Origin of the sequence: Ruegeria sp. HKCCE4148 (assembly GCF_017872495.1) — a bacterium.
In the GTDB taxonomy this organism is placed as follows: Bacteria; Pseudomonadota; Alphaproteobacteria; order Rhodobacterales; family Rhodobacteraceae; genus Ruegeria.
Genome location: NZ_JAEDOS010000005.1, coordinates 56551 through 222622 on the forward strand (window position 1 = coordinate 56551; position 166072 = coordinate 222622).

Sequence of the window (166072 nt, forward strand, 5' to 3'; positions counted from 1 at the left end):
AGGTGGTTGACGCCTTTTATGTCAAGGACATGTTCGGACTGAAATACCATTCGGAGAGCAAGCAACGCGGGCTGGAGGCGAAGCTGCGCAAGGCGATCACCGAAGGCGCTGAGCGTGCGGCCTCATGAAGCAAATCCGGTTGATTTCGGGCTTTTTCACAGTTGGCTTCTGGACACTCGCCAGCCGCATACTGGGGTTTTTGCGGGAAATTCTGCTGACCGCCCTCATTGGCCCTGGGCCGGTTATGGACGCGTTTGTTGCAGCCTTCCGCCTGCCGAACATGTTCCGCCGCTTTTTTGCCGAAGGTGCCTTTAACGCGGCCTTTGTGCCCATGTTCTCGAAGCGGCTGGAAGCGGGCGAGAATCCGCAGGGCTTTGCGCAGGATGCGTTCAATCTTTTGGCGCTTGCCGTTCTGGCACTGGTCGGACTTGCGCTGATTTTCATGCCCGGTCTGGTTTGGCTGACAGCCGAAGGTTTCTATGGCGACGAACGGTTCGATTTGGCGGTGGATTATGGGTATGTTGTCTTTCCTTACATCCTGTTCATGTCTCTGGCCGCGCTCTTTTCTGGCGTCCTGAACGCAACGGGGCGGTTCGCGGCCGCAGCTGCCGCACCAGTTTTGTTGAACATCTTTGCCTGCACGGCGCTGATCGCCGGAGCCCTATCAGGCGGCGAGGTAATTCGGTGGCTGATCTCAGTGATTCCGGTTGCGGGCGTCGCTCAATTGGCGCTGGTTTGGGTCGCAACCGAACGTGCCGGCATTCGTATCCGGCCCGGTCTGCCTAAACTGACGCCCGAGATGCGCCGTATGGTCCGCATCGCGGTCCCCGCAGCTCTGGCGATGGGGGTCACGCAGGTCAATCTGGTTGTAGGGCAATTGGTGGCGTCGAAAACAGAAAAGGCCGTGAGCTGGTTGTTTGCGGCAGATCGGCTTTATCAACTGCCACTCGGCGTGGTCGGTATCGCGATCGGTATTGTTCTGCTGCCCGACCTGTCGCGCCGTCTGCGCGCCGAAGACAAAGAAGGCGCGCGCAACGCGTTTTCCCGTGCCGGAGAGTTCATGCTGCTGCTGACCCTGCCTTCGACGGTGGCGTTTCTGGTCATCCCGAACCCGCTGGTCTCAGTCCTATTCGAGCGGGGGCAATTCACCACCGAGGATACCACAGCCACAGCGTTGGCCGTTGCCATCTATGGCATCGGACTACCTGCATTCATGCTGCAAAAACTGTTGCAGCCTCTGTATTTCGCGCGCGAGAATACGCGTTCTCCGTTTCACTATGCTGTTGTGGCAATGATCGTGAATGCGGCTTTGGCGTTTGGCCTCTTCCCGTTTGTGGGCTGGATCGCACCCGCCATTGCCGCCTCCACAGCGGGTTGGGCCATGGTCGTTTTGTTGGCCATCGGGGCGCGCAACATGGGAGACGAAGCCCGGTTCGATGACCGGTTCAAACAGCGCGCGGGCCGGATCGTGCTTGCCTCTATCGGAATGGGCGCGGTTTTGTACATGGCGCTTCAGGCGTTTGGGTGGACGCTGGGCGTTCCCGGTTGGCGCTATCTGGCGCTGCTTGTCCTGATTTGTGTCGCGGCGGCCTCTTATTTCAGTCTGGGCCACCTCTTGGGCGCATTCAAACTGTCCGAGTTCAAACGCGCCCTGCGTCGATCCTGATCAGTCGCGGCGTATGCGCCCAACGATACGATCCCAGGCGCCGGGTGCGACAAGGAAAGATACTCCGAAACCGGTGGCAAACCCGCCCAGATCGGCGACCCACTCCCAGTTGCCGCCGAAGATCAGACCAAACAGGAATTGAATGCCCATCAGGACGGCAATGAGTTGAAAAGCCCGCGCCTGATTTGCGCCAACCAAGGATAGTTTGCGCCACAACAACCAGGTAAATGCGCCGATCAGGCCGTAAACCGGAGGAAACCCTCCGATCAGGGGATAGCGGGGATCCAACAGAACGGCATAAGCCAACGCGCCCCCGATCCCTGAGACGACAAAGATCAACAGCATGGGGAAGCCGCCAAACACTTCACCGACCATCTTGCCCATGGCCAGAACGAAGACGCAAACAAACACCGCCTGCGTGAAATTGGCCGAGACAAACGGATAGGTCACGAACCGGATCACATGTTCAAACGGCCAGCGCCCGTTCAGCACCATCCAGTCGAAGATATCCGCCGAAAACGCATAGTGTTGTATCGCGTCCAGCCGCCAGCCGACCGCTGTTGGCCCTCCGACCAAACCGCGCGATCCCAGCGTAAAAGCGAGTTCAATGCCGATGATGAACAGAACCAGCGCCACAACAACGGGCGGCAAAGGGTTCACGGCGGGTGTGTAATGCTCACTGCTCATTGGGCGGGCCTTTCGCGGCTGTTGACGTCCCTGTGCCTCATGGGTAAGCGACGGGGGCTGATTTTTCCAGACGGGAGTTCCCTTCGATGACCGAGACCCAGTTCACGCCGCGCGTGTTTTCCGGCATCCAGCCTTCGGGCGGGCTGACCCTGGGCAACTATCTGGGCGCAATGAAGCGCTTTGTGGATATGCAGGGTGCAGATTTCGAAACCATCTATTGCATGGTCGATCTGCACGCGATCACCACATGGCAGGACCCCGCAGCGCTGTCCCACAACACCCGTGAACTGTGCGCAGGTTTTATCGCGGCGGGCATCGACCCTGAACAGTCGATCCTGTTCAACCAAAGCCAGGTGCCCGAACATGCGCAACTGGGCTGGATCTTTAACTGCGTTGCCCGGATGGGGTGGATGCAACGGATGACCCAGTGGAAGGACAAGGCAGGCAAGAACCAGCAGAACGCTTCGCTGGGGCTTTTTGCCTACCCGTCGCTGATGGCGGCTGACATTCTGATCTATCACGCGACCCATGTGCCGGTCGGTGAGGATCAGAAACAGCACCTTGAGTTGACCCGTGATATTGCGATTAAATTCAACAACGACTTTGGCGTCGATTTCTTTCCCGTTACCGAGCCGGTAATCGAAGGCGCGGCCACCCGCGTCATGAGCTTGCGGGACGGGTCCAAGAAAATGTCAAAATCCGATCCGTCGGACATGAGCCGGATCAACCTGACCGACGATGCTGACGCGATTGCCAAGAAAATCCGCAAGGCCAAGACCGACCCGGACGCGCTGCCGTCGGATGTTGACGGGCTGGGGGATCGCCCCGAAGCACGCAATCTGGTCAATATTTACGCGGCCCTGAACGACCAAAGCGTGGAACGGGTTCTGGCAGATGTAGGTGGCAAGCAGTTTGGTGACTTCAAACCGATGCTGGCCGATCTGGCGGTGGCGAAACTGGCGCCGATTTCGACCGAAATGTCTCGTTTGATGGCAGATCAGGCCGAGATTGACCGGATTCTGGCCCGTGGGGCCGAACGCGCGCGTGAGATCGCAGCTCCGATCCTGCAAAAGACCTACAAAATCGTGGGTATGGTTGGATCAGGAACGCGCTGATTGGGCTGGACCTTCGCCTGACGCGCTCCTAGGGTTTGCCTGAATAACAGGAGGGCGTCATGGCAACCGGCAAGAACATCCGGACCTATTTTGAAGGGCAATGGCACGAGGGCGATGCGCCCATCATGCGCGCAGCCGATCACGGTGCCTGGCTGGGTTCGTCCGTCTTTGACGGCGCACGGTATTTTGACGGCCTTGCGCCCGACTTGCATGCGCATTGCGCACGGGTGAACCGGTCCGCCGAGGCCTTGATGCTGACCCCGACCCTCACAGCCGAACAGATGGTCGAACTGGTACACGAAGGATTGCAGGCTTACGGCCCGGACACAGCTGTCTATATCCGCCCAATGTACTGGGGGATCGACGGGGACCAAACCGCGATCGTCCCTCAGGAAAACAGCACCGGTTTTGCCATTTGCCTGGAAGAGATACCAATGGCACCAGAGACCGCCTCGGTCACACTGACAACGACACGCTTCCGCCGTCCTGTGCTGGAAAGTGCGGTCGTAAATGCCAAGGCCGGTTGCCTGTACCCCAACAACGCACGCATGCTGCATGAGGCACGATCCAAAGGGTTCTCGAACGCTCTGGTTGCTGATGCGATGGGGAACGTGGCCGAAACCGCTACGGCCAACATATTCATGGTCAGAGATGGCGAAGTGTTTACGCCCGCCCCGAATGGCACATTTCTGGCGGGGATCACGCGGGCGCGGCACATCAAGAATCTGCGCGAGGATGGTGTGACGGTTCACGAGACTGTTCTGAGCTTTGAGGATTTTCACGAGGCGGACGAAGTGTTCATGTCCGGCAATATGAATAAGGTCACGCCGGTTACCGCTCTGGACGATACACAATTTCAGGTTGGCCCTATTGCCCGTCGCGCTCGTGGACTTTACTGGGATTGGGCTGCAAGCCAACGCTAGCTCAGCGTTGCGGACGTCTCCAAGTTGCCAGCGCGCAACCTCTGGGGCATGATCCCTGAAACTTGAAGAGGACACCCATGCGTAAGTTTCTAGTTGTTCTGGATGACAGCAGCGAATGCTTGAATGCGATGCGATTCGCCGCAATGCGGGCTGCACATACCGGCGGCGGAGTGACGATCCTGTCGGTGATCCCACCGGACGAATTCAATCACTGGATCGGTGTTGCCGAAACCATGCGTGAGGAAGCGCGCGAACGTATCCATGCACATTTCGAGGTCTTCGCAAAATGGATGCGTGACAAACAAAACATCGAACCTGAGTTGGCCATTCGCGAAGGTGATCCGGTGTCGGAAATCATTGAACATGTCCAATCAGACCCCGAAATCGGCGTGCTTGTGCTTGGCGCAGGCACCGACAAGAAGGGCCCCGGTCCGCTGGTGACACAGTTGACGAAGAATTCGGGCAGCATGCCGCTTCCGATCACTATTGTCCCAGGCGATCTGAGCAAAGAAAAACTGGAAGAGATCACCTGAGGTTCAGAGATGGCGAAAACGATACAGTTCTGGTTCGAATTCGCCTCAACCTATTCCTATCTCAGCGCAATGCGGATCGAAACCGCGGCGCAAGCCAAGGGCGTTTCGATTGAATGGCACCCTTTTCTGCTGGGCCCGATTTTTGCCGATCAGGGCTGGCGGACCTCTCCTTTCAACCTCTACCCGGCAAAGGGGCGTTATATGTGGCGCGACATGGAACGCCTCTGTGCTGCACGGCAATTGCCGTTAGTGCAACCCGATCCCTTTCCGCAGAATTCTCTCGCTGCAGCGCGCCTGACGCTTGCCATTGAGGATCACGCGAAGAGGGCTGAATTTGTCAAGGCGGTCTATACTGCCGAATTTGGGGCCGGCCGCAATATCTCGGACCCAAACATACTGAAGGATTGTCTGAAAACGGCCGACCTGCCATCTGCCATACTGAGTCGTGCGCAGGACCCCGACGTCAAGGCGGCCCTTTTTGCGCAATCCACCCGCGCCAAAGAGCTTGACCTGTTCGGAGCACCCAGTTTTTTAGTCGGAGACGAGTTGTACTGGGGCGACGATCGTCTGGACGCGGCTTTGGATCATGCGGCCTCAATTTAGAACCGTTCCAAATCTTGACTTCCCGCGCCCCTGCGCGCATATCAGAGGCACATCAGACGGAGCTGCCTCATGTTCATCCAGACCGAATCCACCCCAAACCCGGCCACGTTGAAATTTCTGCCCGGCCAAACGGTGCTTGAGGCTGGAACTGCGGACTTCCCAACAGCGGAAGCGGGCGAGAAATCCCCTTTGGCCAAACGCATCTTTGCCGTCAACGGCGTAACGGGTGTGTTCTTCGGTAACGATTTTGTTACTGTAACCAAGTCTGACGACATTCAATGGGATCACATCAAACCCGCCATTCTGGGTGCGGTGATGGAACATTACCAATCGGGCCAACCTGTGATGGGCGCGGATGCGACTGCTGCATCTGGTCATGCAGAACACACTGGCGAAGACGCTGAAATCGTCAATCAGATCAAAGACCTGCTGGACAGCCGCGTGCGTCCGGCAGTGGCTCAGGACGGTGGTGACATTACTTTCCACGGCTTTGATCGCGGTATCGTTTACCTGCACATGCAAGGTGCCTGCGCAGGCTGCCCGTCTTCGACGCTGACGTTGAAGATGGGTATCGAAAACCTGCTGCGTCACTACATCCCCGAAGTGACCGAGGTCCGTCCTGTTGCCGTCTGACCCGACGATTCTGGCATTTGATACATCGGCCGCGCATTGCGCGGCCGCTTTGCTGCGTGGCGGTGAAATCGTTGCCTCTCGGGCCGAAGCAATGTCACGCGGGCAAGCCGAACGCCTAATGCCTTTGCTTGAAGAGCTACTTGCCCAGGCTGGGTGCACATGGTCCGATCTTGACGCCATCGGTGTAGGGATCGGCCCCGGCAATTTCACCGGCATTCGAATCTCGGTCTCTGCCGCGCGTGGGCTTGCCCTGGGTCTTGATGCTCCGGTCGTCGGCGTTTCAGGGTTTGATGCTTTGACGAAACTGAGCGATGCAAACCAACTCCCCTGTATCGCTGCGCCGCGCGATCAGGTTTATGTTCAAGTCCCCGGCAGCAAACCAAGCCTGATGCCAAAGAGCGAGGCCGAGGCGCTTGGGCCTTTGTTTTCCTGCCAGGACCCAGAGAAACAGGTCCAGGCCATTGCCCGCCTGACCGCTGAACGGTGGCACGATGTCAGCGAACCACCTGCGCCACTATACGTCAGACCTGCGGACGCAGCGCCCTCGCGTGATGTGTCACCGGTCTTGTTGGACGAATGACGCCGGACGAGATGGCATCGACTCATGTTGCTGCGTTCACGCAGTCGCGCCCTTGGTCCGCCAGTGAATTTGAAAGCCTGCTGGAGAACGCCTTTACCCACTATGTTGGAGACGCTCGCTGTTTTGCCTTGTATCAAGTTATCGCGGGCGAGGCCGAACTGCTGACAATTGCGACTCACCCCACGGTGCAACGACAGGGCCTAGCACTGCAAACAATGCGCAACTGGCACAAACGGGCCGCCGCGTTGCATGCAAGCCGGGCCTTTCTGGATGTGGCTGCGGATAATGAGCCTGCAATCGCGCTATACAAACGTTGTGGTTACCATCGTTGCGGGATGCGACCGAACTATTATTCGCGCGAAACGGGCCTAAAAGCCGACGCTCTGGTGATGGAATGCCGCCTGCCCTGAGGGCAAGGGGACATTTTTTGGACCATTTGGTCAGGAATCAATTGACCACGACGGTTGCAAACCCTCTTAATACCCGCCATCACAACAGTTATGCTCGCTAAACGTGGGTAAACGGGACTAATCTAATCCTGTGCCAACATAAAAACTGGGAGACCGAAATGACCCTGATGAAATCCTTGATGGGTGCTGCCGCTGCGGTTGCACTGACTGCGGGTGCCGCTCTGGCCGAACCGGCGCTGATCTTTGATCTGGGCGGCAAGTTCGACAAATCGTTCAACGAAGCGGCACATAACGGCGCACAGCGTTGGGCAAACGAAACCGGCGGCAAGTACCGCGAAATCGAATTGCAATCGGAAGCTCAGCGCGAGCAGGCCCTCCGCCGCTTTGCCGAAGCAGGCGCGAACCCGATCATCACCATGGGATTTGCCATGGCAGACCCTCTCAGCACGGTCGCACCTGACTATCCTGACACCAAATTTGTTGTTGTTGATGTAACCTGGCTGGACGCACCGAACCTTCGTCAGGTCGGCTTTGCCGAACACGAGGGCTCGTACCTTGTTGGAATGATGGCGGCCATGGCGTCTGAGTCCGGCACGGTTGGCTTCATCGGTGGTATGGATGTTCCACTTATCCGACACTTTGGGTGTGGCTATGCACAGGGCGCCAAAGCCGTTAACCCCGAGATCAACGTCATTGCCAACATGACAGGAACAACCCCAGCTGCATGGAACGACCCGGTAAAAGGGTCCGAGCTGACCAAAGCACAAATCAGCCAAGGCGCTGACGTGATTTATGCCGCGGCGGGCGGAACCGGTGTTGGCGTTCTGCAGACCGCAGCCGACGAAGGCATTCTGTCGATTGGCGTGGACAGCAACCAGAACCACCTGCATCCCGGAAAAGTTCTGACCTCGATGCTGAAACGTGTGGACGTTGCTGTTTATGAAGCGATGAAAGCAGGCGACAAGGTCGAAACTGGTGTGTTCGTCATGGGTCTGGCCGAAGACGGTGTTGGCGTGGCTATGGACGAAAACAACAAAGAGCTTGTTTCGGTTCGTATGAGCGACGCTGTGGATGAAGCCCGTAAAGGCATCATCAACGGCGATATCAGCGTTGTCAGCTATTACGAGAACGACAGCTGCCCCGCGCTGCAGTTCTAAGACACATGCGGGGCGGGGGTCTCCTCCGCCTCGCTTCCCACTCTGCCGCGCCGTCTGTGCGGCCCCTTCGGCAATTGAGGACAAGACATGACCGTCCCCGCCATTGAGCTCAAAGGGATTTCCAAAGCCTTTGGGCCGGTTCAGGCCAATAAAGACATTTCCATCAGCGTCGCCCCCGGTACGATCCATGGAATCATCGGAGAAAACGGTGCGGGCAAATCCACGTTGATGAGCATCCTTTTCGGCTTCTACAAAGCCGACAAAGGTGAGATTTGGATCAACGGTACCAAGACTGATATCCCGGACAGCCAGGCAGCCATCGCCTCGGGCATCGGGATGGTGTTCCAGCATTTCAAGCTGGTGGAAAACTTCACCGTTCTGGAGAACATCGTTCTGGGTGCCGAAGATGGCGGGTTGCTGGCCCCGTCTTTGGCCAAAGCCCGTAAAGAGCTGAAAGAGCTGGAAGAAGAATACGAGCTGTTCGTTGATCCTGACAAGCGCATCGATGAAATTGGCGTGGGCATGCAACAGCGTGTCGAGATCCTGAAAGCACTGTATCGCAAGGCCGAGATACTGATTTTGGACGAACCAACCGGCGTGCTGACTCCGGCTGAAGCAGATCAGTTGTTCCGCATTCTCGACCGCCTGCGGGCCGAGGGGAAAACGATCATCGTGATCACGCATAAACTGCGCGAGATCATGGAAAACACTGACACCGTGTCGGTTATGCGACGCGGGCAGATGACTGCGACTGTCAAAACGTCCGAAACCAGCCCTGAAGAGCTGGCCGAGCTGATGGTAGGCCGCAAGGTTCTGTTGCAGGTCGACAAGGTCCCTGCGAAACCCGGCAAACCCATCCTGGAAATTGAAAAGCTGAGCGTTTTCGACTCGGCTGGTGTGGAAAGGGTCAAGGGGATCGACCTCACAGTGCGCGCTGGTGAAATCGTCGGCATCGCCGGGGTGGCTGGCAACGGTCAATCAGAGTTGCTTGAAGTTCTGGGCGGTATGCGCCCGGGTCAGGGCACGATCAGACTGAACGGTCAGCCTCTGGCGCTGAGTGGCGCAGGTTCGGACGGTCAGGCCCGCCGCGCCCAGCATATCGCGCACGTGCCGGAAGACCGGCAGCGTGAAGGTTTGATTATGGACTTCCACGCGTGGGAGAACGTCGCCTTCGGCTATCACCGCGACCCTGCTTATAAACGCGGTATCTTTATGGACAATGCCGCCCTGCGTGCCGATACCGAGGCCAAGATCGAGAAATTCGATGTCCGGCCGCCCGACGCATGGCTGGCTGCCAAAAGTTTTTCAGGCGGCAACCAACAAAAAATTGTCGTCGCGCGCGAGATTGAGCGGAACCCAGACCTTCTGCTGGTCGGACAACCAACGCGCGGCGTAGATATCGGCGCGATCGAGTTCATTCACAAGCAGATCGTTGCGCTGCGCGATCAGGGCAAGGCAATCCTGCTGGTTTCGGTCGAACTGGAAGAGATATTTTCGCTATCCGACCGGATTGCGGTGATGTTTGATGGTCACATCATGGGCGAACGCCTGCCTCACGAAACAGATGAAAAAGAACTGGGCCTGTTGATGGCCGGTGTTGCGGGGGAGGCCGCGTAACATGGAAAAAATGCCCAAATGGGCCGATGTGATCCTGATCCCACTGATCAGTTTGCTTCTGGCCGCGATCCTGTCGGCGCTTGTGATTCTGGCCATCGGCGAGAACCCGATTGACGCTGTGAAGCTAATGGTAACTGGTGCGCTGGGGTCGACCTATGGTTGGGGCTACACGCTCTATTACGCGACCAACTTCATGTTCACCGGCCTTGCGGTAGCCGTCGCCTTTCACGCCCGGCTGTTCAATATCGGCGGTGAGGGTCAGGCCATGCTGGGCGGGCTTGGTGTCGCAATCATTTGTCTTACGATTCCGTGGCCGCACTGGAGCATTGCTTTGCTCGCTGCCTGCGCCGCTTCGGCCCTATTTGGTGCTGCCTGGGCTGCAATACCGGCCTATCTGCAAGCCAAGCGTGGCAGCCATATCGTGATCACCACGATCATGTTCAACTTCATCGCTGCCGCCGTCCTGAACTATATGCTGGTGAATGTCATGAAACCGGCCGGGTCACAGGACCCTGCAACGGCGCGCTTCCCCGAAGCCACGCACTTGCCGAGCTTCCAGTCGATGTTCTCGACAGCAGACAATGTTGTGTTCCGGGGGGCGCCTGCCAACATCTCGTTCTTTGTGGCAGTTCTGGCCTGTTTTGTAGTCTGGGCACTGATCTGGCGGACACGGCTGGGCTATGAGATTCGAGCCTATGGTCATTCTGAAACGGGTGCTGTTTACGCCGGCATTTCGCCTGTGCGGATCACTATCATTGCGATGCTGATTTCGGGTGGATTGGCAGGCATGATGGCCATCAACAACGTCATGGGTGAGGCTGAACGTCTGGTGCTGAACCCAACCGAAGGCGCTGGTTTTATCGGTATCGCCGTCGCGCTGATGGGCCGGTCACACCCATTTGGGGTTTTCCTGGCGGCGCTGTTGTTCGGGTTTCTTTATCAGGGCGGCGCGGAGCTGGCGCTTTGGACACAAATCCCGCGTGAACTGATCGTGGTTATTCAAGCCTTGGTCATTTTGTTCACCGGTGCGCTGGACAACATGGTACGCATGCCGCTTGAGAAACTTTTCCTTGGCATGCGGAAGAGGGCTGAGTGATGGAATTCTTCGTTACCCTCATCCAGGTACTGGATTCGACGATCCGCCTGTCCACGCCCCTGCTTCTTGCGTGTCTGGCTGGTCTTTTTTCGGAACGTGCAGGTATTTTTGACATTGGCCTCGAAGGCAAAATGTTGATGGCGGCGTTCTTTTCCGCAGCTATAGCAGCCGTCACGGGATCTGTCTGGCTGGGTTTGCTTGCTGGTATCGCATCCTCGTTGTTACTGTCCGGGCTGCACGGGTTGGCGTCGATCACCTTCCGAGGCAATCAGCTCATCTCGGGTGTGGCCATCAACTTTCTCGCCTCTGGGCTGACCGTTTTAATCGCCCAAAGCTGGTTTCAGCAAGGTGGGCGTACACCGTCCCTTTTTGGCGGAGGACGGTTCGAGCCCATCAATTTCCCGTTTGCAGAATCGCTCAGCAGTGTACCGATTGTTGGTCCGGTTTATTCCGAATTGCTCTCGGGTCATTCGATTCTGGTCTATGTGGCATTTCTGATGGTTCCAGCGACGTGGTGGGTCCTTTATCGCACACGGTTCGGCCTACGCTTGCGGGCAGTGGGCGAAAACCCGGCAGCGGTGGATACAGCAGGCGTGTCCGTGGTTGGCCTGCGTTTCGCGGCGGTGGCCATCTGCGGCGTCTTGTGCGGTATCGCGGGTGCCTATCTGGCCACTGCCTTGCAAGCTGGGTTCGTCAAAGAAATGACCGCCGGTCGCGGGTTCATCGCGCTGGCGGCGCTCATCTTTGCGAAATGGCGCCCTTGGCACGCCATGTGGGCTTGCCTGTTGTTTGGCCTTTTGCAAGCCATCGCACTGCGGTTCCAGAACATCGATCTGGGCGGGATCGTGATCCCGGTGCAGGTCATGGATGCCCTGCCCTATATCCTGACAGTTGTGATTCTGGCTGGATTCGTTGGCAAAGCTGTGCCCCCGCGTGCAGGTGGCGAACCCTATGTAAAGGAACGCTGATAAGTCCAGTTCAGGAACAATTCTGGGTCCTGTTCGCTGCAGAGCGGCATGCAGAGTTGATTTTGCATGCCGCACCCGCTCTAAGGGGGTATGCAAGTCTACCTGTCCATAACCAAAGATTCTGTCAGCCCTTCATTTATGTTGGGCGGTGCCGGCAGGATCGGAATTGATCTAACCTTGCATCCAGAAGACTTCTTTTGGCTCATCGAGCCTGGAGGCATGTGACAATGATCTACATGCAACAGACTGCATCAATGGCTTATCATTTGGCCGCATGCGGCAGCGCGGAAACGCAAAATACAAAGTGACGGTAATATGTACATCTACCTGCCCATAGCCGAAGTATCGGTGAACGCATTCCTCCTGCTTGGTTTGGGCGGAATGGTTGGCGTCTTGTCCGGAATGTTCGGGGTCGGTGGGGGCTTTCTTATGACGCCGCTGCTGTTCTTCATTGGCATTCCGCCAGCTGTCGCTGTTGCGACCGAAGCCAATCAGATTGTGGCATCGTCCTTTTCCGGTGTACTGGCGCATTTCCGACGAAAAACCGTGGACCTCAGGATGGGAACTGTGTTGCTGATCGGAGGTCTTATAGGCGCTGCTTTGGGTGTGGTTGTTTTCAACTATCTCAAGAGTCTGGGTCAGGTCGATCTGCTGGTTAAGCTGTGTTACGTGGTTTTCCTTGGCGTCATCGGTAGCCTGATGTTCGTGGAAAGTCTAAGGGCCCTGCGCAAGGCCAAAATGGGTGGGGCCGCCCCCGCCAAACGCCGTCAGCGGGGCTGGATCCACGCCCTGCCCTTCAAGATGCGGTTTCGCACATCAGGCCTTTATATTTCGGTCATTCCACCCGTTCTAGTTGGGCTTTTCGTCGGCATTTTGTCTGCAATCATGGGTGTTGGCGGTGGCTTTATCATGGTGCCCGCCATGATTTATCTGCTGGGTATGCCAACAAAGGTTGTTGTTGGCACATCGCTGTTTCAAATCATCTTCGTGACAGCCTTTACCACGATGCTTCACGCCACAACCAACTACACTGTCGACGTCGTTCTGGCAGTACTGCTGCTTGTTGGCGGTGTGATCGGCGCGCAGATCGGTACTGTTATTGGCGCGCGCATGCCAGCGGAACAATTGCGCGTTTTGCTGGCAGCTTTGGTTCTGGCAGTTTGCGGCAAGCTGGCGCTTGATCTGCTTCTGGAGCCTGCCGAGCTTTATTCGCTCGGAACAGGTGGAGGACACTGAAGATGCTGCGTTCACTTATTGCCGCATTTTGTCTGTTCTGCCTGCCGGTGTCCGCAGCGGAAGAACAAGTTGTCCTGGGTCTTAGCCAGGATCGCGTTGCAATCACGGCGACCTTTGACGGCTCCGAGATTCTCATTTTCGGGGCCATCAAACGGGAAACCCCGATTCCGTCCGGCCCATCGGTCGAGGTCATCGTTGCTGTCGCCGGCCCATCCGAACCTGTCACCGTGCGCCGTAAGGATCGAAAGCTGGGGATTTGGGTGAACACCGACAGCGTCCTCGTCGATCTTGCGCCCAGTTTCTACGCTGTCGCAACCAGCGGACCATTAAACGAGATTCTGAGCGACACCGATGACCTGCGCTATCGTGTATCGATCGAGCGTGCGATCCGCTCTGTTGGTGCCGCAATGCATATCCGCGGAGCGCAGGATTTTGCAGATGCAGTGGTTCGCATCCGCGAGGAAGAAAAGCTGTATTCCATCCGCGAAGACACGGTGGCTGTAGACGAACAAACTCTGTTCCGCACGTCAATCGACATGCCTGCAGACCTGACAGAGGGGGACTATGTCGCCCGTATCTTCCTGACGCGCGGTGGAGAGGTAGTTTCGCACTACGAAACAACCATTAATGTCCGCAAAGTCGGCCTGGAACGGTTTCTGTACAACATGTCGCGCCAGCAACCTGTCTGGTATGGCTTGATGTCGCTGGTTATTGCGATTGCGGCAGGCTGGGGTGCATCGACGGCTTTCCGTTTGCTGCGCGAAAAGTAACCTTCATCCCCTGCCGATGTAAGGCATGGTCGTGGCCATGACGGTCATGAACTGAACGTTCGCCTCGGGCGGCAAGGTTGCCATATGCAGAACGGACCGTGCTGCGTCCTCAACAGCCATAGTCGGGTCAGGCGTGTCCCCTGCCGCCTGCGCGGCGTCGACAAGACCCTGAACCATCTGTGTGCGGGCGTTCCCAATGTCGATCTGGCCACAGGCAATTCCAAAGGACCGCCCGTCCAGAGACAGGCTTCGGGTCAGTCCGGTAATTGCGTGTTTTGTCGCTGAATAGTGCACAGAGTTCGGACGCGGAACATGGGCGGCAATGGAGCCGTTATTGATGATCCGTCCACCCTGAGGGTCCTGATGCCGCATGATGCCAAAGGCTTCGCGTGCGCACAGGAACATACCGTTCAGGTTGACGTTGACGCTTTGGTACCAATCTTCAAGCGCGATCTCGTCAATCGTGCCACCCGGAGCAAAGATTCCTGCGTTGTTGAACAAGACGTCCAGACGCCCAACCTTGTTCGCGAACTTGCGGAACACGGTCTTCACAGCTTCAGGATCGGTGACATCAGCAGGCAACGAAACTGCGTTGGCATGTTTCTGTGCCAGGGCATTCAACTTGTCCGCACTGCGTGCCAGCATGCCAACCGTCCACCCTTGGGCCAGAAACAATTCGGCGGTGGCCAGACCAATGCCAGAGCTTGCGCCTGTCACGATTATGGATGTCATGTCTCTTCCGCCTCCAATGTCAGCGACGCCGCAGGTACAGCCCGCAAGTCATCCACCCGCAGCGGGTATGTTGGCTTTGATAAACGGTTGCGAACCACCCAAATCAACCGCTCTTGCGCCCGAGTGATCGCCACATAGGCCAAACGTTTCCACAAGGGTTGTCCGGCCTCGGTCCGACCCATTCGGGCCGCAGCGTAGATGTCAGGCGCAAAAACTTGAACCGTATCCCATTGCGAGCCCTGCGCCTTGTGGATCGTAACCGCCGCACCGTGCAGGAACGTTGCGCCCATACGCGCGGCAAAAGGAATGAATGGCTCTTCCTCGTTCGGTTTTTCGATTTGTACAATCGACGCAGCGCTGACCTGAGGGTCTTCGGCCCCCATAACGTGCAATCGCGAAAACCCCGGTTTTCGCCCCGGCCCCAGATAAACAACCTGAGCCCCCTTGATCAGCCCGCGCGCCTCAAGATCCAACCGTTTCTTGCGATGTTTCAAAGGCAGTTCGATCCCGTCGCAAATTAGCGGTTCCCCCTCCAACAGCTCGGTCTCTGGTGCGCCATGGACGTTCCTGAACGCCTGAATAAGTCGAATGCGTGTTGCGTTGCGCCAAACCAAAACCGGGCTGCGCGCCATCAGGTCGACCTCGACCCGCTGGCCCCAGACCACCCTGTCGTCACGGCGGGCTGTCTCTTCGACCAAACGCTCGAAGTCCTCAAACCCCATTTCGGGGTCTGCCAGAGCATGGGCCAGATCGAGAATCGGGTTGTCCGCATCCTGCCTGTGAACCCGTTGAAGCGTCAGCTTCCGGGGCTCGGGCAAGGCTTCAAAAACCATGCTGCCCGACTGGTTCACCGGTGCCAGCTGCGCCGGATCACCGAATAACAGAAGGGTTGGAAAAATCTCTTTCAGATCCTCGAATTGACGATCATCCAGCATCGACGCTTCGTCGACAAATCCGATGTCCAAAGGTTCGTCGCGTCGCTTCCACCCAGTGATGAAATCTGATCCCCTCAAACCGGCTGCGGCCAATGCCCCGGGCATGGACTTGTTGTTTTCGTAAAACGCCGCAGCCCGATCCAGGGCTTCTTCTGTCAGTCCTTCAATCTCGGGGCGTTCATCGTTGCCCGCCAGCCATTCAGCGATGCGCTCGTATTCCGGGTCGTACACCGGCGTGTAGAGAATGCGGTGAATTGTCGTGGCAGGCACACCACGCAGGCGCAGAACGCTTGCGGCCTTGTTGGTGGGGGCCAGGATGGCCAAGCTGCGCTTGACCCTTGACTTGCGACTTTCATAGTCGCCGGACACGATCTGCACTCCGGTCTCTGCCAGCGCTTTATAAAGTTCAGCCAACAGCAGGGTTTTACCCGAACCAGCCTTGCCGATCACGGCCATTACACCGGATTTTCCTGCCCCCGGCAGCTTAACAAGGGCATCATCTTCAAGATCGACACCTGCTGATCGCAGCATCTCGGCGATGCTGTCAAATGCGGCGGCCTGATCATCCGAGAAGGTTACATTTTGCAAAGACATGGCGCGACCCTACAGGGCCGCGCCGACCATCACCAGATGCGGAATGGCGATTTCAGCCGCTCAGGCGGACAGTGCAAATCGGTGCTGCTTTTTGGGCCCAAAAGCCGTGTTGAACCAAAGGCGTGACAGTTCGCGTGGGATGCCCGCGCGCTCCGCCACGCGGTTGCAGTCATCTGCAGAGTAAGGCCACAACCCGACCGAGATCTGATCCCGCCCGCTGCCCTGGGTGCCCAGAACCTCGGGCGATGAGCCGATCAGGCGAAAGATACGGATCATACGCGCATCAAACACACCGGCGATGTGTGTCAGGCCAAAACCCTCCATCATTTCACCCCCGCTCAGCATAATGGCCCCAGCCGTATGCGGGCCTGCGTCGCGTGACAGGCAAAACCGTGTAACTTCCCAGATCAGCGGGCTGCAAATGGGTTTGCCACCGTTAAGATGCCCAAACACCTCGTTGATCATCACCCGACCCGTTGTCGGCAACACCCGCATCGACCCGCCATGACGGCCGTCCGGCTCTTCCCAGATGACATAGAGCGGGTTGAGCGCATCATACTCATCCCGCTCTTCACCTTGTTCGTTGACGTGGACATCCCACCCCAGCCGGGTTTTGAACTGATCCGCTCGATCCTTGAACATCCCCTCTGCCAGAGTTGGAAATCTGTGCAACTCATCGGCATATAAATAACGCAACATGACTTGTTCCCCTTGTCGTCCTGTGCAGGAACGAAAGGGGTACAGAGTTGTGGTTAATATTACGTGTGGGGTGCGCGCTGGCCTTAAACCACTATTAAGCCTCGGCTAAGTGCGGTTGCGATTGCATGAGTTGTGTTATGAGCGCCCAACTTGGATCGGGCGCTTTCGATATAAACCCGCAGCGTATGCTCTGATATCGACAGAGAATGCGCCACTTGAGCCCTGCTGTATCCCAAAGCCAAAAGGGTGATCGCGTCAATTTCCCGTGGAGACAGATTACGCTTGGAATCCGGCTGCCTGTCCTCTTCGAACTCAAGCGCTTTGCGATTGATAAAATGCGCAACAAGGATCAAGTCTCGCCCGAAGGTGGAAATAAAGCGCTGCCAGGTCCGATCATCGCAACTGTGGTTTACTGTGAATAGGGCAAACTGCCCGTTCGGGCCCCGGATCGGAATGGAATAGCCCTGATTGCCAACACCGTGGTTTCTGGCATCTTCAAGAAAGGACTTTGCAATCCTGCTCGACCAGTCCAGAGATTTCCAGTCAACCGGATGAAATCTTTGGAAACACCCAAGAATAACCGGATCAATACGATGGTAATTCTTGTCCCGATAGCGTTCGTCCCAAGCATCTGAATATGTGGTGTAACCGTACTGATCGCCAGCACCATCGACCCAGTGATAGGTCAGATGTTCGACCTGAAGAATACCACGTAATTGCTCTGCAACATTGCTGAGCTCTTCAAGCGTGTTGGTGTTTTCCAAATCCTGAAGGATTTGACCCAATTCGACTTCTGTTCCCATCCGCGGGCGCTCGTGCCTCGTTCTTCAGGGACGCGATCTCGGCCGCCGCGATCAGCCTTGTGTCATCCAGCTGCTCGGCAAGCGCGCTCAACCCGTTCGCAACGGCGAAAGCATTGAGGTCCGACAATACGTCCAATATCCACTCATTCTGCGCCATTAGGGTCTCTCTGAAACAGTTAACGAAGCGTTAACACAACCATAACATGTATGATCTTTTTCGACCTATTCACCGGTTTCTACTCCCCAAAAATGGCGGGGGACGAAAATGTAAGTGTTTGAAAGTCCGAAAGGCTTTGTCAAAACGCAAAACACCCGCGAACCGGCAAGGCGATTCGCGGGCGTTTTTTGTCTACAACCCAAATGGGGGTCAGCCTGCGTCAAGAACCTCTTCAAGGGTGCGCAGGCCAGTGCGGGGCGCTTGAACAAGGACAGACATGTTCCCCGGCTTATGTTCGTTCCGGAGCATCTTCATGTGCGCCTCTGGCAGATCGTTCCAGGTGAACACCTCCGACATGCAGGGATCCAGGCGACGTTCAACCATCAGCTTGTTTGCAGCAGCCGCTTGTTTGAGGTGCGCAAAGTGCGATCCTTGCAGGCGCTTTTGATGCATCCACATGTAGCGCACATCAAAGGTACAGTTGAAACCTGTTGTACCGGCGCAGATCACGACCATACCACCTTTTTTGACAACAAAGGTCGAGACCGGGAACGTGCTTTCACCGGGGTGTTCAAACACCATATCCACGTTGTTGCCCTTGCCGGTGATGTCCCAAATCGCCTTGCCGAACTTGCGGGCTTCTTTGAACCATTCGGCATATTCCGGCGTGTTTACCGTGGGCAATTGGCCCCAGCAGTTGAAGTCTTTACGGTTCAGCACGCCTTTGGCACCTAATCCCATAACGAAATCGCGCTTGCTTTCGTCCGAGATTACACCAATCGCATTCGCACCGGCCGTGTTGATCAACTGGATCGCATAGGAACCCAGACCGCCGGACGCGCCCCATACCAGAACGTTCTGGCCCGGCTTCAGATCATGCGGCTCGTGGCCAAACAGCATCCTATAAGCGGTCGCCAACGTCAGTGTGTAGCACGCAGCTTCTTCCCAGGTCAGGTGCTTGGGGCGCGGCATAAGTTGTTGTGCCTGAACGCGGGTGAACTGGCTGAAAGAGCCGTCTGGTGTCTCATAACCCCAAATCCGTTGGCTGGTCGAGTACATCGGATCGCCGCCGTTGCACTCTTCATCATCGCCATCGTCCTGGTTGCAGTGGATGACAACTTCGTCGCCGACTTTCCAGCGCTTCACCTTATCGCCAACGGCCCAGACAATGCCTGACGCATCCGAACCGGCAATGTGATAGGGGGCTTTGTGGCCATCAAACGGGCTGATTGGCTGACCCAGGGCGGCCCAGACACCGTTATAGTTTACGCCAGCTGCCATCACCAGAACCAGCACCTCGTTGCTGTCCAGTTCGGGTACGTCGACCACTTCTTGTTGCATTGCAGTGTTCGGCTCGCCGTGGCGTTCCTTGCGGATGGCCCAAGCATACATTTGCTTGGGGACAAATCCCATCGGAGGGATCTCACCCATTTCATAGAGGTCCTTTTCGGGTGCCTCGTACGACGCGATACCGCTTTCGGTGTCCAAAGCCATGCTGGCCTCCTATTCTCAATATCATTGCCGCAACGCAGAATCGCGTGCTTCACAGACTGTGAATATTGACCACTGAGTAATAATGCAACCGTTTTTGGTTCATATTTGTAATTTTATGACCCAGCAGATGCAGAAAGTTATTTCGCAAGCGCAGTATTCTCAGAATCCCTGTGGTTTGGGGCTGAGGCTGCATAGTACTCCAGCAAATCCTCTCTTTGACCTGAAAGGGCCAGATTGTCCCCCTGGCGGCTTAAGATCCTGCGCTCGACCAACTGATTCAGGGCATTTTCAACCGCCGCTTCGTCTTGGTCTGACGCATGGCCGTCTTCGGCCAGCATAGAAAGTATTTGGGAACGAACGACCTTTTCAGATGAAGAACCTTTCTGTTGCAACAACAGGCACGCCGCAGGGGCCGGAACCAGCGGGATCGCTTGCCCGATGCGTTGCATCAATTCCCGGGCCAGATCCGTCATGACATCGTCATCATTCACGACGCGAAATTCCTTTAGCGAAATGGGCACCCCATATCGCACAGAGGCAACGCCAAACCGCTTGTACCGCCCGATCAAGCGCCGCCAGATCTGCTTGAGGATCCAGCGCGAGATTACGCCAATCCGAGCGCGAAACCGACGCTCAGACCCCAAAGCCGCGCGAGTCAGGATGGTATCTTCAAGCACTCGATCATAATTCAACGCCACAGGAACGAATACGACGTCGCGGCCTTCAGGCGAAGTTCCGTCCATAATGTATTTCAGCAAACCCAGTTTTGGGCGACCCAGTGCGCCAGTCAGGCTTAAACCGCCTTCCGGGAACATGGCTTGCGTCACACCCGCTTCGGTCGCGTGGCGCACATAGCAGGACAACACCTGCCTATAGAGCTCACTGCCTGATTTGCGTCGAATGAAGTACGCCCCCATTGCGCGGATCAAACGGCTTAGCGGCCAAACGCGCGCCCATTCTCCGACAGCATAAGACAAGGCCGACTGCTGTGCCGCCAGATAGGTCACCAGCACATAGTCCATATTGCTGCGATGGTTCATCACAAAAACCACGGTCGCATCCGGGTCGATGTTCTTGATCGCAGCCTCGTCCTTGTACCCGAGTCGGACCTCGTAAAACGTATTGCTCAGCAGACGGGCGAGCCGAATGGCAAAGCTGAAATAGGCAAAGGCAGAAAACGACGGGACAATCTCGCGCGCGTAGCGGCGCGCTTTTTCAAAGGCGACTGCCTCGGGAATGCCTTCGTCCTGCGCGTGTTGTTGAACCGCCTGCCCGACCTGAGGGTCGTAAATCAGCCGCTGGATCATGTCATGACGCCGCGCCAGCTTGAACGGTTGAATGGGACGTTGAAGCCTTTGATTCAGGCGCGAAACGGCGCGTTCCAATCTACGGCGAAAAAACCATCGCACTGAAGGAAACAGAAAATGCGAAGCAAAAGTGACCATGGCAAAGACCACGATCAGCAGGAAAAGCCAAAGCGGAAGTTCCACGGTTTGCGTCATGGCGGCACATTGCCACCAATCGCAACTGCCCACAATCTGAACAATTGAAGGATGCCGCAACGCAGCGAATTGACATATCCCGAAAATTGCGCTTTAGAACCTCAAGACGTAATTTTATTGCCCACTGAAACACGAGGCCCCCTATGACGCAGACGCAGAAAGATCGCCCTTGGCTCATCCGAACCTATGCCGGTCATTCCACGGCCAAAGCCTCGAACGCACTTTATCGGGGGAACCTGGCGAAAGGGCAAACCGGCCTGTCCGTGGCTTTCGATCTGCCCACGCAAACGGGCTATGACAGCGACCACACATTGGCACGCGGTGAAGTCGGCAAAGTGGGCGTTCCCGTTTGTCATCTGGGCGACATGCGGGTTCTGTTCGACCAGATCCCGCTTGAGCAGATGAACACCTCGATGACGATCAACGCCACTGCCCCATGGTTATTGGCGCTGTATATCGCTGTCGCGGAAGAGCAAGGCGCAGATGTGTCGAAATTGCAGGGCACGGTGCAAAATGACCTGATCAAGGAATATCTGAGCCGCGGCACCTATGTTTGCCCGCCCAAACCGTCGCTTAAGATGATCGCGGACGTGGCCGAGTATTGCTATACCAACGTTCCCAAGTGGAACCCGATGAATGTGTGTTCGTACCACCTGCAGGAAGCGGGCGCGACACCAGAACAGGAACTGGCCTATGCGTTGGCCACCGCCATCGCGGTGTTGGATGAATTGCGCCCGCGCGTTCCGGCAGAGGATTTCCCAGCCCTGTGTGGCCGTATTTCGTTTTTCGTGAACGCGGGCATCCGCTTTGTCACCGAAATGTGCAAGATGCGCGCATTTGTCGATCTTTGGGATGAGATTCTGCAACAACGCTATGGTGTCGAGAATCCGAAATTCCGCCGATTCCGCTATGGGGTGCAGGTTAACTCGTTGGGTCTGACCGAACAACAGCCTGAAAACAACGTCTATCGCATCCTGATCGAAATGCTGGCCGTGACGCTGTCGAAAAACGCGCGTGCGCGTGCGGTGCAATTGCCTGCCTGGAACGAGGCGCTTGGGCTGCCGCGCCCCTGGGATCAGCAATGGTCGATGCGGATGCAGCAAATCCTGGCCTATGAGACCGACCTGCTGGAATTCGACGACCTGTTCGATGGCAACCCCGCCGTCGATGCCAAGGTCGAAGAGTTGAAGACAGGCGCGCGGGCCGAGTTGGCGAACCTTGATTCGATGGGTGGCGCGGTGGCCTCGATTGAGTACATGAAATCCCGCCTGGTGGACTCAAACGCAGATCGGCTGAACCGTATTGAACGAAACGAAACCGTCGTTGTTGGTGTGAACAAATGGATCGAAGGTGAAGCTTCACCTTTGCAGACCGAAGATGGCGGCATCATGGTTGTCGATCCGGCGGTGGAACAGGAACAGATCGACCGCCTGAACTCCTGGCGCGCTGAACGGGACGACTCGGCTGTTGCAAATGCCCTGGCCGCGTTGCGGGAGGCCGCGAAAACCGGAGCAAACGTGATGGAGCCGTCCATTGCCGCCGCCAAGGCGGGCGTCACCACAGGCGAATGGGCGGAAGAGATGCGCAAAGTCTACGGTACTTATCGTGGCCCAACCGGTGTTTCAGGCTCGGTTTCGAACAAAACCGAAGGGTTGGACGATCTGCGCGCTGCGGTCGACGCGGTCAGTGACAAACTGGGCCGTCGTCTCAAGTTCCTGGTTGGCAAACCGGGATTGGATGGCCATTCCAACGGCGCTGAACAGATCGCCTTCCGCGCCCGTGATTGCGGCATGGACATCAGCTATGAAGGCATCCGCCTAACCCCAGAGGAAATCGTGGAAGCTGCGCGCGCAGACGACGCGCATGTGATCGGCCTGTCCATCCTATCCGGCAGCCACCTGCCACTGGTCGAAGATGTATTGGCGCGTCTGCAAAAAGAAGGGCTGTCCCATATTCCAGTTGTGGTCGGCGGGATTATTCCCGATGAAGATGCCGAAAAATTGAAAGCCATGGGGGTGGCCAAGGTTTACACCCCTAAAAACTTTGAATTGAACGCAATTATGGGCGATATCGTTGTTTTGGCAGACCCCAAAACACTTGCTGCAGAATAACTGAGCCTTTTCTTTCTTTTTTCCCCGTTTCTGTCCTTTAAATCTTTGGGATGGAATAATCCTGTTTTTGGAAATACGGTGCGCGCCAATACGCACCGTATTCTAATTCAATCGGAGAAGACTGATGGGGATCAATCTCGAACAAATGTCGCGAAAAGAGCTGTTGGCTTTACGTGACGATATAGACAAAGCGCTTGTAAGCGCCGAAAAACGCGAGCGGAGTGCGGCTTTGAAGGCTGCTGAAAAAGCAGCGGCAGAGTTTGGTTTTTCGCTGTCTGAATTGTCCAGCGACGCGCCTCGTGGCGGAAAAGCGCCTAAAACGAAAGCGAAATATCGCAATCCGTCGAACCCGGACCAGACGTGGTCAGGTCGTGGGCGCAAACCCCAATGGGTGCATGACGCCTTAAATGCGGGATCCGATATTTCTGAATTGGAAATTTGATCAGGGTAAGTTGAACAAATGACCATTCACATTGGTGCCGAAAAAGGCGAAATCGCAGAAACCGTTCTTTTGCCCGGAGACCCTTATCGGGCAAAATGGGCTGCAGAGACTTTTTTGACCGATGTAAAACAGGTCAATGACGTTCGGGGAATGCTTGGTTTTACCGGCAATTGGAAAGGACATCCTGTAACGATTCAGGGCAGCGGCATGGGGATGCCCTCTCTTTCCATTTACGTCAATGAATTGATCCGTGATTACGGTGCAAAAACTCTAATCCGTATCGGTTCATGTGGCGGCATGCAGGACAGTGTGAAACTGCGCGACGTTATTCTGGCGATGACATCTACCACGCTCAGCACTCCGTCGCGCGGCATCATGAAAGAGTTGAACTTTGCCCCCTGTGCTGATTGGGGGTTGTTGCATTCTGCGGCAGCGGCAGCAGCGGCAAAGGGGACGCCAACGCATGTTGGTGGAATCTACTCGTCCGATGTCTTTTATGACGAGCGCCCGGACCTGAACGAACAGATGGTGCGTCACGGCATTCTGGGCGTCGAGATGGAAGCCGCAGAACTGTACATCTTGGCGGCACGCCACAAGTGCAGGGCTTTGGCTGTACTCACTGTTTCCGATCACCTTTTGACCGGAGAAGCTCTGCCGTCGTCTGAGCGCGAGCGGAGCTTTGGTGACATGGTGGAAATCGCCCTTCAGGCGGCTTTCCCGAACACCTGACAAATGGCAGGCACCACCAGGTGCCTGTCGGATTTATCGCCCATGCGTGCGATCATAACCATTGCGCGCCGGGCTTTCCCAACCTTTCAAATCACCTTCAGCGGGTGCGAATGTTTCGACCAGCAGCGGGAAACAGGCCGCCGTGTCCGAGGAATGCTCGGACGAACAATACCCGCCTGGGCAGGCGCTCAGATTGCCAAGCAGATCAATTTCGGCAAAGAATTCAAGATAATCACCGGGGCGCACAGGTGAGGCCTTCATAAAATATTGACCCGTATCGCGGGTAAACCCGGTGCACATAAAGACATTCAGCACGTCATGCACTGCAAGTTCAGCTTCGGTCAGCGGAAGATCCAAATGATCCGCAAGCGCGCGGGTCAGGTTTGAATGGCAGCAGTGGTGGTATTGCGTACCCGACAACAGGTTGCCCGTATACGGATCACACCGCGTACCAATAACGTCATGGACCGACCCGCCAAAGACGTCGATTCCGTACCATTCCAGTGTGTCTTCAATGATCGTGGCCATAGGGCGCAGATGGGGAAAACTGGACCACATCTGTTCTCCGGTGGTCAGATGCGTTCCATGCAAGGCGCGGGTTTTACCTGAATAGAACCGTTCGGACAGGTCATTGCGGTTCCATATGTTCAAATCACCGACCTGTGGGCCTTCGACGGACGTAATTCGAAAGAAATGCCCTGCCGGCACCTCAAAACAGCGCGCATCGCGCGGGGGAACCAGAACCTCGCCGGTTTTGATTGCGCCTTGGCGCAGGGTTCGCATCCACGACACATCAGGTCGCGGTAATGTGTCGTTCGGGTAGCAGATTACGGGGGCCAGCGCGCGACGCGCCTCAGCATCTTCGGGAACGGGGACAGGGCGTTCAGAACGTGTCATGCGATGCAGACTGGCGCATAACTCTGCCTGCGAAAAGCAGATAATTAGTTGTCGCGCGCCCTCGAACACCGCAAAGGCTGTTCCTGAGAAGTGATTTCAGCGCCGCAGAAGCTACACCGCCAGACACCATGGCTTTTGTCTTGGCGCCACCGACAATTACGCGTCAGCGTAGAATGACGGGCGCGCCAGACAAAATAGCCTAATACACCGGCCGCCAACAGAAGCAGAAGAACAGGCATTGCCTTGCTTTGCCGATTAGCAGTCGTAGTTCAAGTCTTACGGCCCGTATCAGGCTGCGTTTGCGTATTCGAACAACTCAGGTTCTTTGTCAGCTTTCACGGGTTCTGGCACGTAATACGCCCATGCCTGCTCAAGCAGTTCCAACGCTTCTTGGGCGTCGGTTTTTTGTTTGGAAGTGTCTTTGCTCATTGGAGTGATCCTGGCTTAATCTCATCACTCCTCCCTGCCCAAAAAATAAGGCAACGCAGCCAAGGCCGCATCGCCTAATTTTGCAAGTTGGGCATGCGTTTATCGCAAAACGCAGTGGCGCTTAAACAGCGCGTTCGACCATCATCTTTTTGATTTCAGCAATCGCCTTGGCCGGGTTCAGACCTTTGGGGCAGGTCTTGGCGCAATTCATGATGGTGTGACAGCGATACAGCTTGAACGGATCTTCCAGCTCATCCAGACGTTCGCCTGTGGCCTCATCGCGGCTGTCGATAATCCAGCGATACGCATGCAGCAACGCGGCGGGGCCAAGATACCGGTCACCGTTCCACCAATAGCTGGGGCACGAGGTTGAGCAGCTGGCGCACATCACGCATTCATAGAGACCATCCAGTTTCTTGCGGTCCTCAATCGACTGCTTCCATTCCTTCGCGGGACGGTTGGTCTTGGTTTCCAGCCAAGGCATGATCGAAGCATGCTGCGCATAGAAATGGGTCAGATCAGGGATCAGGTCCTTGACCACCGGCATATGCGGCAGCGGATAAATTTTCACGTCGCCCTTGATCTCGTCCATGCCGTAAATGCAGGCCAACGTGTTGATCCCGTCGATATTCATCGCACAAGAGCCACAGATGCCTTCGCGGCAAGACCGGCGGAAGGTCAACGTTGGGTCGATCTCGTTCTTGATCTTGATCAGCGCGTCCAGAACCATCGGGCCGCATGTATCCATGTCGACGAAATAGGTATCAACACGCGGGTTCTGACCGTCATCGGGGTTCCAGCGATAGATCTGGAACTTGCGCACATTGGTGGCACCGTCCGGCTTGGGCCAGGTCTTGCCGGTGGTAATCCGGGAATTCTTGGGCAGGGTCAGTTGAACCATGTCAATTCTCCATTCAGCACAAGGCCGCCTTTCAGCCTGTCCGGGCGCGATCAGACGCCCCTCGATTATAATGCCCCCAGTGGGCAATGTTCACGTCGAAATCCGGCGAGAGCCAGTCCGCAACTCGTTGTGGGTCATCTTTGTCGATATCATAGCGCAGGAAGCGAGGATTTCCGTCGAAATAGGTTTCGACCTCGGTGTGGTGCACATCGTACATATGCGCCCAACCCTGTTTCACCTCATTAGCTGTCTGTCCGTTGGCCTTGCAGCATCGCTCCAGATAGCCACCACCGGAATGGCTGGCCCTTGAGTTGATCCAATCCTCGCGATTGCGCGTGTTCAGCAAAAAGTATGCGCTTGGATAAGCCGCGTGCAGCTCGCGAAAGAAACGCGAACCGTCCAGCATGAAGCGCGAATTGACAAAGGCAATGTCGGTGAAGGCCCTTACCGCGCCGAACCCATCCAAGGGCCTGCGCCCCATGGCAATATTGGTCATCATGCGATGCGCAAGGTTTTGGCCTTGCTCATCTTCCCAATGCACGGATGGGATTCCGCTGTTATGGAACAGCTTGTGAAACGAGGTCGTCGCACAGCGATTCAACCCGATCAGGATTATCTTTGGATCGCTTGACCCCGACTTCAAAACTTCGACCGTCATGACAAGCACCACGCACGCGCCATCCGCAGGCTGATTGCCTGCATCAGGATCACGGGTATTTGGCGCTTGTGCGTCATTGCCTGCTTTCCCTGCCCTTAGAACGTCCGCGCTTTGGGCGCGATTTTCTGAAGGCTGATACCGCCCTGTTCCTCGGTCGTCAGCGGATCAACGATGACCGGGCGATAGCTCAGCTCAACTGCGTTGCCCTCAACGCGGCTGACCGTATGCACGCGCCAGTTTTCATCGTCACGCTCGCTGAAATCCTCATGCGCGTGGGCGCCACGGGATTCCTTACGCGCCTCAGCACCGACGATGGTCGCCAGCGCGTTGGGCATAAGGTTTGTCAGTTCCAAAGTTTCCATCAGATCACTGTTCCAGACCAACGAACGGTCTGTGACTTTCAGATCGTCCATTTTGGCAGCAATCGCGGTCATCTTTTCGACGCCTTCAGCCATTGTTTTGGCCGTACGGAACACGGCTGCATCCGCCTGCATGGTTTTCTGCATCTCAAGCCGCAAGTCCGCGGTCGCGACCGAACCGTTGGCGTTGCGGACCGCATCGAACCGATCAAAGGCTTTGTCGACCGACGCCTGATTTAGAACCGGGTTCGGCGCTTCGGCATCAACGACTTTACCAGCGCGGATCGCGGCCGCGCGGCCAAACACCACGAGGTCGATCAGCGAGTTAGATCCCAGTCGGTTCGCACCATGGACCGAGGCACAACCCGCTTCACCCACAGCCATCAAGCCAGGAACGACGGCCGTCGGGTCGTCGGCGGTGGGGTTCAGAACCTCACCCCAATAGTTGGTCGGAATACCACCCATGTTGTAGTGAACAGTCGGCAGAACCGGGATTGGTTCCTTGGTTACGTCGACACCCGCAAAGATCTTTGCGCTTTCCGAGATACCCGGCAAACGCTCGGCCAAAGCTTCGGCAGGCAGGTGCGACAGGTTCAGGTGGATGTGATCCCCTTCCGCACCGACACCCCGACCTTCACGGATCTCCATTGTCATCGAGCGCGAGACATAGTCACGCGGCGCGAGGTCTTTGTACTGGGGCGCATAACGCTCCATAAACCGCTCGCCTTCCGAGTTTGTCAGATAGCCACCCTCGCCGCGCGCACCTTCGGTGATCAGACAGCCCGAGCCGTAGATGCCGGTCGGGTGGAACTGCACGAACTCCATATCCTGCAGGGCCAGACCTGCGCGGGCCACCATACCGCCACCGTCACCGGTACAGGTATGGGCCGAAGTCGCGCTGAAATATGCCCGGCCATAGCCGCCTGTCGCCAGAACAACCATCTTGGCGTTGAAGACATGCATCGTGCCGTCGTCCAGCTTCCAGCAGACGACACCCTGACATTGCCCATCCTCGGACATGATCAGGTCGATGGCGAAATATTCGATGTAGAACTCGGCGTTGTTTTTCAGCGATTGACCATACAGCGTGTGCAGGATCGCATGACCGGTCCGGTCGGCGGCAGCACAGGTGCGCTGTACAGCGGGGCCTTCGCCAAACTCAGTCGTATGACCACCGAATGGGCGCTGATAGATCTTGCCTTCTTCGGTGCGGCTGAAGGGCACGCCGTAATGCTCCAATTCGTACACGGCTTTGGGCGCTTCGCGCGCGAGGTACTCCATCGCGTCGGTGTCACCCAACCAGTCCGACCCTTTGACCGTGTCATACATGTGCCACTGCCAGTGATCCGGGCCCATATTCGACAAGGACGCCGCGATACCACCCTGAGCCGCCACTGTGTGCGAACGGGTTGGGAAAACCTTTGTTACACACGCGGTGCGCAATCCCTGTTCCGCCATGCCCAAGGTCGCCCGCAGACCGGCCCCACCGGCACCGACAACGACCACGTCATAGTCATGCGTTTCGTATTCGTATGCAGCCATTTCTTTCAGCTCCGGGAGTTAAAGGGCAATGCGCGCGATGGCGAAAATGCCAGCCGCTGCCGCGCCATAAGACAGGCAAGTCACCAGAATAATCAGGACCTTTTCGAGCGTGCCGTGAACGTAGTCCTCAAGCATCACCTGCGCACCGTCTGCGAAGTGCTTGAAGCCAACTGCCAGCGTCAACGCTGCAACAATCGCGGGGAAGGGACGTGAATAGTAGTCCAGAACCACATCAAACGGCTGACCCAGAACCGGGCCAAATGTAAAAACAAACAAAGGCACAAGGATCAGCAACGCCACCGAGCTGACTTTCATCGCCCAGAAATGGGCTGTGCCGGATTTTGCCGAGCCAAGGCCAGCGGCGCGTTTGCGGTCGGTCAGATAACGCATGTCAGGCCTCCAATCACGCGACGATGACAAGGGTCAGAAGGGTCAACACAACCGATCCGATGACGACGGCCCAACCCAGCTTGGTCGCTGTGGGAAGGTCCAAGCCAACCGCGTTGTCCCAGATCAGATGCCGCACGCCCGCCAGCGTGTGATACCACAGGCCCCAAACGGACAAAGCCATAACCAGATCCCCAAGCACCGAGGTAATCACGCCATTCGCCACGGCGAACGCCTCGGGCGAGGTTGCTGCGGCCAGAAACCACCAAACAATCAACAACGCCGCCAGTAGGAGTGCGTTACCAGTGATGCGTGTCAGGATGGAAGTGACCGACGTCAGCTGAGGACGATAGATCGACAGATGCGGCGAAAGTGGGCGGTTGCCCCGATTTACATCGGCCATGGCGGCTCCTTTTCGGTTGGCTACCGAACGTTTTACTGTTTTTTGCGACACTGTCACGTGCTGCGGTTGCAAAAAACAGCAAATTCACGTCAAATCAGTTGATATTCCCCATATGTGATCACACAAAATAATGTTGTGATCACATATTATATTCCTCATTATCAATGTTAGCGTTTTCAAAGGCAAACGGATGTGATCACGAATCTTTTGTCATGTCACTTCAGCTCTGCGGTTTGCTGCGTCACTTCGCGCAGCAGTTTTCTGCGAATTCGTTCCGGATAGTCCGCGAACCCTGCTGCCGAAACGACAAAAGCACCCTCACCCACGATGACATTCTCAAAGAAATAGGCCGTCAGATCCGGTTCGCTTTCCTCTATGGCCAAGGCATTGACCACAACGCCTCGATCTCGCAAGGCCGCGTGAACTTGCGTCGGCTCGACCCCTTCATTGGATACCCCGTCACCTGACAAATCGATCAGATGCCGGGCGCAGTGGGAAACCGGCTCGAATGAATCGAGCGTTGTTTGAAGCGCTTCCCCAATCGCGGTTGAAAAATTCCGCCAGATACGCGGATCAGCAGAAACTTGATCCGCAAACCGATCCAAAGCTGCGAAACTGTCGATACGGGTCCAAGGGATCGTTATCTGCTGACGCGACGACCCCGTCCATTGTACCAGCATCAACTGTGCCTGCCCCTGCACCAAAGCTTCGGATACAATCGGGTCGCGCAGTCCGGTAGCTAGCCCGTCCATCTGGATCCGATATTCGCTGCTATCGACCGAGCCGGACACATCCACAGCCAAGGCCAAAGCCAGATCACAGGCCTGAGCCGCCGGGGCCAGGCAGACGCCGGCCGATATCGCGCGCAGAAAGTGCATGGTGCAAACCTAGCACGGCTAACACGCAAGTGGTTCACATAACCGTCAGAACTCTTTTTGCGGCATAAGCGCCCAATAATCGAGATCCAGAAGAACATCGGGCAAATACCGTCCCTCGTCGTTCTTCAATGCAAACGGAGCGCCCCCTTTGGTTGCCACCAATCGCAGCCGAATCGCACCCACGCCTGGTACGCCGGTTTCCGCTTTGTCCAGAACTTCGGACCACGCCTTGATGGTATCTCCTGCAAAACAAGGGTTTGCATGTGCGCCGCCGTTCAGGCCAACGATCATCTGCGCATTTGCCAAGCCATTGAACGACAGGGTCCGCGCCATCGAAATAACATGACCTCCATAGATCAGCCTGCCTTCGGGCCGGAACGTCAGGTCGAAATGCACTTTGGCCGTGTTTTGCCACAGGCGTGTGGCCAGCATGTGCTCTGCCTCTTCCACGGTGACACCGTCCACATGGTCGATGGTCTCACCGATGTCGTAGTCGCCCCAGCGGTGCGGCTCACCCGCCAAAGCAAAATTGTAATTCGAGAAATCAAGACCCTCGGGCACGATTAGATCCTGCGGATCAAGAACCTTTTTCAACTCGGGAACAACTGTTTCGGGCGCCGGCACGTCGACATTTGCTTTGCGCACCATAACCCAACGAACATATTCCAGCACAACCTCGTCCAACTGGTTCAGCCCGCGTGTGCGCACCCATACGACGCCAGTTTTTCCGTTGGAGTTCTGCTTGACCCCGATCACCTCGGACACAGAGCGCAGGGTATCTCCAGCGTACACAGGTTTCAGCCAGCGGCCCTCGGCGTAGCCAAGATTGGCAACCGCGTTCAACGAAACATCCGGCACGGTTTTGCCGAAAACCAGATGGAAGGCGACCAGATCATCAATCGGGCTCTCCGGCAAACCACAATCCCGGGCAAATTCGTCCGACGAATACAGGGCATGACGCGCAGGATAGAGCGCGTGATACAAGCCGCGCTCTCCCTCGGTCACTGTACGCGGTACCGCATGTTGCAGCACCTGCCCGACGGAATAATCCTCGAAAAAACGTCCCGGATTTGTTTTTGCCATTACTGCTGTCCCAGTTTCATTTCAGGGGAATAGTCCGCCTCGACCTCTTTGGTCACGGCCTGCGCACAACGCATAACGTTGTTTGCTATGTCGAAGGCATAGGACGGGTCGCCATACAGCTCCCACCCTTTGGCCAGCGCGTCAGACACTTTGTGGCAGAAGGCCGATGTGTCTTCCTCGGTCAACAAACGATAGAGTTTTGCCATCTATCAGGTCCCTATGAGCCGAAAGGAGACGGACCGACCAGCCCATGGATATAACCGATAATCCCCAGCAGCACGATTGAAGCCACAAAGAACATCGCGTCTTTGCCGTAAGTGCCAGGCTCAGCCGGTGTCCATTCGGGCTCGGACTTGTTGATCACGATCACTTCGACCACGGCCCAGGCCAGAAGTCCACCAAACAGGATGATCGACACCAAATCGCCGTTCACCAGCAAATGCGCAAAGGCCCACAGCTTGAAACCGCCCAGCATCGGATGACGCAGCTTGTTCAACAACCGTCCCTTTGTACCGGCAGGACTCATCATGTAGATCGCGATCAGCACCAACAGGTTGTTGACGTGGATCAGGAATGTCGGCGGCGCCCAGACAAAGATGAAATCGGTCATACGATAGCCGAAGACCATCAGCAGGATCGACGCGACCAGGGCCAAAGCGACGGCGCCTTTACCCCCGTCGCCCATCGCGGCTCGACGTTCAGGTGCGACGCGTTTGAACAGATGTGCCGCCCACCACAGCGCCACGCCAAGGATCAGAAGAACAAAGCCCATGCTGGCTTACCCCGCTTGCAAAGCTGAAATTGCCTCTGCTTTTGCCAGAATTTCGCGGGCTGTTGCAACGTGCAGGTTCTCAACAATTTTGCCATCGACGACAGCAACACCCTGCCCTTGCGCTTCAACTTCTTCAAACGCCGTGATCTGGCGTCGGGCCAGATCGATCTCGGCGTCAGACGGCGCATAGGCGGCATTTGTGATCTCGACCTGTGCGGGGTGGATCAGTGTTTTGCCATCAAAACCCATGTCACGACCCTGCGCGCATTCTGCGGCCAGACCTTCGCCATCCTTGAACGCGTTATAAACGCCATCAACGATGATCAGACCTTCGGCCTTGGCAGCCAGCAGGCACAGGCCCAGCGAGGTCATAAGTGGCAGACGGTCAGGGCGAAAACGAGTTTGCAGTTCCTTCGCCAGATCATTGGTGCCCATCACGAACCCGGCCATCAGGGGATGGGCTGCGATTTCAGGCGCGTTGAGCATCCCGCGCGGCGTTTCCATCATGGCCCAGATCGGCATATCTCCGGTAATTGCAGCCAGAGCATCGACGTCGGCTGCCGAGTTTACTTTGGGCAGAAGGACAACGTCGGCATCCATGCCGCGCACCGCCTCTGCATCAGCACGACCCCATTCGGTGTCCAACCCGTTGATCCGCACGATCTTGACCCGCGCGCCATAACCACCAGCCGCCAAAGCCGCCTTGAGCGTTTCGCGTGCATTTTCCTTCTCGTCCGCCGCGACCGCATCTTCCAGATCAAAGATAATCGCATCCACAGGCAGAGTGCGGGCCTTGTCCAGTGCCCGGTCTCTCGAACCCGGGATGTAAAGAACCGAACGATAGGGGCGCTGACGAGGATCCATGGACCACTCCCATTGAAATAAAGTTGCGCGGAATGGGGCATTTTTTGCCGGAAAGTTCAAGAAGAAATTTGCCGCAGCGCAGCAAAAGCGACGCAACGTGCTTTGCCTTAACCGAATTTCGTCGCCTCCGCCCCAGCCTGAGCAACAGATGGAATCGAAAGGGCTACGGGATGGAAAAGACACTGCTTAAGATGACAATGGGTCTGGGGATCATGGTTCTGGCGGCACAGCAGGTGCAGGCTCAGGGCCAGAATTGTGCGCCGCGAGAGGATGTACTGAAGCGATTGCATGAAATCTATGGCGAAGAACGCAGGGGCTTTGGGCTGGCCCGGCAAGGCGCGGTTATGGAGCTCTTCGCTTCGGGCGAAAGCGGCAGTTGGACGATCACGGTGACCTTGCCAAACGGAATCACGTGCTTGGTGGCCTCCGGTCAGGCCTATGAGGAAGTCGCGGACGCCCTGCCGCCGAACGCCTGATTACGTAAGCGCGTCCCAGATCAGTTTGCTGCCCGTCAAGGTCAGCAACACGTAGGCAATTCCAAAGAAAAGGCGCTCAGACATCATGAAATGCGCTCGAACGCCAAGCCACGCGCCTAGAATGGCAAAGGGTGTCAACAACATGTCGGCCAGCGCCGTGTGCCATGTGAACAAACCCAAAAACGCGTAAGGCACAAACTTTGTGATGTTGATAACCCAAAAAACCAGCACAGTGCTGGCCTGAAACTCGGTCTTCGACAGTTTTTGGGACAACAGGTATACCGCGGCGGGCGGACCTCCTGCATGACTGACAAAACTGGTGAAACCGGCGACCAATCCGGCAAAAAGCCCGGCCGACGGTGGCAGGCGATTGGCAAATCCACGCACCCAGCCTCTGGTCTGTGCAATGTGCCAAATAACGAAACCGACCGAAATGCCACCGATCAGTAGTCGCAACAGATCATTATCCGTTGCCTTATACAGCCAAGCACCCAGCGCGACGCCCGGTACTGCGCCCAAAATCAGCAGGCGGGAATCCGGCCAACTCCACCGCTTCCAATAGGGGCCCAGCGTGGCCACGTCGATCACCATCAGGATCGGCAGCATCAGAGCCAGGGCCTGCCCGGGTTCCAGGATCAGCGCCAGAATCGACGAAGACGCAAAGGCCACACCCGAGCCGAAACCTCCCTTTGATATGCCCGCAAAAACCACCGCAGGGATCGCCACTGCAAAAAACATCAGGTTTAATTCGAACATGCGCCGGTTCCGGTTTTGGCTTGTCTCAAAGGCCCTTTAGCGCAACCACACCGGGCTCTGCAAACGGTATGCGGTTGTATGCCACGTCGCAGAACCCTTGCCTATTGCCGTTTTAGCGACTAGCACGACCGCGATTTCAAAACCGACCGGAGATATTCCAAATGGCCAGACCCAAGATTGCGCTGATCGGCGCGGGGAACATCGGCGGCACGCTTGCGCATCTTGCAGCTGTCAAAGAACTGGGTGACGTAGTCCTGTTTGACATCGCTGACGGGCTGCCGCAGGGCAAGGCGCTCGACATCGCAGAATCCGGCCCATCCGAAGGCTTTGACGCCTCGATGAAGGGCACAAGCGACTATGCCGATATTGCTGGCGCGGATGTGTGCATCGTGACCGCTGGTGTGGCCCGCAAGCCAGGCATGAGCCGCGATGACCTGCTGGGCATCAACCTGAAAGTCATGAAGTCGGTCGGTGAAGGCATCGCCGCTCACGCACCCGATGCCTTCGTGATCTGCATCACCAACCCGCTGGACGCAATGGTTTGGGCGCTGCGCGAATTCTCGGGCCTGCCGCACAACAAGGTTTGCGGCATGGCAGGCGTATTGGACTCGGCGCGCTTTGCGCATTTCTTATCGGAAGAATTCAATGTTTCGATGCGCGACGTCACCGCTTTCGTTCTGGGTGGTCACGGCGACACCATGGTGCCTTCGGTGCGCTATTCGACCGTAGCCGGTATACCACTGCCCGATCTGGTTGAGATGGGTTGGACCACGCAAGAGAAGCTGGACGCCATCGTTCAGCGCACCCGTGACGGTGGTGCCGAAATCGTTGGCCTGCTGAAAACAGGTTCCGCTTATTACGCGCCTGCCACTTCGGCAATCGAAATGGCCGAAGCTTATCTGAAAGACCAAAAACGCGTTCTGCCTTGCGCTGCCTACTGCAGTGGTGAGTTGGGTGTTGACGGTCTGTACGTTGGCGTCCCGACCGTAATCGGTGCAGGTGGCGTAGAACGTATCGTCGACATCAAACTGAACGAAGACGAACAAGCCGGTTTCGACAACTCGGTCAACGCCGTTAAGGGCCTGATCGACGCTTGCAAAGGCATCGACAGCTCGCTGGCTTAAACCAGCACAAATTCTCAGGCTAAAAGCCGGCCCATTTCTGGGCCGGTTTTCTTTTGCCCAGATCAATCAGGGTCGCGAATGTTGGCGCAAACGTCGCAAATCCTTTTTTTTGAATGTGATTTCCGGTGCCTGCACTGTATTTTCGAATCAATCGATCACGCGGCAAATTTTGTGATCACACCCTAAAAAGCCGTGATCACAAATGGCGAAAATCTTCACTAAAATCCTCTTTGCCGTCAAAAAACCCTTTAAACTTGCCCGCTAGACACCCCTATAACGGTTAAACGCAGTCAGACGGGACAATTTCGATGAACATTCACGAATATCAGGCCAAGGCTCTTCTTCGCAGCTATGGCGCTCCGGTTTCCGATGGTCGCGCCGTGCTGCGCGCCGAAGAAGCCAAAACCGCAGCCGGTGAACTGGACGGCCCCCTGTGGGTGGTCAAGGCGCAGATCCACGCAGGCGGGCGCGGCAAAGGCTCTTTCAAAGAGGCCGACGCCGGTGAAAAAGGCGGTGTCCGTCTGACCAAATCGGTTGAGGAAGCGGCTGAGGAAGCCAAGAAGATGCTGGGCCGTACTCTGGTCACACATCAGACCGGCCCCGCAGGCAAGCAAGTCAACCGCATCTACATCGAAGCTGGTTCGGGCATCGAACGTGAACTGTACCTAGCCCTTCTGGTAGACCGCCAGACCAGCCGCATTTCGTTTGTCTGCTCGACCGAAGGCGGCATGGACATCGAAGAAGTCGCCGCTGCGACGCCCGAGAAAATCCTGTCATTCTCGGTCGACCCGGCCACCGGATACCAACCTTATCACGGCCGCCGCATCGCCTTCTCGTTGGGTCTGGAAGGCGCACAGGTCAAGCAATGCGTCAAACTGATGAACCAGCTCTACAACGCCTTCGTCGAGAAGGACATGGAAATGCTGGAGATCAACCCGCTGATCGTTTCGGACAGCGGCGACCTGAAAGTGCTGGATGCCAAGGTCGGTTTCGACGGCAACGCGGTCTACCGCCACCCCGACATCGCCGAGTTGCGCGACACGACCGAGGAAGACCCCAAGGAGCTGGAAGCCAGCAAATATGACCTGAACTACATCGCGCTGGACGGTGAGATCGGCTGTATGGTGAACGGCGCGGGTCTGGCGATGGCCACCATGGACATCATCAAGCTCTATGGTGCAGAGCCTGCAAACTTCCTCGACGTGGGCGGCGGTGCAACCAAAGAGAAAGTCACCGAGGCGTTCAAGATCATCACCTCGGACGAGAACGTCAAAGGCATTCTGGTCAACATCTTCGGCGGCATCATGCGCTGTGATGTGATTGCTGAGGGCGTTGTCGCCGCGGTGAAAGAGGTCGGCCTGCAGGTTCCGCTGGTCGTGCGTCTGGAAGGCACGAATGTCGAAAAAGGCAAAGAGATCATCAACACCTCTGGCCTCGACGTGATCGCGGCAGACAACCTGAAAGACGGCGCCGAGAAGATCGTGAAAGCGGTTAAGGGATAGTAAGTCTCGAATGGTTGCTTTTCTCGACAAATACAACATTGCTTATTTTGGTGTCCACAAAGCTGCTGGAACATCCATTAAGCATGTCCTTTATAAAATCGAGACTGGTAATGAGTGGGATGGAAAGATCACGGAACTCCATCCCCGCTATCCGACCAGGCCAGTCCGACAGAGCGATTTTGAGAAAGCCCGCGATTATTGGAGTTTTGCAGTTGTTCGCGATCCAATAAAACGGTTTCTGTCTGGTTACCAAAATCGTGTGCACGATTTTGAGGACCTAAAAAAAGTACCTGTCGGTTCGGAGCATCAGAACAAGCTGATTGGCAAATTGTTCGGAATGCGAAATCAGCAACCGTTCAAAGGTTTCAAGACCAACCCGACGATAGAAGAGTTCATACGAGACTATGACAAATATTGTGACGTAAGCCGTGTAATGTATCTCCATACTTGTCCCATTGATGTTTTTCTGGGGCAAGATATTGGCTTCTTCGACGCTGTTTATACGACGTCCGAATTAGACAGGCTGGCTGCTGATTTGTCTGAAAGGCTGAACACTACCGTTCACATTGGTCGCAGAAATTCCAGCAGCACTACGCCGCCACGTTTCGAGGATTTATCCAAGGAATCCAAAGATTTTTTGGTGCGACATACACAAGCAGACTACGAACTGCTTGGGGCGTTTTTCCCCACCGGGCAAAACCTTATCAACACTTATGAATAGCGCCACGCAGGCGAGTTAACCCAAACAGGAGCACGAAGGAATGGCAGTCCTAATCGACCAAAACATCAAAACGATCCGTCGGAGCGCTATCAGCCTGACGACCAGATCGCCTTTGGTGTGGGCTGTCTGATCTGCCTGAAAAACTTAAACGCATGACCATCCCCATCTTCCTCATAGGTCTTGAACGCGCCACAGGGCGGGCGCGTTTGATGGAGCAGGAGCTGCAAAAGGCAGGCCTGTCAGCGACGCGCGTTAATGCTGTTGATTGCGACGCCGCCACCCGCGAGGATTTCCTGCGCGAGTGCAAGGCCGAGGGGCCGTGGGGCTATTTCCACACCAAGGACATGGCCTGCACCCTCAGCCATGCCAAAGCGTGGGAGGCATTGATCGCCTCGGGCGCTGAACAAGCGTTGATCCTTGAGGATGACGTGTTCCTGAGCCCGGAATTGGCCGATTGGCTGAATGACCCATCTTGGTGGCCCGCGGATGCTGATATCGTCCGGTTTGAACGCTGGCGCAGCACCAAGCTTTATGTCGCGCTTGGGCGCAAGCGCTTGATCCATCTGGGGCGCGAACTGCGCCTGATGCGATCGCGTCATCCCGGGGGCGCGGCGTACGCGCTGACGCGACAAGCGGCGCAGCATTTTCTGGCGCAGAAACCCTATGACATCACGTTGGACGGGCTTTTGTTCAATCCATCAGCTTCGGCTGCGGCGCGTCAGACCAACATCTATCAGGTGATCCCGGCCATGGTCGAACAGGGCAACGAAGCCCCCGGCGAATACAATATGGGGGCACCCCGCAGTCGGCCCACAGGCTGGCCATTGGTCCGGCAAAAGATCCGGCGTGGCATTGCTGAAATCAGCAGCGGGCTGCGTACCACGGCCAATCTGGCCCTGGGCCGTGCCACGCTCGAGAAAATATCCTATGCGCCGCATGTTCTGCCGGCGACTGAACCTAATCAATCCAACACCGCCTAGAGAAAGGGACAAAATGGCAGTCCTCATCGACGAAAACACCAAAGTGATCTGTCAGGGCTTTACCGGCTCGCAAGGTACATTCCACAGCGAACAGGCCATTGCCTATGGCACCAAGATGGTCGGCGGCGTGACCCCCGGCAAAGGCGGGATGGAGCATCTGGGCCTGCCCGTGTTCAACTCGGTCCACGAGGCCAAGCATGTGACCGAAGCCAACGCCTCGGTAATCTACGTGCCTCCGCCCTTCGCGGCTGACTCGATCCTCGAAGCGATTGATGCCGAGATGGAGGTGATCGTCTGCATCACCGAAGGCATACCGGTTCTGGACATGATGAAGGTGAAGCGTGCGCTGGAAGGCAGCAAGTCGCGCCTGATCGGCCCGAACTGCCCCGGTGTCATCACGCCCGATGCCTGCAAGATCGGCATCATGCCCGGCCACATCCATAAGCGCGGCTCGGTCGGCGTTGTGTCGCGTTCGGGCACCCTGACCTATGAGGCCGTCAAACAGACCACCGATGTAGGTCTGGGTCAGTCCACCTGTGTAGGCATCGGCGGCGACCCGATCAAAGGGACCGAGCATATCGACGTGCTGGAATGGTTCCTGGCCGACGACGAGACCACATCGATCATCATGATCGGTGAGATCGGTGGCTCAGCCGAGGAAGAAGCTGCGCAGTTCCTGGCGGATGAGGCCAAGAAGGGCCGCAAAAAGCCAACCGCTGGTTTCATCGCAGGCCGCACGGCCCCTCCGGGCCGCCGCATGGGCCACGCGGGCGCGATTGTCGCCGGTGGCAAGGGCGGTGCCGAGGACAAGATCGAAGCCATGCGCTCGGCCGGCATCGTCGTGGCCGAAAGCCCCGCGCAGCTGGGCGAGGCTGTGCTGGAAGCGATTGGCTGATATGGCAGCTTCGGCTGTCTAATCCGGGAGGAACGAAACACATGACCTTTAGTGAGGCTGTAAGAACGTGTTTCTCCAAATTCTTCACTTTTTCGGGCCGTGCATCGCGGCCCGAATATTGGTTCTTTTTTCTGTTCGTCGTGATCTGGAACTTGATCGCCGGGATCATCGACTGGCAGTTCTTCACGCAGGTCTCGGTCACTGAAAGCGATGAGGTGAAATCCGTCACCGCCACGTCCAGCCAACCGGTCCAAAGCATTGTCGGCCTGATCGTCTTTTTCCCCCATCTGGCCGTTGCATGGCGGCGGATGCATGACACCGGGCGCAGCGGGCTTTACGCCTTACTGCCGATCCTTTTGATCCTTGGGGCCTTTGCAGTTCTGATCTTTGGCATTGGCCTTGCCAGCCAGTTCCACGGCGGAACGCTCGACATTTTGTTTACCCGCGCAACATTGCTGATCGTCATTCCGACACTTATCGTTCTGGTGGTGTCGCCCCTTCTGGTGCTGTGGTGGCTGACCCGCCCCAGCCAGCCAGGCACCAACCAATACGGTCCCAACCCACATGAGGTAGCCCAATGACCGAACACTCGCCCAACTCTGCCTTTCATGCTTCAAGCTTCATGCAGGGGCATAATGCCGAATATCTGGAACAACTTTACGCCCAGTACACCAAAAACCCCGGTGCCGTAGACGCGGCCTGGGTTGAGTTCTTCAAGGCTATGGGTGACGCCGCGCCGGACGTTCAGAAAGAGGCCGAAGGGCCGTCTTGGGCGCGGACCGACTGGCCGCCCATGCCTGCCGATGATCTGACCGGTGCACTGACCGGGGAATGGGCCGAGATTGACGCCAAAGCGGCGGGTAAGAAGATCAAGGACAAGGCGGCTGACAAGGGCGTTGAGGTCAGCGACGACCAGATCAAACGCGCCGTTCTGGACAGCCTGCGCGCCCTGATGCTGATCCGAGCCTATCGGATCCGGGGCCATCTGGCCGCTGATCTGGATCCGTTGGGGATGCGCGCTGCAACCAATCACCCTGAGCTGGATCCGAAAACCTACGGCTTCACCGACGCCGACATGGACCGGCCGATCTTTATCGACAACGTTCTGGGGCTTCAGGTTGCCTCGATGCGGCAGATCGTCGAAATCGTAAAGCGGACCTATTGCGGCACCTTTGCGCTGCAATACATGCATATCTCGAACCCCGAAGAAGCCGCTTGGCTGAAAGAGCGGATCGAAGGGTACGGCAAGGAAATCGCGTTCACCAAGGAAGGCCGCAAGGCGATCCTGAACAAGATGGTCGAAGCCGAGGGCTTTGAGAAATTCCTGCACGTCAAATACATGGGCACCAAGCGCTTTGGTCTGGACGGCGGTGAAGCGCTGATCCCAGCGATGGAGCAGATCATCAAGCGCGGTGGCGCACTTGGCCTCAGCGACATCGTCATCGGGATGCCGCACCGGGGTCGCCTGAACATTCTGGCCAACGTGATGGGCAAACCGTACCGCGCCATCTTCAACGAATTCCAGGGCGGCAGCTTCAAGCCCGAGGACGTGGATGGTTCGGGTGATGTGAAGTACCACCTCGGGGCCTCCAGCGACCGTGAGTTTGACGGCAATTCTGTGCACCTGTCACTGACCGCCAACCCCTCACACCTTGAGGCGGTGAACCCGGTGGTTCTGGGCAAGGTTCGCGCCAAACAGGATCAGCTTGGCGACACGGATCGCACCAAGGTCATGGCCATCCTGCTGCATGGCGACGCAGCCTTTGCCGGCCAGGGTGTCGTGGCCGAAGGGTTTGGTCTGTCTGGTCTGCGCGGTCACAAGACCGGCGGCACCATGCATATCGTAGTAAACAACCAGATCGGCTTTACCACTGCGCCGCACTTCTCGCGCTCGAGTCCCTATCCGACGGATATCGCGTTGATGGTTGAAGCGCCGATTTTCCACGTGAACGGGGATGACCCCGAGGCCGTGGTGCACGCGGCCAAAGTGGCGACCGAGTTCCGCCAGAAGTTCCACAAGGATGTGGTTCTGGACATCTTCTGCTACCGCCGGTTTGGTCACAACGAGGGCGATGAGCCCATGTTCACCAACCCGATCATGTACAAGAGGATCAAAACGCACAAAACCACGCTGTCTCTGTACACCGAGCGTTTAGTCAAAGACGGCCTGATCCCCGAGGGTGAGATCGAGGACATGAAGGCCGCCTTCCAGGCACATCTGAACGACGAGTTCGAGGCCGGAAAAGATTATAAGCCGAACAAAGCCGACTGGCTGGACGGGCGCTGGTCGCATCTGGACAAGAACAAAGACGAATACATGCGAGGCGAGACCGCGATCACGCCCGAGACTCTGGCCGAGGTTGGTGGCGCTCTGACCCGCGCCCCGGCCGGATTTGCCTTGCACAAAACCGTTGGGCGTCTTCTGGACCACAAAAAGCAGATGTTTGAATCCGGCACTGGTTTTGATTGGGCCACCGGTGAGGCGCTGGCCTTCGGATCACTATTGACCGAAGGGTACCCGGTGCGTCTGGCCGGGCAAGACGCCACCCGTGGCACGTTCAGCCAGCGCCACTCGGGGTTCATCCATCAGGAAACAGAAGAGCGTTACTACCCGCTGAACAACATCCGCCCAGGCCAGTCGCACTACGAAGTGATTGACTCGATGCTGTCCGAATATGCTGTGCTTGGGTTTGAATACGGCTATTCGCTGGCCGAACCCAATGCGCTGGTCCTTTGGGAAGCTCAGTTTGGTGACTTCGCCAATGGTGCGCAGATCATGTTTGACCAGTTCATCAGTTCTGGTGAATCCAAATGGCTGCGGATGTCCGGTTTGGTCACACTGCTGCCGCATGGGTTCGAAGGGCAAGGCCCCGAACACTCATCCGCGCGTCTGGAGCGGTTCCTGCAAATGTGTGGTCAGGACAACTGGATCGTGGCGAACTGCACGACACCCGCGAACTATTTCCACATCCTGCGCCGACAGCTGCACCGCACCTTCCGCAAACCGCTGATCCTGGTGACACCCAAATCGCTGCTGCGCCACAAACTCGCGGTCAGCAGAGCCGAAGAATTTACCACCGGCTCCAGCTTCCACCGGGTGTTGTGGGACGACGCCCAACAGGGGAACTCGGACACCGAACTGGTGGCGGATGACAAGATCAAACGTGTCGTGCTGTGTTCGGGCAAAGTGTATTATGACCTGCTGGAAGAACGTGACGCGCGCGGGATCGACGACATTTATCTGCTGCGGATCGAGCAGTATTACCCCTTCCCGGCCCATTCGCTAATCAACGAGCTTGAGCGGTTCAAAGAGGCCGAGATGGTCTGGTGTCAGGAAGAGCCCAAAAACCAGGGTGCCTGGTCCTTTATCGAGCCCAATATCGAATGGGTTCTGACCCGGATCGGAGCGAAACACAAACGTCCGGTTTATGCCGGTCGCGCAACCTCGGCCTCACCCGCGACGGGTCTGGCCAGCCAACACAAAGCCCAACAAGAAGCGCTGGTTAACGAAGCGCTGAGCACCAAAGGAAAGTAAGCGATGACGATTGAAGTTCGTGTTCCCACGCTTGGCGAGTCGGTCACCGAAGCCACTGTTGCCACATGGTTCAAGAAGCCCGGCGATGCAGTCGCCGTGGATGAGATGCTGTGTGAGCTTGAAACCGACAAGGTTACAGTTGAAGTGCCTTCTCCCTCTGCGGGTGTGATGGCCGAGATTGTAGCCGCCGAAGGTGATACCGTTGGCGTAGATGCTCTGCTGGCGACCATTACAGCAGGCGAAGGCGCGGCCCCTGCCCCTGCGGCAACTGCAGCACCGGCGGCCGCGCCCGCCCAAGCAGGCGGGTCGGTTGATGTCATGGTTCCCACTCTTGGTGAATCTGTTACGGAGGCTACCGTTTCGACCTGGTTCAAACAGGTTGGCGACAGCGTCGCGCAGGACGAAATGTTGTGTGAACTGGAAACCGACAAAGTCTCGGTCGAAGTTCCGTCCCCGGCTGCGGGAGTTCTGGCAGAAATCGTTGCTCCGGAAGGTGCAACTGTGGATGCAGCAGCCAAGCTGGCAGTGATCTCTGGCTCTGCAGCAGGTACCGCGCCCGCGTCGGCCCCGGCAGCAGCAGCGGCCCCCGCTGCGGCAAGCACCGGTAAGGATGTGGCAAACGCACCCTCTGCCGAAAAAGCGATGGCCGAGGCCGGATTGTCAGCTGATCAGGTCACCGGCACCGGTCGCGATGGCCGCATCATGAAAGAAGACGTGGCAAAGGCTGTCTCTTCGGCTCCGGCACCAGCACCGGCGGCACCAGCCCCAGCTGCACAGGCTCCGCGCGCACCGGTTGCGGCCGAAGACGAAGCCCGCGAGGAACGCGTGCGCATGACCCGTCTGCGTCAAACCATCGCCAAGCGCCTGAAGGATGCACAGAATACTGCTGCGATCCTGACCACCTATAACGAGGTGGACATGACCGAGGTGATGGCCCTGCGCAACCAGTACAAGGACCAGTTCGAGAAGAAGCACGGCGTCCGCCTTGGTTTCATGTCCTTCTTCACCAAGGCATGCTGCCATGCGCTGAAAGAAGTGCCTGAGGTGAATGCCGAGATTGACGGCAACGACATTGTCTACAAGAACTTCGTACACATGGGCGTCGCCGCTGGTACTCCGCAAGGTCTGGTGGTTCCGGTGATCCGCGATGCGGACAGCATGTCCTTTGCCGCGATTGAAAAAGCCATCGCCGAGAAAGGCAAGCGCGCCCGCGACGGTAAGCTGTCCATGGCCGAAATGCAGGGCGGCACGTTCACCATTTCGAACGGTGGCGTCTATGGCTCGCTGATGTCATCGCCGATCCTGAACCCCCCGCAGTCGGGCATTCTGGGGATGCACAAGATTCAGGATCGTCCAATGGTCATCAATGGTGAGATCAAGATCCGCCCGATGATGTATCTGGCGCTGTCCTATGACCACCGGATCGTTGATGGCAAAGGTGCTGTGACTTTCCTTGTTCGCGTGAAAGAGGCGCTGGAAGATCCGCGCCGCCTGCTGATGGACCTGTAATCATGGCAACACATGTACTCTGGCAGGCCGATGTGGCCGATTTCGACGCCTGGCTGAAAGTGTTCAAGGAAGATCGCAAGATGCGTGAGGCCGCGGGTATCCGCGACCTCCACATCTGGCGAGACCCGGACCAGAAGGACCATGCGGTGGCGTTGTTCGAAATCACCGATCTGGAGCGCGCGCAGAACTTTATCGAATCTGAGGAACTCGCCATGCATCACGAACGTGGTGGCGTGGCGCATATTCACACTAAAATTCTGACACCAGTCTAAATCCGATGGCAGAGCGCAAGCGGCAACACATCTGCTTCTGCGCTCTGCCGTCATACACATCAAACTCCAATGCGGCGTCTTGCAATGAACGCAGAACTGACAGCACTGACTTTGGCAGCCCTTTTACAGGTTGTGCAGTTTGTACTTATGGCAGTTCCTGCAAATCTGGAGTTGGGTCCGGGCAAAACCATGTTACCCCGTGACAGGGCCAGATTGGGCGGGACGCTAGAAGATCAGCTCTCAGATGGAACAGCCCGGCTCTACCGTGCCCTCAACAACCATTTCGAGGGGTTGATCCTGTTTGCCATTGCCTGTGTTGTTGTCACCGTTTCAGGCAAGGAAAACGCACTAACGGCCACCTGCGCCTGGACCTATCTGGCCGCGCGCGTGCTGTATGTTCCCGCATACTATTTCGGTTGGAAACCATGGCGCAGCGTCATTTGGTTCTTCGGGTTTCTGGCCACGACCCTCATGCTTTTGGTGGTTTTGCTATGAGACCGCCAACCCATATCTTGTTCAGAGGTTCCTGCCCTGCAACAACCCGAATTCTCAAGGAGATCTTCCATGGCAAATTATGACGTTATCGTAATCGGCGCCGGCCCCGGCGGCTATGTTTGCGCCATCCGCTGCGCCCAGCTGGGTTTGAAAACCGCCGTGGTCGAAGGGCGCGACACGCTGGGTGGAACCTGCTTGAACGTAGGTTGCATTCCGTCCAAGGCGCTGCTGCATGCCAGCCATCAACTGCACGAGGCCGAGCATAACTTTGCCAAGATGGGCCTGAAGGGCAAAAGCCCTTCGGTCGACTGGAAACAGATGCAGGCCTATAAGGACGAGGTGATTGAGGGCAACACCAAGGGCATCGAATTCCTGTTCAAAAAGAACAAGATCGACTGGCTGAAAGGCTGGGGATCGATCCCTGCCGCCGGTCAGGTCAAGGTCGGGGATGAAGTGCATGAAACAAAGAACATCATCATTGCGTCTGGGTCCGAGCCTTCCTCTCTGCCGGGTGTAGAAGTGGACGAGAAGGTTGTCGTGACCTCAACCGGCGCGCTGTCGCTGGGCAAGATTCCGAAGAAAATGGTCGTCATCGGCGCAGGCGTGATCGGCCTGGAACTGGGCTCGGTCTACAGCCGACTGGGGGCGGAAGTAACGGTGATCGAGTTCCTCAAGGAAATCACACCAGGCATGGACCCAGAGGTACAAAAGACGTTCCAGCGTATCCTCAAGAAGCAGGGCCTGAACTTTGTCATGGGTGCTGCGGTGCAAAAGACCGAAGCGACCAAGACCAAGGCAAAGGTCACCTACAAACTGCTCAAGGACGACAGCGAACACGTGATCGATGCCGATACCGTGCTGGTCGCCACCGGGCGCAAGCCGTACTCCGATGGTCTTGGGCTTGACGCCTTGGGTGTCGAGATGACCCAACGCGGCCAAATCAAGGTGGGTTCCGACTGGCAAACCAATGTGCCGGGCATCTATGCCATTGGCGACGTCACCGAAGGTCCGATGCTGGCGCATAAGGCCGAAGACGAGGGCATGGCCGCCGCCGAACAGGTTGCGGGTAAGCATGGCCATGTGAACTACGGCGTTATTCCGGGGGTGATCTATACTTGGCCTGAGGTTGCCAATGTGGGTGAAACCGAAGCAACGCTTAAAGAACAAGGCCGCGCCTATAAGGTTGGCAAGTTCATGTTCATGGGCAATGGGCGCGCCAAGGCGAACTTTGCCTCGGACGGGTTCGTCAAAATCCTCGCCGACAAGGAAACTGACCGCATTCTGGGCGCTCATATCATCGGGCCTGCCGCGGGTGATCTGATTCACGAGGTCTGTGTCGCGATGGAGTTTGGTGCTTCGGCAGAAGATCTGGCCCTGACCTGTCATGCGCACCCGACCTATTCGGAAGCCGTGCGTGAGGCCGCCTTGGCTTGCGGCGACGGCCCGATCCACAGCTAAGAGTTTTGACCCCGGCAGAAATCAGCTTGTCGGGGTCAACCAAGCATCCAGATAGGTCTCGAGCCTGTCTGTGAATGTCGTTGCGGAATGCAGAGCACAAAACCGCAACGACATGGCCTGAATGGCAAAGGCCTGAACACCTTCGGCCAAAAGCTCGGGTGGCACGTCCTTACGCATATCTGCAGCTTCAAGCCACAACATCACGACCCGAAAGTACCTTTCAAAACAATAGGCTATCGGGCCTATATCTTCGATGGCCGTTGCACCGGAATATCTGATCAACAGATCGAAAACGTATCGCTCGGACGTCATGAAACTGTGCACCGGTTCGAGCGCCACGATGATCTCATCAACTGTCTTGGGTGGTGTTCCGGCTTCGGCCTGGTCCAGACACGCATTCAATCTTTCGCCGATCAGGATTTCCATTAGCGCATCCTTGTCGTTGAAATGCGCAAAGAAAGTGCCCTTGGCGACGCCTGCCGCTTTTACCACGTCTTCCACCCGCAAAGCTTGGTAGCCATCACTTCGGACAACCGCCTCAGCAGCCGAGAGAAGCTTGGCGCGGGTTTTGATCGTACGTTTCTGAATCGCCTTTTGCATACCGCTCAATCGCACAGTTTTTGACCGTGGTCAAATTTAATATTGACCGTGGTCATTTTTGATTCTAAAAATTGACCGTGGTCATTTTTAGGAGAATCACGATGCAACCCAAGAAAATCCTCATCCTCGACGGACACCCGGCAGAAAGCAGTCTGTCCCGGACCTTTGCCGAAACATATCGGGACGCTGCCCTCAAAAACGGCCATGACGTCCGAATGGTTCATCTGAGCGATCTGCAGTTCGATTTTGATTTCGGTCAGGGCAATTACCACGACTTCAAACCGCTTGAACCGGTTCTGGAACACGTGCTGCAAGACTTTGAGTGGAGTGATCATCTGGTTCTGACCACCCCGATGTGGTGGGGCGGTCTACCCGCGAAACTCAAGGGACTGATCGACCGGACATTCATCCCCGGGCGAACGTTCGACACTCGGAACACGACAAAGATCGGCTTTCCGGCCCCCATGCTGACGGGACGCACCGCACGCGTCATACTGACCTCAGATACACCGGGCTGGTTTATGCGGCTGATCTATCGGCAAGCGCTTATCCGTCAGGTTCGTGATCAGATCCTTGGCTTTGTAGGCTTCAAACCAACCCGCTTCACCTATTTCGCAGGTGCAAGTTACCCAAAACCCGGACACGTAGATCGCTGGATCGAAAAAGTCTCGAGGATCGGAGCAGCTGCGGTTTGAACCCGCAGCCACATGTTTCGCCTACCACATTGTTTTCGCGGCGCGTGCAGCCCATTCACTATCATATTGCGCGCCGCCTTCTTCGCCTTCCGACGCCTCGGACAAAAGCTGCCCAATCGTTGGAAGGACAGCACTCTCGTCCCCGCTGGTCCAGATAGCTGAACGCATCAAAGCACGCGCGCATTGGCTGTAAATCTCGGCGATCTCAACAACGACGACAGCCGCCGGGCGCTTGCCGCCCTTTGCGAAATGCTGTCGCAAACCTTCATCCGCATTAACGCGAGCGATCCCATTCACGCGAACAACGTTGTCGGAACCCGGAACAAAAAACATAAGCGCAACACGCGGGTCGCGCACGATATTCCGCAGTGAATCCAGCCGGTTGTTGCCACGCCAATCCGGCAAAACCAGCCGTCGCTCATCCAATTCCAGTACAACAGGGCCGTCGTCGCCTCGGGGGCTGCCATCCACACCTTCCGGGCCAACAGTGCTGAGGACGCATAGGCGCGAGGCCATAATCCACTTGCGATACAGGGGCGTCAGTCGGTGAACGACCTTTCGCAAGGATGGCGCGCCGGGTTTGCCATACAATGCTTCCAGCGCTGCAACGTCGTCAATGTACTCCATCCGGATCAAACCCCACTTCGCGCATCAGCTCATTCGAGCGTGTTTCAATCACGTCTTCCAATCGACCAAGAAAATCGTCCCGCTCAACGCCGGGTTCGATTGGCTCAAGAAAATCCACAATCGCAAGACCCGGTTTGCGCATGACACCGGTTCGGGGCCAGAACACCCCGGCATTTGTAGCCACCGGAACGCAGGGAAATCCCAGACCTTCGTAAAGAACCGCCGTCCCAACCTTGTAGGGTTTCTTGGCGCCCGGCGCGACACGCGTGCCTTGAGGGTAGATCACCAGTTGCCCGGGCTCTGAAAACTCTTTCGCCACATCCTTGACCATCTTAGCCACCGCGGCGCCGCGTTTCCCTCGATTGACCGGAATACAACCAAGGCGACGGGCATACATTCCGATAACAGGTGTAAACAGCAATTCACGCTTCATTATGAACTTCCCATGCGGGATGGCATTGAAGATCATGATGATATCAAGGAACGACTGGTGCTTGGCACCCACGACCACTTCATTCGAAGGCGCGGTTCCCCGAACCTCACAACGAATACCCACCATCCAACGGGCCAGCCACATGGTACTGCGCGCATAGGTTTTACACGCCATCAGGGCCCCCCGCTTCGAGAACAGGGCATAGGGTAGAAACACAATGCCAAGGATCAGCATCCAGGCATAGATAACGATCATAAAGACCAAAGAGCGCACCCACTGTAAGGCTGAGAACATCAGGAAAGCTCCTTCAACTTGCGACGGGCCGCAGCCCAGGTGGCGAAAAAGGCAACAGCCGCGCCGAGTATTGGGATGACGATCGGCAGCAACCAGTCCGTGCCCTGAAAGCCAACCCCCGTCAGAAATCCGCCCGCATCCGAGGCCTCGGGCAAAAGCAAAACGCCTGTCATACCCAGCAAAGTCCCGAGCAAGGCCCCGAAAAAAGCGCGATAGGTAAAGCGCCGGACAAAAGCCCCGGCGATAAACCCGTCGCGCGCGCCGACCAGACGCAAAACTTCGATGATCTGCGCATTGGCCGCCAGAGATGCGTTTGCCGCAAGCGTGATCATTGCCGCCGTCGCCCCCCCGATCAGCAGGATCGAAATCCACCCCAATCGCCGGAGTGACATTGCGGCTTCGATAAGAGGTTCGCGCCATCGCGTATGATCATCCAGTACCGCGCCCGGCACTTCGGCACCCAGGCGAAGACGCAGGCCCATCACATCCATTCCCGGTTCGCCTTCGGTGATTTCGATAAGCTGTGGGATGGGCAAAGTGTCTAAGGGCAGGTCCGGTCCGAACCACGGTGACAGCAATGCGACCTGTTCCTCGGCGCTTAGCGCGCGCGCCGATGCAACGCCGGGCGTTTGGCCCAGAACTGTCAGCGCGGCTTCGGTCTGCGCGGCAAGTTGTTCTGTCGGGGCATTGATCCTCAGGGTTGCGGCCCCCGCCAGTTCCGAAGCCCAACGGTCGGCAATCCGGCCGGACGCGAGCGCCAACGCAAGTGCAAACACCACCAGAAATGCCATCGCTCCAGCAACAAACAATGTTAGATGAGCGGTGTATCCGGTTGGGGGAACAACGCGGTTCGCCCGCGTATCGCCGCGCAGCAGAGTACTTACTTCGGCTCTGGTCATAGGTCGGCCCCCGCCAGATGCAGCTTGCGCTGAGAAATGCGCAATACGCGTGCCTGAACCTGACTTTTGGCGGCTCGGATCAGGCTCATGTCATGGGTTGCGATCAATACTGTCTTGCCCATTCTGTTCAACTCGATCAACAGACGCAGCAGACGTTGGGACATTTCCCAATCCACATTGCCAGTGGGCTCGTCCGCCAACACGACATCCGGCGACAGGATGACAGCGCGGGCCAAGGCAGCGCGTTGACGTTCGCCACCGGACAACTCAGGCGGATGCGCTTCAAGCCGCGCGCCTAAACCCACCCAGCTTAGCAGTTCGGTCAGATTGTCCTGTTCCGAAGACTCCGAGCGCCCGGAGACCATCAATGGCAAGGCAACGTTTTCGGCCAGCGTCATGTGGTCCAGAAACTGGCAATCCTGATGTACCACACCAACACGTCGGCGCAGCACGGCCAACTGATCCCGATCAAGGGACGAGATGTCCTGATCGAAAACACTCAGCCGCCCCGAGGTTGGCAGCAGGGCCCCATAGCACAGCTTGAGCAGCGTTGTTTTGCCCGCCCCCGAGGGGCCGGTCAGAAAGTGAAACGACCCCGGTTGCAATTGCACCGAGACATCGCTCAGCAACTCGCCGCCACCGTAGGTGTAGCTGACATTTTCCAGCTCGATCACACGTGCCCCCATTATTTGCTGCTCTTCTTGCCCGAGCAGGGTGGCGGATTCAATGGCTCTACCGAGTCCAATTGGTGACACTTGGCCCATGAAACCGAAAACGCCCTTTGCTGATGGGTCTTAACGGAATATCATCCCTGAAAAAACTATTATCGGCCCATCGCCCGGCCGGGGAGGCAGCATGCGTCTTACATGTCCGAATTGCGGTGCGCAGTACGAGGTTCCTGACGAGGTTATTCCCGAGGAAGGTCGTGACGTGCAGTGTTCCAACTGTGATAAGACCTGGTTTCAGCCCAAGCACCAGGAAGAACCTGCAGCCGCACCGGCTGAAGACGCACATCCCCCTGCTGAGGAGGAGGCCACAACCCAGGCAGAGCCCGCAAAAGAGGCTGTAACTGCGGAAGACGCGACCCCTGCGGCGGAAGACACTGCTGCGCCTGCGGGCAATGTCGATCCGTCCGTCGCCGACATTCTAAAAGCAGAAGCGGCCCGCGAAGCCGAATTGCGCGCAAAAGAAGGCAGCAACCTGGAAAGCCAGCCTGATCTGGGTTTGGACCAACCGCCGGAACCCAAGGTCAAGCCCAAGCGGCCTGCCGCTTCGGAAACCGCTGTTGACGCTGGCCAAAAAGATGCACTGCCCGATGTCGAAGCAATCAATTCCAGTATGCGCGCGACCGAAGCGGAAGAGACCCCTCCGCCGCCCCGCAAATCAGGCGGGTTCCTGCGCGGTTTTGCGCTGATGCTGATCATCGGCGTGGTTCTGTATCTGATCTATGGCAACGCACAGCAGATCGGAGAGGCCGTGCCACAGGCCGACCCACTGCTCAGCTCTTACGTGTCTCTGGTGGATCAGGCGCGGATCTGGCTTGAAGCTCAGGCCGGAGCTCCGAACTGAGGTTCAGAACCGCTCCAACAGACGTTTGAGGTATTCCAACTCGATCTCGGGGCGGTCCGTTTCTCCGGTCCGGCGACGGATTTCATCCAACAACTCGCGCGCCCGGCGATAGACATCTTCGCCCTGCAGCAGGTTTTCGTCGGTTGAGATTGAACCACCGGCCCCAGGGTTTCGACCCAAGGGATCGCGGCTATTGGCTTGCGCTTCGCCTTCCTGCGTGCCCTGACCCGGCTGGTTCTGCTGGTTCTGGGCCATAGCCTCGCCTAATGAACGCATCCCTTCACGCAGGGCTTCCATGGCCTCAGACTGGCGGTCGATGGCTTCGGCCAGATCGTCTCCTCGTAAGGCCTGTTCCGCCTCGTCCATGGCGCGCCCGGCGCGGCCAAGCGCATCACGCGCGGCGTCTCCTTCAGGCGTCCCCGCGCCTGGCAAATTCTGTTGCTGGCGATTCAGTTCATTGCGCAGGGCCTGCTGACGGTCCGCCAGTGATCCCTGCCCCTGCTCGCCCTCTCCGGCCTGATCCGAGCCTTGACCCTGACCACCCTGGCCTTCGTGGCTTTGCCCCCGGCCAAGCCCGCCATTGCGGCCTTCGTTGCCTTGGCTTTCACCGGATTGCGCACCGGGGTTGAACTGTTCTTGCAAGTCGCGGAACGCCTGATCGCTGAGACCTTGCTGTTCGCGCAGAGTTTCAGCCAGACCTTCCATAGCCTGCTGCCCTTCGGATTGTTGGCCTTGCCCCTGGCCTTGGGTCACGCGCATGTTTTCCATCATCTGCTGGAACTCTTCCAGCGCCTGCTGGGCTTCGGCCATACGGCCCTGTTCCATCAGTTCCTGAATGCGGTCCATCATGCGCTGCAGGTCATCCTGCGACATTTGAAGGGTCTCGCCACTCTGACCAGGCTGGATTTCACCTTCCTGACCATTCTGCTGAGCAAGACGTTGTAGCTGCTGCAGATAATCCTGCGTCGCTTCGCGAAGCTCTTGCATAAGCTCGGCGATTTCTTCGTCGCTGGCCCCGTTTTGCATCGCTTCGGTCAAACGCTCCTGCGCGCGACGCATCCGCTCCAGAGCGTCCGCCAAGGTGCCATCCTCGATCAACACAGCCAGGTCCCACAGGGCTTGCGCGATCTCTTCCTGCTGCTCTGGGTTCAGCGCTCCGTATGTCTGGAAGGCTTCCAGCCGCCGCAAAACCACACGCAAGCGCAAGTAAGCGGTGTCTGACCGAAACAGATCCTCTGGCAGATGAGAGACAGCCCGCAACAGCTGCGCCACGCGCGGCGCGTTGGACCGCGACCAGAGCAGATCACGCCGCTGTTCGATCACCGCTGCCGCTAAAGGGTCAAAGAATCGACGGGCTGGCAAGGCAGTCAAAAATGGCTCGGACGCCGACTGCTGATCAGCCGCATCCACGGCCATCAACGTGATCTTCACCGGCAGGTGAGCCCAGGGATGCTGTGAAAAGTCTTCGATCAGATCTTCGCTGAAATCGGCACGGTCACCGGTGATCGGCATTGGCAGTTCGATCTCAATCACCTCTCGCGGCTCGGGCTTGGTCGCCAACCCATGGCGGCGATCCACCGATGCCAGATCCAGTTCGATCCGGGCCGAGCCCGACACCACGCCATAATCGTCACTGGCAACAAAGGGCAGTTTCATTTGCCCGCCTGCCTCTGCTTCGGCAGATCCGGCAACCGCGATCTTCGGGGTCGCATCGTCAATGACCTGTACGGCCCATTCGCGACCTGCAGGGCCATCGATACGCATCTGGCCAGAACGTTCAGCCACAAATTCCTGTTCGGGATTGGTTGCGGCCTGAGTGCCCACGACCGAGCTGTTTTCGGTCAGGCTATGTGCGCCGACCTCACCATACATCCTCAAAGTTATGCGGCTGCCTTTTGGAACTGACAACTGGCCGTCTGCTTGATCGGCCAAGTAAAGCGTCGGTAAACCCGTATATCTTGGGGGTTCAACCCATCCTTCCCATGTCGGGCCTTGCCCCGCATTTGCGCTTCCGGGCGCCATATCGGCCACCGACCCCACGCGCCACAAAGAGCCGAAGAGAACCGCCACCACAAAAGCCAACAGCGCTGCATAGCGCAGCGCGTAAGGATCACGCGACGCCAGCCGCAGGTCAGGTTTGGCTGGAGCAGCAGCAGCGGCGCGCTGAGCCATCCGGTCTTTGTGGGCCTGCCACAGTGCGACCGAATCCTGATCTGTGGACCCAATCGCCTGATCGTCCAAAAGGGCCTGGATCGGACGACCGGGCAGCGTCTCATCCAACCGCATGAGCGCATCCGCACGAGACGGTAGGCTAACTCTTTTCAGCCCCCAAACACCCGCCACAACAATCGAAATCAACGAAAGCGCGCCCGCGCCCCAAACGACCTCAACGGCGAATTGGTCTTGCAGACCCAGCATCAGCGCTGCAAGCAGGACCATCAGGATCGAGAACAGCGGCCAGAACGCACGCAATACCTGTTCAGCCACCATACCCATGTGGGTCAACCACAAGGACAGGCGCGGGATGGGCAGGTTCGATCTGTTGGTCAAGACGGGCCTCCGGGTTGGGCCCGCACGGTTATCGCATCAGAGCCACGAAGGTATGGTATCGCGGTTTATGATTTCGTCAAAGCTTGGCCGTTCACGAATGACTGCAAATTGATCACCATTGACCAAAACTTCGGGGATCAGGGGGCGGGTGTTGTATTCGCTGGCCATAACCGCTCCGTACGCGCCTGCGCTGCGGAAGGCGATCAGATCCCCTGATTTCAAAGGCGGCATATTGCGCTGCTTGGCAAAGGTATCCCCCGATTCGCACACGGGGCCCACTATGTCATAGGGTTGCTGTTCAACCCCGGCCGCTGGTTCCTGCACCGCAACGATGTCGTGATGCGCCTCGTACATTGCCGGGCGGATCAGGTCGTTCATGGCCCCATCGAGGATAAGAAAATCGCGACCTTCGCCTGACTTCACGTAAATCACCTTGCTAACCATCAACCCGGCATTGCCCGCGATAAGGCGGCCCGGTTCAATCTCGATCTCACAATCTAGATGTCCGAGTGTCTTCTTGATCAGTGCGCCGTATTCCAACGGAAGCGGCGGCGCGTCATTCGAACGGGTGTAGGGGATGCCCAACCCGCCCCCAAGATCGAGGCGGCGAATATTGTGACCTTCAGCCCGCAACTGTTCGGTCAGTTCAGCAACCTTGGTATAAGCAAGCTCGAACGGCTCAAGCTCGGTCAATTGCGAACCGATATGGACGTCGATCCCGATCACCTCCAGCCCCGGCAGGTTGGCAGCATGGGCATAAACCTCGGACGCGCGTGCAATCGGAATGCCGAACTTGTTTTCGGACTTGCCGGTTGCAATCTTGGCGTGGGTCTTGGCATCCACGTCCGGGTTCACCCGAACAGTGATCGGCGCCACAACGCCCAGCTCCAGTGCGACCGCGTTGATCACGTCCATCTCTGGCTCGGACTCAACGTTGAACTGGCGGATTCCACCTGTCAGCGCGGTACGAATCTCGTCCGCCGTTTTGCCAACCCCCGAAAAGACGATCTTGTCGCCTGGAACGCCTGCGGCTTTGGCCCGCAAATACTCCCCGCCCGAGACCACATCCATTCCTGCCCCCGCCTGCGCCAGAGTCTTCAATATGGCCTGGTTGCTGGCCGCTTTCATCGCGTAGCAAACCAGATGATCAGTGCCGTCCAGCGCATCATCAAACAGCTTGAAATGTCGCAGCAGTGTCGCCGTCGAATAGACGTAAAAAGGGGTTCCGACCGCTGCAGCGATTTCGGAAACAGGGACATCCTCGGCGAAAAGCGCGCCGTCGCGGTAGAGAAAATGATCCATACCCGCGCGCTTAGACCAGAAGGCGACTGCGGATCAATGGATTCCGCACTCAGAAGTCCCGTTAATTTGTGGTGGAAACTCCAACCCGACCATAGCCGGAGATTGAAATACCGCTGCCAGATTGCTTCGGCTCTGCCGCAGGCTCGGGGCGTCGCGCGGACGAGGGTTCACATGCCGCCAGCGCCGCAAATGCCAAAATCAGTCCAACTGTTCTCATGTCAGTGTCTTTTCGTTGAGAGGATCTACGCGTTGTTGCACGCGTCCTAAGTGGGGTAACGGGCCTAGGTGTGCAATATCAAAAGGTTCAGAACCCCAGATAGATACCCAGCGGCCCGCGGCTAAGACCAACGCCCCCTGCAACATAGGTCCCGCTGGTACCGACCCCAATCGTGGCGCTGGCCGTAGGCTGTACCGCAGTGGGCTGCGACGGTTCACCATCGGCCCCGCATCCGGCTAGTATCAGGCCGGACACCACGATCGCCACCACACGAACAGCTGTCATCACACCATTGCCTTCCATCGTTCGATCTGGGCACGCACCTGATCAGGGGCCGTGCCGCCGTAAGATTGGCGCGAGTTTACCGAGTTTTGCACGGTAAGAACAGAATAGACGTCATCGGTGATTTCCGCGTGAACCGATTGCATATCCTCCAGCGTCAGATCAGGCAGGTCGCAGCCTTTGCTTTCGGCCATGGCCACCAGCGACCCGGTAACATGGTGTGCATCGCGGAACGGCAGGCCCAAAACCCGCACCAACCAGTCAGCCAGATCGGTGGCGGTCGAAAAACCGGACCCCGCAGCAGCAGCCAGGCTATCTTGATTGGCGGTCATATCCTTGACCATGCCCTCCATCGCCGCCAGCGCCAGCATCCAGTTATCGGCAGCGTCAAAGACCTGTTCTTTGTCTTCCTGCATGTCTTTGGAATAGGCCAGCGGCAGACCCTTCATCACCATCATCAGCGCCGTGTTGGCCCCAAAGATACGCCCCACCTTGGCGCGGATCAGCTCGGCCGCGTCGGGGTTCTTCTTCTGCGGCATGATCGACGAGCCGGTCGAGAAGCGGTCGGATAGGGTCACAAACCGGAACTGAGCCGAGGACCAAATCACAAGTTCCTCGGCAAAACGAGACAGGTGGACGGCGCAGATAGACGCGGTCGACAGGAATTCCAACGCAAAGTCGCGATCACTGACCGCATCCAGCGAGTTTGCAGCAGGACGGTCGAAGCCCAGTGCCTCGGCCGTCATGTGGCGGTCGATGGGGAACGATGTTCCGGCCAGTGCTGCAGCCCCCAGCGGAGATTCGTTCATGCGCGCGCGCGCATCACGAACGCGGGACAGGTCGCGGCCAAACATCTCGACATAGGCCATCATATGGTGGCCCCATGTCACCGGCTGCGCTGTTTGCAGGTGCGTGAAACCGGGCATGACCCAATCGGCCCCAGCCTGAGCCTGCGCCAAAAGCGCGCGGATGAGTGCCAGCAGGCCGGTTTCGGCTGCGTCCAACTGATCCCGGACCCAGAGTTTGAAATCAGTCGCCACCTGGTCATTGCGCGAACGACCTGTGTGCAGACGGCCTGCCGGCTCACCAATCACCTCTTTCAACCGCGCTTCCACATTCATGTGGATGTCTTCCAATGCGGTCGAGAATTGAAATTCCCCGTTCTGGATTTCTGACAAAACGGTGAGCAGCCCTTCCCGAATAGCTTCGGCGTCACTATCACTTATAACGCCTGTGGCAGCCAGCATGGCGGCATGGGCGCGCGAGCCTGCGATGTCCTGGGCTGCCATCCGCTGATCGAAACCGATCGAGGCGTTGATCGCCTCCATGATCGCGTCTGGACCGGCGGCAAAGCGGCCGCCCCACATCTGGTTCGAGGATTGATCGGTCATGTAAGAAAACCCGGAGTTGATATGCGCCTATTTCGTCTGATCCCCCTTTATATGGCCCTTGCGCTGGGTGCAAACGCCGCTTTGGCCACCGATGCCGAGACGCTGGCACCGCTGCGGGAAGACAGCCTGAAGCGCTTGATCCTGCATAAAGAGCCCAAGCCTGCCAAATCCATCGAATTCCAGCTGGAAGATGAGGGTGGCGTCGGTACGCTTGCAGATTACGAAGGCAAATACGTACTGCTGAATTTCTGGGCCACCTGGTGTGCGCCTTGCCGCAAGGAAATGCCTCAGATCGCGGAACTGCAGGAAGAGTTCGGAGGCGACAAGTTTCAGGTCCTGACTTTGGCGACCGGCCGAAACTCGCCCGCCGGGATCGAAAAGTTCTTTGAAGAGAACGGTATTGCCAATTTGCCCCGCCATCAGGACCCAAGCTCGGCGGCCGCGCGCGAGTTTGGCGTGATCGCGCTTCCGATCACGGTCATACTGGATCCCGAAGGCCAGGAAATCGCCCGCCTGATCGGGGATGCCGAATGGAACTCGGACAGCGCCAAAACGATCATCTCGACACTTGTAGAAGCAAATAGCTGACGAATAGCGCGGTTACCACCTGTTTGTGCTACACTCGAACCGGCCCAAATGGGCCGGTTTTCGTTTGTGCCCTTATGGGAAGGAGGCTGCGATGAAACCGGTGGTTCTTTTGATTGGGAAGCTGCCAAACGTGATCGGCGATGTGGCCAGACAACTGGATCACTTGCCGATTCAATGGCTGGGCGCGCATGACACCGACGAAGTTCGAAAGCAGTTGGATGCCGAACCTCGGATCACCTGCGCCATTTTGGGGGCAGGTCTGGATGACACGATTCGCGGAGAGATGGTTGGCATTATTGCCGCCCGTCGTCCGGATATCTGCATCCACCTCAAGGATCGGGCATCAGGTCCTGATGGGCTGGTGCCTTTTGTCCAACGTGTTGTTCAGTACGAAATTCTGGAACGTCTGGAACGTACCTGACGCAACGCCACCTTTGACAGCCCCAACGTGTCTTTGCAGGGTGTCCGCAGGAGGATGGGATGCCGTTGGAAATACTATTGGTTCTGGTGGTCGGAGGAATCGCCGGAATCACATTGCTTTTGCATCTGACGGGCCATTCGGAGCCTTTTGTGCTGACACCCGAAACCGCACGCGCACAATGGCTGCGGCATGCACCGGACGACACCATCATTGATGTCACGATCTCGAATGACCGTCACGCGGCACTGGTGCGTACCGAAACCGGCGCAGGACTGCTGTGGTCCTTCGGTGCCGACACTGTGGCCCGGCATTTGCTGGATTTCGATTGGATCGAACGCCCCGAAGGCTTTGAAATCCAGTTTCACGACTTCGACACCCCCGGCACTCTTATCCACCTGGACGAAATAGAGCGCGCCCACTGGCGTCACCTGATGGAGCCCGAATGACCGACCAGATCAGTTTCCCCGATGCCGTTCAGTGGGCGGTTCCCTTTTTTGTGGCCGCGATCTTGGCGGAATTTTTGTGGATCGCCGTCAAAGGCAAAGGCGGGAGATACGAAACGCGTGATGCCGTAACTTCGTTGATCATGGGCGCAGGCAATATCGCGTCCGGGTTTCTGCTGGGCTTCATTGCTTATGGCTTTTTCATGTGGCTGTGGCAGATCACACCGCTGGATCTCGGCACGTCGATCCCGGTGATCATTCTGTGCTTTGTGCTGGACGATTTCCGTTACTACTGGGTGCACCGTTTTGGCCACCGCATCCGCTGGGTTTGGGCAAACCACGTCAATCACCACAGCTCACAGCACTACAACCTGACCACCGCTTTGCGGCAGCCCTGGACCTATACCTTTACGCTTATGATGGTCGTGCGCGCGCCATTGATCCTGATCGGGTTCCATCCGGCCCTGGTCCTGTTTGTCGGTGGATTGAACCTGATCTATCAGTTCTGGATTCACACCGAGGCCATCGGAAAGATGCCCCGTTGGTTCGAGGCCATTATGAACACCCCTAGTCACCACCGCGCCCATCACGGCCGGAATGCACGCTATCTGGATTGCAACTATGCAGGCGTCTTCATCATCTGGGACAAGATGTTCGGAACCTTTGTCCCAGAGCAGGAAAACGACCGTGTCGATTTCGGACTGGTTCACAATATCGGCACATTCAACCCGCTGCGCGTGGCCTTTCACGAATGGGTCGGCATCTGGCGTGACGCGACCCAGCCCGGTCTGACACTGCGCCAACGGCTGGCTTATTGCTTTGCCCCGCCGGGATACAGCCACGATGGCAGCCGCGACAGCTCGGAACAGATCAAGGCCAAACATCTGGCCCGTCATCCAGAAGATTGCGGAACGCCCGGGTTTGAACATTTCGACAAAAAACTGCCCACTGGACAGGCAGAGCGGGTCTGACACCGGCGAACGCGCACCCGCCGCCCTTGAAATTCAGGCTTCGCAGGCCATATCGCTACTCATCTGTGGTCAAGAGTGAAGGAGGGTCGGCATGAACCGTTTGGCAGTCATTTCAACCTATGTCGGGTTGTCCGGCCTTTTGCTCGCGATGATTACAGCGTTGAACAGCACTGCACCGGCATGGATCGCCTTGGGCTTTGCTTTGATGGTTACAGGCGTAGTAGGAGCGGTGCTGAGTGCGGCTTCGTCCCTTGCCCGCGCTTGGAGCATCTCTCGATAAATCCTGAATCTTCTGGCTCCTTAACCGCAGATTCATCTGTTTACCCCGAAACTGTGTCGAAACACCTGCCCCGGACATACCGTCTGTCACGGGCTGATGGGAATCGGCGCTATGGGAAACAAGAAACAACTTAATGTGCCCGATGGGTCAGAAAGCCCGCTGAACGCTGCGGTGTCGACTCGCGATCGTTCGATTGTGCAGATGGCAACCGATGCGGTGAAGCACAAACAGTGCAAGTTGGCTTTTCAACCGGTCATGCAGGCAAACGCTCCTAACGGCGTTGCGTTTTATGAAGGGTTCATTCGTGTGCTGGACGAAACAGGGAGGGTTATTCCTGCGCGCGAGTTCATGCCGCAACTCGAAAACACCCCGATTGGCCGGGATCTGGATTGCGTTGCGCTGGAGTTTGGGTTGCGAACACTGGTGAGAAACCCTGAGATTAGGCTATCGATCAATATGTCCGCCCGCTCGATCGGGTATTCTAGGTGGTCGGCAACCCTGGATCGGTTCCTCAAGCGTGACGCCGCACTGGGCGAGCGGCTGATCCTTGAAATTTCGGAAGGCTCGGCCATGCAAGTACCGGAATTGGTGATCGACTTTATGGACCGTTTACAGGATCGCGGCATTGCCTTTGCCCTGGATGACTTCGGTGCCAGTAATTTTTGCTTTCGCCACTTTCGTGAATTCTTGTTCGATGCCGCCAAAATTGATGGGCAGTTTGTCAGGGGTATCAGCAACAACCCAGACAATCAGACACTTGTGCGTGCTCTGATCGCAGTGGCTCGGGAGTTTGAAATTTTGGTCACCGCCGAATCGGTTGAAACACGCGAAGACGCTGCGTTTTTGACAGCCAGCGGCGTGGATTGCCTGCAAGGGTACTTGTTTGGCGCGCCAAGTGTCGCTGCCCCCTGGAAGCAGGAAAGCGTTTCAAAAACAGGAAGTTGACCATGGGTCAATCAGAAAAATTCGTGCTTTTACAACGCTGAGACAAGCTGACCGTTGCTGCATGTGCAGCATTAGGCTATTGCATGAGTACTTGAGCGGGGATCACGGGGCGCTCTTGTTTCGAGGGGGGCTCCTCTCGGCCTGCGCCGTCAGAAATTCCGCTGGCCCATGACGGTAAAGGACTGATCATATGACCAACGTAGTAATCGCATCCGCCGCACGCACAGGTGTCGGCAGCTTCAGTGGTTCGTTTGCGAACACCCCTGCACATGATCTGGGCGCTGCCGTCCTGGAAGCAGTTGTCGAACGCGCCGGTGTGGACAAAGGCGAGGTTAGCGAAACAATCATGGGTCAGGTTCTGACTGCCGCCCAAGGCCAGAACCCTGCACGCCAGGCGCATATCAATGCCGGTTTGCCGCAGGAAAGCGCAGCCTGGGGCATCAACCAGGTGTGTGGTTCGGGCCTGCGCGCTGTCGCGCTGGGTGCCCAGCACATCCAGCTGGGTGACGCCGAGATCGTTGCCGCCGGTGGTCAGGAAAACATGACACTGTCGCCCCATGCCGCTGCCCTGCGCGCCGGTCACAAGATGGGCGACATGAAGTATATCGACACGATGATCCGCGACGGTTTGTGGGATGCCTTCAACGGCTATCACATGGGTCAGACTGCCGAGAACGTTGCCGAAAAATGGCAGATCAGCCGCGACATGCAGGATGAATTTGCTGTTGCTTCGCAGAACAAGGCCGAAGCCGCCCAAAAGGCTGGCAAATTCGCAGATGAAATCGTGCCCTTCACCATCAAGACCCGCAAGGGCGATATCGTGATGGACAAGGACGAATACATCCGCCACGGCGCAACCATGGAAGCCATGGCAAAGCTGCGCCCGGCCTTCACAAAGGATGGCTCGGTTACTGCGGCGAACGCTTCCGGCCTGAATGACGGCGCGGCAGCGACCCTGCTGATGTCAGCAGAAAACGCCGAAAAGCGTGGGATCGAGCCCCTCGCCCGCATCGCCTCTTACGCAACCGCCGGTCTGGACCCGTCGATCATGGGTGTTGGCCCGATCTATGCCTCGCGCAAGGCGCTGGAAAAGGCAGGCTGGTCGGTTGACGATTTGGATCTGGTTGAAGCCAACGAAGCCTTTGCCGCGCAGGCCTGCGCCGTAAACAAGGACATGGGCTGGGATCCGTCGATCGTTAACGTCAACGGCGGCGCAATCGCCATCGGGCATCCGATCGGCGCGTCGGGCTGCCGTGTCCTGAACACGCTTCTGTTCGAAATGAAGCGCCGCGATGCCAAGAAGGGTCTGGCGACCCTTTGCATCGGTGGCGGCATGGGTGTCGCCCTGTGTGTGGAGCGCGACTAAGTGCGTTGACACCTGAATAACAAAGGGCGTCCCTTGGGCGCCCTTTTTTGTTACAACAGGGTCTTACCCGTTGGATGCGACGATATTGCTACCTAAAAAGGTCAAATCCACAACGAAACAATATTGCGCACGATCACCTCTCAGAGTAACAGCATTACCAAGACGACTAAAATTGAAGGAGTCATAAATGGCACGTACAGCACTCGTCACCGGCGGTTCCCGCGGCATTGGCGCAGCAATTTCCAAGGCGCTCAAAGCCGAAGGATACAATGTTGCCGCTACCTATGCAGGCAATGACGAAGCCGCCGCGAAATTCACCGAAGAAACCGGCATCAAGACCTACAAGTGGAACGTCGCCGATTATGACGAATCCAAAGCGGGTATCGAGAAAGTCGAAGCCGAGGTTGGCCCCATCGACATCGTTGTTGCCAACGCAGGCATTACGCGCGATGCGCCATTCCACAAAATGACGCCCGATCAGTGGAAAGACGTGATTGACACCAACCTGACCGGTGTCTTCAACACCGTACACCCCGTCTGGCCCGGCATGCGCGAGCGTAAATTTGGCCGCGTCATCGTCATCAGCTCGATCAACGGTCAGAAAGGTCAGTTTGCTCAGGTGAACTATGCCGCGACCAAAGCTGGCGACCTGGGCATCGTAAAGTCCCTGGCGCAGGAAGGTGCGCGCGCGGGTATTACAGCCAATGCAATCTGCCCCGGCTACATCGCAACCGAGATGGTTATGGCCGTACCGGAAAAGGTCCGCGAATCCATCATCGGTCAGATTCCGGCAGGTCGTTTGGGTGAACCTGAGGAAATCGCACGCTGCGTGGCGTTCCTGGCCTCGGACGATTCCCAATTCATCAATGGCTCGACCATCTCGGCCAACGGTGCGCAGTTCTTCGTCTGATTCATTTGTCAGAAGACAAAACGGGCCGGTCCTTTTGGACCGGCCCTTTTCTATCCCGTAAGATCGCGCGCGCTGCGATCAGCGGGAACCGAAAATGCGCTTCCAGAATTGCCAAATGACACGGCTGCGTTCTTGATGGGCGCGCAGGATCGCCATCTGCGCGGCGGGATTTGTCGTCATCTCGATCATGGCTGTCTCCTATTCAAATCAGTTTTATTTGACCTAAGGCGAATATGAAGGTTACTTATGAAAGCTACAAACGAGCTTTCTTGGACTTTCAGTTAAGTTTTACTTCACTATGAGCGACTATCTTCCCCCGCTGACCGCGCTCCGTGCGTTTGACGCCGCAGCCCGGCATATGTCTTTCGCGAAGGCGGCGGCAGAGCTGCATGTGACGCCAGCGGCCCTGTCTTTTCAGATCAAATCGCTTGAAGAACATCTGGGCCGACCTCTGTTTCACCGACTGAACCGCGCCGTAGAGCTGACTGAGGCCGGTCGAACCCTGGCACCCGGTACAGCGGAAGGCTTTGCCGCATTGCAAGCTGCGTGGCGCGCCGTGCGCAGGCAAGAGAACGACACCAGCTTGACCGTCACAGCCGGTCCTGCATTGACGGCCAAATGGCTGGCACCACGGCTCTACGAGTTTGCCCGCGCCCATCCTGAGATCGATCTGAAATTCTCGGCCACGCTGCGCAACATGGACCTTGAGCGGGACGATGTGGATGTCGCCATCCGCTTTGGCAATTCTGCAGATGAAGGGCTTTATTCCGTACCGGTCAGAAAAGAATGGCTAACCCCGGTCATGACACCAGAACTGGCGGAACAATTCGACACCCCGGAAAGCCTGCGACACGCCCCATTGATCCATGACGATTCGATCAGTTTTCTGACCCCGCCCTGCGACTGGCCCGCTTGGTTCCGCGCCATGGGGGTCGATTTCACCCCGACTCATGGCGCGCATTTTTCAAATGCCGATCACGCAATTGACGCCGCTGTCGCCGGTGTCGGAGTGGCGCTTGGACGACGCGCCATGATTCTCAAAGATCTGACCGAAGGCCGCTTGGTCGCACCCTTCAAAGTGGCCTTGGAAACACAAGGCCGATTCCGGTTTTTATGCCTGCCTGGAGCCGAGAAAAAGCCTCAGATCGCGGCCTTCCGAGATTGGTTCCTGACCGAGATCGAAAAAACCGCGCATATATCAGATGAGTTTGAAATCATACCGATTAAAGAGGTTTCCACCTCGTAACTAAAATGCAGCGGAAATCGGATTTTTGGCCGCTTTATTATGGGCATTATTTGACAAATTCACATTCGAATCCGAACCTGCGCCAACCCTACTATGGAACACGACCTGCTTCGCGATTGACGGAACGATTGGAGTGCGCTGGGCCTGTCGGGCTAGCGTTCTATGTGCGGGACGTCGAGGTCATGCAAGGCGACATTCAAATTCTTGGAGCCTCGTCTTACGCGGCCTCTTTGTTGTCAACGCTGGCTTTAGTTGTGGCCGGGACCGCCGCCTCATCCTGAGGGCTTGCGATCGCGACCTTGTTGATCACTGGCGGGGCCTTGATCGCGGCCCGCTCCAGCCTGAAATCTTAGGCAGACAGGCGTTCGATCTCTTCTTTCAGCTTAAGTTTCTGTTTTTTCAACTGAGCAATATGAAGATCATCAATGCCCGGCGAGCGTTGGGCTTGTTCCACTTCGAGACCGAGAGATTCGTGCTTTTTCTTCAGTTCCGTCAGATGTGCGCTCACGCTCATTGCGATCCTCCTTGGTTTACGTGTCTGTAGTTCACGTAAGAAGTTGACCACATCGTTTCCACCCTGTCACGCTGCACAAGCACAGAATCTGTAATAAATCCGACAAAATCGGCTGGTCATTGCCGATCGCCGTCAGAACCGGGGCAACGGCGCGGCGTGTCTCAGGACTGCCACGATCTGGTCTGTATAGCTTTCGCCGTCCATTTCATGGCGCTCGCCCGCGTGCAGAATCAATGGCGCATGGAGGCGAAATGCCGCACGCCCCCCTTTGCGGGCCCGCAAAATGACCAATTCCGCCTGTCGACCTGCGCGCGCGCAGAGCGGCAACACTTCAACTGAGCCCAGTTTATCCGCGCAGGCCACTATCATATCCGGCAAGCGGTCTGCCTTTTGAATCATCTGCAGATACCCTTGCGGGGCCAGACGCTTGGCCGCCACTGATATCCAGTCGCTCAGAGGGGTGTCCTCGCCCAAAGCAATGCTTCGTCCTGCATCGCTGGCCCGGCTATGCGCTCCGGCGCGGTAATATGGGGGGTTGGCAATGATGTGATCAAACTGGCGCTGTCGAATCTCGGTCGGCAAGGCGGTCAGATCAGCCTCAATCAAATCCAGCTTCACGCTGTTCATTTCCGCATTCCGGCGCGCCAAATCGGCATACGCAGGCTGCAATTCAATTCCTGTCAGGTGCAGGCCCGGCACCCGCGCAGACAGGCACAGAATGGCGGCGCCCGCGCCACATCCCAGCTCCAAAACCGACTGATCGGCACTGGCCGGCACTGATGCCGCCAGTAAAACCGGGTCTATTCCGGCGCGATAACCTGAGGCGGGTTGCAGCAGTCGAATCCGGCCACCCAGGAAATCGTTGCAGGTCAAATCATTGTCATCAAAGCGGGTCATCGGCCCAGCGGAATCTCATTATCGCGCATAACACGTTCAGCGCGGGTCAGATCCTCGGCCCGCACCATGAGGCGCCGGGGGAAGATTCCGATACCGCCTTCGAGGATGCTCATATTTACGTCCATCTGAAAGCAGTCTATATCCTCGCCTTCAAGGAGAGCGGATGCAAAGGCCAGGATTGTCGGATCGGTACTGCGCAGTAGTTCTTTCATGGGGATGGATGTAAGGGCAAGGCGAGGTGGAAGTCGAGCCTTGTATCAGGAGTTTGATGACCGTCGACGTGATCTCAAAACCGCATGAGCGCCTCGCTGAACTTTTGGCGGGTGAGATGGAGGCCGTGAATGGCTTGATCCGTACGCGAATGGCGTCGGACCACGCGCCGCGTATTCCGGAAGTTACCCGGCATCTGGTGGAAGCAGGTGGGAAGCGTCTGCGCCCAATGCTGACATTGGCCGCCGCGCAGTTGTTTGGCTATACCGGCGACCACCACGTGCGCCTTGCCGCCACGGTCGAGTTTATTCACACCGCGACACTGCTGCATGACGACGTTGTTGACGAAAGCGCCCAGCGGCGCGGTCGCCCGACCGCAAATCTGCTGTGGGACAACAAATCCAGCGTTCTGGTCGGCGATTACCTATTTTCTCGCAGCTTCCAGCTGATGGTCGAGACTGGGTCGCTGCGCGTTTTGGACATTCTTGCCAACGCTTCGGCTACGATTGCCGAAGGTGAAGTGCTGCAAATGACCGCTGCAACTGATCTGCGTACGGACGAAGATGTTTATCTGCAGGTCGTACGTGGCAAGACAGCCGCACTGTTTTCCGCCGCGACTGAGGTCGGTGGTGTGATCGCTGGCGCGTCGGAAGAACAGGTCAAAGCATTGTTCGACTATGGCGACTCACTGGGCATTGCATTCCAGATTGCGGATGATCTGCTGGACTATCAGGGAGACAGCAAGGCAACCGGCAAGAACGTGGGTGATGATTTCCGCGAGCGTAAGCTGACTCTTCCGGTGATCAAAGCCGTGGCCCAAGCGACGCCCGAAGAACGCGCGTTCTGGGAGCGCACGATTGAAAAAGGCCGCCAACAGGACGGCGATCTTGATCACGCGCTGGGGCTAATGGGCAAATATGCCACGCTGGAACAAACCCGGCAAGACGCCTTGGGCTGGGCCAACAAAGCCAAGGCATCGCTTGAGGTTCTGCCGGATCATGAGATTCGCAGCCTGCTGCGAGCACTGGCAGATTACGTGGTTTCGCGCCTCAGTTAAGCTGAGTGGCGCGGCACCACCAATCAGGATGGGCTGCGCCAATCTCATAAGCAGCGAAATGCGCGTCTTTCATCGTCGGATACAGCGCAAAGCAGGTTGACCCCGACCCCGACATACGCGTGATAAGGGCGCGGTTGGTCGATTGCAGCTCGTCCAGAACCTGTTCTATCTCGCGCGCAGCGCCCATGGCAGGCACTTCCAGATCGTTTCGCTGATCGCTTAGCCACAAGGCACAGTCGTTGGCGTTTTGAAACTCGGGGATGTTCTCAGGCATAGCCGGATTGTCTCTGCTCGCCAGAGCGTTGAACACGGCCCCCGTTGGCACATGCACATTCGGGTTGACCAACAAAGCGGGCAAGTGCGGAAGGTTTACAGCAACCAGTTGATCACCAATGCCTTGCATTCTGATCGCTCGGCCCTTCTGACAGACGGGCACATCTGCCCCCAGTGACAAGGGTAAATCCGGTGGAACGGCATGGCCTTGCTGCGCCAAGGCACAAAGCGTTGCGGCGGCGTCCGACGAACCGCCACCGATCCCCGCCCCGTGGGGCAGAGATTTGCGCAGCTCGATTTGCCCGGTCCACCCGACGCCCTCGGCTGCTTTCCACACCAGATTGCGTTTGTCCTTGGGTACCCCATCGGCGAATTCTCCGCCCACCTCCATGGAAAGCACAGGGCCGGAGTTAAATGTCAGCTGATCACCCAAATCCGCAAAAACTACCAGAGAATCCAACAGATGATAGCCGTCATCTCGACGGCCAGTGACATGCAGGGTCAGATTGATCTTGGCGGGCGCAAACGCCTTAGTTGCCATTGGCGACCTTCAAAGGTTCCGAACCTTCTTCGGCCAGAACGGCATCCAGCCCAACCTCGATCTTGCGGCGAATGCGCTCAGGGTCGGCTTCACCATCTGTATCTTCGGGATCAATGAAAGACAGGGCCCGCTTCCATTGGAATTCGGCCTCACGCGACCGTCCCACGGCCCAGTAGACATCGCCCAGATGATCATTCACCACCGGATCGACCGGCATCAGCTCAACGGCGCGTTCCATCTGTTCAACAGCCTCGTCATAACGACCCAGACGGAACAGGACCCAGCCCAAGCTGTCGACGATGTAGCCACTGTCCGGGCGGGCTGCCACAGCGCGTTGAATCATGTCCAGCGCTTCATCCAGCTTCTCTTTGCGCTCAACAAGGGAATAGCCCAGATAATTCAACACCTGCGGCTGATCCGGGTTCAGCTCAAGCGCGCGCCGGAAATCAGCTTCGGCCTGGTCCCACTGCTTCAACCGCTCATGGCTGATGCCACGGGCATAATGCAGGAACCAGTTACCCCCCGCCGCGTTATCGGTCAGCGCAATCGCCGTATCATAGGACGTTACTGCCGCCTGATAGTTTTCCTGACGCCGCTGCAGGTCAGCCAAGGCCACATGCACACCCGGAAGGTCAGGATCCTGCGCCGCCAGATTTTGCAGCACTTCCACGGCAGCATCGGTTTTACCTGAGCGGTCCAGAACCTCGGCCCGGCCCAGCTCGGCCGCGTGGTGATCATTGCTGTCTGCCGGAACCATGCGATAGGCGGCAACTGCCAGATCATACTGCTCCAGTTGATCCAGAAGATCTGCACTCAGCAAAATGGCGTCCACATGATCGGGGCGCAGAAAACTGGCCAACCGTGTGTAAAGAAGAACGTAGTCCGGCGACGCCTCAGCGTTCAGCGCGGCCCCAACGGAAAAGAAAATTTCGGCCATACCGTCCTGCGCAGAACGGACATGCGTGAAGGGCAGCGTTTCACCTGCCTCAAGTTGGCTGGTATAGGTTTCTATTGTCGGGTCGCTACCCGCCACAAAGACGTCTTCGAGGAACTGTAAGGCGTCTTCGTTCCGATCCAGCTGAGACAGCACCTCGGTTCGCGCCAAAGCCGCACGACGCGTGAAACGCGCCACCGCACCTTCATTGTCCGCAAAGATCACCTCGGCGCCTTCAAAGTCGCCGATCGAGGCCAATGCCATTGCCTTGTGGTACAACGCAAACTCTTTCAGTCCGTCTTGCGTGGCAACGGTTTCGAACTGTTCCATCGCCTTTGTCATTTCGCCCTGCGCCAAATGAGCCCAGGCGGTCATCAACCCATCCACCAACGGCCCGACACCCTGAGTTTCGGGGTTCCGCGCTAAAAGGACGTCGTATTTGCCATCTACAATCAGATTTGCCGCAATTGCCATACGCGCGGCCTGACTGGGCAGATTTGCCTGTTCGATCTGCTCGGCAACCGGCAAGGCACGATCAACTTCGCCCAACGCCAAACGCGCCACGACAACGCTTTCCAACAGCAGCGGATTTTGGGAATCGAACTTCAGGGCTTGGGCATAATAGCGCTCGGCTGCGGCATAATCACTTTCGTAGATCGCCTGTCGCCCGGCCAGATACGACCCTGCGCCCGAGTCAGAGAACGCCGGAACTGCGACCGACGACATGAGAAGCACGGACAGCGCCGCGCGACGAACCAGGGAAACCACCGAAATCCTGCCTTGCTATCATTGACTGACCATCAAGCTAGGGCTTCGGCTGGCAAGAGGCAATGGCAGAGCCTTCACGACCCTGCCAGTGCCCGCTTTTTTGCTTACATGTTGGGGTAGTTCGGGCCATCCCCACCCTGCGGCGTTGTCCAGGTGATGTTCTGGCTGGGATCCTTGATGTCGCAGGTTTTGCAGTGCACGCAGTTCTGAAAGTTGATGACGAATCGCGGGCCCGCAGTTTCGTCCTCGACAACCTCATATACGCCAGCGGGGCAATAGCGCTGCGCTGGTTCGTCAAACTTGGGCAGGTTGACTTTGACCGGCACCTCGGGGTCGGCCAAACGCAGGTGGCAGGGCTGGCTTTCCTCGTGATTGGTCGCCGCGAAAGACACGTTGGTCAGGCGATCAAATGACAGCACACCATCGGGTTTGGGATAGTCGATGGGCGCGTGCTTACTGGCATCTTCGGTCGAGTCTGCGTCGTTCTTTCCGTGTCCGACCGTCCCGAACATCGAGAAGCCCATGGTATTGGTCCACATGTCCAGACCACCCAACATCAGCGATGCGGTCAGACCCCATTTCGACCAGATCGGCTTGACGTTGCGCACTTTTTTCAGATCGCTGCCGATCGGACCGTCGCGCACATCTGTCTCGTATGCGGTCAACTCGTCACCCGAACGGTCAGCCTTGATCGCGTCATAGGCAGCCTCTGCCGCTGCCTTGCCCGACAGCATCGCATTGTGGTTGCCCTTGATGCGAGGCACGTTGACCATCCCAGCTGAACAGCCCAGCAGTGCCACACCGGGTGCGACCAGCTTCGGCATCGACTGATATCCGCCCTCGGTAATAGCACGCGCACCGTAGGCCACGCGCTTGCCGCCCTTCAGCAGATCGGCAACCATCGGATGGTGCTTGAAGCGCTGGAATTCCATGTAGGGATACAGATGCGGGTTCTTGTAGTTCAGGTGAACCACGAAACCGACATAGACCTGATTGTTTTCAAGATGATAGATGAACGATCCGCCACCCGCGTTGCTGCCCAGCGGCCAGCCCATCGTGTGCGTGACAGAACCTTCCTTGTGCTTGGCCGGGTCGATCTCCCAGATCTCTTTCATGCCAACGCCGTATTTCTGCACGTCCTTACCGGCTTGCAGTTCATATTTGGCGATAACTTCTTTGGACAGCGAGCCGCGCACGCCTTCCGACAGGAAGACATATTTACCATGCAGCTCCATCCCCGGCTCGGTGTTAGGCCCGTACGAGCCGTCAGCTTCCAGGCCAAAGACACCGGCGACAACGCCTTTGACTTCGCCGTTTTCGCCATAGACCAGTTCCGAACACGCCATTCCCGGGAAGATTTCAACGCCAAGCTCTTCGGCCTGCTCTGCCATCCAGCGACAGACATTGCCCATCGAAACGATGTAGTTGCCGTGGTTATTCATCAGCGGCGGCATCGGGAAGTTGGGGATGCGCAGTTTGCCCGCTTCACCCAACATGAAGAAGTTGTCTTCGTGCACGGGCACGTTCAGCGGAGCGCCTTTTTCCTTCCAGTCCGGGATCAGCGCGTCCAGACCACAGGGGTCAAGCACCGCACCCGACAGGATATGCGCGCCAACTTCCGAGCCCTTTTCCAGAACCACGACGTTCAGGTCGGCATCCAGCTGTTTCAGACGGATGGCCGCCGACAGGCCCGCGGGGCCTGCACCCACGATCACCACATCGTATTCCATCGCTTCGCGTTCAATCTCGGCCATCGCGGGCTCCTTAGCTAACTTTCCGAATTGGCGCTTTCTACATGTGGTCGGCGCAATTTTGTTTCACGGCTGATTACATGGTTGCAAAGACCTTGGTCAATCGAAACACGGCGTAACAATGCCGCTATTCGACACTTCAAGCTTCTGGTGTGTCCCCCATCAGATACCTGGGACCGCTACCATTGGATTTTACCCGGTCATCGGGGTTGTAAAGCGCACATTTCGGCAGGCTAAGACACCCGCATCCGATGCACCCATCCAGATTGTCGCGCAACCGCGTCAACGTATCGATTCGTTGATCCAGATGGGCACGAAGCTGAACGCCGATGGCTTTCCAATCCTGCGGTGTCGGCGTACGGTTTCCCGGCAGGACCGACAACACTTCGCGGATTTCCGGCAGGGTCAAACCGAACTGCTGCGCAATCATCACAAAGCTCAACCGCCGAATGTCGGCTCGCTGATAGCGCCGCTGCCCGCCCGAGTTGCGCCAGGGCGATATCAAACCCTGCGCCTCATAATACCGGATAGCCGATACTGCCAACCCGGTACGCTGGGCCAATGCGCCGATTGCCAGCCCTTCTGAAACAGCCATCACATCCTCAAAAAATACCTTGACCTAAAGTTAGGTTTAGAAATTAGCTTGAGTCGGGACAAGCCTAAAAACAGGAGATCCCATGATGGCAACGCTTGAGCATACAAATTTCACAGTCCGCGATCCGCAGGCTTCAGCCGCTTGGATGGAGCAGGTCTTTGATTGGAAAACCCGATGGGAAGGCCCCGCAATTGCAGGTGGTTACACGGTTCATGTCGGATCGGCCCATACTTACCTGGCGCTGTACAAACCGGATGAACCGAAACCTTCGGGCGAAAGCAGCTATGATGTCATTGGCGGCCTCAATCATGTGGGCGTTCTGGTTGAAGATATCGATGCGACCGAAGCCAAGGTTCGAACTGCTGGGTTCGAGCCGCACAACCACGCGGATTATGAACCAGGGCGTCGGTTCTATTTCCGCGACGACAACGGCATCGAATTCGAGGTTGTGCAATATGATTGAGATGATGTGGCTTTACGCCCCTTCCCAGCGATGGCACAGGTCTCGGCACCCTGATCATCGCCACAGACCGCACCCAAAATCCGCACGACGGCGCGAAGTCGCGAATTGATCGCTGTAACCACTGTCACCTCTTGCAATTCACGTGGTATTTGGGTCAGGTAATTGCCAACCTAATATTCGCCCCGACGCTTCTGTGCGGCGGGGCGACTCAATTTATGCGTGGACGTAGAGAGTATGGAAAAGATCCCGATGACGCCTGCGGGCAATGCCGCGCTTGCGGCTGAGCTGAAGAACCTCAAATCCGTTGAACGCCCGGCGATCATCGAGGCGATTGCCTCGGCACGCGAGCTGGGCGACCTGAAGGAAAACGCTGAATATCACTCGGCACGTGAAAAGCAGGGTTTCATCGAAGGCCGCATCAAGGAATTGGAAGGTATCCTGTCGCTGGCCGATGTCATTGACCCGGCAAAGCTGTCCGGTTCTGTTAAGTTTGGCGCAAAGGTGACTCTGGTCGACGAAGACACCGATGAGGAAAAGACCTGGCAGATCGTTGGCGAATACGAAGCCAATATCGAAGCTGGCCTGCTGAACATCAAATCCCCCATCGCTCGTGCCCTGATTGGTAAAGAGGAAGGGGACAGTGTCGAAGTGCGTACCCCCGGTGGCGTGCGTTCTTATGAAATCCTGAGTATCGAGTACACCTAACCGGAGCGCATGAAATGTCCGCGCCCAATCCTGACCCGGAAACCGAAAAACCGACCTCGCTGGGCATTTATGATCGCCCGAAAGCGTCGGCCGTCACTGAAATTGAGATTGCCGCACTGGTGCTCAGCCTGATCTGGCTGGTGGTGTCGGTCGTTTTTCTGGTGCTTCCGGAACAGGGCCAAAACGGTGGCTTTATTGTTACCTTCCTGGCGGTGTTCATGCCCGTGGCCATGATCTGGGTTGCGGCCACGGCAATGCGTGCCAGCCGGGTCATGCGTGAAGAAAGCGCACGGCTGCAAACAGCGATTGATGCCATTCGGCAGGCGTATGTCGCGCAGCAACAGCGGGCCTCTAGTACCTATGAGCCAGCGGTGACGAAAAAGCTGGACGAGATCGCGGCGACCACCCGGAAAACCGAAAATGCGCTGGCGACGTTCTCGACCAAGCGCGCTGCTCCGACTGCAAGATCGGGGCAAGCGCCCGTTCCGGGCGATCAGACCTCACTGGAACTGGGAACGCCTGCGGAAGAGATCGCACCGCCGCTCAGCACCCCGGTCTTTCTACGCGCACTGAACTTTCCAGAAACACAGGATGACACCGAAGGGTTCAATGCACTGCGTGTGGCGCTAAAAGATCGAAAGACAGCGCAAATTGTACAAGCCTCACAGGATGTTCTGACGCTGCTCAGCCAGGAAGGCATCTATATGGATGACCTGCGCCCCGATATGGCCCGGCCAGAAGTCTGGCGCCAATTTGCCCAAGGTACACGTGGTCGCGCGGTTGCCGCGTTGGGGGGCGTGCGCGACAGATCCTCGCTGGCGCTGACCGCAGCACGGATGAAACAGGACCCGATTTTCCGCGATGCAGCCCATCACTTCTTGCGTCGCTTCGACAAGATGATGGCCGAGTTCGAACCCACCGCAAGCGATGCAGAACTGAGCGCGCTGGGTGAAACGCGTACTGCAAGGGCCTTTATGTTGCTGGGCCGTGTGGCCGGAACCTTCGACTAGGACGTTTCCACAGGCCAGGACATCTTTGTCGCGCTGCTAAAGCCGAAGAGGTATTTGAGCGGCCCGGTTTTTTCCTCACCCACTGGCCGGAATCCTTCGCGCTCGTACAAAGCGCGTGCACGCGGGTTTGTATCGATCACATCCAGCTGAACCTCTGACATGCCCTGGCCTCTGGCCTCTTGTTTAATAGCATTCAAAAGGGCCGTACCCACACCTTTGCCACGGGCATCAGCGGCGACAAATATGCCATCCATCTGAAATACCCCCGGTTTCAGTTCACGTTCCAGCAGGCTTAATATGCAGGCGCGCCACACTGCCCCGAACCAGCCATAGGTTCCCGCAAGATCAGACATACTGCCACCGGCCAAACCGCCATCGCGCGTTTTGAACCCTGCCAGCCCCAACATACGGCCTGTTTCATCTCGCGCGACGAGCGCGAAATTCGGGTTCAAAGCGATTTCAAAGAAAGCCAAACCTTTTCCATCTGGCCCCATGACCTTGTACAGCTTGGGCGAGAACGCCTGCCAGAACAGCGCCGCTGCATGCAAGCGTTCGTGATCAGCAAAGCCTGATGAAATCGCAATGGTCAAATACCAAAGCTCCCATACGGAATGAAACGCACTGTATCGCCCGGTTTGATGTGCCGCGCACCATCTTCGATTTCAACCAGTCCTTCGGCCCAGCTGAGCCCGCTGATCCGGCCCGAGCCTTCCGAATGAAACACTTCGACCCTCCCATTTCGCACCTTTGCACGCAGGTATTCACGGCGGCCAGGTTTTTTGCTTTTCTCAAAGGCGGCCGGAACCTCAAACCCTTGCGGTTCCGCCCAGCCTTCGCCCGACATCAGGCCCAGAGCGGGGCGTGCAAAGATCAGGGTGCAGACCATGGCAGCCACCGGGTTGCCCGGAAGGCCAAACACCGGCACGCCTGCCCACAAACCCAAAGCCAGCGGGCGCCCCGGCTTTAACGCGATCCGCCAGTGCTGCATCGCCCCCGCCTCTTGCAACAGGGCGGACACATGATCTTCATCGCCTGCTGATGCGCCTCCGCTGGTCAGGATCACATCAGCCTGTGCTGAGGCTTGGTCCAACCGGTCCCGCAAAGCATTCCGATTATCTGCAACACGCCCCATGTCAACAGGCACAAATCCCATGCGTTCGATCAACGAAAGCAGCATCGGGCGGTTGGCATCGAAAATCTGTCCCGGACCTGCGCTTTCTCCGGGTTCGATCAACTCATCACCGGTCGAGACCACCGCCACACACAACGGCTGACGCACATTCACCTGCGCGATACCCACAGCAGACAGCAACGCGAGATCGGCAGGAGTCAACCGACGCCCGGCGGGCAAAGCCACATCACCTGCCATCACATCTTCACCCGCGCGCCGCGTGTTCGCGCCTTTTTTCAGCGGACCGCGGAAGGCAATATGCCCGTCTTTGACCGTGACATCCTCTTCCAGAATAACCGTATCCACACCATCAGGCAGTGCTGCGCCCGTCAGGACACGCAAAGCCCGACCTTCGGGGACTGAACCGTCAAACGGTATTCCCGCCGCCGCGCGCCCATCAATCAACGGCATGACCTGCGTGCCATCCGGGACGGGACCCGCAAACCCGAACCCGTCCACTGCCGTGTTAGGCTGGGGCGGATTTGAGCGTTGGGCGATCACATCCTCGGCCAGAATGCGGCCACTTGCCTTGGACAGCTCAAGCGTTTCCACTGACGTGATCGGATGCAATCTGTCGCGCAGATAGGCCAATGCCTCGTCTACAGGTGTCCACTCCACCCCGGCAGGCAACGCGAAACAATCGTTTCGCAATGGCGACGGGGCTATGTTCGGCTTGTCCTGAGCTACACCCAATATCCAACCTTCCTCTGCCGCTGAGACATTCAATTGCGCATCCAACTCCTGCTCTGTCAAACGTGACAGAGTCAAGGCGACCTGTTCGACCTGCCAGGCATCCTTGATCTGCCCCGCTGGCGACGCTCCAAGGGTCAGAGACGGCCAGATCTCTACAAAGGCAACCGGTTTGTCCAATGGCTCAAACGGCCAGACCGCGATCTTCCCCGCAAACCGACGGCGGAGGCGGTTCAGAACCGGCAGCCCCATCATCACCTGCCCGCCAACAGCCCCCGCACCTGCCATCTGCCAGCAGGTGAAGCTGCCCTTGGCCAGGGTTTCTACAACGCGACGGTCCGGGAAAGGGTTGGAATAGTCGGTTTTCCTGCGCGGCAGACCATTGATGTCACGACGCAAACCGTTCATCCAGAACGGGCCTTTTCCGCCAAACTTCAGGTTAATCCGGCCTGCCAGATCAAAACGGTTGTTCGCCTTGGGTGTGTCCTCGACATGCCCTTCGAACCAATCCCACAAAGCCAGTGGATCGTCTGCACTCGTCATCGCCCGGGCAAACCCTGCCGGATAGCCAAACGGGAAATCAAACCCCAAAAACAGGCGACGACCGACCTCAAGCTCGGTACGGATCAGAGCCTCAAGCCACTTTTCGGCGACCATCCTGTTGCGCTGGTATTCAGGCTGCAAAACGTGCCCTTCGCGCGCAGTACAGGCCCAAATTGCATCTTTGCGCGGGGTCGGCCCGGTGTCGTTTCCACCAGACCAATCCACCATGGCAAAGGTCTGGAACAAGCTCACAAACCGACCTCTTTCAGGATGAAGTCCGCGATCGCTGCCGTGTCATTCAGATCAAGAACCGGGCGATCCAAGTCCAGCGGAATGTCACTGGCCACTGCCCTAATGGTCGCGTTCTCGGGGGCCATAAGCGCATGGCCCGCCACAGCGCGGAAAGCTTCGACCTTTGGGTGATCTTCGCGCTTGAAACCTTCAATAAGCACCAGATCAACCGGTGAAAGCCGGGCCAAAAGATCGGCCAAAGGTGGCTCTGGCGTGCCGCGCAGCTCTTGCATCACGGCAATTCGCTGACCTGAGGCAAGCAGCACTTCGCTGGCCCCAGCCATGCGGTGGCGATGACTGTCGGTGCCGGGTTGATCCACATCGACACTGTGATGCGCATGTTTGACAGTCGACACCGTAAAGCCCCGGCCTGTGATCTCGGCCACCAGCCGTTCCATCAGTCCGGTTTTGCCAGCATTCTTCCAGCCAGTGACGCCAAAGACCCTCATGCCTGCTCCAACAATGTTCGGGCGCGATCCAGATCTTCGGGCGTATTGACGTTGAAGAACGGGTCAAACGGGTCGGCATCGAACAAAGCCTCTCGCCCATCATGTTTATCGGTCCACAGCACCACCTTGCGCAGCCCATCCGTCAGCGCCGCTCGCAGATCATCGCGCAGCGCGACTGGCCAGAGGCCAAAGGTCGGATGCCGGTTGACCCGTTTGCCGCCGCCAGATTTCAGCGCCTCGTCGCCGGTGCGCGGAGTCGTCGCCAAAACCAGAGGGTGCACCTGCCCCTCTGCCGCATCTTGCAATCGCACCACTAAATCGCGTGGGAAGAACGGCGTGTCAGCAGCAGCGGTCACAATGCTGCCCGCGCCTTGTTCTGCCGCCCAATCGAGCCCGGCCAGCACCCCGGCCAAAGGCCCCGCGAACCCTTCGATTGTGTCAGGAAGCACAGTCAGGTTCAGGTCGGAAAACCGCTCGGGGTCGCCATTGGCATTCAGAGCCAGCCCACTGACCTGTGGGGACAGGCGTTCGATCACATGAGAGATCAAGCTTTGCCCATCGATCTGCAACAGGCCCTTGTCACCGCCGCCCATCCGGGTCGCCTGTCCTCCTGCGAGGATGATGCCCAGAGGTTTTTTTATCTTATCACTCATTGGCACTCTTCCGACGATGTTTTTTTTCCTCGACCGCTACGGTTGACGGGTCCACGTCGCGCAGCAGGCGGTCCTCGCCCGACAGGCAGACAAAGCGCTGTCCGCGCATCCGGCCGATTAGGGTCAGGCCAACCTCGCGCGCGATCTCGACGCCCCAAGCGGTGAAACCCGAACGAGACGCTAATACAGGGATACCCATCATAGCCGTTTTGATCACCATCTCGGATGTCAGGCGACCGGTGGTGTAAAGGATCTTGTCCGCCGCACCTTCGCCTTCGGACAACATCCAACCTGCGATCTTGTCAACGGCGTTGTGGCGGCCCACATCCTCCATATAGACCAGCGGGCGGTTTTCGCGGCACAGGACCGTGCCGTGAATTGCGCCCGCCTCAAGATACAGCGACGGCGTGCGATTGATCTTGGATGCCAGATCGTAGAGCCATGAGGTCCGCACCTGAACCTGCGGCAATTGCACGTCCTCAAGCCCCTCCATCATGTCGCCGAACACCGTTCCAACGGCGCACCCACTGGTGCGTGTCTTTTTCTTCAGCTTGTCCTCATACGATGTCTCACGCGCTGTTCGCACAACAACGGTCTCAAGATCGTCGTCGTAGTCCACGCGGGTAATCTCATCATCCGCCAACAGCATCCCCTGGTTGCGCAGAAAGCCCAGCGCCAGATATTCGGGATAGTCGCCGATTGTCATCGCCGTCACGATTTCCTGGGAATTGAGGAAAATCGTCAACGGGCGTTCTTCGACCACCGAGATCTGGCTGGCCTCGCCGTTCTGGTCTGTGCCCTCGACCGCTCGGGTCAGGCGAGCAGCGCCCGGATCAGGGGCGATAAGATAGTCCGACAGGTCGAATTTCGTGGCCAATTGCAACCCCTTCCCAAGACAGTTACTGCTGCTGGCGTCACCATAGGATTTAGCCATGGCCGCTGCCACATCCAAGTCATACTTCTGGAAAGGTTTTCGGGACGGGACGCCTTTTGTCTTTGTCGCTGTCCCTTTTGGCCTGTTGTTCGGCGTTTTCGCGACCGAAGCCGGGTTGGATATTGTTCAAACCATCGCCTTTTCGGCCACCGTTTTTGCCGGAGCCGCCCAGTTCACGGCGCTGCAACTTTTACAGGATCAAACTCCAACAATAATCGTGTTGATCTCGGCACTGGCCGTGAACCTGAGGGTCGCGATGTATTCCGCGTCGCTCACGCCCTATCTGGGTGCGGCCCCACTTTGGCAGCGCGCCTGTGCCGCCTACCTGATCGTCGATCAGTCTTATGCCTGTTCGATTGTGCGGTTCGAGAAAGAACCTGACCTGACGATCCCACAGCGCATGGCATATTTTTTCGGCTCGGTTACACCGATCACGCCGCTTTGGATCTTGGCGACCATCATCGGCGCTGTCCTAGGGGCACAAATCCCGGAAAGCTGGGCGTTGGATTTTGCTCTGCCGATTACTTTTCTGGCCATGGTCGGTCCGATGATGCGCACCCTGGCACATGTAATTGCGGCCCTGGTCGCCATAGTCGTCGCGCTTCTGACGGTGGGTGTGCCGTACAATCTGGGTCTGTTGATTGCCGGGATGGCCGGGATGATGGCCGGTGCACAAGCCGAACTGATGCTGGAACGGAGGTCGCCGTCATGACCCAGATCGACCCGACCACCATGTGGATCATTATTGTGGGCCTGGCAGTGGGCAGTTACGCACTGCGCTTTACCTTTATCGGGCTTGTGGGCGATCGCCCTATGCCGCCCTGGCTGCTGCGGCATCTGCGTTATACGGCTGTTGCGATTATACCCGCACTGATCACACCATTGGTGGTGTGGCCTTCTGCGACCGGCGGGCAACCGGATATCCCCCGAATGTCGGCGGCGGCGGTTGCGTTGCTTGTGGGTCTGATCAGCAAGAACGTCCTGGCGGCTATCTTTTCAGGGGCCGCCACGCTTTACGGACTGCTCTATCTACTGACTTGAACCTGCGTCCAACTGATTGAGAAGCGCGTTGTTTGCAGCCAACCCTTTTTGCAGATCGGCATCGTCATTTTCGCGATATTCCTGCGTTACGACACCTGGAATCTGCCCAAATTGATCGGAAAGTTTTACCGGGCTGAAAGTGACATCGATCTGTTCAAATCCGGGAACTTGCTGCAACAGACGGGCCGTTGAATTCGCGCAAAACGCGCTGGAAACCGGACCGCTCTGCTTGGCAAGTTGATACGCTATCTCTGCCTGCTGCGGCGTGACAATCAGCGTCTGGATGCGCGCATAATGGCTCTCGCGAGCATGTGAACTTCGATACGCGCGTTCAACAGCCGGTGTTATTCCGTAAAGAACATCGTTCCTCAAAGGGACGACATCAGCTCGAAACGACCCCGCCGGATCAAAGATCACACGTTCGCTTGCGCCAATCATCAAAGAGGTGTGCGCGCCAGAACCGGTGCGCGTATTGATCATTGTGTACAGCGTCAGCGTGGACGGCCCGGGATCGCTATAAGACCTCGAGACAATCTCCGCCTGATCGGCTTGCGGACGATTAGAGCCCGCACAGCCCGCAACGGTTGCTACCAAAAGGCAGGCGATCAAAATCCTGAGCAAAGTTGCCCCCGATTTGTTTAGGAGGCGAAGACCGCCAGGAACAGGCACAAAAAGGCAATCGCAACCACGCACCATGTGGTGGCTTTGATGAAACCGTTGAAAGTTTTGGTTTGGACGGTGATGTCCATTTCGCCGTGCTTGTGTTCAGCCATGAGTCTCAGAATCCCAGTTCGCGTGTTTGATCTGTTGGATAATAGAAAACCAGACGCCTGTCACCACGTCATTCGCGCGCAGGGTATACTTACCTGAGGATCGAGCACCCCGGATACCCAAACCCCCACCGCCACGGCAAGCCGCTGCATGGCCCACCGCCGAATCGAACGGCGCCATACATCGCATCCGCAGTGATCGCGTGCACGTCACGGATTTGCTTGGGTGTCATCTCGTAACGCTCGGCATAATCTTCAGCGTAACGATTTCCGTGTTCCACCACACAAGCATGCAGGGCATCATCCGCTGCAAGACGCGCGTCATAGCTTTCCTCTGCCGTCACCGCGCCGCCCGCGTTGTGATAGGCTTGGTCATGGGTCACGCAACAATATTCCCATGGCGGGTGCTCTTCATACAGCTCGCCGACTTGGGGGAACTGCTTGGCGACCCAGCGCCAACTGGCCGAAAGTCCGCCCGAACAGCCGTCGGTTTCAAACGCGGTCAATTCGGCGCTTAGACTTTGGTCCACAAGGGCACGGTGCGACGGCAACTCAAAACTGCGCATCAGATCCTGAGACAAGGCAGGCAGCGGCAGCAATGATACGAATAATGCTAAATTAAGGGCTTTCATCACGCATTGCCTCGGTATCGACCTGCAATCCAAACGTTGTTGCCAGCCACAGCAACAATCGCTCACCTGGCCCCATTTCAGCACGCACGCGCAGAACTTCGTTAGCCATGGCCGGGCGGTCGGTGATCAACCCGTCTACACCCATCGAGGCCATTTTGGACATCTGCAACGGGTCATTCACCGTCCAGACATAGATATCCTTGTCCGCGTCCTGCACCTTTCGGATCAGCCCCGGTGTCACCATCCCTGCATTGACCGCGACGAATTCACCTTCCAGGCCCGACAGGTCCCCAACGGCAGTGGCCGCCAACACGCCAGACCGCCAGTCGGGGCGCAGCTTTTTCATCTTTTGCACGGCTGGGTATTTCAGCGACATTGTGGCAATTTCATCCTGCATCCCCAGCTCTTCCACCAGGTTGATCACCCGATTTTCCAGATCGACATCGTGACCATAATATTTCAGTTCAATCAGAACCTTGGATTTGCCTTTGGCCGCTTCCAGCACCTCGCGCAGGGTCGGTGTGCGTTCCGAGGCATATTCCGGCCCGAACCAGCTGCCAATATCGATGTCAGCCACGTCCTCCATGGTGGCGTCCCAGACCTTCAGGTTGACGCCAGCCAGCTTCATGAAGTCGCTGTCATGGGCCACGATGACCACATCATCTGCCGTTTCCTGCACGTCGATCTCGACCCAATCCGCGCCATCCTCAATGGCTTTCAGAACTGCGGCCATGGTGTTTTCCGGCCGTATGGCCGCAGCGCCCCGGTGGCCGATCACCTCGGCATGATCCGGCGCCTGCACACGTTCCAGCAGGCCCTGCCCGAACCAAAGGCCAATACCCAATGCGGCCAGAGCCGCTGCGACAGTTACAAACACGGGCGCGCGGATTTTCCTGGGTTCAGGGTGAGCAACTTCCTTGGCGTCTGAATCAAAAAACCCATCCAGCAAAACGGCAAGTGCGCCCAACGCAGTCGCCGCCAGAACCAACCCCGCCAAAGACCAAAGCCCTGCGATGATTAGGCTAAAGATCAAGGCAAGCTTTAGGCTGCCGCCTTCCTGTATCGGTACCAGCGCAAACAAAAGACTGGCCACCCCTGCGATCAAAGCCGCAATAACAAGCCGCGTCGCCAGCCACAGGGCAAGTTCGACCTTCAATCGCCCACGCTGACCTTCCATCCTCTGCTCGCTTTGCGAGAAAGCCACTCGAGGCGACGCACCTTCAAACAGCACCAGATGCAGCGCCAGCGCCCAACCGGACAGACGCCGGATCAAAACCCAAGCCAACGCCAGAACCACCAATCCGATGAGGACCACCGCCACCTGAAAGGCGGGCGGATGGAAGGTCAGGTAGTAGTTGATGTCATATTCCGTCAACGTCCACCAAGCGATCAGCCCTGCAACGGCCACAAATGGCAGGGCAAGCAGCAAGACGCGTAGAATAAACCGCACCGCAAACCCAAACAGCGCCGGAAAGCGGGACAGGTTCAATGCGAGCGCCGCGCTTCCAGCGCGCCAAGGGTCGCTTTCGCCCATGCGCAAGGACCCGGCCATAACCGAGAACACAAAGACCTCAGCCAGCAAAAACAGGCTGAGCACTGCGATACCCGCGATGAACCCGGCCGGAGACAGCAGGAACATTGCAATGTCCTGATCCGTCAGCGCCGTCTGATCCGACAAAGACACAGCCAGGTTGACCGCCACTGCGACACCCGGCGCAATCAACGCCATCAGCAGCAGGCGCACCGCAATATAGATCGGGACAAAGACTGTACGCCGGGCCCATGCCCCGGCATAGGCATGTGAAACGGCTTGAAAAAATCTGCTCACGCTGTGGCCTCCGAAATGATGCATTCATTCAAAGGCGCGCAAGCGTGAATTGCAAGTCAGCTGTCTTCCAGATCGGCCGCCAAACGGAACCCGATACGGTTGGCGGGTTTGTCTTCAACCGATTTGGGCAATGCGCGCAGCATCACGTTCAACTGGCTGACATGTTGCACCAATTGCGTGCGGGCCCCTGCCCCGTCCGAACCATAGAACGTGATCATATCGGGGTCGAAATATCCCATGCCTTCGATCCGCATCACGCCGGCATCCCCACCGGTAAAGCCCATTGCGACCTCGTGGTCGCCATCCAGCGTCTTTTCAAAGTTCTGGATGTACATGATCAGTCGCTCATACGCCCATTGGGCGGGGCTTTTGGTTTCAACCGGCTTGTTCAATGGCTCAGGCAGGGTTTTAGTGCCGGATTCAGCATTTGGATCGGCATGAACCTCATGGCATCGTGGCAAGGCGGCGGCTTCGGCGGCCTCGGCCGAGGTTTCAATCTGGTCCTGCATTCTTTTCTACCCTTTGCGCTGATACAGCCAAGCCCCGTCCGCGCGCTGCGTCCGGATCACAGCGTCAATGTGGTAGAGATGATTCATATGTGCAACCGCCTCGACCAGTGCGAGGCCGTATTCGCCCTCGCGGATCGTGCGCTTGAACAGTGGAAGGAAACAGTCGGCCGCAGCTTTGGGTTCGTCCAGATGGTCCAGCAGACGCTCCAACGCGCTATGGTGATTCTCGATCAACTGCTTCATGCGCAGCGGTAGTCCGGTAAAGGGCAGCTTATGCCCACCCAGTACCAGATGATCAGGCCGGGCCAGTGTCTGAAGTCGCTCGCACGCCTCCATCCAGGCCGAAACCGGATCGGCCATGGGCTCGGTTGCATAGACACCCAAATTAGGGCTGATCGAGCTGAGGATCTGATCGCCACTAAGGACCAGATTGTCGTCGCGGCTCCAGAAAGTGGCGTGTTCCGGGGCGTGGCCATTGCCCATATGCACATCCCAGTCCCGCCCGCCCATGCGGATCACGTCGCCCTGCTGTATGCGCGTAAAGCCCAGCGGCATGGGATAGACCGTATCGGCAAAATTGAAGGGGCGATCGTTCATCCGTGCGGTCAGCACCTCGGGCGCCATACCCGCGCTGAGATAGAAATCCAAGGTCTCCTGCGGCCAGGTTTCCTGAACATCCAGCGTAAGCATCCGGGCAAACAGCCACGAAGTGCGACTTGTGACCAGCTCCGCCCCGTGTTCCGACTGAAACCATCCGGCATTGCCGACATGATCGGGATGGTGGTGGGTCACGATCACCCGTCTGATTGGCTTGCCTGCCAAAGGGCCACCCATCAGGGTTTCCCAGATGCGCCGCGTCTTGTTCGAAGACAGGCCGGTGTCGATCACCGTCCAACTGTCGCCGTCATCCAGAGCGTAGATATTGACGTGATCCAGAGCCATCGGCAGGGATAGACGCATCCACAAAACCCCCTCGGCAATCTGGATGGCTTCGCCTGTCGCGGGAGGTTCGTCCCACGGATATCTGATTCCCAAAACGCGATCCCCGTCCATCAGGCGGCCAACTCATCCAGGCTGAGCGCGAACAGACTATCCGCCCCGCTTTGCACCCGCGCCAGAAGACCCGAATGTTCCGGCAACAAGGCGTAGATATAGTATCGCGCCAACTTGGCCCGTGGTCCATCCGGATCGGCCAGAGCTGCGGTCAGGTGGTAATGCCCGCCCAACACCCGGGCAAACGCCTGCAAATAAGCTGTTGCGCCTGCAAAGCGGTCATTCATATCACTCTGCGCCACCAGCCACTCGGTCGCTTCGCGCAGGGTCTCGCTGGCTTCCCAGACCGGACCGGCCAAATCGGGCATTGTTGCCCGGGCGCGCTCGGCCTGATCTTCGATCTCGTCCAGAAGGTTCGATGCGGCCTCGCCCCCGTCCATCATCTTGCGTGCAACAAGGTCCATGGCCTGAATGCCGTCGGTGCCTTCATAAATCGCCGTGACGCGTACATCGCGCGAATACTGGGCCGCGCCGGTTTCTTCAATGAACCCCATGCCGCCATGCACCTGCACCCCGGTTTCTGCCACACGAATACCGGTGCGCGCGCCGAAGGACTTGGCGATTGGCGTCAGCAACGCCGCACGCGCAGCCCAATCGGCGTCGTCAGTTGCTTTCGCCATATCAATTGCGGTTGCGTTGGCCAGCAATATCGCGCGCGCCGCAAATATGTCAGCCCGCATATCCATGATCATGCGGCGCACGTCGGCGTGATCTATGATCGTACCCGAGGGCGTCCTGCCCTGTTTGCGGTCCATCGCATAGGCCAATGCGTGCTGATAAGCGCCTTCCGCAACGCCAACACCCTGACCGCCAACACCCAGACGCGCATTGTTCATCATGGTAAACATCGCAGCCATGCCACCGTGTTCCGCGCCGACGAGCCAGCCTTTGGCCCCGTCATATTGCATCACACAGGTGGGTGAGCCGTGCAGCCCCATTTTATGCTCAACCGAAACCACTTTCAGATCATTGGCCACGCCCGGATTGCCATCCGCATCCGGGATGTATTTCGGCACCAGGAACAACGAAATACCCTTTGTGCCGGGTACCCCATCGGGCAATCGCGCCAGAACCAGATGGCAAATATTCTCGGCAAAGTCGTTGTCGCCCCAGGAAATGAAAATCTTCTGCCCGGTTACCGAATATGTGCCGTCCCCGTTCGGTTCAGCCTTCGACGTCAGCGCACCCACATCCGATCCGGCCTGAGCCTCGGTCAGGTTCATGGTGGCCGACCATTCGCCAGAGATCATCTTTGGCAGATACAGCGCCTTCAATTCGTCGCTGGCGTGATGCTCCAACGCTTCAATCTGGCCCTGTGCCATCAGCGGTGCCAGTTGCAACGACAGGCACGAGGCGCTCATCATCTCGTTCACAGCAGTGGTGACAGTCATCGGCAGGCCCATACCGCCATGTTGAGGATCGGCGCTGATCCCGACCCAGCCACCTTCGGCAATCGCTTTCCAACCGCCAGCGTATCCCGGAGAGCTGCGCAGCACACCATTCTCAAGCCGCGCAGGCTCCAGATCACCGGCGCGTTGCAACGGGGCCAGTACCTCTTCGCACATCCTGCCAGCCTCAGACAGTATGGCGCTCACCACATCCGCGCTGGCATCCGCGAATGTTTTTGTGGCGGCGACCTGATCGAACCCGACCACATGGTCCAGCAGAAATTGATAATCAGAGATTGGGGCGCGGTAGGGCATGACAACTCTCGAACGTCTAGAGGATCAGAATACATCGGCGGGCTTGGAATCAAACGCAAGCGCCGGTAAGCGTGTTGGTCTGAACCGATTACGTACTCTTCCAAATATTTCAGGCAACCAAAACGCGGCGTCACCAGATATGATCTCATCCGGCACTCAGGAATTGACGGCGAATCCCGACGGAATCGAACGGGCGGCGGACTTGCTGCGTCAGGGCCTTCTGGTCGCCCTGCCGACCGAGACAGTCTATGGACTGGGCGGCGATGCGCGCAATGGCCAGGCGGTCGCGTCGATTTACGAGGCCAAGGGTCGGCCCAGCTTCAACCCGCTGATCGCCCATGTCGCCTCGGTCAGTGCAGCGCAAAGGTTTGTGCAATGGTCAGATCAGGCCGAGCAATTGGCTCAAGCTTTCTGGCCCGGTCCACTAACACTTGTTCTGCCACTACGCGAAGGGCACGGAATATCCGCGCTTGTAACGGCGGGGTTGGACACGTTGGCGGTTCGCGTACCCGCGCATCCCACCGCACGAGCTTTGTTGGCTGCGTTTGATGGGCCGGTCGCTGCGCCTTCGGCAAATCCGTCAGGTCTGATCAGCCCCACAACAGCCGATCATGTATGGGCGGGCCTGGGTGGCAAGATCGCTGCAGTTTTAGATGCCGGACCGTGCGGCGTCGGGCTGGAATCCACCATCGTCGGACTGGCCGGAGAACCTACCTTGCTGCGTCCCGGCGGGGTCGCTCTGGAACAGATCGAACAGGAACTGGGGGTGCATCTGCACGTGCATCAGTCCGGTGATCTTCTGACTGCTCCGGGTCAGCTTCAATCGCATTACGCGCCGGATGCGCCGGTCCGCCTGAATGCCGCGTCGCGTCACGGCGAGGAGGTCTTGCTGGGCTTTGGACCGGTGGATTGTGATCTGAACCTGTCCGTGAACGCCAACCTGACCGAGGCCGCTGCAAACCTCTTTGCATCCCTGCATGAGCTGAACAAGTCCGGGCGACCGATTGCGGTTTCTCCGATTCCAGATGCCGGGCTTGGTGCGGCCATCAACGACCGATTGCGCCGCGCTGCAGCGCCACGTGACAGCTGATCAGGCGCGACCTGCACTGGCGGACAAAGTCAAAGGGTCCACGCCCAAAGTGGCCAAAGCGGCTTCCCATTTCTCATCATCGGGCACGTCAAAGACCAGCTTTGATGTTGCTTCGGTGGTCAGCCAGCCATTCATGGCGATTTCATCTTCCAGCTGCCCCGGACCCCAGCCGGAATAGCCCAGCGCCAACATCGAATTCAGTGGCCCTGTCCCCGAAGCAAGGTCTTCCAGAACATCCAGTGTGGCAGTCATGCTGAATTCTTCCGAAATCTGCATCGAATGAAGGTTAGCTTCATAGTCGGCGCTGTGCAGAACAAAGCCGCGCGACATTTCGACGGGACCCCCAAAATGAACCAATCGCTCGCCAACAACCGGAATACGACACGCGATGTCCAATTGGCTAAGCAAAGTCTTTATTCGCAGGTCCGAGGGTTTGTTGATGATCAGCCCCATCGCGCCGTCATCGCCATAGCTGCACATATAAACCACCGAATGGTCGAACCGCGGATCGCCCATACCGGGCATCGCAATCAACAGTTTTCCGGTCAGATCCATGGGCCGCCATCTCTTTCTCAATTACGTCAACAATGGCCCCGCCACCCCTGTGTTTGCAAGAGAACAACGGGTAATTCGACAGATTTCATTGCAGTGACCGGATCGTGACTTGGAATCCGGCCCCAGCCCGCGCATGTATGGTGTATGAAGATGTCGATCAAATCCACAGCCGCCGTTGCGTTTGCTTGCCTGACCCTATCCTCTCCTGCCACCGCGCAGAGTTTGGATGGAGTGGTGCAACTGGATGTTCTGGATGGCGGTCGAACCGCAAACGGCACCTATCTGAGCGCGTTGAAGCTGACCCTGAAGGACGGCTGGAAAACCTATTGGCGGGCGCCCGGTGATGCGGGCATCCCACCCCAGTTCGATTGGAAACGCTCAAGCAACGTTGGACATGTGGACATCACCTGGCCCGCGCCCGAGATTTTTGACCAGAATGGCTTGCAGTCGATCGGCTATGAAAACCAGCTGATCCTGCCGATTGAAATTACACCGCGAAACCCTGCGAAACCCGTCCGCCTGCAAGGTGAGATGGACCTGGGCGTTTGCAAGGACGTGTGCATCCCCGAACGTCTGGATTTTGACCACACGCTGGACGGTGATGCCGGTCGCAACCCCGCAATTGCTGCGGCTATGGCGCAACGCCCCTACTCAGCACAAGAAGCCCGGGTGAGCAAAGCCACCTGTAACCTAACTCCGACGCAGGACGGAATACAGATCGAGGCTCGGGTGACGATGCCCTCTGCAGGGGGGCGCGAAGTCGCTGTGATCGAGCCGGGAAATCCTGTTCTCTGGGCCTCGCAGCCGGTCTCACAGCGCGAAGGCGATACGTTGGTGGCACAATCCGAAATCGTAAACGCATCAGGCGCGCCGTTTGCGTTGGACCGGTCCGAGATTCGGATCACCGTTCTGGGTGCCAATCACGCGGTCGATATTCTGGGCTGCAGCGCGGGCTGAGCTTGTGACCCGAACTCCTAAGATCGGTGCCTTGGCAGTTGTTCTGCATCAGGATCAGGTTCTTCTGGTGCAACGCAGCAAACAGCCAGATGCCGGTTTGTGGGGCTTTCCGGGCGGCCATGTGGAATGGGGTGAAACCGTTCTGAAAGCCGCGCAACGTGAGTTGCAGGAGGAAACCTCGGTGATCGCAGAGCCGTTGCACTACCTGAAAAATCTGGACTTGCTGCGAAGCGATCCACAAGGTCAGGTCTTGTCTCATTATCTTCTGGTCGGTGTTGCCTGCCAGTATCTCTCAGGCACGCCCAAGGCCGGTGATGATGCGCTGGATGCACGTTGGTTTCCGATTGACCAGATACGCAAGGGCGACCTGCCGACGAGCGCACGGGTTGTCGATCTTATGGAATATGCTTTGTGCGCGGGTTAAACACCTGCTGACCGGCTGAGCCGCCCGTAGAGCAATCCGGACAACAATACGCTTAGTCCCAGAATCGGCACGGCCCCGGCCAGAAATGCGCCCAGCCCCAATTGCAAAGCTGCAATTCCTTCTGCACCGGGGTAAAGACCCTGCAACACTCCAAGCGGCGCGCCGGTGACAGCGGGCCAGACCATCGTCAAACCAAACCAAATCGCCAATACAGCGCCTGTGCTTATCAATGCCACCCGAACCACCCGATCTGGCGCGCGCGCGGCGCGGCGCATGGCGGTCATCGGACGCGCAAAATCGTTCAGGATCGCCAGCAGGGCAGGCACGAGGATCAGGACCAGCAACATCCCAAATCCTAGCCCATAGACCAGAGTGATCACGGTCGGCTTAAGGAACTGCGCCTGCTGCGATCCCTCATAAAGCAGCGGCGCAAGTCCAAGAACCGTGGTCAGCGTGGTCAGCATTACGGGCCGCAACCTGTCGGCTGTGCCCTCGACAATTGACGGCACCAGACCCCGGTCCTGCTGATACCCATCTATCGTTGTCACCAGAACAATCGAGTCGTTGATTATGATACCGGTCATTCCAAGCAATCCAACCACCGTGAACATGCTAAGCGGAACATCCCAGATGTAATGACCCCAGATCGCCCCAACGAGGCCAAAGGGGATGATCGCCATGACCACCAACGGCCTCGACCAACTTGCAAACACCCAGGCCAGAACAAGGTAGATTCCGGTCAGACACAGGATCAGCCCGGTGCGCGCTTCGGCCAGGAATTCGTTCTCCTGCTCGCTCAGACCCGACATACGCCATTCGACCTGACGTTCGGCGGCAATGTTGGGCAGGATTTCGTCCTGCATGATGCGTTCGATTTCAGCCGCACGCGCCGGGTCGTCCTCGGAAATATCACCTGTGACCGAAACCACCCTGAGGCCATTCTCGCGCCGGACGACGGAAAACCCGGTTTTGCGTTCGACGGAAACGATGTCAGCCAGCGGCACATAAACCCCATCAGGCGAACGCATAAGGGTGCGTTCAAGGAAGTCTGCAGTCAACTCGCCCTCAGGCAATTCAACCCGAATTTCAGTGCTGCGCGGGCCATCGGGGAAGGTGGCGGCCTCGATCCCGTTCAGGCGGTTGCGCAACGCGCGGCCCAGCGTTTCGATCCGAAAGCCCAGGGCCTGCCCCTGTGCCGTAAGATCCAGAATGAACTCTTCCTTGTCATAGGCCAGAGTGTCTTCCAGCGCCGAAACCTCGGGGAATTTCGACAATGCGGTCTTCAGATCTTCTGACGCCGCCTTCAGGACATTCACGTCAGAACCATAGAATTGTACGTCAATGGCGTCGCCGCCGGGGCCGGACCGCCAGCCCCGGAAAGTCAACACTTCGACATTCGGGTGCCGTGGAACGAAGTCCTGCAATTCGCCCACAAACTCAAAACTGGAATAGGGCCGCAGGTCGGCATCAATCAATTCGATCGAAATCCCGCCCAGCACGCTGCCGTCTTTGCCGTCTGCCGCCGCCAATCCACGGCCCGCGGTGCCCCCGACCTCGGCCAGAACAAATTCAATCGGATTCTGGCCATAGCGTTCTTCATAAATCTGGCCCAGCTCGTCGGTGGCGTCCTGCAAAATGCGCATCATTTCCAGCGTATCCGACCGAGTCGAGCCTTCGCGCATGATGAACCCGCCACTGACTGAGCTACGTTCAGGCGCGTTGAAAAATCGCCAGTTCACATCGCCACGGATGAACAACGCAACCTGACTGGCCAGAATAGCGATCATCAAAGCCACAACAACGTATCGCGCCCAGATTACCCAGGCGATCAACGGACGGAACAAGTGGTCCCGCACCCAGCGGAAGCCCCGGTTTACGACACGGTTCGGTAGATCGTACCAGTGTTCCTTGGCAGAATGCGCAATCGCGTGCGCCATATGGTTGGGCAGAATAAGAAAGCATTCAACCAGCGACGCAATAAGAACCGCAATCACCGTGAACGGAATATCGCGGATAAGCTCTCCGAACCGACCACCCACCAGGGTCAGACCAAAGAACGCAATCACCGTCGTGACGGTCGCCGCCAGAACTGGCATCGCCATCCTCCGGGCGGCACGTTCAGCGGCTACCACAGGCGGCTCGCCCAGACGACGGGCTCGGAAATCGGCGTGTTCGCCCACCACGATGGCATCATCCACCACGATACCGAGGGTAATGATCAGGCCAAACAGCGAGACCATGTTCAACGACAACCCACCAAGATACATCAGCGCAATGGCAGCCGACATGGCCACGGGAATACCCGCAGCAACCCAGAAGGCAATGCGGGCATTCAGGAACAGGAACAGCAGGCAGACCACGAGGCCCAATCCCATCAGCCCATTGTCGACAAGAATGTTCAGCCGGTCGGTGATGGCCTGGGCCCGGGTACGGATCAACTCGATCTTCACACCTTCGGGCACACTGGCCTGCATCTCGCGGGCGACATCTTCAACCGTGTGCTGGATTTCGATAGCATCGCCCTGGTTTGACCGGTCAACTTGGATCGACATAGCTGGATCATCGCCAACAAAATAGCTTCGTTGCCGTGTAACCCCTTCGACCCGAATCGTCGCGATATCGCCGACCTTCAGTTTCGATCCATCTGTATTTGTCCTTAGCGCAATACCTTCGATTTGCTCGGGTGTGCGTTTTTCTGTTCCCGCCCGTATACGCGCACCGGCGCCCTCCACTGCTCCGGCAGGATCGGTATTTACTTCGGACTCAATCGCCGCGGCGATATCTGCCATGGAGATGTCATTGATAATCAACTGCGCGGTCGTGACTTCAACGATGATCTGTGGTGCCGCAATGCCCCGGATGGTCGTACGGGTCACACCTGCAGTGAAAAGACGATTGATCAACTCGTCCGTCATCTTCGCCAATTGATTGGTATCAATGGGACCGCTGACGACAAGATCCGTTACGCGGTCACGCCAGGCACCGCGTTTGATTTCGGGCTCTTCTGACCCTTCCGGCAGGTCCGACACACCGTCTACGGCGGTTCTGACTTCCTCGACCGCGCGGGACATGTCCCAGTTTGGCTCGAACTCCAGCCTGACACGGGTCCAACCCGGATGGGAGCTAGCCTCGGTACTGGTCACCCCTTCAACGGCCAGCAGTGCAGGCTCCAGCAACTGTACAATGCCGGCATCCATGTCCTCCGGCCCGGCACCGTCCCACGAAACGGTGACATCCACGCGCTCCAAGACCACATCGGGAAAGAACTGCGCCCGCATGTTGGGAATGGCCGCCGCGCCCAGAACCAGCATGACCAACAACAGTAGATTGGCAACGGTCCGATGGCGCGTGAAGTAACTGAGAATGCCGCCCGCTGCGCCGGGTATCTCGCGCATCATGGCGCCTAGCCCCCGGCCTTGGTTTCAAGGCGACGCACCAACGAGGCCGGCACGCGCGCTTCCTGCAATTGGCCCAGAAGCTGTGATTTCTCGTCCTGCGGCATTGTCTCGCTGGCCTCGATCTGGGCCACCAGTGCGGCCCGCTTCGATGGGCTTAGCTCAACCATGTCTGGATCCGCCCCGGCTTCTACGCGCAACGGTCTTACGCGCACGCCGGACCCCAGCAGAGGCGTGCGTCCAATGACAACTTCGCGCCCCTCAAGCCCGTCACCCCGCAGCAAAACTTCATCCCCTTGCCTGCGGACCAACTGCACCGGCAGGCTTTCCAACCGGTCATCCGCGCCCAAGATCAGAACCGTGCCCGACGCATCCAGTGCAGACGATGGCAGGCGATAGACGTTTTCAACCGGCTGCTCTTGCACCGAAACAGTAACAAAATCGCCCGGCTTGAAGCCCGAAGCCGCTTGCAGGCGGGCATAGATCAACCGCCCGGTTTGCCCTTCTCCGGCAGAGCCGCTGTCGCGACTGATTTGACCGGCTGCGCTCAGATCAGCGCCGGTGACTTCCAACGACACTGTCACGGGTGCGTTGATCAGAAGATCATTTTCACCCAACAGTCGAACATATTGCGCCGTCGATACCCTGAAAGCCACCTCAAGCGCGTTGGGGTCGACCAGTTCGGCCAGCTTTTCATTGGCAGATACCAAACGCCCTTCCACCAAGGTAACATCGGTCAAAGTGCCGCTAAACCCAGCCCGAATTGTCATATCTTCAAGATCGCGTTCCGCCGCTTCCAATGTGATGACCGCACGAGCCTGCAAAGTCGTAGCCTGATCAACACGCGATTCCGCTTGCGCCAGCGCGATGCGGCGGGCCAGAACTGCCTGCTGCGCTGAAGTCGCTGCCAGCTCAGCTTCTTCCACGCTGGCAGCGGCACCAACCCCGCGGGATTGCAAGTCACGTTGGCGTTGCAACGCCCGTTCACGCAGGTCCGCCTGCGCCTCGGCTGATTTCAACTCGTCTTGCGCCAGTAGCAACGAGCGTTCGGCATCGCGTTCTTCAAACTGAGCATCCAAAAGATCGGATTTAGCCCGATCCAACGCGGATTGCGCATCCGCCGGGTCCAGTTCAACCAGCACCTCACCCACCGAGACGGTACCGCCATCCTCAAAGTCTTCGGCCAGCGCAACCACGCGCCCGCCCAGCGCCGCACGCAATTCCAATCTGCGACGACTTTGGACTTCTCCAAACGCTTCAAGATAGGGGGTGACGGTTTCCGCTTCAGCTTGAATAACCGACACTGCAAAAACCCTTTCGCGCGCGGGTGGCGCTGCGTCGTCACGCGTCAGAGCGTCCTGCACCGCGCCCACGATGATTTGTGTCGCAACAAACAGCAAAGCCAGCGTTAGAAACGCCAGAAAAATACCGACCAGACTTTGCCGCAAAAATCGCATCAATCAGTTACCCCGGTTGCATCAAGCTGCCGTTCCTAACATGTAGCTGGATCACGAATTATGCCAAGCCACAAAGCGGTTACACGGATTTGAACGTACGACCAGTCTACTTCCGTCGCAGGTGTTCGTCCAATCTGGGCATTATTTCCACAAAATTGCAGGGGCGATGGCGATAATCGAACTGTTTTTCGAGTATCCCGTCCCACGCATCCTTGCAGGCGCCCGGGCTGCCGGGCAGTGCGAACAGGTATGTACCACCGGCAACACCCCCCGTCGCACGTGACTGCACCGCCGAGGTGCCGATTTTCTCCTTCGAGATAAGTGTAAACACGGTGCCGAAAGCGTCGATCTCTTTTTCATAGACGTCCCGATGGGCCTCGACGGTCACATCGCGCCCAGTCAGACCTGTGCCCCCGGTCGAGATCACGACATCAATCTGATCGTCCGCCACCCAGGCGCGCAGTTGATCGGCAATCTGATCGCGTTCGTCGCGAACAATCTTGCGATCAGCGACCACATGCCCCGCCTTTTCAATCCGGTCCACCAGAGTTTGGCCCGAGCGATCTTCGTCCAGTGATCTGGTATCCGAGACTGTCAACACGGCAATTTTAACCGCGATGAACTTTTTGCTTTCGTCAATGCGTGACATCTTGCGTCAGGCCCTTTCCATGATGACAAGCCGAACCGCGAGGGCGGTAAAAATCCCACCCGTGATCCAGCCGATAATACCTGAGGCGCGCGGGTTGCCGATCAGAACTCTGCCAGCGCTTCCGGCGAAGACACCCGCCAAACCATTCACCAAAAACCCGCCAAACGCGATGATCAACCCAAAGATCAGGAACTGCAGCAGGACCGAGCCTGCAGTCGGGTCGACGAATTGAGGGATAAAGGCCAGGACAAACAGAATGACCTTGGGGTTGGTCAAGTTGACCAACATTCCGTCTCGAAACGCCATGCGGGTGGATCGCACAGGCGTGTCACCCACATATGCGCCGTTTCTAACAGCCCCCCACGCCAAATAAAGCAGATATGCCGCGCCGATCCAGCGGATCACTTCAAACAGCCAGGGCAGCGCCGATACCGCAGCCCCAAGTCCCAGACCAGCAAACAGGACATGAATCATGGTTCCTACAGACACCCCGGCACTTGCCGAGACTGAAGGCCATGCGCCCGACCGAAGACCCTGGCCGAAGCAGAACATCATATCGGCACCGGGCGTCAGGTTCAGTGCCAAGGCGGCTGGAATGAAAACCAGTAAAGTCTGAAGTTCGATCACGCAGACACCTCAAACCAATTCGGTTTCGGCCCAAGATTGGCCAATTGCGTTCGGCCTAGCGTTCCGCGATAGCCCCAACTTTCGTGTACGTGTCCAAAGACAGCATGACCTGGCTGAAGCCTCTCTATTGCGTCGCGCACAGCGGTCGACCCTACCGACAGACCTTGCGAGGTCTGATCCCCGTAGCCTTTGGGCGGAGAATGCACGATCAGGACGTCAGCCGCGTCGCATCGGTCGAGCATCTCGGTCGCCGCGCCTTCGGTCAGGTCACAGGACCAGTCGCCAAACGGCGTGGGCGGCACGCCGTAACCCAATCCAAACAGGCGAAGCCCGTCGAGTGTCATACCGGACCCGTGCAGGACATGGACACCTTCTGGGGCAGCGTCACTCAGTTCTTCTGAGCTTTCGGCATTTCCGGGGATCAGGACCAAGGGCGCTGCGATCCCCGAAAGCATCTGCATCGCCGAATTCAGACCCTGCCTCATGTTGCAATAGTCGCCTGCGCCAATGACCAGATCAGCCTCCGCACTGGCGGCCACCAAATCTGCGGCGCGGTTGCGCGCCATGTGAAGATCGGAAAAAGCCAGAACCTTCATGCGCCACCTCCAAGCCGCGCCTTGAGGTCCAGCAGATCAGCCCAAGCCTGCCGTTTCATCTGCGGCTGACGCAACAGGAAGGCCGGGTGGAACATTGGGATCACAGGCAGATCCATCGCCTGATCCCAATTGCCGCGCAAACGGGTGATACCTCGTTTTCCCAGCACCGCCTGACAGCTAATATTGCCCATCACCACCAGAACTTCGGGCTTGGCCAACGCCACATGGCGCTCAAGGAAAGGCTTCATCATCCCGATTTCCTCGGGCTTGGGATCGCGGTTCTGCGGAGGCCGCCATGGCAGTACGTTGGTGATGTAGACGTTCTCGCGACGGTCCAGATCGATCGCTGCCAGCATCCGATCCAGCAATTGACCGGCGCGACCGACAAAGGGCTTGCCTTCACGATCTTCATCGCGGCCAGGGGCTTCGCCGATGATCATCACCTTTGCGCCGGGGGTACCGTCGGCAAAAACCAATTGTCGTGCCCCGCGTTTAAGTTCGCAGTGATCAAAAGCCTCCATCACTATCCGCAACTGATCCAGAGACCCTGCCCCTTGCGCGGCAGCCTGCGCAACAGCAACCGGATCAACCTGTTTAGGTTTTGCCGGGGCCACAGAAGCTGCTTCTGCTTTCTTGGGTTTGGGCGTGGTGTCGGGCAAGGCATACCGATCCACGGGCGCATCCCCGATTGCCTCGGTCGCGCCCATTTCGATCTGCCATTCCAGCAGCGCCCGTGCAGAGTAATAGTCCAAGCCCGATTCCATACGGATAATTTACCTGCCTAAACGCTGAGGGAAAGCGAATAGGGCTTGATCGGTCGCTCTGTCGCGCCGACCATCAGCGCGCGATGCTCAGAATTCTGCGATTCCTCCTGCTCGGGTTTGTGGTGGCCCTTACCGGCGATCCGGCTTTGGCGACGTTTCACGACACACATGGGCAGTGCCGTGCCGGTCAGTTCAAATGCGGCAGCACCTGCTGTTCGGGCGGGCAAAGATGCAGCTTTGATGGTCACTGCATTCCACTGGGCGGAACCTATTGCGGTGGTGGGCGCAGCTGTGGCCCGTTCGAGCGCTGCGTGGCGGGCGGAACCAGATGCGCGCCCGCTGGTGCAGACAAATGCACATCTCGTCTGGATTGCCCCGGCAACAGCTTTTGCAACGGGCGCGGCGAATGCGAGCGGATCAAACCCGACCTGGACACAACACCGCCTAAAACTTGCGACGATGGCCGCACCTGCGCGCGTGGCTCGTCCTGCCTGCCCGGCGGGGGCTGTTCCCGCCCGGGGTGGTTCTTGTGCGAAGAAACCGGGTCGCAATGCCGCCCCGGCTTCAAATGTTCGGCCCATCAGGGCTGCGTGCCGATCAAGGCCATCGACTGCGGTTATGGCAAATGGTGCAAGCCGGGTGAACAATGCCTGCCCGAGGGCGGCTGCGAAAAACTGCCAGAGGGCACGGAACCTTAGGTTGCCTTGGGCCGCACAGCTTCCTATAAGCGGCCCGATTGTCAGACAGGAGCCCGCCCATGCGTTTCGCCCATCGTCACCTTCTTGGCATCGAGCATCTGTCCCAATCCGATATCACCGAAATTCTGGATCTGGCCGAGACCTATGTCGACATGAACCGCCAGTCGACCAAGCATTCGGACGTTCTGTCGGGGCTGACCCAGATCAACATGTTCTTTGAAAACTCGACCCGCACGCAAGCCAGTTTCGAACTGGCAGGCAAGCGCCTGGGTGCGGATGTGATGAACATGGCAATGCAGGCCAGCTCGATCAAAAAGGGTGAAACCCTGATCGACACGGCGATGACATTGAACGCAATGCATCCTGATTTGCTGGTGGTACGGCATCCGCATTCCGGCGCGGTCGATCTGCTGGCGCAAAAGGTCAATTGCGCTGTTCTGAACGCGGGCGACGGCAAGCATGAGCATCCCACACAGGCCCTGTTGGACGCCTTGACCATCCGACGCGCCAAGGGACGCCTGCACCGGCTGAATATTGCGATTTGCGGCGACGTGGCCCATTCCCGCGTCGCGCGATCAAACCTGATCCTGCTGGGCAAAATGGAAAACCGTATTCGCCTGATTGGCCCGCCGACACTGGTGCCCAACCAGTTTGCCGAGTTCGGGGCCGAGATCTATGGCGACATGAACGAGGGTCTAAAGGACGTCGATGTCGTCATGATGCTGCGTCTTCAGAAAGAGCGGATGGATGGCGGGTTCATCCCCTCGGAACGCGAATATTATCACCGCTATGGTCTGGATGCCGCAAAGCTGGCGCAAGCCAAGCCTGATGCCATTGTCATGCACCCCGGCCCGATGAACCGAGGCGTTGAGATCGACGGCACGCTGGCCGATGACATCAACCGGTCCGTCATTCAGGAACAGGTGGAAATGGGCGTCGCCGTTCGTATGGCCGCGATGGATCTGCTGGCACGCAACCTGCGCGAGGCCGCATGAGCGATCTGACCGTCGCCCCCCACGAACGCGGCGTCTTGCGCCTGTTCAGGCTGGACATGCGCCCGGAAGAGGCAAAGTTCCTGCGCGAACCGGGTGCCGCCGATCAGGTGCTTGGGGTGGACGGGCTGGACCCCGCGCAGATCGATATATTCCCGGTCTCCGATCTGGAAGACCTAGGGCTGTATGGCTATCTGACCGAAGGCTGCGGCGTGTCCGCAGATCAGTTGGATAAGGACGCTCTGTCCGCGATAGACGGCTGGGTTATGGTCTTGCGCAGCGCTGCGTTCCAAGGACGCCCGGCGATGTTGAAGCCAGACCCTCGTCTGCGGCTGATCGGCCTGTTCACAGAAGAGACCTCAAACTGGACCGGAGGGGTCATCGAAACCGAAAGCGCCAAGCCTTTTTCGGCACCGCAAGCCGCTCCAACGGATGACCAGCCCCGCCGTATCGGGTCAGCTATCCTGGCATTGGCCGCGCTTGTGGCCATCGGAGGCATCTTATGGCTGATTCTGTGATCTTCGCCCCGGATAAAGGGGCCTATTTCCGTACCAACGCATGGCTGGCCGCTTTTGGCATGGCCGGTGCCATGCTCGTTCTGTGGCTGATCGGAAATCCTTATATCTGGACCGGAGCACCCGCAGGTCTGGCCGCCATTGGCATCCGCGCCTGGTATCTGGCCTCGGAAGAGCTGGTCGCCAATTGGGAAATGTCGGACACGACCCTGACCGGACCTGGTCCACGCAAGGTGCCTCTGAATCAGATCCAAGCGGTCAACACCATGGGCAGCTTTGTTCAAGTCGTCACCAAAAGCGGCGATAAGCACCTGATCAAATATCAGGCCGACCCTGCCGCCACCAAAGCCACCATCGAAAGGGCCATACCATGAGCACCGTTCTCTTCACCAACGCTCGCCTGATCGACCCTGAGGCCGGTACGACCTCGACGGGCTGGCTTCAAGTGGCCGATGGCCGGATTGTTGCCCGAGGGGAAGGAAACGCGCCGGGTTCAGACGGGCAGATCATCGATTGCAACGGCAAGTGTCTGGCGCCGGGCATCATAGATATCGGTGTGAAAGTCTGCGAACCCGGTGAACGCCATAAGGAAAGCTATAAATCCGCTGGCCTGGCCGCTGCGGCCGGAGGGGTGACCACCATTGTCACCCGGCCAGACACCAGCCCTGCGATAGATACGCCGGAAACGCTGGAATTCATCACCCGCCGGGCGCAAGCCGATACTCCGGTCAATATGCTGCCGATGGCCGCCCTGACCAAGGGGCGCGAGGGGCGCGAGATGACCGAGATCGGGTTTTTGCAGGATGCGGGTGCCGTGGCCTTTACCGATTGCGATCACGTCATCACCAATACCAAGGTGTTTTCTCGCGCGCTGACTTATGCGAAGTCCTGCGGCGCGCTGGTGATTGCCCACCCGCAGGAACCGGGGCTCAGCGCAGGGGCGGCTGCGACCAGCGGCAAGTTCGCGGCCCTCCGCGGCTTGCCCGCCGTGTCGCCAATGGCCGAACGTATGGGTCTGGACCGTGACATCGCCCTGCTGGAAATGACCGGGGCCGCTTACCATGCTGATCAGATCACAACTGCCCGCGCCCTGCCCGCGCTGGAGCGCGCCAAGTGCAATGGACTGGACATCACTGCCGGCACGTCGATCCACCATCTGACCCTGAACGAGTTGGACGTGGCAGACTATCGCACCTTCTTCAAGGTCAAGCCGCCGCTGCGCTCCGAGGACGACAGGCAAGCGGCAATCGAGGCAGTTCGAACAGGGCTGATTGACATCATCAGTTCGATGCACACCCCACAGGACGAAGAAAGCAAGCGCCTGCCATTTGAAGAAGCGGCCTCGGGTGCAGTGGCATTGGAAACGCTGCTGCCCGCAGCACTTCGCTTGTATCACGCAGATCAACTGGACTTGCCGACACTGTTTAAGGCCTTGGCGCTCAACCCTGCAAAGCGGTTGGGACTGGACAGTGGTCGCCTGTCCAATGGCACCCCGGCAGATTTGGTTCTGTTCGACCCGGATGTGCCTTTTGTGCTTGATCGGTTCGCCCTAAAATCCAAATCGCAAAACACGCCATTTGACGGCCAGCGGATGCAAGGTAAGGTCCTTGCGACTTATGTAGCTGGCCAAGCAGTGTTTCGGAGACCCTGATGCCCATTATCGTAAATACGGCAGAAGACTTGTTCTTTTGGGCAGTGATTGGATACCTGTTTGGGTCCATTCCGTTTGGGCTGATCCTGGCCAAAGTCATGGGGCTGGGCAACCTGCGCGAAATTGGGTCGGGCAATATTGGGGCCACAAATGTTCTGCGCACCGGCAACAAGGCCGCTGCGGCCCTGACGCTGCTATTTGATGCTGCCAAGGGGGCGGCTGCCGTTCTGATCGCACGCGCCTATGCCGGAGAAGACGCGGCCCAGATCGCGGCGCTGATGGCGTTTTTGGGGCATTGCTTCCCGATGTGGCTGGGCTTCAAGGGCGGCAAAGGTGTGGCTACCTTTCTGGGGCTTTGGCTGGCGCTGGATTGGCGCGTTGGCGTGGCCTGCTGCCTGAGCTGGCTGGTTGCGGCGGCAATCTGGCGGATTTCTTCCGTCGGCGCACTTGCGGCAGCGGCGCTGTCGACCACCTGGGTGTTGGTGCTAACAAACGGTTCGACCTTTATACTGGGGATCATCCTGACGCTTATGATCTACTGGCGGCACAGTTCGAACGTGGCGCGGATCAAGGCCGGAACGGAACCGAAAATCGGGAAACCGTGACCGTCACCGACGCATTTTTGTCTGCGTTTCATGCTCTGCCAGAGGGCAGTTTCACCGGCACGTCGCACGGTCGAAGCTATGGTGTCGTGCGTCAACGCATGGCAGGCGGCAGATCACACAAGCTGGTGGCCCATGAACGTGGCGGTTCCGATTACATCAGCCTGAACCTGTACCAGACCCGCAACAGCGGCGCTTTGTTGCGGCCCTGCGAAATGCCCGCCAGCAAAGTCATCGCTTTTGTTCTGGATCTTGTGCCCGACGCAAACAGCTAACCCTGCAATTTTGAACAGAACAACTTTGCTGCTGCACATTCACAATTCATTGTTTTGAACGTGATCGCCCCGCTTCCCAGATCGCTGTCGTGACGGTCAATTACGGTCCGCACAGGACAACAACCGGGGCCCTCGCTCTCGCTTTGACGAGGCTCCATTCACGAAAGGTGAAGCAATGAACACTTTTAAATCTCTGATCGGCGGCGTCGCACTGTCCGTCGCGCTGGCAACTTCGACGCTGGCCGCAGGTGTGGAAATCAACGCAAGCTCGACTGGTCTGGCGATGCAGGGCTATGACCCGGTTGCCTACTTTACCGCCGGTGAAGCAACCAAAGGCGACTACCGCATCACCACCTTGCACAACGACGCGATGTACCGCTTCTCGTCGGAAGAAAACAAAGCTGCCTTTGAAGCCAACCCCGAAGCCTACCTGCCCGCATACGGCGGCTACTGTGCCTTCGGCGCAGCCATGGGCTTCAAGTTCGACGGCGACCCGAACCACTGGAAAATCGTCGACAACAAACTGTACCTGAACCTGTCGCAAGACATCCAGGAACGCTGGGAAGGCGACATCCCGGGTTTCATTGAAAGCGCAAGCGCGAACTGGGAAAACATCTCAGACAAGACCCCCGCGGAACTGCAAGAGCAATAATCCGCTGAAAATGTCAGGCGTGTCGGCGGCGGAGCGTTCCGCCGCCGCATGTCGTTTGAATATCCCTCTTCTCTTCCTATCTTTTTAGCACCAAACGCGCTCGGTCTTTTAAGAGCGTCAACGTTTCACCCAAGTTGAGACGTTGGGATACAAATTTGTATTCCACTTTCCGAATGTATATATATGAATGATCCGGCTTCCCGTCCGGATCGTATCCACCCTCATAAGTGGGCAATGCCTCACTGGAGCAGAGTGACAAGCGAAAGGAAATGAGATGACATTGAAGAAACTGGCTCTCATCACTACCGCAGCGACCGTTGTTGCAGGATCAGCCATGGCGCAATCCTCGGGCAACTGGACAGGGTTCTACGGCGGTCTGCAACTGGGCTATGTCGATGTGGACACCAGCGTGTCCGGGGTCGACGGAGATGGCGTGATCGGCGGTATTATCCTAGGTTACGACTATGATTTGGGCGACTGGGTCGTCGGTGGCGGGTTTGACTATGACTGGACGGACGTGGATTTGTCCAACGTTCCAGTCACAGTGGAAGATGTATGGCGTTTGAAAGCGCGGGCGGGCTATAAAGTGAACCCGCAGGGCCTGCTCTACGGAATTGCGGGCTACGCCGAAGCGGGAACAGACAACCTCGGAAGCGATGATGGTTGGTTTATTGGTGCTGGCTACGAACAGATCGTGGCGCCCAATGTGAGCATCGGTGGAGAACTGCTTTATCACGAGTTCAGCAACTTCAACGGAAGCGGCGTCGATGTTGATGCAACGACTCTGCAAATCCGGGCTTCCTATCGGTTCTGACGCATATCAAATAAGCAAGTTGGACCCGGCTTTTTTAAGCCGGGTCGCTCTTTAGATGTCCAATATCGTGCTGCCGGTTGTCTGTCGCGCTTCAAGCGCACGATGCGCGTCTGCCACCTGATCCAACCCAAAGCGTTGATCCACGTGGATTTTGACCTCTCCGCCTTCGACCTTTCCGAATAGCCTGCGGGCCATTGCCTGACACACCGTATGATCCGCGATATGCGTGAACAAGGTGGGGCGCGTGATCTTCAGTGATCCTTTCTGGCCCAGAACACCGATATTAAAGGGGGGCACAGGGCCTGAAGCATTGCCGAACGAAATCATCATGCCAAGCGGTTTCAAACAATCCAGCGAGCCTTCGAATGTGTCCGCCCCGACCGAGTCCATGACCACATCCACACCCTGGCCCTTGGTAATCTCGGCTACCCGCTCAGCAAAATTCTCGGTTCGGTAGTTGATGCAATGCGCAGCCCCGTTGAACCGGGCCAGACTGCATTTTTCATCCGTTCCTGCCGTCCCGATCAGTGTGATCCCTTCGGATTTCGCCCATTGGCAGGCGATCAACCCTACCCCACCGGCTGCTGCGTGAAACAGCACCGTATCCCCCCGTTTCAGCGGAGTGGTTCGGTGAAAAAGATATTCTACCGTCAATCCCTTCAACATCATCGCCGCGGCGGCGTCAAAGGAAATGCCATCCGGCAGTGGACAAACCTGTGCTGCCGGCATCACTCGGGCCTCGCAATACGCACCGGACGGGGCTGAAGCATACGCAGCCCGTTGTCCGGGCTGCAGGTGCGTTACACCTTCGCCAATAGCTTCAACGACACCTGCCGCCTCCATGCCCAGTGCATGAGGAAGCTCAAGGGGGTACAGGCCAGTACGTTGATAAACATCGATAAAGTTCAAACCACAGGCTTCGTGGCGAATGCGGATTTCCCCCGGTCCAGGCTCACCTACTGCCCTGTCTTCGATCCGCAAAACTTCGGGGCCGCCAAACTCGTGAATCATGACCGTCTTTGCTGTTTGCTGCATACTGACCTCCTCTTGCCGGATTTCAAGCTAACATGACTTCGAAGCAGGGCAATCCGTCCGATGCCAGACTATTGATCGGGAATTGGAAAATCTGTGCTATACTAGGGTCAGGCGTTGCCGGCTGGTCCGGCCACGGGCAACGTGATGCCGGATCCGCCCCGCGGCGCAGTTTTCGCCAGGGAAGGGGAGGAAAATGGCCAAAACAATCGGAAACCCGATCAGCTGGACCGCCCGAAATCTCGGGGCGGCAGGTGATCATGTCTCGGAAAGCGTCTCGCGCCTGGGCAGCGCGGACACCAAAGAGCTGCCAATGGTGCAAACCTTGACGCTGCAAGACCTGCGCGCCTGTCTGCGCGCGGGCTATGACGACTTTCTCGAAACACGGGCGGATGCCGTGTTCATCGTGTTGATCTACCCGATCGCAGGGCTCTTGATGTTCGGCTTTGCTTTGAACATGAATCTGGTGCCGCTTCTGGCTCCACTTGTCGCCGGCTTTGCCTTGATCGGGCCAGTCGCCGCCGTGGGGCTTTATGAGATTAGCCGCAAGCGTGAACAGGGCAGCGCAGTGCATTGGTTGGATGCGTTCGGTGTCTTCAGATCACCGTCCTTCGGTGCAATTCTGGTACTTGGCTTCTACCTCGTCATGCTGCTTTTGGTCTGGCTGATGGTCGCACAAGCCATTCATACTAATACAATGGGCCCTGAAGTACCCGCATCCCTTAGTGCATTTGCCACACAGGTTCTCACCACTTCTGCGGGATGGACGATGATTGTCGCGGGAACCGCTGTTGGTTTTGTGTTCGCCTTGTGCGCATTGGCAGTCAGCGTTGTCAGCTTTCCATTGCTGCTGGACCGCAAGGTGGGGCTGCCAGTGGCGGTTGTGACATCGTTTCGTGTCTTGCGTGAGAACCCCGGCGTCATCCTGACATGGGGCTTCACCGTGGCGGCGCTGCTGTTTCTGGGCGCCTTGCCGATGCTATTGGGTCTGATCGTGGTAGTACCCGTTCTGGGCCACGCCACATGGCATCTATACCGCCGCGCGGTTGCGTGAAGGCGCGGGACAAGCCCGCGCATTTGACACTTAGTCCGCAACCTTGAGGACGATCTTGCCGATGTGGCCAGAGCTTTCCATGCGCGCATGGGCTGCCGCCGCCTCGGCCAGTTCAAATTCACTGTCCATAACTGGGGCAACTTTGCCAGCGTCGAGCAGAGGCCAAACGGCTTCGCGCAGATCCTGCGCAATTTGTGCCTTGGCCAAATCGCTCTGCGGGCGCAGGGTACTGCCAGTCAGGGTCAAACGTTTGACCATCATCATCGCAAAGTTCAGCTCGACCTTCGGACCTTGCAGGAAAGCGATCTGTACCAGACGTCCATCCTCGGCCAATGCTTTGACGTTGCGTGGGATGTAATCCCCACCCACCATATCAAGGATCAGGTTCGCCCCGCCCTCGGCCCGCATGGTGGCCACAAAATCTTCATCGCGATAGTTGATTGCCTTTTCCGCACCCAGCTTGACGCAAGCCTCACATTTCTCATCGGACCCAGCGGTCGCAAAGACACGTGCACCAAAAGCATTGGCCAGTTGGATTGCCGTTGTCCCGATCCCGCTGGAGCCGCCATGGACCAGAAACCGCTCACCCGCTTTCAGACCACCACGTGTGAACACGTTGGACCAGACGGTGAAAAAGGTTTCCGGCAGGCAAGCAGCCTCTTTCATTCCCATCCCTGCAGGGATCGGTAGGCAATGCGCGGCGGGCGTTGCCACGTATTCGGCATAACCCCCACCCGGCAACAACGCGCAAACCTTGTCGCCGACCGACAACCCCTCGACCCCCGCACCGACCGAGACCACTTCGCCCGACGCCTCAAGCCCTGGCAGGTCGCTGGCACCCGGAGGCGGATCATAGGCCCCTGCGCGCTGCAACGCATCAGGACGGTTCACACCGGCATAAGCTACTTTCAGCACAACTTGTCCGTTACCCGGCTCGGGAACAGGACGTTCAGTCAGTTGTAAAACATCAGGACCACCCGGTTTGGTGATCTCAACAGCGCGCATCATCTGGGTCATAGGCACCTCCTTTGCGCAATGCCTAGCAGGCATACGGGCCGGGGCCTAGCGCCAAGATGCGCTACTTTCGAGGGTTCAGCATCCCCGGAAGGTCAGCCCGCATTTTCATGGGTGCCTTCACTTGACCGGCCAACCAGTTTGGAACGGCCAAGAACGGTTTCAACACCGGATTGTCGCGTACCTGCGCCTTGAGCTTTTCAAACTCCATGACATTTGCGATCCGGCGGTCCAGGAATTCCCAGGTGCGCTGGTGATCGGGGCTGTCATCGCCCAGCCAAAACAGCAACGTCGACGAGTAAACCCCCGAAAGAGTGGCCCGTTTGGTATACCAGTTCACATCGTCCGAGGTATCGCCCAGCGCATCCCAGATCAGGTCGCAGGTTTGCCAAACCGCCTTGGCCCCATCCGCCGCATGGGTCGGCAGGGAAAACAGGGTCATGCCACGGCGCACTAACTCTTTGTCTTCGACAGCCTGCAACCGGAACCGAACCGCCGCAGCAATCTTGTCGCGGAATTTCAAGTCGCTCAGATCTTCGGATTTGATGCGATTCAGCATCGCCTGATCGCCGCGTGCATGATAGGCCAGCGCCAGATCAACCGCCCCGCGTGGACAAATCGCACGGGCCAGACCATCATCCAGGTCACAATCGGAAATAGTGGCGCGAAAACTGGTTTCCGACCAGCCGTCGAAGGGAACATGGATCAGCATCGCATCCAAAAGCTGCTGTTTTGCATCTTCATAAGTGGTCGTCATGGCAGTTCTCCGGTTGTCGGGACCAGTACTAGACAAGTTAGGGCGGCTTTGCTATACGGCCACTTCCTGCAATTTCCTTGCAACTCTATCTAGAAAGGTGGTGACAACCACATGCAGGTTAGTGTTCGCGACAATAACGTCGATCAGGCGCTTCGTGCCCTGAAGAAAAAGCTGCAGCGCGAAGGCGTGTTCCGTGAAATGAAGCTGAAGCAACATTTCGAGAAACCGTCCGAGAAAAAAGCGCGTGAGAAAGCTGAAGCGATTCGTCGTGCCCGTAAACTGGCACGCAAGAAAGCCCAGCGCGAAGGTCTGCTCTAAGACTTTCCTCATCCAGTTTTGGATGACACTATTTGACGACCCCCGAGGCCCCGCCCGGGGGTTTGTCGTTTCAGGGGCGGGTTTTTTCGCTGACTCGTGGTACTAGGTGTGCGACAAGCCGCCATTTCCCCACCAGCAACATTTTGCCCGGCATTTTGCAGCGCAGCGAATCCCGCTCTGGTAGCATTGCCCCGCCAGAATTCGCCTAATATTTCTGCGCCTCTATCTGACCTCAGCAAGCCGCTTGTAACTGGCGACGTCCAACCGGACGACACTTACAAACGGAGGCTACCATGTCGACTGCAAGTCAAATCGAGCAAGAAATGCTGGCGCTGATCAACGCCGAACGCACATCACGCGGGCTTACCCCGCTGCAACTTGAAACACAGCTGAACGACTCATCCGAAGATCACAGCAGCTGGATGCTGGACACAGACACGTTCAGCCATACAGGTCAGGGCGGTTCCAGCGCGACACAGCGTGTGCAGGATGCAGGTTTTGATCTGTCCGGCAGCTGGCGCACTGGCGAGAATATCGCCTGGCAATCAGAACGCGGCGAGCCCGGCATCAGTGATGACGTCGCGCAGTTGCACGAGAACCTGATGAACAGCCCGGGACATCGAGCAAACATCCTGAACCCTGATTTCGAATATATTGGCATCGGCATTGAAACAGGTGACATGCAAGGTTTCGACGCGGTGATGGTCACTCAGAATTTCGCCGCCACTGACAGCGCTGTGATGTTGGACAATGGCAACGCTCCGATTCCACCCGTGGACGATGTGGCGGACCCCCAAGACCCGGACGCCGAGACGCCTGACACCGATTTGACCGAACCCGAAGATCCGGTCACCAAAACGCCCGATACTGACGTGACTGAGCCCGAAGAACCGGGCACTGAATCACCCGGCGCTGACGTCGCAGAGCCAACCTCCGAGACACCTGTCGGAGAAGAACCCGACGGATGTTTCGACGTGGCAGCCTTCTTGGTCGAACTGGAAGTTTTCCTGGATAAAGTTCTGGCGCAGATTGATCAGTTCCACTTGGAAACGGACGACATGACGCCGCCGGACATGGCCGAGAATAACATCCAGGTTTCAGACACCGACGAGGTGGACATCGTTGAAGTCGATGACACGGCCCCGATCGATGCGCCTGATGACTCCTGCTTCGGGTTGGACGGCAACGATGACGCCGATATCTATGTGCTCAATTTTTATGGCACAGGCTGCATGATGGAAGCAGCCTGATAGTTCCTGAAATGCGGGGCGGCTGGCTCGCCCCGCATGGCGCTCTCAGTAAATCTTTGGCACGTACAATTCATCCGGCAAAACGCGACGCTCGTATTCCGGGTTATATCGGCGGTCAGGCAGATTGACTTTTTCCTGCGGCACATCCGTGTATGGAACTTTGGTCAAAAGATGCTCGATACAGTTCAGCCGCTCGCGCTTTTTGTCATTGCCTTCGACAATGTACCAAGGGGCTTCAGGAATGTTGGTCCGGAAGAGCATATCCTCTTTCGCCTTGGTATAAGATTCCCAACGGATGCGGGATTCCAGATCCATCGGCGACAGCTTCCACTGTTTCATCGGGTCGTGAATGCGCATGAGGAATCGCAATTGCTGTTCTTCATCCGTTATCGAGAACCAATATTTCAGCAGGATAATCCCTGAGCGAACCAGCATTCGTTCGAATTCGGGAACGTCCTGAAAGAACTGCTCAACTTGATCCTCGGACGCGAAACCCATCACCCGTTCGACGCCTGCGCGGTTGTACCATGACCGGTCGAACAACACGATCTCACCCGCAGCAGGCAAATGCGGCACGTAACGCTGGAAATACCACTGGCTCTGCTCGCGACGGCTGGGCGCGGGCAGAGCGACCACACGCGCGACACGTGGGTTCAGACGCTGGGTGATCCGTTTGATAACGCCCCCCTTGCCCGCGCTGTCACGACCTTCGAACAATATACAAACCTTGGCACCGGTGTGCTGAACCCAATCCTGCACTTTGATCAGTTCGGCCTGCAGACGCAGCAGGTTACGGAAATAGACCTTGCGGTCCAGCATGTCGGGGTGTTGTTCCCGATAAATCTTCCGCACTTCCATCGACAACATCGGCTCGCTGAACTCGATCTCAAAATCTTCGTCCAGCGTGTCTTCCAGTTCGGCTTCAAGCCAGTCTTTGGTGCCACCGTTGTTTTCGTAAGCCAAGGTCAGCTCCTTTTTTGTTATCGGGTTCGAACCATATCGGGCCTGTGTAAACGCCTGATGTCATCAGAAAAATTGATACAGAGGCACCAACGCCCAAATCTGCCGAAGCCTCTGAAATTTCAGACGGGCGCGGGTATATGGTCTTTCCTCTGAATGTGAACGCCCGGACCAAAGGATACAAGCGTAAGAATTGACGCAAGGCGGTATGGCAGAGTGCGCCTTCCTTTGAACGCTTGCATTGCCACGATTTTGTGCGGCAAGACGGTCTGGATTTACAGGGTCTAAAGCACGTGACGTTCTTTCTTTCTATTTTATCGGTAATTTGGCCGTGGTTCATCCTGATCGCAGCACAAGTGATGGCGCTTGCAGGCCGCGCTGCTATTGCGCTCTCCCTGCTGGCTCTATTTGTGAGTATTGCATCGACCACTGACCTGATGTCACCTTTGGTGATTGCCGCAGTGGTCCTTGGACTGGCCGGAGCCGCCTTTCTACCGCACCTGAAAGGCCGGATCGCGGTCGCCGGACACGCGCTTTTAATCCTGTGGTGTCTGGCCATGGGGGCGCACCTTCTGCCCGGTTTTCAGAACCTGAAAGTGCTGGATCAGGTGCAGGCTGGCGCCGGCAGCGCGAGCTTCACAATGTATCTGAATCTGGACAAGCCGATGGTCTTCTTCGCCGTTCTTCTGGCTTGGCCCGCCATTCTCCACAACGCGATTCCGACCAAAACTGGCGCTTTGATGGCAGGGCTGTTGCTTTTGCCCGGACTGTTTGTTTTGGGCTTGGCCTTGGATGCGATACAACCAGAATTTTCGATCCCGCCCTGGTGGCTGATCTTTGCCCTAACCAATCTGTTTCTGACCTGCCTGACCGAGGAAGCCTTTTTTCGCGGCTACCTGCAATCCGCGATCACGTCACGTCTGGGCGCCACTGGCGGAATGCTCGCGGCCAGCGTGCTGTTCGGGGTGGCTCATTTCGGTGGAGGTCCGGCGCTGGTGATCTTTGCCTCCATCCTGGGGCTGGCTTGCGGGCTGGGGTATTATGCAACCCAGAGGCTTTGGGTGCCGGTTGCGATGCATTTCGGGTTCAATCTGTTGCATCTGATAATGTTCACCTACCCTGGACCAGCCTGAAGATCAGACTGGCAGTGCAGTGGTTTTGAACACAGTGCGCAAAGCGAAAGAGCTTTGCATCTGCGCCACCCCGGGCAACCGCGACAGGTATTGCCGGTGAATACGCGCAAAATCCTCGGTGTTTTCTGCCACCACCTTCAGGATATAGTCGGCAGTTCCCGCCATCAGGTGGCATTCCAATACATCAGGGATACGCGCTACAGCCTTTTCAAACGAATCCAGAACCTCTTCGGCCTGGCCTTGCAGGGTAATCTCGACAAAGACGGTCGTCGGTACGTTCATCTTGCGAGCATCCAGCAACGCCACATAGTTGCGAATGAACCCTTCGACCTCGAGACGCTGAACGCGCCGGTGGCATGCGGAGGGGGACAGGTTGACCTGGTCAGACAGCTCCGAGTTCGACATCCGGCCATTTTTCTGCAGAGCAGCCAGAATCTTTCTATCAGTCGTGTCTAAGCCCATTCGCGCAATTCCTTTGCAACAATTTTACTATATACAGGAAATTCTTCCAAAGAAAATTCCCATGGCAGGTTTTCTTTCACAGAAATTGCAAGCCAAACTGCCCATAATTTAGGCAGCTTATGAACGGAGACCCCAATGAAAATCGGTTGCCCCAAGGAAATCAAACCCCAGGAATTTCGCGTCGGCATGACCCCCAACGCTGCTCAGGAAGCGGTCGCACGCGGTCACGAAGTACTGATCGAAAGCGGTGCAGGTATCGGCGCCGGTTTTGACAACGACGCCTACATTGCCGCAGGAGCGCGCATCATCGACACCGCAGAGGAAGTGTTTGCCACGGCTGACATGATCGTAAAGGTTAAGGAACCTCAGGCCGTTGAACGCAAGATGCTGCGCGAAGGCCAGTTGCTGTTCACTTACCTGCACCTGGCTCCCGACCCGGCTCAGACCCATGACCTGTTGGAGTCGGGCTGTACCGCAATCGCGTATGAGACCGTAACCGATGCAAATGGTGGCCTGCCTCTGCTGGCACCAATGTCCGAAGTTGCGGGCCGTCTGGCACCTCAGGTCGGTTCGTGGACCCTGCAGAAGGCCAATGGCGGCCGCGGCGTCCTGATGGGCGGCGTACCCGGTGTGGGCCCTGCCAAAGTCATCGTGATCGGTGGCGGCGTTGTTGGTACGCACGCAGCCAAGATCGCAGCCGGCATGGGTGCTGACGTCACCGTCCTGGACCGCTCGCTGCCGCGCTTGCGTTATCTGGACGACGTGTTTGGCGGACATTTCAAGAATCAGTATTCGACCGCCGGTGCCACCGCCGAGTTGATTCAGGAAGCCGACATGGTGATCGGTGCGGTTCTGATCCCCGGCGCAGCAGCTCCGAAACTGATCTCGCGCGAACAGTTGTCAACCATGAAGCCCGGCGCGGCTCTGGTAGACGTCGCAATTGACCAGGGCGGCTGTTTCGAAACGTCCAAAGCCACCACGCATGCCGATCCGGTGTACGAAGTTGACGGCATCATGCACTACTGCGTCGCCAACATGCCCGGTGCGGTTGCTCGCACATCCACCATTGCACTGGGCAACGCGACCATGCCGTTCATGCTGTCGCTGGCAAGCAAGGGCTGGAAGCAGGCTTGCAAAGACGACGCGCACCTGTTGGCTGGTCTGAACGTTCACGCCGGCAAGCTGACTTACGAAGCGGTTGGCACTGCCCTAAACCTTGACGTTGTCGACCCGACAACGCTGCTCAACTAAGAACGCTCCTGCCTCTGACCGCGCCTCTTCTCCCAGGGCGCCTTTCAGACGAGAGCAAAGCGTCGCGCCATATGCGCGGCGCTTTTTTGATTCACCGCAACTCACAAAAAAAGCACCGCGCCAATGCGCGGTGCCTGCCTCAAAGGAACGAAAGTATCCCAGCGCCCAATCGACGGGCGGAAGCCCTCAGCCTTGTTTCTGGATCTCCACCGCGTGGGGATAGGGAATCGAGATGCCTTTGTCGTCAAAGGCTTCCTTGATCGCTTTGGTCAGCTCGAATTTCGCATCCCAATAGTCGGCGGCATCGCACCAAAGGCGTGCCGTCAGATCGACCGAACTGTCGCCCAGGTTCGTGACTTTGACCCATGGTTCAGGATCACTGTGAATACGGCTGTCAGCTTTGGCCACATCCAGAATGATCTGCATCGCTTTGTCAGCGCTGTCGCCATAGTCGATACCGAACACCAGATCGACACGCCGTGTGTCATGGGCAGAGTAATTGGTGATGATCGAACCCCAGGACTGACCGTTCGGTACGATGATCTGCACATTGTCTGGTGTCACTAGCTCGGTGGTAAAGAGGTTCAGGTCCTTCACCGTCCCCGCCGTGCCACCGATATCCACATACTGGCCCAGCTTGTAGGGTCGGAACACCACCAGCATAACGCCAGCCGCCAAATCGCTGAGCGTCCCTTGCAGCGCCAGACCGATGGCCAGCGACGCAGCACCCAGAATGGCGACGATACTGGTGGCCTGAATTCCGAATATGCCCAAGACGGCAACCAGAACCATGGCCAGAATGGCCCATTTGACAAGGCTCGCCATAAAGTTCCCGAGTGTGGGATCGATATGTGGAGTGGAATTGATCCGACGCCGCACCATGCCTCCGACTGCCCCAGCCACAATCCAGCCCAGAACCAGAACGACAAGCGCCTTGACCGCATTCATGATCAGCGGGGCGTACTCGCCCACCTGTGTTACGACCTCATCCACGCGCATCTCCTTTCAACAGCAAGAAACCCGCGAGGTTTTCGCGGGGGGTCACCGGATTGTGAGCTAAGATTGCGTTTCGGTCTAGGTGCGAGTTTCGCCGGATTTCCCCGTTGTTCGTCAAAAAACACGGCCTGACCGGAGATGCACAGGGCAAAGGGCTTACATGACGGCGGATTGGCCCCTAGCTTTCAACAGATATTCAAACAGGAGCCCCCAATGGCGGACAACACAGCTCATCCGATTATGGCCCGCTGGCCTGCCCAATCCCCGGACAAGATCCAACTCTACTCCTATCCGACACCAAACGGCGTCAAAGCATCGATCATGCTTGAGGAAACCGGCCTGCCTTATGAGGCTCATCTGGTAACGCTCGCGGATGCAGATGTCAAAAGCCCCGAGTTTCTATCGCTGAATCCGAACAACAAAATCCCTGCCATTATTGACCCCAACGGCCCGGACGGTGAACCGCTTGCCCTGTTCGAAAGCGGTGCGATCCTGCTGTATCTAGCTGAGAAGTCAGGAAAGTTGCTGGGACAAAGCGCCTCTGACAAGCACCGTATCACCCAATGGCTGATGTTTCAGATGGGCGGCGTTGGGCCAATGTTCGGTCAGCTTGGCTTTTTTTACAAATTCGCAGGCAGCGAGATCGAAGATCCACGCCCACGCGAACGCTATTTCAACGAAGCCAAGCGCCTTTTAAACGTTGTTAACACCCAGTTGGAGGGGCAGGACTGGATCGCTGGCGAGTTTTCCGTCGCAGACATCGCCCTTGCCCCGTGGCTGAATGCGTTGGATTTCTACGGCGCAAAAGACGTTGTCGGCTGGGACGACCACGTCAATGTCGTCGCCTATGTCGACCGATTTATGCAGCGCCCGGCAGTGCAACGCGGCAAAAACATACCTGCGCGCGGTTAAATGGCTTGGCAGATGAAAGGGTGCCTTGGCCGGCACCCTTCTCGCATTGCTCAGCCCGGCAAAGCGCCGATGAGAACATAGCGCAGGATTTCAACGACCTGAGCAGGTTCTTCAGCAACGGCCAGCGCGGCAGCATCAACTTCTTTCAGCGCGTGTTGATGATCAGGGCCGTGCAGCACGATGATCGACTTGCCAAGCGCCGCCGCATAACCTGCGTCAAAGGCGGCGTTCCACTGTTTGTACTTGTCGCCGAAGCGGACAACCACCACGTCCGCATCCGCAATCCCCTTGCGTGTGCGGATCGCATTGACCATCGCGCCCTTGTGGTCATGCCAATACTTGTTCGGCTCGGCCCCTAGAATGGCCACACCGCAATCGTCGCTGGCGGCATGATCGGTCACAGGGCTATTGAATGTCATATCCAACCCTTGCGCGCCCTCAATGATCTGTTCCCGCCAGTCGGTGTGAATTTCGCCCGAGAGGTAAACGTTCAGCATCTTTAGTTCTCCGCAAACGCAGAAAAGGCGTCGTCGGCCCCTTCATCTTTTTAAGAATACTATCGCCGATGGCGATCCTGAGTTACCCGCGCAGGACGCCACCGGTCGCCTTCGTGACTTTGGCGATGATCTTTTCGGCCACCGCCTCGATGTCTTTTTCTTTCAGCGTCGTGTCCGTCGGTTGCAACCGCACAGTGATGGCCAGAGATTTCTTACCTTCACCCAAGCTGCCACCGATGAATTCGTCAAAGACACGTACATCCTCGATCAGCGCCTTGTCAGCACCCGCTGCAGCATTCACCAACGTCAGCGCCTCGACGCCTTCATCGACGACAAAGGCAAAGTCACGTTCGACCGCTTGCAGATCTCGCAGCTCCAAAGCGGCACGGGTGGCACCTGATTTGCGGGGCAGAGGCACCTCGTCAGGCCAGATGGTAAACGCCATCGCTGGGCCCTTGATGTCCATCGCCTGCAACACACGCGGGTGCAATTCACCGAACACACCCAGCACCTTTTTCGGACCCAAACAAATCTTGCCGTGACGCCCCGGATGCCACCAGGCATCCCCGTCGCGCAGGATCTGTACCTTCGCCGGTGCACCGATGGCAGCCAGTATAGCCTCAGCATCTGCCTTGGCGTCAAACACGTCCACCGGCCGCGAAGCACCGTGCACATCCTTGGGGCCGGAGCGCCCAACCAGCAAGCCGGTGATCTGGGTTTTCTGGTCGCCGGGTTCACCGTCATGGAACACCGGGCCAACCTCGAACAGAGCCACGTCTGCATAGCCGCGTGCCTGATTGCGGGCAGCGGCCTGCAACAGACCCGGCAGCAAATCCGGGCGCATGTGGCTCATCTCGGAAGAGATTGGGTTTTCCAGTTGGGTTGCATCGTCGCCACCACCGAACAGCGCTGCGGACGCCTGATCGATGAAGGTGTAAGACACGCATTCATTGTAGCCCAGCGCCGCGCAGGTGCGGCGCGCCATGGACTGGCGGCGCTGCGTCGGTGTCATAACCGCCTTCGGGATTCCATCCGTCACACGTGGCAGCGGTTTGCCCTGCAACTTGGTCAGCGACGCAATCCGCGCGACCTCTTCCACCAGATCGGCCTCGCCCAGAACGTCTGGTCGCCAGCTTGGCACATGAGCCATCTCACCCTCAAGGCGGAAACCCAGGCGGGTCAGGGTCTGACGCTGTTCGCTTTCCGGAATATCCATACCGACCAGAGACTGCACCCGTGCCGCGTCCAACTTGTAAGCCCGCCCGTGGTTCGGGGCCTTGCCCGCTTCGACCACGTTGGAGGCTTCGCCGCCGCAGATATCCAGGATCATCTGGGTTGCGTGTTCCAACCCTTCACGGGTGTAATCTGGATCAACACCGCGCTCGAACCGGTACCGCGCGTCCGAATTGATCTTGAGCGCGCGACCCGTAAGGGCAATCTGCACATGATCCCAAAACGCGCTTTCGAGGAAGACGTTAACCGTCTCTTCGGTGCAGCCTGTTTCCTCGCCCCCCATGATCCCGGCAATCGATTCCGGGCCTTTGTCGTCCGAAATCACCATCATGCCTGGCTGTAGGGTGTATTCTTTCTCATCCAGCGCCACCAGTGTCTCGCCACCTTTGGCGCGATGCACCCGCAGGTTGCCTTGCACTTTATCCGCATCAAACACGTGCAGCGGGCGGTTGTGGTCGAAGGTCATATAGTTGGTGATGTCCACCAAGGCCGAGATTGGGCGCAGACCGATGGCTTTCAACTGATCCTGCAGCCACTGTGGGCTGGGGCCGTTCTTGACACCGCGGATCAAACGCCCGGTGAAATGCGGTGCGCCGTCCAAAGTGTCTTCGTCAATGCTCACCTTGATCGGGCACTCGAAATCCCCGGGAACCGGCGCATAGTCACGCTGTTTCAGCGTACCGATACCGCGCGCGGCCAGATCACGCGCGATCCCCTCAACGCCCAGCGCATCGGGCCGGTTCGGCGTAATCGCAATCTCGATCATCGGGTCGACCTTCGACGGATCGTTCTCGGCCAGCCAGTCGACAAATTTGTCGCCAACTTCACCCGAGGGTAGCTCAATGATGCCGTCATGCTCCTCCGACAGCTCCAGCTCACGTTCCGAGGCCATCATGCCAAAGCTTTCGACGCCCCGGATCTTGCCGACGCTGATGGTGATATCCAGACCGGGGATGTACATGCCCGGCTTGCAAACCACGACGGTGATGCCTTCACGCGCGTTCGGGGCCCCGCAGATGATTTGCAGATCACCCTCATCTGTTTCAACCGTGCAGACCCGCAGCTTGTCAGCGTCCGGGTGTTTCTCGGCATGTTTGACATGGCCCAGCGTAAAGCCTGCCAACCGGTCCGCCGGGTTCACGATCTCTTCGACCTCGAGGCCAAGGTCGGTCAGCGCCTCGGCGATCTCATCAACCGAAGCGTCAGTGTCGAGGTGGTCTTTCAGCCAGGACAGAGTGAATTTCATTGCACGGGGCCTTTTTTGGCAGATATCCAGTCGGCACAGGCAATGGCAAAGAATGGACCAAGGTGCAAGCGCTGTGCGTCATGGATAGGTTGGGGTGCGGCCCAAAAGCTCGTCCAATTGACGCCCGATCCAGCCATGCGGGATGAAATGCCCGCCCGGATGGGTGTCCAGCACCACCTGCCCCTGTGCGCAATCGGTCCATTCCACGCGGCTGAGCGTCAGGATCGGCACTACGCTCCAATCACCGCGCGGGGTTGCTCCGTTGCAATTGTACTTTTCACGCCACAGCGAGACCGGATAGGTCGTGTCGCCATTCGCGCCATAAGGAAAATCCATCACCGTATCGCTGAGGCCATGCACATGCCGCGCCTCACGCGGGCCTTCGGGGCAGTTTTCTGTCTGGCGAATGCTGCCCGCAACGGCCAGCAAAGCGGCGATGTCGTTGCCTGACTGGCACACATAGCGCCACGCCATCGCGCCGCCGAAGGAATAGCCCGAGACATAGATGCGGTCGGGGTCAATCGGATAGCGCTTGGCCACGTCCTCCAGCACCCGGTCGGCAAAAGGCACATCGCCAGTGTCCGAGGTCCAGAAATTCCAGCTTTTGCCCAGCCCGTTCGGGGCCACCAGCAGCACGCCCCGCAGCTTGGTCGCTCCGGCAATGCGCTCATGGTTCACGACCACGGTCCCCTGCCGCGCCCAGCCGTGGAAATGCAGCAACACAGGCAGAGGCGTTTCGCCGTCCCATCCTTCGGGTTCCAGCACATGGTACGAGCGGTCGCCGACCTCACAGGCCGTGTCGCCGTGGCAGTCGGTGTTCCATGGTCCCATGGCGAAGGCGGGTGAGGCGGTCAGCAACAGAAGGCAAAGCAGTCGATAAATCATGCGCCTGACCCTAGCCAGCCAGAGCGCCAAGTCACGTCACAACCCCGTGGGAACCTGTAACAAGCAGTGGTGTCGCCAGACCGCGGGATGGCGATCCTTGATTGGTGGTGGGTAGTTTATGGAGGCCAAATCCGCGCGCTGTTCGAACGTCGCGCTGGCGGAGACAAATCGCCAGCCCGTGCGGGCGGTGTCGCCCATTGGGCTTGAACCAATGGCGCCGCAATGAACGACCGATAGCGCGGCGGCCTATCGGCCTTTGCTCCGCGCGAGGCAGAACCTCAACTACTTAGCTAAGTTCAAGAATTTTAAGCACCCACGCAACCAACACCGCTGTAACAACGGAAACAAGAACCGTGGGGATGTTGCACAAAATGTTACCGAACCATTTTTTCCACAATGGCTGAGACAGTCTCTCAAGCTCATCAAAACCCTTACTATTCAAACGCAAGCGAAATTCATCAGGCTCATCCGGAGTGAGATAAGACGACGTCGCACTCGATTCATATTTTTCTTCGAAGAGACCTTCGTCCATTAAGAACGAAATCTGAAAAAGCTCATCGCGAGACCAGTCAGGAGAATCCTCAAAGGGGTTTCCATGCTCATCTGACCAAGCTCGCTTTAGTCGGAGCCACTGGTTTGGCGATTGTTCAAATCGCTGTAGTATCGCCTTCCGAACACGTCGGTCTTTGCTCACCGCGACAAACCACCATGCAGGTTCGGCATATCCAACGCCGCAAACCCATAGTGCCGCAGCCAACGCAGGTCGGAATCAAAGAACGCCCGCAGGTCCGGAATACCGTATTTCAGCATCGCCAGGCGGTCGATCCCGATACCAAAGGCAAAGCCTTGATAGACCTCAGGATCAATCCCACCGGCGGCGATCACCTTGGGGTGGACCATGCCGGAGCCGAGGATCTCCATCCAGTCGTCGCCCTCGCCGATCTTCAGCTGACCGTTATCCCAGGAACAGCGGATATCGACCTCGGCCGACGGCTCGGTGAAGGGGAAGTGCGAGGCGCGGAAGCGCAGCTCGACGTCGTCGACCTCGAAAAACGCTTTCACGAACTCTTCCAGAACCCATTTCAGGTTCGCCATCGAGATGTCTTTATCAATCGCCAACCCCTCGACCTGATGGAACATCGGCGTGTGGGTCTGGTCATAGTCGGCGCGGTAGACGCCGCCCGGACAGATCACGCGGATCGGCGCGCCCTGTTTCTCCATCGACCGGATCTGCACCGGAGACGTATGGGTGCGCAGCACATGCGGCGGGCGATTGTCGCCCTCGGCGCGGTGCATGTAGAACGTATCCATCTCGGCCCGCGCGGGGTGATGGCCGGGAATGTTCAGGGCGTCGAAATTGTACCAGTCGGTTTCGATCCGCGGCCCTTCGGCCACCGAGAAGCCCAGTTCGGCAAAGATCGCGGTCAGTTCCTCGGTCGCCTGGCTGATCGGGTGGATCGAGCCCTGACGGCGCGCGCGGGTCGGCAGGGTGACGTCCAGCCATTCGGTGCGCAGACGTTCATCCAGCGCGGCATCGGCCAACGCGGCCTTTTTTGCAGAGAGCGCCGAGTTGATCTCATCCTTCAGGGCGTTCAGCGCGGGGCCTGCAACCTGACGTTCCTCGGGCGTCATCTTGCCCAGCTCGCGCATCTTCAACGCGACCTCGCCTTTTTTACCGACAGCCGCGACGCGGATCGCCTCAAGCGCGTTTTCGTCGCCTGCTTCGGCGATTTGGCCCAGATATTTTGCCTTAAGATCGTCCATGACGGCCCTCTGAATTTTGTCGAGAACCTGCTATCGGCCCCGCCCCGCGAATGCAAGCGGGACGGTGCGGATCAATAGCTGTATTCCGGGAAAATCCGGGTCAGGTCGCCATTCCAGTCGCCATTGTAGTGATCCAGCAACTCATCTGCCGGAACCTTACCAGTGTCGATGCTTTCCTTGAGCGCGTTCAGGAAATGTGTCTCATCCGGGACCAGCCCCCCAGCACCGGCGCGCGCGCGGGCCTTCAACCCGGCCTCAGAGATCGCAACAACCTCGCGCGCCAGATCGTGCATTTTGATGTCACCGACCTGCGCCTGAAGGCCATTGACTGCAGCTTGCACGCGCAGTTCCTCGCGCGTTTCCGCATCCCAGCCCTTGACCAAATCCCACGCCGCGTCCAGCGCGCCCTGATCGTAAGTCAAACCAACCCAGAAGGCGGGCAGCGCACACAAGCGACGCCACGGGCCACCATCCGCCCCGCGCATCTCCATGTATTTCTTGATCCGTGCTTCGGGGAAGGCCGTGGTCAGGTGATCGGCCCAATCGCTGAGGGTCGGTGTTTCACCCGGCAGAGCAGGCAATTCCCCTTTGAGGAAGTCGCGGAACGACATACCTAGCGCGTTGATATACTGGCCGTCGCGATAGACAAAATACATCGGTACATCCAGCGCATATTGTACGTACCGTTCGAACCCAAAGCCGTCTTCGAACACAAAAGGCAGCATACCCGTCCGGGCGTCGTCCAGATGCCGCCAGATATGGCTGCGCCAGCTTTTCTGGCCATTGGGCTTGCCTTCAAAGAAAGGCGAATTGGCAAACAAGGCGGTCGCCACAGGTTGCAGCGCAAGTGCAACGCGCAGTTTCTGCACCATGTCGGCCTCGGACCCGAAGTCGATATTGACCTGAACCGTGCAAGTGCGCCGCATCATGGCGCGGCCCATGGTGCCGACCTTTTCCATATAGTCGTTCATCAACCGATAACGCCCTTTCGGCATCAACGGCATTTCCTCGTGGGTCCATATCGGGGCCGCGCCCAGACCAATGAAACCAACGCCGATCTCGTCGGCGATGTCCTTCACCTCACGCAGGTGGGTGTTTACCTCATCGCAGGTCTCGTGGATCGTCTCAAGCGGGGCACCGGAAAGCTCCAGCGCGCCACCGGGTTCCAGGCTGACATTTGCACCGTCTTTTTCAAGACCGATCAGCTTGTCGCCTTCGCGCACTTCGCCCCAGCCATGGCGATCCCGCAGACCTTCCAGCACGGCCACAATCGAGCGTTTGCCTTCAAACGGCAGCGGCTTCAGCGTATCTTTGCAATAGCCGAACTTTTCGTGCTCGGTGCCGATGCGCCAGTCTTCTTTGGGTTTGCAGCCTGATTCCAGATATTCGGCCAGTTGCTCATGGCGTTCGATCGGACCGCCGCCGGACTGAGGGATGGACATGAACCGTGCTCCGATCCTGATGTGTCTGTTTTGAAGGTCAGTCGTGGTCGTAAATGGCGCCAGTGTCAATGCAACCGCAAATGTGCCGGGCGCGATGGGGTGCGTTCCCAGATGACGACGGGATGTCGTGATTTACCGTTGAGTTCCGACAGCATCTGTTCGGTTTTCAGCCCAGGCAGGCTAGAGAACACATCAAACAAAGCCTCTGCCCCTTCTGCATTCACAGGAATGTGAAGCGCCGGTTGTCCCGACTGATCCAAAACCCAATGCGCCGGGCTTGAGGTCGGGTCGAGCGCAAGCCGTTCAATCTCGCGAGTCGCCACGATGCCGCCATCCAAAGGACCCAGATAGGTGATCTGACCTTCATCCACGGTCACCACACCCTGCCCACCTGCGCCGGTTCTGAATCGGGCGCGTTGTATGCCAATGACCGCCAATGCCACAGACACCAAGATCAGGAACCAGCCCAACCATGCCAACAACCCACCCGGCCCGCTGACCCAGCTGAGGCCGAGGATTAGGACAAAGAAAGCAACCAAAACTTCGCGCCAGCGCCACAGCGCCAGTTTTGCCTCGGGTCGGATGAAACTCATCTGTACTCTCCAACAGAAACGCCCGAATACGGTGCCTGTATTGCTTCAAACTGCATGGACGTGAAATCGTGCACCAGTTGACGATTTTCAATCCCACCCGCATCGGCCAACTGCGTCTGCCACAACTTTCCGTTTTCCGCCCATTGCAACAAGTCGCCAAAACGGTCCGCCCATTCCCATCCTGAGCAACATATTGCCGGCCCGTCGTGAGGTGGCAACAAGGCATACTGACTGGAAATATGTGCGCGGTTATTTTCTCCAATCGTGAATGTTTGCCTCAGACTCCAGTTTTCGACCAGGTCCAGCCTCAGTTCTATTTCATACTTTTCGCCGCCCGCACGGACCCAACCCCTTTGCTGCAGGCGAGATGAGACGAGATCTCCCATGTGAAAACCGTCGGTCGAATTTGGGAAGCTGTCGGCCTCGGCTGCTCTCAGGCCGTCGGGCAGGTCTTCAGGAGGCGTTGCGCCGTTCAGCCAAAGCCTGCCGTCCGCAGTGAAAGCGCCACCGCCGAACCAGCTGTCGGATTGGGGCCAGTACGCGATCGCCGTAAGCCAGGGCGCTTTGGAAACGGCCGTCCAGCAGCGACCACCTTTGCACGCGAAATAGACCAGATGTCGGCCTGACGGGGAAAGATCGCATCTGTGTTCGTGGATTCGGGCCCCAAGCCATTGCCCAAGCCTTACAGTGCCGACGCTGCGGTCCCACATCAATACAGCAACTTGGTCGGTCGGACCTCGACGCAAAACAATTGCTTGATCTGACCCCAAAGCCGTTAAAACGTGCAGCCGGGGCGGTGGTGTCACGCCCAATCCCCCAGTGCCTGCTGCCACATCGTCAACGCCGCCACAGCCGCCGTATCCGCCCGCAGGATGCGCGGGCCAAGGCTGACCACATGCGCATATGGCAGAGCTGACAGTCGGGCGCGTTCTTTCTCAGAAAAGCCACCTTCGGGGCCGACGAGAATCGCCCATGGCCGTCCTTTTTCATTGGCGGCCAATCGCAGGGCTGAGCCGACCTCGGCCTCGTTGCAGAACATCAGCTGACGGTCTTTGGGCCAACTGTCCAAGACACGATCCAGCCGCTGCAGATCGGTAACTTCGGGCACGAAGGTGCCGCCGCATTGTTCCGCGGCCTCGACCGCATGGGCCTGCAAGCGATCCTGACGGATGCGTTCGGAATTGGTAAACTCGGTCTGTACCGGCAGGATGCGAGCCGCGCCCATTTCGGCAGCTTTTTCAACGATAAAATCGGTGCGGGCTTTTTTGATAGGTGCAAACAGAAACCACAAATCGGGCGGCAATTGCAAAGGTTTGGTCTGCGTGGTGCAGCTCAGTACGCCGCCACGTTTCCCGGCTTCGACCACTTCAGCCAGCCATTCGCCATCCTTGCCATTGAACAAGGCTACGGCCCCACCAACCGTCAGTCGCATCACACCAAACAGATAATGCGCCTGGTCGCGCGTCAAAGGAACCGATTGCCCCTGACCCAAGGGCTGCTCTACATACAGTCTGATCTTCGCACTCATGAGACCTTACATATGCAAGGCAATGCCCCAACACCAGACGGTCAAGTCACCGATGCTGTCACCGGCAACTGGGTCGATACCTATGCGCCAGCCTTCACCCGCCCTTATCTGCGCCTCAGCCGCGCGGACCGGCCCATTGGAACATGGCTGTTGCTGATTCCATGCTGGTGGGGCTTGGCCTTGGCCATCCTGCATGACGGCCAGCCCCGATGGGAAGATCTGTGGATCGCCATTGGCTGCGCATTTGGCGCTTTTCTGATGCGGGGGGCGGGGTGCACCTGGAACGACATCACAGACCGGGACTTCGACGGGCAGGTTGAACGCACACGTTCACGCCCGATTCCCTCGGGTCAGGTCAGCGTCCGACAGGCAGCGGCCTGGATGATCCTGCAATGCCTGCTGGCACTTGGCATTCTGCTCAGCTTCAATCAAGAGGCCATAGCGATGGGCGTACTGTCCTTGCTGCCGGTGACAATTTACCCTTACGCCAAACGGTTCACATGGTGGCCGCAAGTGTTTCTGGGCCTGGCCTTCAACTGGGGCGCGCTTCTGGCCTGGGCGGCGCATAGCGGCTCAGTCGGGTGGCCTGCAATTTCGCTATATCTGGCGGGGATCGCGTGGACTCTGTTCTATGATACGATCTACGCCCATCAAGACGCCGAGGATGACGAGTTGGTGGGGATCAAATCCACAGCACGCCTGTTTGGCGAAGACACGGCGAAGTGGCTGAAGTACTTTCTGGTGGCAACCGTTTCATTTATGGGATTGGCCATCATCGATGCAGGCGTGCCGGATGCTTCGATTCTGGCGCTGGTTGTTGCGCTTTGCGGTCCCTGGGCAATGGGCTGGCATATGATGTGGCAGCTGCGCGGTCTGGATCTGGAAGATAACGCCAAGCTGCTGCAATTGTTCCGGGTCAACCGCGACACCGGCTTGATTCCGCTGATCTTCCTTTGCGTCGCCTTGCTGCTCTGATTGCACCTGTCGAATGAGGGCTGTAAAGATCGGCCCAAACGCCTGAGGAGTGCCAAACCCAAGCATGCGTCTGCCGTATTTTATCGCTGTTTCACTGATCTTTCTGGTCTCAGCCGGGCTGTCTCTGTTGGCGGCCAGCTATGCCGTCACAAAAATCGAAGAGACATCTGAATTCGCCGTAAGGCGGTCACTGGACCTCAAAGGTCATAACTGGGCCGAGGTTGAATCCGACGGTTTGCGCGTTATCCTGACCGGCACCGCACCAGATGAGGCCACACGGTTCAACGCGTTGACTGTGGCCGGGACCGAAGTCGACACATCCCGCGTGATCGACGAAATGGAGGTCGAGGCCACCTCGGCGCTGGCCCCACCCCGCTTCTCGGCGGAAATCCTGCGCAATGACGGCGGCATCTCGATCATCGGTCTGATCCCCGCCAGTGAGGACAGGGCGAGCCTGATTGACCGGCTGCGCAACCTGGATCGGAGCGTTGCAGTGTCGGATCTGATGGAAACGGCAGATTATCCCAAGCCCGATGGCTGGGATGCCGCAATATCTTACGCCATCGAAGCATTGGCGCGGTTGCCTCGTGCAAAAGTTTCCGCCAGCTCTGGCTTGGTCAAGATCACCGCGATTGCGGACAGCCAAGAGGAAAAACAACGGCTTGAACAGGATCTGACGCGCGCCGCGCCGCCCAGTTTGCGCATCGGCTTGGCAATCTCGGCCCCTCGCCCCGTCATCACACCCTTCACACTGCGCTACCTGATAAATGATGAAGGCGGGCAGTTTGACGCCTGTTCCGCCCAGGATGAAAAGGCGCGCGACCGCATCGTGGCCGCCGCGCGCGAGGCGGGCTTGCAAGGCACCTATTCTTGCACCATCGGTCTGGGAGAACCCTCACCCCGCTGGCCCGAAGCCGCCGAACAGAGCATTCAGGCTCTGTCCGAAATCGGCAAGGGCACCGTGACGCTGTCTGACGCGGACATCACGCTGGTCGCGGCGCAAGGCACAAACCCTGCCCTTTTTGATCGGGTGGTGGGTGAGCTTGAAACTGCCTTGCCGCCGGTCTTTGCACTGCACGCCGTGTTGCCGGAACCCGAGACTACGGATGCTTCAGGCCCGGTTGAGTTTTCCGCAACCCGCAGCCCTGAGGGCTTGGTACAACTGCGGGGACGCCTGGGCGATGAGACCCTGCGGGACATGGTCGACAGCTATGCCCGTGCCGCATTTGGCTCTAATCAAGTTTATACCGCCACACGCATTGTGTCCGATCTTCCCGCAGATTGGCCTGTGCGTGTTCTGGCCGGGCTCGAAGCGTTGGCGCAGCTGCATAACGGGGCATTGACCGTGACACCTGAAATGGTCGAACTGAGCGGGATCAGCCACGAAGAAGACGCCAAGGCCCGCATCGCAAGGCAGTTGTCGGACAAGCTGGGTGAGGGGCAGGAATTCACCCTGATGATCACTTATCAGCCTCCACCAGAGCCTGAAGATGCCCTGCCCGACCCGGAAGTCTGCGAACAACAGATTGCTGAAGTTCAGGCTTCTCGCAAAATCGCGTTCGAACCCGGATCAACCACGATTGCTTCAGATTCGCGCGACACGGTGAACCAGATTGCCGATATCTTGCGGGACTGCGGACCGATCCGCCTTGAGATTCAGGGCCACACCGACAGCCAGGGCCGCGAAGAGATGAACCAGCAGCTCAGCCAGGCACGCGCGCAGTCGATTCTGAACGAGTTGCGCGGACGGCGCATTCCCACCAGCAGCTACACCGCCGTGGGATATGGCGAAACGCAGCCCATCGCTGATAACGACACCGAGGAAGGTCGGGAAGAAAACCGCCGAATTGAATTTCGTCTGATCCGTCCCGAACCTGTTGAAACCGGCGAAACAGGTCTCGAAGCGCTTGAGACTGAGACAGAATCCGACACGCCCGAGACAGACCAGACTGACACAACCGCATCAGATGCGGATGCGGAGGACCAGTAAGTTGAACAGAACCGAATTCATCATCGCCACGGCCATCATTCTGTTTGCGGCCTTCTGCATGGGATGGTTTGCCAACTGGTTGGCTCACCGCCTGTCCCGCGTACACCAAAGCGACGTTGCTGATCTGGACCGGATGAGCCAGGAGTTGCACGAGGCCGAAGAAACCCGTGATCAGGCCATCACTTATCTGCAACAGCGCGAAGCCGAGTTGACCAACCAACTGACGCAGACCGAAGCTGAGCTGGCCGCCGCGATGGACGGCCTGCGTGCCGCGCGGCAAGAGGCCGAAGAATTACGCGGGCGGATTAACAACGCCGACTGACGCGCCTCTCACGTGGGCGGATTACAAAACCTGCGCAAGATCGGCGATCAGGTCCTCTGGGTCTTCAAGGCCAACCGACAACCTGAACACGCCGTCCCCTGCATAGTCCCGATAGCTTTCCAGCTGCGCCCCTTCCAGACGGAAAGAGGTCTGCATCAACGCGTCCGTGCCCATCCAGAAAATCAGACTGCGATGGTGGCCCAGCGACACGGCATAGTGAATGATTTTCAGTTTATCGATCATCTGCTGGGCCAGTGCTTCTCCGGTCGCGTTGTCGCCCACCTGAAAGGTGATCATGCCGGATGTGTTTCGCATCTGCCGTTGCGCCAATTCGTATTGCGGGTGTGATTTCAGACCCGGATACACGACTTTGGTGACGGCCCCACGTGTTTCAAGCCATTCGGCAACCTCCATGGCACCCGCCTGATGTGCCTGCATTCGAAGCGGCAAAGTGGCCATACCCCGGGCAATCATCCACGCGTTGAAAGGTGACATGATGCTGCCGTGATGAATGGCGGACTCGTTACGAATCTTCTCAATCAACTCTTTGCGGCCCGCCACCGCTCCGCCAATGGCATCACCATGACCGCCTATGAACTTGGTCACGGAGTGCATGATCAGATCGACGCCCAAATCTTTGCTGGGTTGACCCAGCGGAGAGGCAAAGGTGGCATCACAGGACAACAATGCCCCGGCATCTTGTGCAATGGAGGAAACCGCCGCCAGATCGGTCAGTCGCCCGATTGGGTTAACCGGTGTTTCCGTATGAATCAGCCGTGTGTTTGGCCTGATTGCCGCTAATACCGCCGCCAGATCAGACATGTTGACCGTGCTGACCTCGATCCCCAAGCGCGGCAGCGTATCCCGCGCCAGCTCGGCCACGCCCGCATAAGATACGTCAGAGACGATCACGTGATCTCCGGCTGACAGGAACGTCAGGAAAATCGCAGTTGCAGCCGCCATGCCTGACGCCAGACAGATACAATCCTCGGTGCTTTCAAACGCGCTTATTTTGGCTTCAAGCGTCCGCACGTTGGGGTTGGCCCAACGCCCATAGAGGTATGGGGCCTCTTCCTCGAGATCATGGGCGGAAAACCCAGCCACCTGGCCGGTGACAAAAGTCGAGGACATATGCAAAGCCGGTGCAGATGCACCGTTGGTCGGGTCCGGTTCTTCGCCCACATGAATCGCCCGCGTCGCAAGGCCCTTGTTTCTCAATCCGTTGTTCATGGGGTTGCCCTCTTGATCCGTATGTTCGGATTAAGCGCGAGCCCAAACGCCAACGTCTAGAGGGGAAATGTGCCAAGTATAGTTTAAAAACGACCACAACGTTCACCCCGCATTTTATGCTTTGCATCAATAGCGGTTCAGTGCGTCTGCCAACATGAAGACTACAACACTGGAGGAAGGATCAGCGGAACAGGCTAATTAGCAGTTCTGAACAAACGATAGGTGAGAGACGAATTGATCGGCGTGTTTTGGCCTACACGCCCAGTTCGACTTCAACTTCATTAATAAATTCAATAATATGAATTGGTGCGATTTTGCCTGCACATACTTAAGTCCGCTATCCAACAAAACTGGAGTGAACTATGTATCTCAAGCCAATATTGAAGACTGCCGCAACATTAACAGCACTTGCCGCGACATCCGCTTTTGCCTCAAGCGATGTGATACCGTCCGAGAACGACACCTTTACAAAATGGGGCGAAGAATCTGGTTGGACTATCTTTGTCGATGAAACACGTGGATCATGCTTGATTGAGCGCGTGGATGAGAACAACAATGTCGTTCAAATGGGCCTGACTAAAGATCAGGAAATGGGCTATCTTGGTGTCTTCACGCAAAACGACATCGGCTTGAAAGGTAAGAAGGAAAAAATCTTCTTGTCACTTGACGGAAACGTTTATGAGGCCGAAGCACGCAAGAAAACCAAGCATTTGGCTGAAGGATATACCGGAGGCTATATCTTGGCGAACAACGCGCAATTCGTTGATGACGTTATGAAAAAATACGAAATGACGGTGTTCCCCGAAAAAGAGTTCGCGTTCACTGTAAGCCTGGACGGAACGCTGAAGGCCATTGAAGCCGCTCGCACATGTAATTCCGAACAGAGCAACTAAAGTCTTGTGTTCAACTCCGGCACCTGAACTTGGGTGCCGGACGTTCCTACCACCGGGTTAATGCGTCTTCGTCTTCGTCCTTGGCGGCGACCCATTCCGCACCGGCCCCAGTGATTTCTTTCTTCCAGAACGGGGCGCGGGATTTCAGGTAATCCATCAGGTATTCAGCCGCCTCGAATGCATCTTTGCGATGCGGCGCAGCCGTGGCCACCATCATGATCCGGTCGCCTGGGGCCAGGCGACCGTGGCGGTGGATCACCAACACATCGCCCAGTGACCAACGATCCTTTGCTTCCTGGGCAATCTTGGTCAGAGCTCGTTCGGTCATACCCGGATAATGTTCGATCTCCATGACATCCAGATCACCGCTTGCAAGATCGCGTACGACGCCGGTGAAGGTGACGATGGCACCGTTGGCATCATCCCCGGCGGCAAAGGCGTTGGCCTCAGCGCCCAGATCGAATGGCTCTTCCTGAACGGCAATCTTCATCGCTTAGCCGCCTGTCATCGGTGGGAAAAACGCAACCTCACGCACACCGGTCAGCGAGGCATCAAAATCCGACAACTCTTGGTCCAGTGCCACCCGCAGGGCCGATAAATCGGCAAAGGCCGCCGCATAACGCTCTTCCCTTGCGCACAGTTCCGAGACCAGATCGCTGACCGTTGCAGCGCTTGTCTCAACTTTTTCTTTTGGCAAACCGATGCGTTCGCGCACCCATGCAAAGTACAGCACATCCATCGCTTAGCTCTCCTTAAGATGCGGCATGGCTTTACGTAGGTAGTCATAGCCGGTGATCAATGTCAGTGTTGCGGCGATCCACAAAAGCCACAGCCCGATTTGGCCAGCCCAGTACATGCCTTCAATATTCCAGCGCAGGTGGTTTACGTCTTCAACCTGCCCCGCAATGATCTGCTCGACCAGATCGGCATCCATGCCGAAACTTGCCATCACGGCATAGTGTTCAAAGATACCTTGCGAAAACAGAACCGCGATGGCGATCATCTGCGCAGTGGTCTTCCACTTGGCCAGTTTCGTAACCTTGAGTGTCCCCGCTACATCACCCAGATACTCGCGCAGACCCGAGACAAAAACCTCGCGAAACAGGATCACCGTCGCGGGCAGCACCAGCCACGGCGTCCAGTGTTCTGTCGAATAGCCCACCAGGATCATCAATGCGATCACTACCATCGCCTTATCGGCAATCGGGTCCAGCATCGCGCCGATCTTGGTTTCCTGCTTCCAAGCGCGGGCCAGATACCCATCGAACCAATCGGTAATAGCCGCCGACAGAAACAGGATCAAAGCGAACCAATCCGCATATGGCCGGGTGAAATACAAAAACATGACGGCCAGACCGGGCGCCGCCAACAGGCGCAGGACGGTCAGAATATTGGGCAAGTTCCACTTCATGGCTGGGACCCTATATCGACGCTGCGGGACAGAAAAGCCAATCAGACAAAAAACTGCGCGGATCACAGAAGCTTGGTCAAAGCGCCGCAGGCCTTTGGTCCTGTATCTCTTGGCCTTTCCGGGCTTTGCCGTCAGATTGCGGCGAAAGCCCAGATCGGAAGTGTCAGATGACAGCCCATATTCAAACCGATGCCCGCGCGAACATGATTGGCAGCCTATGGATGATTGCCGCAATGGCGGGTTTTGCGCTTGAGGACGCGCTGCTCAAAGCGTCCTCGGCCGTGGTGCCGATCTGGCAAGTCCTTGTTGTGTTTGGCGCTGGTGGATCACTTGTTTTTGCTGCGGTAGCATTGATGCGCGGAACGCGCTTGATGCATCCTGACGTGCTGTCTCGGCCGATGAAGGTTCGGGTCCTGTTCGAAGTTCTGGGGCGGTTGTTCTATGTTCTGGCCATAGCGCTCACGCCATTGTCCTCGGCCACGGTGATTTTGCAGGCCACACCGCTTGTCGTGGTCGCAGGTGCAGCGTTGTTCTTTGGTGAAGCGGTAGGTTGGCGGCGGTGGAGCGCTATTTTCGTGGGTATGCTTGGTGTTGTCGTGATCCTGCAGCCCACCGGCGACAGCTTTTCATTGCTGTCGATTCTGGCCGTTCTAGGCATGCTGGGATTTGCGGGGCGTGATTTGGCCAGTCGCGCAGCACCTGCCACGCTGGGAACCGAAGTCTTGGGATTCTACGGGTTTCTCAGCATCATCGTTGCGGGGCTCGCCTATCGGTTTTGGGAAGGCGTGCCGATGGTTTCGCTTGATCTACATACCAGCCTGCATCTGACCGGAGCGGTGCTGATGGGCGTTTTGGCTTATTCTTCGCTGATGAAGGCCATGCGCACAGGCGAAGTTTCCGCTGTGACCCCATTCCGCTATACGCGACTATTGTTCGGCATCGGCTTGGGCGTGCTCATGTTCGGCGAAAGCCTCGATCCCGTAATGTGGATCGGCAGCGCGTTGATCGTGGCTTCGGGGCTATACATCCTGTGGCGTGGACGGCGCGCCTAACCCTTGTCGTGAAAGAAATCATAGACCTTCTGCGCCAACCCGGCCGAGATCCCCTCGACTGCTTTTAGGTCCACCAGATTGGCTCGACTGACCGCCTTGGCGCTGCCGAAATGAGTTAACAAGGCACGTTTGCGCGCCGCCCCTACGCCGGGAATTTCGTCCAACGGCGTGGCGCCTACGGCCTTTGCACGCTTTGCGCGGTGAGTACCGATGGCAAACCTATGTGCTTCGTCCCTCAAACGTTGAATAAAATACAGCACAGGGTCGTTGCGCTTCAGGGCAAAGGGGCGCTGACCGGTCCGATGAAACTCTTCCTTGCCGTGATCGCGATCGACCCCTTTCGCAACCCCGACCATTGGAATGTCTGCGACCCCATGGGCCTGCATGATCTCATGCACCGCACTTACCTGCCCTGCACCGCCGTCAATCAGCAAAAGATCGGGCCAGAGCCCTTTTTCCCGATCCGGGTCTTCTTTTTGCAAACGGGTAAAGCGGCGGTTCAGAACCTCTTTCATCATGCCGAAATCATCGCCCGGCGTCAGATCGTCACCACGAATGTTGAATTTGCGATAGGCGTTCTTCATGAAGCCCTCGGGCCCCGCAACAATCATTCCACCGACCGCGTTGGTGCCCTGAATGTGCGAGTTGTCGTAAACCTCGATCCGTTCCGGTGGCGCGTCCAGATCAAACGCTTCGGCCACCCCGCGCAACAGTTTGGCCTGCGTTGCGCTTTCGGACATGCGGCGAGCCAATGACTCGCGCGCATTTCGCAAGGCGCCCGCCACCAGTTCCTGTTTCTCACCGCGCTGCGGAACAAGGATCTCCACCTTGCGGCCTGCCTTCTCGGTCAGGGCCTCCTGCATCAGATCGGCGTTTTCGATCCCGTCCGATAGGATCAGCTGCCGGGGCGGTTCCTTGTTGTCGTAGAACTGACCAAGGAACGCCTCCATCACCTCAGCGGGCGAAACATCGGGGCCGACACGCGGATAGAAATCCTTGTTGCCCCAGTTTTGATTGGCGCGGATGAAGAACACCTGCACACAAGCCTGGCCGCTATCCATATACAGGCCGATCACATCCGCCTCGGCCACGCCGCGCGGGTTGATACCCTGGGACGTCTGAACTTGCGTAAGTGCCCGGATACGATCACGCAGACCGGCGGCGCGTTCAAACTCCATTGCCTCGGACGCGGCCATCATCTGCTCGGCCAGATCCTCCTGCACCTTGGTGGATCGGCCTGACAGGAAACGCTCGGCGTCCTTGACGCTTTCGCGGTATGCCTCTTCCGAGATCAACCCGACGCACGGCCCTGAACAGCGTTTGATCTGATAGAGCAGACAAGGCCGCGTTCGACTGTCAAACATGGAATCCGAGCAGTTGCGCAGCAGGAACGCCTTTTGCAACTGGTTCAACGTGCGGTTCACCGCCCCTGCACTGGCGAAGGGCCCAAAGTAAGCACCCTTTTCCTTCTTCGCCCCGCGATGCTTTTTGATCTGGGGAAAGGCGTGGTTCTTGGCGACCAGAATGTTAGGAAAGCTCTTATCGTCGCGCAGCAGCACGTTGTACTTGGGCTTGAGCTGCTTGATCAAGTTCTGCTCCAGCAGCAACGCCTCGGTCTCGGTCCGGGTTGTCAGGAACATCATCGAGGCGGTCGAAGCGATCATCTTCTCGATCCGGCCAGAATGCCCCGGGCGTGTGTAATTCAACACCCGCGCCTTCAGGTTGCGTGCCTTACCCACATACAGTACCCGACTATCCGCATCCAGCATCCGATACACACCGGGCGAACTGTCCAGCGTTTTTGCATAGCGCTGAATGCAGGCATAACCGGTCGGAGAAGAGTCGCTGTGGGTGGTCATAGGCTTTTGATATGATTCTCTTGGACTGGCTGCAATCTCAGGCCTCTCAAATCAAGAGGAAACAAATCCACGACTTCTGTGGATAAGTGTGAAGATAAGTTTCTGCTGGATCGGAAATCCCCTTGTTTCATTGCCTCTTCCTTGATTTGCACAAAAAATGGGCAATAAATTAACGCCTTGATTCTAAATGATATTTTTTCAATCACTTAGCAAGTGTATGAAAAAAAAGACATTTTTGTAACGCGCAGGTAACACGAATGAGAGCAGTGCAAAACTTGCAGCGAAATTGCTTATTCTACGCCGAGCACGTCGGGTGTTTTCCAACCCAGATGCTGCCCCCCATCAACGCATAGAAGTTGCCCAGTGACCGCGTGCGCGTCCAGAAAATACCCCAGCGCAGCGGTGATATCCGAGGGGTTCGATCCGCGTTCCAGAACCGTGTTGGATCGTTGCGCCTGAAAATGCTGTTCGCTTTGGCGATGCCCCTGAACCGTCGGACCCGGACCAATCGCGTTGACCCGAATGTCAGGTGACAGGGCCTGAGCGGCCGTTCGGGTCAGGGCCCACAGCCCCATTTTCGCGATGGTGTAAGACATGAACTCTGGCGTCAGTTTTCGCACCCTCATGTCCACCATGTTGACGATCAAGCCCGCGGCCAAAGGCTCTTCGTTTTCGTCCATGCCAGCGGCCAGTCCCTGTTCCGCCATAGCCTGTGTCAGTACGAATGGCGCACGCAGATTGCTGTCGAGATGGCGGTCCCAGCTTTGGCGCGTTGCGGTATGGATATTGTCATATTCAAAGATCGAGGCGTTGTTCACCAGACATGTGATCGGGCCGCCCAGCGCCTCAGCCGCGTTCGGCAACAACGCCTGAACCTGAGCTTCGTCCAGCAGATCGGCCTGCAATGCCACTGCATGACGCCCAAGGGCCTGTATCTTGACGACCGTTTCCTGCGCGGGCTGTTCGGATGTAGCGTAGTGAACCGCTACATCGTAACCACGACCCGCCAGATACAGCGCCATAGCCCGGCCCAGACGGATACCGGCACCGGTCACTAAAGCTCGGGTCATGCTTCACCTCATTTTGTCAGATCACACCAGCAATACGGTGACATAAAGCACATAAAGGAAAGTCAACACCAACCCCCATACGCGCGAGATATCCTGTTTGAGGAACACAAACGGGATCAGCAGCAGCGATGCGCCCAACATAACCCACAAGTCGAACCGCAGGAACTCGGGATCAACCGGTATGCGGCCGAACCACGTTGCAATCCCGATGATGGCCAAAAGGTTGAACATGTTCGAACCGATCACGTTACCCAACGCCACATCAGCCTGTCTGCGCAATGCAGCCATAACTGTCGTCGCCAGCTCGGGTAAAGACGTTCCGACCGCGATCAGAGTCAAACCAATGACCGTTTCACTGACCCCATAAGTCCGTGCGATAATGGTCGCGTTGTCCACCAGCAGGTGCGCCCCCATTGGCAAGCCAACCAGCCCCAGTATCAAGTAAATCGACACCTTCCAATAGGGCATGTCGGGATCAGCTTCTTCCAGTCCCTCAAGCTCTTCATCTACGCAGGCTTCACCGCAAGCTTTGCGATGGGCCTTTGCCTCGCGAAAGGCGTTCAACAAGACCAGGCCCAAAGCCGCCAGCAGGATCAGGCCGCTGAAAAAGGTAAAAGTTCCGCAGAAGGCCAAACCGATGAACAGAACTGTGGCCACCAGCATGAAGACATAGTTCCGGCGGCTGTTACATTCGCTGGTGTGCAAGGTCGCAAGCAGCGCGGGAAGGCCCAGAACCAACAAAATATTCGCCGTGTTGGATCCGACAACATTGCCCAGCGCAATGCCCGGGGCATTCTCTTGCAAAGCGCTGATCGCAATCAAAAGCTCTGGCGCGGATGTGCCAAATGCCACGATCGTCAGGCTGACGATCAACGCCGGAACACCTAGGCGCAAGCTCAGGTTCACGGCACCACGCACAAGGGCGTCGCCCGCCAGCAATAGAATCAACAGGCCAAGACCGGACAGCAGCCAAGTGGTAATCAAGTCCGGCCTCCTTTTTCACAGGCGCAGGGGCCTTTGCCGATACGATACCGCCCGCAGCGCCGGCATTTCGCAGAGCTCAATTTCTTTTGCCCGGGAAAGCGCAGCTTGCCGAACATCGCCAATACGCCCATGGCAATCAGGAAAAGGGTGACGGCCTTGATGATCACGCTACAAACCGAAACGCGCGAAGGCAGCACGCTCCTCTAATCCGGCGATGGCATCCTGTGCCAGGCTGGCCCCAAAGCGTGTCCAGATCGGTTTGCGCACGCCGTAACGGCGGAATTTGACCTTTTCGCCGAAGCGTTCCTGCATCTTGGGTTTGAGGTGGGCAATGCCATCAATCAGGCCCAACTCTTGCGCACGCCGCGCCAGCCAGACTTCACCCGTGAAAAGATCGGCACTTTGATCCAACTTGTCCCCACGTCGCGCTTTGACATGATCAATGAAGTTTTCGTGGATGTCCCCCAACAACCCCTGCAGACGGGCCACGTCCTCTTTCTTTTCCGGAGCAAACGGATCCAGCATCGACTTCGATTCTCCAGCCGTGTGCACGCGCCGCTCAAGCCCCTGACGCGCCAGAAAGACATGCGCGCCAAACCCGGCCGAAATCACTCCGATCGAGCCCAGAACCGAACTGTCATCTGCCCAGATCTCGTCCGCGGCGGCGGCCAGCCAGTACCCGCCCGAGGCAGCAACATCCTCGACAAAGGCAATCACAGGCACGTCCAGCTCTTCCGACAAACGTCGGATACGGGCACCGATCAGCGAACTTTGCACAGGGGACCCGCCTGGGGAATTAAGCTCAAGCGCCACGGCAGCGGGTTTTCCCTTGCGAAACGCTTTTTCCAGAAAAGGAGCCAAGGTCGTGTCATTCAACGCACCACGGCCCGCCATTCCAATGGCGCCGGACAGGCGGACAACGGCCACGCAGGGGTGTTTTTTGACAAACGGCAGGCTGAGTTTCATGGGTGCCGATGTAGAGTGCCGCCAACCCGTAAACAAGGGACTCATTCGGCCTTAAACGCGACGTGAACCAAATTCCCACACTCAACGGGCAAAAATGCAACGCCTGACGAAAGTCAGCTGCGTATCCGCCAACCCGTTTTGAAAATCCAGCCGATGACCGCCAAACAGACCCCAGTAAAAGCGAGAATGGCCAGAAGACTAAAGACAATTGGTACGTCCGCTAGCCCATAAAAAGACCAGCGAAAGCCCGAAATCAGATAAACTACCGGATTGAACAACGTGATCGTCTGCCACAACGGTGGCAGCATCGAGATCGAATAAAATGTGCCGCCCAGAAAGATCAGCGGCGTCACCACAAGTTGTGGCACCAGTGACATCTGTTCGAAATTGCTGGCCCAGATTCCAATGATAAAACCCAGCAACGAAAAGCTGAGGCAGGAAAGGATCAGAAACGCAGCCATGGCAAAGGGATGTTCAATCCGAATATCCACAAAAAAAGTAGCGGTTGCCAATATCACCAAACCGACAAACAACGCCTTGGTGGCTGCGGCACCAACATATCCGATCACGATCTCGATGAAATTGACCGGCGCGGACAGCAGTTCATAGATAGTGCCAAGAAACTTCGGGAAATATATCCCGAAAGACGCGTTCGAAATCGACAGCATCACCACCGACAACATGATCAACCCCGGCACGATGAACGCACCATATGAGACGCCTTCGACTTCCTGAATGCGGCTGCCGATAGCCGTGCCAAATACCACGAAGTACAACGACGTGGACAGAACCGGTGAGAAAAAGCTTTGCGCGAGAGTGCGGAAGAACCGGGTCATTTCGAACCGGTAGATGGCGGCAATTGCAGTCCAGTTCATGCCATTTCTCCGGATACAAGATTGACGAATATCTCTTCCAGACTCGATTGCCGTGTTTGCACGTCCCGCAGTATCAACCCGGCTTGTGAGACGTCATTCAGCAGTGTCGTGATACCCGTGCGGTCCGCGTGGGTGTCATAGGTGTAAATCAAGACATCCCCCGCACCATTCAGTGTCAGGTTGTGCAGCGCAAGACTGTCTGGAATCTGCGCGATGGGCTCTGTCAGCATGACCTCAATCTGCTTTTTACCCATCTGTGCCATCAGTGAGTCCTTATCCTGCACCAAAAGCAGCTCACCCTTGTCGATGACCCCGACACGATCTGCAATGGCTTCGGCCTCTTCGATATAATGGGTGGTCAGAATGATTGTGACCCCGTCCCTTTTAAGCTCGGCCACGATTTCCCACATGTCTTTACGCAGCTCGACATCCACACCGGCAGTGGGTTCATCCAGAAACAGAACGCGGGGCTCATGAGCCAGTGCTTTGGCGATAAGCACCCGACGTTTCATACCCCCAGACAATTCCTTGATCGCATTGTTGCGCTTGTCCCAAAGGGACAGTTTCCGCAGAATCTCTTCGATCCGCGCATTGTTTTTGCCAAGCCCGAACAGCCCCCGCGACAGGCGTACGGTGTTCCAAACCTTCTCAAACGGTTCCAGCGCAATTTCCTGCGGCACAAGCCCGATCATCCTACGCGCAGCGCGGTAATCGGCCTGAATATCATGCCCTCCCACCGTGACCTCACCGGAACTCGGGGTGGTGATCCCGCAGATAGTTGAGATCAAGGTTGTCTTGCCAGCACCGTTTGGCCCCAACAGGGCAAGAATCTCACCCTCTTCAATGTCCAAGGACACACCTTTCAGCGCCTCAAACCCATCGGCGTAAGACTTGCGCAGATCTCTGATGGACAAAATTGTCGTCATATCCGTTCCCCGTTCTGGTGTGGACCCTATCGCGCCAAACCTGGGTATAACAGGTCAATTCAACATCGTTTGACACACATCTGCCTTACAGGCGACGATCTGCGCCACTAACATCCGCCTTGCAATCCGCAGCCTGCTCGCAAACTCTGCCCGAAACGGAGGGTGCAGATGCTAAAGGGAATTCGTGTCGTCGAAATCGAAGGTTTGGGCCCCGGCCCGTTTGCCGCCATGCAACTGGCCGATTTGGGCGCTGATGTGATAACCATTCATCGCAAAAGCGGTGCTGTCACACCCGGAATGCCAGAACGCTCACTTCTGGATCGCGGAAAGCGGTCCATCGCGCTTGACCTGAAAGACCCTGATGACCTGGAAACCGCCCTGTGTCTGATCGGCACCGCAGATGCCTTGATCGAAGGCTTCCGCCCCGGTGTGATGGAAAAGCTGGGCCTTGGCCCCAAACCCTGCCTGGCCCGTAACCCGAAGCTTGTCTATGGACGCATGACGGGCTGGGGCCAGGATAGTCCGCTGGCTGACACAGCCGGGCATGATCTCAACTATATCGCCCTATCCGGAGCGCTCTGGTATGCCTCTCATCCCAACCAGCCCCCGCAGACACCCGCAACTCTGGTGGGCGATATTGGCGGCGGAGCCATGTATCTCGTCGCGGGTCTTCTGGCCGGTCTTATTAACGCGCAACGCACTGGTGAAGGTACAGTTGTCGATGCTGCAATATATGACGGTTCAGCCCATATGATGAACCTTCTGATGACCATGCGCCAAACAGGCAATCTGTCCGATACGCGCGGTGAAAGCCTTTTGGACGGCCCACACTGGAGCCGCACATATACGTGCGCTGATGGTGGCTTCATTACAGTCCAATGCCTCGAGCCCAAATTTTATGCTCAGTTTTTGCAGACCCTCGGCCTGGCCCGTGACGCCGAATTCCAGAACCAATATGATCGCACACTCTGGCCTGATCTGACCCAACGCCTTGCCGAAATCTTCGCCAGCCAACCGCGCGATCACTGGGACGCCGTGTTTCGCGGCACAGATGCCTGTGTCGCCCCGGTGCTCAACCCGCAAGAGGCGCAGGACCACCCGATGAACACTCATCGCAACACTTGGCAAGACATCGACGGCACTCTCCAAGCCGCCGCCGCGCCTCGGTTTTCAAATCATCAATGGAACCACAGACCCAGCCCAACACGCGGAGAGCACACAAAGGACATCCTCGCGCAGCTCAACGACCCACGCTGATCCGCGCTTCATCTGGCCCTAAATACCTCGGGGGATGAATTGGTCGCAGACCAAGAAGGGGGCTGGCCCCCTTTCACCAGCTTACCGTGCGCGCACCGTGTCGATCATCAACTGCACATTCTCAGGATCCGCATCTGGCGTGATCCCGTGGCCCAGGTTGAAGATATGTGGCCCCTTCGAGAACGCCTCAACAATGCGCCGCGTTTCATCCACCAACGCCTGCCCGCCCGTCACCATATGGGACGAGGCCAGATTGCCCTGCACACAGCCATCAACCTGTACATGCTCGGCCGCCCATTCCGGCGACACCGAGTTGTCCAGCGCGACGCAATCTACACCTGTTGTTTTGGCAAACCCGATATACCCTTCGCCCGCCTCACGCGGGAATCCGATGACCGGTATGCCTGGATGGCGTTCCTTGATGGCCTGAGTAATCACCCGGCACGGTTCGACCGCGTATTTATGGAACGCCTCACCTTTCAAGGACCCCGCCCAACTGTCAAAGATCTTGACCACCTCGGCCCCGGCTTCGATTTGCGCGGACAGGTATTCGATCGTTGCGGCAGTGATACGTTCCAACAAGGCCTCAAACAGCGCGGTGTTCCCTTCCCGCAACGCGTGCGCGGGGCCCTGATCAGGCGTGCCGCGCCCTGCGATCATGTAAGTTGCGACCGTCCACGGCGCGCCGGCAAAACCGATCAGAGTGGTTTCCGACGGCAATTCGCGCGACAGAATTCGTACCGTTTCATAAACGGGCGACAGTGTTTCATGAATCGCGTCAACTGGTTTTAGCGCGTCAAACTCGGATTGCTGCGTGATCGTCGACAGGCGCGGGCCTTCACCGGTCACAAACCACAGATCAGCGCCCAGCGCCTGCGGCACCAACAGGATATCGGCAAACAGGATCGCGGCATCAAACCCGTAACGACGGATCGGTTGCAATGTGACTTCGGCCGCAAGCTCAGGGTTATAGCACAAGGACAGGAAATCGCCGGCCTGTGCGCGGGTGGCGCGATACTCGGGCAAATACCGGCCCGCCTGACGCATCATCCAGATCGGCGGCACATCCTGCACCTCACCCGCCAGCGCCCGCAGCAGTTTCTTTGTCTCGGCCATATTCGCCCCCAGTCATCCGGTTTTCGCAACGGGTCGTCCTTCGGCGGCAATTTGTCAAGCGCAGCCCCCATTGTCAGGGCAATGTGACGCGACTAAAGCTGTGAGCATGACTGTGAATTTGCCCACACCCGCATCGCCCCTCAGAATCGGCACCCGTGGCTCGCCGCTTGCTTTGGCGCAGGCCCATGAAACACGCCAACGCCTGAGTGATGCCTTCGACCTGCCCGAAGATGCATTCGATATCGTGGTAATCAAAACAACGGGCGACAATCGCGCCATGATCGATGCTGATCGACCGCTGAAAGAGATCGGCAACAAGGGTCTGTTCACCAAAGAAATCGAAGAAGCGATGCTGCGCGCTGAAATCGACATCGCCGTGCATTCGACCAAAGACATGCCGGTCGCACAGCCCGACGGCCTTGTGCTGGATACTTTCCTGCCGCGTGAGGACGTGCGAGATGCGTTTATCTCCCCGCGCTTGGGTTCCATCCACGAACTGCCCGAGGGTGCCGTTGTTGGCACCTCCTCGCTGCGTCGCCGTGCTCAATTGCTGAACCGGCGTCCTGATCTGAAGGTGGTCGAATTTCGTGGAAACGTTCAGACGCGACTGAAAAAGCTGGAAGATGGCGTGGCAGATTGCACCTTCCTGGCGATGGCGGGAATTCGACGTCTGGGTATGGATGATGTCCCGGCAAGCGCCATTTCCCCTGACGATATGCTGCCCGCCATCGCGCAAGGCACCATCGGCATTGAACGGCGCAGCGACGATATGCGTGCGGCAGAAATGCTTGAGGCGATTCACCACGCGGAAACAGGCCAACGGCTGGCGGCCGAACGTACGTTGCTGGATGCTCTGGACGGGTCGTGTGAAACGCCGATCGCGGGTCTGGCCGAAATCAACAATGGCGCCCTCAGGTTGCGTGGCGAAGTTCTGCGACCAGATGGAACGGAAACCGCCAGTCGGGATATGACGGGCGCAATCACAGACGGGCCGGAAATGGCCCGCGCGATGGCTGCCGAATTGCTTGCGCAGGCTGGACCGGATTTATTTGATTGGAAAAATTCAAAATAAATTCTTCGAGTGTGAACTGGGTCACTGTAAAAGGCGATTTCTTCAGGCATTAAAGTGACATACCAACCAGGAAGTCAGGTCAGTCTCGAAAGTATCGAAAAGTTTTCAGATTGCGGTGATTTAATCAGTATTCGAGGGGGCGAGGCTGGCCCCTGACTTCCAGAGGTGACGGGTCGCAGTTGTTATCAACAGCGACCCGTTTTTTTACAATGATCAGGAAATTGCAGCCACGGCGTGGCGTACGGCTTCTCTGGTCTGATCCAGATCGGCCTCGGTCACCGCTAATGACGGGTACAGCTTGCCCGGAGCTTTGAAAATCCCATGCGACCGCAAAGCGCCATTATACGTTGCGTTGCGTGCAGGGTCGTCGTGACTGGCGCTGCGGTAGTCCCTGCATTCGGCTTTGGTAAAATAGATATCGAACAAAGTCTCGTCTCCGCAAATCCGATGCGGAATGCCGGCTTCGTTCAGCGCGTCCTTCTGCATGTCTTGCAACTGCCGCCCGATACCGCGCAAGTGTTCATAGGCCCCATCACGCCGCAGGATTTCCATTGTTTTCAATCCCGCAACCGAAGCCACCGGATTGCCCGACAAAGTGCCCAATTGCATCAGCCAGCCGTCTTCACCGACTTTCGATTTGTCGAAATGCTTCATGATCTCGGCGCTGGCGCCTAAAGCCGCCAAAGGAAACCCGCCGCCGGTGATTTTGCCCAAGGTGCAGATATCCGGGGTCACGCCATAACGTTCCTGCGCCCCGCCATACGCCAGACGGAACCCGGTGACGATCTCATCGAAGATCAGCAGCACATCGTGTTTGTCGCACAAATCCCTCAGCCCTTGCAGGTACCCGGGCAAGGGCGGAATGATCCGCTGCAACGGTTCGACCATGATCGCCGCCACATCGTCATGCTCGTCCAGCAGGGCCGCGACAGCCTCAAGATCATTGAACGGCGCGATCAGCATCTGTTCGGCCACGCTTTCGGGAATTCCGGCACTGTCGGGCACGGCCTGAGGGAAATTGACCCGACGACTGGGCGCCAGACTCATCTGCGCTTCGGCGCTCATCCCGTGATAGCCACCTTCGAACTTGAGGATCTTGTTGCGACCCGTATAGGCCCGTGCCAGCCGAATGGCATACATGTCAGCTTCGCCACCTGACGCAACAAACCGCACCTGATCACAGCAGGGAACGGCCTCGATGATGGCTTCGGCCAGTTCGATACCCTTTCTGTTATTGGCAAAGAAGGTCATGCCTTGCGGCAACTGTTCCAGAACAGCCTCCATCACCTCGGGGTGACCATGACCGAGCAGCATCGGGCCTGAGCCGATCAGATAATCGACATATTCGTTCCCGTCCTCGTCCCAGACACGGCTGCCTTCGCCACGGGCGATTATGATACCCGGATCAAAATTGCCAAACCCGCCTGCGGGTAACACAGACTTTGCGCGGGCGATCCATTCGGATTGAGTTTTGATCTTCAACATGTGACCCGATCTCCAACTTCAATGTGTTGAGTGTTTATCGATAAACTGCGACCGGGGTGCCAAGCGCATTTTCGTCCGGATGCACACCCAGTCCCGGGGTTTCGGGCAGGTGCAGGTGACCATCAATATTGCGCGGGCCACGACCGCCCGCAATATCGACCGCAATCATATCCTGACACGCCCAGACTGCGTGGAAATTGTCATCCGGGATGGTGGCCGCCAGATGCAGCGCCTCGGTATCGGCCAGAACCGTGCCGCCGGTGGCCATCACAAACATATCGATACCATGGGCCAGCGCGATATCCCGCATCCGAGCCGCCTTGGTCAGTCCACCAACGCGGTTCAGCTTGATCCCGAAAATTTCGGCAATACCATCGCGGGCGATCCGGGCTGCATCCTGCAAAGTCACCAGAGTTTCATCCACGGACACAGGCGAGGCATGCAGCCCCGAGATTGCCGCAATATCGTCCAGCGTCTCGCCGGGCTGTTCGAACATCACGTTCAGATCTTCGCAAGCGCTCATCACCCGCAGGGCTTGCTGACGAGACCAACCCCGATTGACGTCATAGAGGACAATCTCGCCCGGTCGCCGGATGCTTTCCACATCGCGGACCCGAGCGATATCGCGTTCCACGTTACCACCAATTTTGACCGAATGCGCAATGTAACCCCGGCTGCGATAGCGTTCCATCACTTCGCGGGTTTCTTCGACAGTCTTCGCTCCTACCGACGAGGCAATCGGGCGCGGTGTGCGCGACCCACCGCCCATAAGATCGGCAATGGGCAGACCTGCGGCCTGACCTGCAATATCCCAACAAGCCATATCGATCGGGCTTTTGGCGTAAAGATGCCCGGGCAATGCCAGATCCATCGCCCGTTCCACGTCCAGCACCTTGCGCGGATCGAGACCCAGAATGAAAGGTGCCATCGTTTCGATACCAGCGCGAATGCCTGGCCCGTGGGCAGGAACATAGGTGTGCCCCCAAGGGGTGCCTTCGCCCCAGCCGACCAGACCGGAGGCGGTTTCGATCTTCACAATCGTCGCATCGAGCGTTTCGAACTTCAGCCGCCCGCCAGACAGCCAATAGGGGTGCTCCAACGGCAGGTCCACCTGATAGACGGTAATGGACTTGATCTTCATAGTGTGTACTCCGCCACCGGCGCACCGAGGCTTTCAAAGTCAGGTGCCACGCCCAAACCCGGCGTGTCGGTTGCATAAAGCTTCCCGTCTCGGGCCGTCGGTCCACCGATGCCGGTTGATCGAGTGTTGTAGTTCATCAGATCAGTTGTGTTCTGCAGATATTCGGGCGGGGTTGAGGCAGCAAAATGTGCCACCACAGACGTCGTGATTTCGCCCCCCCACGTGTCTTCGCTGACAACGGGGATGCGGTTGTCTATCAGATAATCCCGCACACGCCGCGCTTTGCTGATGCCGCCAAGATTCGAGATCTTCAGACAACAGATCTCGGCCCCACGATCCGCAACAATCCGCTGCGCCATTTGGATGCCTGTTACACATTCATCCAGTTTCATTGGTTGCTCGGCCACACGGCGCACCTGTTGGCATTCCTCGTAGGTACGACAGGGTTGTTCGAGGATGAAATCCAGGTCGCGCGTCGCGCGCGCCACCCGAATTGCATTGTCAACACGCCACCCCTGATTGGCATCGGCCATCGCTTTTTCGTCCGGCTCCAACAGCGGAACAGTCGTCCGTATCCGATCGATGTCCGTGGCCCAGTCACCCCCGACCTTGACCTGAAACTGGCGGTAGCCCTGATCGCGATAGACATTCATCTCGGCTACCGTTTCATCCACCGCTTTCTGCGGGGCCACCCGGTACATCGGCGCACCGTCGGTCAGCTTGCCGCCCAGCAACATCCAAAGCGGCTGATCACACGCCTTACCCAAAATGTCCCAGCAGGCTGCATCGAAAGGAGACTTGGCATACCCATGGCCCTGAACCAGTTGATCCATCAACTGTTCGATCCGTCCGACCTGACGCGGGTCTTCACCCAACAGTTTCGGGGCAACAAGCCGCGCCAGGGCTGTTACGCCCTCGGAATGCGCGACCATATAGTTTTCGCCACACGGCGTGAACTCGCCACAGCCCTGAAAACCCGCGTCAGTATCCATAACCACGACCGAGGCGATGGCCGTTTTGATAGCGTTTCCGGCGCCCCAGACATAAGCACCACCGACATAGGGCAGCCCTGTCTGATAAACCCGAATTCGTGTGATCTTCATTGCGCATCCATTCTGGGTAGATCTCCCATGCCCTCACCGCGCCACAGCACAAAGGTCAGGATCGGTTGATCCGTTGTGACCATGGCATGGCTTTGCCAACTGGAATGCAGGCGTGTCTGGTTGGGACCAACAAAAGCCGCATCACTCTCAACCTTGAACACCGCGCCACCAGCCAGCGTCAGATAGATTTCTTCGGCTTGATGGCTGTGCCAGTCATAGATCAGCCCAGCCCCCCAATACCCGATATAGCCACGCAGCTGAGTTGAATGAAAATGGCCGGTTGGGCCAAACAGCTCGTAATAGCCATACCGGCTGAGAAAATCCGCGCCGACCTCTTCCTCTGTGTATGTCTGTTTCCAATGGGCCAGATGAGTGGTTGCCTTGACTGCGTCGATCAACGGCTGAGTCAGATCGCTCCCCCGAAAGTCGCAGTCCCGCACCAGATCCGCCGCAGGAACATGACTTGGCTCTGACATCGCAACAGACAGATCAGAAGGCCATGCGCCAAAGGCCGACAGGTCAGGATGTGCCTGATGTACATGCCGCGCGGCCTCCAAAACGCTGTCCAGTGTCATGGAATCACCACTATGTTTCCGGTGTGCTCTTTGGCGATGAAGGCAGCTTGTGCCTCACGCAACTCCTCCAACGGATATGTCGCTGCCAAAGCCGGTTTGATTTCACCGGCCTCAATGTAACTCACAAGGTTCGTCATCACCTGCGGGTCAATCACGGTCGAACCCGTAAAAGTCAGGTCGCGCAGATAAAAGGTGCGCAGGTCAAACTCGACCATCGGTCCAGCAATTGCACCTGAGCAGGTGTAACGTCCGCCGCGTTCTAAAATATCGATCAAGTGCGCCCAATAGGGACCACCGACCACATCGGCGACCACGGTGATCTTTTCGTCACCCAACGCCGTGCGCAGGTTTTCAGGCGCCCGAGGTAGAACCTTATCGGGACCAAGCGCCGCCACAGCGGGATGCTTCGCTTCAGATGCCATCGCGATGACCCGCGCACCGCGCCGCTTGGCCAATTGCACCAACGCGCCGCCCACACCGCCCGATGCTCCGGGCACCAGCACGGTGTCTTTGTCGTTCACATTGGCTCGGGTCAACATTCCTTCGGCGGTAGAGTAGGAACAAGAGAACGTTGCCAGCTCTGCATCCGACAGATCCGAGGAAATCGGCACAGCATTGACCGCAAGGGTCGTCGCGTATTCAGCGAACCCACCATCGCGTTCCGAACCAAAATAACCGGCCTTGTCCATGTTGCCGGGATCAGCGGAATCACGCAGCCAACCGTCGGTAATCACACGCTCACCCACGCGCCGGGGGTCGACCCCTTCGCCAACAGCTACAATGTGCCCGCAAATGTCAGCCCCCTGAATTCGTGGGAAAGTTATTGGGTTGCCACCCCAAGTAGGGTCTTCTTCGCCAACCTCTTCAAACGCGCCGCCGGTTGTGGCATCGGTCACAGTCTTGGAGTACCAGCCAGATCGCGTGTTAACGTCGGTGTTGTTCAAGCCGCAGGCCCCAACCTTGATCAACACTTCTCCAGTCGCCGGTTCAGGACGCGGCCAATTTTCGTGCAGGACCATCTGTTCCAGCCCGCCATGGCCCATCGTAACCATAGCCTTCATTGTTTCAGGCAAGCTCATTTAGCGTTCTCCACCAATGCGTTAGGACAGGACAACACTGTCAGTGTCTTGCCCGCTTTCAGAAATGTCCGGTCAACGCGCGCCTCACAACGCGCTTGGCCCTCCCCTAGGAGCAACGCGCAAGCACCATTGTATCCGCCTTCAACCCACGTCATGTTCAGATCAAAGCACCGACAAGCTGCAGCCATCGCAGACACTGGAGGTGGCGTTTTGTGCGCGGGCATGGTCGTTCCTCATTCCGAGTCGCGTTTCTGCTCGACACGCTAATTTCACATTTGTACCATCGTCAATCATGAATGACACAAACATATCACAAACCGTTCTGAACCGCCTGACTGAAGAATGGAACGCCCTAACGCCAGAGGCGCAAAAAGCCGCGCGTTATGTGTTGGAAAACCCAACAGATGTGGGGGTTTCGACCGTCCGTGAAATAGCAGAGGCCGCCAAAGTTAAACCCAACACATTTGTGCGGATGGCGCGGCAGGTCGGCTTTGACGGGTATGACGATTTCCGGGAACCCTTTCGCGACGCTATTCGCAAGGGGCAAGCCTCTTTTCCTGACCGTGCCCGCTGGTTGCAGGACATCGGCAAATCTGGGGAACTGGGCACGCTTTATGCTGACATGGTTGGCGCAGCGATCCGCAACATTGAAGAAACCTTTGCCGGAATTGATGCCGACCGCCTGAAGAAAGCGGCAGAAGACATTTGGAACTGCCGGCAGATTTTCACTTTGGGGGTGGGCGTCAACAATTCGAACGCACGCAATTTCACCTACCTGGCGTCCACAGGGATGAAGCAATTCCACGCTATTCCACGCCCGGGATCAACACCGGTTGACGATTTGGCTTGGGCTGATGAACAGGACGTATTGATCGCCATCACCTGCCATCCTTACCGCACGGAAGTGATTGAGGCGATCAAACTGGCGCGGCAACAGGGACTGACCGTTGTGGGGATCTCGGACAGCCCGGCAAGCCCTGTGATACTGAACGCGCATCACGGTTTTGTTGTGTCCGCAGACACGCCCCAATTCTTCCCTTCCTCCGTTTCGACCATAGCATTGCTTGAAACTCTGCTGTCATTTGTGATCGCCGTTTCCAGCGACGAGATTGTTGAACGGGTCGAACGTTTCCATCGCCGGCGGCATCAACTTGGCCTTTACGCCTTTGAACCGGATTGATCCCCTCTAACTGGCGTTTTCGGCAAAACCTTTGACCCGCAGGTTTCGCCTGGCCCAAACCTCACTTCCGGTGCCTTAAACGCGAATCCTGACATGCCTGTGCTTCTCAGATGTTGAAATTCTGGGAGTGATACGTGTCCAATTTCAACGCGTACCGCCTTGAACCTGTTCTATTTCAAGGATTTCCGGGAATTTGAAGAAAACTGTCAAACCGTCGACAAATGGCCTTGTATTTCCAGCGTTTGCAAGGATATACCCGTCGGCGGAGACGTGGCCGAGTGGTCGAAGGCGCTCCCCTGCTAAGGGAGTAGGCGGGAAACCGTCTCGAGGGTTCGAATCCCTTCGTCTCCGCCATCCACCACAAATGTATCCCGCCATTTCGGTCTGTGCAGGGGCGCAGCTAAACGCTCGCTTTTTTGCGTCAGCCAATCAGCACTGCACGGATCATCGCATAGAATTCAGGTTATCGCAGAATATACCTCGGCAATTCGCTGGACGGTCCAATAGCAGGCGATGGCTGCGCATCCCACTGCCAAGCCCACACGTGTCGACATCCACAAACTGGCATTCATGCGGTGGCAAATTACTAGCGCGGGCCATAACGCTAGAATGATGGCGACCTGGCCAATCTCAACGCCAAGATTGAAAGCAAGCAGGCTCTGCCAGATGTCTGGTGATGTAACTTGCAAAATCTTGTGCAGCACAAAGCTGAAACCCAGCCCGTGCAACAGACCAATAAGCGAGGTCAGCAGGACCATTTTGGCCTCAGACTTCGCGTTGCTCATGAACGCAGCGGCGGCCGCAATAACGATTGAAATCGCGATTCCGGTTTCGACGGCGGGAACAAACCACGCGCCTGATGGTACAAACCCGAAAAAGCCAAGAGACAACGTGATGCTATGCCCGACAGTAAATCCGGTTGCGCGCAACAATAACGCTCTGAGTGTCTGAGCGCCGATGACCAGACACACAACAAACAGAACATGATCCAACCCTTCCAGGATATGACGGATACCTTCCCAGACAAAACTCAGAAAACCTCCGTACCCTGCTTGCTTGATCTCCAAAGGCTCGATCATCAGGCCCCGAGAGCGGAAAATCTGTGGTGTTTCAGATGCGTAGTCGAGAATGAGGTTGGCCGTTTGATCCTGACCCGGCAGGCCGGGGTCCAGCACATTGGCAATGCTGTATGATTGGACTGGGCGGTCACTCTTGTAGTTCAGGACAAGATCGACAATCGTGTCACCGACGTAGAGCGGTGGCGCAAGGTCTGTTTCAAATTCAACGGCTCTTTGAGCTTCGTCCAAAGTCGCAAATCCGGGCTCATTTCCTACCCGATGCAAGCGAATTGCCTCAACCATTCCCCTGAGACGCTGATGATCGATCGACAGATGCAAGCCGTCCTCGGCCAATTGCCCCAATCCTTTGGGATCGTTCATAAAAGCCTGCAAGTCGACAAAGTGGACCAATAGACCATCACGCATGGCATTTGTCGTAAATGGTGCAGCTTCCGGCAGGGCATCGCCGTCGGTGTTGCCAAGCTTATCCGCAACCAAATAGGGCATGGGCGTACGCATGTAGATTCGCAAGCCGTCCTCGGTATGCTCGATATGCGAAATTCGAACGTTGAGGTTCAGTAGAAAATGCGCCGAGGCAGATAGAGCCAGAGACAAAAGCAAGGTGACAACCAAGATGCCTAAAGCACAGTGTTTTTGTCTTAGACACTTACGCATTTGGATCGCGAGCCTCGATTACAGTTAGTCCATTCAGTTTCCATTGACCGGCTTCCGGCACGATCTCGATCAGCGCCCGAAACGTTACAGCACGTATGTGGGCGTGCCCCCAATGGCCCCCTTCTGCCTGCACCGACCATTTAACCAACGTCTGAAAGCCGCCCGGTTCAGAGATCGGATCGAGACGCTCCAATTCTGGACTGCCAATATCAGTTGCTGCGGCGAGGCTGCCCCCCGGCGTGCGGATCGTGAGGCCCCGTTCAATCTCTGCTGCGATGTCGTCCAAAGACGCCGCAGTTACAATTGGCGTCAGTTCTGCCTTTCTCGCGGTCGGCGTCGTTTCCAAATTCACTGTGTTCAAATTCTCGATCATCGAACGCAAAATGCCTGCCGCAGTCTGCGGATCGGGAGGCGACGCGTTCCGCCAGGCCAATGCCGTAAAAGATCCAGAGAAATAGACGGTTGCCGGGACAGCGAAAATCAAGACTGCAAGACTGACGCGTTTTAGGACTTTTCCTGTGCCTGCCAGCACCAAAAGCAGCGATACGGCGCTAATGATCCCTGTAGCCCAAGCTAGCCCGGGCCTTGACTCTTCTGGCCGTACTACGGGTATTTGCGAGACCGATTTTCTTTCATATTTCAGTAGGTGGTTTTGCCAGTGGAATTTCGGGTCCACAGGGGTCACCGCCCCGAAAAATGGTCCGGCAACGTCGTTGGAAATCGTTGCAACACGGGAAATCTTTTCATCAAACATGTCCCATGTGACCGTCACGTGTTCAGGAAGGTCCGCCAAAGGAAAAGATAGGATCGCTCCAACAAATGCATTGTTCGAGGACACTTCCTTTCCGGGTTCGACAACCTGAAAACCCTTTGACGTTAGCGTCAAAAGCTCTGCCGTTGCTATTGCCGGCTGAGCGGGTTTTCCATCGATGGACACCGCATTACGCGACGACAAAAGTTTTGCGGCCCTTTTTGTAATCTTTGCGCCGTGTTGTGGCGAAAGCTTATCGCCCACCCCGACTGTTTCATCAATCCAAGGTGCCAATTCGTGCAATCGGATCAGGGTTTCATGCCGAACTTCCCGCGGCTCAATATATAGAAAGGTCGATGTCCCATCCTGGTTTTTTCGATTCAGGTTTTTAGCGGAGAACCGGGAATACCAAGGATCAGCCCAGTGAATTTTCAATTCTGCCGGTTTTGAAAGGAACTTGAAATCCGTGACCGGAACGTCCCGATCAAAGACCTGCATACCGATGGTCGCAAGCGGTTCACCTTCCCGCGACGGTGGCAGAATAGTCAGCGTTTTGGGGTTTGGGGACAGAAACGGGTAGAACACGTTGACGAACAAGACGCGTGGATCGGCTGGCGGACTGGGAACAATTTGGCCAGAGAACGGATCACGCTGACCCGCAAGCGGCGAGGCACGGTCTATACGCTTTCTGTATTCCACTTTTCTGATCTCAGGCGAAAGCGCCGGCCCATCACCTATAATAACTGACAGACCCAGGCTTTCATCGTGTTCAGGACTTTGCTTCAGACGACGCCCATTTCCCCCAGGATCTGGCGCCCATCGCTGGGGTAACAAACCTGCAAAAAGCGAGACATCGTCGACGTAGATTTCAAGATCCAAATAAACGCCATCCTCTGCGACATGAAAGATGGCGATGTTGGGTGCGACCTCGGACCCGTTGAATAGAACTACGTCTGCCAAAACAGTCTGCATGCTAGCGGCAAAAAAGCCGAGCACCAGCAGTTGTCGATTCAGATACCGCCAAACTTGAATGTTATTCATCCTCGAAATTCAACAATGCCCACAGTTCTACGCGCGATCCTACCTTAGTGCCCTTCCGAGCAAACCGATTTGGACCGACGACATACCGCAATGACTGAAAATTGACATAGGCTCCGCAGTCTCTGGGCTGGTTTCACAAGCCTTGGCGACAATAGCACCCGCGCAACTTGAACCCGGCGCAACCCGTGGCTTTACAAGATTTCCCAGTTTCACATACAGCCGGGCAAGACCGCATCGCCTACCTTGTTATTGATCCGGCATTGGCGGTGGCGTGTAACCCTCCCATTTGCCCGCTTTGACTTTGTCTGACGGTTCTTTTTCTTTTGAACGCGGGGCATTGATGTACTCGTCGCTCACAGATGGTGGTAGCACATAGTCGTCAACACTCGCTTCCCGAACAACGATCTGGTCTTTGGTCACGTTGATCACCTGAAGATCCCGTGCGAGCGTGAGTGGTCCATCGTACGTCGAACGGACGCCTTCCAAAATCGCCTGATAGTTTTCGGGCGAAAGAACAGAGTGATAGCCCAGCGCCATGCGCGGTTCGACCGCGGACATAACTTTGCCAAACGCCGCGGGTTCGGTATGAATGCGCGTTGCGACGTAGGTCGCCTGTTTCATGTCCCAGCCAAAATACGGGGCCAAAGCATCAGGTGGAAGAAACGCCTCGTGCGAAGCGATGTCCGCTCCTTTGGCATATTCGACATACCATTTGTTCGGGTAAGTATCTCCGCCGAAGACGTATTTCAGTCCATTCCATTCCAAAGAATAACTCACCGAGCCATCTAAGCTGTGGATCGCAGGCCAGGAACGGATCGTGACGTCGTTCTCCTGATAAACGATCTCGTTTTCCTGCATGTAATCGAATTCAGTGACTTCAAGCTTGGCGCCATCATCCGGCAGCGCTCCCGTACGTGTGGCCAGATCCCAAGCATAGGCTTTTGACATGCCCTCAACATAGGCTTTGGTGCCCAGTTCATCTTCTGATCCGGACGGGCCGAAGATGCGGAGCGGAGTGTATCTTCCCGACAGCCACCCCCCAACATGCAAACCCATGAAGTCTCCAACATGGTCGACATGCAAATGGCTGAAGAAAACCTTATCGATCTTGGCAAAATCCGGTCGCAGCGAGAATAAGTTTCCGGTGGCACCAGTTCCAACATCAAACAGAAAAACTTCGCCGTTCCCAAGTTCGACATAAAACGAAATCGAAACGGCCGCCTTGGTTTGGTTTGGCATCCCGGTCCCCAATGCCGTGATACGCATCTCATCCTCAGCAAGGACTTCGGTGTTTGGGAAGTACGATGCGGGATAGACACCGTTTTCGATTTCAGAGGCGCTTCGACCGGTCGGCAATGCGTTTTGCGCCAAAGCGGAGCCAGCCAAAATGAGACTTAACGCGAGAAACGTATAGGTTGCGGATTTTGTGATGCTATTCATTGATCCCCCCTACTTTGCTAGGCGCTTCGGAGAACACGATGTCGTGAACTCCTGGTTCACCATAGACTTATCTACGGTACTCCCATAGACTGCTCTATGTCAAACAAAGAATGCTAAAATCTGAATGTCCGAAACTGTTACCCGAGCGTCACCTAGAAACGCTGCAACCAAAGAAGATTGGATTTTGCTGGCATACAAGTTGCTCAACGAGGGCGGAGTCTCCGCCATAAAGATCGTGCCTATGGCAAAGCGACTTAACCTGACCAGCGGCAGCTTCTACTGGCATTTCAAAAATGTCCGGGAGCTTCTGGACGAAGTGCTCAGATATTGGGAGCAAGAGTTGACGGACAATGTGATCGAAAAAGCAAAAGCGTTTGAAGGCTCACCTGAAGACCGCATTCTCCTACTCATGAAGAAGGTCATTGAAGAAAATGCAGCCGTGCCTGATCACGCCGTTTCAGTCTGGGCGAACACTGATCAAAAAGTGAAAGCAACGTATCAAAGAACCATCGGCAAACGCTTCCGATTCGCCGCATGGATGTTTGAACAAGCCGGGTTTTCAGTTGAAGACGCGAAATCACGCGGACGGCTTATGGTTACATCACTAATGGGTGACTCTTCGACTGGCCTGAAAGAACAAGGCAATTGGGAAGAGGTAATAGAACGGGAACACGCTATCCTGATCGGGAAATAGACGATCAAAATTTCCAGAACGGCGAAATACTGGCCAATTTCAAGTCTGGCAATCAGTGCAGTTAGTGTCCGTCGCCATGTTATTTTGGGGCTATTGGTGGTCTGATTTAGGTTCGGGACTCATAGCCTGTAAACGACGAGCACTGCGAGTGCTAAAACCCTTCCAAACACTCCATTCTTGGTCACAAGTTGAGGTGTTGCGTGGATCCATTAAGCCCACCGAGCAAAGCTACCGTTCAGTTTTCATGCGGTTCATAAGGGTCTGGCGCCCCTGGAGGGATTGGTGGGTATTTTTCGAACGTAGCGATGTGTTCCTGCAATTGAGGCAGCGCCTTTTCGGCCGCCCATGTGTGCGGAAAAAGTACGCTTTCACGCTCATGTGGATCGTTCAAAAGATTGTAGACCCTTGGCGTGTCGAAGGACTCTGTCGCTCCGAAGGCCGTCGTATTCTCTTTGAAAAGAACCTTCCAATCCTTCCATTTGACGCCAAAAATCTGTTCCCCCATGTAAACGATCACGCCTTCTCGGTTCGAGTTTGGCTGGGCACCCAGAAAGAACCCGGATTGATCGATGCCATCAAAGGCTCTGTCTTCAGGCACCTTGCCACCTGCAAACGCTGCAAGTGTTGGGTAGAGGTCCATCGAGTGGACGATATCGTTGCTTTCTGAACCTGCGGGAATCTTTCCCGGCCACTTAATCGCGAATGGCACGCGCATGCTGCCTTCAAGGCTGGTGAAGAGAGTGCCCCGCCATGGCCCGGCCGTACCATGCACCGCCGGGACCGGTGACACGTTGGCGTTTCCAACCGGCAGAGCTTCAGGGCCGTTGTCAGCAGTAAAGATCACCACCGTGTTGTCCGAAATGCCCGCACTTTCAAGCGCATCGACTATCCGACCGATGTAGGTGTCTGTCTGCCGCAATATGTCCGCCCAAACGCCTTTCCCAGTGGCTCCGTCAAACTCTTTGGACACGATATTTGGATAGTGTGTTTGAGTGTAGGCAAGATAAACGAAAAACGGCGCCTCTTCCTTGCTCTTGTCTTCGATGAAACGGATAGCCTTCTTTGTCAGGTCACCGTCTATCTCGCCGCGATAGTCCAGGTCGTAGTCCCGCGCCACAGTCGCAGGTTTGCCCGCAACACCCTGCATGACAACAGGTTCTTCCATGTTTGCGTCGGCAAAGCCCGGGAGCGAGCGCCAAACGGTTACATCAGTAGTCTCAACACCGTAAAACACATCGAAACCCTGGTTCGTGGGATAGCGCCCTTCAGTCCAGCCGAGGTGCCATTTTCCATACATGGCCGTGTTATGTCCTGCGTCCTTGAGCATCTCGGCCATAGTGATCTCCCATTGAGTCAGACCGTAGACACCGCCGCCCAGAGGGACTGTATGGTTACCGCTTCTGATGCCATAGCGCCCCGTCATGGTTGCTGCGCGAGAGGGAGTGCACTGACTTTCAACATTGAAGTTTGTAAGCCTCAATCCCTCAGCGGCCAGCGCGTCCATTTCAGGAGTGGCCGTTCCACGGATTATGCCGCCACCGTTAAATCCCGGTTCACCCCAACCGAAGTTATCAAGAAATATGAAAACGATATTCGGCTTGTCCTGAGCTGAGGCGGTAGTGCCGACCAGAAAAGACAGCAACAGCAGGATTATTGGATAAAACAGAGTCATGCAGAAGCTCCCCCAAAAATACAACTTCGTCGACATTGGCGAAAAAATGGACCAAGGGTCAAGACTGGCGCCCCTTGTGGGCTCGCAACGGCCTTGCGGCGATGAAGCTGACCAAATTTGGTTCTGCTCCCGATAGCAGCCATCGCCAGATTTGCGATGCTCCCGGCTGTTCAACACCTTGACCCAATGTGTCGACATTCTTGCCCCACAGTAGTCGTTCACACAAATCGGACTGACCGACCGCTCCGTACCAAGTCTGACACATCCACATGTTGAGTTTCTTAGCTTTGCTTACTGAAACTGCGACGATGCATGTGCATCACCACCGGTGCGATCACCGGCTGGAGAACCCACTTGGATTGACAATTAAGCAACAAGAAAAGCCGCAGGCAGTAAGGCAAGATGCCCAACATCAATCTGGATCAGTTTAAGTAGTTCTGAATTCCATCACGTAGGCAAGATATTGTGGTTGACCCTGAACAAGTTGTCGGGGTCATAGTTACCCTTGATCTTGGAAAGCTTCTCACCGTTTTCACCATATGCTCCGGCCATGTGGTCCGCTTCGTCTTCGGGCATGAAGTTGACATATGCACTTCCGCTCGCGTGCGGTTGCATCTGGTCGTAAAGCTCTCGCGCCCAATCAATACATTCGGCATCCTTGCCGGGGTCTTCCCAACGCGTGTGAACATTCATGATGAAATGGGCGGATCTTTGGGGATAGGCGGTCGAACCGGCCTGAACACGTGCCATTGCGCCACCCACATGGGCAATAAAGACTTCACACGCCGGGTCTGGAAGACTGGAAATCGCTTTCAGAAGTCCTGAGATTGCGTCCGAAGAAAGTGCATCGAAATCGTGGCTTTTCCAGTAATTCCTGGCACCTGGTGTCAACAACGGGTCGAAGGCGGCCTGCCAATCTACGAACTTATGGGGCGAGATCACATCGACAATAGGTTCACCAAGCGCGCGCAATGCCGTCATGGCTTTTTCACCTTCGTCCATCGGTCCGCTGTAGCAGGCTGCAAAGATCAGCACCTCTCGCCCATGCCACTCAGCTGGCAAGAACGGTAGAGGGGGCGCTTTTCGCATCACGCTCCAGACGGTCAGCTCATCCGGGGAAGTGTCAGCAATCTTAGCAAATTCTGCGAGGAGCTCTGACGCATTTTCTATCGGATGAACAATGAGGCCAGACAAAACATCGGGTCCGAGTTCATGCAGCTGGAACTCGAATGAGGTCACAACACCGAAGTTCCCACCCCCGCCGCGGATGGCCCAGAAAAGTTCAGGGTGGCTTGCGGGCGAGGCGGTTACAATGGCACCGTCCGCAGTCACGACCTCCGCTGAGAGCAGGTTATCGATCGTCATGCCAAATTTCCGAGTGGTCCATCCAAAGCCGCCGCCAAGCGTGAGGCCTGCGATACCCGTAGTCGAATTGATGCCAACGGGAACGGCAAGTGCATGTGCCTGAGTTTCGCGATCTACGTCTCCTAGCAGCGCTCCAGGCGCAACCCGAGCAGTCTTGGTGACGGGGTCGACGTGCACGGACCGCATCTGGGACAGATCGAGCATTACAGTTTCATCTGCAACAGCGTGACCAGCAATCTGATGTCCACCAGAGCGAACAGACATAACGAGGCCGGCGTCCCGAACAAAGTTCACGGCCTTCTGCACGTCACTGGCCCCCAGCGCGCGGATTACGAAGCCTGGGTAACGTTCGAACATGCTGTTCCACGTTGTTCTTGCATCCTCATATTCAGGGGAGCCCTTCTGATAAACCCCGCCACGAAGCGCTGCATCAAGAGCGCCCAACGCGTCTTGCTCCACTGTTGCCGTACCACCGTCGAGTGTTTTCAGATCAAACATGCGTAAGCCTCCCTATTGTCAGGTCGGGCTTCTTGCAGCGCTGCCTCAGTCGATTTTTTTCCGTCGCGTGGTCCCGCGAAGGCGTTTCACTGAATTGGGAAAATAATGTTGCAGGTCAGGCAAAAATTCCCGGGTCGATGCGATCCACAGGTGTTATCACGTCGGCGGGAATGTTCAGGCGTTCGGCCGCCTTTCTCAGGCTTTCCTCATCCGGGGCTTCATACAAGCAGTAGGTTTTGCGCTTATCTGCACTGAGAAACGAAAAAATCCACTCGACGCCGACTTCGTCATTGATCTCTTTGATGTGAATTTTGTCATCGTCTGTAACGTTTAGTTGCTCGGCAAAATTTCTTTCAATTATGTACCTTGGCATGAAGTCCCCCAGACCAGATTTTTTACCTTAACTCGCTACTCCTTCGAGCTTTGACCTTAGGGAAACCATACTCAATTTCTGTGAAATTGCCAACGCTTCCCCTTCCAGTTGAAACGCCTGTTCCACATCAGCCGGGCGGCCGCGTTGTCTTAGTGCAGTAGCATATGCCGTCTTGCTGTGCGCGACCCAAGGAGGGCATTTCATGCGCGTGTCAATTTCTATTGCCTTCTGGAACATCGTCTCAGCCACATCCCAGTCCTTCAGAACCGTACCCAGACTTCCGAGGCGTCGCGCAGCTGCGCCAGTGCATACTGTCGTGGCCCCAGCGGTGATCGTCAGTTCTTCGTAAGGAGCAAGCATTTTATAGAGCGTCTTGGCGTGTTCTTGATGCTGAATGGCGACACATATGTCGGCCAGATAGGACAAAGTCGTTGAATACATGGCGTCTGGTGGAAGATCGAAGCCATTGGCAGCCATTTCATTCAGTATTCGTTCGGCCGGTTCCTTGTATCCAAGCTCGGCAGCGATAAGACCAAAACCGGGCTTCCATGAAATGTCTTCGGGGCTGTCTGTCATCAGTTGCTTAATCACAGGCGCAACCTCGTGCAGTCGGTTTTGCTCGCGGCGAATGGTGAACATCTGAACTCCAAAGACGCCCTCAACATGTTCCCCATGGGTCTTTCGGCCAATTTTTACCGCTTCGGTGGCGTGTTTTTCAGCTTGCTCAAAATCGCCGTCCATAATTGCAACCATCGCGCGTGCGTGTTTCTGAACCCAATAGAGCTGCAGATGATTGTCCTTTTCCGAAATCTCTGTAAGCAAACCCAAAGAATGGTCCATCAACTCTCGGTCGGCCATCTCGGCGCCTACAAACAAGCTCAGAGTGCGATCCCGCCCTTGATCGATGCTACCAAGATGCTCGGCCACACCGTGCATAGCCTCCAGATTTTCGCGCCAATGGTGGGCTTCTCTTCCCTTCCGCGCAACGAATGGGGCCCCGAAATGCATCATCATTACCGAGAACTGGGATTTATAATCACCCAGTTTTGCGGCCAGTTCCATCGACTGCTGGCCGAAACGCGCACCTTCGGAGAACTGACCGACGAACATGTGGGCGCGCGCAAGTTGGCTCATCAATCTACACCGGCGGACTTCATCATCATCGGGCAAGTCACTCAGTGCACTATCGCAGAGATCAATTGCCTCACCGTGCCTTTCGCTGGACATCATACATGAGTCAGCGAAGTGGTTGGCCGCGTCAGCGGCCAGCTCTACGTTATGCAAGGCACGGGCTGCGCTGGAAGCGTCCTTCAGAACCGCTATACCTTCGGGCAATTGGCCCAGGCTGTCATGGCTGCGACCAACCAGAATCTTGCTTTTGATCAATTCTGAATCAGAGTCTGAGCCTAGATTTTCAGCAGCTCGTAGAGTTTCCTTAGCGTTGGTCATCGCTTCCTGGCTGGCAGATCGCGCCAATGCCATTTCTGTCGCAATCTGCCATTTTTCGAACGCAGCCCCCCAATCCTCAGCTTCTGAAAGGTGGCGGGCGACCAGTTCGGGGCGTCGCTCGATCTCAGCGGACCGTGTTCGTATCAACGCACGCGCCACGTCTGCATGTTGCTGTTTTCGGGTCGAGCTCAGCATGGACTGATAGGCGGTATCGCGAATAAGGGCATGACGGAATACAAAATGCCCACGATTGTGACCGCTTTCGAAGATTATGCCGGTTCGAGAAAGCTCTTCGAGGCATTTGTTGATATCAGAATCCGCAATGCGCATCGCCGCATTCAATATGCTCGGCTCAAATTCTCGGCCAATTACAGAACCTGTAAGTGCGACTTGTTTTGCCTCAGGTGAAACCGCGTCGAGACGCGCCATCAACGCGCCTTTCAAAGACGACGGTATGTGGATTTGCCCGTGCTCTCCCGCCTCGACAATCGCTCGGGTCAGCTCTTCCACGAACAAAGGTACACCGTCGGTCTTTTCAATGATTGTGGCAATCAGGGCATCGTCCGGCTTCTTGCCAGTAATGTTTTCGACAAGGTTTGAGACATGCGCAGAATCGAACCGGCGCAATACCAGGGACTGAACGTGCGTGTCCCCGTCGTCTCGAGCCAGTTCCCACCCGGGCCTGTGGGTTATCAGGATCATCAGAGGAAGATCGGTGCAGATCGATTTAAACCGCTCCAACAAGGCTTGGGTGGAAGGATCGATCCAATGAGCATCTTCGACGCACAGAATAACCGGGCGCACGCTTGATCGCACTTGCACGGTGTGGATCAAAGTTTGGATTGTTATGTCGCGCTGCTCCTGCGGTGACATCTCGAGCACCTTTTGGGCGAGCGCACTACGAGGCGCGACCAACGCTGCAAAGACAGGCAGAACTTGTTCCCAGTCCAGCCCGCGCCGCCCTTCAAGCATATTCCGAACATGTTCAAGGATCAGATTGTCGTCGAACCCCGGTTCGACCCCAGCGTCCTGGGAAATTCGTTGGGCAACCGGATGAAAGGGGCTACTGCTGAGATAAGGGGAACAGTTCAGTCTTATGACATCGGCTTGGTCGCTTGCGGCGATGTCAGCAAGAAATTCTTCTGTAAGTCGCGATTTTCCAATCCCGGGTTCACCAGACAGCAGAACAACCTCTCCGTGACCATTCTGAGCACGTTGCCATGATTGCAGTAGTATCCCTTTTTCGTAGTCGCGGCCAATCATCGCGCTGGCGGCATCATCGCGATGTGAAGCTCGAAACCGGCTTTCCGCACTGCGCTCAGACACCACTTTCAACAGAGTACGTGGTTCAGCAAAACCTTTTAGCTCTGTCTTCCCAAGGGGTTGAAATTCAAATATCCGATGCAAGGCTGTCTCGGTTTCCTCCACGGACAATACGACCGAGTTTGGCTCTGCATGTTCCTGAATCCGCGCCGCAAGATTGACGACCGGGCCAGTCATAGCCCCTTCTTCATATGTATTTTCGCCGATGGTGTCGCCGACCACTACATCGCCGCTTGCAACACCCAACCTCACCGACAAGCGCTCTCCGTCCGGTGTATTGAGTTCCCCGACGCGCCGAACAGATTCCAGACCGGCTTTTATCGCCCGAATTGCGTGATCTTCGTAAGCCCTCGGCCAGCCAAAAAACACAAGAAGACCGTCTCCCAGATATTTTGCAACGTAGCCGCCATACCGACTGACGGCTCCGGCAACGGCGTCTTGGTAGTTCTGCAGCAAGCCCCGCATGTCTTCGGGATCAAGCCGATTGGTGAGTTCCGTCGAACCGACTAGATCGGCAAACAAAACCGTTACGTGACGCCTCTCTGCAGTGACCGGTTCACTATGCTTCCGTTTAAGCAGATCATCACTTTGCGCATTATCTGAGGTGGGCGCTTGTTCACGAGCTGCTTGTGATGACGAGGTTACGTGCTGTTGATCGGCGCGTTCGTGGATTGCAGCGAGGATGATCTTGCGATGACCAAGGCTCACCCCGAGCTCTTTTAAATCGTCGCCAGACAGTAGTGGTAAAACACGCGCATCAATATCGTTTTCCGCAAAAACATCTGCGTACTGACTCAGGTCGAGATCATTTAACCACTGGTCTATTTCAGCCGACATCTTAGGATCATGCTGAGATACGCTGCGCTAATCAAGAACTCTTCCGGTTTTGCGATGGCGGCCATCGGCACATTGTTGATCCGCTCGCAAACCAATTTAAGGTCCAATAGCTGAGCGTCTTCGCGTGATACCGCCTCGGTCGATATGTCTTTGAGAAGCTCGGTGTCGTAGGTGCAGACGAAAGGTTCCGGATTGGCGCATTGAAAGACTGTGACCTTGGCTTCGCTGTCCTGTTCTAGCCGCATGGCGACGCTATAGTGGTCGGCCAACATCTCCTGACCTTGTACGTTCACGGAGCCAAAATTGAATGTCATCGTGGCAATTGGGGACGAGCGTGTTTACAACACAACGGTTTCGGTTCGTTGGCTTGTCTCCTGAAGACTCTTCCATATCGTTTGATTGATCTTCCCGTATCGGTAGGATGGATTAACCTTCAAAACTGTTTGGGGTTCAGAATGTACAGGTATGTGCTGACAACATTGGCTTTGTGTTATGCAAGCTTAATTCAAGCAGCTGGTATGGAACGGTGGGGTGAATCCGGCGATTGGACAATCCTGATTGATCCCGAAAAGGGCAACGGCTGCCTTGCGTGGAAACCGTTTGAAGGTGACATGACCGTTGAAATTGGCGCAGCGCCCAATCAGGCTGGCGGGTTCTTTGCGGCCTACAATCCCGCCTGGGTTCAAATCGAGGACGGGGCGACCGGGATCGTACAGTTCGATTTTGGTGATGCGAGATTCGAAGGCGAAGCGGTGGGTGTCTTCAAGAATGGTGTGCCCGGCGGCTACGCCTTTTTCGACAACCCGGCGTTTGTAACTGAATTCGGAAAGCGTCAAAGCGTCACGATTATTGGCGAAAGCGGGACCGAGATAGAGCTTGATCTCAGCGGGTCTGCAAAAGCCATCGAGGCGGTTCTGACATGTCAGGCCGAGCAGCCTGAACCATTAAAGAACTAGGTCGCGTCCTGCTATTGCAATTGATTGATGTCCGGCACACAGGGCTGCCTGTCGACAGGCATAGCATCAGCGCCTTCCGGGGCCTTGTTCCTTGACCCACCCACGTCCAGTTTGAACTTTGGCGACGAAAGCTGGCCAGTCACATCAAAGGGCCACGCGCTTCGGGATAGCGGTTTGCCAACGCGACGGGGCTCTGCTCTGATCGCTATGCTATCGTTCAGCCAGTCCACTTGTCCCCTGGCCACCAATTGAACCGATCCCGTTTCAATGACGATGGAGTTTGAACTGACCCGCCCGGCCTGAATATCAACCGGGGCTACCACACAAGTGATGTCGGTGTAGCCTTGTCTGAACTCCTCTGAAAACAGCCACGGGAATATGCCCAGCCCGGCTAACTCCAGTAGACTGGTACTAATGTAACCTTGCGACATCGACAAAGACGCATTGCCGCGCATCGAGTTGACGAAGGCCTTGCCCGAGGCGGGGCTGCCAGAAACGTTGAACTCACCACTCAAACGCCCGTAGGCATCAATACCAATCCCCAGTTCATCAAGGATTTCACCGAATTCCCATCCCGAGGTTGATCCTGACAACGAAAGCCAATCAGGTGAGTCAATCAGATCCATCACCGCACGCAGGCTGAAGTTTCCGCCACCATAAGCCATCTGAAGAGGTCCGAAATCCACGGTTCCGTCTTTGGCAGACAATTGGCTTGAAACAGATGTTACGCCTTGCTGGCCTACAATCTCTTTGAAATCGATCTGCACCTCAACATCAGCCTCTTTCAGTACACGTTGTACATCCAAAAGATCGGCAGGTTTCCCTTTCTCCTTTGGCAACACCAAGGGCTGAACGTCTGTCTCCTTGGGCAAAACCAGAGGCTGAACTTCGGGTTCAGGTTCTTGTGAGGCCTCGCCTACCAGGCCTTTCAGTTGGTCCAGCACGGCGGTCAGGTTCTTCAGGTCGTTGAGATCGAGCCTCTCGCTCGTAATGTTGCCACGGACGACGGATGCACCTTCGGGAAACCGCGCATCCAAAGCCGCAAGAAGATCGGAAGACCCGGCTTCGAACTTGATTGCGGCATCAAAGTCCTCACCCTGCCTGGAGGTTTCAGCATCGATAGCCATTGCGCCAATCTCGATGGGTTGCAGGTTGAGTGCGGTGAGAAACTGGGCGCTGTCGTTGACGTCCAGTTTCACGTCGAAATCGAGACCGGCCAGCCCTTTTAGCTCGTTGACAGATAGTGCGAGATCAAGCGCCCAGAGATCGGTGCCATAGTTGGTAGCATTAAACCTATTGAGTGAAACCGGCCCGCCCGCATTGGATATGTTGAAATCGGCCTTGATGCCGCCGAACTGGTCGACAAAGCCTTCATCTAGGTTCGGTAATATCAGTTTAGCGGGCCCGTCGAGCATACCATCAAAAGTTACGTCCTGAAGTTGGAGCAGATCGAGGATTTCACCTTCGGCTTTCAGGACCGGCTCCTCGATCGGTCCGGCTTGTAGCGCAATGCCCAGCATGGCCAGGCGACCGTCGGGCATGCGACGTATGCTTTCGATGGATGCTGGCCCAATCACGTCCAGCCCCTGGTCGAATGCGTTGGTTTTAAACAGTAGTTTCTCGAACTCGAAAGACGCCAGAGATCCCACCATGTGCATCTCAAACCCCGAGAACTTCAGGTCCTGGAAGCTCTTTGCCGCGCTCGGCGGCTGTCCCTCAGGGTGAAGGCGGGCATCAAAGATCAGATCGACGCCCTGAGCGGTGTAAAGGTCATCTATCGAACCCTCAGCTTCGAGTTTCTGTCCATCCTCAAGATTTATGGTGGTCGCAAAGCTTTCGATCTTGAGCGCATCCTGGGACACAAGCTCTGCCTGAAACTGGCCGTTGCCTTCCAGAACACGATCTAACCCAACGACTTCGAGAAAATCGCCAAATTCACCGGTGTCCATCTCCAAGACCGCGCGATAACCGCCACCTTCGTCTTCCGCCAATGGCTGACCATCGTAGCTTACCGTCATTTCCCCAAAACTGGCGTGCGTCGTAAACGGCGCGCCGCGAGGGTAGTCGCCTTCGATTTCGAAACCCTGACCGTTGACAGAGCCCGTCCCCGAAACCCTTGTGTTCTGCCCGCCATACAATTGTTCCAGGGCAAGAGATTGGAGGTCGAAAACAAAGGCAAACCCCGAAGCCTGGTCATCTATGTTCAATCCGATGGACGTAAAGCTCACGTTCTTGTCGCTCAAAAACGTAAGGATGCCTTTGTTTTCCGCGCCTTCGTCATCGGACTCGCGAACCTCTATCGACGTTTCCAGAGTTTCTTCTGCCGCGATGCTTTCGGGTTCAGAATTTGGTGCTGAATGGCCCTTGAGCCAGCTTGTCGTGCCATCAGCCGCAGTTAGAAAATTTGCTTGCAGGCCATCTACAACCAGATTGTCAAAGTGAAGGCGCCCATTGGCCAAAGCGGCAATATCCAACTCCAATTCCAGCCGATTTAACTCTGCAAGTGAGGTATCTTCCATTGAAAGGCTTGGGATCACCACGCCGCCGACATAAATGTGGGTAATGCGGCCCGCCGCGATGCGCACATCGTCGTTGACCAATAGTGGTCGGTTGATTTGTTCCGAAAGAACCTGTTCTACAAGTTCACGCCGCATATCCGAGAACATTGGAGCCGCAAGCAACAGCCAAACAAAAGCGACTGCTGCGAATGCCAGAAATGCGACTGTGCCTATTATTCTAAATAACCAGGTCCTCATTCGCTTCCCTGTCGTCGTTACATTGTTCAGTCTATCTGCAATTTTGAGATCGCCAAGCCTGCTGGCAGGTTGGTTCACAAATATGAAGGTAACGCTCTAGGCATTTCATGCCCAGAGATCCAAAGCTGTAAGGATTCGAGCATCCCGTTCGTTTGGGTCCTCACGGAAATGAAACACCCCGTCTTCGACCCACGCTGTCCAATAGGTCAAAAGGACCAGTGTTGGCTCGGGTAGTCACTCACAGATCGATCAAGTCAGCGATTTGGCAGGAACCCCAGATTGCTGCTGAACGTTACATTTCTTCTGTTGCAGAGAAGTTATCTGCGTTTATGTCCCGGAAATACGGGGCAATTTGATCGCCATGGTTAAAAAAAGCAAAGCCCGTCGATGAGACGGGCATTCTTAACGACGACAATTCGCTAGATTTGTTTACGTGATTAGGGTTTGCACCTCTGAGCTTCGGGTTACGAGGCTGACGGTG

At 56.9% G+C, this 166072-nt stretch carries 172 protein-coding genes, 1 tRNA gene and 1 pseudogene (1 of these 174 cut by a window edge); 77 read left to right on the plus strand and 97 right to left on the minus strand.

Going from position 1 to position 166072, the window contains the following annotated elements:
• Positions 1 to 128: the end of a [protein-PII] uridylyltransferase gene (locus I9187_RS15065; RefSeq protein ID WP_209509641.1), read on the plus strand. 2692 nt of this gene lie to the left of the window's left edge; only the last 128 of its 2820 coding nucleotides appear in the window; its start codon lies off the left edge, out of view; its stop codon occupies positions 126 to 128.
• Positions 125 to 1666: a murein biosynthesis integral membrane protein MurJ gene (murJ, locus tag I9187_RS15070; RefSeq protein ID WP_209509640.1), complete on the plus strand. Its 1542-nt coding sequence runs from the start codon at positions 125 to 127 to the stop codon at positions 1664 to 1666. Before I9187_RS15065 ends, murJ begins: the two co-directional genes overlap by 4 nt.
• Here the strand turns inward: murJ and I9187_RS15075 are convergent, their stop codons facing one another.
• Positions 1667 to 2353 (minus strand): rhomboid family intramembrane serine protease, encoded by a 687-nt coding sequence (locus I9187_RS15075; RefSeq protein ID WP_171093608.1) that lies wholly within the window; start codon positions 2351 to 2353, stop codon positions 1667 to 1669.
• Between the two features lie 86 nt (positions 2354 to 2439).
• Between I9187_RS15075 and trpS the strand changes: the two genes are divergently transcribed.
• The 13 genes from trpS (at position 2440) to I9187_RS15140 (ending at position 13994) form a co-directional block, all read left to right on the plus strand.
• Positions 2440 to 3468 (plus strand): tryptophan--tRNA ligase, encoded by a 1029-nt coding sequence (gene trpS / locus I9187_RS15080; RefSeq protein WP_171179210.1) that lies wholly within the window; start codon positions 2440 to 2442, stop codon positions 3466 to 3468.
• A 59-nt stretch (positions 3469 to 3527) separates the two neighbouring features.
• Positions 3528 to 4391, plus strand: a complete 864-nt coding sequence (locus I9187_RS15085) for a branched-chain amino acid aminotransferase (protein ID WP_171179208.1) — start codon at positions 3528 to 3530, stop codon at positions 4389 to 4391.
• A gap of 77 nt (positions 4392 to 4468) precedes the next feature.
• Positions 4469 to 4924: a universal stress protein gene (locus I9187_RS15090; protein WP_171179206.1), complete on the plus strand. Its 456-nt coding sequence runs from the start codon at positions 4469 to 4471 to the stop codon at positions 4922 to 4924.
• Positions 4925 to 4933: 9 nt separating this feature from the next.
• Positions 4934 to 5527: a 2-hydroxychromene-2-carboxylate isomerase gene (locus I9187_RS15095; protein ID WP_171179204.1), complete on the plus strand. Its 594-nt coding sequence runs from the start codon at positions 4934 to 4936 to the stop codon at positions 5525 to 5527.
• Between the two features lie 69 nt (positions 5528 to 5596).
• Positions 5597 to 6160, plus strand: a complete 564-nt coding sequence (locus I9187_RS15100; RefSeq protein ID WP_171179202.1) for a NifU family protein — start codon at positions 5597 to 5599, stop codon at positions 6158 to 6160.
• Positions 6150 to 6740 carry a tRNA (adenosine(37)-N6)-threonylcarbamoyltransferase complex dimerization subunit type 1 TsaB gene (tsaB, locus tag I9187_RS15105; RefSeq protein WP_171179200.1) on the plus strand — a complete coding sequence of 197 codons (591 nt, stop codon included), beginning with the start codon at positions 6150 to 6152 and terminating at the stop codon, positions 6738 to 6740. The genes I9187_RS15100 and tsaB overlap by 11 nt, the downstream gene beginning before the upstream one ends.
• Positions 6737 to 7150 carry a GNAT family N-acetyltransferase gene (locus I9187_RS15110; protein ID WP_171179198.1) on the plus strand — a complete coding sequence of 138 codons (414 nt, stop codon included), beginning with the start codon at positions 6737 to 6739 and terminating at the stop codon, positions 7148 to 7150. Before tsaB ends, I9187_RS15110 begins: the two co-directional genes overlap by 4 nt.
• Positions 7151 to 7308: 158 nt before the next feature.
• On the plus strand, positions 7309 to 8307 hold the full coding sequence (locus tag I9187_RS15115; RefSeq protein ID WP_171234928.1) for a BMP family ABC transporter substrate-binding protein: 999 nt from the start codon (positions 7309 to 7311) through the stop codon (positions 8305 to 8307).
• An 87-nt stretch (positions 8308 to 8394) separates the two neighbouring features.
• Positions 8395 to 9924 (plus strand): ABC transporter ATP-binding protein, encoded by a 1530-nt coding sequence (locus I9187_RS15120; protein ID WP_171179194.1) that lies wholly within the window; start codon positions 8395 to 8397, stop codon positions 9922 to 9924.
• Between the two features lies 1 nt (position 9925).
• Positions 9926 to 11020 (plus strand): ABC transporter permease, encoded by a 1095-nt coding sequence (locus I9187_RS15125; RefSeq protein WP_171179192.1) that lies wholly within the window; start codon positions 9926 to 9928, stop codon positions 11018 to 11020.
• On the plus strand, positions 11020 to 11988 hold the full coding sequence (locus I9187_RS15130) for an ABC transporter permease (protein ID WP_171179190.1): 969 nt from the start codon (positions 11020 to 11022) through the stop codon (positions 11986 to 11988). The genes I9187_RS15125 and I9187_RS15130 overlap by 1 nt, the downstream gene beginning before the upstream one ends.
• Before the next feature lie 315 nt (positions 11989 to 12303).
• Positions 12304 to 13224 (plus strand): sulfite exporter TauE/SafE family protein, encoded by a 921-nt coding sequence (locus tag I9187_RS15135; protein ID WP_171179188.1) that lies wholly within the window; start codon positions 12304 to 12306, stop codon positions 13222 to 13224.
• 2 nt (positions 13225 to 13226) lie between these two features.
• On the plus strand, positions 13227 to 13994 hold the full coding sequence (locus tag I9187_RS15140) for a TIGR02186 family protein (protein WP_171179185.1): 768 nt from the start codon (positions 13227 to 13229) through the stop codon (positions 13992 to 13994).
• 3 nt (positions 13995 to 13997) lie between these two features.
• On the opposite strand, the gene I9187_RS15145 is transcribed toward I9187_RS15140, so the two are convergent.
• The 6 genes from I9187_RS15145 to I9187_RS15170 form a co-directional block, all read right to left on the minus strand.
• Positions 13998 to 14726: an SDR family oxidoreductase gene (locus tag I9187_RS15145; RefSeq protein WP_171238488.1), complete on the minus strand. Its 729-nt coding sequence runs from the start codon at positions 14724 to 14726 to the stop codon at positions 13998 to 14000.
• A complete protein-coding gene (locus tag I9187_RS15150) occupies positions 14723 to 16255 on the minus strand; it encodes an AAA family ATPase (RefSeq protein ID WP_209940235.1) in 1533 nt (510 codons plus the stop codon). Before I9187_RS15150 ends, I9187_RS15145 begins: the two co-directional genes overlap by 4 nt.
• 60 nt (positions 16256 to 16315) lie before the next feature.
• Positions 16316 to 16954 carry an acyl-homoserine-lactone synthase gene (locus I9187_RS15155; RefSeq protein WP_209940236.1) on the minus strand — a complete coding sequence of 213 codons (639 nt, stop codon included), beginning with the start codon at positions 16952 to 16954 and terminating at the stop codon, positions 16316 to 16318.
• 83 nt (positions 16955 to 17037) lie between these two features.
• On the minus strand, positions 17038 to 17757 hold the full coding sequence (locus I9187_RS15160; protein WP_171234934.1) for a LuxR family transcriptional regulator: 720 nt from the start codon (positions 17755 to 17757) through the stop codon (positions 17038 to 17040).
• A gap of 367 nt (positions 17758 to 18124) precedes the next feature.
• Positions 18125 to 19408 carry a crotonyl-CoA carboxylase/reductase gene (gene ccrA, locus I9187_RS15165; protein ID WP_171179175.1) on the minus strand — a complete coding sequence of 428 codons (1284 nt, stop codon included), beginning with the start codon at positions 19406 to 19408 and terminating at the stop codon, positions 18125 to 18127.
• 137 nt (positions 19409 to 19545) lie between these two features.
• Complete coding sequence (locus I9187_RS15170) at positions 19546 to 20910, minus strand: 1-acyl-sn-glycerol-3-phosphate acyltransferase (protein ID WP_171179167.1); 1365 nt, start codon at positions 20908 to 20910, stop codon at positions 19546 to 19548.
• Between the two features lie 143 nt (positions 20911 to 21053).
• Between I9187_RS15170 and I9187_RS15175 the strand changes: the two genes are divergently transcribed.
• From I9187_RS15175 to deoD, 3 genes are all read left to right on the plus strand, one after another.
• Positions 21054 to 23021, plus strand: coding sequence for a protein meaA (locus tag I9187_RS15175; RefSeq protein WP_171238490.1), 1968 nt, complete (start codon positions 21054 to 21056; stop codon positions 23019 to 23021).
• A 124-nt stretch (positions 23022 to 23145) separates the two neighbouring features.
• Positions 23146 to 23463 (plus strand): H-NS histone family protein, encoded by a 318-nt coding sequence (locus I9187_RS15180; RefSeq protein ID WP_171179162.1) that lies wholly within the window; start codon positions 23146 to 23148, stop codon positions 23461 to 23463.
• 18 nt (positions 23464 to 23481) lie between these two features.
• Entirely contained in the window at positions 23482 to 24192 is a 711-nt protein-coding gene (gene deoD, locus I9187_RS15185) for a purine-nucleoside phosphorylase (protein ID WP_171179160.1), read from the plus strand.
• A gap of 33 nt (positions 24193 to 24225) precedes the next feature.
• On the opposite strand, the gene I9187_RS15190 is transcribed toward deoD, so the two are convergent.
• From I9187_RS15190 to I9187_RS15245, 12 genes are all read right to left on the minus strand, one after another.
• Entirely contained in the window at positions 24226 to 25089 is an 864-nt protein-coding gene (locus I9187_RS15190; protein WP_209509638.1) for a DUF1989 domain-containing protein, read from the minus strand.
• Positions 25090 to 25377: 288 nt separating this feature from the next.
• Positions 25378 to 25518, minus strand: a complete 141-nt coding sequence (locus tag I9187_RS15195; protein ID WP_171179156.1) for a hypothetical protein — start codon at positions 25516 to 25518, stop codon at positions 25378 to 25380.
• Between the two features lie 121 nt (positions 25519 to 25639).
• Complete coding sequence (locus I9187_RS15200; RefSeq protein ID WP_152456842.1) at positions 25640 to 26419, minus strand: succinate dehydrogenase iron-sulfur subunit; 780 nt, start codon at positions 26417 to 26419, stop codon at positions 25640 to 25642.
• A gap of 31 nt (positions 26420 to 26450) precedes the next feature.
• Positions 26451 to 27077, minus strand: coding sequence for a sulfotransferase (locus I9187_RS15205; RefSeq protein WP_171179154.1), 627 nt, complete (start codon positions 27075 to 27077; stop codon positions 26451 to 26453).
• A gap of 95 nt (positions 27078 to 27172) precedes the next feature.
• On the minus strand, positions 27173 to 28978 hold the full coding sequence (sdhA, locus tag I9187_RS15210) for a succinate dehydrogenase flavoprotein subunit (protein WP_171238492.1): 1806 nt from the start codon (positions 28976 to 28978) through the stop codon (positions 27173 to 27175).
• An 18-nt stretch (positions 28979 to 28996) separates the two neighbouring features.
• A complete protein-coding gene (gene sdhD, locus I9187_RS15215) occupies positions 28997 to 29368 on the minus strand; it encodes a succinate dehydrogenase, hydrophobic membrane anchor protein (RefSeq protein WP_050604070.1) in 372 nt (123 codons plus the stop codon).
• 13 nt (positions 29369 to 29381) lie between these two features.
• Positions 29382 to 29768: a succinate dehydrogenase, cytochrome b556 subunit gene (gene sdhC / locus I9187_RS15220; protein ID WP_170346368.1), complete on the minus strand. Its 387-nt coding sequence runs from the start codon at positions 29766 to 29768 to the stop codon at positions 29382 to 29384.
• A gap of 215 nt (positions 29769 to 29983) precedes the next feature.
• Positions 29984 to 30646: a DUF1194 domain-containing protein gene (locus tag I9187_RS15225; protein WP_171179150.1), complete on the minus strand. Its 663-nt coding sequence runs from the start codon at positions 30644 to 30646 to the stop codon at positions 29984 to 29986.
• Between the two features lie 45 nt (positions 30647 to 30691).
• Positions 30692 to 31729, minus strand: a complete 1038-nt coding sequence (locus I9187_RS15230; protein WP_209940237.1) for a MaoC family dehydratase — start codon at positions 31727 to 31729, stop codon at positions 30692 to 30694.
• Positions 31729 to 31935 carry a DUF1737 domain-containing protein gene (locus I9187_RS15235; RefSeq protein WP_171179146.1) on the minus strand — a complete coding sequence of 69 codons (207 nt, stop codon included), beginning with the start codon at positions 31933 to 31935 and terminating at the stop codon, positions 31729 to 31731. Before I9187_RS15235 ends, I9187_RS15230 begins: the two co-directional genes overlap by 1 nt.
• Positions 31936 to 31946: 11 nt before the next feature.
• Positions 31947 to 32501 (minus strand): NnrU family protein, encoded by a 555-nt coding sequence (locus I9187_RS15240; RefSeq protein ID WP_171179144.1) that lies wholly within the window; start codon positions 32499 to 32501, stop codon positions 31947 to 31949.
• 6 nt (positions 32502 to 32507) lie between these two features.
• Positions 32508 to 33365, minus strand: a complete 858-nt coding sequence (locus I9187_RS15245; protein ID WP_171179142.1) for a CoA ester lyase — start codon at positions 33363 to 33365, stop codon at positions 32508 to 32510.
• Positions 33366 to 33535: 170 nt separating this feature from the next.
• Here I9187_RS15245 and I9187_RS15250 point away from each other — a divergent pair, with 170 nt between their 5' ends.
• Positions 33536 to 33841 carry a hypothetical protein gene (locus I9187_RS15250; RefSeq protein WP_171179140.1) on the plus strand — a complete coding sequence of 102 codons (306 nt, stop codon included), beginning with the start codon at positions 33536 to 33538 and terminating at the stop codon, positions 33839 to 33841.
• On the opposite strand, the gene I9187_RS15255 is transcribed toward I9187_RS15250, so the two are convergent.
• Positions 33842 to 34597, minus strand: coding sequence for a sulfite exporter TauE/SafE family protein (locus I9187_RS15255; protein WP_171179137.1), 756 nt, complete (start codon positions 34595 to 34597; stop codon positions 33842 to 33844).
• A 161-nt stretch (positions 34598 to 34758) separates the two neighbouring features.
• On the opposite strand from I9187_RS15255, the gene mdh reads away from it, so the two are divergent.
• From mdh to lpdA, 11 genes are all read left to right on the plus strand, one after another.
• Entirely contained in the window at positions 34759 to 35721 is a 963-nt protein-coding gene (gene mdh, locus I9187_RS15260) for a malate dehydrogenase (RefSeq protein ID WP_171093679.1), read from the plus strand.
• 308 nt (positions 35722 to 36029) lie between these two features.
• A complete protein-coding gene (sucC, locus tag I9187_RS15265; protein WP_171179135.1) occupies positions 36030 to 37223 on the plus strand; it encodes an ADP-forming succinate--CoA ligase subunit beta in 1194 nt (397 codons plus the stop codon).
• Positions 37224 to 37233: 10 nt separating this feature from the next.
• Positions 37234 to 37944, plus strand: coding sequence for a sulfotransferase family 2 domain-containing protein (locus I9187_RS15270; protein WP_171179133.1), 711 nt, complete (start codon positions 37234 to 37236; stop codon positions 37942 to 37944).
• Between the two features lie 152 nt (positions 37945 to 38096).
• Entirely contained in the window at positions 38097 to 38924 is an 828-nt protein-coding gene (locus I9187_RS15275; protein ID WP_171179130.1) for a glycosyltransferase family 25 protein, read from the plus strand.
• A gap of 13 nt (positions 38925 to 38937) precedes the next feature.
• Positions 38938 to 39819, plus strand: a complete 882-nt coding sequence (gene sucD / locus I9187_RS15280) for a succinate--CoA ligase subunit alpha (RefSeq protein WP_171093685.1) — start codon at positions 38938 to 38940, stop codon at positions 39817 to 39819.
• Positions 39820 to 39860: 41 nt separating this feature from the next.
• Positions 39861 to 40400 (plus strand): DUF805 domain-containing protein, encoded by a 540-nt coding sequence (locus I9187_RS15285; RefSeq protein WP_171179128.1) that lies wholly within the window; start codon positions 39861 to 39863, stop codon positions 40398 to 40400.
• Positions 40397 to 43354 carry a 2-oxoglutarate dehydrogenase E1 component gene (locus tag I9187_RS15290; protein WP_171179126.1) on the plus strand — a complete coding sequence of 986 codons (2958 nt, stop codon included), beginning with the start codon at positions 40397 to 40399 and terminating at the stop codon, positions 43352 to 43354. The genes I9187_RS15285 and I9187_RS15290 overlap by 4 nt, the downstream gene beginning before the upstream one ends.
• 3 nt (positions 43355 to 43357) lie before the next feature.
• Positions 43358 to 44863, plus strand: a complete 1506-nt coding sequence (gene odhB / locus I9187_RS15295; RefSeq protein ID WP_171179124.1) for a 2-oxoglutarate dehydrogenase complex dihydrolipoyllysine-residue succinyltransferase — start codon at positions 43358 to 43360, stop codon at positions 44861 to 44863.
• A gap of 2 nt (positions 44864 to 44865) precedes the next feature.
• Positions 44866 to 45135 (plus strand): hypothetical protein, encoded by a 270-nt coding sequence (locus tag I9187_RS15300; RefSeq protein ID WP_171179122.1) that lies wholly within the window; start codon positions 44866 to 44868, stop codon positions 45133 to 45135.
• Positions 45136 to 45219: 84 nt separating this feature from the next.
• Positions 45220 to 45630 (plus strand): MAPEG family protein, encoded by a 411-nt coding sequence (locus tag I9187_RS15305; protein ID WP_209509637.1) that lies wholly within the window; start codon positions 45220 to 45222, stop codon positions 45628 to 45630.
• Between the two features lie 69 nt (positions 45631 to 45699).
• The gene (gene lpdA, locus I9187_RS15310; protein WP_171179119.1) at positions 45700 to 47088 is read left to right on the plus strand and encodes a dihydrolipoyl dehydrogenase; all 1389 of its coding nucleotides are present in this window, start codon (positions 45700 to 45702) and stop codon (positions 47086 to 47088) included.
• A gap of 21 nt (positions 47089 to 47109) precedes the next feature.
• Here lpdA and I9187_RS15315 read toward each other — a convergent pair whose 3' ends face one another.
• A complete protein-coding gene (locus I9187_RS15315; RefSeq protein ID WP_171179117.1) occupies positions 47110 to 47688 on the minus strand; it encodes a TetR/AcrR family transcriptional regulator in 579 nt (192 codons plus the stop codon).
• A 101-nt stretch (positions 47689 to 47789) separates the two neighbouring features.
• Between I9187_RS15315 and I9187_RS15320 the strand changes: the two genes are divergently transcribed.
• Positions 47790 to 48383 (plus strand): NAD(P)H-dependent oxidoreductase, encoded by a 594-nt coding sequence (locus I9187_RS15320; RefSeq protein WP_171179115.1) that lies wholly within the window; start codon positions 47790 to 47792, stop codon positions 48381 to 48383.
• Between the two features lie 21 nt (positions 48384 to 48404).
• On the opposite strand, the gene I9187_RS15325 is transcribed toward I9187_RS15320, so the two are convergent.
• Genes I9187_RS15325 through I9187_RS15340 form a run of 4 tightly spaced genes read right to left on the minus strand, consistent with a single transcriptional unit; the run spans position 48405 to position 51310 of the window.
• Positions 48405 to 49010, minus strand: a complete 606-nt coding sequence (locus tag I9187_RS15325) for a pyridoxamine 5'-phosphate oxidase family protein (protein ID WP_171179113.1) — start codon at positions 49008 to 49010, stop codon at positions 48405 to 48407.
• Positions 48997 to 49737: a lysophospholipid acyltransferase family protein gene (locus I9187_RS15330; RefSeq protein ID WP_171179110.1), complete on the minus strand. Its 741-nt coding sequence runs from the start codon at positions 49735 to 49737 to the stop codon at positions 48997 to 48999. Before I9187_RS15330 ends, I9187_RS15325 begins: the two co-directional genes overlap by 14 nt.
• A complete protein-coding gene (locus I9187_RS15335; protein WP_171179108.1) occupies positions 49737 to 50636 on the minus strand; it encodes an FtsX-like permease family protein in 900 nt (299 codons plus the stop codon). The genes I9187_RS15330 and I9187_RS15335 overlap by 1 nt, the downstream gene beginning before the upstream one ends.
• Positions 50633 to 51310 (minus strand): ATP-binding cassette domain-containing protein, encoded by a 678-nt coding sequence (locus tag I9187_RS15340; protein WP_171179442.1) that lies wholly within the window; start codon positions 51308 to 51310, stop codon positions 50633 to 50635. Before I9187_RS15340 ends, I9187_RS15335 begins: the two co-directional genes overlap by 4 nt.
• A gap of 181 nt (positions 51311 to 51491) precedes the next feature.
• Here I9187_RS15340 and I9187_RS15345 point away from each other — a divergent pair, with 181 nt between their 5' ends.
• Positions 51492 to 52205, plus strand: coding sequence for a zinc-ribbon domain-containing protein (locus I9187_RS15345; RefSeq protein ID WP_171179106.1), 714 nt, complete (start codon positions 51492 to 51494; stop codon positions 52203 to 52205).
• A 3-nt stretch (positions 52206 to 52208) separates the two neighbouring features.
• On the opposite strand, the gene I9187_RS15350 is transcribed toward I9187_RS15345, so the two are convergent.
• From I9187_RS15350 to argH, 4 genes are all read right to left on the minus strand, one after another.
• A complete protein-coding gene (locus I9187_RS15350; protein ID WP_348540113.1) occupies positions 52209 to 54755 on the minus strand; it encodes a TIGR02302 family protein in 2547 nt (848 codons plus the stop codon).
• A gap of 36 nt (positions 54756 to 54791) precedes the next feature.
• Entirely contained in the window at positions 54792 to 56057 is a 1266-nt protein-coding gene (gene lysA, locus I9187_RS15355) for a diaminopimelate decarboxylase (RefSeq protein WP_171238495.1), read from the minus strand.
• 304 nt (positions 56058 to 56361) lie between these two features.
• The gene (locus I9187_RS15360) at positions 56362 to 56559 is read right to left on the minus strand and encodes an argininosuccinate lyase (protein WP_171093711.1); all 198 of its coding nucleotides are present in this window, start codon (positions 56557 to 56559) and stop codon (positions 56362 to 56364) included.
• On the minus strand, positions 56559 to 57947 hold the full coding sequence (argH, locus tag I9187_RS15365) for an argininosuccinate lyase (protein ID WP_171179100.1): 1389 nt from the start codon (positions 57945 to 57947) through the stop codon (positions 56559 to 56561). Before argH ends, I9187_RS15360 begins: the two co-directional genes overlap by 1 nt.
• Before the next feature lie 21 nt (positions 57948 to 57968).
• Between argH and I9187_RS15370 the strand changes: the two genes are divergently transcribed.
• From I9187_RS15370 to I9187_RS21985, 10 genes and pseudogenes are all read left to right on the plus strand, one after another.
• Positions 57969 to 58535 (plus strand): TlpA disulfide reductase family protein, encoded by a 567-nt coding sequence (locus I9187_RS15370; protein WP_171179099.1) that lies wholly within the window; start codon positions 57969 to 57971, stop codon positions 58533 to 58535.
• Between the two features lie 91 nt (positions 58536 to 58626).
• On the plus strand, positions 58627 to 58956 hold the full coding sequence (locus I9187_RS15375; protein WP_171179097.1) for a hypothetical protein: 330 nt from the start codon (positions 58627 to 58629) through the stop codon (positions 58954 to 58956).
• A 59-nt stretch (positions 58957 to 59015) separates the two neighbouring features.
• The gene (locus I9187_RS15380) at positions 59016 to 59402 is read left to right on the plus strand and encodes a hypothetical protein (protein WP_171179095.1); all 387 of its coding nucleotides are present in this window, start codon (positions 59016 to 59018) and stop codon (positions 59400 to 59402) included.
• Complete coding sequence (locus I9187_RS15385; protein ID WP_171179093.1) at positions 59399 to 60370, plus strand: sterol desaturase family protein; 972 nt, start codon at positions 59399 to 59401, stop codon at positions 60368 to 60370. The genes I9187_RS15380 and I9187_RS15385 overlap by 4 nt, the downstream gene beginning before the upstream one ends.
• A 91-nt stretch (positions 60371 to 60461) precedes the next feature.
• Positions 60462 to 60650, plus strand: coding sequence for a hypothetical protein (locus I9187_RS15390; RefSeq protein ID WP_171179092.1), 189 nt, complete (start codon positions 60462 to 60464; stop codon positions 60648 to 60650).
• A 111-nt stretch (positions 60651 to 60761) separates the two neighbouring features.
• Entirely contained in the window at positions 60762 to 61595 is an 834-nt protein-coding gene (locus I9187_RS15395; protein WP_171179090.1) for an EAL domain-containing protein, read from the plus strand.
• A gap of 190 nt (positions 61596 to 61785) precedes the next feature.
• Positions 61786 to 62961 (plus strand): acetyl-CoA C-acetyltransferase, encoded by a 1176-nt coding sequence (locus I9187_RS15400; protein WP_171093726.1) that lies wholly within the window; start codon positions 61786 to 61788, stop codon positions 62959 to 62961.
• Between the two features lie 187 nt (positions 62962 to 63148).
• On the plus strand, positions 63149 to 63871 hold the full coding sequence (phbB, locus tag I9187_RS15405) for an acetoacetyl-CoA reductase (RefSeq protein ID WP_171093728.1): 723 nt from the start codon (positions 63149 to 63151) through the stop codon (positions 63869 to 63871).
• A 298-nt stretch (positions 63872 to 64169) separates the two neighbouring features.
• Entirely contained in the window at positions 64170 to 65117 is a 948-nt protein-coding gene (locus I9187_RS15410) for a transcriptional regulator GcvA (RefSeq protein WP_171179089.1), read from the plus strand.
• Positions 65118 to 65257: 140 nt separating this feature from the next.
• Positions 65258 to 65470, plus strand: a pseudogene (locus I9187_RS21985) (EamA family transporter); the annotation flags it as partial.
• Here I9187_RS21985 and I9187_RS15415 read toward each other — a convergent pair.
• The 3 genes from I9187_RS15415 to I9187_RS15425 all read right to left on the minus strand — a co-directional run bounded on the left by I9187_RS15415 (position 65467) and on the right by I9187_RS15425 (position 66740).
• Positions 65467 to 65631 carry a DUF465 domain-containing protein gene (locus I9187_RS15415; protein WP_083445267.1) on the minus strand — a complete coding sequence of 55 codons (165 nt, stop codon included), beginning with the start codon at positions 65629 to 65631 and terminating at the stop codon, positions 65467 to 65469. The pseudogene I9187_RS21985 and the gene I9187_RS15415 sit on opposite strands and share 4 nt — an antisense overlap.
• 132 nt (positions 65632 to 65763) lie before the next feature.
• Positions 65764 to 66528, minus strand: a complete 765-nt coding sequence (locus I9187_RS15420; RefSeq protein WP_209940238.1) for a methyltransferase — start codon at positions 66526 to 66528, stop codon at positions 65764 to 65766.
• Entirely contained in the window at positions 66525 to 66740 is a 216-nt protein-coding gene (locus I9187_RS15425) for a DUF2007 domain-containing protein (protein WP_050604033.1), read from the minus strand. The genes I9187_RS15420 and I9187_RS15425 overlap by 4 nt, the downstream gene beginning before the upstream one ends.
• 56 nt (positions 66741 to 66796) lie before the next feature.
• Here I9187_RS15425 and I9187_RS15430 point away from each other — a divergent pair, with 56 nt between their 5' ends.
• On the plus strand, positions 66797 to 67795 hold the full coding sequence (locus tag I9187_RS15430; RefSeq protein ID WP_209509635.1) for a polyprenyl synthetase family protein: 999 nt from the start codon (positions 66797 to 66799) through the stop codon (positions 67793 to 67795).
• Here the strand turns inward: I9187_RS15430 and I9187_RS15435 are convergent.
• From I9187_RS15435 to soxR, 4 genes are all read right to left on the minus strand, one after another.
• Entirely contained in the window at positions 67788 to 68609 is an 822-nt protein-coding gene (locus I9187_RS15435) for a 4-(cytidine 5'-diphospho)-2-C-methyl-D-erythritol kinase (protein ID WP_171179083.1), read from the minus strand. The two genes, I9187_RS15430 and I9187_RS15435, sit on opposite strands and share 8 nt — an antisense overlap.
• On the minus strand, positions 68599 to 70269 hold the full coding sequence (locus I9187_RS15440; RefSeq protein WP_171238524.1) for a tetratricopeptide repeat protein: 1671 nt from the start codon (positions 70267 to 70269) through the stop codon (positions 68599 to 68601). Before I9187_RS15440 ends, I9187_RS15435 begins: the two co-directional genes overlap by 11 nt.
• Before the next feature lie 146 nt (positions 70270 to 70415).
• Positions 70416 to 72065, minus strand: coding sequence for an electron transfer flavoprotein-ubiquinone oxidoreductase (locus I9187_RS15445; RefSeq protein WP_171179081.1), 1650 nt, complete (start codon positions 72063 to 72065; stop codon positions 70416 to 70418).
• A gap of 136 nt (positions 72066 to 72201) precedes the next feature.
• Positions 72202 to 72657, minus strand: a complete 456-nt coding sequence (gene soxR / locus I9187_RS15450; RefSeq protein WP_171179080.1) for a redox-sensitive transcriptional activator SoxR — start codon at positions 72655 to 72657, stop codon at positions 72202 to 72204.
• 82 nt (positions 72658 to 72739) lie between these two features.
• Between soxR and I9187_RS15455 the strand changes: the two genes are divergently transcribed.
• The 3 genes from I9187_RS15455 (at position 72740) to I9187_RS15465 (ending at position 74835) form a co-directional block, all read left to right on the plus strand.
• Positions 72740 to 73120: a VOC family protein gene (locus tag I9187_RS15455; protein ID WP_171179077.1), complete on the plus strand. Its 381-nt coding sequence runs from the start codon at positions 72740 to 72742 to the stop codon at positions 73118 to 73120.
• A 234-nt stretch (positions 73121 to 73354) separates the two neighbouring features.
• A complete protein-coding gene (gene greA, locus I9187_RS15460; RefSeq protein WP_171179075.1) occupies positions 73355 to 73825 on the plus strand; it encodes a transcription elongation factor GreA in 471 nt (156 codons plus the stop codon).
• Between the two features lie 14 nt (positions 73826 to 73839).
• A complete protein-coding gene (locus tag I9187_RS15465) occupies positions 73840 to 74835 on the plus strand; it encodes a hypothetical protein (RefSeq protein ID WP_171179073.1) in 996 nt (331 codons plus the stop codon).
• Here I9187_RS15465 and I9187_RS15470 read toward each other — a convergent pair.
• The 5 genes from I9187_RS15470 to I9187_RS15490 are packed head-to-tail and all read right to left on the minus strand — an operon-like array spanning position 74832 to position 79566.
• On the minus strand, positions 74832 to 75425 hold the full coding sequence (locus I9187_RS15470; RefSeq protein WP_245223237.1) for a GNAT family N-acetyltransferase: 594 nt from the start codon (positions 75423 to 75425) through the stop codon (positions 74832 to 74834). The genes I9187_RS15465 and I9187_RS15470 overlap by 4 nt on opposite strands.
• On the minus strand, positions 75422 to 77491 hold the full coding sequence (gene glp, locus I9187_RS15475; protein WP_348540114.1) for a gephyrin-like molybdotransferase Glp: 2070 nt from the start codon (positions 77489 to 77491) through the stop codon (positions 75422 to 75424). Before glp ends, I9187_RS15470 begins: the two co-directional genes overlap by 4 nt.
• Positions 77488 to 77979 (minus strand): molybdopterin-guanine dinucleotide biosynthesis protein B, encoded by a 492-nt coding sequence (gene mobB, locus I9187_RS15480; RefSeq protein ID WP_171179071.1) that lies wholly within the window; start codon positions 77977 to 77979, stop codon positions 77488 to 77490. Before mobB ends, glp begins: the two co-directional genes overlap by 4 nt.
• The gene (gene mobA, locus I9187_RS15485) at positions 77976 to 78632 is read right to left on the minus strand and encodes a molybdenum cofactor guanylyltransferase MobA (RefSeq protein WP_171179070.1); all 657 of its coding nucleotides are present in this window, start codon (positions 78630 to 78632) and stop codon (positions 77976 to 77978) included. The genes mobB and mobA overlap by 4 nt, the downstream gene beginning before the upstream one ends.
• A complete protein-coding gene (locus I9187_RS15490) occupies positions 78625 to 79566 on the minus strand; it encodes a formate dehydrogenase accessory sulfurtransferase FdhD (protein WP_245223238.1) in 942 nt (313 codons plus the stop codon). The genes mobA and I9187_RS15490 overlap by 8 nt, the downstream gene beginning before the upstream one ends.
• Between I9187_RS15490 and I9187_RS15495 the strand changes: the two genes are divergently transcribed.
• Positions 79565 to 80278 (plus strand): AzlC family ABC transporter permease, encoded by a 714-nt coding sequence (locus I9187_RS15495; RefSeq protein WP_171179069.1) that lies wholly within the window; start codon positions 79565 to 79567, stop codon positions 80276 to 80278. The genes I9187_RS15490 and I9187_RS15495 overlap by 2 nt on opposite strands.
• Positions 80275 to 80607 carry an AzlD domain-containing protein gene (locus I9187_RS15500; protein ID WP_171179068.1) on the plus strand — a complete coding sequence of 111 codons (333 nt, stop codon included), beginning with the start codon at positions 80275 to 80277 and terminating at the stop codon, positions 80605 to 80607. The genes I9187_RS15495 and I9187_RS15500 overlap by 4 nt, the downstream gene beginning before the upstream one ends.
• Here the strand turns inward: I9187_RS15500 and I9187_RS15505 are convergent.
• From I9187_RS15505 to I9187_RS15535, 7 genes are all read right to left on the minus strand, one after another.
• Entirely contained in the window at positions 80596 to 81228 is a 633-nt protein-coding gene (locus I9187_RS15505) for a hypothetical protein (protein ID WP_171179067.1), read from the minus strand. The genes I9187_RS15500 and I9187_RS15505 overlap by 12 nt on opposite strands.
• 17 nt (positions 81229 to 81245) lie before the next feature.
• Positions 81246 to 81380 (minus strand): aa3-type cytochrome c oxidase subunit IV, encoded by a 135-nt coding sequence (locus tag I9187_RS15510; RefSeq protein WP_050604020.1) that lies wholly within the window; start codon positions 81378 to 81380, stop codon positions 81246 to 81248.
• Between the two features lie 89 nt (positions 81381 to 81469).
• Positions 81470 to 82009 carry a hypothetical protein gene (locus tag I9187_RS15515; protein WP_171179066.1) on the minus strand — a complete coding sequence of 180 codons (540 nt, stop codon included), beginning with the start codon at positions 82007 to 82009 and terminating at the stop codon, positions 81470 to 81472.
• Entirely contained in the window at positions 81996 to 83837 is a 1842-nt protein-coding gene (locus I9187_RS15520) for a glycerophosphodiester phosphodiesterase (RefSeq protein WP_348540115.1), read from the minus strand. Before I9187_RS15520 ends, I9187_RS15515 begins: the two co-directional genes overlap by 14 nt.
• Before the next feature lie 56 nt (positions 83838 to 83893).
• A complete protein-coding gene (locus I9187_RS15525; RefSeq protein WP_171179064.1) occupies positions 83894 to 84346 on the minus strand; it encodes a DUF6173 family protein in 453 nt (150 codons plus the stop codon).
• Between the two features lie 6 nt (positions 84347 to 84352).
• Entirely contained in the window at positions 84353 to 85399 is a 1047-nt protein-coding gene (locus I9187_RS15530) for an MBL fold metallo-hydrolase (protein WP_171179063.1), read from the minus strand.
• Positions 85399 to 87102, minus strand: coding sequence for an acyl-CoA dehydrogenase (locus tag I9187_RS15535; RefSeq protein WP_171179062.1), 1704 nt, complete (start codon positions 87100 to 87102; stop codon positions 85399 to 85401). Before I9187_RS15535 ends, I9187_RS15530 begins: the two co-directional genes overlap by 1 nt.
• A gap of 139 nt (positions 87103 to 87241) precedes the next feature.
• On the opposite strand from I9187_RS15535, the gene I9187_RS15540 reads away from it, so the two are divergent.
• Positions 87242 to 88192, plus strand: a complete 951-nt coding sequence (locus I9187_RS15540) for an L-threonylcarbamoyladenylate synthase (protein WP_171179430.1) — start codon at positions 87242 to 87244, stop codon at positions 88190 to 88192.
• On the opposite strand, the gene I9187_RS15545 is transcribed toward I9187_RS15540, so the two are convergent.
• Positions 88193 to 88747, minus strand: coding sequence for a YqgE/AlgH family protein (locus I9187_RS15545; RefSeq protein WP_171179061.1), 555 nt, complete (start codon positions 88745 to 88747; stop codon positions 88193 to 88195).
• A gap of 144 nt (positions 88748 to 88891) precedes the next feature.
• Between I9187_RS15545 and I9187_RS15550 the strand changes: the two genes are divergently transcribed.
• Together I9187_RS15550 and I9187_RS15555 are read left to right on the plus strand one after the other, a co-directional pair.
• Positions 88892 to 89704 (plus strand): protein-disulfide reductase DsbD domain-containing protein, encoded by an 813-nt coding sequence (locus tag I9187_RS15550; protein WP_171179060.1) that lies wholly within the window; start codon positions 88892 to 88894, stop codon positions 89702 to 89704.
• 4 nt (positions 89705 to 89708) lie between these two features.
• Positions 89709 to 90128: an NUDIX hydrolase gene (locus I9187_RS15555; protein ID WP_171179059.1), complete on the plus strand. Its 420-nt coding sequence runs from the start codon at positions 89709 to 89711 to the stop codon at positions 90126 to 90128.
• Here the strand turns inward: I9187_RS15555 and I9187_RS15560 are convergent.
• The 6 genes from I9187_RS15560 to I9187_RS15585 form a co-directional block, all read right to left on the minus strand.
• Positions 90125 to 93526, minus strand: coding sequence for an efflux RND transporter permease subunit (locus tag I9187_RS15560; protein WP_209509633.1), 3402 nt, complete (start codon positions 93524 to 93526; stop codon positions 90125 to 90127). The genes I9187_RS15555 and I9187_RS15560 overlap by 4 nt on opposite strands.
• A 5-nt stretch (positions 93527 to 93531) precedes the next feature.
• Positions 93532 to 94980: an HlyD family efflux transporter periplasmic adaptor subunit gene (locus tag I9187_RS15565; protein ID WP_171179428.1), complete on the minus strand. Its 1449-nt coding sequence runs from the start codon at positions 94978 to 94980 to the stop codon at positions 93532 to 93534.
• Positions 94981 to 95086: 106 nt separating this feature from the next.
• Complete coding sequence (gene moaB / locus I9187_RS15570; protein WP_171179057.1) at positions 95087 to 95629, minus strand: molybdenum cofactor biosynthesis protein B; 543 nt, start codon at positions 95627 to 95629, stop codon at positions 95087 to 95089.
• A 6-nt stretch (positions 95630 to 95635) separates the two neighbouring features.
• Positions 95636 to 96256, minus strand: coding sequence for a LysE family translocator (locus I9187_RS15575; protein WP_171179056.1), 621 nt, complete (start codon positions 96254 to 96256; stop codon positions 95636 to 95638).
• Positions 96253 to 96852 carry a metallophosphoesterase gene (locus I9187_RS15580; protein ID WP_171179055.1) on the minus strand — a complete coding sequence of 200 codons (600 nt, stop codon included), beginning with the start codon at positions 96850 to 96852 and terminating at the stop codon, positions 96253 to 96255. Before I9187_RS15580 ends, I9187_RS15575 begins: the two co-directional genes overlap by 4 nt.
• Positions 96849 to 97616, minus strand: a complete 768-nt coding sequence (locus I9187_RS15585) for a uracil-DNA glycosylase (RefSeq protein WP_171179054.1) — start codon at positions 97614 to 97616, stop codon at positions 96849 to 96851. Before I9187_RS15585 ends, I9187_RS15580 begins: the two co-directional genes overlap by 4 nt.
• A gap of 83 nt (positions 97617 to 97699) precedes the next feature.
• On the opposite strand from I9187_RS15585, the gene I9187_RS15590 reads away from it, so the two are divergent.
• The 9 genes from I9187_RS15590 to I9187_RS15630 all read left to right on the plus strand — a co-directional run bounded on the left by I9187_RS15590 (position 97700) and on the right by I9187_RS15630 (position 103815).
• Complete coding sequence (locus tag I9187_RS15590) at positions 97700 to 98314, plus strand: scavenger receptor class F, member 2 (protein ID WP_171179053.1); 615 nt, start codon at positions 97700 to 97702, stop codon at positions 98312 to 98314.
• Between the two features lie 59 nt (positions 98315 to 98373).
• Complete coding sequence (locus tag I9187_RS15595) at positions 98374 to 99309, plus strand: aspartate carbamoyltransferase catalytic subunit (protein WP_171179051.1); 936 nt, start codon at positions 98374 to 98376, stop codon at positions 99307 to 99309.
• Positions 99306 to 99824, plus strand: a complete 519-nt coding sequence (locus tag I9187_RS15600) for a hypothetical protein (RefSeq protein ID WP_171727880.1) — start codon at positions 99306 to 99308, stop codon at positions 99822 to 99824. The genes I9187_RS15595 and I9187_RS15600 overlap by 4 nt, the downstream gene beginning before the upstream one ends.
• Positions 99809 to 100195: a hypothetical protein gene (locus I9187_RS15605; protein WP_171179045.1), complete on the plus strand. Its 387-nt coding sequence runs from the start codon at positions 99809 to 99811 to the stop codon at positions 100193 to 100195. Before I9187_RS15600 ends, I9187_RS15605 begins: the two co-directional genes overlap by 16 nt.
• On the plus strand, positions 100192 to 101472 hold the full coding sequence (pyrC, locus tag I9187_RS15610) for a dihydroorotase (protein ID WP_171179043.1): 1281 nt from the start codon (positions 100192 to 100194) through the stop codon (positions 101470 to 101472). The genes I9187_RS15605 and pyrC overlap by 4 nt, the downstream gene beginning before the upstream one ends.
• Positions 101472 to 102077, plus strand: a complete 606-nt coding sequence (gene plsY, locus I9187_RS15615) for a glycerol-3-phosphate 1-O-acyltransferase PlsY (RefSeq protein ID WP_171179041.1) — start codon at positions 101472 to 101474, stop codon at positions 102075 to 102077. Before pyrC ends, plsY begins: the two co-directional genes overlap by 1 nt.
• Positions 102074 to 102349, plus strand: coding sequence for a hypothetical protein (locus I9187_RS15620; RefSeq protein WP_171179039.1), 276 nt, complete (start codon positions 102074 to 102076; stop codon positions 102347 to 102349). Before plsY ends, I9187_RS15620 begins: the two co-directional genes overlap by 4 nt.
• Positions 102350 to 102524: 175 nt before the next feature.
• The gene (locus I9187_RS15625) at positions 102525 to 103001 is read left to right on the plus strand and encodes a YHS domain-containing (seleno)protein (RefSeq protein ID WP_171179037.1); all 477 of its coding nucleotides are present in this window, start codon (positions 102525 to 102527) and stop codon (positions 102999 to 103001) included.
• 274 nt (positions 103002 to 103275) lie between these two features.
• Positions 103276 to 103815: a porin family protein gene (locus tag I9187_RS15630; RefSeq protein ID WP_171179036.1), complete on the plus strand. Its 540-nt coding sequence runs from the start codon at positions 103276 to 103278 to the stop codon at positions 103813 to 103815.
• 51 nt (positions 103816 to 103866) lie between these two features.
• On the opposite strand, the gene I9187_RS15635 is transcribed toward I9187_RS15630, so the two are convergent.
• On the minus strand, positions 103867 to 104850 hold the full coding sequence (locus I9187_RS15635; RefSeq protein WP_171179034.1) for a quinone oxidoreductase: 984 nt from the start codon (positions 104848 to 104850) through the stop codon (positions 103867 to 103869).
• A 193-nt stretch (positions 104851 to 105043) separates the two neighbouring features.
• Here I9187_RS15635 and I9187_RS15640 point away from each other — a divergent pair, with 193 nt between their 5' ends.
• Positions 105044 to 105901, plus strand: coding sequence for a DUF2189 domain-containing protein (locus tag I9187_RS15640; RefSeq protein ID WP_171179032.1), 858 nt, complete (start codon positions 105044 to 105046; stop codon positions 105899 to 105901).
• Positions 105902 to 105931: 30 nt separating this feature from the next.
• On the opposite strand, the gene I9187_RS15645 is transcribed toward I9187_RS15640, so the two are convergent.
• Together I9187_RS15645 and I9187_RS15650 are read right to left on the minus strand one after the other, a co-directional pair.
• Positions 105932 to 106918 (minus strand): NAD(P)H-quinone oxidoreductase, encoded by a 987-nt coding sequence (locus I9187_RS15645; protein ID WP_171179030.1) that lies wholly within the window; start codon positions 106916 to 106918, stop codon positions 105932 to 105934.
• A gap of 61 nt (positions 106919 to 106979) precedes the next feature.
• Positions 106980 to 107672, minus strand: a complete 693-nt coding sequence (locus tag I9187_RS15650; protein ID WP_171179028.1) for a COQ9 family protein — start codon at positions 107670 to 107672, stop codon at positions 106980 to 106982.
• Between the two features lie 111 nt (positions 107673 to 107783).
• Between I9187_RS15650 and rpsU the strand changes: the two genes are divergently transcribed.
• Complete coding sequence (gene rpsU, locus I9187_RS15655; RefSeq protein WP_005614280.1) at positions 107784 to 107990, plus strand: 30S ribosomal protein S21; 207 nt, start codon at positions 107784 to 107786, stop codon at positions 107988 to 107990.
• A 293-nt stretch (positions 107991 to 108283) separates the two neighbouring features.
• Positions 108284 to 109240 carry a CAP domain-containing protein gene (locus tag I9187_RS15660; protein WP_209940239.1) on the plus strand — a complete coding sequence of 319 codons (957 nt, stop codon included), beginning with the start codon at positions 108284 to 108286 and terminating at the stop codon, positions 109238 to 109240.
• 45 nt (positions 109241 to 109285) lie between these two features.
• Here the strand turns inward: I9187_RS15660 and ppk2 are convergent, their stop codons facing one another.
• Positions 109286 to 110203: a polyphosphate kinase 2 gene (gene ppk2, locus I9187_RS15665; RefSeq protein WP_171179019.1), complete on the minus strand. Its 918-nt coding sequence runs from the start codon at positions 110201 to 110203 to the stop codon at positions 109286 to 109288.
• Positions 110204 to 110493: 290 nt separating this feature from the next.
• Here ppk2 and I9187_RS22210 point away from each other — a divergent pair, with 290 nt between their 5' ends.
• Positions 110494 to 111333, plus strand: coding sequence for a CPBP family intramembrane glutamic endopeptidase (locus I9187_RS22210; protein WP_209940240.1), 840 nt, complete (start codon positions 110494 to 110496; stop codon positions 111331 to 111333).
• Between the two features lie 3 nt (positions 111334 to 111336).
• Here I9187_RS22210 and I9187_RS15675 read toward each other — a convergent pair whose 3' ends face one another.
• Positions 111337 to 111795: an Lrp/AsnC family transcriptional regulator gene (locus tag I9187_RS15675; RefSeq protein WP_171179015.1), complete on the minus strand. Its 459-nt coding sequence runs from the start codon at positions 111793 to 111795 to the stop codon at positions 111337 to 111339.
• 135 nt (positions 111796 to 111930) lie between these two features.
• Between I9187_RS15675 and ald the strand changes: the two genes are divergently transcribed.
• Entirely contained in the window at positions 111931 to 113046 is a 1116-nt protein-coding gene (gene ald, locus I9187_RS15680) for an alanine dehydrogenase (RefSeq protein ID WP_171179013.1), read from the plus strand.
• A gap of 186 nt (positions 113047 to 113232) precedes the next feature.
• Here ald and I9187_RS15685 read toward each other — a convergent pair whose 3' ends face one another.
• Positions 113233 to 114039 (minus strand): mechanosensitive ion channel domain-containing protein, encoded by an 807-nt coding sequence (locus I9187_RS15685; protein WP_171179011.1) that lies wholly within the window; start codon positions 114037 to 114039, stop codon positions 113233 to 113235.
• A 216-nt stretch (positions 114040 to 114255) separates the two neighbouring features.
• Here I9187_RS15685 and I9187_RS15690 point away from each other — a divergent pair, with 216 nt between their 5' ends.
• The gene (locus tag I9187_RS15690; RefSeq protein WP_171179009.1) at positions 114256 to 114954 is read left to right on the plus strand and encodes a glutathione S-transferase N-terminal domain-containing protein; all 699 of its coding nucleotides are present in this window, start codon (positions 114256 to 114258) and stop codon (positions 114952 to 114954) included.
• Positions 114955 to 115004: 50 nt separating this feature from the next.
• Here the strand turns inward: I9187_RS15690 and I9187_RS15695 are convergent, their stop codons facing one another.
• From I9187_RS15695 to I9187_RS15735, 9 genes are all read right to left on the minus strand, one after another.
• The gene (locus tag I9187_RS15695) at positions 115005 to 115451 is read right to left on the minus strand and encodes a YtoQ family protein (RefSeq protein WP_171179007.1); all 447 of its coding nucleotides are present in this window, start codon (positions 115449 to 115451) and stop codon (positions 115005 to 115007) included.
• A gap of 82 nt (positions 115452 to 115533) precedes the next feature.
• On the minus strand, positions 115534 to 117930 hold the full coding sequence (gene pheT, locus I9187_RS15700; RefSeq protein WP_171179005.1) for a phenylalanine--tRNA ligase subunit beta: 2397 nt from the start codon (positions 117928 to 117930) through the stop codon (positions 115534 to 115536).
• Between the two features lie 78 nt (positions 117931 to 118008).
• Positions 118009 to 118815 (minus strand): prolyl oligopeptidase family serine peptidase, encoded by an 807-nt coding sequence (locus tag I9187_RS15705; RefSeq protein WP_171238509.1) that lies wholly within the window; start codon positions 118813 to 118815, stop codon positions 118009 to 118011.
• Between the two features lie 286 nt (positions 118816 to 119101).
• Positions 119102 to 119509 (minus strand): hypothetical protein, encoded by a 408-nt coding sequence (locus tag I9187_RS15710; protein WP_171179002.1) that lies wholly within the window; start codon positions 119507 to 119509, stop codon positions 119102 to 119104.
• Positions 119506 to 120579 carry a phenylalanine--tRNA ligase subunit alpha gene (gene pheS / locus I9187_RS15715; protein WP_171179000.1) on the minus strand — a complete coding sequence of 358 codons (1074 nt, stop codon included), beginning with the start codon at positions 120577 to 120579 and terminating at the stop codon, positions 119506 to 119508. Before pheS ends, I9187_RS15710 begins: the two co-directional genes overlap by 4 nt.
• Before the next feature lie 71 nt (positions 120580 to 120650).
• The gene (locus I9187_RS15720; RefSeq protein WP_171178998.1) at positions 120651 to 122021 is read right to left on the minus strand and encodes a glutamate--cysteine ligase; all 1371 of its coding nucleotides are present in this window, start codon (positions 122019 to 122021) and stop codon (positions 120651 to 120653) included.
• A gap of 65 nt (positions 122022 to 122086) precedes the next feature.
• The gene (locus I9187_RS15725) at positions 122087 to 122614 is read right to left on the minus strand and encodes a hypothetical protein (protein ID WP_171178996.1); all 528 of its coding nucleotides are present in this window, start codon (positions 122612 to 122614) and stop codon (positions 122087 to 122089) included.
• A complete protein-coding gene (locus I9187_RS15730; RefSeq protein ID WP_171178994.1) occupies positions 122611 to 123420 on the minus strand; it encodes a hypothetical protein in 810 nt (269 codons plus the stop codon). The genes I9187_RS15725 and I9187_RS15730 overlap by 4 nt, the downstream gene beginning before the upstream one ends.
• On the minus strand, positions 123417 to 124142 hold the full coding sequence (locus I9187_RS15735) for a 16S rRNA (uracil(1498)-N(3))-methyltransferase (RefSeq protein WP_171178992.1): 726 nt from the start codon (positions 124140 to 124142) through the stop codon (positions 123417 to 123419). The genes I9187_RS15730 and I9187_RS15735 overlap by 4 nt, the downstream gene beginning before the upstream one ends.
• 12 nt (positions 124143 to 124154) lie before the next feature.
• Between I9187_RS15735 and ubiA the strand changes: the two genes are divergently transcribed.
• The 3 genes from ubiA (at position 124155) to I9187_RS15750 (ending at position 127429) form a co-directional block, all read left to right on the plus strand.
• Positions 124155 to 125117 (plus strand): 4-hydroxybenzoate octaprenyltransferase, encoded by a 963-nt coding sequence (gene ubiA, locus I9187_RS15740; protein ID WP_209509632.1) that lies wholly within the window; start codon positions 124155 to 124157, stop codon positions 125115 to 125117.
• 64 nt (positions 125118 to 125181) lie between these two features.
• The gene (locus tag I9187_RS15745) at positions 125182 to 127107 is read left to right on the plus strand and encodes an OmpA family protein (RefSeq protein ID WP_171238510.1); all 1926 of its coding nucleotides are present in this window, start codon (positions 125182 to 125184) and stop codon (positions 127105 to 127107) included.
• A 1-nt stretch (position 127108) separates the two neighbouring features.
• Complete coding sequence (locus I9187_RS15750; protein WP_209509631.1) at positions 127109 to 127429, plus strand: hypothetical protein; 321 nt, start codon at positions 127109 to 127111, stop codon at positions 127427 to 127429.
• A 21-nt stretch (positions 127430 to 127450) separates the two neighbouring features.
• Here the strand turns inward: I9187_RS15750 and I9187_RS15755 are convergent, their stop codons facing one another.
• Positions 127451 to 128659: a PLP-dependent aspartate aminotransferase family protein gene (locus tag I9187_RS15755; RefSeq protein WP_209509630.1), complete on the minus strand. Its 1209-nt coding sequence runs from the start codon at positions 128657 to 128659 to the stop codon at positions 127451 to 127453.
• A gap of 362 nt (positions 128660 to 129021) precedes the next feature.
• Here I9187_RS15755 and I9187_RS15760 point away from each other — a divergent pair, with 362 nt between their 5' ends.
• Positions 129022 to 129552 (plus strand): hypothetical protein, encoded by a 531-nt coding sequence (locus I9187_RS15760; RefSeq protein WP_171178984.1) that lies wholly within the window; start codon positions 129022 to 129024, stop codon positions 129550 to 129552.
• Between the two features lie 46 nt (positions 129553 to 129598).
• Here the strand turns inward: I9187_RS15760 and I9187_RS15765 are convergent, their stop codons facing one another.
• From I9187_RS15765 to pgsA, 3 genes are read right to left on the minus strand one after another with little or no spacing between them, the layout of a single operon-like run.
• A complete protein-coding gene (locus I9187_RS15765) occupies positions 129599 to 130042 on the minus strand; it encodes a molybdenum cofactor biosynthesis protein MoaE (RefSeq protein WP_171178982.1) in 444 nt (147 codons plus the stop codon).
• A gap of 3 nt (positions 130043 to 130045) precedes the next feature.
• The gene (moaD, locus tag I9187_RS15770) at positions 130046 to 130291 is read right to left on the minus strand and encodes a molybdopterin converting factor subunit 1 (protein WP_171178980.1); all 246 of its coding nucleotides are present in this window, start codon (positions 130289 to 130291) and stop codon (positions 130046 to 130048) included.
• A gap of 3 nt (positions 130292 to 130294) precedes the next feature.
• Positions 130295 to 130963, minus strand: coding sequence for a CDP-diacylglycerol--glycerol-3-phosphate 3-phosphatidyltransferase (pgsA, locus tag I9187_RS15775; protein WP_171093855.1), 669 nt, complete (start codon positions 130961 to 130963; stop codon positions 130295 to 130297).
• Between the two features lie 167 nt (positions 130964 to 131130).
• On the opposite strand from pgsA, the gene I9187_RS15780 reads away from it, so the two are divergent.
• On the plus strand, positions 131131 to 132015 hold the full coding sequence (locus I9187_RS15780) for a DMT family transporter (RefSeq protein ID WP_171178977.1): 885 nt from the start codon (positions 131131 to 131133) through the stop codon (positions 132013 to 132015).
• On the opposite strand, the gene uvrC is transcribed toward I9187_RS15780, so the two are convergent.
• The 7 genes from uvrC to I9187_RS15815 form a co-directional block, all read right to left on the minus strand.
• Entirely contained in the window at positions 132012 to 133874 is a 1863-nt protein-coding gene (gene uvrC, locus I9187_RS15785; protein WP_171178975.1) for an excinuclease ABC subunit UvrC, read from the minus strand. The genes I9187_RS15780 and uvrC overlap by 4 nt on opposite strands.
• A gap of 290 nt (positions 133875 to 134164) precedes the next feature.
• Positions 134165 to 134944, minus strand: a complete 780-nt coding sequence (locus I9187_RS15790; RefSeq protein ID WP_171178973.1) for an SDR family oxidoreductase — start codon at positions 134942 to 134944, stop codon at positions 134165 to 134167.
• A gap of 21 nt (positions 134945 to 134965) precedes the next feature.
• Positions 134966 to 135925, minus strand: coding sequence for a calcium/sodium antiporter (locus tag I9187_RS15795; protein WP_171179426.1), 960 nt, complete (start codon positions 135923 to 135925; stop codon positions 134966 to 134968).
• Positions 135925 to 136095 (minus strand): hypothetical protein, encoded by a 171-nt coding sequence (locus tag I9187_RS15800; protein WP_171178971.1) that lies wholly within the window; start codon positions 136093 to 136095, stop codon positions 135925 to 135927. The genes I9187_RS15795 and I9187_RS15800 overlap by 1 nt, the downstream gene beginning before the upstream one ends.
• A gap of 1 nt (position 136096) precedes the next feature.
• Positions 136097 to 136894, minus strand: a complete 798-nt coding sequence (locus tag I9187_RS15805; RefSeq protein ID WP_171178969.1) for a S49 family peptidase — start codon at positions 136892 to 136894, stop codon at positions 136097 to 136099.
• 113 nt (positions 136895 to 137007) lie between these two features.
• Positions 137008 to 137769: an ABC transporter permease gene (locus tag I9187_RS15810; RefSeq protein ID WP_171183797.1), complete on the minus strand. Its 762-nt coding sequence runs from the start codon at positions 137767 to 137769 to the stop codon at positions 137008 to 137010.
• Entirely contained in the window at positions 137766 to 138695 is a 930-nt protein-coding gene (locus tag I9187_RS15815) for an ABC transporter ATP-binding protein (RefSeq protein WP_171178965.1), read from the minus strand. Before I9187_RS15815 ends, I9187_RS15810 begins: the two co-directional genes overlap by 4 nt.
• A gap of 168 nt (positions 138696 to 138863) precedes the next feature.
• Between I9187_RS15815 and I9187_RS15820 the strand changes: the two genes are divergently transcribed.
• Entirely contained in the window at positions 138864 to 139952 is a 1089-nt protein-coding gene (locus tag I9187_RS15820; RefSeq protein ID WP_171178963.1) for a CaiB/BaiF CoA-transferase family protein, read from the plus strand.
• Between the two features lie 81 nt (positions 139953 to 140033).
• On the opposite strand, the gene hemE is transcribed toward I9187_RS15820, so the two are convergent.
• Positions 140034 to 141068 carry a uroporphyrinogen decarboxylase gene (gene hemE / locus I9187_RS15825; protein WP_171178961.1) on the minus strand — a complete coding sequence of 345 codons (1035 nt, stop codon included), beginning with the start codon at positions 141066 to 141068 and terminating at the stop codon, positions 140034 to 140036.
• A 106-nt stretch (positions 141069 to 141174) separates the two neighbouring features.
• Between hemE and hemC the strand changes: the two genes are divergently transcribed.
• Positions 141175 to 142140, plus strand: a complete 966-nt coding sequence (gene hemC, locus I9187_RS15830; protein ID WP_171178959.1) for a hydroxymethylbilane synthase — start codon at positions 141175 to 141177, stop codon at positions 142138 to 142140.
• A 213-nt stretch (positions 142141 to 142353) separates the two neighbouring features.
• On the opposite strand, the gene I9187_RS15835 is transcribed toward hemC, so the two are convergent.
• The 5 genes from I9187_RS15835 to I9187_RS15855 are packed head-to-tail and all read right to left on the minus strand — an operon-like array spanning position 142354 to position 147523.
• On the minus strand, positions 142354 to 143625 hold the full coding sequence (locus I9187_RS15835) for an aminotransferase class III-fold pyridoxal phosphate-dependent enzyme (protein WP_171178956.1): 1272 nt from the start codon (positions 143623 to 143625) through the stop codon (positions 142354 to 142356).
• Between the two features lie 34 nt (positions 143626 to 143659).
• Positions 143660 to 144766, minus strand: a complete 1107-nt coding sequence (locus tag I9187_RS15840) for an enolase C-terminal domain-like protein (RefSeq protein ID WP_171178954.1) — start codon at positions 144764 to 144766, stop codon at positions 143660 to 143662.
• Entirely contained in the window at positions 144763 to 145869 is a 1107-nt protein-coding gene (locus I9187_RS15845; RefSeq protein WP_171178952.1) for an enolase C-terminal domain-like protein, read from the minus strand. Before I9187_RS15845 ends, I9187_RS15840 begins: the two co-directional genes overlap by 4 nt.
• A complete protein-coding gene (locus I9187_RS15850; protein WP_171178950.1) occupies positions 145866 to 146444 on the minus strand; it encodes a dimethylsulfonioproprionate lyase family protein in 579 nt (192 codons plus the stop codon). The genes I9187_RS15845 and I9187_RS15850 overlap by 4 nt, the downstream gene beginning before the upstream one ends.
• Positions 146441 to 147523 carry an alcohol dehydrogenase family protein gene (locus tag I9187_RS15855; protein ID WP_245223239.1) on the minus strand — a complete coding sequence of 361 codons (1083 nt, stop codon included), beginning with the start codon at positions 147521 to 147523 and terminating at the stop codon, positions 146441 to 146443. The genes I9187_RS15850 and I9187_RS15855 overlap by 4 nt, the downstream gene beginning before the upstream one ends.
• Positions 147524 to 147815: 292 nt before the next feature.
• Here I9187_RS15855 and I9187_RS15860 point away from each other — a divergent pair, with 292 nt between their 5' ends.
• Together I9187_RS15860 and I9187_RS15865 are read left to right on the plus strand one after the other, a co-directional pair.
• Entirely contained in the window at positions 147816 to 148703 is an 888-nt protein-coding gene (locus tag I9187_RS15860) for a MurR/RpiR family transcriptional regulator (protein ID WP_171178948.1), read from the plus strand.
• 264 nt (positions 148704 to 148967) lie between these two features.
• A tRNA-Ser gene (locus tag I9187_RS15865) sits at positions 148968 to 149057 on the plus strand.
• A gap of 104 nt (positions 149058 to 149161) precedes the next feature.
• Here the strand turns inward: I9187_RS15865 and I9187_RS15870 are convergent.
• The 3 genes from I9187_RS15870 to gntH form a co-directional block, all read right to left on the minus strand.
• Positions 149162 to 150382 (minus strand): HupE/UreJ family protein, encoded by a 1221-nt coding sequence (locus tag I9187_RS15870; protein WP_171238515.1) that lies wholly within the window; start codon positions 150380 to 150382, stop codon positions 149162 to 149164.
• A gap of 46 nt (positions 150383 to 150428) precedes the next feature.
• Positions 150429 to 151190 carry a hypothetical protein gene (locus I9187_RS15875; RefSeq protein WP_171728248.1) on the minus strand — a complete coding sequence of 254 codons (762 nt, stop codon included), beginning with the start codon at positions 151188 to 151190 and terminating at the stop codon, positions 150429 to 150431.
• A 1284-nt stretch (positions 151191 to 152474) separates the two neighbouring features.
• The gene (gene gntH, locus I9187_RS15880; RefSeq protein WP_171178928.1) at positions 152475 to 153668 is read right to left on the minus strand and encodes a guanitoxin biosynthesis MBL fold metallo-hydrolase GntH; all 1194 of its coding nucleotides are present in this window, start codon (positions 153666 to 153668) and stop codon (positions 152475 to 152477) included.
• Between the two features lie 124 nt (positions 153669 to 153792).
• On the opposite strand from gntH, the gene I9187_RS15885 reads away from it, so the two are divergent.
• Positions 153793 to 154362 (plus strand): TetR/AcrR family transcriptional regulator, encoded by a 570-nt coding sequence (locus I9187_RS15885; RefSeq protein ID WP_171178925.1) that lies wholly within the window; start codon positions 153793 to 153795, stop codon positions 154360 to 154362.
• Positions 154363 to 154597: 235 nt separating this feature from the next.
• On the opposite strand, the gene I9187_RS15890 is transcribed toward I9187_RS15885, so the two are convergent.
• The 5 genes from I9187_RS15890 to I9187_RS15910 form a co-directional block, all read right to left on the minus strand.
• Positions 154598 to 156034, minus strand: a complete 1437-nt coding sequence (locus I9187_RS15890) for an arylsulfatase (RefSeq protein WP_171178923.1) — start codon at positions 156032 to 156034, stop codon at positions 154598 to 154600.
• 447 nt (positions 156035 to 156481) lie between these two features.
• Positions 156482 to 157897 carry an FAD-binding oxidoreductase gene (locus I9187_RS15895; RefSeq protein ID WP_171238520.1) on the minus strand — a complete coding sequence of 472 codons (1416 nt, stop codon included), beginning with the start codon at positions 157895 to 157897 and terminating at the stop codon, positions 156482 to 156484.
• Positions 157898 to 158012: 115 nt separating this feature from the next.
• A complete protein-coding gene (locus tag I9187_RS15900; protein ID WP_171092613.1) occupies positions 158013 to 158270 on the minus strand; it encodes a DUF4242 domain-containing protein in 258 nt (85 codons plus the stop codon).
• Positions 158271 to 158297: 27 nt separating this feature from the next.
• Positions 158298 to 161879, minus strand: a complete 3582-nt coding sequence (locus tag I9187_RS15905; protein WP_171238521.1) for an adenylate/guanylate cyclase domain-containing protein — start codon at positions 161877 to 161879, stop codon at positions 158298 to 158300.
• Positions 161864 to 162193, minus strand: coding sequence for a hypothetical protein (locus I9187_RS15910; protein ID WP_216599114.1), 330 nt, complete (start codon positions 162191 to 162193; stop codon positions 161864 to 161866). The genes I9187_RS15905 and I9187_RS15910 overlap by 16 nt, the downstream gene beginning before the upstream one ends.
• 204 nt (positions 162194 to 162397) lie before the next feature.
• On the opposite strand from I9187_RS15910, the gene I9187_RS15915 reads away from it, so the two are divergent.
• Positions 162398 to 162835, plus strand: coding sequence for a hypothetical protein (locus I9187_RS15915; protein WP_245223240.1), 438 nt, complete (start codon positions 162398 to 162400; stop codon positions 162833 to 162835).
• A gap of 11 nt (positions 162836 to 162846) precedes the next feature.
• On the opposite strand, the gene I9187_RS15920 is transcribed toward I9187_RS15915, so the two are convergent.
• Complete coding sequence (locus I9187_RS15920; protein ID WP_209509618.1) at positions 162847 to 165591, minus strand: AsmA family protein; 2745 nt, start codon at positions 165589 to 165591, stop codon at positions 162847 to 162849.
• A gap of 292 nt (positions 165592 to 165883) precedes the next feature.
• Positions 165884 to 166072, minus strand: a 189-nt coding sequence (locus I9187_RS15925; RefSeq protein WP_209940241.1) for a hypothetical protein, incomplete at its 5' end; no start/stop codon positions are given.

Excerpts from the sequence above, each read along its gene's own strand:
- murJ (WP_209509640.1), top strand. The coding sequence starts at position 125 with ATGAAGCAAATCCGGTTGATTTCGGGCTTTTTCACAGTTGGCTTCTGG.
- I9187_RS15075 (WP_171093608.1), bottom strand. The coding sequence starts at position 2,353 with ATGAGCAGTGAGCATTACACACCCGCCGTGAACCCTTTGCCGCCCGTT.
- trpS (WP_171179210.1), top strand. The coding sequence starts at position 2,440 with ATGACCGAGACCCAGTTCACGCCGCGCGTGTTTTCCGGCATCCAGCCT.
- I9187_RS15085 (WP_171179208.1), top strand. The coding sequence starts at position 3,528 with ATGGCAACCGGCAAGAACATCCGGACCTATTTTGAAGGGCAATGGCAC.
- I9187_RS15090 (WP_171179206.1), top strand. The coding sequence starts at position 4,469 with ATGCGTAAGTTTCTAGTTGTTCTGGATGACAGCAGCGAATGCTTGAAT.
- I9187_RS15095 (WP_171179204.1), top strand. The coding sequence starts at position 4,934 with ATGGCGAAAACGATACAGTTCTGGTTCGAATTCGCCTCAACCTATTCC.
- I9187_RS15100 (WP_171179202.1), top strand. The coding sequence starts at position 5,597 with ATGTTCATCCAGACCGAATCCACCCCAAACCCGGCCACGTTGAAATTT.
- I9187_RS15110 (WP_171179198.1), top strand. The coding sequence starts at position 6,737 with ATGACGCCGGACGAGATGGCATCGACTCATGTTGCTGCGTTCACGCAG.
- I9187_RS15115 (WP_171234928.1), top strand. The coding sequence starts at position 7,309 with ATGACCCTGATGAAATCCTTGATGGGTGCTGCCGCTGCGGTTGCACTG.
- I9187_RS15120 (WP_171179194.1), top strand. The coding sequence starts at position 8,395 with ATGACCGTCCCCGCCATTGAGCTCAAAGGGATTTCCAAAGCCTTTGGG.
- I9187_RS15125 (WP_171179192.1), top strand. The coding sequence starts at position 9,926 with ATGGAAAAAATGCCCAAATGGGCCGATGTGATCCTGATCCCACTGATC.
- I9187_RS15130 (WP_171179190.1), top strand. The coding sequence starts at position 11,020 with ATGGAATTCTTCGTTACCCTCATCCAGGTACTGGATTCGACGATCCGC.
- I9187_RS15135 (WP_171179188.1), top strand. The coding sequence starts at position 12,304 with ATGTACATCTACCTGCCCATAGCCGAAGTATCGGTGAACGCATTCCTC.
- I9187_RS15140 (WP_171179185.1), top strand. The coding sequence starts at position 13,227 with ATGCTGCGTTCACTTATTGCCGCATTTTGTCTGTTCTGCCTGCCGGTG.
- I9187_RS15145 (WP_171238488.1), bottom strand. The coding sequence starts at position 14,726 with ATGACATCCATAATCGTGACAGGCGCAAGCTCTGGCATTGGTCTGGCC.
- I9187_RS15150 (WP_209940235.1), bottom strand. The coding sequence starts at position 16,255 with ATGTCTTTGCAAAATGTAACCTTCTCGGATGATCAGGCCGCCGCATTT.
- I9187_RS15155 (WP_209940236.1), bottom strand. The coding sequence starts at position 16,954 with ATGTTGCGTTATTTATATGCCGATGAGTTGCACAGATTTCCAACTCTG.
- I9187_RS15160 (WP_171234934.1), bottom strand. The coding sequence starts at position 17,757 with ATGGGAACAGAAGTCGAATTGGGTCAAATCCTTCAGGATTTGGAAAAC.
- ccrA (WP_171179175.1), bottom strand. The coding sequence starts at position 19,408 with ATGGCTTTGGACACCGAAAGCGGTATCGCGTCGTACGAGGCACCCGAA.
- I9187_RS15170 (WP_171179167.1), bottom strand. The coding sequence starts at position 20,910 with ATGACGCAAACCGTGGAACTTCCGCTTTGGCTTTTCCTGCTGATCGTG.
- I9187_RS15175 (WP_171238490.1), top strand. The coding sequence starts at position 21,054 with ATGACGCAGACGCAGAAAGATCGCCCTTGGCTCATCCGAACCTATGCC.
- I9187_RS15180 (WP_171179162.1), top strand. The coding sequence starts at position 23,146 with ATGGGGATCAATCTCGAACAAATGTCGCGAAAAGAGCTGTTGGCTTTA.
- deoD (WP_171179160.1), top strand. The coding sequence starts at position 23,482 with ATGACCATTCACATTGGTGCCGAAAAAGGCGAAATCGCAGAAACCGTT.
- I9187_RS15190 (WP_209509638.1), bottom strand. The coding sequence starts at position 25,089 with ATGACACGTTCTGAACGCCCTGTCCCCGTTCCCGAAGATGCTGAGGCG.
- I9187_RS15195 (WP_171179156.1), bottom strand. The coding sequence starts at position 25,518 with ATGAGCAAAGACACTTCCAAACAAAAAACCGACGCCCAAGAAGCGTTG.
- I9187_RS15200 (WP_152456842.1), bottom strand. The coding sequence starts at position 26,419 with ATGGTTCAACTGACCCTGCCCAAGAATTCCCGGATTACCACCGGCAAG.
- I9187_RS15205 (WP_171179154.1), bottom strand. The coding sequence starts at position 27,077 with ATGACGGTCGAAGTTTTGAAGTCGGGGTCAAGCGATCCAAAGATAATC.
- sdhA (WP_171238492.1), bottom strand. The coding sequence starts at position 28,978 with ATGGCTGCATACGAATACGAAACGCATGACTATGACGTGGTCGTTGTC.
- sdhD (WP_050604070.1), bottom strand. The coding sequence starts at position 29,368 with ATGCGTTATCTGACCGACCGCAAACGCGCCGCTGGCCTTGGCTCGGCA.
- sdhC (WP_170346368.1), bottom strand. The coding sequence starts at position 29,768 with ATGGCCGATGTAAATCGGGGCAACCGCCCACTTTCGCCGCATCTGTCG.
- I9187_RS15225 (WP_171179150.1), bottom strand. The coding sequence starts at position 30,646 with ATGCACTTTCTGCGCGCGATATCGGCCGGCGTCTGCCTGGCCCCGGCG.
- I9187_RS15230 (WP_209940237.1), bottom strand. The coding sequence starts at position 31,729 with ATGGCAAAAACAAATCCGGGACGTTTTTTCGAGGATTATTCCGTCGGG.
- I9187_RS15235 (WP_171179146.1), bottom strand. The coding sequence starts at position 31,935 with ATGGCAAAACTCTATCGTTTGTTGACCGAGGAAGACACATCGGCCTTC.
- I9187_RS15240 (WP_171179144.1), bottom strand. The coding sequence starts at position 32,501 with ATGGGCTTTGTTCTTCTGATCCTTGGCGTGGCGCTGTGGTGGGCGGCA.
- I9187_RS15245 (WP_171179142.1), bottom strand. The coding sequence starts at position 33,365 with ATGGATCCTCGTCAGCGCCCCTATCGTTCGGTTCTTTACATCCCGGGT.
- I9187_RS15250 (WP_171179140.1), top strand. The coding sequence starts at position 33,536 with ATGGAAAAGACACTGCTTAAGATGACAATGGGTCTGGGGATCATGGTT.
- I9187_RS15255 (WP_171179137.1), bottom strand. The coding sequence starts at position 34,597 with ATGTTCGAATTAAACCTGATGTTTTTTGCAGTGGCGATCCCTGCGGTG.
- mdh (WP_171093679.1), top strand. The coding sequence starts at position 34,759 with ATGGCCAGACCCAAGATTGCGCTGATCGGCGCGGGGAACATCGGCGGC.
- sucC (WP_171179135.1), top strand. The coding sequence starts at position 36,030 with ATGAACATTCACGAATATCAGGCCAAGGCTCTTCTTCGCAGCTATGGC.
- I9187_RS15270 (WP_171179133.1), top strand. The coding sequence starts at position 37,234 with ATGGTTGCTTTTCTCGACAAATACAACATTGCTTATTTTGGTGTCCAC.
- I9187_RS15275 (WP_171179130.1), top strand. The coding sequence starts at position 38,097 with ATGACCATCCCCATCTTCCTCATAGGTCTTGAACGCGCCACAGGGCGG.
- sucD (WP_171093685.1), top strand. The coding sequence starts at position 38,938 with ATGGCAGTCCTCATCGACGAAAACACCAAAGTGATCTGTCAGGGCTTT.
- I9187_RS15285 (WP_171179128.1), top strand. The coding sequence starts at position 39,861 with ATGACCTTTAGTGAGGCTGTAAGAACGTGTTTCTCCAAATTCTTCACT.
- I9187_RS15290 (WP_171179126.1), top strand. The coding sequence starts at position 40,397 with ATGACCGAACACTCGCCCAACTCTGCCTTTCATGCTTCAAGCTTCATG.
- odhB (WP_171179124.1), top strand. The coding sequence starts at position 43,358 with ATGACGATTGAAGTTCGTGTTCCCACGCTTGGCGAGTCGGTCACCGAA.
- I9187_RS15300 (WP_171179122.1), top strand. The coding sequence starts at position 44,866 with ATGGCAACACATGTACTCTGGCAGGCCGATGTGGCCGATTTCGACGCC.
- I9187_RS15305 (WP_209509637.1), top strand. The coding sequence starts at position 45,220 with ATGAACGCAGAACTGACAGCACTGACTTTGGCAGCCCTTTTACAGGTT.
- lpdA (WP_171179119.1), top strand. The coding sequence starts at position 45,700 with ATGGCAAATTATGACGTTATCGTAATCGGCGCCGGCCCCGGCGGCTAT.
- I9187_RS15315 (WP_171179117.1), bottom strand. The coding sequence starts at position 47,688 with ATGCAAAAGGCGATTCAGAAACGTACGATCAAAACCCGCGCCAAGCTT.
- I9187_RS15320 (WP_171179115.1), top strand. The coding sequence starts at position 47,790 with ATGCAACCCAAGAAAATCCTCATCCTCGACGGACACCCGGCAGAAAGC.
- I9187_RS15325 (WP_171179113.1), bottom strand. The coding sequence starts at position 49,010 with ATGGAGTACATTGACGACGTTGCAGCGCTGGAAGCATTGTATGGCAAA.
- I9187_RS15330 (WP_171179110.1), bottom strand. The coding sequence starts at position 49,737 with ATGTTCTCAGCCTTACAGTGGGTGCGCTCTTTGGTCTTTATGATCGTT.
- I9187_RS15335 (WP_171179108.1), bottom strand. The coding sequence starts at position 50,636 with ATGACCAGAGCCGAAGTAAGTACTCTGCTGCGCGGCGATACGCGGGCG.
- I9187_RS15345 (WP_171179106.1), top strand. The coding sequence starts at position 51,492 with ATGCGTCTTACATGTCCGAATTGCGGTGCGCAGTACGAGGTTCCTGAC.
- lysA (WP_171238495.1), bottom strand. The coding sequence starts at position 56,057 with ATGGATCATTTTCTCTACCGCGACGGCGCGCTTTTCGCCGAGGATGTC.
- I9187_RS15360 (WP_171093711.1), bottom strand. The coding sequence starts at position 56,559 with ATGACAGCTGTTCGTGTGGTGGCGATCGTGGTGTCCGGCCTGATACTA.
- argH (WP_171179100.1), bottom strand. The coding sequence starts at position 57,947 with ATGACCGATCAATCCTCGAACCAGATGTGGGGCGGCCGCTTTGCCGCC.
- I9187_RS15370 (WP_171179099.1), top strand. The coding sequence starts at position 57,969 with ATGCGCCTATTTCGTCTGATCCCCCTTTATATGGCCCTTGCGCTGGGT.
- I9187_RS15375 (WP_171179097.1), top strand. The coding sequence starts at position 58,627 with ATGAAACCGGTGGTTCTTTTGATTGGGAAGCTGCCAAACGTGATCGGC.
- I9187_RS15380 (WP_171179095.1), top strand. The coding sequence starts at position 59,016 with ATGCCGTTGGAAATACTATTGGTTCTGGTGGTCGGAGGAATCGCCGGA.
- I9187_RS15385 (WP_171179093.1), top strand. The coding sequence starts at position 59,399 with ATGACCGACCAGATCAGTTTCCCCGATGCCGTTCAGTGGGCGGTTCCC.
- I9187_RS15390 (WP_171179092.1), top strand. The coding sequence starts at position 60,462 with ATGAACCGTTTGGCAGTCATTTCAACCTATGTCGGGTTGTCCGGCCTT.
- I9187_RS15395 (WP_171179090.1), top strand. The coding sequence starts at position 60,762 with ATGGGAAACAAGAAACAACTTAATGTGCCCGATGGGTCAGAAAGCCCG.
- I9187_RS15400 (WP_171093726.1), top strand. The coding sequence starts at position 61,786 with ATGACCAACGTAGTAATCGCATCCGCCGCACGCACAGGTGTCGGCAGC.
- phbB (WP_171093728.1), top strand. The coding sequence starts at position 63,149 with ATGGCACGTACAGCACTCGTCACCGGCGGTTCCCGCGGCATTGGCGCA.
- I9187_RS15410 (WP_171179089.1), top strand. The coding sequence starts at position 64,170 with ATGAGCGACTATCTTCCCCCGCTGACCGCGCTCCGTGCGTTTGACGCC.
- I9187_RS15415 (WP_083445267.1), bottom strand. The coding sequence starts at position 65,631 with ATGAGCGTGAGCGCACATCTGACGGAACTGAAGAAAAAGCACGAATCT.
- I9187_RS15420 (WP_209940238.1), bottom strand. The coding sequence starts at position 66,528 with ATGACCCGCTTTGATGACAATGATTTGACCTGCAACGATTTCCTGGGT.
- I9187_RS15425 (WP_050604033.1), bottom strand. The coding sequence starts at position 66,740 with ATGAAAGAACTACTGCGCAGTACCGATCCGACAATCCTGGCCTTTGCA.
- I9187_RS15430 (WP_209509635.1), top strand. The coding sequence starts at position 66,797 with ATGACCGTCGACGTGATCTCAAAACCGCATGAGCGCCTCGCTGAACTT.
- I9187_RS15435 (WP_171179083.1), bottom strand. The coding sequence starts at position 68,609 with ATGGCAACTAAGGCGTTTGCGCCCGCCAAGATCAATCTGACCCTGCAT.
- I9187_RS15440 (WP_171238524.1), bottom strand. The coding sequence starts at position 70,269 with ATGTCGTCGGTCGCAGTTCCGGCGTTCTCTGACTCGGGCGCAGGGTCG.
- I9187_RS15445 (WP_171179081.1), bottom strand. The coding sequence starts at position 72,065 with ATGGCCGAGATTGAACGCGAAGCGATGGAATACGATGTGGTGATCGTG.
- soxR (WP_171179080.1), bottom strand. The coding sequence starts at position 72,657 with ATGGCTGTTTCAGAAGGGCTGGCAATCGGCGCATTGGCCCAGCGTACC.
- I9187_RS15455 (WP_171179077.1), top strand. The coding sequence starts at position 72,740 with ATGATGGCAACGCTTGAGCATACAAATTTCACAGTCCGCGATCCGCAG.
- greA (WP_171179075.1), top strand. The coding sequence starts at position 73,355 with ATGGAAAAGATCCCGATGACGCCTGCGGGCAATGCCGCGCTTGCGGCT.
- I9187_RS15465 (WP_171179073.1), top strand. The coding sequence starts at position 73,840 with ATGTCCGCGCCCAATCCTGACCCGGAAACCGAAAAACCGACCTCGCTG.
- mobB (WP_171179071.1), bottom strand. The coding sequence starts at position 77,979 with ATGAGGGTCTTTGGCGTCACTGGCTGGAAGAATGCTGGCAAAACCGGA.
- mobA (WP_171179070.1), bottom strand. The coding sequence starts at position 78,632 with ATGAGTGATAAGATAAAAAAACCTCTGGGCATCATCCTCGCAGGAGGA.
- I9187_RS15495 (WP_171179069.1), top strand. The coding sequence starts at position 79,565 with ATGGCCGCTGCCACATCCAAGTCATACTTCTGGAAAGGTTTTCGGGAC.
- I9187_RS15490 (WP_245223238.1), bottom strand. The coding sequence starts at position 79,566 with ATGGCTAAATCCTATGGTGACGCCAGCAGCAGTAACTGTCTTGGGAAG.
- I9187_RS15500 (WP_171179068.1), top strand. The coding sequence starts at position 80,275 with ATGACCCAGATCGACCCGACCACCATGTGGATCATTATTGTGGGCCTG.
- I9187_RS15510 (WP_050604020.1), bottom strand. The coding sequence starts at position 81,380 with ATGGCTGAACACAAGCACGGCGAAATGGACATCACCGTCCAAACCAAA.
- I9187_RS15515 (WP_171179066.1), bottom strand. The coding sequence starts at position 82,009 with ATGAAAGCCCTTAATTTAGCATTATTCGTATCATTGCTGCCGCTGCCT.
- I9187_RS15525 (WP_171179064.1), bottom strand. The coding sequence starts at position 84,346 with ATGCAGGACCAGATTGAAACCTCGGCCGAGGCCGCCGAAGCCGCCGCC.
- I9187_RS15530 (WP_171179063.1), bottom strand. The coding sequence starts at position 85,399 with ATGGACGGGGATCGCGTTTTGGGAATCAGATATCCGTGGGACGAACCT.
- I9187_RS15535 (WP_171179062.1), bottom strand. The coding sequence starts at position 87,102 with ATGCCCTACCGCGCCCCAATCTCTGATTATCAATTTCTGCTGGACCAT.
- I9187_RS15540 (WP_171179430.1), top strand. The coding sequence starts at position 87,242 with ATGATCTCATCCGGCACTCAGGAATTGACGGCGAATCCCGACGGAATC.
- I9187_RS15545 (WP_171179061.1), bottom strand. The coding sequence starts at position 88,747 with ATGGATCTGACCGGAAAACTGTTGATTGCGATGCCCGGTATGGGCGAT.
- I9187_RS15550 (WP_171179060.1), top strand. The coding sequence starts at position 88,892 with ATGAAGATGTCGATCAAATCCACAGCCGCCGTTGCGTTTGCTTGCCTG.
- I9187_RS15560 (WP_209509633.1), bottom strand. The coding sequence starts at position 93,526 with ATGATGCGCGAGATACCCGGCGCAGCGGGCGGCATTCTCAGTTACTTC.
- I9187_RS15565 (WP_171179428.1), bottom strand. The coding sequence starts at position 94,980 with ATGCGATTTTTGCGGCAAAGTCTGGTCGGTATTTTTCTGGCGTTTCTA.
- moaB (WP_171179057.1), bottom strand. The coding sequence starts at position 95,629 with ATGTCACGCATTGACGAAAGCAAAAAGTTCATCGCGGTTAAAATTGCC.
- I9187_RS15580 (WP_171179055.1), bottom strand. The coding sequence starts at position 96,852 with ATGAAGGTTCTGGCTTTTTCCGATCTTCACATGGCGCGCAACCGCGCC.
- I9187_RS15585 (WP_171179054.1), bottom strand. The coding sequence starts at position 97,616 with ATGGAATCGGGCTTGGACTATTACTCTGCACGGGCGCTGCTGGAATGG.
- I9187_RS15590 (WP_171179053.1), top strand. The coding sequence starts at position 97,700 with ATGCTCAGAATTCTGCGATTCCTCCTGCTCGGGTTTGTGGTGGCCCTT.
- I9187_RS15595 (WP_171179051.1), top strand. The coding sequence starts at position 98,374 with ATGCGTTTCGCCCATCGTCACCTTCTTGGCATCGAGCATCTGTCCCAA.
- I9187_RS15600 (WP_171727880.1), top strand. The coding sequence starts at position 99,306 with ATGAGCGATCTGACCGTCGCCCCCCACGAACGCGGCGTCTTGCGCCTG.
- I9187_RS15605 (WP_171179045.1), top strand. The coding sequence starts at position 99,809 with ATGGCTGATTCTGTGATCTTCGCCCCGGATAAAGGGGCCTATTTCCGT.
- pyrC (WP_171179043.1), top strand. The coding sequence starts at position 100,192 with ATGAGCACCGTTCTCTTCACCAACGCTCGCCTGATCGACCCTGAGGCC.
- plsY (WP_171179041.1), top strand. The coding sequence starts at position 101,472 with ATGCCCATTATCGTAAATACGGCAGAAGACTTGTTCTTTTGGGCAGTG.
- I9187_RS15625 (WP_171179037.1), top strand. The coding sequence starts at position 102,525 with ATGAACACTTTTAAATCTCTGATCGGCGGCGTCGCACTGTCCGTCGCG.
- I9187_RS15630 (WP_171179036.1), top strand. The coding sequence starts at position 103,276 with ATGACATTGAAGAAACTGGCTCTCATCACTACCGCAGCGACCGTTGTT.
- I9187_RS15635 (WP_171179034.1), bottom strand. The coding sequence starts at position 104,850 with ATGCAGCAAACAGCAAAGACGGTCATGATTCACGAGTTTGGCGGCCCC.
- I9187_RS15640 (WP_171179032.1), top strand. The coding sequence starts at position 105,044 with ATGGCCAAAACAATCGGAAACCCGATCAGCTGGACCGCCCGAAATCTC.
- I9187_RS15645 (WP_171179030.1), bottom strand. The coding sequence starts at position 106,918 with ATGACCCAGATGATGCGCGCTGTTGAGATCACCAAACCGGGTGGTCCT.
- I9187_RS15650 (WP_171179028.1), bottom strand. The coding sequence starts at position 107,672 with ATGACGACCACTTATGAAGATGCAAAACAGCAGCTTTTGGATGCGATG.
- rpsU (WP_005614280.1), top strand. The coding sequence starts at position 107,784 with ATGCAGGTTAGTGTTCGCGACAATAACGTCGATCAGGCGCTTCGTGCC.
- I9187_RS15660 (WP_209940239.1), top strand. The coding sequence starts at position 108,284 with ATGTCGACTGCAAGTCAAATCGAGCAAGAAATGCTGGCGCTGATCAAC.
- I9187_RS15675 (WP_171179015.1), bottom strand. The coding sequence starts at position 111,795 with ATGGGCTTAGACACGACTGATAGAAAGATTCTGGCTGCTCTGCAGAAA.
- ald (WP_171179013.1), top strand. The coding sequence starts at position 111,931 with ATGAAAATCGGTTGCCCCAAGGAAATCAAACCCCAGGAATTTCGCGTC.
- I9187_RS15690 (WP_171179009.1), top strand. The coding sequence starts at position 114,256 with ATGGCGGACAACACAGCTCATCCGATTATGGCCCGCTGGCCTGCCCAA.
- I9187_RS15695 (WP_171179007.1), bottom strand. The coding sequence starts at position 115,451 with ATGCTGAACGTTTACCTCTCGGGCGAAATTCACACCGACTGGCGGGAA.
- pheT (WP_171179005.1), bottom strand. The coding sequence starts at position 117,930 with ATGAAATTCACTCTGTCCTGGCTGAAAGACCACCTCGACACTGACGCT.
- I9187_RS15705 (WP_171238509.1), bottom strand. The coding sequence starts at position 118,815 with ATGATTTATCGACTGCTTTGCCTTCTGTTGCTGACCGCCTCACCCGCC.
- pheS (WP_171179000.1), bottom strand. The coding sequence starts at position 120,579 with ATGGACGATCTTAAGGCAAAATATCTGGGCCAAATCGCCGAAGCAGGC.
- I9187_RS15720 (WP_171178998.1), bottom strand. The coding sequence starts at position 122,021 with ATGTCCATCCCTCAGTCCGGCGGCGGTCCGATCGAACGCCATGAGCAA.
- I9187_RS15725 (WP_171178996.1), bottom strand. The coding sequence starts at position 122,614 with ATGAGTTTCATCCGACCCGAGGCAAAACTGGCGCTGTGGCGCTGGCGC.
- I9187_RS15735 (WP_171178992.1), bottom strand. The coding sequence starts at position 124,142 with ATGAGTGCGAAGATCAGACTGTATGTAGAGCAGCCCTTGGGTCAGGGG.
- ubiA (WP_209509632.1), top strand. The coding sequence starts at position 124,155 with ATGCAAGGCAATGCCCCAACACCAGACGGTCAAGTCACCGATGCTGTC.
- I9187_RS15745 (WP_171238510.1), top strand. The coding sequence starts at position 125,182 with ATGCGTCTGCCGTATTTTATCGCTGTTTCACTGATCTTTCTGGTCTCA.
- I9187_RS15755 (WP_209509630.1), bottom strand. The coding sequence starts at position 128,659 with ATGAACAACGGATTGAGAAACAAGGGCCTTGCGACGCGGGCGATTCAT.
- I9187_RS15760 (WP_171178984.1), top strand. The coding sequence starts at position 129,022 with ATGTATCTCAAGCCAATATTGAAGACTGCCGCAACATTAACAGCACTT.
- I9187_RS15765 (WP_171178982.1), bottom strand. The coding sequence starts at position 130,042 with ATGAAGATTGCCGTTCAGGAAGAGCCATTCGATCTGGGCGCTGAGGCC.
- moaD (WP_171178980.1), bottom strand. The coding sequence starts at position 130,291 with ATGGATGTGCTGTACTTTGCATGGGTGCGCGAACGCATCGGTTTGCCA.
- pgsA (WP_171093855.1), bottom strand. The coding sequence starts at position 130,963 with ATGAAGTGGAACTTGCCCAATATTCTGACCGTCCTGCGCCTGTTGGCG.
- I9187_RS15780 (WP_171178977.1), top strand. The coding sequence starts at position 131,131 with ATGACAGCCCATATTCAAACCGATGCCCGCGCGAACATGATTGGCAGC.
- uvrC (WP_171178975.1), bottom strand. The coding sequence starts at position 133,874 with ATGACCACCCACAGCGACTCTTCTCCGACCGGTTATGCCTGCATTCAG.
- I9187_RS15790 (WP_171178973.1), bottom strand. The coding sequence starts at position 134,944 with ATGACCCGAGCTTTAGTGACCGGTGCCGGTATCCGTCTGGGCCGGGCT.
- I9187_RS15805 (WP_171178969.1), bottom strand. The coding sequence starts at position 136,894 with ATGAAACTCAGCCTGCCGTTTGTCAAAAAACACCCCTGCGTGGCCGTT.
- I9187_RS15810 (WP_171183797.1), bottom strand. The coding sequence starts at position 137,769 with ATGAACTGGACTGCAATTGCCGCCATCTACCGGTTCGAAATGACCCGG.
- I9187_RS15815 (WP_171178965.1), bottom strand. The coding sequence starts at position 138,695 with ATGACGACAATTTTGTCCATCAGAGATCTGCGCAAGTCTTACGCCGAT.
- I9187_RS15820 (WP_171178963.1), top strand. The coding sequence starts at position 138,864 with ATGCTAAAGGGAATTCGTGTCGTCGAAATCGAAGGTTTGGGCCCCGGC.
- hemE (WP_171178961.1), bottom strand. The coding sequence starts at position 141,068 with ATGGCCGAGACAAAGAAACTGCTGCGGGCGCTGGCGGGTGAGGTGCAG.
- hemC (WP_171178959.1), top strand. The coding sequence starts at position 141,175 with ATGACTGTGAATTTGCCCACACCCGCATCGCCCCTCAGAATCGGCACC.
- I9187_RS15835 (WP_171178956.1), bottom strand. The coding sequence starts at position 143,625 with ATGTTGAAGATCAAAACTCAATCCGAATGGATCGCCCGCGCAAAGTCT.
- I9187_RS15840 (WP_171178954.1), bottom strand. The coding sequence starts at position 144,766 with ATGAAGATCAAGTCCATTACCGTCTATCAGGTGGACCTGCCGTTGGAG.
- I9187_RS15845 (WP_171178952.1), bottom strand. The coding sequence starts at position 145,869 with ATGAAGATCACACGAATTCGGGTTTATCAGACAGGGCTGCCCTATGTC.
- I9187_RS15850 (WP_171178950.1), bottom strand. The coding sequence starts at position 146,444 with ATGACACTGGACAGCGTTTTGGAGGCCGCGCGGCATGTACATCAGGCA.
- I9187_RS15855 (WP_245223239.1), bottom strand. The coding sequence starts at position 147,523 with ATGAGCTTGCCTGAAACAATGAAGGCTATGGTTACGATGGGCCATGGC.
- I9187_RS15860 (WP_171178948.1), top strand. The coding sequence starts at position 147,816 with ATGAATGACACAAACATATCACAAACCGTTCTGAACCGCCTGACTGAA.
- I9187_RS15875 (WP_171728248.1), bottom strand. The coding sequence starts at position 151,190 with ATGTTTGATGAAAAGATTTCCCGTGTTGCAACGATTTCCAACGACGTT.
- gntH (WP_171178928.1), bottom strand. The coding sequence starts at position 153,668 with ATGAATAGCATCACAAAATCCGCAACCTATACGTTTCTCGCGTTAAGT.
- I9187_RS15885 (WP_171178925.1), top strand. The coding sequence starts at position 153,793 with ATGTCCGAAACTGTTACCCGAGCGTCACCTAGAAACGCTGCAACCAAA.
- I9187_RS15890 (WP_171178923.1), bottom strand. The coding sequence starts at position 156,034 with ATGACTCTGTTTTATCCAATAATCCTGCTGTTGCTGTCTTTTCTGGTC.
- I9187_RS15895 (WP_171238520.1), bottom strand. The coding sequence starts at position 157,897 with ATGTTTGATCTGAAAACACTCGACGGTGGTACGGCAACAGTGGAGCAA.
- I9187_RS15900 (WP_171092613.1), bottom strand. The coding sequence starts at position 158,270 with ATGCCAAGGTACATAATTGAAAGAAATTTTGCCGAGCAACTAAACGTT.
- I9187_RS15905 (WP_171238521.1), bottom strand. The coding sequence starts at position 161,879 with ATGTCGGCTGAAATAGACCAGTGGTTAAATGATCTCGACCTGAGTCAG.
- I9187_RS15910 (WP_216599114.1), bottom strand. The coding sequence starts at position 162,193 with ATGACATTCAATTTTGGCTCCGTGAACGTACAAGGTCAGGAGATGTTG.
- I9187_RS15915 (WP_245223240.1), top strand. The coding sequence starts at position 162,398 with ATGGAACGGTGGGGTGAATCCGGCGATTGGACAATCCTGATTGATCCC.
- I9187_RS15920 (WP_209509618.1), bottom strand. The coding sequence starts at position 165,591 with ATGAGGACCTGGTTATTTAGAATAATAGGCACAGTCGCATTTCTGGCA.